Below are 230686 nucleotides of genomic sequence, written 5' to 3'. Positions count from 1 at the left end.
CCTTGCCGGTCTTTGTTTTTTAGAACTATTAAATCTGCAAATACAGCTCGCAGGGTCTGACCACCGTCATTTCGTGCGATGTTTGAAGTAAGCGGCGTTTGAATTGTTATATTTGCGTCCTGTTCTAAAAAGGCCATTTCAGGCTGTAAATCAAAGTGTATTCGAATATTGCATTCAATGAAGGTTCTTAAATTTGGCGGTACCTCTGTCGGTTCGGTTGACAGCATCAAGACAGTAATCAATATCCTGGAAGAAAACCTTGCAAAAGGCGAGCGGTTTGCCGTCGTGTTTTCTGCGATGGGCGGGGTAACCAATCGTTTAATCGAAATCGGTAAAATGGCCTCTTCCGGCAATCCGGATTATGTCGAATTTCTGAAAGGTGTGGAGGAAAGGCACTTTGCTGTGGTTAGAGGCCTGATCCCGGTCAAGAGTCAGAGCAGTACTTTTGCTGCGGTAAGGGGACTTTTTAATGAACTGGAAGATATATTAAGGGGCGTTTCCTGGATTAAAGAGCTGTCGGAAAGGACTTTGGACCTTATTATGAGTTTCGGGGAGAGGTTGTCTACCATGGTGATCACCGAAATCCTTAAAAGTAAAGGAATAGCAGCCGAATTCTGCGACGCCCGCCAGATCATCCACACCAACGCGACTTATGGAATGGGTGATGTGAATTTCGAAATAACCAATAAGCAGATCCTAGAATATTTTGCCAAAACCGCTGCACTACAATGTGTTACCGGCTTTATTGCATCTACTGCAGAGGGGGTTACCACCACGCTGGGCCGCGGCGGCTCTGATTATACAGCGTCCATTCTGGGCGCGGCGCTCGATGCCGAATCGATTGAGATCTGGACGGATGTGGATGGTATGATGACTGCCGATCCGCGAAAAGTGACCAATGCATTTACGATACCTTCCATTTCCTACGCGGAAGCAATGGAGCTTTCCCATTTCGGTGCGAAGGTGATTTATCCGCCGAGTTTGCAGCCTGCATTCGCTAAAAATATCACATTGAAAGTGCTTAATACCTTCAATACCGCATTTGAAGGTACTTATGTCCAGAAGGCGGCTAATGGAAAAGAATATGCGATCACCGGGATTTCTTCGATTGATGAAATTGCATTGGTGAATATCCAGGGCAGCGGGATGATCGGTGTGGCGGGGATTTCGGGGCGTTTATTTACTGCGCTTTCCAACAATGCGATCAGTGTGATTTTGATCTCACAGGCTTCTTCGGAACATTCTATCTGCTTTTCTATCGATCCAAAAAATGCGCAGAAGGCCACTGAGGTGCTGGAAAAAGAGTTTGCGATTGAAATCAGCCTGGGGCATATCGACGGCATTTCCATTGAGAAAAACCTGTCAATTATCGCTATTGTGGGCGAGGGGATGAAAAAGAGCACCGGAGTTTCGGGCAAGCTGTTCTCTGTTTTGGGTAAAAACGGTATTAATGTAGTAGCTACTGCCCAGGGTTCGTCGGAGCTGAATATTTCAGTGGTTATTGCTAAAAGTGATTTATCAAAAGCATTGAATGCGATCCACGGCGTATTCTTCCAGTCGGAAACGCGCTCGCTGAATCTGTTCATAGTGGGGGTAGGGTTGATCGGGAGTACGCTGATCGAACAGATCCGGAACCAGACCGGATATTTAAGAGAAGAAAAACTGCTGAACCTGAATATAGCCGGTTTATCCAATACCAAAAAAATGTTGCTTGATCCGGAGGGCATCGGGCCCGAAAACTGGCGCGACCGGGTACTGGATGAAGGTGTAAAAACGAGCTTGCCTGCATTTGTCCAGCGAATGATCGAGCTCAACCTGCCGAACAGCGTTTTTGTGGATTGTACCTCCGATAAAGATATTGTCCAATATTACCAGATCCTGCTGGACGCCAGCATTTCGGTAGTTACTCCCAATAAAGTCGCGAATTCCGGTTCTTATTCCGAGTATGTTTCCCTGCAGAGAACTGCGCTGCAACGTGGCGTGAAATTCTTGTATGAGACCAATGTGGGCGCGGGTTTGCCTATTATCAATACCATTCAGGGCTTGATGGCCAGTGGTGACAAGTTCCTGAAAATCGAGGCGATCCTTTCTGGAACATTATCCTATATATTCAACAATTTTAATTCTGAAAACCGCTTCGTGGACGTGGTGAAAGAGGCGAAAGCAAAAGGGTTCACAGAACCCGACCCGCGCGATGACCTGAGCGGGGCCGACGTCGGAAGGAAAATCCTGATACTTGCACGGGAAGTAGGCGTGCCGCTTGAACCGGAAGAAATCAAGATCTCGCAGATATTACCGGGAAACTGCCTGAATGCGCCCACTGTGGATGCGTTTTTCAGCGAGCTGGAAATTTCAAATAATTACTTTGCTGAAAATCAGGCCAGTGCGGAAGCAAATGGAGAAAAGCTGCGCTATATCGCAACGCTTGAAAACGGAAAAGCCAGCATCGAACTGAAAACGGTCGATTCGTCGCATCCATTTTACAACTTATCCGGCAGCGACAACATTGTGTCATTCACCACAGAACGCTACAAAGACCGCCCGCTGGTGATCAAAGGTCCCGGCGCCGGCGCAGAAGTAACCGCTTCCGGCGTTTTTGCCGACATCATGAGTATCAGTAGCTATTTGGGGTAATGTGTTAAATTGCATTGTATTTCAAACGGTTTGGTTATGAGCAACAGAAAGGTTCCGGAGGCGATATCAGCATTGACAGAAGAATTTGTTAATGGAGTAAGCCAGCTATATGGTAACCGGCTTGAGAAAGTGATATTGTTCGGTTCATATGCCCGTGGCGAACAGCATGAAGAGTCGGATGTGGATTATCTGGTTGTTTTAAACGATGAAGAGATCAAATCGTATTCAGAGATTAGCAATCTGTCACCTCTAATGAGCGACCTGGGCTTGAAATATGGCTTCTGGGTATCTGCAATCCCCTATACGAACAAAAAATTATATACCGGGAATACGCCTCTGGGTTTCAATGTCATTCAAGAAGGAATCGAGTTATGACCGGCGCAACCTTGCCCAAAATCCTGATAAAGGTGCAAGAATGCGTCAAATCCAGCAAGGATTCATTTGATGAAGGACATTTTGAAGCTTGTATTAACCGAGCTTATTATGCGATTTTCCATTCGGTGCAAATGTTATTGTTCATTCAACATGTTCACGCAAAGACACACGTTGGCGCTCACAACAAGTTTCGCGAGTTATATATAAAGTCGGGACTGCTTGACAGTTTATTGAGTGACAGATTACAGCGGTCATTTGTCAAAAGACAGTTTGGTGATTATGACTATGAAGAAGTTACAGAAGAGCAGGCACTCGAATCTCTTGATGATGCTGCTCAATTTGTGAAGTCTACTCTCCAATTTTTAAAAGAAAACAATCATTTATAGTGAATTTTGTAAAAGCTTTTGCCCCGGCTACGGTTGCTAATGTGGCTTGCGGGTTTGATATTTTTGGGTTTGCAATCAAAGAGCCGGGCGATACCGTAGAACTGCGCCGCCGTGACGAGCCGGGTATCGTAATCACCGACATTACCGGCGATGAAGGCAGGCTGCCAAGAAATGCAGAGAAAAATTCGGTTACCGGCGTCATGCTGCATTTGCTCAAACATTTAGGAATATCCGATTTTGGCTGCGAGGTCGTGTTGCACAAAAATATGCCCCTGGGCAGCGGAATGGGTTCCAGCGCCGCGAGCGCGGTTGCCGGCGTGGTGGCGATCAACGAAATGCTGGGCAAGCCGCTGAGCAGACAGGAACTGCTTCCATTTGCCATGGAAGGCGAAAGAATTGCGTCCGGCTCGGCGCATGCGGACAACGTGGGACCATCGCTTTTGGGTGGTTTTGTGGTGATAAGAAGCTACAACCCGCTGGATATTTTCACCATCCCGGTACCCGACGATTTGTACTGTACGCTCGTTCATCCGGATATTGAAATCAATACAAAAGATGCACGTTTTATATTGCGCAACGAGGTTTCCCTTAAAAATACGATCTCCCAAATGGGTAATGTGGCTGGCCTGGTGGCTGGATTAATGCAGGCCGATTATGGACTGATCAGCCGCTCGATGGTGGATGTGATCATTGAGCCGGTGCGCTCGATTTTGATCCCGCAATTCAAGGAAGTAAAGCAGGCTGCAATTGACAACGGCGCATTAGGTTGCAGTATTTCGGGCTCAGGCCCGTCGATATTCGCGTTGAGCAGAGGAGTGGAGAATGCTCAGAAAGCCGGGGAAGCGATGAAAAACAGGTTTGCAGAAGCTGGAATAGCAGCTGCCCTGCACGTTTCGCAGATCAATACGGGCGGCGCAATGATTGTGACAGAATAGCTGTTTCTTTTGATTTAGGTGAACTTTCTGAGCGTCGCGGATTGTTAAACAGGGTAGTTACAAAATTTAAAAATCATGGTTACTGTAAGCGATACCGCCAAAAACAAAATTGTGGAACTCCGTAAAGCGGATGGATTTGCCGATGATTACCAGATCAGGGTAGGCGTTTTGGGAGGTGGCTGTTCCGGTTTAACTTATAATCTAGAATTCAATTCAGATTCCAAGCCGACTGATATGGTTTTTGAGGATAAAGGCGTCAAAATCATCGTCGATAAGAAAAGCCTTCTTTACCTGGCAGGTACCACGCTCGATTTTTCTGACGGGCTGAATGGCAAAGGTTTTCAGTTTATAAACCCCAACGCAACCCGTACCTGCGGCTGCGGAGAAAGCTTTGCGGTATAAATTTTAAAATATTTTATTCTTCAAACGCGCACCCAAATCGGGAGCGCGTTTTTTTTATCGTGTTGAATGGGCTTATTTTGCCGACAACTTTTATACACCACAGTATAGTCTTAACCAATTTTAATGAAACCAACTCTTTTAATTCTTGCAGCCGGAATAGGCAGCCGATACGGAGGCATCAAGCAGCTGGACCAGTTTGGGCCTAATGGCGAAACGATCATCGATTATTCATTGTATGATGCGATCAGAAGCGGCTTTGGAAAGGTAGTTTTTATCGTCCGCCAGGAAATAAAAGACAGTGCAGAAGCCATTTTTGCCCCGAAACTGAAAGGTAAGATCGATTTTGACTTCGCAATCCAGGGGATACAATCCTATGTTCCGGAAGACCTGGGAACTGTGGAAAGAACAAAACCCTGGGGTACCGGCCACGCTACCTTGTGTGCCTGGGAGCAGACGGATACACCTTTTGCAGTGATCAATGCAGATGATTTTTATGGTCGCGACGCATTTGAAACGATGGCAAAATTCCTGCAAAGTGACACCGATGACAGCCAGCACGCGATGATCGGTTACGAGCTGAAAAGGACTTTGTCTGAAAACGGAACAGTATCCCGCGGCATTTGCATTGAAAGGGCCGACCATAACCTCGAATCGGTAGTGGAGCGTACCAAGATTTTCGAGGAAGATGGAAAGATCTATTTTGAAGAAGACGGCGTAAAAACCGAGTTGGAGCCAGAGACTCCGGTTTCTATGAATTTCTGGGGCTTCAAGCCGACGATGTTCCCGCTTACAAAAGAATTTTTCGAAACCTACGCAAGAGAGAATATCAATACTCCAAAAGCGGAATTCTACATCCCTACCGTCATGACCAGACTTATTGAAAAAGGTCTGGGTAACTGTCGCGTATTCCGCAGCTCATCCGACTGGTTTGGAGTGACTTACCCGGATGACAAACCGAATGTACAGGCTTCTCTGGCAGCATTGCACGAGTCAGGAGAATATCCTGATAAATTGTGGTAGTCCCCAAAAACCGATTTCCGTCGACTGAAGTCGGCGGAAATTGATATTTTTTAGGTCTATTGATTGGCGGGTCTGCACTGGAAATTTTCTGAGGGTTCATTCACCTTGGTACAAGAGACAATTTGTCACCTGACAAAAGAAATCAATTTCCGTTGACTTCAGTCAACGGAAAAAGCTCATTATTTCTGCACTAACGCTTCCAGCATTTTCTCCGCCAGAAATTTGTTCCCGGCGTCAGTTAAATGCACGCGGTCGGAAGTCAGGATTCCTTTTTCTTTGTTTTCAGGATTGTTTTGCGTGAGGTAATCCGCAAAATGTTTACGCAGGTCGCAGAGTTGCAAACTGTTTCTTGAAGCAATCTCGCGGATCAATTTGGAGTATTGGTTTAAATCTCCGTCCTGCTGGTTCGAATTGTCGTTTCTTTCGCCAATCACCGTCGGCGTGCAGACGATCACACGGATATTCTGTGCCTTCATTTTCCTGATCAGGGCCTCATAGAACTTCACGTATTTATCAGGATCAGTACCAGTTCCCGAAGAAGCTTTATGCCACACATCGTTGATCCCCACATAAATAAAAACGACATCAGGTTTTTTTGACAATACATCATCTTCCAGCCGGAGGTAAAGATCATATACCTTGTTTCCCCCGATTCCGGCTCCGATCAGTTCATATTGGTTGTTTTGGTTTTTGGCTTTCAGCATTTCGCCCATTTGCGTAATGTAACCCGTGGGACTTACGCCAGCCTGCGTAATCGAATCGCCGAAGAAAATGACTTTCAGGGGTTTGTCCTGCCGCATCGCGATCATGGGCAAAACGAAAATGGCAATTTGTAATAATTTGAAAAGTAGCTTCATAGGAATTGTAAAAAGGATTTTAGGGATAAAGACGGTTTAAACGCAAAGTTACTTTCGATCAATATCTGGTTCTGAGATCAATCGAGCCACAAAATCTCAGGGAATTGGAGCGGATAGCTTAGTACGAATTTTTTACCAGGAATAACTTGCTGCTCCATTTCCGCGGATAGTTTAATCTGTCGGATCCTGTTGTCAATCAATAAATTGACCAGTAAGTAGTCCGCTTCCCGCACACAGCTGATTACTTCTCCATATATGAAAAAAGAGTCTTCATGTTGATCAGCATTCAGATAAATGCTGCCTGGCGTGGCGAACTTAGTGACTTTCCCATTTTCCAATACACACACCTGATCCGCGAGGCGGAAAATTTCGCCAGTTTCGTGCGTGACGATTATGGCGGTAAATTGGTATAGATTGTGAAATTTCAGGATCAATTCCTGCAACTGGGAACGCATATCGGGATCTACGGCAGAGAACGGCTCGTCGAGCAGCAATAAATCAGGCTTCCTGACCAGCGCCCGAGCCAGTGCGACGCGCTGCTGCTGTCCGCCCGAAAGCTGATTGGGCTTTCTGTGCGTCAAATTGTTCAGCCCGGTGGCTTCCAGTAACTCATTCACGATTTTCTTATCTCCTTTTTTGGATAGCGCGAAAGTCAGGTTTTCGGCTACGGTCATATTGGGGAACAAAGCGTAATCCTGAAAAACAAAACCGATGTTCCGGTGCTGCGGAGGCAGTTTAATCTGATTTTGAGTGTCGAGCCAGACAGTACTATTGATAGAGATTGCGCCTTCCTCTGGTATGAGTAATCCTGCAATTTGCTTTAACAACGTCGTTTTTCCCGCTCCCGAAGGCCCAGTCAAAGCCATTATAGCGCCCTTTTCCAGTGAAATTGATACTTCCATGGGCAATGTGCCCTGGGCGGTGTGGAGCGTATGCCTGATCGCAATGTTAAGCTGACTGTCGGACACGAAGCAGACGGTTGTTGATTGAATAGACCAGCAATAAAATCACAAAAGTGATCGCAAACAAAACCATCGCATATTGATTTGCCACGCCATAATTCAGCGCCTCCACTTCGTTATAGATCGCGACGGACGCCACTTTGGTCACACCCGGAATATTTCCCCCGATCATTAAAACCACCCCAAACTCGCCTACGGTATGCGCGAATGTGAGTACAAAAGCTGTGAGAATAGCAGGCTTACAATTGGGTAGCAATACCCTGAAAAACGTCTGCATTTCGGTTTTACCCAAAGTATAGGAGGCTTCCCGCAACGAAGGCGGCAGAGATTGCAGTCCGGCGCGGATCGGGTAAACCATAAATGGCAGGCTATATAAAATGGAAGCGATCACCAGTCCCGGAAACGAAAAAACGAGTCGAAGCCCCAGCACTTTCTCGATCCACGCGCCAAACCAATAGGAGGGGCTGAAAGCGAGCAAAAGATAAAATCCGATCACAGATGGAGGTAAAACCAGCGGTAAACCGATCACAGCTTCCACCACGCCGCGTCCTTTAAACTTCCCGAATGCAAGCCAGTAAGCCACCGGCAATGCTAGCACAAGCAAAATTGCCGATGTAATGATCGCGAGCCGGAAAGTAAGCCAGATGGGCTGGTAGTCCATTTTTAATTAGTGAATTTTGAATGACTGAATGACCGAATGAGCCGCCTCGGAATGAGAATGAGCTGCTTTGTGTCACTATTTGTAGCCGTATTTTTTTAAAATGGCTTTGCCCTTTTCGGAAAACAGGAAATCGTAGAATTTTTGGCTGGCCTCTTTTTTGGGTGAATTGTTGCTGTGTTTTAGTAGGATTGCAGCTTGTTGTATTGGTTGGTATGATGTTGAATCTAACAATATATAGTGTCCTTTATTTTTCATTTCCGGTGATAATACGATTGATAGGGCATTGAAACCGATTTCTGCTGACCCGGACATGATATATTGTGCGGTTTGCGCAATGCTTTCGCCGAATACGAGTTTCGGCTCAATTTGATCAAAGAGCCTTTGTGATTTCATTACTTCAATTGCTGCAACTCCGTAAGGTGCCGTTTTCGGATTGGGAATTGCGATTTTCCTGATTTTTTCTGTTGTCAGCAAAGCTGTATTGAGTTCTGCCTGCGGGGTGTTTTTTGACCATAACACCAGCGATCCCAGTGCATATACTTTCGGTTTTTCGTCAGAACCACCATTTTTGAAGATCTCGTCAGGATATTTGGTGTCCGCAGAAACGAATACGTCGAAAGGTGCTCCTTCCCGGATCTGGGTGGTAAGACTACCGGAAGAGCCCACGACGATTTCAATCTGCTTTCCGGATTCTTTCTCGAATTCAATTTTCAACTCCTTCATCACATACTGCACGTTGGCGGCGGTAGCCACGATTATTTTTTCCGAAGGCTTGGAGCAGCCAGCCAGAATCAGTCCGATAAAAAGGATTAAATGCTGAAACTTCATCTTGCAATTTAAAGGATTTTTGTTTGGCATACATGTCTTCAAAATCCGCCTGATCGGGAAAATATCGTAAATTGCGCGCCATTTCGACCATTCTGGACGAGATCTTAACCGCTGGCGGCCAGGTGCCCAGGCGAAATTCAGTATTAAAATGATCATAGAAACCGCCCGGCGTACAAAGCAGACTTCTGAATACTACTTTTCAGTAAAGCTTGCCGAAGTGCGTAAACTCATTGCCGAAGGGCATGATGTTATCAATCTGGGAATTGGTAACCCCGACATGATGCCGTCGGAAGCGACGCTTGAAGCGTTGTCGTCAGCCATATTGAAACCGAATGCGCATGGTTATCAGTCTTATACAGGTACCCCCGCCTTTCGCAATGCGATTGCTGATTTTTATGATCATAATTACCGTGTAAAACTCGACCCCAATTCAGAAATCCTGCCGTTAATAGGCTCAAAAGAAGGTATTACACACGTAAGCCTCACTTTCCTCGATCCGGGCGACGAAGTTTTGGTACCCGAACTTGGATATCCTGCCTATCGGGCAGTAAGTCAGATGGTGGGTGCAGTGGTGAAAGAATATCCCTTGCAGGAAGAAAATGGCTGGCAGCCCGACTGGAATGCATTGGAGAGCCTGGTGACCGGCAAGACGAAGATCATGTGGCTTAATTATCCCCACATGCCAACCGGCGCACCTGCGACTCTGGAACTTTTCGAGAATGCCGTTGCTTTTGCCAAAAAACACCGGGTATTGCTTTGCCACGACAATCCTTACAGCTTGATCCTGAACAAAAAACAGCCGATCAGCCTGTTGTCTGTCGAAGGCGCGAAGGAAGTGGCTATCGAGCTGAATTCCATGAGCAAATCGCACAATATGGCGGGCTGGCGAATGGGTTGGCTGGCGGCAGCGAAGCCTTATATTAATGCCGTGCTGACGATTAAGAGCAATGTGGATTCGGGTATGTTCTGGGCGATGCAGGAAGCAGCAGTGGCTGCTCTGTATAACTCCGACGAATGGCACGCAGAAAGAAATGCAGTATACCAAGGGCGACTAGAAGCTGCCGAGGCACTTTTAAGTACATTAGGATGTAACTGGGACCCGAAACAGGAAGGGATGTTTCTCTGGGGCAAATTGCCGGATTCGGTGGAATCTGCTGAAAAGCTGGTGAATCAGACGCTTGTTGAGAAGCACGTTTTTATAGCTCCCGGTTTCATATTCGGACCCCAAGGCCAGCGTTATATCAGGCTGTCACTTTGTTTGCCGAAAGAGCGGATCTGGGAGGCAGTTGAAAGAATTAAAGGCTAAGTCAATATAATAATATGGTAGTTAGTATTATAGGAATAGGCCTTTTAGGCGGATCTTTTGCACTGGCATTGCGGGAAAAATATCCCAATGTCAGGTTTGTGGGAGTTGATAATTCTGGTGTAAATCAGAAGATTGCATTGGCAAAAGGTATTGTCGACGAAATTGTCAGTTTGGAAGAAGCATTGGAAATGGCGGAACTGAATGTGCTTGCTACGCCCGTAGATGCCATTTCGAAACTGCTCCCCTACATGCTTGACCTTTTGCCGGAAGGCCGCACGATCATGGATCTGGGGTCAACGAAAGAATTGATTTGCCAAATGGCCGATACGCATCCCAAGAGAAACCAGTTTGTAGCCGTGCACCCGATGGCGGGAACCGAAAATTCAGGTCCCGGCGCTGCATTTAAGGAGCTGCTGCCGCACAAAAATGTGATCATCTGCGATAAAGAGAAAAGTAATCCCGAATCGCTCGGACTGGTGGAAACGTTTTTACGTGATGCCGGCATGAAGATCCATTATATGACGCCGGTGGAGCATGATCTGCACCTGGCTTATGTTTCGCATTTGAGCCACATTAGTTCGTTTGCACTTGGATTAACGGTTTTGGATAAGGAAGCGGATGAAAAAGCGATCTTCGATATGGCGAGTACCGGTTTTTCTTCGACGGTCAGACTGGCAAAAAGCTCGCCGCAAATGTGGGCCCCGATTTTCGATCAAAACAAAACGAATGTCTCCAAAGCTCTGGGAGACTATATTGAGCTGCTGAAAAAATTCAAGGAGGCGATCGATCGCGAGGACCTGGCAACCAGTCTTAATTTCATGAGCCGCGCCAATGACATTGGCAGGATACTGGCAGGTATTGAGAAGAAATAGTGGCTATTTGTGATTTTGTAAACGCCAGTAAGTCAATGATTTACTGGCGTTTTTTATATTTTTAGGAACCATTAAGGTAAGCCTGCCTGTTAACTTCTTACCTATTTATTGATCAGTTGCAATCCTATTTTTCAACAAAACAATAAGAAATGACGAAGGCTCATGCGGTTTTTGTGGCGGTGATTATTGCGCTTAGTGTTTCCTTAGGTATTCAGCAAATCAATCCGTTTACAGAAGTATCATCTACCCGAAAAGTTAGTGTAGTTAAATCAGATTCAATTTCCCGGCCAGAGTGGGTTTCTTTATATGACTCCCTGGATCTGAAAAAACAGGGATTATCAGAAGCAGCATTTTATTGCGCATGGTTTGGTTTTCAAAAAATGAAGCTGGAAAATCAGGTGCTCGCGATTGCCGACTTTACCCAATCTTCCCGAAACAAAAGGCTATACATTATCGATCTTCTCAAAAAGAAGGTGCTATACAATACATATGTGGCGCACGGCCGTAATTCGGGTGAGGAGTTTGCTGAGAAATTTTCAAATGATAACTCTTCCTACCAATCCAGTCTCGGTTTTTATAAAACACTAGGTACCTATCAGGGGAAGCACGGCTTGTCTTTAAAGCTGGAAGGAGTGGAAAAAGGGATTAACGACCGCGCATTGGAAAGGGCGATCGTTATGCATGGCGCTGATTATGTAAGCGAATCATTTATCAAAAATACAGGCAGGCTGGGCCGTAGTCTGGGCTGCCCGGCTGTTTCCGTGGAAGATTCTAAAAAGATCATCAACCTGCTGTATGGTGGCGCCGGGTTATTTATCTATTCGGCTAATCAAAAATACCTTCAGGCATCCCCTTTGCTGGCGGGCTTGTCTTTGGATAACGTCAGGCGTGCCTTGGGAGATCCTCTTTTATATATATCGGGGAAGTAAAGCAAATCCCCTTTTTCATTACAATCAGCACCCAGGTAAAGCAGGAATACAGGTATCCTGACTTTCAGCTTATGCCATTTCGGAGGAGTTGAAATAGTATCCGGCTCGGTCATGAAATCACTAGATAATAGTTCGGTACCTGCCATGTAATTGGCCAGATCAGTCGGCCGTTGCACCCGCACACAGCCGTGACTTCTCCACCTCTGCTCGCTCTTGAACAGATATCTCGCGTTGGTATCGTGCAGGTAAATAGCCAGCGGGTTTTTGATTTCAACTTTCAATAATCCGAGTGAATTATCCTCACCCGTTTCCTGCCTGAACCGGTAAGGGAATTTCTTTTCTTTGATTTCTTCCCAATCAATTTCCTCCGGATTCACTGCCTGGCCGTTTTTATCAATAATCTGAATCCGGTTTCTTGACAAATACTCAGGATCGCTCATTGCTTTTGGAAGAATTTCGTTCATCGCAATGCTTTTGGGCACATTCCAGTAGGGATGCGTTACAATGCTGGTAGCGTAGGTGTCGATAGTGGGAGTAGGCGTGTCGGCTTTGCCAACGACTGTGCGCATGGTAAGAACATTTTTGCCAGCCGAATCCATCGCGGTCAGGTAAGCTCCCCGGATATTGACCATGACAAAACGAGGTGCGTTTTTCGTCTGACGGTGAATCCACCGGTATGCATTCATAGCTTCGGCCACATAAGCCGCGCTATCGTATTTATTCTCTTTGAGTAAGCGGGTGTAATTGACTTTCAGGTTGTTATATACAGGAAAAACGGGTTCGAGCTTTTCCATTACCTTTTCAATGTTCTTACCTTCAACCAGCTCCTCGGCTGCTTTGCGAAGTACAGTTGTATCAGCTTCTATTTTTTTCTGAGTAAACCGGATTGCAGGCTTATGTCCGAATCCTATTTCTTCGAGCAGGGCGTAAACCGGAGCTATTCCACCTTTCGCCGAAAACTTTTCAGGATCAACTCCGACGGTTTTAGAGAATTCGAGCAGCTTATCATAGTTTTTTTTGGTGATTTCTTCTGCCAGTTCCGCGCTGGTCATCTCCTTGGGGTTTTTCCGGCAGGATTGGAGAATAGCGAGGGCGAAAAGAATGAGGAGCGGAATATACCTGGAACGGCCGAGGCCTGAAAACATTTGCATTGTCTTGGGTTTTGATATTTGACAAGGACAATACAATTGTTATGCTAACCCAACCGATGCAGGGGGATTATTGTAATTTCTTTATTATCAATGCTGTATAGTTTTTTTAATTTGATATCAGCTAAGGAAATGGGGAAATTTAGAGTCAGTGAAATGCTTCAAAACTCCCCTTTTTTAATCCCTATTCATTGCGAAGGCTTTTGACAGGATTGGTCAGAGCGGCTTTCACTGCCTGAAAGCTGACTGTTACCAGCGTGATTATGATCGCCCCTGCGCCTGTTAATGCAAATATCCACCAGCTGACTTCTGTCCGGTACGGATAGTTGTCGAGCCACTTATTTAATGCAAACCAGCCAACCGGCGAAGCCAGCAAAACGGAGATCATTACCAGCTTTAAAAAGTCTTTCGAAAGTAAAGCAACTATTCCAGTTACCGAAGCACCAAGTACCTTCCGGATACCTACTTCTTTAGAACGGTGCTCGGCTGCTTGTACTACGAGACCGAAAATTCCCAGGGCTGACAGAAACATGCTCAGTCCACTGAAAAACATGAAGAGCTGTTGCAAATGCATTTCCGATTCATACTGTTTTGAAAGTTGATCCTCAACGCTATCCAGTGCCAGCAGCTTGGCAGGATAAAATTGTTTCCAGAGTTTGTGAATGGAAGCGGACACCTGCTTTTCAGTACCCGGCTGCACGCGTATCAGCATCCCGCCATATTGAGGCGATCTGTTGGCCAGGATCAGGGTAGGCTTGATCGGTTCGTAAAGTGACTCGTTGTTGAAATCTCCGATAATGCCTACCGGAACTGTTTTAGTACTTCCAATCTGCCTGTCGAGCTGGCTCACCCCAAGTAATTTAGCGGCCGACTCAGTTATTAACGAGATTTGCGTTGTTATTGCCTCTTCATATTTCCTGAAATCGGCATTCTGCAGCGAATCTGCATTGAGCACATCGGCGGAGTGGGGGCCACGAAACATCCTTCCTTTTACAAGCTTCCAACCGATTGTTTCGGCAAGGTCGACATCGCCGGCTATGAACCAGACTTTCAGATGTTTTTCGGCATTTGAGGGGTCGGGCACTTCGCGGGTCATGTAGCCGCCGCCTTGTGTCGGCATCCATTGGGAAATGCTGGCTTTGGTTACACCGGGAATACGCAGGACTTCATTTTTGAAAGCATCTGCCTTCCCGTCCCACGAAACGCTTCCTATGCTGAGCAGGTTTTTCTTATCATAGCCCAGGTCTTTGTTTTCCATTAAACTTAATTGTTTCCAAACGACCATCGTAGCGATCAGTACAAAAACCGATATCGAGAACTGAGCTACGACCAAACCCTTTCTGACGGTATTTTGTCCAAAAGAATTACTGATCATTCCCCTGATCGTGTTTGCCGGCTTGAACCCGGAAATCAGCCAGGCCGGATAAAAGCCGGTGATCATGCCCGTTGCAAAAATGGCCAGCCCGGCTGCGACCGCCATTTGCATATTGGTTGTAAAAGTCTCGATCAATTTGTGGCCGAGAAAATTTTCGATAGAAGGCAGCGAATAATAGTAGAGCAGTGCAGCTATTCCCATTGAAAAACCAAACAGGATCATCGTTTCAGTCAGAAATTGCCAGATCAGCTGCACGCGCGACCCGCTTAGTATCCTGCGCACGCCGGCTTCCTTCAATCTTGCGAACGCCCGGGCGGTACTCAGGTTCACGAAGTTGACACATGCAATAAAAAGCAACAGCGCCGCAATCCCTGAAAAAATATAGATGGCCTGCGCATCGCCCTTAACGGCTTGCCAATCTGAGAAATCGGAATGCAGATAAATATCCCTGAGCGGCTGTAAATTGATTCTTTTGGCCCCTTTATCATTATTGACCTCCTGATACCAGTTATTGGCTTTCGCGGTAAACGCCTGCACGTTCGCGTTCGGCTTAAGTCGTATATAGTTTTGGTTAAATGAAAAAAATCCGTTCGCTGCATAAGGCTGTACCTTCTTTTGCTGGACCCAGATCGCATCGGCTCGCAGGTGGCTGTTGTAAGGCAAATCCTCTATCACACCCGTGATCAGATAAGGCGACGCTTCTGCCTGAAAGCTGGGTATATCATAAATGATCTTTCCAACAATGTCCTGCCCGGGATAAAAGCTTTCGGCGAAAGTTCTGGAAACGATTAAATTATTGGTACCTGCAGTAAAGTGACGCGGATTTCCGGAAATGATGCGAATATCAAGCATATCCCATCCAGTCGTATCCATGCGCAATACCTGGGTTTTCATGCCTTCCCCTGCATGCTTGGCAGTTTTAAAGTGACGCTCGACCGTACTGAATGCTGACCAGGTCTCTACCTCGGGAAACTGCTTCTGAAGTTCAGCAGCCAGTCCTTCGTGAGAGGAAGCGGAGCGTTCATTCAGGCCGGAGGCCTTCCGATCCACCGAGATAATGCGGTAAATATCATTTCCTTTGCTCCATTGCCTGTCGTAGGAAAACGAGTCGATGACAACTGTTGCCACAGCGAGGCAGGCCCAGAGCCCCACACTGAGACCTGCCAAATGGATAAAAGAATATCCCCTGTTCTTATGAAGAACCCTGAAACCGATTTTGAAGTAGTTTTTCAGCATATAAACAATAGCTCAAATACTTTGCCATTTTGAAAACAGCTCAATTAACGTTCAGATGCGCTGTTTTTACCGTCGCAATGTTCGAAAGCGGACAGCTCATGTTCAGCGACGGGCACTATCCGGTACGCTGACCGGGCGGGGTTGGCTGAACGCAAATTCAAGGACAGCATCCCGCCCGGCCAGTAAATCGGCAGCCGAAGGTTTGACCGGAAAGTCCGGAATGATGCCGCGCGCGGGTTGTTTCGGCGGTTGAACTGCGGAATAATAGGTGGCAACAGGAAGACCTATATCAAACCGGGATGCAGGCAGTTTGAAGATTAGGAAGGCACCACTATTGTTACCCGAATAAGCCCCGCCACTTTCAGAGCCAACAAAAACACCCCTTGACTGGCTTTTTGCAACAGCTAAAAATTCAGAGGTAACCGAATAACTCAGGCCGTCGCTAAGAAAATATACTTCTCCCTGGTACGCCTTTCGCGCTGGCTGGTGCGTACCCAGATTCTGATGTTTATTCCAGACTAGTTTACCGTCTTTCTTTTTTATAAATAGTCCCGCTAAGCCTGAAAATTTCGGAAAATAGGCGAGATCGCGATAGGTTACGTCCTTCTTGCTCCGGATTTTTACCTCGATATGATCGTAGTACTGGAATTCGCCTTTCGCAATGTAAGTGTACAATTCTTTACCCAGCATGTCGGTACCGCCTTCATTCCCACGCAAATCGATGATCAGCCGGCTCGTTTTTCGTTGATTAATTTCTGAAAATGATTTTTTCAAAAACGCATCGAAAGCTTTTGAGGAACTGGCATAAAAGTGTGCAATGCGCAAGATTGCAATGGAATCCTTTTCAAAACGCAGCTCGTTTTGAGGGGCAGTTTTCGTAAAGCTTTTGTCAAGCGCGATCCATTCTTTTGAAGAAATTCCATTCACACGGATTGCTTCGCTATGATTGGAAGCGTTGGTAAGGGTAAGCAGAAAATCAGATTTGTCCTGTATAAAGTCAGCATACCAGGCACTGAAATATTGCTGGATCTGCGCGTCGGCCGAAGCCGTAATATCTCCGTCGACAAACATGTTACGTCGCAAAGTCTGAAGTATCTCAGGAATGCCGGTGCCATTGATGTGCGTAATGAATTTGCCGGTAAGCTCCCTGCGATCGGAAGCTACGATCAGTAACCGGTCACTGTCGTCGAAGCGAACGACAATGGGAAGTACCTGTTCCGTATGATAATAAAACGGAAAATCCTGCATGGGCGGGAGAAACTTTACATGGCCGCACTTTATTTTTGTGAAAAGAGGATTGATAACCCGGAAGAATTGAATGGGAGAAAGTGAGTCATAGGTTTCTATCACGCTTTTGACTGAATCATAAGTGGCCGTAAATGTATTCTGCTGATTGAAACGATTCAGGCCGGCGTGTACTTCTTCGGTCGATTTGCGGATGATATGCAAATCTTTAAGAGCAGCGTCCCGGGTGATATATGCCGAATTTTTTTGTGCAACCGCTTCTGACAAAAGCATTGCGGAGAGGAAGTAGATAATCAATTTGAAATACATGGCTATGTTTTAAAGTTTTTGCAAAAATGTGGCCGGGAATGCATTACGGCGTCTTTCCCGATAAGTAAAGACCTATTTATTTCGCTCCAAGACTCAACCGACATTGATTTCCGCCTTACTCACCGCCGGCATTTTGCAGGGACTTTTCCTGATGCTGCTACTTTATCGAAAGAAAGAAAATCTGTTTCCTAACCGGATCCTGGTTTGTCTTATTTCCGTTGTGGTCATGCACCTTGGGCTGGTTACCCTGGATGTGAACGGACTCTTTCCCGTTTATCCGCATCTGAGCAGGCTGTCATGGCTTTTGCCGCTGCTATATGGCCCGCTAATATTCATTCTGACCGAAAGTATTATTTCACCATCCTTCTCGTTTCGTCCTTGCCTCGGACTCCTGCTCCTTCCGTTCATTATTTATCTGATCCTGCTTTGGCCCTATTTTTTCAGTGATGCGGCCTTTAAAACTGACTATTTAACCAATGAAAGTCTTGTGCACGAGGCGGACTTTGGCTGGATGAACCACCTTACCAATTATCTGCATATCAGCTTTGTATTAGCTGCGATATCACGCTATCGCAACCGGGAAAAGGTGGTTGGTGAAACTCATGAAAGTCGTCAGGTAGTATGGCTTGGGCAGTTTTTGTGGGTTTTTATGTTAATCCTGATTTTTGCCCTCGTTACTTTTTACTCCAAAAAATACGATTGGAAATATTTGTCGGGTATTTATCCGAAACACTTTCTTCTTGCTGTTTTGTTTATCTATTGGCTCGCCTATAAGCTTTTGCAGGAAAATCATAAAAGCAATATTGCTGTTCCTGCCACAATTGCGGAGCCGGTCAAAGAAATTCAGAATAAATATGCGAAGACTGGTCTTGATACCGATACATCCAAAACCATCGCCGCCAGTGTCACAAATCTGATGCTGTCTCAAAAGCCCTATCTAAACTCCGATTTATCGCTGACAGATTTAGGCGAAATGCTGTCATTGTCAAAACATCAGCTATCCCAGGTGATCAACTCTGAATTTCAGGTGAATTTCTACGAATTTGTGAACGGGTACCGGCTTGAAAGATTCAAGGAAGTAGTCCTCAACCCGGAAAACCGCCACCTGTCGCTACTAGGAATCGCCTTCGAATGCGGCTTTAATTCCAAAGCAGCATTTAATCAGTTCTTCAAGAAAAAAGAAGGAATGACGCCTACGGAATATTTGAAGGCGTTGGAAAAACAAAAAAGCCAGGCGTAAACCTGGTTTTCGTGACCGCGACGGGAATCGAACGGCACCGGCCGCCCGGCCATATCCAGAGTTTAGGAAATTCGTATTCTATCCGTTGAACTACGCAGTCAAGAATCTAGGAAACGAACTTGGAATGTGTGAAAAACAAAAAAGCCAGGCTTAAAACCTGGCTTTCGTGACCGCGACGGGAATCGGTCGATCGCGACCCCGGCCGGCACCGGCCGCCCGGCCATATCTAGAGTTTAGGAAACTCCTATTCTATCCGTTGAACTACGCAGTCAAGAATCTAGGAAACGAACTTGGAATGTGTGAAAACAAAAAAGCCAGGCTTAAAACCTGGCTTTCGTGACCGCGACGGGAATCGGTCGATCGCGACCCCGGCCGGCACCGGCCGCCCGGCCATATCTAGAGTTTAGGAAACTCCTATTCTATCCGTTGAACTACGCAGTCAAGAATCTAGGAAACGAACTTGGAATGTGTGAAAACAAAAAAGCCAGGCTTAAAACCTGGCTTTCGTGACCGCGACGGGAATCGGTCGATCGCGACCCCGGCCGGCACCGGCCGCCCGGCCATATCTAGAGTTTAGGAAACTCGTATTCTAGGCTCAAGACCAAAACTTGTGGAGCAACTTGGATTAAGCATATAATTGAGTAAGGCGATACAGGAAGAACTCAACGTTTCTTACCCCTCTGAACTGTGCTCTGAACGCTTTGATTTTCGCGTTGAAGGATTCGGCAGATGCGTTAGTGCTGCGGTTATCAAAGTAATTAACGATTGTCTTATAGTGGTTTTCAATCGAGCGGGCTACGGTATTGAATGACTTGAAGCCAGATTGCCGGACCTTTTCATGCCATTTGGCTAATCTGGTCAACCCATATATTTTTTCCGTTGTAGTCGTGAAGATGTTACTGAGCCCTATCGTTAGCTCGTACGCTTTTTTCAAATCGGGGAAGCGTTCAAAAAGAAGCAGGGCGCGTTCTTTTTGGCTGTCTGTCCAGGTATTGGGCTTTTTGTATAGCGCGTACCTGCTTCGAGCCAGTAGCTGTTTAATGGTGTCGCCATTAGATAATATCTCTGGATGATATTCATTCTGAGACATTTTAGCCTGCTCAATAGCATCGCTTTCCTGATCCAGGACTTCCCAGCGATGTTTGATCCGGATATCTTGGAGGGCATCAACTGCGAGTCTTTGAACATGGAAACGGTCAGTCACTCGCACCGCCCGTGGAAAGCATCGCTTGGCAATCAAGGACATACTGCCCGCCATGTCCAGGGTGATTTCTGACACTTTCTTCCGCAGTGGTTCCGGGATTTTGCGAAGTACTTCAATCACTGCTTCTGCCTTAGTTCCAGCCACTATTGCTACAATGCTGCCACGGCCACCTTTGGCAGATTTATTGGTAAGGATTGTATACAATTCGCCGTGCGAAAGACTGGTTTCGTCGATCGATAGATGAGATCCTAGGTTTTCGGGATACAAGAGCCATTTTTTTGCATGACCTCTTTGCTTCCAATCTTTAAATCCACTCTGAAAATCACGATACTGCCGTAGCAAAGCCCTACCATCAACGCCATAGAAACGACCAATGCTCCAAATATCATTAGCCCTCGTATCCACCAATTTCTTTTAAAAAATCCGCGAATTCAATAGTCATTCGCGTGCCTTCTGCTACTTCTGTCCAGTCTCTATGGACAACTTTGCCAGTCTTGGTATTGAGCCACCTACGACGTTTAATATGAAGGAATACCTTGTGGCCCCGAATTGGGAAATCCTGCAGGGTAATGGTGGGGAAATAACCTTTGGAGAGCAAGTCTGCCTTTATTGGATCAGCTTCTGGATAATTTTTCTCTTCCAAATAGACGTGATAACGTTCCTCTGACTTCTCTACATGGGTCAGTAAGTAATTCTCAATTATAAAATCCGGTAAGATTAACTCGATAAGCGGCAGGAAACTCTCCAAAACAAACTGGTTTGATTAAAAACACAAACCTAGATAAATCCTATCCGCTCCACAAGTTTTTGATTTGATCCGTATTCTATCCGTTGAACTACGCAGTCAAGAATCTAGGAAATGAACTTTGAATGTGTGAAAACAAAAAAGCCAGGCTTAAAACCTGGCTTTCGTGACCGCGACGGGAATCGAACCCATATCTAGAGTTTAGGAAACTCCTATTCTATCCGTTGAACTACGCAGTCAATTTGGGCTGCAAAACTCGGAAAAAATCGTTTGAATTACAAAAGATTATTCCTCCGTTTGGATTGCAGTGTAACCCAGATCCAGCCAGTTCGGATAAATAGAAAAGTGCTTTTCCTTTACCAGAGAAAATAATGTATTTCTCAATTCATCAATATTCTCCTTCTTTTCGGCAGAAATAAATACAACATGTTCGGCCTTGTCGGCGATGTAACTTTTCCTAAGTTGTTCCAATACAGTTTCCTGCAGCATCACGCCTTCCTCTTCTTCCTCCTCATCGTTGAAAGCCGGGTTGTAGAGGTCTATCTTGTTGAATACCAATATTGAAGGCTTGTTTGCGGCGCCAATTTCTTCCAGTGTTTTGTTAACAACATCGAGATGTTCTTCAAAAGACGGATGCGAAATATCAACCACGTGCATTAGAATATCGGCCTCGCGAACCTCATCGAGCGTCGATTTAAACGATTCGATCAATGTAGTTGGAAGTTTCCGGATAAACCCGACGGTGTCAGTCAGCAGGAAGGGAATATTTTCCATATTTACCTTCCGCACGGTGGAATCCACGGTTGCAAAAAGTTTGTTTTCAGCAAAAACATCTGCTTTCGACAGGCCGCGCATGAGCGTTGATTTGCCCACGTTGGTATAACCCACGATCGCCACACGGACCAGCCGGTCGCGCTCTTTCCGGCGGGTAACGCTTTGCCGGTCTACTTTTTCCAGTTTTTCCTTCAAAAATGCGATCCGGTCCTTTACGATCCTCCTATCCGTTTCCAGTTCAGTTTCACCCGGTCCGCGCATCCCTACACCAGCACCCGACTGGCGGCTTAAGTGTGTCCACAACCGGGTCAGACGAGGATACATGTATTGGTACTGAGCCAGCTCGACCTGCAATTTCGCCTGTGCCGTCTGTGCGCGCATTGCAAAAATCGCCAGGATCAATAAACTTCTGTCAATTACCTTGATGTCAGTAAATTCGGCTTCGAGATTTCGTACCTGGGAAGGGGTAAGGTCGTCGTCATAAATGACCATATCCACCGGGGTGGCTTTGATGAAAGTGTGTATCTCTTCCAGTTTTCCTTTCCCCGTATAAGTCCGGATATCAGGGCGTTCCAGGTTCTGCGTAAATTTTGCAACCGTTTCCACGCCGAGCGTGGTAGCCAGGAAGGCGAGTTCATCCAGGTATTCCTTTGTTTTATCTGCCGATTGTTTTTGAGTACTAACCGCCACCAGCACAGCAGTTTCGGGCTGGACAGCAGTGGAATATAATTTCTTCTTATCGATCATGAATTGGTTTTTTGATTCTTAATAAATTCTACCCGCAATGTAGCGACTTGCAAGGGGTATTTGTGGAGAAGGTAGATTTGGAACGGTAACCCTGCTTCAAAAGTTCATAAAACTTTATGCCTTAATAACATTTTTAAACTTTAAGCCCCGATTTTGTTTGATTATACGAAAAACACTTTTGTATATTTGCGCAAATCTTCAAAGCCGATGCTGCTCTTTCACCTCGGACTACAAGCTTAGTCCGCCGACCTTCCGGTCTCTTTAATGGTCTCTTTTTCGTGATCCACACGGGTCGCAATTCTTCATTATTATTTTTATTTCAACTCTTTATCCATGAAAAAGTGGTTTCAACTACTTCGTCAGGCTATTCGTGGCTCCGAAGAAAGTTTTACCGAAGGAAGCATTAACCGTGCAATTTTTCTACTGTCTGTACCTATGATCCTGGAAATGGTCATGGAGTCACTTTTTGCCGTCGTTGATATTTTTTTCGTTTCAAAAGTTAGTACCGAGGCCGTAGCGACTGTCGGCCTCACGGAATCAGTGATCACACTGGTTTATTCGGTCGCAATTGGTCTGAGTACTGCCGCTACGGCCACGATCGCCCGCCGTATTGGTGAAGGGAACCATGCGCAGGCAAGGCATGCAATTGGCCAGGTAATCCTTATTTCGCTTTCCATTTCATTAGTAATTGCAGTGATAGGCACATGGTTCGCGGGCGATATTCTGCGCGCGATGGGAGCGGATGCAAAAGTGATCGAAACAGGTACCAACTTCGCGAGGATACAGTTTCTGAGCAGCCCTGTGGTGGTATTGCTTTATTCTTTAAGTGGTGCATTGAGGGGCGCAGGTTCTGCCGCAACCGCCATGCGGTCGCTGATCGTGGCGAATGTTTTTAATATGATCCTGGGGCCGCTATTGATCTTCGGAGTCGGGCCGTTTCCTGAACTGGGCGTGACCGGCGCGGCAATTGCTACCGCCACAGGTCGCTCTATCGGTGTCGCTTACCAGCTTTTTTCTTTAACGAAAGTGAACAAAATGCTTTCACTGACGTGGGCGGATCTAAGTCCAAACAAAGAAATGATCGCGACGATCGTAAAAGTGGCTACCGGCGGCACGGTACAGTTTCTGATAGGCTCGGCCAGCTGGATTTTCCTGACGCGTATTTTGTCCGAATTTGGAAGCGACGTGGTGGCAGGATATACCATTTCAATTCGCGTGATCATGTTTACATTGCTGCCTGCGTGGGGATTAGCGAATGCGGCTGCCACATTGGTAGGGCAAAACCTGGGCGCAGGAAAGCCCGAAAGAGCGGAGACTTCGGTCTGGAAATGTGCATCTTATAACCTGATCTTCTTACTCGGACTTTCCGTATTGATGTTCGCAGGCGCGGAAACGATCGTCAGCTTATTCAGTACCAATGCAAAGGTGGTGGAAACAGGAAAAATGGCGCTGCGCGTGCTTTGTCTGGGATACGGATTTTACGCCTACGGAATGGTAGTGATCCAGTCACTGAACGGGGCAGGGGACACTAAAACTCCGACCGTGCTTAATCTGATCTGTTTCTGGGCCATTGAAATTCCTGTCGCGTATGTGCTGGCCGTTATCCTCGGTTTAGGACCAGTTGGCGTTTTTGCATCAGTCCCTATTGCGGAGTCCGTTCTTGCGCTGCTTGGGATCTGGCGATTCAGATTGGGCGGATGGAAGGTGGTGAAGGTATGATTGCAGAAACAAATTGAGGCTGGTCTTGGTTTAACCTTTTAGATACATTGACAATCTCCGCATGAAAATAGAACAGATATATACCGGATGTCTTGCCCAGGGCGCTTATTTTATTGTTTCCAATGGCGAGGCTGCGGTCATCGACCCGCTCCGCGAAGTGGAACCTTACATCCGCAAAGCCGGGCAAACCGGCGCTACGATCAAATATGTATTTGAGACGCATTTTCATGCGGATTTTGTCTCCGGCCATTTGGATTTGTCAGAAAAAACAGGCGCGCCCATTATTTACGGGCCCGGCGCAAATACAGGTTTCAAAGCACATATTGCCAAAGACGGCGAGGAGTTTCAGTTAGGCGAAATATTTATGAAAGTCCTGCACACCCCCGGGCACACACTCGAATCCACTTGCTACCTGCTCCTGGATAAAGACCGTAAACCGGTTGCGTTGTTTAGTGGGGATACGCTTTTTATAGGTGACGTAGGCCGGCCTGATTTGGCTCAAAAAGGCGATCTGACCATGGACGATCTGGCGGGAATGCTTTTCGATAGTTTGCGGAATAAGGTGATGCCATTGCCGGATGATGTGATTGTATACCCTGCACATGGTGCAGGATCGGCTTGCGGCAAGCATATGAGTAAGGAAACTTCCGATACACTGGGCAATCAAAAGCGCTTTAACTACGCTTTGCGTGCGGATATGACCAAAGAGGAATTTGTTAGGGAGGTAACTGCCGGCCTGGCCGAGCCGCCGCAGTATTTCCCCAAAAACGTAAAAATGAACCGCGATGGCTACGAAAGTATAGACGATGTGCTCGAACGTGGCGATCAGGCCTTGTCTGCGGAAGCGTTTGAAGCAAAAGCCAACAATACGGGAGCGTTGATCCTGGATACCAGAAAAGCGGCAGATTTTGCGAAAGGTTTTATCCCGAATTCTATCAATATCGGGATCGATGGAAGCTTTGCACCGTGGGTAGGAGCGTTGGTGCCCGATTTAAAACAGAACCTCTTGATAGTCACCGAGCCGGGCAGGGAGGAAGAAGTGATTACCAGACTTGCGAGAGTGGGTTATGACCATACCATCGGCTATTTGAACGGCGGTTTCAAAACCTGGGCAGAATCCGGGAAGGAAATTGATTCGGTTGCTTCAATTTCGGCAGATGAATTTGAAGAAGATTTCAAAAAAGGCGAAATCGACGTAATAGACGTAAGAAAACCCGACGAGTTTGCTTCGGGACATATTGAAGGCGCCAAAAACCTGCCGCTTGATTATATCAACGACCTGATGGAAGAGTTCCCAAAAGACAAAAACCTGTACATTCACTGTGCAGGCGGCTACCGTTCCATGGTCGCCGCTTCGATCCTGAAATCAAGGGGAATACAAGGGGTTATCAACATAGAAGGCGGTTTTGGAGCAGTTTCCAAAACCGAAGTGCCTGTTCTGCAAGGGGTTTAGAAAATCATAAGTTATGAACGAGCTACTTAATACATTGCGACAGCCCTGGCCGTGGTATGTCGCAGGGCCGCTGATCGGCCTTACTGTGCCGGTTTTATTGCTTTTGGGAAACAAGTCATTTGGTATATCCTCCTCGCTCCGGCATATGTGTGCGGCTATTATCCCGGCCAATATTTCTTTTTTTAAATACAATTGGCGCAAAGAAGCATGGAACCTGTTTTTCGTGGCAGGAATCGCATTGGGCGGATTTCTGGCGACCTTCCTGCTGGCAAACCCTGATCGGGTGATCGTTTCAGAACAAACGCAGGCTGCGTTAATCCCGCTCGGAATTTCGGATTTTTCAGGATTAATGCCTGCGGAAATTTTTTCGACAGACTATATGATGTCGCTTAAAGGATTGATATTTCTCGTTCTGGGAGGATTTCTGGTGGGTTTTGGGACAAGGTATGCGGGCGGCTGTACTTCCGGCCACGCCATTATGGGGCTTTCCAATTTGCAGTGGCCTTCGCTCGTAGCGACGGTCAGTTTTATGGCAGGAGGCTTTTTATGTACACATTTGCTATTGCCTTTACTCCTGCAAATCGTGAAGTAATCTTAAACGGAGCTTAACAATGGACAAACAGAACAGCCCATTTGCAACAGACCAGTCGGGGCCGGATATTTCGCTGGCAGAAGGCGGCGATGGCGCCAATATGCAGCGAGCTGACGAATCGTTTACCGGAAAGGTCAAATATTTGGTCGTTGGGCTACTCTTCGGGGTCGTATTTGTAAAGGCTGAGATCATCTCCTGGTTTCGCATTCAGGAAATGTTCCGCCTTGATTCGTTCCACATGTACGGCGTGATCGGCTCTGCTGTGATAGTCGGGTTGGTGTCTGTTTTTTTAATTAAAAAACTGAATATCAAAACCTTGTCAGGGGAAATTGTGCATATTCAGGACAAGGTTTTTCAAAAAGGGCAGATATATGGTGGACTGATGTTCGGCATTGGCTGGGCGATTACCGGCGCCTGCCCCGGGCCACTCTTCGCGCAGATCGGCAGCGGATACCTGGCTGTGATCGTCACATTGCTCAGCGCGATCGCGGGTACGTGGACTTACGGTTTGCTACGCCCTAAATTGCCACATTAAATTATTTTTTCACTGCAATCAGATAGAGCTGCTCGTCGCCCAATCCAAACGGATCGGCTTCGAGATTTCCAAAAGTACCGACTACCTTTAAATCAACCGATTCGAGCATTGCGGAGATTTCGGCCAGCGTATAAATGTACTGGTACACAGTATGGGTCACTTTTTGGGAGTCCGAAATAAATGTCTGCTGCGCCTCAATGCATCCTTCTTCTGGGCGATATTCATTTTCTGCTAGGTAATAAATATCATCTCCGACGGGCATCCAGTTGCGGACCTGAAAGTTTGGCAGGATACTTTCCGCCAGGTTTTCGGTATGCAATGCGACGTGACCGCCTCGTTTCACAGCCGCAGCTATTTTGCCGAAAAACCCGAGCATATCCTGCCTTGGGAAGAAGCTAAGGCTGTTGCCCAGACAATAAGCCGTATCAAATTTCCCCTGGCCGAAATCAGTTTCCAGGACATCGCCGCAAACTACATGAACCGGCAGCTTTCGCTTTGTTTTTACTTTCGTAAGCTCATCGCAATACTCCACGGAAATATCAATGCAGGTCATTTCACAGCCCGCTTCCGCCAGCGGAAGCGCGTGGCGACCGTAGCCTGACAGGATATCCAGCACCTGGCTACCTTCTTTCAGTTCCAGTACATCCCGCAGGAAATCAACTTCAAAATCGGTATATTCTTCGTCCTGGTGAAGTTTCCAGGCAACTTGGGGCAAACCTTTAAAATAACTGTGATACCAGGCCACTGTGATGTTTTTGAATTTTGGCAAAACTAATAAAATGCAGCCCGTAAATGCAGAGAAGCGCAATAATCTACATTTTCATCAAACCGGGAGTAAGCCGCAGATATACCTGGCCTGACATCGGATTTTTGCCATAAGCATTCCTGAAATAGGAATTGCTTTCTTTAACATGGTGATAGCTGACCTGCCCGCCAGCCTGGACCAGCGTATTTGCAAAAGAGAAAAGCTGCCTGTTAATGCCCAGGGTAAATGCGGAGATCGACTCTTTGGTTGAATACTCCGGAATATCACTTCCTGCCTCTAATAAATCATTAAAACTTTTCTGAACGTTTTCAAACCGGCCATAAACCGCCCATTTATTAAGTTGCAGATTCGACTCTGCGAGATAGGAATTCCCTTTGTGGCTACCGGAGTTCTGGCCCCAAAGCACCGTCGACGAAATCCATTTGTTCTCGCCACCCAGCTGCGCGCTGTGCTGCACGGAGGCGGTAGTGCGGGTCACATCGTCGTGTGCATGCAGCCGCTCGGGACTTTTGATAAATGCCCGGCTGGCCTGAAAAGCAAAGTTTGCAGAAGGATTAAACAGCAGGCGGTAACTGTAAGAATCGAAACGCGGTTTGTCGAAATCGAACCGGTTTTCATCAGGCTCGCGCCCGGTAAAGGAAGATCCTTCCAGCTTGAACATCCCGTAACGCACTCCCGCAGTTACCACGCCAAATGTAATGTGTGTGGCATCTTGCCAATGGTGGCCCAAAACCGCGTCAGGGTTGTTGAATGCAGACATCCGGTGCATAAATGCGGTCGGGCCGAGTGCGGGCTCGCCCGGGTATCCCGCGTAAATTGTCAGGTCCAGTTTTTCATTGATCCGCTGCGTATAAGCCACAGAAAGTTCGGAAATGAGGTCGTGAGGATGCTGGCGATCGACTAGTGGGACATTGTTCCAGCTCTCGCCAGATTGAAAAAGCAGCGGGTATCCTGCGCCTCCGTCGACAAGCTTGTCTACCGAAACCATCGCCCGCAGGTTCAGCAGCCCGTTTTTACCTACCTGGCGCTGGGCCATACCCATTACCCAGTTTGGCGCGCTGAATTTTGCGTCGGCCCCTTTCTTATTTTTATTGTTAAAATTTTGGGAAGTATAGCGCAGGAAAATGCTCCCGTGCAGCATGTAGTTCCATTTGTCACTATGCTTCATGTAAGCGTACATCGGCGTGGCGTCGGGCTGCCAGCCGGTACCCGATCCGTTGCGCGTCATCGGCAGAGTGAGCGAAAAGCTATGCGTCATTAGGTGCGCGGGCTGCATTTCACCGTGCTGCATTTTGCTATGGTCCATCCCGCCATGATCTGCCTTTTTTTCGTGCATTTCATGGTTTGTGGTATCCTTTGCGGGCTGCTGATGGTGCTCGTGCTGTCCTAGTACAGGAAAAGCGGCCATTCCCAGACCGAGAATGGCCAGGTTTCTTAGTTTGTTATATTCCATGACGAAGTGATTGTAGTAATTAATGCGGTGCGGCGGTTTTGCGGCAGCAGCTTGGAAGTTTATCGTGCGCTTTCTGGTTTGCGAGCTGGTTATCAGCGTCGTAACCAGTATTTATGATCGTCGCTTTGATTGCCTCAGGCGTGGTTTTGTTCGGGTTGTATTTAACTGTAATTACCTTATCGTCAAGGTTTAAATTGGATCCTTTCACGCCTTTTGAAAGTCCGAGATTGCGCTCAATGCGCGCTTTGCACATTTCGCACACAGCCGAAGTCTTTATTTTTACCTCCCTGTCCTCCCCCGAGGCAAATACTGTATTGATCCCTAAGAACAGGATCGTAATCAGTGAAAGAATGGTTGTTTTCATAATTTCTGTTGTTTAATTTTTGATTATTAATGCTGGTGTTTTACGGAGTCTGCGCCCTGGAACGCCACTTCCTGTAACTCCATTTTGCAAACCGGACATTTGCCGCTGTCAGAATAGGTTTTGTCACCTTCACATTGCATTGGACAGCTATATGCAGCAACTTGGGTTGACTTAACTTCCGTCGTTTGCTCCTTCGTTTGTTCAGAATTTCCGGAGCAGCCGAATATCAGAAAAAGGGTTACGGCTAAAAGTGCTTTTGTTATCATATTGAAGGTTTGATCTATTAATACTTGCACCATAATTCAGGTAAATATCAGTTTCCAATCGCGTCTAGCGTCTTTCTGGTCATCGCACTTTTCTTAAATTCCCCCGGCGTCATGCCGGTTACTTTTTTAAACTGATTACTTAAATGCGCGGTGCTGCTATAAGAAAGTCGCCAGGCCATTTCGCTCAAAGTGAGTTCATTATATGAAAGCCATTCTTTCAGCTTTTCCACTTTTTGGGCGATAATGTATTGCTCAATGGTCTGCCCGGTTTCGGAAGAGAACAGGGTGCTGAGGTAGGAATATTCGTAGCCCATTTTCTCGGATAAAAAATCTGAAAAATTCATTTGTGAAGGTTTCTGACCTTTCAGGTTTTGGATTTCCTCAATGATCAATGTTTTCATATGCTCTACCAGTGCAAGTCTGCGATCGTCGAGCAGTTCAAAACCATTGCTTTCCAGCACAGCCCTGACTTCCGTCAGTTTTTGCGCCTCTATTTCCCCGACGGTCTCCACCTCACCCAGTCCGACTGACAAAAGTTCAAGCCCCAGCCCAGTCAATTCTTCCCGAACGACCCGCTTACAGCGGTCGCAAACCATATTTTTAATATATAACTTCATAAAAAAGTGTATTTAAAATCTCCCTTCCCTCCCTGTTACCGGATAATCTTATAACGCAACCCGGCGTAAATCATTCGCCCTACTACCGGACCCCAGGCCATTCCCGCGTCAAAATGCTCGCCAAAGGGTTGGTCTGCGCCTATGATTGGGTTTTTTTGACGGAAATTCGCCAGATTTTCGCCGCCCAGGTATACATCCCATTTAGGAAAAGTCCGGGTGATCTGTGCATTCAGATTGTAGAATGAAGGAGCAATAGTCGAATTCAGGTTATCTGGCACATGATGGTCGGGAACGCTGCCCATGTAAGGAATGCGCTTTTTACCATTCCATTGAACCGTAAAATCAAACTTCCATTTATCGTACGGCAATGCATAACCGGCGTTGAACAAAACCCGGTCGCGGCTGACCATCATCCTTGGAAGCAGCACATTCTGGTCGTACAGATTCCGGATCGATTGCTTCACGTCAAACAAACGATACGCAAGTTTCAGCTCGAAGCGCTTAATCGGCGTCAGATTCACTTCCGACTGAAAACTATTGGCAAATGCTTTTCCTTCGAGGTTGTAGAAGCGAATGAATCGCGGGTCTTCAAGGTCGGCTACCAGCTGATTTTCAAAATTGGTCCGATAGTAATCCACGATCAGATTTCCCTTCATATCGCCTATTGTGAAATCCTGCGTTAAACTTGCACCGTAATTCCAGCTTTTTTCCGGCCTGATTGGTTCTCTGAAAAACACTTCCCGCGAGCTGACCAGATTGCCGTAATATTCAGCCAGCGGATTGGAAACCCGGAAACCTGTGCCGACCGACGCGCGCAGGGTAGTCTGATCGGTCAGACTATATTTCAAATGCAGGCGCGGCGTCCATTGCGTTCCGTAAAGATTATGGAAGTCAACCCGGCCGCCAGCGACAAGCACAAACTTGTCAAGATTATTGTAAGTGTATTCGAAAAACGCACCCGGCACCGACTCGTTCCTTACCAGGGAAAGATTGCGATAACGTTCATCATAATTGTCAAGCAAATAGCTCAATCCTGTTTTGTAAGCGTGATTGGTATTGCCGATAATGGATTGATAGATCAGGTTTGCGTAAATCGTTTTTTGCTTTCCATCATAATTATTTACTCCAAAATAGGACTTTGAATCGTGAACGGAAGCATTTACGATCAGGCCCAGCCCTTTGTAAGGCTGCTCGGGAAATAGTCGTGCAATCTTTGAGAAAAACTCATAACGGTTGATTTTTGCACCGAAACCATAAACATCTGTACTTCCCCGCATTTCGCGTTTGAAATCCTGCTGGCCACCCATTCTATCTTCTGCCAGCGCTTTCACGCCAAACTGCGCCATCCATTTTTCGTCCTGATATTTCCAGCGGTTGATCGCATTGATCTGGCTGTAAAGCGGCAGGTCCAGAAAATTGTCGCCGTTCTTGTCGATCCTGTTTTTCAGCGTACTGCCATGGGTCAGGAGGCTGGTACTCCATTTTTTGTTGATCTGGTGCGCGAGGTTCAGGTTTAGCTCTGCCCGGCCAAAATTATTGACGTAGGTATTCAGGTAGAGCTTTTCCTCGGTATCGGGTTTTTGCAGCTCCACATTGATCTGCCCCGTCATCGACTCATATCCGTTTACCACAGAACCTGCGCCTTTACCGATATCAATGGACTGAACCCACGTTCCGGGAATGAAATTGAGCCCGAAAGTAGAGGCGAGCCCCCGCAGCGAAGGAATGTTTTCTACACTGGTTTGAATATAGGTACCACTCAATCCAAGCATTTGAATTTGCTTAGAGCCTGTCACTGCATCGCTGTAAGAAACGGAAATGGATGCATTGGTTTCAAAACTTTCGGAAAGGTTACAACACGCCGCTTTCGCAAGTGCACGGGTAGTAATGATTTCGGTTTGATGCGGGGAAAGTCTGTCGATGCTGCCCGCGCCGCTACGTACTGTAACTTCGTCTAGCGTCTGGTCATTTTGTAAAACAACCTGCAATTCGCTTTCTCCGGTTACTTTAATCGTATCATTTTTGAAGCCCACAAAAGTGACTACTAAAAGATTGGACTGTGCGGATCTCGGAATAATGAAGCGTCCCGATGTGTCCGTTGAGGCGGCCTGAGTAGTGCCGGCCCAATATACGTTTGCGCCGGAAATCGGGCTCAGCCGGGTGGAATTGGGTACCTGCTCGTTCACGGAGCCGGTAATACGCTGGGCCGAGGCGGAAATAGTGAGCAGACAGAGTAATGCTGCCAAATAGGTTTTCATTTCAAATTGATTCAATTGACAAATAAATTAAGCAGCAAATCATTAAAGGGATTTGCGTTAACTAATTCACTATCAATGGTATCAAATTAGAAATGACTGAATAAATAACCGCATACCTGTCCCGTACAACCGGGAAGAAAAGGATATGTCAGTAAGATAGGGGAGCTCTGGAAGGGTCCATTCTGCCCGGATAAATGAATAGGAAGTAGTAAACCAAACAATATCTGCCGGCCACGCTTTGATGATCTTGCCCGAAGACTGGGGACTGCCAGTTGCTACATTTAGCTTTTCAAAAGTATGGTTCTCTTTGCAGCAGGCTGTCTTTTTGAAATAAGTGCCTTTGCTTTCCTTAACCTCTTTTTTCTTCGAACAGCACGAACCGGAGTTCTTGTCAGCATCAGTTTTCTTGGCGGCCAGTAACTGCACCGATTTCCCCCGCATCATACATTGATGCTCCACCAATGCAAATCCGGTACTGCTAAACAGTATCAGAAATGCCATTAAGGCGGTGATCGATCGGTGCAATTTGTTTTTCATGCTTGCTTTCAGCGGAGTCCGCTGAATTTTTTTGGCTCTGAATTTTCAGAAAGGGATGTTCAAAGATATAAGAATCAGGCTAGTTCTTCGGCAGAGTACCCGGCCTTTTTGATGAGTTGTTCTATTTCGCTGGCTGAATGAGTGGTTTTTACATTCAATATCCTGTCGGCACTTTCAAGGTCTACCTTCCAGTCCGATACATTTTCATCGCCATTGAGAAAAGGAGTGACGGTTGCCACGCAGCCCCCACATTTAATATTTGTTTTGAATTTGAGCGTTTCCATTTTTTGATAGTGGCTTTTTGCCTGTGTACTTTTTAATTTTCTTTTACAAATATCGGCAACACAGTTCTCCGGTTATTACAGAATTATGGGAGGGCGTTACAGAGTTTTGGGAACGAAGCTTACAACCCGGCACTTTTCAGCCGCAGGCTATTCATCACCACCGATACCGAGCTCAGCGCCATTGCGCCACCTGCGATCATTGGGTCGAGCAGAAAACCGTTGAATGGATATAGAACCCCTGCTGCGACGGGAATGCCGATGATATTGTAGATAAATGCCCAAAACAGGTTTTGTCGGATTGTAGCCACTGTTTTTCGGGATAATTTCAAAGCTTTCGGCAATACAAGCAGATCGGAAGTAATGAGCGTCATTTTCGCCACGTCCATTGCTATGTCCGATCCTTTTCCCATCGCAATGCTCACGTCGGCCTGGGCCAATGCCTGCGAATCGTTAATGCCGTCGCCGACCATCGCCACAACTTTTCCCTTTGATTGTAATTCACTGATAAACTGCATCTTGTCGCCCGGTTTTACTTCCGCCCGGTACGAATCAATGCCCGTTTGTTTCGCGACCGCAGCAGCAGTCTGCAGGTTGTCGCCGGTGAGCATATACACCTCGATGCCCTGCCTTTTAAGTTGCGCTACTGCTTCCGAAGATGTTGGTTTGAGGGCGTCCGCAATGGAAACCAGCGCGATAACCTGGCGATCAGCCGCGACTGCGATTACGGTTTTCGCTTGCTCCGATAATATCCTTACTTCCCGAGCCAGCTCGTCACTGATCTGCACTTCTTCCGCTTTAAGAAAAGTGAGCGTGCCGATCAGGTACTCGATTTCGCTTACCTCGCCGCGTATCCCGCTGCCGGTAACTGACGCGAATTTTGTTACAGATGCTTCTGGAGAAGTACTGATGAAATTTACAATAGCCTTTGCCAGGGGATGTTCGGAACGCGATTCCAATGCTTTTATAGCCGATAAGTGCTTTTCCTGATCTATACTCTGCGTTTTCCAGATCCATTCTGTCACAGCCGGCTGGCCGAGGGTAAGGGTACCTGTTTTGTCCAGAACAACCGCATTTACCCGGTATGCTTTTTCGAGACTTTCTGCATCGCGGATCAAAATGTTATTTTCTGCACCTTTCCCGACTCCAACCATCATCGCAGTAGGCGTTGCCAGGCCAAGCGCACAGGGACAGGCGATCACAAGCACCGAAACGGCGGCCATCAAACCGTGCGTCAATGCATTTTCTCCGCCAGCAAAAATCCAGACAACCAATGTCAGAAATGCTATCCCTATTACCACAGGCACAAAAATACCTGCGATTTTATCTACCAGCCTTTGGACAGGCGCCTTGCTTCCCTGCGCTTCCTGCACGGTTTTAATGATTTGAGCCAGTACAGTTTGCTTGCCGACTTTCTCTGCTTTAAAAGTAAAGCTGCCATTTTGATTGATGGTACCCGCAAAAACGTTGCTGCCCATTATTTTTTCCGTCGGAATCGGCTCGCCCGTCATCAGGCTTTCATCAACGAAAGAATTGCCTGACAGTACTTTTCCGTCAACCGGGATTTTTTCGCCGGCGCGAATAATGATTTCGTCTCCGGCCAGCACATCTCTTACGTTAGTTTCTATCTCAGAGCCGTTGCGGATAACGTGAACGGTTTTGGGTTGCAGGCCGATCAATTTTTTCAATGCGCCGGAAGTCTTCGTCTTGGCGCGTTCTTCCAGCAATTTGCCCAAAAGGATAAAAAAGACGATTACCGCAGCAGCTTCAAAATAAACGTGTGGATGTAACCCTCTTTCGTGCCAGAATTGCGGATAAAATGTATTGAAAGTGCTGAAAAGGAATGCGACACCCGTACTAAGTGCCACCAGCGTGTCCATATTTGCTTTCCGGTGCTTTGCCTGTTTCCAGGCATTCACATAAAAATCCCGGCCGAAAATGAACAATACGGGAATGGTAAGCGTGAGCATGATGTAGTTCGCATAAGCCATATCCATGAAAAACATGCCCAGTATGACTACCGGAATAGTCAGGGCTCCTGCACGAATGGTTTTGTTTTTCAATGCGGCGTAATGCTCATTTTGAAGCTTCTCCTGCTCCGCAAGCGCGTCATCTTCATCATTTTCAATAATCAGCCCGTAGCCGATGCCTTGCAATACCTCGTCAAGCTGCTGCAGGCTGACTGTCCCGGGGTCAAAGCCGATCGAGACAGATTGGTTGGCGTAGTTTACCCCGGCGTCTTCAACTCCGGCTGTGCTTTTAAGCATACTTTCTACGCTCACGGCACAAGCTGCGCACGACATGCCCGTCACTGGAAGTGTTATTTTATGTATTTCTGTTGCTGTGTCCATAGTCTTATTCTTGCTTTTACAAAGATAAACCCAGCCGGTTCGGGGCGGATTACACAATTATGGCTGCACATTGCATCATTATCAGGCCAGCCGTGTTCCGTTGGGCACTTCGAAATCAGGACTTGCAAGTATTACTTCTCCGTCGGGCAGGACGAAACCGGTTGTAAGTACCTCTGATCTGAAATCAGCAATTTGTTTCGGCGGGAAATTGGTGACGCATAGAACCTGTTTGCCGAGCAGTTCTTCCTGTGAGTAAAGTTTGGTGATCTGTGCCGAGCTGGCTTTAATACCAATTTCAGGACCGAGGTCAATTTTTAATTTAAATGCGGGTTTTCTGGCTTTGGGGAAGTCGGCGACCTCGATGATCGTTCCGGCAACCAGGTTTACTTTCTCGAAATCCGGCCAGGTGATAGTTTCCATTTTGCTGGGTTAAGTGCAGTTGTACAATGATTATCTGTTCAAAAAAGCATTAAAAAAGCATTTAGGTTCGCTTTTGCCTGCGTTGACGATTCATTCAAACCAATTCACAATGAAAAAAATGATTTTCCCTCTTCTTTTGTCAGGGGCCGCGCTACTGGTTTCATTTCAGGATAAAACGGTGCCATTTTACATTGGCACGCAGGATAAGGGCGCTAATTCGTCAATCACACTTTGTGAACTCAATTTATCGACCGGGCAGATTACCGTCGTCGATACCTTCAATAATTCCGTCGGGCCGGGTTATGTGGCCGTTTCACCCGATAAAAAATTCCTCTACGCTGCGGGAGGGAATAACAAGATCGATGCATATACGATTGGCCGGGATAAAAAACTGACTTATCTGAACAGTCAATCCTCGGAAGGAGCCAATCCCTGCCACGTGGCGGTACATCCTTCGGGCAAAATGGTTTTGGCCGCGAATTATACCGGCGGCAGTTTCACCGCTTATCCTGCAGCAGCCGACGGTAAGCTGGGTGCGCCGATTTATAAAGAGCAATATTCAGGTTCCGGGCCCAATGAAAAGCGGCAGGAGAAGGCGCACGCCCATTTTGCCACAGCAAGTCCCGATGGAAAGTTTGTATACGTCACCGACCTGGGAAGTGATAAAGTGATGAACTACGTGGTGGATGCGAAAAACAGCAAGCTGGTACCTAATCCGGCGCAGCCGTTTTTTACAGGAAAGCCGGGTGCAGGGCCGAGGCATTTGATTATCCATTCGTCGGGAAAATCCCTTTTCCTCCTGAATGAACTGGAAGCCACAGTTACTTCCTGTTCAATTGATAAAAAGGGGATAATTACGGAAATTAAAACCTATCCGACCGTTCCTGCCGAATTCACGGGGACCAACACCAGCGCCGCCATTCACCTGCATCCGAACGGAAAATTCGTATACGTTTCCAACCGGGGACATAATTCCATCAGTGCGTTTGCAATCAAATCAAACGGAGAGTTGGAAATGGTCGATCAGCAAACGAAATCAATCGCTACGCCACGGGATTTTAATATTGATCCTTCGGGTAAACTAATGATTGTCGCGAATCAATCGGCTGATAATCTGGTCGTTTACCATGTCGATCCGGCAACCGGTAAGTTTACTTTCAAACATGAAAGCATCGCAGTAAAGCTGCCGATCTGTGTGGCTTTTCTGTAATACCTACAATTTCCTGGCCATTTTATTCTGGTAGTAATTTAAAAAGTCTTCCAGCTGCTCAACCGGCATTTTGCGGGCAATGATCTTTTTGTTTTTGTCCAGAATGTAAATCATAGGCGTAGTCACCACATCGAACTTACGGTTGAAATCGATCTGCTGCAATGGGTCCATGCCATTGGTCAGCTCTTCGAGGTGATAGGTCTTGATAAATGATTTCCACTCCTCCAAATTATGTTCGGTAGAGATCGCCATGACTTTGATTCCGTTTGCCTTATTCTTATCATAAAACTCTCTCAGCTTCGGTGAGGCTTCCTTGCAATGGCCACAGGAAGGAGCATAAAAGAACAGAACAGTATAATTTCCCTGGATTGCTTGTACGCTTACCTTCTTACCGGCTGGGTCTGTCAGGCTTAATGCGGGAAATGGTTTATTGACCAGCAGCGTTTTCAGCGTATTTACCTTTTCGGCTATACGTTTTTTAGAATCCTCAGAAACGCCCATGTCGCCGGACAAATAGTATTTCTCGGCTATATGCACCCAAACTGCCTCCGTTCCGACTGTTTTCGGGTTTTCATATTGGTTGGCGATGTAAAAGACCACCCATGACTTTGCGTCTTTATTAGCTGAGGCTTTTTTGATCATCCGGTCCGAATCCCGGATCAGCGAATCAGGCGTTTGTACGACCAGGTTTTTGAAATAGCGGTCAAGCCTTGGCTCCAAAAACGGGGTGTTGATGATTCGGGGATCCGAAAAATCGAATGCATCCCAATAGTGCGCCTTGTAATAATTGAAGACCCAGACCGAATCAGGCTTACCGTTCGCTAATTTTGGTACCGCTGGCACATCGGGATCCACTGACATTTTTAGCAGTTGCGACGTAAAAGCCCCGGCATTTTCGTCCAGCATTTGCTTGCGGTAGGCAGTAAAATTCTCCTGTATTTCCCTGATTTTCGCCTTGGCTTCGGGCGTTCCCGTTTTGCCGAGCTGTTCGATCTGTCTGGCGTTGTTTTTCAGTTCCTTCTGGTAATTGTAGAAAAGCTCATTCTCTTTCGACCCGGTTATTTTCATATTGCCGATCATGTCGAGCGTATCCGTTTCCATCGAAAAATTGGTCTCCTTGCCCGAATAGATGAATTCTATCAGGCGTTTGTTGCCAGGAAACAGGATCACATACAATCCGCCGGGCAGGTTCTGAGTACCTTGAAAAACGATTTTCCCATTGGCATCCGCTTTGGCGGTGTCTTTCGGTACAAACTGGTTGTGCGTCCGGTTATAGTGCCCGATTACAAATGATGAATCCCTTACTCCTTGTATCGTCGCTTCAAGCCGGTAACCCTGGGCGAGTAATTCCAGCGATAGCATGGAAGTCAAAAACAGAAGCAGAAAGGAAGTTCGGAAAGACGCTCTCATCGGATGGAAGTTTGCTTATCAAGGTTTATTTTAATTATTTCAAATCACGGCTGCTGCAAAATTAGTTTCAAAACGATAACATCTACCAGCTTCTTATTCAAATGTTTTTTTTTCTGTCAAAAGCAATAGACTTCATGGCAATGCCTCTGAGTATCATACTTGTACTCATGGCTTATGGGTTTTTCACCAAAAATAACAGCAGAAAAAGGCTGGCGGTCGGGTTGGCTTTCGTAGCACTTTACCTTTCGTCCAATACCTGTCTCGTCATCAAGGCACTCAACTGGTGGGAGCCGAAAGTTACACTTATGCAGCAAATGACGGGCACTTATGATGTGGGTGTGCTACTTTCAGGCGGGCTGATAGCCGGCAGTAAGCCCTATTCTGATCTGGTTTCTCTCGGGAACAACGGCGATCGGGTTTTGCAAACGTTCAGACTTTACAAGGCCGGGAAAATCAAAAAGATATTAATTACCGGCATGAGCCTGCCTTATCAGATGAGGCTGCGAAAAGGGGAGACGCGTGAGGCAGCGGGGCTGTTGGTGCAGTGGGGAGTACCTGCGTCGGATATTATGTTTGAGGAGAAAGCAAGGAATACACGCGAAAACGCGAAGTATTCTGCTGCTATCCTCAAACAAAAATTTCCATCCGGAAAGTATATCCTTATTACTTCAGCATTCCACATGCGCAGGGCGAAGGGGTGTTTTCAAAAGGCAGGGATCAGAGCCGATATCTTCCCCGCCGATTACCACGGAGGTTATAATAATATCAATTTCAACAACCTCGTAATTCCCGACGCGAATGCTTTTGCCGATTTCAGCGTGTTATGGCATGAACTGATCGGGTATGTCGTCTATAAATTTGCCGGTTACATTTAAAAAAGCCGGGCGGACTATACGCTCAATATTTTCACCATTCTGAGCAGATCCTCATTGATTGGCTTGGGAAGGCGGATGGTATCCTCAAAAGGCGTATAAACAAGGTCATTGTTAACAATACCCGCCATCACATTTTTCTGTCCCGCGATCAACCCTTCCACCGCGCCAAGGCCCAAACGGCTGGCCAGGATACGGTCATAAGCAGAAGGTTGCCCTCCCCGTTGCGTGTGGCCCAGCGTGGTTACTCGGATATCCGCATTTTCATCTACCTGAGCTTTGATTTTTTCTGCCACTTCCTGCGCACTTCCTTCCTCGTCACCTTCGGCAACTACAATAATGGAAGAAGATTTGGAGCGGCTCCATCCTTGTTTTAATGTTTCAACGACTTCTGAAATGGGCGTTAGTACTTCCGGTACCATCACCAGTTCAGCACCTCCGGCAATGCCCGACTGTACGGCGATATAGCCGGAGTCGCGTCCCATTACTTCGATGAAAAATATACGGTCGTGCGAGCTTGCGGTATCACGGATACGGTCAATCGCGTCGAGGGCTGTATTTACGGCAGTGTCAAATCCGATCGTGTAATCTGTTCCGTAGAGGTCATTATCAATAGTTCCCGGTGCGCCTACGGTCGGGATACCATATTCATTTCCAAAAATCATGGCACCGGTGAAGGTACCGTTCCCGCCAATTGCCACCAGGCCTTCAATACCATGTGCCTGTAAATTTTCGTACGCTTTCTTGCGTCCTTCGGGGGTCATAAATTCCTTGCTTCTTGCCGATTTGAGGATCGTGCCTCCCCGCTGAACTATATTGCTTACCGAGTGAGAGTCCATTTTATAAACATCACCGGCAATCATTCCGTTATATCCTTTTCTGATTCCAAAAACTTCAATCCCATGGTAGACAGCGCCGCGGACAACTGCCCTGATACAGGCGTTCATACCGGGTGCATCTCCTCCTGAGGTAAATACTCCAATTCTTTTCATTTAATTTCGGGTTACTTCTATCTTTTGAATGTGTCGCGTCTTTTAGACCATAAAAGGCACAATTTCCGCAAATTTATCCGGTATTTCCTTAAAATATATATCTGATTTCTTAATTCTGTCAAAATTTTGCTGGAACAAGAATCTGATTTTGCACCCTAAACATATATCAATACTTATATATTTGCGCCGGTTAATAAAAATTTAATATTCATTTTCAGGTTGTCATCTGAAACGTCACTGTTTGAAAAGTGATATTTTTGACGGCGCAGTGAAAAGCGCTTCACAATTCCAAAACCAAGCCCTGGCTTACTTACTATCGAAATGAAAAATCTGATTTCCTGGCAAAATAGCTGGCCGCATCTGGTAGCTGTAATTGGCTTCATCATTTTGTCGCTCATGTACGTTTCCCCGGTTTTGCAGGGAAAGAAAATGGTAGCCGGCGATGATATTCAGGCCAAGGCAGCTGCAAGAGAAGTACTCGATTATCACAAGCAAACGAAGGAATGGTCGTCCTGGACCAACGGAATGTTTGCAGGAATGCCCGCTTATCTGGTCGCTACCGACTATCCTACCAGCATTTCCACGAAGATCGGCCAGGGGATTAATAAAATTTTACCTGCTCCTGCCAATTATCTGCTGATCGGAATGGTGAGTGCATATGTGCTCTTTCTGGTGCTTGGGGCCGGCGGCTGGCTGGCAGCATTGGGGGGAGTTGCGTTCGCATTTTCAACATTCAATGTAATTAACCTGGAAGCCGGGCACATTTCGCAGGTGATTGCCATCATGTATGCCCCGGGGGTGATTGCAGGCGTAATAGTCGCTTTCAGAAAGCACTGGCTGGCCGGCGCCGCGCTTACGGCGCTGTTCCTTTCGCTTGAACTATATGCCAATCACGTGCAGATTACCTATTATCTGGGTATCGGGATTGTCATTTTAGTAATTATCGAGAGTGTTTCTTTGATTAAACAGGGCGCGGTTAAACAGCTCGTCCCTATTCTGGGCGGACTTGGTCTGGCGGCTGTTCTGGCTGTCGGGACGCATACTACCAGACTCTGGAATGCGTATGATTATACCAAAGAAACCATCCGCGGGAAGTCGGAACTGACCAGCAAGGATCCGGCAAAAGGTGCTGAAAAAGGGAATGGTCTTGACAAAACCTACGCATTTGCGTACAGCTACGGCTTCGGCGAGCTGCTTACATTGATCATTCCGAATGCCTATGGCGGGGCAGGGTACGGTCCGCTTTCCTCAAATTCTGAAACTTACAAAACACTCACAGGGAGAGGGGTTGACGCGGCGAATGCCCAAAGTATTATCCAGCAAATGCCGCTGTATTGGGGAGACCAGCCTATTATGGGCGGCCCGAACTATGTCGGAGCGATCGTCTTCTTTCTTTTCGTACTCGGTATTTTTATTGTTAAAAGCCCCCTCAAATCCTGGGTAGTCGGTGTGGTGCTGCTTTACATTGTCTGGGCTTTGGGGAAAAGCTTTGCAGCGGTCAATTATCTGTTTTTCGATTATTTTCCGATGTTCAACAAGTTCCGGGCGATGACGATGGCGGTGTCGCTTGCGCAGCTTCTAATGGTAATGCTGGGGATTCTCGCGCTGATCATTGTCGTTCAGAGAAAAATCAGCTGGAAGGAATTTCAAAAGCCATTCCTGATCTCTCTCGGAATCACCGGCGGCCTGATGCTGATCATGGCCGTGATGCCGACATTATTTTTCAGTTTTCAGGCAGCCGGCGACGCGATGACCGTAGAACAGTTTGCGCAAAACACACAGGATAAAGCATTTGCGCAGCAGATTGTCAATTCAATCGTGCAAGACAGGATCGGCCTGATGAAGAGCGATGCATTCAGAAGTTTGATATTTGTGCTGCTCACCGCCGGACTGATCTGGTTGTGGATGATTGAAAAGGTTAAACCGGTGATACTTTACAGTGTCCTTTTCTTATTGCTGATATTTGACCTTTTTGGTGTCGATAAAAGGTATCTCAATAGTGAAGATTTTGTTTCAAATTACGTGGCTCAGGGTAATACGGCACCTTCACCAGCTGATGAGCAGATATTGCGCGATCCCGATCCGAACTACAAAGTTTACGATCTTACAGCCCGGCAGGGTGCATTCAATAGTGCGGAAGCTTCGAATTTTCACAAATCACTTGGCGGCTATCACGGGGCCAAGCTGCGCCGGTACCAGGAACTTTTCGAACGGCAAATTGCTACAGAAAGGCCGAATATTAATATACTGAATATGCTGAATACCAAGTATTTTATCTCTGGTGACCAGCAAGGCAACAAAGTTGCGCAGACCAATCCCGAAGCGTTCGGGCATGCCTGGTTTGTGAACAGTTACAAGATCGTTCCCAACGCGGATGCCGAAATGGCTGCGCTTGACTCGCTGAAGCCGCGTACAGAGGCAGTACTTGATCAGAAATTTGCTGCAAAGCTGCAAGGTCTGAGCATTCAGCCGGATTCAGCCGCGAAGATTACTCTGATCAGTTACAAGCCCAATGAACTGATTTACGAAAGCAATTCAAAAGGTGAAGGGCTGGCCGTTTTTTCCGAAATATATTATAATGTACGGGACGAATGGAAAGTAACGATTGACGATAAACCTGCTGATCTGCTCAGGGCCAATTATGTGCTGCGAGCAGTAAGGGTACCAGCCGGAAAGCATACGATCAAATTCAGGTTTGAGCCGGTTTCGGTAGATGTCGGCCACAAAATAGATCTTGTGAGCTCTCTGTTGCTGATTGGGCTGGTTGTCGGCGCCGTGTTTGTGGCTGCAAAAGCCAGGAAAGCATGAGAAAGCTACTAGTATTATTTTCTCTATTGATCTTATTGGCAGGCTGCGACAAGCCGCAGGTAGAAACGGATCTTTTGCTGGTCGCTTACCCCAATCCGGCTACCAGTCAGATTGCTGTTTATATAAAAAACGATCAGCGCCAGGCTTGCACGATCCGCATATTCGACCCCAATGCAAAGCAGATCAGCGAGCTGAAAGTAGAAGCTGGTATTCCAACCGACGGCATTAGGTTCGATCTGGAAGGTCAGGACAGAGGTATTTATCAGGTTGTCGTGGAAATAGGAGGTACTACGCTGGTCGAAAAATTTTATAAGGTATGAATCGGGTCCCGGCAATTTTTTGTGTGCTTTTCCTTTTAATGAGCCGTGCGTCTTTCTCTCAGAAAAAGCCCGCGGAATGGTATGTGACTGCAAATGGTAATCTCTACATGCCGGTTGGTACCAGGTCAAAAGCTGTGTATCCGATATTGGGTTACGATAAAACGACTTCTCCCAAAATACTGCTCGGAGGAATTGGAATTGGTGCTGCTATGTTGAAACCATTGAGCAACGATCTCAGCTTCAAGGGGCAAACCAATTTTTCAAAACATACGTATTGGGACGAGCCGGTCATGATGAAAGATTATGTAGGCGCATCCCTCGGACAATTCCAGTCGGGTTCTTCAGATTATGGGCTTGGAATTGCCGGAATGATCCACTATTATCCGGTGGAAGCCTTTTCGATAGGAGCTGGAATAAGTGCGCAGATCAATGTTATTTCGTTTTCCAGAACACCCGGCATGTATATTGGCGCAGAAATTGATCCCGGTTTTGTAGTCAATCGCTATTATAAAACCGTATTGCCTATGGTTCCGGTCGAACTTTCTTATAAGCTTAAAAAGTTGCTGTTCAATGTGCGGTACGAAGCCGCATTGATGAACCGTATCAAAGGTGACCTGGCTGATTTCAGGTCAGATAAGTTCAGTCTTTTAACTTTTGAATTGGGATTTCAGATACACTAGCATTATCCTTAACTAGCATCTAACAATGACCGATAGAAAATATCCGATAGGACAGTTTACTTGGCAAGAGCGTTACACAGACGAAGAACTGGCCAATTTGATCAGCGTTATTGAATCCGCTCCTGCCGATTACCGCGAGCTCGTGGCAGACCTTGCAGAAAGCGACCTTGACAAAACATACCGGGAAGGAAGCTGGACGGTGCGGCAACTGGTCCACCACGTGGCGGATATTCATTTGCTCCACTTCTTTCGAATGAAAAAAGCACTCACCGAGCCCGATTATAAAGAGGTAACACTTATTAATATGGACGGTTGGGCAGAAACGGTGGAAGCCAAAGACATGCCGATCGATACTTCACTGGCCATTTTCGAGAAGATTGGCGAGAGGTACCTGTATCTTGCAAAGTCGCTTACGGCCGACCAGCTGGATATCGCTTATTTTCATCCCCTCAGAAAAATCTGGCTGAGTCAGCGCCATGCATTGGCTATGTCGGCCTGGCATGTAACCCACCATTTCGCACATATTGAGCTGGCTCTTGGTAAAATCGAATAGACAGAGTGTCACAGGCTACCGGCAAATACATCATATTAATCGGCATCGCAGTGGTGGCAGTCGGTATCATCGTCTATTTTCTGAGTGACAAACTGCATTGGCTGGGCCGGCTTCCGGGGGATATTCGGGTGGAAAGAGAAAACTTCAAGTTTTACTTTCCAATAACTACGATGCTGCTCCTGAGCGGCCTGCTGAACCTGATTATCTGGATCGTAAGGCGGTTTCTGGGGTAGAAATTCGTGTTTGAGTTCTTGTATGCTTCACATTACCTTTCAGAATATGCAATGAGATCAAAGTTTTTGATACTATTCCTGCTTTTAGCCCAGCTGACTTTCGGGCAAAACAAGCTTTCCATCGTATTTATTGGAAACAGTATTACCCAGGGGAAAGGAGGCGCTAACGGTTTTCCGCCACCAACGCACGCGGTTAATTATCTCAAAGAGCAAAAGGGAGTTGATGATGTAGCATTTGTCAATGTCGGAAAAAGCGGCTCTACGACGGTGGACTGGCTTCCAGGAAGCGGGAAATACTTCATACTTGCTACAAAGGCTGCCGACAGCCTGTTTGCAAAAAAAGACCATCAGCTTATCTTTTCAATGAAGCTCGGCACGAATGATAGTGCGATCGAAGGTCCAAACGGCGCGCCCGTTGCGAAGGAGGATTACAGGAAAAATATGCAAACTATCATCTCGGAATTGCTGGGGAAATACCCCGGATGCAAAGTAGTAGTGCAGCATCCGATTTGGTACAGTACCAATACCTACAACCGTTCAAAATATCTCGAAGAGGGGCTGGAAAGACTAAAAACCTACATCCCCGAGCTTGATGCGATGGTGAAAGATTACGACAATACAAATCCGGGCCTTGTCTTTAAAGGTGATACCAAAGCATTTAAATACTTTAAAAAAAATCATTTAAAGCTATTTAAGCCGGAAAATGGACAGCAAGGCGTCTTCTATCTGCATCCCAACGAGGAAGGAGTCGCAGTTTTAGGGCGATATTGGGGAAAGGCGATTGCGAAAGCCGTATTGTAACGTGATGCTATTTGCGAACCGGCTTTAATCCAAGCATTGGCCGGGTTCCTATGGAAGCGGTTGATTTCGGAAGTGTTAAAAGGCTTTTAACAGGGTCGAGATCAATATATGGTTGGAACCCAGTTATATATCGCTCTATAATGAATGTTTCTTCCCGCTCGAAATTCACAGCTGAGGCGCCGATAAAGGCAGACATGTCGTACAACTTTTTATGCCAGATCGCCGCGTCGATGTTACCGTCGAACTGATAATGATTCTCAAAGCCGTGGTCAAATTTGAAGTGAATGGGCTTCCCGGCATTTGCGATCAGGCTTTCCGGGTTACCCGTTAATGTGATTGGGATGTAAGTTTTCTTGTCGTGTATAAATCCGCCGTAATGATTCTTGATATGTTCCCTCATGCTGCGGGGGGCGTCGCCCACCAGCAATGCGTCGACCAGCAAAATGAGTTTCGCTGCATAAAATTGTTCGAGGTTTTCGATCAGAGGAAGCGTTGAAATGCGTATCATCGGGAAATAGTTGCTAAACCGCAAAGTTAACCAAACAAAAGCGCCAGGTTTGCGGCATGATAATTTTCCTCACTGTCAAATCAATCTTTTTATAAATAAATGACCGTAAAAACTTACAGATTCATCGGCCTCCTGGGCGACGGACGAGAAAATTTCAGCGATAAAGAGTTAGATAAGGAACAACCAACCGAGCCGGTCGTGATCGATGCATTCGGTTTTTCCGACGTGTACAGGTATTCGGGATATGTGTTCCTGAATGAAGAATGGTATAAGAAATACGATAAAAATGCGCATGCTAGCACCAGTATAATCGACGGCCTGCTGGTTAATCTGGTAAAATACGCAGTGAAGGAATCGAATTCCGAAAACCTCGGGAAAGTAAAAGCATATCTGCAATCACCCCCGGAAACAGTGGAAGAAGCCATTGAAACCTGGAAGAGCTTTTATGATCCCGGATTAAAAAGATATTGATTTTTGTTCTCCCCGGACTGAAGTCCGGGGCAATTGATTTTGGCCTTCCGGCCCTTGTTGGTGTTTCCGCCATTGTTGGTGTTGTCACCAACAAGGGCCAGCATCGGTTAGTGTTTCCACCCTTGTTGGTGTTGTCACCAACAACATTTGCGCAATTGCCATTGCCTTCCAGCCGCAGTTGGTGTTGTCACCAACAACGCTTGCGTATCTGCTCTTCGTGGGTATTCTCTATTATGAATCCCGACGGTGCCCCCTAAATCAGTCATTTCCCCTTCCGCGATTGGGAAACAGGTATTTGGTAACTGCCAGAAAAAAAGCGGCCACGTTGATGGTTGTTGTTGTGATCAGGGCTATCGTCACCTCGTTGGAAAGCGTAAATTCCAGATTAAATTCAGATCGAGTGACCTGAAAAGGAGGCATCAGGGAAGTGGTGTGAATATTGATCGTCCTGAATCCTACCATTAATATAATCAGGAATATTCCGCCCAGCCACAGCGCGACCATCCAGAAAATTAGTTCGGCATATTTTTTCCGTTCCTTGGTATCCTGCCGGTAGCTTTCCAGCTCAGCCCGGTTTTTTTCCTCCGCATAGCCCGCTGTATTTTTTGGATCGCGGGATACGAAAGCCTGCGTGTCAGCAGTAATCTGGTCCGGGATGTCAGACTGGCTGTTAATGACGTCGGCTACATGCTGGACAATATTTGTAGATGGCATCGTGGTGCGGGCTTTCTTTACTGGCGACAACTCTGATTTTCCGGCGCCGGATTAAGCTTCCTGAGTTGAGATATTAAAAGATTCTTTGAAATATTGTTTTGTCAGGTCCGGGCTGATCGTTGTGTTCAGTGCACGTTTTACCGCTTCGTCCCATGGAGAACCCGGCAAATGTGTCCAGTTGGCGAGCTTAATGCCGTCTACACTTTTCGTGATGTTCCACACGTCGAGCAGGATTGATTGCGTATTGGCGTCCAGGTTCAGGTCGCCTGACGGTTGGGGGGCGGTGATCGGCTTGTCGGCCCAGCCTTTAAATGTATTGTAAACAGACGGTATAACAGGTCCGTATCGCCACGCCTGAATGTCGTCAGACAGCAATGGCTTTTCAGTAAGTGCCAGATGCATTCCGTTGGCGAGGTAAAGCACCTTTTGCAGTTTCATATTGGTAAGCGGCACGTCGTCGACAATGCCCAGATTCACGAAATAACAAGCTACTTTAATTGCGTCGTGCATGTCCGGAATTCTTAGTTTGTGAGAAGGAAATGAAAATAAAAGGCTTCAAAATGTCCTAAATATAACGAAATATTCCCAAAAAATAGTTTCGTTATCGGTTGATAGCTAGTCGACTCCTGATTTTAAACCAGGATACCAGGCTTCCGGAATTTGTTTCAAAAAATAAAAATGGCGCGATTAAATAATAAGGTCTGGACTACCTGAAACATTGAGAAATGGATCGCTTTATCTATTGAGTTTGAAATTAATTTTGATTTTGTTTCAATAGTCTGAAAGTGTGATGAAAACCAGAAATCCAACCAATAAAATCGATCCTGCCACCCATGCCACCGTGCGCCATCTTGAAAACTTTATGGCCGAAAGCATGTTGGACAAAATGCATTATAAGCTTATCAAAATACGCGCGTCGCAAATAAATGGCTGCGCTTATTGTATTCATATGCACGCCAAAGCAGCGCGAAAAATGGGGATGAGTGAAGAGAAAATATATCTTTTGAGTGTGTGGAGAGAAACTCAGCTTTACACAGCAGAAGAAATGGCAATACTCGAGTTGACCGAAGAAGTAACACAAATAGCCGAGCACGGCGTAAGTGACAGGGTTTATGATCATGCAATGAGTTTGCTCGGTGAGCCTTATACCCGTTTGGTGATACTGGCCATTGTGACGATCAACGCCTGGAACCGTATCGTGATCACGGACCGGTTACTGCCTGAATAGCCTCAATGATTTCCCGGGGCAAAGCGCCGGGAGACATCTTTTTTATGGTAAGTAAAATTTAGGTCGTATCATTATGTGGAGATTAAGTCAGTTTCATTTCACTATAAAGCCGCATGCAGGAAGACATTCTTTTGCAGATCAGCAACAAATTAAAGGAGGCAAGAAAGAACAAAGGAGTCACCCTTCAGGAAATCGCCGACGAGGCGGGCGTTACCAAAAGCCTGGTTTCCCAAATCGAAAATAGCCGCACCATTCCTTCGCTGCCAGTAATGCTTGGGCTGATCAAAGCTTTGGACATCGATCTGAATGTTTTTTTTAATGATATTATTTCAAAAACACCCGGCGAGAATGTGCTGATACGCAGGAAGGAAGATTACCAGCCCTTCACGAAGGAAAATGCAAAAGGATATTACTACCACCGGATTTTCAGCAAGCAATTCAAAGATAATCACATCGATGTGGTGCTCCTCAGGCTCGAAAAAGATGCGAAGAGGCCAATGGTAAAGACCAATGCATTCGAATTCAAATATGTCCTGCAGGGTTCAGTGGAATATACAGTCGGGAAAAACAAATATGTACTCCGACAGGGCGATTCCATGTTTTTCGATGCCAACGAGTTGCATAACCCCAAATGCATCGATGGCGACGAAGTGCTGCTGCTGGTTATCTACTTCTTTCACGAATCAGTGTAGCCAGACTTGACACAAGCAAAATTTTAGTCCTTAAAGTTAAATATAAATTAACATTTTCTTAATTTGTATTTAAACGGATTTTCTTAGTTTTGTAAGGACAGTCAGTTGTAAATGTTTAATGCTCACGAATAAACGATTATTGATCAGACTAATCTCTGTGGGCTAGTTTGGATCTATGTATTGGATTTTACCTTCCCGATTGTCCGGATAGTTAAGTAATACTTTACTATTTGATTGTTCGAATCAGTTTTTTCACCAATTATTCCAGAAGTGACGATGATAGAGCTAGTTGTTTTCGATATGGCCGGTACGACGGTCAGGGACAGAAATTATGTCGGTATTGCTTTTCAAACTGCGATGCAATCGCGGGGTTACGACGTGGCCATTGAAAAGATCAATCCTTTAATGGGTTATGAAAAGCCGCTGGCAATCAAAATGATGCTGGAAGCGCATGAGCCGGTTCAATCGAAGATCACACCTGAGCTGATAAGCGGTATTCATAAAAGGTTTGTGGATGAAATGATCGGTTTTTACAGTACCACCAGTGAAATCGCTCCGCTTCCAAATGTGGAAGATGCTTTTGCGGCGCTGCGTGCAGCGGGGATAAAAATTGCATTAAACACCGGTTTTTCAAGAGATATAGCCAATGTGATCGTCGGCAGACTGGGCTGGGAAGATAAGATCGATACCCTGGTAGCCAGTGATGAAGTACCCCACGGGCGGCCTTATCCGGACATGATCAATAAAATAATCGCAGAATTGCAAATCAGTTCGCCGGATTGCGTTGCAAAAGTAGGTGATACAGAAGTGGATATTAATGAAGGCATCAATGCCGGTTGTAAATACGTGATCGGCGTCACTACCGGTGCATTCACGCGGGAAGCATTACTTCCTTATAAGGCAACCCATATTATCGACGATATTGCCGATGTTGTCAAAATCGTTTCTCCAAGTCACAGTTTAGTGTAGCCAGTTGTAAATCAGTTAGTTTATTCAAATGAGCAAATCTGCAATTGTAATCGGGGCTGGCATTGTTGGGCTTGCTACCGCGCGTGCACTGGCTGTCAGAGGTTATCGGGTAACTATAATTGAGAGATCTTCGAAAGCTGTCGGCGCTTCCATCCGAAACTTTGGAATGGTATGGCCGATAGGTCAGCCCGAGGGAGAGCTTTACGAAAGAGCGCTGCATGCCAAAAGCATTTGGAAAGAGGTCCTTGCTGGCGCAAAATGCTGGTCGCAGGAGGCGGGAAGCCTGCATATGGCTTATTCCAACGACGAAAAAGAAGTGATTCAGCAATTTGTTGAAGTGAGTTCGTACAGGCCGGTAAGCTTTCTGAACGCAGCGGACACGCTGGAAAAATCGCCTGCTGTCAATGGGACCGGCTTGCTGGGTTCTCTTTATTCAGAAGACGAAATGATCGTCGACCCACGGGAAGCGATCGCAGCGATACCTGGTTATCTGGAAGAAACGCTCGGTGTTACCTTTATCTGGAATACGGCTATTTCGGAAATCAATTTTCCAAATGCTGTCTCGGGAGCAAAAAGCTGGTCGGCCGATGAGATTTTTGTTTGCAGCGGACAGGATTTTGAAACGCTTTATCCCGAGCATTTCAGCGCTGCCCCGCTCACCAAATGCAAGCTGCAAATGCTGCGACTGGAAGCCCAGCCAGAGAACTGGCGGATCGGGCCGGCATTGTGCGGCGGTTTGTCGCTCATACATTACCACGGTTTCAAAGCAGCTGCGTCGCTGCCGGGATTGAAAGCCCGGTACGAAAGCGAATATGCCGAGCAATTGAAATGGGGAATCCATGTCATGGCCTCACAAAATGGGTTAGGGGAGATCACGGTTGGCGATTCCCACGAGTACGCACTTACTTTTGATCCTTTTGACCGGGAATTTATCAATACCATGATCCTGGATTACCTGGCTACTTTTGCCAGGTTCAAATCGCCGAAAATTTTTCAGACCTGGCACGGGATATATCCCAAGCTGACGAACGGAAAAACCGAAATCGTGATCAAGCCTGAAAATGGTGTTACTATCATCAACGGCCTCGGCGGCAACGGAATGACACTTTCTTTCGGTCTTTGCGACGAAGTGATTGGAGGGACTTATTCGCCTCTTGATTAATATATCCGCTTACTACTATTCCTAAACCCTTTTGATATGAAAAATCCGTTCCGGGTTTTGCTCCCTGTTTTTGCCTGTTCTCTCGCATTGGTTTCTTTTGAAAGTGCCAGCGAATTACCAGCAGGCATCGAGCACGTAATTGTGATCGGCGTCGATGGGTTAAGTCCCGATGGTATTAAAAAAGCGGAAACGCCCTTCATCGATAAAATGATCGCCGGGGGAAGTGTGAAATGGAATGTGCGTACTGTTCTGACCACCGCGAGCAGCCAGAACTGGGCGTCGATGATCATGGGTGCCGGGCCCGAGCAGCACGGAATTATCGATAATGATTGGGAAATGGACGATCACACACTGCCTCCGATCGTCAATGAGGCCGACGGTCGTTTTCCGACGATTTTCAGTGTGTTGCATAAAGCCCGCCCCGAAGCCGAAATTGGTACCGTTTATCACTGGGGCGGATTTGGAAGACTATTTCAAAAGAATGCGGTCAGCTACGACAAACATTTCTCTACCGAAGATTCTACCACCGCGGACTTTATCAAATATATTAAAACAAAAAAGCCAACACTGGGTTTCGTTCACCTCGACCACGTAGACCATGCGGGCCACCACGGCGGGCACGGTTCAGCGGAATATTATCAGTCCGTTGTCAAAGCGGATTCGCTGGTGGGGAAAATTCTTGCGAGTATTGAAGAAGCTGGGATCATGGACAAAACGCTCGTGATTCTCTGGGCCGATCACGGCGGAATGGGATACGGGCATGGGGGTGCTACGCCACAGGAAGCCGAGATAACCGGTGTTTTTTATGGCAAAGGTGTAAAAAAGGGTTACGAGGTTGCGCAGCAGGTCTACACTTATGACCTGGCTTCTACAATCGCTTTCGCCCTGGGTGTCGGGCAGCCTTATGCCTGGATCGGCAGGCCGGTGAAACCCGCTTTTGAAGGTTTGAAAGAACCAGAAAATCTGTGGCTGGGTGAAAAAGCGGTTCAAATGCCGGTTATTTATCCCGACAGAAATCTGTACGCGCAGGCAGGTGGGCTCTATATTGACAAAAAACCTTTGGTAAAAATTGAGACAAAGGCTAAAAATGGTGTGACGCGCTACACCACAGATGGCAGCGAGCCGAACCAGTCTTCGCCGGTTTTCGAAAAAGAATTTGTATTGGACAGGACCACGGTTGTCAAGGCGAGGAGCTTTGATGAGAAAGGTAACCCCAGTCAGCGTACAACTGCTTATTTCAGGGTTGTTGATTCAAAAACCGGGAATGGATTGACCGCTACTTTTTATCCCGGAAAAGATTTGAAAAAGCTGCCCGATTTTACCAAATTACAAAAGGGCAGGAGCTGGGTTACCGTCGAATTCAATATGGACAAAGGGCAGGTAAGTAAGCTGTTTACAGCAGGTAACGAAAGCTTTGCAATGCGGTTTGAAGGTTTTATCCAGATTGATAAGCCAGGAAAATACACTTTCTCAACACAGTCCGACGACGGCAGCAAGCTTTTTATCGACAATAAAGAAGTAGTTGACAACGACGGAAATCATGCCGTTCAGGAGAAGTCTGGCTCTGTGGAATTGAAAGCCGGCAAACATCCTATTCGCATCGATTACTATAATAATGGCGGTGGTTTCTGGCTGGACGCGTTTTATAAAGGCCCCGGGCTGACAAAGCAGCTGATACCCGCTGACAAGCTTTTTATTAAATAAGCGAATCAAAATTACATCCGGACAGCTAGCAATATGGCAGACGCGCACAACCGAACAGAGGGAGACATTAACCTATCGTCCGCGCGACGAGATTGGTATGCTTTGATCAGCGATCCGGAAACGATCTCCTATCTCCGCGAGGACGAGGCGCACTTTCTGCACCAATCCTTATCTACTCCCTGTTTGGACGTTCTTGCGTCCTGTGAGGGTATTTACCTGACTGATATTCAGGGCAAAACCTACATGGATTTCCATGGGAATAATGTGCATCAGCTGGGTTACCGCAATCCATATATTGTTGAGAAGCTCAAAGAGCAGCTGGATATTCTGCCTTTTTCTCCAAGAAGATATACCAATATCCCCGCCATTGAGCTGGCTAAAAAGTTAGGTGATTTAATGCCCTCAGACCTTAACCGCGTACTTTTTGCTCCCGGTGGTACTTCCGCGATCAGTATGGCGCTGAAACTGGCGCGGGTTGTAACCGGAAAACACAAGGTCGTGTCACTCTGGGATTCTTTTCACGGCGCTTCGCTGGATGCTATTTCGGCAGGAGGTGAGCTCGATTTCAGGAAAGATATGGGGCCGATGATGCCGGGAGTTGAACGCATCCCGCCGCCGATGACCTACCGCGGGCCTTTTGCGGCAGCGGGCACCGGCGACTTGGCATATGCGGACTATCTTGAATATGTAATTGAAAAAGAAGGGGATATAGGCGCATTCCTGATCGAAACAATACGGAATACCGATGTGCAGATTCCGTCTCAGGCCTACTGGCAGAAAGTGCGGGAAATTTGTACAAAACACAATGTTTTACTGATCCTCGACGAAATCCCGATCGCATTCGGACGTACCGGAAAAATGTTCGCATTTGAGCACTACGGTATCGAGCCGGACATCATCTGCCTTGGAAAGGGGCTGGGAGGCGGGATAATGCCTATGGCTGCAATTGTTGCGAGAGATTCCTATAATGTGGCGCAACATGTCTCACTAGGTCATTTTACCCACGAGAAAAGCCCGCTCGGCTCCGTGTTGGCGCTTGCCATGTTTGAATATATCGGGCAAAATAATATACTCGAAAAGGTAGGAGAGGACGAGCAATTTATGCGTGAAGAACTGGCGAGGCTGCAAAGGGAATTCACGCTTATCGGTGATGTGCGTGGGATCGGCTTGTTATGGGGAATTGAACTGGTAACGAGCCGGGAAACCAGGGAGAAGGCAGTGAAACAGGCAGAGACAGTGATGTACGAGTGCCTGAAAAACGGGCTGAGTTTTAAAGTTTCGCAAGGGAATGTGATCCAGCTGTCGCCCCCGCTTATTATCACCCGCCCCCAATTGACGGAAGCGCTGAAAATACTCCGAAATGCATTGAAAACCGCGTCGGGCTCAGTCTGACAAAAACTACGGAATATGCGACTGAAAGAGACGCTTGCTCGCTCAAATGCCTTATTCATTTTGTGGGCCATTATTGCTTCGTTCGGTGCTTATTTCTGCATGTATGCATTCAGAAAGCCATTCAGTGCCGGACTCTACGAGGGGCTGGCTATGGGGGATGTGAGCTACAAGGCGGTTCTGATTATCGCGCAGGTTGCCGGTTATACACTCTCCAAATTCATGGGTATCAGGATCATTTCGGAACTGAAACCCGGCACCCGGATCGCTTTTGTGATCAGCCTGATAGTAGTGGCCGAAGTTGCATTGCTTGGGTTCGGACTGGTGCCACATCCTTACAATTTCATTTTCCTGTTTTTAAATGGTTTGCCCCTCGGAATGGTGTGGGGAGTGATTTTTAGTTTTATGGAGGGGCGCAGGTTTACAGAGATGCTCTCAATCGGTCTGAACATCAGCGTGATTGTTGCCTCTGGCATTCTTAAAACTACTTATATTGAAATCCATACTTCGTTTTCCGGCGTTTCGGAATTCTGGATGCCGGCATTGATGGGTGCGCTGTTTTTGCCATTGTTCCTGCTGTTTGTCTGGATGCTGACTTTTATCCCGGCCCCTAATGCCGAAGATATCCGGTTAAGGGCGGAACGCCCGCCGATGACCCGGGACGATAAGCGGGAGGTAATGAAGCAATTCGGTTTTCCTGTGTTTTGTCTGGTAATATTTTACGGCTCTACGGTCGTTATGCGCGATTTTCGCGACAATTTTATGATCGAAATCTGGAATGAGATCGACACCAACTGGGTAAGCAGCGTATTAACACAAACCGAAATGATCACCGGTTTCATCGTACTGGTAATCATCGCTTCGCTTGCATTTGTGAGAGATAACAGGCTGGGTTTTCGGATCACTAACCTGATCCTGCTGTCGGGGCTATTACTGATTGGTGGTACTACACTTCTCTTCACACGGGAATTGATCAGCGGATTTTACTGGATGCTTTTCTTAGGAATGGGTTTGTTGTTAAACTACACTTTGCTGCAAACCGTGCTTTTCGACAGAATGATCGCACTTTACAGGATCCGTGCCAATGCAGGATATTTCGTATATATCTGTGAAAGTATCGGGTATCTGGGCAGCGTGGTGCTGCTGCTTTATAAGGAGTTTTTTCTGAAAGACCTGAGCTGGTCCAATGTTCTGATCCAGTTTTCGTACCTGCAATTCGGGGCTGGTGTGCTTTTGCTTATACTTAGTAATGTATATTTTTCCCGCCAAAGGAGCCAATCGCCTGAAAACCGTTCGCCGCTGGCAGTGGTTTAAAAGTGCATAAAAAATATGAGGCACCGAAAAAAATCGGCGCCTCTTCTCTTATTTCCATGACCACAGATAATGTTATGCGGCAACCCAGTTTAACTTTTTGTAAACTTCCCGCTCACTTTCACTTACCGCGTACGGAACCTTGTTTTTCAAATAAATGACGCATCCATGTCCCTTTTTTATAGGAGCTATTTTAACTACGTCGTCTCTGTGGATAATAATGTTAATGAGCTTTTGCCCAAGCAATTGGAATGTACCTGACTGTACCATATTTCTTTGTAACGAAAAATTAAAACTTACGCAATACCACTCAGAGTACCCCCGGACTTCGTATACAGCAAAAAGTAATCTTTCGAGATAAGGAAATATCCAAGATCTGTCCTGTTACTTGACTGCAGAAAATCTGCAACCTCTTTTTGAGCGTCCGTTTCAGTTCTGGCGCCTGTAACTGTCAGCACTGCGCCTGGTTTTAGGGTATTGATTGCGTTGTTACCTAATGTAGCTACCATATTGATTTAAGATTGGAGTATCTGAATGATGAAATGTTTTGATTCGGTTTATTAAAAAGATGTGCCAGATTCCCCGGCATTGAAACGTATAGAATTCGAGAGTTAAGCCTGATTCCTTCGGGACAAGCAAAACTTTATTAGTAAAACATTGAATTTGAAAAGGTTACAAAACGAAAATATTTTTTATACTTTTCTCTGAAAAAGTGAGATAATGCTGGCTTGTTGTGTAAAAATGTGGTCGCCGGAAGAAGCGTTTGTTCCGTCCCCGGAGTGAAATCCGGGGAATTGATTTTGACGCCTTTGTTGGTGTTGGCGCCTTTGTTGGTGTTGTCACCAACAACCGTGCGGTAACACCTCCCCCCATTGTTGGTGTTGTCACCAACAACCATGCAACAATACCCTTTCGCCCCAAGGCACGGATTTTGAATGGGTTGTCTCTTATAATCAGCCGAGCGATAATTATGAGAGCTATTTGGTCCGGAGCCATTGGATTTGGCCTTGTTAACATTCCCGTCAAACTTTTCAGCGCCACACAGGGCAGCGAGCTCGACCTGGACATGCTGGATAAAAAAGACCACGCCAATATCAAATTTCACCGCGTAAATGCCAATACAGGTAAGGAAGTGCAGTGGGAGAATATTGTCAAAGGTTACAAAGTAGAAGACGATTATGTGATTTTGGATGAGAAGGATTTTGAAAAGGCAAGCCCCGAGAAAAGCAAGATCATCGAGATTGCCGAGTTTGTCAACGAAAAGGATATCGACAGCATTTACTATGAAACCCCCTACTACCTGCAACCAGAGAAATCCGGTGCAAAACCATACGCCCTGCTTCGGGATGCATTGAAAAAAACCGGAAAAGCCGGACTGGGCACTTATGTGCTCCGCAACCGGGAAAGTCTGGTGCTGATTAAACCCGCCGGCGATCTGCTGATTTTAAACAAAATTCGGTTTGCCGAGGAAATCCGCGACGCCGAAGACCTGAACATTCCGGACATCAAGGTCAAGCCGGCGGAAATGAATATGGCGGTGCAGCTCATCGAGCAGCTGACCACAGATTTTGACATTTCGAGATATAAGGATACTTACAATGAAAATCTGCTGAAACTGATCATGGCGAAGGCGAAAGGCAAAAAACCAGCCTCGCCGAAAATGAAGATCGTGCATTCGAAAAGCAAGGATTTGATGGCGCAGCTGAAAGAAAGTCTGAGCGCGCCGAAACGAAAAGCATCGTGATATGAAGAAGAAAGCGGAACTCACCAACCTCGATAAAATATACTGGCCCGACGAGCAGATCACCAAGGGCGACCTGCTGGAATATTACAGCAATATCGCGCCTTATATTTTGCCCTATCTCAAAAACCGCCCGCTCTCGCTGCGGCGACAGCCAAACGGGATCAAGGAGCCTGGATTTTTCCAGAAAGACATAGGCGATTCTGCTCCGGACTGGGTAAAAACCGTGGAGATACATGCGGAATCCACAGACAAAATGGTCAATTATCTGTTGTGTAATGATCTCCAAAGTCTGTTGTATGTAGCCAACCTTGGTTGCATCGAAATGAACCCCTGGAATTCGACAGTCAATAAGCTGGAATATCCCGATTATATCGTGATGGATATTGACCCTTCTCCTAAAAACACTTTTGAGGACGTCATCGAAGTAGCGCTGGCGATCAGGGAAATACTGGATCAGATCGGCTGTGAGGGCTTTTGCAAAACCAGCGGCTCGCGGGGATTACATGTTTACATTCCCTTTAACAAAAAATACAATTACGACGAAGCCCGCGATTTTGCAGAGATTATGGCCAGTATGGTCACCGAAATACTGCCCGGCCTAACTACGCTGGAAAGGTCCTTATCCAAAAGAAAGAAGAACCACATTTACGTCGATTACCTGCAAAACCGGATCGCACAAACGCTTGCCAGCGCATACAGCGTAAGGCCCAAACCCGGCGCGACGGTTTCCACGCCGCTGGAATGGAAGGAAGTGAAGAGCGGACTTCGCCCGGGAGATTTTACAATCAGGAATATTTTGAAGCGGGTCGAGGAGAAGGGTGATTTGTTCAAAGGTGTATTAGGCAAAGGCATTGATATCCGTAAAGCCCTTCAAAAGCTGGAATCTATGCACGAAACGCATTAATCACCTGCACAATGCCAGGTTTTATTAGGAGTTGAGTTGAAGTAATATTTATTTTAATGCTTCATCTTAACCTCAATTCCATGCTCACGCTCCAATCTGTCAGGCAGTTTTCCGGCGCACTCCTGCTATTATCCGGTTCACTGTTTTTTACTTCCTGCAAATCAGAACAAAAAGAAGAAACGCAGGCTGAATCCAAAACCCGTCCTGTGGTTATCGGGTATGTAGGCGGATTTCATGGTTTGCTCGACACTGAAAATATCCAGGCCAATAAGCTGACCCATATCAATTATGCGTTCGTCGATGTTCAAAAAGGAAAAGCGTTTCTGACGAATGAAAAAACGGATTCTACCAACTTCCGCAAACTAAATCTGCTCAAAGAAAAAAATCCGGACCTGAAAATCCTGATCTCGATCGGCGGCTGGGCGTGGAGTGAAAACTTTTCAGATGCCGTACTGACGGATGCCGCACGCAAAACATTCGCTGCAAGCTCGGTGGATATTATCCGCAAATACAAGCTCGACGGCGTGGATATCGACTGGGAATATCCTGCAATTCCGGGAGAAGAAGGCAACGTTTACCGCCCGGAGGATAAGCAGAATTATACTTTGATGTTTGAAGCGATTCGCAAGGAACTGGACATTCTCGAAAAAGAATCCGGCGAAGAAAAATTGCTCACCACTGCGACCGCAGGCTTTGTTTCATTTTTGAACACCACCGAAATGGGCAAGGCAGCCGAATATCTGGACTTTGTAAATTTAATGACCTACGACCTGTTCCAGGGCGACACGGTTGTGCACCATGCAAGCTTATACCAGAGCGACAAGTATAACGCGGCCCACTCGGTGGATAAAGCTGTGAAAGCCTTTCATGCAGCCGGCGTCCCGATGAATAAGTTAGTGGTTGGGTTACCGTTTTACAGCCGGATGTTCACCGTTGCGAAACTGGAAAATGGTTTTGGGCAAAAACAGACTAATCAGGAATATTACAAGGGTTATACCTATTTGAAAGATAGTCTGGTGAATCAGAAAGGATTCAAGGCAATGCGCGACGATGTGGCAAAGGTACCTTATCTCGTCAATGAGAAGACCGGCCAGATACTGAGCTATGAAGATGAACAATCGATCCGGGACAAATGTCAATATGTGCTTGACAACAAGCTAGGCGGCGTGATGTTCTGGGAATACGATTCCGATCCGAAAAACTATCTGCTGAATGAGATTGATAAAGTGTTGAAATAACCCTTCGGCTTCGCTGGAAAGACAATCAAAATAGCCGCAATTCTTTGATTTCGTGGTACCCCCCGGTTAATTCACCAGTCCTGAATAGGTTCACATATTCGTGAGCCTTTCGGGTTGGTTCGGGCAGGCGGTGCTTTCTCAGACACTTCAAGGTGATATTCATACTATCCTCAAAGCTCATATTGTGGCCCGGCGATATGAATACCGGCTTCACCTTATCTTTACTCCTGAGGGCAAAGCCGATTTTCTCACCCCTGTATATTACCGGCGTATTAGCTCCCCGGTTTTCATCCGGATCCTGGTACATGCCTGCCAGCTTCTTTTTGGCGCAGCCGAGCGTAATGCTACCGGTCAAAACCCCAAAGTGAGATGCGATGCCCATCTTTCTTGAGTGCAGAATACCGTTCCCATCGAACATAATCACATCCGGTTTTTGCGGGATTTGTTCATAAGCCTGCAAGAGTGCCGGAATCTCACGGAACGCCAGGTAACCCGGCACATACGGAAAGCTTGTAGCACTTTTGACGAGCGAAAATGCGATCGGCTGCAAATCGGGATAACTCAGTACGACCATTCCCGCGTAGACGGTTTCACTGTAAAGCGATAAAGAAATATCCGCGCCCGCAATCGTTCTGATCTGCTTTTCCATCGGGTTGAGATTCAGAAACCCCCGCAGTTCTTTCTGGATCGCGGTAGCGTCAGCAATGGTGAGCTGGTCATAATTAGACTCCGGCGTCTGAACGACTCGATTTAAAGAACCTGGCATGATATTCATTGTTTACCCGATAAATATCTTTTCATTAAAAAATCAGACCATCCTCATGGAACAAAGTACGGTTAAGCGCAAGTGGGCAAATTGGAAATTCATCGTCTTTATCATCATTCTGATCGCAGTCTTTGTTAAATTCTTTGTACTGGATGAGCACGATGAAAATGCGCCGGTCACCGTAGCGCTGGATCTGGGCGAAGTAGCATTCAGAAATGAGCAGGAAGTGGAAGCAATACTTGGCCCTGGTAAGCTTGACAGTTATTTCAGTGATGCAAAAGCTGGCTGTGAAAAGTGCCCTAAGAAAATTTACAGGGAAGGCAAGATCGAGATCATTTTCATCAATGAAATCGCCGACCGGATTGTGTTGAGAGGTCTGTCAGACTATGATTTCGAAAACCGCGTGATCCTGGGGCTCCTGAATCTGAAAGAAAATATTGAACCGAAGCTGGATGAAGATGAGATCAAGCGATGGGATAACTACGAAAAATATACGCAGATAGCTGCTTTTTCCGCGAAGGGAAATCTGGACTACATCCTGATCAAATGCAAAAGAGAATAATTGCATTATTTTTATTTACAGTTACAATATTTAAACAGCCGATAAATTCGAATATTACAACTATCAGAAGCCCGTACTTTACAACAATGACTTCATCATCAGTTTAGACCATTTAAAACACCGTTAGCTCATTCATCGAATATATATATAATTATATTCTTCAACTGTCTTATGTTTGCATTATCAAATAAGACAAACACAAGAATTGAAAATAACTGAGCTATGAAAAATTTAATCGCAACTTTCGCACTGGCATTAACACTTGGCAGTGCCGCGGCATTCGCCGGTATGAATGAAGATGTAAAGGCAGACGCTAAAAATACTTTACCCGCATCTACTGCTGCACTTGAAACGCCGGCTCCGCAAAGCGGAAAGACAACCAACGAATACAATAAATACAGCCCTGAGCAGAAAGCTGCGATCGTGGAGCTTAAACTGGCGAAATAGGTTGAAATAAGTTTAAGGTGAAATTGAGACTTAAAAAGGAGAGACACTGGTTTCTCCTTTTTTTATGCAAAATATGCGCATACCGCCGAACCTGTGCGGTTGTAAGCATGTTACAGTTTGGCTACACCACAAAGTTCAAATGCCTAAAAAGACTTATTTCTTCCTGATTTTAATCCTGGGAAGTCTCACTGCACTCGGTCCGTTTTCGATCGATATGTACCTGCCGGGCTTTCCCGCAATTGCCAAAGACCTTGATACCACTGCCGCAAAAGTATCGCTTTCGCTGTCAGGCTATTTTGTAGGGATATCGCTGGGCCAGCTGCTTTACGGACCTTTGCTTGATCGTTTTGGTCGTAAAGAGCCGCTTTTTATCGGATTGACCGTGTATGTGCTGGCGTCGCTCGGTTGCGCAATTACTACCAGTATCGATGGGCTGATTATGTTCCGGATCGTGCAGGCAATAGGTAGCTGCGCGGCTTCGGTTGCGTCGGTTGCTATGGTGCGCGATTTGTTTCCGGTGAGCGAAAATGCGAAGGTGTTTTCCCTGCTGTTGCTGGTCGTGGGTGTTTCGCCGATGATTGCGCCTACATTGGGCGGTTATGTTACTGCCGAGTTCGGCTGGCACGCCGTGTTTCTGATATTGACCGGAATGGGCGTTGCGATACTACTGGCGACTGCATTGTGGCTGCCGGATAGTTATAAGCCGGATAAATCCATGTCGCTGAAACCCAGGCCAATATTAAAAAATTTCATCGCTGTGCTCCGTGAGCCGCAGTTCTATACCTATTCGATTACAGGGGCGGTCGCATTCTCGGGGCTATTTGCCTACGTTTCGGGCTCACCTATCGTCTTTATGGAGGTTTTTCACACGGACGGAAAAGTGTATGGCTGGATATTTGCATTTCTTTCGGTAGGATTTATCGGTTCCAGTCAGCTCAATACCTTTTTTCTGCGCCGGTTCAGCAGCGAGCAAGTTGTAAATGCCGCTCTGATCTCTCAGGTAATTATTGGCGTCTCATTCTTGGTGGCTGCATTGAGCGGAATACTTACACTGACATCCACCCTTGTTTTCCTGTTCTTGTTCCTGTGCTGCGTTGGATACACTTTCCCCAATGCGGCTGCGCTTTCACTCGCTCCGTTTAGCAAGAATGCAGGAAGCGCCTCGGCGTTAATGGGCGCATTTCAAATGGGAATGGGCACATTGATCTCCATCGCGATCAGTATGTTTGAAGTACCTTCGCTGATTCCGATGGTGACTGCGATGGCTTGCTCAGCTTCGGCTGCCTTGCTTATTCTGATTATTGGCAGGCGATTTATCACCACCAAAGTAGAAGTAAGTGAAAGTGCGGATGCGGGAGTAATGCATTGACGATTTGGGGAGAAAGGAGGAAGGGAGGAAGGTTAGCTGGATTACCGAAAATTTATGAGCCCATATTTTAAAACACTTCTTGAATTACTGAAAATTGAGCGGGAAGAGGACAAACAATCCTACATCCGGCTCACTGAAATGGCTTCAGTATCTGAACGCCGCGCGAATGGACTGGCGTGGTACCCGATCGCGATCCGCGGGAACGAAATGAGCCGGGGCGATTACCTGACTGTGGAAGTGGAGCGTACAACCCACCAGGATCTTCCACACCAGCTGCGGTTTGGAATGCCAGCCGTATTATTCAGTAACCACGAGCCGAAAAAGGATAGAGCAGAAGGTGTTATTTCGCACCAAAGTGGTAACAGACTTAAAATTACTTTAAAAACCGACGAGCTGCCCGACTGGTCGCGTGATGGAAAGCTGGGGATCGATCTGTTGTTTGACGACAATAGTTACGACGAAATGCAGAATGCAATAAAAACCGCGTCGGCGCGCGCAGAGAACGAAAAGGATTCACATTTGATCCGCGTTTTGACGGGAGAAAAATCACCTGCCTTTGACGATACGCTTAAAAAAATTGAGATACCTAAACTCAATACTTCGCAAAACGAGGCGGTAAACAAAATCTTGTCGGCGAATGAACTGGCAATTGTCCACGGCCCGCCGGGAACAGGCAAAACGACCACTTTGGTACAGGCTATTAAAGCAATGCTGCTGAAAGATCGTAAACAGATCCTGGTAGTCGCGCCGAGCAATACAGCTGTGGACCTGCTGAGTGAAAAGTTGAGTGAGGAAGGACTTGAAGTGCTGCGGGTCGGAAATCCGGTGCGTGTTTCGGAGCGGCTGCTATCGCTAACATTAGACAGCAAAATGGCGGCGCATAGCCGGATTAAGGACATTAAGGCGCTGAAAAAGCAGGCTGGCGAATACAAAAACATGGCGCATAAATACAAGCGGCAGTTTGGGAAAGCGGAGCGCGACCAGCGCAAGGCGCTTTTTGACGAGGCTCACAAGATCATGAAGGAAGTCGCGAGCATTGAGCAATATGTTACCGACGACCTGCTTGCCAAAACGCAGGTGGTGACGGCGACCTTGGTGGGAGCGAACCATTATACGGTCAGAAGTCTGAACTACCACACTGTTGTGATCGATGAAGCCGGTCAGGCGCTGGAACCCGCCTGCTGGATACCGATTTTAAAAGCGGAAAAACTGGTGCTGGCGGGAGATCATCTGCAATTATCGCCCACGATCAAGTCGGCCGAGGCTGCGCGGAATGGGTTGAGTACTACTTTACTTGAAAAGTCAGTGACCATTCACCCGGAAGCAGTGGTACTACTGGAAGAACAATACCGTATGAATGAGGAGATCATGGGTTTTTCTTCCAAAATATTTTACCAAAATAAACTAAGAGCTCATCCCTCAGTAGCGACACGTACACTATTTCCCGGCGATTCTCCGCTGGCATTTATTGATACAGCCGGCTGTGGTTTTGAAGAAAAACTGCAAGGTACCAGCTCGACCAATCCCGAGGAGGCTGCCTTTTTGTTCAAGCATTTATCACAGCTCGTAAATGAATTGGCAGAAGCAAACAAAAAGCCGCTTGATATTGCGCAGTTTCCTTCCATTGCCATTATTTCTCCCTACAAAGAGCAGATCAACATTCTGAAAGAACAGATGCAGCACGTGCCTTTGCTCAAAGATTATCTGGCCAAAATAGCGGTAAATACAATTGACAGTTTCCAGGGCCAGGAGCGGGATGTGGTATATATTTCGATGACGCGGAGCAATGCCGAAGGTGAGATCGGGTTTTTGTCGGATATACGGAGAATGAATGTCGCGATGACACGGGCCAGAAAAAAGCTGGTCGTGATCGGTGATAGTGCGACGCTTTCTGCATTGCCTTTTTATACAGATTTTATTGCTTATTCTGAGGGATTGAGTGCTTACCAGAGCGCCTGGGAATTCGCAGATATTTAACAGAAATCCGAATTCTGTTTTCTTTTCAATGCAACCGGATTAGATTTGAGCGCATCTGCCTTTTACAAGCGTTCACGACTATCGGTTGGATTTTTATGCTCAAAAATTACTGCGCTACCTTATTACTGATATTTTTTGCGGCCAATCCGGCTTTTTCTCAAACTGCCCAGCCAGCGACTGGCATTAAAGGTATTATCAAGAACAAAAACGGCGATCCGCTTCCATTTGCCGGAATTTTGGTAAAGGGAACCAATATCAGTACCATTTCAAACGAAGAAGGCCGGTACCAGCTTGATTTGAAACCGGGGTATTATGAAGTGATCTTCCAATATCTCGGATTTAAAACGGGTATGAAACCTTTCACAGTGGAAAGTGGAATGCAGACTTTTGACCTGACCATGGAAGAGCAGGCGCTGAACCTGGGCGAAGTGCGGATTGGCAGCAAAGGCGAGGATCCAGCCTACACGATTATGCGCCGCGCTATCGCGAAAAGCCGCTACCATTTGTTGCAGGTGGACAGTTACACTGCGAAAGCCTATTCCAAATCTTCCATCGTAATCACAGACCTGCCGATGGAATTTCTATATAAAAAGGAATTAAAGGAAATTGAAAAAGAAACCAACTTCAAGAAGGGAGTGCCAATTTTGAATGAGAGTGTTTCGATCGTTACTTTCCGGCAGCCCAATTCTTATAAACAGAAAGTAATTGCTTCCAGAAACAGCCAGGGTAAGGATTTTGCAAATCCAAATGCATACCTGCTCGCCAGCTTTTATCAACCCGAAGTAGTAAAAGCTGTTTCCCCACTATCACCGCGCGCATTCGCGTATTATAAGTTTGAATATCAGGGTTCTTTCCGCGAAAATGGTATTGAAGTCAACAAAATCAAGGTGACGCCGCGCTCCTGGGGAGAAGGAGTTTACCGGGGTACGATTCACATTATCGAGAACGAGTGGAGCATTTACAGCCTCGATCTGCAAACTGTAAATACCGGTTTTACCATTGATATCAAGCAGGTTTACAGTCCGGTGCAGGATGTCTGGATGCCGGTCAACCAGCAATTTCATATTCGGGGAGGTATTTATGGTTTGAAGGGAAAAGGAGACTTTGTGATTTCACAATCTTTCAGCAATGTGAAAATTAACCCTACTTTCCGCCCGGATATCGTGGTCGTCGATAGTAAAAAAGAGAAAGATGAGGCCAAAAAAGTAAAGCTGAGCAACCGGGAGATCAAAACACAAAAACTGGAAGAAGTAGTAAGCAAGCAGAAGGAATTTTCTGCCAAAAATCTCCGGAAATTGATGAAGGAATACGAAAAGCAGGACCTGAAAGAGAAAGAGGAAAAAGGGGAAGATATCGACCTGAATTTTACAAGAAAAGATTCTACAGAGATCGATACGATGGCCAGCAGCCGTACAATGGCGTTTTGGGACTCGATACGCACTGTACCCCTTACCAATGCCGAAGTGAAAAGTTATACCCGGCTTGATAGTATTATCGTAATGAAGTCGGGGACTGAGGAGCAGAAAGACAGTCTGAAAACGGCCAAGTCGGATACGACAAAAAGTAATAAAAAAGGCGGCGGCGGCGGATCGGGATTCATCGGGGATATTTTCACAGGTACCAGTTTCGGCCTGGGAAAAAAGAGTCCGTGGCGTCTGGATTATGTGAGTCCTATTCTGGGCGCGCAGATCAATACGGTGGAAGGATTGGCTTTGCATGGAGGCGGATTTAAGTTGCGCTACAAGGTCGGGAACCTGAAGAAAAATATGGAGGGTGTCGAGATTAAAGAAAATGGCTCTGTAAAGCGTATTTCTTCGCGCGCAGGGCAGCAACTGTCTTTGAATGCACTGACGCGGTATTCATTTGCGAGGCAGAAACTAATGGTATTCGGAGGCGTTGATTACGGCTGGAAACGAATGAGTATTAATCTCTCGGGCGGGCAGACCGTTTCGCAATTTAACGGCGAACACCCCATGCACCCGCTGCTGAATACTTTCACGACGCTTTTTCTGGAAAGGAATTTTATCAAGATATACGAAAAGGATTTTGTCAGGCTCGACTTCAAGACCAACCGTGAAAACGAGCATTTTGAACTGAAAGCCAATATTGAATTCGCTGACCGTAGGCCGCTGCAAAATGTGCGGGATATGAACCCTTACAGCTGGATCGACTGGAACCGGCACGCATTTACCTCGAACATTCCTTTTAATGCGGAAAATGCAGATGAAAGCGGCACTACATCCTTTGAAATGAATCCTCACCAAGCGTTTACAATTGGTATTTCGGCGGCTTATAAACCCTGGCAGAAATACAGGATCAAGGGCGGAAAAACTACCTTTTACGATGACGATTCGCCGATTCTATCCATTAATTACCGAAAAGGGATCAGTACTATTTTTGGCAGCGATGTCGATTACGATTTTGTTCAGATCGGGATTCAGCATGGTTTTAAAACAGGCGTAAGAAGTAAACTAAGTTACAAGCTGGCCGCAGGTAAGTTTCTGAATGATAACGCGGTGCGTTTTCCGGACTATCAGCATTTTGCCGGTAATCGTTTTTTCTTCCAGTTCGGCGATCCGGTGAGCACGTTCAGGATGCTCGACTATTACAGATATTCCACTGCTACGCAGTTTGCGGAGGCACATGTTTTGAGTGAATTTCGCAAATTCCTTTTGACGCAGATTTCCTGGTTCCGGATTATGGGGATTAAGGAGAATTTCTTTCTGCATTATCTTGCTACGCCTTCCTCCAATAATTATACCGAGTTAGGTTATGGGCTTGATGTTGGTATCCGCTTTCCTTTCCGCATCGAGGTAGCCAACAGTTTTGAAGGTTTTAAGTACAAAAACACCGTTTTTCGCATCGGGACTACGATGAATATTAATCTGGGGCGGAATTGAGAAATTGTTAAAATAAGCTTCTGAGTTTTCTGGCTATCTCGTCTTCGGTTGGCAGCAATTCCTGATATTTTTCCGGTAAGAATTTCGAGGTATGATAAGTTGCAACACCAATGGGTAGGCCGCTATTTTTAAGCGAATATTCTACAATAGTCCTGTCTTTGCTTTTACAAATGATAATTCCAATAGCCTCATTTTCATGCGGCAGTTTAACCTTTTCATTTAGTACCGCCAGATAGAATTCCATTTTGCCTTTGTGCTCAGGTTCAAAATCTCCGATTTTCAGGTCGATAGCGATCAGGGATTGGAGCTTGCGATGATAAAGGAGTAAATCAACCCAATAATCACGGTCGCTGACTTGAATCCGATATTGACTACCCATAAAGGTATAGTTGTGTCCCATTTCCAATAGAAACTCTTGACGTTCTTAATCAATCCTTGTTCGAGCTCATTTTCAGAATGCTTGTCGGCAAGATTGAGAAAATCAAATGTATAGCTGTCTTTGATAACACTTTGTGCCAGCTCATCGATATTTGTCGTAATAGGCTGCTGGAAAGTCGTTTGATTCAGCAGAAACCGCTCGTAGGTTTTGTTCTCTATCTGGTTGATGAGAACATTTTTCGTCCAGCCAAATTTTTTGGTGGAGAGGATATAAAATTGTCTTTCCAGGCTGTTCTTAGACTTGGAAAGAATGACAACATGCTTGCTCCAGCTAATTTCTCCAACCAGTGGTTGGAGATTTATATCTTTTTGGTAATCAGTATATAGCTGTACCATATACCAGATATTTGTAGTCGAAAAGCCGCCGGTTTTTGGAAACTCTTTTTGCAATTCCCGAGACAATGCCGGTACTATGGCTTTGCCCCAGCTTTCACTTTGCTTTTCGGCCACGGACTTCCCAATTTCCCAGTAAAGCGTGATCAGTTTAAGATTTACACTTTTCAGCGCCTCATATTGCGCTGCTCTGACCTTTTCTTTGATATCAGCTATAAATTCCCGCTGAAAGCTGTCAATGCCCATATCCGTTTTTCTCGATTGTTTCACTTGAGACGTGGACCAAGCGTTTTGGTAACAAACCAATGGGATATTTTTAGGGAGCAATTTCCAGCGCCTCAAACAAAATCTCCGCCGGGTGCATTGCTTTTCTGCCTGTTCCGTCGTGGATCTGGTGGCGGCAGCTCGTACCCGGCGCCGCAATGATCACTTCTGCTGGTTGCTGGCGTACGGCCGGAAAAAGCACCAGCTCGCCGATTTGCATAGAAATGTCATAATGCTCTTTTTCGTACCCAAACGACCCCGCCATTCCGCAGCACCCCGAAGGAATGAGCTGCACGGTGTAGTTTTCAGGAAGTGAAAGCATTTTTTTTGTCGGTATCATGCTCGAAATCGCTTTCTGCTGACAGTGCCCGTGTAATTTGATGAGTCTTTTTTCCTTTGTGAACTGATCTTTTGAAATATTTTTCAGCTCGATTTCGCGCGAGACAAATTCGTCAAATTGTAATGCATTCTGGGCTAGTTTTTTAGCATCTTCCAGCAGCTCGGCGCTGACCAGATCAGGATATTCATCGCGGAAAGTTAATATCGCCGAAGGTTCAATGCCGACAAGCGGCGTGTCGTAGGATATGATGTCCTTTAGCAAACGAATATTTTCCTCAGCGATCTTTTTTGCATCCTTCAAAAGCCCTTTTGATAACTGTGGTCTTCCGGAAGGTCCATGATTTGGAATAATAACCTCATAACCAAGCTTTTCCAGGGTTAAAATAGTTTTCTTCCCTATCTCGACGTCATTATAATTGGTGAACTCATCGCAGAAGAGATATACCTTTTTAGAGTGGGCAGCAGCATTTTTCCTTCGCTTATCATACCATTTTTTAAGCGTAGTATCATGCAAAAGCGGCATCGTGCGGTCGGGGTGAAAGCCGACGACCTGATTGGCTATTCTCCGCAGCGGCTTATTTTTAAATATCAGGTTATAAGCCCAGGGAACATAGCTGGCCAGGCCGGTCATTTTTGAAAAATTACCGACCAGCCACGACCGTAACGGCACCCCGTGTACGTCGTGATACTGTTGCAAAAACTCCATTTTCAACTTTGCAACATCGACGTTAGAAGGACATTCGCCTTTGCAGCCTTTACAAGCCAGACAAAGATCGTAAACCTCTTTAATCTCCTGATTGTCAAAGCGGTTTTCTTTCGGCGATCTTGTCAGCATTTCGCGCAGGATATTGGCGCGTGCACGCGTAGTATCTTTTTCGTTCCGGGTCGCCATGAAGCTGGGGCACATGGTACCTCCGCTCAGCTGGGTTTTACGGCAGTCGCCCGAACCGTTGCATTGCTCGGCGTGTTGTAAAATGTCCTGGTCGTGGAAGCGGAAGTAGGTCTTGAACTCCGGGGTTTTCTGATCCGCCTCATACCGCAGAAAAGTGTCCATCGGCGCTGTATCGACGATTTTTCCGGGATTGAATATATTGTTCGGGTCCCAGGTTTTCTTGATATCCTTGAAAAGCTGATAATTGTGTTTGCCCACCATTTTAGGGATAAATTCCCCTCTCAGTCTTCCGTCTCCATGCTCTCCGGAAAGCGAGCCGTCATATCTTTTTACCAGATCCGCAATTTCCTCAGCGATCATCCTGAATTGCCGGTGTCCCTCACTGGTTTTAAGGTTGATGATCGGACGCAAATGCAGCTCTCCCGAGCCTGCGTGTGCATAATGCACAGCGGACATCCCGTGTTTTTTCAAAATGGCATTGAAATCGCGGATATACTCCGGCTGGTCGTACACGTCGATTGCGGTGTCTTCAATCACAGCCACTGCTTTTTCATCACCCGGAATGTTTGCCAGCAAACCGAGGCCGGCCTTGCGAAGCGTCCATATCTTTTTAGTATCATCACCAAAAAGCAAAGGGTAATGAAAACCGATACCCGCTTCCCGCAATTCCTGCTCCATGGTTGCAGCAAGTTGCTCGACTTCTTCTTTCGTCTCCCTGGAAAGGTCGACCACGAGGATCGCCGGAAACTTTCCGTCGGGTTTATTTTTTACAAAAAATGCATTTTTCTTCTGCTCCGCATTGGTGGCGGCGCATTCCAGCACATAATCGTCGATTAATTCCACGGCGTGCGGCTGGTATTTCAGCGTCAGAATAGTAGCTCTCAGCGCCTCGTCAATTGTAAAACAATGCACGCAAACCAGCCCCTGTGTTTTGGGTGGAAGCGGTACGAGGTTAAGCTTGATCTCTGTCAGAAAACACAAAGTCCCCTCTGACCCGGCAATCAGGCTGCACATATTAAACTCCTTAGCCGGCTCATTTTCGGCCAGCCCTGCCTGGTAAGGCTCCATGTTCAGGAGCATATCCAGCGCGTAGCCTGTATTTCGTCGTTCTACCGATGGTTTGGGGAAATTTTTTCTGATTTCAGCCTGGTTTTCAGGAGAGACCAGTATTTCATTGGTTTTAAGATAAATTTTATCAAAAAGCGAAGCGCTGCCATTCTTCTGAGAGGCGCTTTGCAGCATTGTTTGAAAATCTTTTGTTTTGATATTCGTGAAAACGGCATCAGAACCGTCAGCGAGAATTGCTTTGACTTCCAGTGTATGCTCCCTTGTACTTCCATAAACGATTGAATTGGAGCCGCAGGAATTATTTCCCACCATCCCGCCGATCATTGCCCGGTTGGCAGTCGATGTTTCGGGGCCGAAGTAAAGTCCGTAAGGTTTCAGCGCCATGTTCAGCTCATCGCGCACAACTCCCGGCTCGACCCGCACCCATTTTTCTTCTGCATTGATTTCAATGATTTTACTAAAATTCCGCGAAACGTCCACTACGATTCCGTTGCCGACAACCTGCCCGGCGAGCGAGGTCCCGGCTGTTCTCGGGATCAGCGAAATCCTGTTTGCCGTCGCGAACGAAATCAAGGCTTTTATATCTCCCAACGACCTGGGAATAGCAACCGCGAGAGGCATTTCACGATAAGCCGAGGCGTCGGTCGCGTAGAGCGTACGCATGGTATTATCGTAATGCAATTCGCCTTCAAGCTGTTTTGAAAAGGAACTTAACTGATCAGTGGAAACGGGAGAAGACGGTGTCATAAATGCATAGAAACTAAACAAAGGGATGCAAAGTTACGCACAAGCCACTAGGATTTCCAGCAAATCTTTGAATGAATCCGAGGCATTTCGTTCAGCAATAAAATCCTTTGGTTTAACCACACCGGCCTTTCGTGAATTAATCAGATTTTAATTGTCAATATCTTACAATGCACATTGTATTATCCGAATGATTTTTATTATTTTGTGTGAGTTGTGCCGGTAAATTCCAAAATTTTATACGATTATTCAGAAAAACAGGCAGTTGAATTTTAAGTTACAGCCTGGTTACATAATGCGAATAAGGTTTTTGAATGCACCGGTAAGCCAATTGACCTAATTAATTATCTAACCTATGATGAATTTATCCAGTCGTTTACTTCTTCAACACGATCCTGCTGATCCTGACAAAGGGTTCAGAGGAAAAAAATTAGCGACAAATAGGTCACATATGCTGACTATGTTGTTTGCGCTTCTGAGCATAACCTGTTTACAGGCACAGGATGTCAATGTAACTGGTAAAGTGACGGACCCTAAAACAGGAGGTCTTCCAGGCGTCACAATCACTGTCAAAGGAACAACAAAAGGTACCAATTCGGATGCCGAAGGAAACTACCAAATCACTGTTTCAGGCAACTCTACCCTGACGTTCAGTGCAATTGGTTACGAAACGAAAGATGTTCCGGTTGGGAATAAGTCGGTTGTCGATGTTGTGCTTACCGAGGATATAAAAGCCCTCGAAGAGGTAGTTGTAGTCGGCTATGGAACCGTAAGAAAGAAAGATGCGACAGGTGCGGTAGCTGCGCTTGGGTCAAAGGATTTCCAGAAAGGTATTGTGACTTCTCCTGAACAACTCATGCAGGGCCGTGTAGCGGGCGTGCAGATTTCGCAGTCAAGCGGCGAACCTGGTGGAGGGATTAACGTGCGGATCAGAGGTACAACTTCGGTGCGAGGCGGCAATAACCCGCTTTTTGTAATTGACGGCGTTCCTTTGAGCGGAGACGATGTTTCAGGTGGTGGCGACGCGGCCGGGGTCGGCAGACAGCCTGCAAAAAACCCGTTGAACTTTTTAAATCCCGACGATATCGCTAGCATGGATATCTTGAAAGATGCCTCTGCTACGGCCATCTACGGTTCCCGTGGTGCCAACGGGGTCGTATTGATCACAACAAAAAAAGGAAAAGGAAAGGGAACCCTGGATTATGGATATTCATTGGGGGTCAGCAATATTACAAAAAGGTATGATTTGCTGTCGGCAGACGAATATCGGGCCGCTGGCGGACAAGATCAGGGTGGTTCGACTGACTGGCAGGATGAGTTATTTAGAACTGCTTATACTAACCAGCATAACCTGGCCTATGGTGGTGGCGACGCTTCCGGAAACTATCGGTTTTCTTTGGGGTATCTGAATCAGCAGGGAATTGTCCAAAAATCGGGTATCAAACGATATAGTGTAGGCTTCAGCGGAGCGAAGAAATTTATACAGGACAGGTTGAATATTGGCAGTAACCTGAATTTTGCCAATACCCTCGACAGCGGCGTTCCTATTTCAGAAAACTCCGGATTTTCAGGCGACTTGTTAGGTGGTATTCTTAAAACGAACCCTACTTTACCAATTTACAGGACAGTCGATGGAAAGCAACTTTATAATCAACCGGGCTTAACCGAACCAAACCCACTGGCGTTTGTCAATCTGTCGAGAGATAACACCAATACGTTACGCGCAATCGGTAATGTGAATGCTGAGCTTGAGATTGTAAAAGGTTTGAAATTCAAGACTATTCTGGGTTTTGACAAATCGATGTCCAGCCGCAAATCGGTTTATTCAGGAGATCTGCTGATCGCCGGTGTTGCACAGCAAACCACTGATCTTGTAACATATCCGTCTGGAATCCTGCCACAGGGACGCGTTTATATACGTGACATAGAAACCAACAACCAGTTGATGGAAAACTATTTTACGTACGATAAAGAGTTCGGAAAAACATCCCTAAATGCTTTGCTTGGGTATTCTTACCAGAGTTTTGAAACATCTTCGAAAAATCTGGCTGCTCATAATTTTAACACAACGGATATGGATTTGATGGTAAATAACCTCGCATCCGTTAAGAATCCTGGTCCGGGTGTAATCGCTCAGAACTCAACTGCGATTAAAGATGAGCTGCAATCGTTTTTTGGTCGGGTAAACCTGGGATTTGCTGACAAATATTTGATTACAGGAACCTTGCGTGTCGACGGCTCATCCAAGTTTGGGGGTAATAATAAATATGGATATTTTCCTTCTGCGGCGTTCAAATGGAAGCTGATCGAGGAAGATTTTGCTCCTAAAGACGCATTTGATGATCTGGCCATTCGTCTGGGTTACGGTATTACAGGTAACCAGTCAATTCCTCATAATCTGTATGATCAGAGAAAAAGGTACAACGATTGGAATTATGACGATAACGGGAACATTAATGGCGGGGCGTACGCGGATGTTGCATACAGAAACTTTGACCTGAAATGGGAAACAACCAAAGCATTCAATGCTGGTATTGATTTCGCAATTTTGAAAAACAGGCTGTCCGGTAGCATCGATTTTTACGAAAAGCATACAAGCGACTTGCTGTTTAACATTGTCGCAGCGCAGCCTGCATCCAATACTTTCCAGTGGGACAACCTGGATACAGATATCCTAAACAGAGGTGTTGAATTGAGTTTGAACGGAATTATTGTAGATGAGAAAGATTTTGGTTGGGATGTTGCATTCAATATGGCTTACAATAAAAATCTCGTCAAAGACCTGAAAGGGGTTTATGATACAGGTGAAATCAATGGACAGGGTTTATCGGGAGCTTTCGCACAACGTATTTCGGCAGGGCAACCTTTGTTTGCATTTTTCCTGAGAGATTTCGTTGGTTTTGATGAAGCTGGAAATAATGTTATTCCTGAAACGGGTGATGTGCAAAGATTCCAGGACGGAAAGAGTCCACTTCCAACAGTAACCGGAGGTTTGACGAACACATTCCGTTACAAGAATTTTGACATGAACCTTTTCTTCAACGGGGTTTTTGGAAGCTATATCTATTCAAATACAGCCAACGCATTTTTCACAGCAGGTTCATTCGCCAATGGGCGCAACGTTACGAAAGACGTTATTACAAATGGAGAGGGACCAGTTAACAATCCTGATGTGTCAACAAGATTTTTAGAAAAGGGGAATTTTGTACGGCTTCAGAACTTTACATTGGGATATCGACTGCCAACCGGCAATAATAAAATATTCTCCGCGCTGAGAATTTATGTTACGGGACAGAATTTGCTGACTTTTACCAAGTATAGTGGCCAGGATCCGGAAGTAAGTACCAACAAGTCTCTCAACGGGATTCCTTCATTTGGAATTGACTATACGGCTTATCCAAGAGCGAGAACATGGACATTTGGAGCGAATATCTCTTTTTAATTCCCAAACGGTAAAAAAATGAAAAAGTACATATTTTATATATTCACGGGTCTCGGACTTTCCACGATAGGATGTACAGACCTGGTTGTTGATGAAAAGGATTCTGTTGTTCAGTCAACCGGCTCTGGTTTTACTCCGGGTGATCCGGCCGCCTTGCTGGCATCGGCCTATAAAGATTTGGGCGCTTACACTGACCAGAACAATATTTACGCCCTCGGCGAGCATACGGCGGCTGAAATGTTTCCTCCCACACGCGGAGTTGACTGGGGTGATAATGGAGTTTGGCGGACGCTGGACGCTCATACATGGGATGCCACCCACTCTGCTGTTCGCGACACTTGGAATCAATTGAATCAGCGCGTTTACAAGGCAACCGAAATAATTGCTTCCAATCCATCTGCTGCTCAGGCCGCCGAAGCGAAGTTCTTACGTGCATTCAATATGTTTCACGTGATGGACTTTTGGGGACAGGTTCCTTTCCGGGAGGTGACTGAGTCGGATGAGATTAGCCCAAGAGTAATGACGCGGTCCGAGGCATTTGATTATATCGTGAAGGATCTGGAAGAAGCACTTCCTAATTTGAGAAAAATCGGTCCTGCGCCTACGAATGGTGCCGCATCGAAGGCAGCGGCTAATGCGCTTCTGGCAAGACTATATCTCAACAAGGCGGTGTACAAAGCTACCGAGCCACAAGGGCCATACACTTTCGATAAAGCTGATATGACCAAAGCAGCTCAGTATGCAGATGCGGTTACGCAAGACGGTTATTCACTTGAGAAGAACTATTTTGATAACTTCTCTGAAAAGGCCACATCCGAAATTATTTTCGTAAGTCTTGAAGGAACGCCACAAAACCGCTGGTTCATGACGCTTCACTATAATCAGAACCCTTCGGGCTGGAATGGGTTTACCACCCTTGCAGACTTTTACGATACTTTCGACAAAGAAGATTCCCGTATCGGGAGGCCAGCTGCGGGAAATGGAAAGCAGTATTCAGGCATTGGCTATGGGTTTTTGATCGGACAACAGGTTGACGATTCAGGTAAAGACATTGTAGATACAAGATCTAAAAAGCCATTGGTTTTCAGCCGCGATGTACCATTAGCCGGCGCAGCTACTGAAAAGGGTATCCGGGTCATTAAGTACCACCCTTCGAGCACCGGGAAATATATTTTGCTTCGTTATGCGGAGGTTTATCTTATTAAGGCTGAGGCAATGTTGAGAGGCGGAGATACAGCAGGGGCTTTGAAACTGATCAACGATTTAAGAGTGTTGCGCGGGGCAAAAGCGTTGGCGACACTCACACCGGATGCATTGTTTGATGAAATCGGCCGTGAAATGTATTGGGAGGGAGGAAAGAGAACTGTCGAAGTGAGATTTGGTAAATATACCGAAGGCTCAGGCGTGGCTGTGAAGGAACCTCATACGGTTTTATTCCCGATACCTTCAACAGCCATTGTTTCTAACCCTAACCTGACGCAAAATAACGGCTATAACTAGATATCAAATATTGTTCTTGAAACAAAGATGTCCGGAGTTTTCGGGCATCTTTGTTTTTTATTGAAAATGAAATGAGGTTTTCAGGAATTGTATATTTTACGATTGTATCGCTGAGTGTTAGTATTGAAAGCTGCCGGCAGGAGAACGATTTGCAGCTGAAAACAGAGCAAGTTTTGCGTGTCCTAAATGATAATCAGGCGAAGGTTGTCGTTCATATTGATGGGAAAGAATTTTATCCCGATTCCAGCCTTTTTACCGGTCAAGTGATGCTTACTGACCACATGCTGAGCCTGTCACTAGTGGATCAGTCAGAAGGAAGGACCATGTTGAATTTTGGTGGAGGGAAATGGTATGCTGAAAGACCGCTCATTAAAGAGATTGTCTTGAGGGATGCTTTCAATGCCGGTCTGAAATTGGGTAAGCTTGTGGATAAAGAAAGAGGCATTGGGGAAGGCTACATGATGACGGAGGGCAGGATTGAAGCCGTTCTTTTCGAGCCGGATAAAATGGTCTTTAGAATCACAGGAAAAGTTGGTAAGTACAGCGATTTTGAAAAACCCGAAAGTTATTTGCCGCTGGAAGGGTATATTGTTTACAAAAAGCCCGCTATCAGTTGGTCGAATATAACTGGTGATGAGGTTTTCAAATCAGTTAAGCCAGGCAGATGAAAAGAATCTTACGTATTTCTTGGGGCATTGTAGTATCAGTAACTCTTTTATTGGCTTCTTTCTCTTGTGAGACGACTGAGAAACCAGAAGGGTTATTCAAAGAATTGGACGCGTCTGAAACGGGAATAGACTTTGTGAATAAAGTCGAGGATTCGGAAGATGTGAATATTTTCAATTACCGCAATTTCTACAATGGCGGGGGGGTAGCGATCGGGGATATTAATAACGACGGCCTGGCAGATATCTACTTCACTGCTAACATGGGCGAAAATAAGCTCTATATCAACAAAGGGAATTGGAAATTCGAGGATGTGACCGAGAAAGCCGGCGTTGGCGAGCCTTCCAAATGGAGTACCGGGGTGGTAATGGTAGATATCAATGGCGACAACCTGCTTGACCTGTACGTTTGCAATGCAGGTTACCAGAAATTTGTAAACAAGCAAGGAAATTCTCTCTATATCAATAACGGGGATTTAACTTTTACCGAATCCGCAGCGGCATACGGACTTGCGGAAACGGGTTATACAACGCACGCTACCTTTCTGGATTATGACCTCGATGGCGACCTCGATGCGTACATTCTCAATAACAGCTTTATACCCGTAAATACACTCAATTACGCTAACGACCGGAATTTACGGGCAAAAGACTGGCCTGTGAAGGATTTTTTAAAAGGGGGCGGCGCAAAACTGCTTAGAAACGATGATGGAAAGTTCGTAGACGTGAGCGAGGAAGCTGGCATCTACGGAAGCCTGATCGGATTTGGGCTTGGGATCACAGTTGGCGATATCAATGGGGATGAATACCCGGACATCTACATCTGCAATGATTTTTACGAAAAGGATTACCTGTATATCAACCAACGGGACGGCACGTTTTCTGAACAGCTTGAAAAAAGGATGAAGCATACCAGCCTGTCTTCCATGGGGGCGGATATGGCTGATATGAACAATGATGGTTTTCCGGAACTGTTCGTGACCGATATGCTTCCAAGGGACGAGTACCGGTACAAAACGACCACCTCTTTTGAAAATCACTATTTATTTAATCTTAAAAGAGAAAAAGGGTTCTATAATCAATACATGCAGAACAGTCTGCAAATGAATAACCAGGACGGCACATTCAGTGAAATTGCCAATTATTCGGGTGTTGCTGCAAGTGACTGGAGCTGGGGAGCCTTATTATTCGATGCAGATAATGATTCGAAAACGGATATCTATGTTTCCAACGGTATTTTTCACGATATCCTGGATCAGGACTTTATCGATTTTTTTGCTAATGAAGTGACGCTCAAAATAGTGATGTCCGGGGAGAAGGAGAGTATGCAGAATGTCATCGACAAGATGCCTTCCACCCCAATTGCCAACAATTTTTTCCACAATGAAGGCAACCTGAAGTTTAATGAAAGGGCGGAGGAGTTCGGCCTGGGAACTAAATCTTTTTCTAACGGCGCAGCTTATGCCGATCTCGATAACGATGGTGACCTGGACCTGGTTGTAAACAATGTGAACCAGCCCTGCTTTATTTACAAAAACAGATCGGAGACGGTAATTCAAAAAAATCACTATTTGAAATTAAAATTGCTGGGAGAAGGTAAAAACACTTATGCCATTGGTGCCAAGGTAGAGGTATATGCCGGGAAAGAGATTTTTAGCAAACAGCTTCATCCCGCGCGCGGCTTTCAATCCAGCACTGAATACCCTATTACAATGGGATTGGGTAAGCTGACCCAGGTGGATTCTGTGAGGGTGATTTGGCCTAATCGTAAAATGACTGTGAAAACCGGGATTGGTACGGACCAGGTTTTAGCGCTTTCGATCAAGGATGCTGATCGGGAAGTGGGTGAGGCCCGGCCCAATTTCCGTACATTAATGGATGCTGTTGAAAAGAATCCATTTGAGGCGCACCGGGAAAATAAGTACGAAGATTTTTACAACGAGAGAAATATCCCTGTAATGCTCTCGCGGGAAGGCCCTAAGGCGGCGATCGGAGATGTAAATGGCGATGGGAAAGACGATATTTTCATTGGCGGCGCAAAAGGGCAGGGGGGGCAGCTATACCTGCAGAAAGGCAACGGTTTTGTGAAAAGCCCCCAGAAAATTTTCAGCGATCTGGCTGATTTCGAAGATACAGCTGCTACATTTTTTGATACTGATGGTGACGGCGACCAGGATTTGGTCGTGGGCAGCGGAGGGAATGAGACATTGAAAAATAGTGCAGAGTTGCCCACCAGGTTATATATTAATGACGGAAATGGCAATTTTGCGATTAACACGCGTGCATTGCCGCCCAATGCAATGAACACCGCAGTGATAGCCGCACACGACTACGACCAGGACGGAGATATTGACCTGTTTGTTGGTAGCCGGAACGTGCCGAAAGAATACGGATCAACACCCAAAAGTTATCTGTACGAAAATGACGGGAAAGGTTTTTTCAAGGAGATAGGCAAAACTATTGCACCGCAATTTGCCAGACTGGGGATGATACGGGACGCACATTGGGCGGATATCGACGGAGACAAGTCGAAAGAGTTGATCGTGGCAGGCGATTGGATGGCGCCTGAAATCTTTAAATATGCTAATGGCAGATTCGAAAAAGTCAAGTCAGGGCTGGACGGATATGCTGGTTTCTGGGGTTGTATAGAAGTGGAAGATATGGATGGTGACGGCGACCTGGATCTCGTATTGGGTAACCTTGGAGAAAACTTTTCTTTGAAAGCTGGCCCGGAATCTCCATTGAAAATTTGGATCAACGATTTTAACAAAAATGGGACGATTGAAACCGTTATGTCCAAGACGGCGGACTCGAAGGATCTGCCTATTTTGCTTAAACGGGAATTAACGACACAGTATCCTTTTCTTAAAAAGAAAGCCGTAAAACATTCCGAATTTGCGGTTAAGACGGTCCAGGACCTTTTTTCGGCAGATTTGCTGAATGCATCCGTTTCAAAGTCCATAACTTATCTCAAATCTGTCATCGCCGTAAATGATGGAAAAGGGAATTTCAAATTTACTCCCCTCCCGCAGATGGTGCAGCTCTCCTGCCTGAATGCTATCCAGACACAGGACGTCAATAATGATGGCAAGCCAGACCTGATCGTAGGCGGAAATTTTACGCATTTCATTCCGCAGCTGGGCGCGCTCGATGCTTGTCGGGGTAACGTGTTAATTAACAAAGGCAATATGCAGTTCGACGTTTTGCAAAGTAACCAAAGCGGTTTTGCGATCGAAGGAGAAGTGAAGCAGATCAGCCCGATCGACATTCAAGGAGCGCCGCATCTGATCGGTTTAGTTAATAATGCTGCCCCGGTCCTCTTCAAAATAAACAAAATGTAAATTCCATTATTTTGTCCCATTTCATTCATATCCATTTGTTGAAGTTCTTCCGGCCGATTTTAACAATAGTTTTTGCCTGGATTATTTTTTCGTGTTCCAGAGAAAAAAAATTGGAGGAGTATGATTTTGATCTGCTGACGTCGGAAAAGACCGGTATTGACTTTTCAAATACGCTTAAACCTACCAAGGATTTCAACATATTTTACTATATGTATTTCTACAATGGCGGGGGAGTAGGAGCGGGAGATTTGAATAACGATGGCCTAATAGATCTGTGTTTCACGGCTAACCAGGGTGCCAATAAGATCTACCTCAACAAGTCGGAGTTGCAATTTGAAGACGTGACTGACAAAGCCAATTTCACCGGTGGAAAGGGTTGGTCAAACGGGGTGTCTATCGTAGATATTAACCAGGATGGAATGCTGGATATTTATATCAGTCAGGTCGGAGAATTTGAGTCGATGAAGGGACATAACTTACTGTTCGTTTGTCAGGAAATCACCAAGGAGGGAATTCCGGTCTATGCTGAAAAATCGAAAGAGTATGGTCTGGATCTCGTAGTTTTTGGAACGCAGGCGCTGTTTTTCGATTACGATCTCGACGGCGACCTCGACATGTTCCAACTTAACCATTCGGTGCACCAAAATGGGACTTTCGGGCGCAGGGCACTTTTTGAAAACACTTCGCACCCACTTGCCGGCGACAAACTGTTCAGAAATGATAACGGGAAGTTTTTTGAAGTTACCAAAGAAGCTGGGATCCACAACTCGGCGCTGGGTTACGGCCTGGGACTGGGCGTAGGGGATATCAATTTTGATGGTTACCCCGACATGTACATTGGTAATGACTTCCACGAAAACGATTACCTGTATATCAATCAGAAAAACGGGGCATTCAGTGATGACACAGAGTCTGCGCTGATGCACACCAGTCAGTTTTCTATGGGTGTCGACATTGCCGACCTGAACAATGACGTTTTCCCGGAAATCGTATCACTCGATATGCTTCCTTCGGATTATGAAATTCTCAAAAAATCTGAGGGTGAAGATGTGTACAGCATTTTCAGATATAAAATCAGGCAAGGCTACAATTACCAGTTTGCCCGCAATAACCTTCAATACAACAATGGAAACGGTACATTCAGCGAGATAGGAATGTATTCCGGCGTGCATGCAACCGATTGGTCATGGGCGGCGCTTTTCACTGATTTCAATAATGACGGACTAAAAGACCTTTTTATTTCCAGTGGAATCCCGAAGCGTATGAATGATACGGACTACATCAAGTTTGTGTCCAGCGATGTGGTTCAGGAGCGGATCAGAAACAAGAATTTCGACGAAAATGACCCGGGTCTGGCTGATATGTTACCCGAGATCAAGCTTCCCAATCAATTTTTTTCCAACCAGGGGGAACTGGCATTCAGGGATTTAACCGGTATGGTTCGAAATGATCAGGAATCGTACTCGAATGGTGCGGTTTACGCGGATCTCGATAATGACGGGGATCTTGATATTGTGACAAATAATATCAATGAGAAGGCTTTCGTTTATGAAAATCTTAACGACAGGAAGGCGGGAAAAAACGAACATCTGAGATTATACCTGAAAGGGAACAAGGGCAATTTGAACGCAATCGGAGCAAAATGCCTGGTATTCGATAACGGCAAAGTGCAAAATTATGAGAAGTTTCCTGTGCGGGGTTTCCAGTCGAGCATGGAAATACCTTTCAATATAGGTTTGGGCAAAAAGGGAAATGTGGATTCCGTATTACTGATCTGGCCGGACAACCGCTTTCAAAGATTGAAACCTGCTGATCTGCGGGACTCGTTGTTTTTGGCTTATCAGGAAAATATGCCTGTTTTCGATTACGAAAAATTCAAATCGGCCCGACACAGTCGGTCTTATTCATACGAGGATATCGCCGCCGAACTGGGCGTTGCGGTAAATCATGAGGAAAATAATTTTGTGGAATTTGACCGGAATTCGCTGATTCCCTTTGAAGTAACTGCCGACGGACCTGCCCTCGCAGTTGCTGATATTAACCACGACGGACTTGAAGATATATTCGTTGGGTCAGCTAAAAGGCAGAGGAACCATCTTTTCCTGCAAACGAACACGGGTAAATTCAGGGAGTCATTTCAGCCGGCATTGGCGGCTGATAGTGTCTATGAAGAAATCGATGCCCAGTGGGTTGACGTCAACCAGGATGCACATTTGGATCTGGTGGTTGCAACTGGCGGAAATGAATATAGTAACAAATCGCCTTATCAAATGCCCCGCATTTATCTGAACGACGGGAAGGGCAATCTCACGGTCAAAGCAGATGCATTTACAGATATTTATGTGACGGCATCCTGTGTGGTTCCGTTCGATTTCACAGGTGACGGCATTGTCGATTTGTTTATCGGCGGACGGGCAGTGCCGATTAATTATGGCGAGGTACCAAAGTCCTGCTTATTGAAAAATGACGGGTCTGGGAAATTTACCGATGTGACCGGTCAATATGGGGAAGAGGTAGCTTCGGCAGGCTATGTCAAGAGCGCAAAACTGGCGGATATGGATCGTGATGGAGATCAGGACTTGCTGCTGGCATTAGAATGGGATGGTATTTGCATGTTCCGGAATGATGGTAAACGGTTTACAAAAACAATGTTGACAGATCGCAAAGGCTGGTGGAATTTTGCTATGCCTTATGACTTTGACGGAGACGGCGACCTTGATATTCTGGCAGGGAACCTGGGATCAAACAGTCGGCTGAAAGCGACGAGGGAGCAGCCGGTTAATATGTATATCAATGATTATGATGGAAATGGGCGAAAAGAACCTATCCTGACTTATTACCTGAATGGTAAAGAAGTGCTTTTCCCAACTAAACTTGAACTGGAGAAGCAGATTCCGATGATCCGGAAGAAATATATTTACGCAACTCAATTTGCGAAAGCAAGTATAACGGAGCTGCTCGGCGAAGACAAAATTTCCAATGCTCAGTTGCTCTCTGCCGATTATTTTCAAAATGCAGTATTGGTAAATGACGGGAAAGGTAAATTTGATATCAAACCATTGCCGTATATGGCGCAATGGTCACCTTTTTACGACGCGCAGGTGATCGACGCCAATGGCGACAAGCTTCCCGACGTGCTTGTGATGGGGAATTTTTATCACTGCAACATTCAGATGGGGCGTTATGACAGTGATTTTGGGACCATTCTGATTAACCAGGGTGTCTGTAATTTCCTGCCAGGTTCAATGAATGGTCTGCAGGTGAAAGGTCAGGTGAAAAAGCTGCGGAAAATCAAGATCAAATCGACCGAGGCAATTGTAGTTGCCCGAAATGACAAAGAGCTGATGGTGATTAAGAGCAACGAATAGCATCGAAACTATCTGTATGTGGCAACAACCGCTGATCCTGCTTGTCTTGTTATCTCCTCCTGCACTTTCACAGCCATTTTATACACCAATACGCGCAGCAATAGGCGCCGAGTTAGGTGGTGTGTCGCCCCAATTTTCGGTTACGGCAAGTGTTGCAACAGCTTACAAAAAGCGATCATTTGTAGCTATTCAAGCCGGCTTGGGTTGGCTTGACCGCGCGGGATTCAAAAGTCCATCTTTTTCTGCCGCGGGTACCTATTGCTTTTTATTAAATCCATACAACAAAAAAGCATGTACCCCGCAGCCTGGCTACAATTCTCTGGAAATCTACCTGGAAGGCGGTCTGGCCGCATTGCTTCTGGATCCTTATGATAATAACCGGTTTGTAAACGATGACCTGCAACATCAGTTTGCAACCCCCTTGGCATTAGGCGGGGTGCGTTTTCACCTGGTGAGCCGGAAATGGATTTATATATTGAAAATCCGCTTTACCCCTGCACTAGTCAAAAGTAAGTATACGTCCTCGGCAGGTTTAGGGGTTGGGATAGGCTGGCGATAAGATTTTACATACTCTCCGTCCTCCCGCCATCAACCGGCAAATTCACGCCGTTGATACTCGCTGCGGCCGGGCTGCAGAGAAATGCGACGGCGGCGCCGGTTTCTTCCGCTTTGGTAAATCGCCTGATCGGGATGCCAGCCTCCATCTCCCGGGCTACTTCCTCGGGCGACTTGTTCTGCGATTTGGCACGCATTCCCAGCACTGCATCCAGACGTGCAGTTTCGGTATATCCGGGCAGTACATTGTTCACTGTTATTCCATATTGCGCGATTTCGAGCGACAATGTCTTGCCCCAGCTTGCCACCGCTCCCCGGATCGTATGGGAAACCCCGAGCCCCACGATCGGCTGTTTTACGGAAGTACTGATGATATTCACAATCCGTCCGTACCCAGCGTTTTTCATCGAGGGCACCACCGACTGCACGAGGAATTGGTTGTTGATCACATGCATTTGAAAAGTTTTCAGGAATTGCTCCGTTTCGGCTTCGATAATCGGGCCGCCCGAAGGACCGCCTGTATTGTTCACCAGAATGTGGACATCCGGGCAAAGCCGCAGGTAGTTTTCAACCGCTTCTTTGACCTGTTCATGATCTGAAAAATCAGCAACAAAATACCGGTGCAGCTGGCCGGCCGAACTGTCCAGAGTTTCCAGGGCTTCTCTTAATTTTTCTTCATTCCGGGCAACCAGCGTCACATTTGCACTCAATAATGCAAGTTCAACTGCCGAAGCGAGGCCGATACCCTGCGTAGCTCCGCACACAATTGCGGTTTTTCCTTTTAAGTCCAGGTTCATATTATTTCAAATTTTGAGGTCATAATAGTTTAAATAACCGCCTCTATTTTAGCAGGCCGGTCTTCAAACTTCGCACATTTTTAGGCTATCTTTGCGGTTTATTTTCAGTCAGGAAAATTTTACAGTTATCATTTACAATGTCTAAAAAAATCCAATCCGCACTTATTTCTGTGTATTATAAGGACGGACTTGAACCTTTGGTTCGCCTTCTGCACACCAATGGTGTAAAATTATACTCAACCGGCGGCACGCAGACTTTCATTGAAAATCTGAATATCCCTGTTACCGCAGCGGAAGAATTGACAGGTTATCCTTCCATTTTCGGGGGCAGGGTAAAAACTTTGCACCCTGCTATCATGGGCGGCATTTTATATCGTCGCGATGACGAAGGCGACGTGGCCCAGGCTGCGCAATACAACATTCCGGCGATCGATATGGTGGTTGTGGATTTGTATCCGTTCGAAGAAACCGTAGCGTCCGGGGCAAGCGAAGAGGATATTATTGAAAAGATAGACATTGGCGGAATCTCTCTCATCCGCGCTACTGCTAAGAACTTCAAGGATACGCTGATCGTATCTTCCCGCGCGCAATATGCGGAAGTGGTCGAGCTGCTTACTGCCAAAGCAGGTACGACCGACCTGGAAGACCGCCGCTACTATGCGGGGCAGGCATTCGGGGTTTCGTCGCATTATGACGGGGCGATCAATCGCTTTTTTACTTCAGGCAAAGAGAAAACAGAGAAGGATTTATTCGATTTCACCAGCCTGGAATCACAGACTTTGCGTTACGGAGAAAACCCACACCAGAATGCGACTTACTATGGCGATCTGGAAGGTATATTTGAAAAGCTGCACGGAAAAGAGCTTTCCTATAACAACCTCGTGGACGTGGATGCATGCGTAAACCTGATCGACGAATTTCAGGACGCAGACCCGACATTTGCGATTATCAAACATACCAATGCATGCGGAATTGCCACTGCGGCCACAGCCAGGGAAGCTTATGACAATGCACTGGCCTGCGACCCGGTTTCTGCTTTTGGCGGTGTAGTGATTACCAATACAAAAGTTGACCTGGCCACTGCTGAAGAGCTGAACAAACTTTTCATGGAAATCCTGATCGCCCCGGAATACGAAGAGGAAGCCCTGCAACTTTTGAAATCTAAGAAAAACAGGATACTGCTGAAAAGAAATGCAGTCGACCTGCCGCAAATCATGTTCAAAACTATTCTGAACGGGGTTTTGGTACAGGATAAAGACCTTTCAACAGAAGTAGCTTCACAATATACAACTGTTACAGAAAAGGCACCGACGGATCAGGAGCTGACTGCGATGGAATTTGCATTGAAAGTTTGCAAGCATACCAAGTCTAACACCATCGTTTTAGCGAAGGAAAACCAACTGATCGCCAGCGGTACCGGGCAAACTTCCCGTGTGGACGCATTGCGCCAGGCGATTGAGAAAGCCAACGCTTTTGGGTTTGATCTAAATGGCGCTGTAATGGCGTCGGATGCGTTTTTCCCGTTTGCGGATTGCGTAGAAATCGCGCACAAGGCAGGTATTACAGCAGTGGTACAGCCGGGAGGTTCGATCCGGGATAAAGATTCGGTAGAATATTGCAACGCAAACAGTATCGCAATGGTTACCACCGGCGTTCGGCACTTCAAGCATTGATTTTAATGCCACGAATTCACCGCTGCTGTGGTGAATTCGTGGCATATCTGTTTAAAAGTATTCTCCTTTGAAAGACAATCAGGTACCGGCGCGCGCATTACGAATTGTGAAACTGACCCTGGCGCTGATCGTTGCATTACTTGCGAGTCTGTTCTTCTTATACCCCCAAATATTTTACTGCGAACTGATCGGCCTTTCCGGTTTTCACGGGAGTGGATCTGTCTATTTTAGTCCCGAAATCCAGCCGGCTTCCTATAAAAAGCTTCGGGCCGCCGTAAGCCAGGCAGAGGCACGTGTGGATTCATTTTACTCCGGCAAAAAGTCATCGCCCAAAATCATCATTTGCAGTAACGTCCTGCAATACCAGCGCTATTGCAGCAGCACGGAAGGCGCAGGCTGCAGTGTTGGTACGCCCTGGGGAAACAGCTATGTAGTATTAAATGTGCAGGGTGCGAACGCGGACGTGATAGCCCACGAAATGAGCCACCTTGAATTGTTGAAAAGAGTAGGCTGGTGGACTGTTACCACTGAAATCCCGCAATGGTTCAACGAAGGCCTGGCACTCATGCTTGACAGGCGTTTCGTAAATAATCCGGATCCTGCCCGCCGCTATCTCGATTATATGGATGAATGGCTGTATTACACGGGAGGAGGCCAACAGGTAATGGAACTTTCGCAAATCGCTACGATCAAGGATTTTTTCAATGGCGGACAGCGGCAGGTGATGCTTGCGTATATGTCGTCGGGAATGGAGGTCGCTTACTGGCATACGCTGGCAGGCCGGAATGGGGTGCAAAAGCTCATCGATAACATGAAAGACGGACGACCTTTTGAAGAAGCGTATCGAAATGCGGAGGACGAAAAGTTGATACGATATTATAGGAAGTTGCCATCGAATCCGCTCCGTTTGCAGATTTCTAAGAAAATATCAGAGTAAAGCTTCTTGTAAGTATCCTTGTAGCTATATTTATGAGCTGTATTTTTTGATGCGCACGAAAATACCTGCTGGTATTTGAATCTTGTACTATTTTCTGAAAATAATGTACCTTTCGATTTAAACTGACAAACCTCATTATCCATCTCTTTTATACTTTGCAATGCAAGAATTACAGGCCCTTGATTACGTCGTTTTTTTCTTCTACTTCATAGTTGTCTCCGGTTATGGTTATTGGATTTATCAACGAAAAAGGTCTAATGTAGAATCGACCAAAGATTTCTTTCTCGCCGAAGGTTCCCTGACTTGGTGGGCCATCGGAGCATCGCTTATCGCCTCCAATATCTCAGCAGAACAATTTATCGGAATGTCCGGGAACGGGTTTTCGATGGGGCTCGCGATTTCTACTTATGAATGGATGGCAGCAGCAACTTTAGTTATAGTCGCTGTTTTTTTTATGCCTATTTATTTAAAGAACAAGATCTACACCATGCCGCAGTTTCTGAGCACGCGTTATAACCCAACGGTGAGTCTGATTATGGCGGTTTTCTGGCTGGCGCTCTACATTCTGGTCAACCTGACCTCGATTCTGTACCTCGGGGCACTTGCGGTTTCGGGTATTTCGGGACTTGATTTTCAGTTTTGTATGATCGCACTCGCTGTTTTTGCGATCATTATTACAATCGGCGGAATGAAAGTGATTGGTTTTACCGATGTAATTCAGGTATTCTTTTTAGTAATCGGAGGTCTGGCCACGACTTACCTGGCTGTTAACCTGGTATCCGCCACAGACGGAATGGAAGGTATCACAGCGGGTTTCAAGCTGATGCGTGACAACCACGATGACCATTTTCATATGATATTCCCCAAAAGCAGCCCTTTTTACATGCAGCTACCGGGGTTGACCGTGCTTCTGGGCGGGATGTGGATTGTGAACCTCAACTACTGGGGCTGCAACCAGTACATCACCCAGCGTGCATTGGGTGCGGATTTGAAAACGGCCAGAAATGGTATTCTTTTCGCAGCTTTTTTAAAATTACTGATGCCTGTGATCGTGGTATTGCCAGGTATCGCAGCCTATGCATTATACAGTAAGGGAATGTTTCAAACCGAAATGCTGGGCGAAGATGGCGTAATCAATGCCGATAAAGCATATCCTGTACTACTTAACCTGTTGCCTGCCGGTTTGAAAGGCCTTTCATTCGCAGCATTGACAGCCGCGGTAGTAGCGTCTCTTGCCGGAAAAGCAAATAGTATCTCGACCATTTTTACATTGGATATCTTTAAAAACTACATCGGTAAAGATGCCAGCGAAAAAACGCTGGTAAGGATTGGTCGTATCGTAGTTGTAGTATCCATGATCCTCGCAATCGTCGTTTCTCCTTATATGGGAATCGATAAAAAGGGTGGTTTTCAGTTTATCCAGGAAATGACCGGACTGCTTTCTCCGGGTATTTTTGCTTCATTTATTATGGGTTTTTTCTGGAAAAGAACCAATTCTGCCGGTGCATTATTTGCGATAGTAGGCGGTTTTCTGATTGCACTGGCTATGCATAATAACTATTTCCCATTCGCAGACTGGACACAGGTTCCTTTCCTTGACCGCATGGGTCTCGTGTTCCTGATTTGTGTGGTGGTAATGGTGATCCTTGGATTAGTTATGCCGGATGAGAAAAAAGGCCTGGCGATCGACTCGTCGATGTTCGTACCGCACCGCGGCTTCATTATCGGCGCTGTAATCGTGATCGGAATGATCACGTACCTTTATGCGCACTTCTGGTAGAAATGCACAAGTTTGAAAAATGAGGAACTGCGCTATCGTGGTTCCTCTTTTTTTTGTTTTGTATGCGAGGTTTTTTCTGAACTGAGGGTGAATCGGTCAACCTTTGCGTTTATGGATTTGATTTCTTGCATTATCTTGATTTTGGCCGACTTATTGGTTGGGCTTTTGCTGAAAACAAGTAGTAGTTCGCCAAGCCTTTTCAGGCTGTCAGATGGATAATAGTCTAACGTAGGGCTCGAAGACCGGGAGAATAATACATCTTTGCGTTCCCATTCCTGCTGTATCTCAAGAAACGTATCTATCGCTTCCTCTACCTGTTCTAGGTTACATTGTCTTGAAAAGACAAAGAGAAGCTTATTGATATTTGCAAAATCCGATTGCTGGCGTGAAAACTTCTCCTGTAATATATATGCAAAACCGATCACTGTAATCGCCAGTATACCTATTGCGATATTGGACTTCTTAAGTAAACTCTTTTTCATGCCGGAGAATTGAAGTCCAGAGAATGTGAATCGAAATTTGGGCTAATAAATCGACACAGCACGAATCGAAAGGATGAATAGCAGATATGGTTTAGCCAAAGGCGTATGCATCGGAAATTAGACCTACACTCTTGAAACAGTAAGGCGCAGTATGTGCGCTTCGTAAAATTGTGTCATTTCCAACCTTCCTAAAAATCCAAAATGCTTGGCAATTTTTTCTGCCATTTCGCAGGTTATAGCGGTTTTGCCATTTTCAATTTTACTAAAAGATTGCTGCTTCATACCCAATAGCTCGGCCAGTTCGCTTTGCTTGATGCCTTTCATCATTCTTATTGCACGTATTTTCTCGTGTAGTTCCGGCATAACCTCGAAATAAAGGTGTGTGTATCAGACTTAATGCATTGCAAATTATAATAAAAACGGAAAGGGTGTCAAGTTGTAAAATACAACCAACCAAGCTGTTAAGTACAACCTCTAATTTTTGTGAAGGCCGACACAAAGTGATCTATTTGTCGCAATATTAATCGATGGTCGCCATGAAAAATATCCGTCAGTCATTCCCGCCCATTATCCTTTTATTTGGGATTTCCTTTTGCTGTGCCGCATGTCAGAGAGATGAAATCCTCCATGCTACCACAACAGATGAGGTTCAAAAGGTAGAAAATGCTTATGCGCTTACTAATTACAAATTAGAACTTGGTGGGCCAGCAGAAGCGGAAACTTTCGCTACTAACGAAATCCAGGAGCAAGTTAATGCAAATATTCTTGCGTACAGAAAGTTGTTTGAGACTAGGTATAAAGTGAACCGTAATATGTGGGAAGGTTTTCCGGTAGGTGTAATTCCTGCAAATGATGCCTGCCCCGCCGGGTCTGAAAAGATAAGATTCAAAATGGACAATCAGGACAGTGGGAACAGTTCAAAGTCCGGTTGGACCGGCTCTTGGTTTGTCGATGGAAATGGCAATAGCTGGCATACGCTATGTAGCGTAAATGGTGCTGCGTTTCAATTGATGACGATGAACACCCCTACACAATATCTAGTGGTTAGGCTGGGCAATAATAAGACAATATATATGGAGCCAAGAGTCTGGAACGTTTACATTGACAATGAAGATAAAAATAATCAAAATCAACTGACCGAAGGAGATTTGAGCCCAGGTTACATGAACAACAATGGAACACATCTTCAATTTTGGGCTATCGCCGGAAAAAATACGCCAGGAGTAAATCAAGCTGCCGAGTTCCCTAATTTTGGGTTCAGCTACGGAGTACTGGGTACATTTTCGTCGCCTGTCATCGGCGGGGCGGCAGGCATCGGAATGTTGCGTACGGATGATGAAAATAATAACAACGCAAATCAGCTTTATTCCGTTGACTTGGCAAGTAACATCACGACGCCTGCCAATGCTGTCGATGGGAAAGGAGTGGATAGAACCAACGACCCAGGTAATACTGTATTTAATATTCGAAGGGCAAGATAATGCACTTGCTATTTCTGATAGGGAGATGTAAAGTCAAACTTGCAGTACTGGCTTTCGCATTCGTGGTTTTGGCTTGCGTTAACAAACGGGAAAAAAAAGTAATTGCCGAGATAGAAGGTAAAAAGATTTACTTCGAGGATGTTGATAAGCTTGTCGAAAATTCGATATATGAATATCTCTTTGCAATTAACGAAGTAAGAGATATCACGTTGAATCAGCTCATTGATGACAAACTGTTAGACCTGGAAGCTAGTCATCGTCATGTTTCAGTCGATTCACTCATGTCATTTGAGCTTTCCGGTTTGGGAAAAATATTCCCAACAAAGCGCTATGTTCATGAGAATGCACTTGAATCGGGAGTTGTCGATCCGGAACATCCTTTCGAGCTGATTCCAATTGACAGTAAGCGGGGTGAGAACATATTACTTCAAAGCTATCGGCATTATTTGCGAAGAAAATATTTAAGTGCTCTCCGAATCAAGTATCATGTTAAAGTTTATTTGAGCCCTCCCGAATCTCCTGCATTTAATTTTGATGGTATAAGTAAGCAAACAAGAGGGAATTTGACTTCAAAGACTTCGCTGTCGATCGTATATAATTTCTCTTGCAATGTATGCCAGGAGAAGGATCACATTTTTAGAAGATTGTTTGAAAAATATAAAGATAAAGCCAGATTTAATTACTTTCTGTTGTCGCCTCAGGTGAATCAGTCAATCTTACTGGCGGATTGTGCCGGAAAACAAGGTAAGTTTTGGTCAGCTCACGAATTTATCTATTCGAATAAATTGAATGACTCCATACTCATTGAAGATTTCGCGGCAAAAGTCGGTCTGGATTATTTCAAATGTCTTGAATGCGTGACAGATCGAAAAACACATTATGACATTGCGACTAATATGAGCAAACTACGTGCATTAGAAATTGAAGTCACACCTACAATTCTTATCAACAATCGTATTTACTATGGAGAAATTTCCGAAATCGCTATTTCTTCCGAAATCGAAAAGAGCCTTTAAGCATGGCTAAGCCAGGCTATTGGGAAACTTCATGAGCGTTCTTCCAAATCAGATAAATCGAAGAATACTACTAAGTTGTTGCGAAAAGCTTGGCAGCCACATTAAAAGTAATGTTTTTTGGATAATATCAATCTGCATCCAGGGCATAATAATACGACGCAATCTGGGTGATTTTGAAGGTGCAGTTTATGGTTCTCTTCAGGGAGCTTTGGTCGGTGTATTAGCTGGAAACCCGTTAGCTGGCTGGGTAGTAGGAGCGGTAATCGGTGCCGGTATTGGGATAGTAAATGGTATTAATCGATCGATCTCCGGAGGTTATGTATGTCTTATTGGGCCTTGTAATTAGACAGTCGCAAATGTTCTTGCCTGGTTTTATTGTGAATCGTTATCACTAGGCAGTGTATTCTAAATATGAATGTAATCCTAAAATTTATCTGTATCCTGGTTTTAATTCTTTTCGCGCATAACTCGCGATCCCAGGAGTTGAAGTTGCGATTTGAAGAGAAAACAGAAATTATTAGGAAAGGTGATTTTATTCAATGTATCGCTATCAAGCCTGACGCTAGTCAAGTTTATAGTTTTGGAAAGGTAGCTAATGTTGGACTATTGGGCATGCAATTGAAAAAAAATCCGATTCTAAGCGGCAGTGGCGGGTTTGTTGAATATAAATGCATTCAAAAAATAGCAAAAATAAAAATCGTCAAGAAGTCTATCTTTCCAGCATTGGCGGGCGGATATATTATCGGGCAATTAATGTTTATCAATAGCATTCCCACTGCATTTGGCCATATCATTGGCGGTGGTGCAACGTATCTGCTCTTATTGCATGCTATTAAATATAATAGAAATGGGCTTCGTAAGAATCGTGTAAATGAAACTGTGTTTATAACTCCACCATCGCAGACACAATTCAATGGAGAACTATATTTTGAAAATAATTGATGGCACTCATGATCTGATTTATGGAAAGCAGTTACAAGCCCTATGTGCCGATAAAACCAAACCGTAATCCATAAATCAGGATCACCTCCTACTCCCAGCCACCTCCAAGCGATCTATACAATTCGATCAGACCCAAAAACTGCTCATTCCGGACATCTGTCAGATTAAGCTCGGCTTCTAGAACACTTCGCTGGGCAGTGATTACTTCCAGGTAAGAAGCGTAGCCGGTTAGAAAAAGATCTTTCGAAGTAGCGACTGCCTGTTGCAGTGCCTCTACTTCCTGCGTCTTTAAATCGCTGATCTTTTTTGTATTCTCTATCTTTTTTAAGCTGGTGCTGACTTCCTGGAATCCGTTAAGGACCGATTTATTATAGGCATACAATGCTTCCAGGCTCGCTGCTTCCGCTCTTTTCTGACCTGCTTTGAGCGCCTTGCGATTCACAAGCGGAGCTGCCAGGCTGCCCAATGCATTGTAGGCAATCGAACCGGGAGAAAACAGCAAATTGCTTTTAAAGGCATTGAAACCAAGAAACGCTGTGATATTTAGAGAAGGCAAAAACGCAAGTTGTGCAACCTGCTGCTCAGAATAATTGGCAAGTAGATCCAGCTGCGCTTGTTGAATATCCGGTCGCCGTTTCAGCATATTAGTCGGAATGCCTGTACTGATGGTTTGCGGGAAAGTTTGCTCCTGAACTGTTCCACGGACTATTGTCTGAGGGAAACGTCCCAGTAGCAGGTTCAGGCTATTTTCTGTTTCAATAATTTTTTGCTGAATTTCATATTCCAGGCTTTGTGTATTCAATAGCTGGGCTGTCATCTGGCGTACCCCCAATTCGTTTGCCCGTCCGCCTTCTTTCTGAATTTTCACAGTTTCGACTGCGGATTGTTGCAGCGCAATGTTTTTTCGGATAATACTCAGTTCCGCATCCAGGGCGATCAATCCGTAATATGACGACGCAATTTGGGCGATTAAACCGGTAACTATCGCCTGCCGTGCCTTTTCAGTTGCCAAAAACCGGTTATAAGCTGCTTTTTTCTGGGTTCTCAACTTGCCCCAGATATCAACTTCCCATGAACTCCGCAGGCCCACGAAATAATCGGGCAGTAAGGGTGCCGGGAGTCTTCTGTCTGCGTCGATATTATCGGAAAAGTTAGTGTCATAGTTACCTACACCATCCATGGTATAGTCGCCGAATTTCCTGCCGCCGCCGGATATTTCACCGGAAACTGTGGGCAGTAATGCGCCCCGCGCGATGAGGATGTTCGTTCTGGCCTGTTCAATGCGCTGCGCGGCCATTTTCAGGTCCAGGTTGCGCTGCAAGGCAGTGTCAATCAGCGCCAGCAAATGCGGATCCTGAAAGAATGATCTCCACTGAATGGAGCCAATGCCAATCGAATCAGTCTGGTTTTCAAATGCAGGGGGTGTTTTGATCCCGGCACTCTGCTCGACGGGGCGCATCAATTTACATCCCGATAAAAATAGCAGCGTACCGAATAGTAGCAGCGAATATCGCCTGTGATAGGTTTTCATTAAAGGTAGTTTTTAAAAAGAAGGCAGCCGGATAAATCCGGCCGCCCGAAAAGTCCAATAGTTAACTCAGGATAGGTTCTTCCTGTTCTGCGCTTATCTTTTTAGGGGCCTTGGGGCGGGCCATCCCGGCGAACAGAACATACAGCCCCGGAATGATAATAATCCCGAACACTGTACCGATCAGCATCCCCCCAGCCGCAGCTGTACCGATAGATCGGTTGCCTATTGCTCCCGCACCTGACGCCATTACGAGCGGAATCAAACCAGCCACAAATGCAAGCGAAGTCATCAGGATAGGGCGGAGCCTTTCGGTAGCGCCTTCCAGCACGGCATCAATGACGGATCGGCCTTCTTTTTGCCTGATAATCGCGTATTCGACAATCAGAATGGCATTTTTACCTAATAATCCAATCAGCATGACCAGAGACACCTGGGCGTAAATGTTGTTTTCAAGCCCCATTAGTTTCAGCGCAAGGAACGCTCCGAAAACTCCCGTTGGAAGGGAAAGAATTACCGGCAATGGCAGCAGAAAGCTCTCATACTGCGCAGCCAGAAGCAGATATACGAATATCAGACAGATACCGAAAATGTAAATCGCCTGGTTTCCCGATAAAATTTCTTCCCTCGTCATACCCGACCAGTCGTAGGTAAAACCCTTTGGAAGACTGGTTGCGGCTACACGTTCAACGGCTTTAATGGCGTCACCACTACTGAATCCGGGTGCCGCATCTCCGTTGATCATGGCAGAAGTGTACATATTGTACCGCGTCAGGAGCTCTGGTCCGTAAACCCTTTCCAATCTGATGAAAGTAGAGAATGGAACCATTTCGCCGCGGTTATTCTTGACGTACAGTTTCAATAAATCCTCAGGAGTCCGGCGGTAGCTCGGGTCGGCTTGTACCATCACCTTATACATCTGGCCAAAACGTATGAAATTGGATGCGTAATAGCTTCCGATCAATGTTTGCAGCGTGCTCATCGCCGCATCTACGGAAACCCCTTTTTTAGAAGCAATATCAGCATCCACATGGATCATATACTGCGGAAAACTTGCATCGAAACTGCTGAATGCACTGGCGATTTCCGGCGCAGCCATCAATTCTTTTACAAACTGGTTCGTTATCTCCGCTGTTTTTTGGAGGTCGTCGCTTCCTGTACGATCCTGTACCCTCAGCTCGAAACCGCTGGAGTTACCGAATCCGGGAACAGTTGGCGGGGGGAAAAACTGGATATCAGCATCCGTAATATGCTTGGTTTTACTTTCCAGCTCGGCAATAATGTCCTTTACAGATGCCGTGCGCTGGTCCCAGGGTTTCAGGTTGATCATCGCCATCCCATAGGAAGAACCCGCGGATTCGGTTATCAAACTGTATCCCGAAAGTGAAGAAACCGATTCAACAGGTTCGAGTGATTGCGCTACTTTCTGTATTTCGTCGAGCACAGCTTCGGTCCTTTCCACTGTTGCTGCTACCGGCGTGGTTACGTTTACGTTGATAACCCCCTGATCTTCTGTGGGTATAAACCCTGTAGGAAGCACTGTATTGATGCCATAAGTACCAATGCAAAATGCGGCCAGCAACCCAACCGTGATAACCCTTCTGCCAACGATAACCGAAAGCAACTTCCTGTATTTGTTGGAAATACCATCATAGCCGTTGTTGAAACCTCTGAAAAAACGGTCCAGCAGCGTATTTTTCGATGGTTGCCCATGCGTATTTTTCAGCATAAGTGCGCACAGTGCAGGCGTGAGCGTCAATGCATTGATACCCGAAATCACAATGGAAATCGCCAGGGTGATTGAAAACTGGCGGTAAAAAATACCAACCGGGCCCGACATAAATGCTACCGGAACGAATACCGCCGACATTACCAGGGTAATTGCAATGATGGCGCCGCTCATTTCTTTCATCGATTCAATCGTCGCTTCACGCGCGTCGAGGTGCTTTTCGGCCATTTTTGCATGGACGGCCTCGACGACGACAATGGCATTATCGACCACAATACCAATTGCCAAAACCAATGCAAACAATGTCAGCAGGTTGATAGAAAACCCAAAAAGCTGCATGAAAGCAAACGTTCCAACCAATGCAACCGGCACGGCAAGTGCAGGAATAACCGTGGACCGGAAATCTTGCAAGAAGAGATAAACGATGATAATTACAAGAATAAATGCCTCGATCAGCGTGCGTACCACCTCATGAATGGATGCATCCAGAAAGCGCGAAACGTCGTAGGAAACAAAGTAATCCATGCCGGGAGGAAAAGTAGTCGTTTTCAATTCGGCTACCTTTTCCTTGATATTCTGAATCACTTCCTGCGCGTTGGAGCCGGGACGTTGCTTGATCATGATCGACGCGGAAGGCTTCCCGTTTGACTTGGAGGCCATATCGTATTCCAGGGTGCCGAACTCAATATCTGCTACGTCCCTGAGTTTCAGCATAGATCCGTCGGGGTTCGATCTCAGGACAATATTTTCATATTGCTCCGGCTCGAACAGCTTTCCCGTATACTTCAATACATATTGCAAAACCTGTGTTTCACGGCCCGAGGCGACCCCTGTTTTTCCGGGAGCAGCCACTACGTTTTGGTCGCGGATCGCCTGGACAACTTCGTCAGCAGACACATTATAGCTATTCATCCGGTCGGGTTTCAGCCACACGCGCATGGAGTAATCTTTACTTCCCATGATTTGTGCGCGACCCACACCGTCGATCCTTTTCAGCTCTTTAAGGATGTTGATGTCAGCAAAGTTGTAAACGAAATCTTCCGCAACCGATGAGTCGGAGCTCATAATGTCGAGGTACATCAGCATACTGTTCACCTCTTTTTCAGTAGTAACACCAGCCTTGATCACCTCTTCCGGGAGTTCGTCAATAACCGTTTGGACACGGTTTTGTACGTTTACTGCTGCCAGATCGGGGTCTACACCGACGTTAAAGGAGATGGTAATGGTAGTTACACCATCATTACCGGAAACCGAGGTCATATAAGTCATTCCCGGTACCCCGTTGATCGCTTTTTCCAGGGGAACAGCCACCGCATCAACGCAGACTTCCGAGTTGGCACCGGTGTAGGTGGCCGTTACTACTACTGACGGAGGAACGATGTCAGGAAACTGGGATACCGGCAGACCGGTAAATGCTAAAATCCCGAGTAGGGTTATGAAGATTGAAATAACCAGCGATAAGACTGGCCTTTCTATGAATTTTTGAAACATGATTTACAGTTCAGTTGAAAAAATAGGTCCTATCGTGCGGTGAGCTCAATTTTGCTACCTGGTACGTTAAGGCTATCCTGCGAAATGGTTTTCGGGTTGATAACGGCACCGTCTCTCAGCCCCTGAAGTCCTTCGCAAACAATAGTTTCTCCTGATTCTAGTCCTGATTTAATCACATAATACCCTGACAATCTGGATCTTGGCACAAAGCTGCGCGTTTTGATCTTGTTGTCTTTACCTAAAACATATACAAAGTTTTTATCCTGAATTTCAAAGGCAGCCTTTTGAGGAATAAGGATCGCGTTCTCGACTGTGTTCGTCAATCTGATCGTGCCCGTCGAACCATGTTTCAACAGTTTTTCAGGGTTCGCGAAACGGGCGCGAAATGCGATAGAGCCGGTACCTTCATCAAATGCGCCTTCCATGGTTTCGATGATACCTTTATGCTTGAAAAATGAACCGTCGGCCAGTTCAAGCTCAACAATAGCTTCTTTATTCGCATCCTTGCCTCTCGCTCTGATATATTCCAGGTATTCGTTTTCCGAAACATTGAAATACGCAAACACTGACTTGGTATCTGAAAGCGTGGTCAGTAATGTACCCTCGTCGATCAGGCTACCCATTTTATGCGGAATACGGTCGATCACGCCATCAAAAGGCGCTTTGATTTCTGTCCTTGCCAGCTGAATGGCTGAATTGGATTTTTCAGAACGGGCCTCTTCGATTTTTGCATTGGCAGCCGCTAGTTTGGCATCGGCAACATCTACTTCGGTTTTGGAGATCACATTTTTTTCAACGAGCAATTTCACGCGTTTGAGTTCCAGTTCGGCGCCTTTTGCCTCGGCAATCGCACTTTGCAAATTGGCCTTCGCCTTGGCCAGCTGCGCTTCGTACTCTTCATTGTTGATCCTGAAGAGTGTTTGCCCTTTTTTTACAAATTTGCCCTCGTCTACATATACTTCTTCCAGGTATCCTTTTACCCGGGCATAAATTTCAACGTTCCTCACGGCATGTATATCTCCGACATATTCGCGGTGGAGTTTGGTATTCTGAGGTTTAAGCTCTGTTACTGGTATGGTAAGGACGCTGTCGGCGATCCCGGAAGTGGTTTCACTCCTGGTAGCACATCCGTAAGCAAAAACGCTTACCAGTAATAGGAGAGACCATTTTGAATTTTTCATGATACGTATTTAAATGGATGATAATAGCGTTTTGGGAAAAGGGGTACAACTGTGCCCGGGCCGGACACAGCATATTCAACTTTACAGGACAATGTGACTGAAACGTGCACACCAATCCTGGCCGATAATTAAATTAAAGGGGATAAAAGAATAACAGCAGCGCTGTTAGAAGGGGCAAAGACGGTGTAAAAAACCGTAGTAACCGGGAAGTACTAAGGTACTTCTGGTAATGATTGGCAGAATAACGGATTCCCGTACGATTTTCGGGAAAAGTGTAATGTTGTATTCAGGGGAGGCATGACTTACGATGGTAAGGAACCTGAAACTTGAGTGCCGGTGGCGTAGCAGGTCATTGAGGCTCTCCTGCCATTCAAATTCATCTGCCCGGACTATCGTATGGTTTCTGGGAATTGTGTCGTCTTCCAGCACGAAATCATTCTCCTTGGATGTGCTTTCGTCCTCATGTATTGAGAAGCTCCCCGCACCCATTTCCAGTTTGCATGAGGCTACCGGCCTTTCCGCAAAAACAGGGGAAAAGAGAACGTGCACAAGGCAGAAAAACAATACAAAAGTTCTTTTTATCATGATGCTGACTAAGATCAGTACATTAAAAAATTCATACTTTTATAATGAATTCAAGAATGATTGGAACAATTGCTGCGGAATGTTAATATCATTTCCCGGCAGTCCAAATATAACGTTTCAAATGTAGAAACCAAATTTAAAATACTGTTAACGAGTGTTAACGGATTTGTAAATGAAAGAAAATCAATGGTGAAACTGGTTTTTTCCAAAAAATTCATCAACTTTTCATGGTTTCACAGTACATTCCATTGCTGCGTAAAAACTGGTAGTTTTTCTATTTTCCCAACCTGGCAAACATTACAAGCATCGTGCCATGCAAATAAAGCCGATCATAATAGGGCGGTTTGTACTGACAAAGATGACCGCCTCGGATGGGGATAAGTACTATGAGCTAAGCAACAACAGCGAGGTAATGAAATTTGTTACTGGTTACGCGCTCACCAGAAAGGAGTCGGATAAGATGTTGAAAGTCATGCTGAGCGAATACGGCGCTGACACTTATCTGGGACGATATCTGATCGAAGTGGCCGGGACCGGCGAGCTGATCGGCGCTGCAAAGCTGGACCAGATTGGCGGGGACATCGAAATTGGTTACCGGATCAGGCAGGAGCAATGGCACAAGGGAATTGCAACGCAAATTGCCCTTGGATTGATCAGGTTCGCAAATGATGTTTTAAAAGCAAGAGCGGTTATTGCGTTTGTCAACACCGAAAACCTGGCGTCTGTTCGCGTGCTGGAAAAAGCGGGGATGAAGAATGTGCAGACCATTGAAGATATCGATGAGATCAAGTACAAATTCATTTATTCACCTAAACATAACTTCCCCATGAAAAAAGCGCTGTACATCATCCTGGGCTTAATTGCGATCATCCTTATTGCTGCGGTAATCATGCCGAAGGAATATGCGGTTGAGAAAGATGTTGTCATAAACAAGCCCAATGCCGAGGTCTTCACTTATTTGAAAAGTTTGAAAAATCAGAATGAATGGAGTGTCTGGGCACGTCGTGATCCTAACATCATTAATACGTTCGAAGGGACTGACGGAACGGTCGGGTTCGTTTCCAAATGGACCGGAAACGATGAGGTAGGTACCGGCGAGCAGGAAATAACCAAAATAGAGGAGGGAAGCAGGATCGACACGCAGCTGCGGTTTCTTGAACCAATGGAAAGCACAAGTGACGCCTACATGATCACGGAGCCAATCGACCCCACTTCAACCAAAGTCCGCTGGGGCTTTACCGGGAAGATGCCTATACCCATGAACGTGATGCTGCCTTTTATAGGAATGGAAAGCATGATCGGCAAGGATTTTGAGGATGGATTGGCAAATTTGAAACAGAACTTGGAAGAGTAAATGAATAATACTGATCCCCGCATTGACACCTATATCATAAAATCAGCACCATTTGCTATTCCTGTTCTTGACTATCTCCGGGCAATCGTTCACGCGGCTTGTCCGGAGGTAGAGGAAACGATGAAATGGAGCTTTCCGCATTTTCTGTATAAAGGAAGCATCCTTTGCAGTATGGCATCATTCAAGCAGCACTGCGCATTTGGGTTTTGGCTGGCATCACGCCTCACAGACCCGGATAAACTGCTGGCCGGGGAAGGAGAGCGAACTTCAATGGGACATTTGGGGCGCATTACCAGTATTGACACATTGCCTTCCGAAGAAAAACTGATCGGGTTCATCGCCGAAGCAATGTACCTGATTGATCAGGGAGTAAAAGTGAAAAATGCGGGTGGTAGCACCGGAGAGAAGCAGCCCCTCGTCGTACCAGACTATTTTATTCGCGCATTGGAACAAAGTCCTGAGGCAGTGCGAAATTTTGCAAAGTTCAGTAACTCCGGCAGGAAGGAATACGTAGAGTGGATAGAAGGGGCTAAAACAGAAACGACGCGCCAGAGGCGCATCGTTTCTGCCGTTGAGTGGATTGAAGAAGGGAAGACGAGAAACTGGAAATACTAATACTTTCCTTCCGCGTCTGCCAGGGTATATCTGAAAGTATAATAGCTGGATTCTTCCGTCGGAACATCTTCCGGCGCTCCTTTATAGTAGCTGATGATCTCGATTTTGGCGAATTTCCCTTCGGCTGTCTTTAAAAGGATTGTTCTTCCAACAATAGGCAGAATTGCGTGCACGCCCATATCGTACTTGTACCACGAATTTCCGCTTCCGCCGGGAATTGCAAACCCTGCATCACTGTCGAATTTGTAACCATCCTTTGGCGCCTCAATTACCGAAGCAAATGGCTTTTCTATTACGATCGCACCGCCCTGACCGGGGCCACTTGTGCCTCCATTTACAGCGATGGTAGTTTTGCTGAATGCAATATCCCAGTTTGTAGTTTTCGCATCGCCTGCCGACACTTCCTTTCCGGTTGTTACGCTGAAATAGATGTAGGGCTTGGTGTTGGCATTCAGGTCTTTAATTACCACTATTTCAGCTGCACTTTTAGAAGAAACTTCCGGTTGCGTTACTGGCAGGCAAAAAGCGGAAATCAATATTGAAATAGAAAATAGCAGGATTTTCATTTAAAAATGATTTAGAATTTGAGAAAAGAGGCACGCACCGTGCAGCGCCTCTCCTGAATGTATTATGCTCCTTTTTTTACCAGCTTGTATTCTAGTTTCGGTTTGCCGCGCTCGCCGCCGTCGCTTGGGTGGAAGCTTACGAAACGCAGCTTATAAATGTTCCCCGCAGGATCTTTGATGAGGTAAAAACGATCTGTTTTCACACCCACAGTACCGCCTGAAGTTACCCGCCATTTAGAGCCGATCGCGTCAGCATCTTTGGAGAAAGTAACACCTGCCAGATTAGCCTCAGCAAATGCATCGTAAGTGGCTGTCGTGGCTAACACTTCTGCGGCTTCTACGTTAGCTTGTCTGTTCGTAAAAACCAGGTCTGAGAAACCGTAAGGGATCATGCCAGTGCCGAAATTGGTGTAATACATGCTATAACCCCATTGCAGGTCCCAGCGATCTTTGGCAGGTTCTACGTCCACAGTTGCACCTTTTTCAAGAGATACATATTCAAAATTGGAAGATGCATCCTTGGTCACATCAAGTGTTTTGAAAGTAGTTTCATTCAGCTTCGCATATTGAATAGAGTACCCGGTTCCTTTACGTAAAATCCGGATCTTGTAAAGCTGATCAACGGGCAATACTGTCGCTGACCCGCCTTTTCGGTTTAGTATATATACCTTATTGTCTGCGTCGGTGGCTGAAATTTCTTTTATAACCGTTTTAGTGAGGTCGCCCTGCGCATTGTCTACCAATGCAAGTTTGCCCATTCCCTGACCAACTGCGAGTGAATCGGCAACCAGATCTTTATCAGTCACCGTATTAATATCCGATTTGTTGATCATCAATGCAGAAGCACCATTGGTACCGTTGATCGTCACGCGGAAATCAGCGCCGCTGTAAAAACCAAGATCCCAGCTATCGCGGAGAACAGCGGTTTGTACATTGGAGCTCAAATCAAGAAAAACCGAATTGGCCGCACTGCTGCCCGGCTCGCTGCCCGCAAGTCCATTGAGCTGAATACTGGTACCTTCCGAAATGATCGCCTTGAAACTCAGTTTGAGGTCAGTTCCCGTGCCAACCAAAGCCGGCGCGCCAACCGAGGTAATTTTAAATGCGATACTCTCATCTCCGTCAAGCAGGATACCTGCTTTTTTGGCCACTTTAAAAGAAACAGAAGCCTGGCCCGCAGGTACCGATAATGTGATGGCATTGTTAGCTAGGGCCGGAGTTGTGGTAAATTCAGTGTCATAAGCAAGCTGGGTAGGGGTAACTGAAACAGTTATAGGAGTGGCCACATCGACGGCCCGCGAAAGGATAATTTTTACTTCCGTCTCTTCGCCTTCAAAACCCTTTTCTGCACTTTCAAAACCGGCTACGTTATCCGGAAGTGGCGGCTCGTCGTCTTTACATGCATTGAAACTTCCCAGAAAGGCAATCAGCAACAGCGATTTGGCTATTTTCTTCATCTTGATTTGATTTATGTAAAAAGGGTAATAATTAATTTTTTGACCATTGGACGTTCAATCCGAGAAACCATGACCTGCCGTAAGACATCGGAACTGCGCCGCCTGCACTGTGCGCGCCGCCGGTATCCGTCGAAGTATTGGTGAGCGTGGTGACATTGAACAGGTTTTTGACCCCGCCAAGCAGGTTCACATATTTGCCTATCGTTTTGTTAATAGTTAGATCGGTCGTGTGAAAGCCTTCGGTTTCAGCCAGATTGATGTTTACCTGATCGGTGGATTCGTAAGTTGGCCGTTTGCCCGAGTATTTGTAGAAGAGATTAATCCCTGTGCGGATCTTGCTGAAAGTGTATAGCACATTCGCATTCACTTCGGTAGACCAGACAAATTGAGGAAGCTGGCCAAACTGTTCGGGATGATCGGAAAACTGGTTGTAGCGACCGATATAAGATCCGCCGAGACTGGCCTGTAAATGCTTGGAGAATAATTTGTTGTCGAGGGTTATACCCGTGGTTTTGAATAAATGGATATTCAGATAGGTGGTTTCCGTCGGGCTTTTCGGGTCAACTCCTGTATCTATCAGATTATTGAAAATGTTGTAAAAACCGCCTAATGTGGAGCTGATCCTCAAATGTGGCCTGCTGGCGGCTTGCCAGACCAGGAATGAATTAAAGCTATTGGAGTACTCGGCTTTGAGATTCAAATTGCCGCTGATCGAATGCGACGCGTCATGGAAATCGAAATATAACTCCCGCAAAGCAGGCGAACGGAAGCCGCGGGCGTAGCCAAAACGAAAATCAAGCGTTTTGGACAATGTCAGTTTTCCATTCAAGGAAGGAATGACCGGAGGCGCGTCGTACACCGAATTTTTCATGAAACGCAAACCCGGTGTAAGCCTGAAAATTTCCCCGATCTTAAACTCCGGCGCGAGAAATACCGCATATTCACTGATACGGGGCGTACCCTTGATTCGCGCACCCGAACTTCGATTATCGGTAAAATCAATCCCGGCCAAAACCGAAAAACCGCCCGTCACTTTGTAAAATGCAGTTCCGCGAAAGAACGTAGTTGTGAATACCGATTCGTCCTGCGAGCCCGGGTCAAGCGAAAGTGTTTCTCTGTCATTCGCATCTACATGGGTACTCAATGTCCTGCGGGAATAGTCGGTATAGGAGAGCACGCCGTTCAAACTGAGCCTTTCGCTCGCTTTGTATTCCGATTGTAGTTGATGAAACCAGCGTTTGGTAATGTAATCCTTGTCAGCTGCGATGAGCGTAATCGGGTTGCGGTTGCCCAGGTAGCTGATCGTCTCGTCAGTTCCGTTGAACCGGTACCAGATATTCCACTTGTTGGCTGTATACCTTGCACCTGCTGAATACAGGTTTTGGTTTTTGGGCATCCAGTCCAAAGCCCTGCCCGTCGAGCTGCCTTTCCAGCCGCCAAAATTATTTCTTGAAACATTGCCCGAAAATTGTAAATGCTGGTTCTGCCAGGTCAGCCCGAGGCTCTGATTATGCGTGCCTTTTTTGTTGAATGCATTATATTCTTTGCCGGCACTTTCCTCCTGCAACCGCGCACTTACGATCAGATTGGAGCCGGTGTGGCCTTTTTTGGTAATAATATTGATCACGCCCGCCAGCGCATCGGTTCCGTACATAACCGACATCGGGCCTTCGACGATCTCTATACGTTCAATACTGTTGATATCAATTTGTCCCAAACTCTCCCTCGTACTTCCACGGTCTACCATCGGCACTCCGTCCAGCAGGATCTTCACGTTCTGCCCCGACATTCCCATTAACTGAATATCGCTGGTACCCAATGTGAGGTCATTTGAAAAGCGGATGCCCAGTTCAGTGTTCAGGACAGTTTGCAGGTTAGTCGCTCCCCGCATGCGGATCCGCTCGCTGTCGATCGTGCGAACCTGGTAAACCGAGTTTCTAAGTGATTGCGGTTCAGATTGTCCGGTAACCACCATTTCCATCAGCGAAAGCGGGTTTTCGACTAATTGTATATCTGATATTGCTGTTGTTTCACCAGCTTTGACAACGATATCGATCTGTTTTTCATCGTTTCCCAGATTCTTTGCGATCAGTTTATAGCGACCGGCGGGGACTTTCAGTGAGAAGTTTCCATCCGTATTGGAAGCGGTTCCAAAGCTGGTTCCCTTTAAAAATACATTTGCCTGAGATAGCCCGACACCTTCTTTTGAGATCAGTTTACCCACAATAATACCTTCCTTCATTTGCGCGAAAACACCTACCGTGCTGAATACCAGGCATAGGAAAGTAGAGGCTGATCTCATTGAATGATTATTTAGACTAAATATGAATACAAGGTAAATGTATTATTTAGACTAAATACAATCAGTAGGTGGGAGAATTTTTGATTGATCTTTTCGTGCTCCTGCCGAAAAATTACGGGAAATGAGCAAGCAGAGCTATCTGGCGGTTGCCTGCAGGTCTACCGTCACGATATCTTTCAGTTTCCAGTCCTTTTCACCGATCTTATAGTCAAGCCGGTTTATCTCAAAAGTACTGGTAAGCATATAGCTTCCGTCGGAGTTCTTTTTTGCATCAAACGGGAGGGTAACGGTCTTCGACACGTCGCGCATAGTGAGTTTACCCGTGACCTGGTACCTGCCGTCTTTCTTTTCAACTTTGGCAGATTTGAAATGGATATCCGGATACTTTTCTACATAAAAATACTTCTCGCTTTTCATATCCTTATCCCGTGAATTATTGCCGGTTTTGAAGGTATTAGCTGCTATTTTAATGTCAAATGAAGCGTTCTCGGGACTTTTTTCATTGAAAACAGCACTGCCTGCAGGCGCCGCAAAGGTACCCTTACAGGTTCCCATAATAAACTTCACACTGAATTTGGTGGAGCCGGAAACGATCTGGGAAGTCTGTCCCATTACAAGGGAGGAAGCGAAAATAAGTGCAGGCAGTAAAAGCCAGTTTGTTAAATTGCGCATGGATGTATGTTGAAATGCAGCCGTTTATTTTTCTTCCAGCAAAGATTCACCTGAAGACAGATCCCCCGAAGTCCATTGCCATTTTTCATGCATACGTAATTTCCCGTTCGGAAGTTGCTCAGGCGTAGATTTACAGACTCCGGTTGTAATCTCGCCTTTGTCATTCACCTGGTGGTACCGCATATCCAGATTTCCCCGTTCATCGACCAAGGCGATTAAATGCCCGCTTTTGATCCGTCCGCCCGAATAGGTCGATGTGACAATGTTGCCCTTTTGTTTATAAACGAAATGCATCTCCATATCCACCTCCCCGTTTTCTGAATTTGACAAAGGGAAGAAAACTTTATTGTCGTAATTGATCATAGTAAAAATGGTCTTTATCAGCCCAATATAGCGATAAAGACCATTTCCGGATCAGATCACCTCAGTAATCCACCACACATTTTCACAGGGGTCGGAAACGCCGCAGCTTCTGCCGTAATCCTGGTCGGCCGGTTCCATGATGCTGATCCCGCCAGATTCGAGTGCTTTTTTGTAAGCATCGTCGGCATTTTCAACGTATACGAACATGCTGGCCGGCTTTGGCGGCCACTCTGCGCGGCCGTCGCAAAACATGATCGTGCTTTCGCCGATCTGTACCTCGGCGTGCTTGATCAGGCTCGGATCGTCTTCCTGGAAATGGATAGACGAAAATGTCGCATTGAAGACTGTTTCAGTGAAGTCTTTAAACCTAGATGCTTTTTCAAGCATTAAATAGGGCATTACGGTTTGGTGTCCGTTTGGGATTTTGATCGTGCTCATGCTATTTTCTGATTTTAGTTTAGGACAAAATTAAAGTGGCAACCAGCGCCGGAATTGGAAAAACGCGACATTATACATCGCGATACTCGGTAGCCTCAGAATTGCCCGAAAAATAGGTGCCCGGGTGTTCGCCCGAAAAAGTTTTGAAATCATGAATAAAGTGCGATTGATCGTAGTAACCAGCCTCATAAGCGATTTCGGTTAGTGATTTTTGCTGGTCTCCATACGAATTCATAGCGGCATGAAATCTTATAATGCGTGAAAAAAGCTTCGGACTGAATCCCGAGAAAGCTTTGAATTTTCTTTCAAACTGCCTGGTGGATAATGCATTGCGCTCTGCAAGTTCGGTAACGCTGGTAAGTCCGTTACTTTGAATAATCTGGCTGATCATCGAGAATGCAGCGGGCTCGGGCCGGGCGTTTCGTTGCAGGCAACCGCGCATAAACCGGCACATGATTGCTATTCTCGCCTGGTTATTCTCTGCCAGCGTCATTTTTTCTTCCAGGTCCGAGCCCATCTTTCCTAAAATACTGTACAGGTCGGGCATTTCATTAACAGTTTCAGTTGCCGGAATTGCAAACATGGCAGGCACAGCAAAAGGATAGAGGTAAACGCCAAAAATGCCGAAGTTCTCGCTGATCCTGAACCTTCTGTAAAGTGAAGTCGGCCCGGTGAGGCCGGCTGTGAAAGAAGGGGATGTTTTGCCAGATCTGTCTATTTCGTCGAAAGTACCTTTGTAGTGAAATACCAGTTCCGCGCACGCGTCTGCCAGCGTCTTATGGAAATAGGGTTTTTCGGAGGAAACTTCGTGTTCCAGCACCCAGAAACATCGCACAAAAGGCGCCAGATCCGGTGGTGGTAGAATGGTGTAATACTGCATATGAAACCAGGTAACAGGAAGTTAATCTACTATTTCTATATATTTAAAAGGATATCATTATTAAATGATTTGAAATTTATATTTTTGAATTCTCTTTAATACATTTGATCAGGTATTCGGTGCATTGGAATGTACCTGAGATACCGCTGAAAACGTTGAGTTTATCAGTATTATAGTCTAATTGATTACCTATATACTCAGTTTCTATATGAAATTAGTGCCAATAGAAAAGCGCAGCGGTCTTACCCGTGAGGAATTTATCGAGAATTACCTGAAACCGAGCCGGCCGGTCGTTTTCACCGATCTGGCAAAAGATTGGCCAGCGGTTCAGAAATGGACATTTGACTGGTTGAGGGAAAATCACGGCGATCTGGATGTACCGCTGGTTGACAAGCACCTGCACGATGCCGATAAATATTTTCAGATAGCGAAAACCATGAAGTTCGGCGAGTATCTGTCGCTGATCGAGAAGGGGCCGACCGACCTGCGTATCTTCCTTTTTGATATTTTCAAAAAGATCCCCGAGCTCGCAGATGACATCCGTTTTCCGACCATTATGGACGGATTTTTAAAATCATACAAGTTTGTATTCTTCGGAGGTCAGGATTCTATCACCAGCCTGCACTATGATATGGATTGCTCCAATGTGTTCCTGACCCAGTTTCAGACACGCAAGCAGGTCATTTTGTTTTCTCCTGAGGAAAGCCGCAGGCTATATCACCACCCATTCACAGTAATGAGCAAAGTGGATCCGCTCAATCCTGATTATGAGCGTTTTCCTGCATTAAAAGGAGCGGTAGGGCATGAAACGACGTTGCTTCACGGTGAAACGATCTTCATTCCGTCTCTGTGGTGGCACCATATCCGCTACGTTGACGGAGGTTTCAGCCTTGCTTTGAGAGCAAACAACTCAATCTTCACAGCGGTAAGAGGCGGTATGAACCTAGTTCGTCACACATTCGTCGACAAAAGTATGACCAAGCTACTCGGTCTTGGCTGGCAGCACTGGAAAGAGAAAAAAGCAGTAGAAAATGCCGAAAGTGTGCTGAGACAACAGGCATAAGGCAGTTCCGGACGCATTTCAAGGAAACTAATCTATCTTTGAAATGCGTTATTTCCGGTACGGCCTTATTTGTTGTTATGAACTTCGAACTCACTTCCGAATACCAACCTACGGGCGATCAGCCCGTTGCAATCGATCAACTTGTTCAGGGAATAGAGGCGGGAGAACCGGCACAGACACTCCTCGGTGTGACCGGCTCCGGTAAAACCTTTACGATAGCCAACGTAGTTTCCCGCGTTCATAAGCCTACCCTGGTATTAAGCCACAACAAAACCCTGGCGGCGCAGCTTTACGGTGAATTCAAGCAGTTTTTTCCTACCAATGCGGTAGAATATTTCATCAGCTACTACGACTACTACCAGCCGGAAGCATTCATTTCTACGACCAATACTTACATTGAAAAGGACCTGATGATTAATCAGGAGATAGAAAAGCTGCGTTTGCATACTGTTTCTTCTCTGATGAGCGGGCGGCGGGATGTGATCGTGGTGGCTTCCGTTTCGTGTATATACGGTGCAGGGAACCCCAATGAATATAAGAAGAGTATTGTCAGTGCAAAGCTGGGCGATGTTGTAAGTCGCAATCAATTTCTGTTCAGGTTGGTGGAAATACTTTACAGCCGCACGGAGCTTGAATTTACCCGAAGTACATTTCGCGTGAAAGGAGATACCGTGGACGTTTATCCGGGTTATGCGGATTTCGCGTACCGGTTCATATTTTTTGGCGATGAGATTGAGGAAATACAGCGAATTGAACCAGAGACAGGCAAAAAAATATCTTCGGAAAAGGCGGTTGCTATTTTTCCAGCTAACCTTTTCGTCACCGGGCGGGATGTGTTGACGCAATCTATCAAAGAAATTCAGGACGATCTGGCTATGCAGATCAAGTATTTTACCGCTGAGGGAAGGTTAGCTGAGGCGGAACGCGTGAAGGAGCGGACGGAGTTTGATATGGAAATGATGCGCGAGCTCGGTTACTGCTCGGGTATTGAAAACTACTCCCGCTACTTTGACCGCCGTTTGCCGGGGCAGCGTCCTTTTTGTCTGCTGGATTATTTCCCGGACGATTTTTTGATGGTTGTGGATGAAAGTCACGTCACGATGCCACAGATCCGCGCGATGTGGGGCGGCGACCGGTCGCGTAAAGAGGCGCTGGTGGAATACGGTTTCAGGCTGCCTTCTGCATTGGATAACCGGCCACTTACTTTCCAGGAATTCGAGGACATGACACCCCAAACGATTTTTGTGAGCGCTACACCCGCCGAATATGAGTTAAGAAAGTCGGAAGGAGTTGTAGTAGAGCAGATTATTCGTCCAACCGGCTTGCTGGATCCTGAAATAGAAGTCAGGCCAAGTCTGAACCAGATCGACGATCTTCTGGAAGAAACAACCAAAAGGATAAAAATGGGTGACCGGGTGCTGATCACCACTCTGACCAAAAGGATGGCCGAGGAACTGAGCAAGTACCTGGACCGCGTGGGAATTAAATGCCGCTACATTCACTCGGAAGTAAAAGCATTGGACCGGGTGGAGATATTGCGGGAGCTTCGCCTGGGTGTTTTTGATGTGCTGGTAGGAGTGAACCTGCTGCGGGAAGGGCTCGATTTGCCCGAAGTGTCGCTGGTAGCCATTATGGATGCTGATAAGGAAGGTTTTCTGAGAGATACCCGCTCGATGATCCAGACAATCGGCCGCGCTGCGCGGAATGACCGTGGGAAAGTGATTATGTACGCGGATGTAATGACAGGCTCCATGCAGCTGGCGATCGACGAAACCAATCGCCGCCGCAGCATTCAGATGGAATATAATATCGAAAACGGTATTGTTCCTAAAACAATCCTGAAATCCAGGGAAGCGATCATGGAACAGACTTCCGTTGCCGATTCCAAGGTGCGTAAAGTATATGTAGAACCAACCGAAATTCGAATTGCCGCCGATCCGGTTGTTCAGTATATGGGTAAAAGTGACCTGCAAAAACTAATCGCCGAGACGCAAAGAAAAATGGAGGCTGCCGCGAAGGATATGGACTTCCTCGAAGCCGCCAGACTACGTGACGAGCTGTTGCAATTGAAGGACCGGGCGAAGCAGGAGGCGTAATTTATAGTCTTAGATCTTCAAATTTCCTGGGATTTCTGCTTGTATGGAATATTGAAGCGACGTAAATCCTGTTATCTTCGATATCTATCCAATACGCAATCAGATAGGGGAAAACTTTAAGAGGGGTGAAACGAAACGGGTTATTGTATTTTAAGGCGTACTTGTAGGGGTTGTCAGCAATAGAGTCCAGATAATGAGAGAGCTCTTTGACAAATCTTTGTCCCAACCCGGCCTGCTGCGTGTTGTAATATTCGAATGTTTCTAAAAGTTCTATTTCGGCACTTTCGAGAAATTCGATGTTATAAACGCTCATACTTGCCTTTAATGTCCTTCCAAGAGCGGGAAGTCATTCTCCCTTCTTCAAAAGCTTTTTTACGACGAAGTAATTCTTCATTGGCATCTTCTGAAACTTCAACTTCGCTTTCCAGGGCACTCCGTACCTGTATCTTTTCAATTTCGTTGAGAGAATTGATCACTTCCAGTAGTTGGTTCAATGAGATATTAACCGAAGCCATTGTTATTTTTTTTTACAAAGCTGTTTTCTATACCACTAATATACAAAGATTAACATTTACAGGTTCCGATTTTGCCGATGTGCTCAGGACGCAGGTTTTGCCATTTCTGCATCAAACAATCTCAGTACCTCTTCCCAATTATTTACCCTGGGATATTTATCGATCCCTGCATTATGTCCTGCGGAGAAGAGAATTGGTGTCCCCTGGCAGTAATCGAGGTTTTTCAGGTGATCGTCGATCAGGTAGTCTGTGTTGATCACACGTTTATCTCCGCAGAAAACGATATTTTTCCAGTGGATTGATGGGAAGTGCTCGTTTAGCCAGTCATGTTTTTCCAGAAGCGAATTGGGAAATTCCATTGCGGCGGAGACGATGAAGATATCGAAATGCTCCTGCAACTTTAATATTGCTTCCTGCGAACCGCCAATCACCGGGGCGTATCGGAAAAAGCCAGGTTTATAAAGCAAACTTCTTGCAGCAATAGGATCTGGAAAAGCCTGATCCTCAGGGATTCCAATCATCGACTCCCGACTTACTCTCACGCCAAATGCTTTTTCATAAGCATTAATCCAATTCATCTCAATGTCGACAATGACATTGTCCATATCTACTGCTATTGATTTTCTCGTCATTTTGATTTGCGGTTTCGTGCAACAAAAGTAAAATTTATCTGCAATATTTTGCAATATTTATTTCAATTAAATATTAAGTTTGCAGAAATAAGGATGTCAATATGTTAAAGGAAGAGCGGTTTAAAGTAATTCTTGATCGTCTTGTCAATGATCAAAAGGTCTATTTGGCCGGGTTGAGTACAATTTTGAATGTGTCTGAGGATACAGTCCGGCGGGATATCAAGGAGTTGGCTGACCAGGGGCTACTGAAATCGGTGCGGGGAGGGGCGGTGCCGCATTCTCCCGGGCCGCATCATTTTCGGGACCGTATTTCTCATGATAAAGATCAAAAGCAGATTATCGCCAACAAGGCGCTATCCTTTTTAAAAGATGGACAAGTCGTCATTTTTGACGGAGGTACTTCTGCAATGCTGATCGCACAATCGCTGCCCAAAGATTTGAAGATCACGGTAGTTACGAACAGCTTTCCGATCGCTTCTTTGCTGGAAGAGCATGGATTTGTAGAGGTGCTTTTTGCCGGCGGCCGACTCTTGAAAGACTCATTTGTGACAATAGGAAATGATACCGTTCAATTCCTGCAAAAGTTCAGGGCCGATATTTGTCTGCTTGGAATTTGCAGCATTCATAAAGAGCTGGGTGTGACGGGGCCCGATTACGAGGAAAGTGAGGTGAAAAGAACGATGATCCAATCTTCACGCGAGGTAATAGCCCTCGCTACCGCGGAAAAACTTGAAACTGCGGAGGCATTTTATATTTGCCCGACTGAGCGGTTGTCTGTCATTATCACCGATCAGCCGGGCGGACAGGAAGCATTTAAAATGTATTCCGATCTTGGAATTAAAATGGTTTAAACCAGTCGGTCATTCTTCTTTATCCCGAAAAACCTGTTCCGTTTTAAAAAAGGTATCGTCTATCGTTTTGGTTTCCTGATAGATAACATTTGAAAAGCCCAGCATAAACGCGATAATAAACCGTCGCAGCCACTTGATTAGGCAGCGGAATATTTTTCCAATACTCATTTTCCAAAAATAATTAGAATGTATAATAGCCCTTCCCGGACTGGAAACGGCAATGAAGTCGTCGCTGAAAGCTGCACAGCTTACAGGATTTTAAAGCAGAACGAGCTGCTCAGGAATTGGAAAATGAAGAATCGGGTTCGTAGGAAGGACTGGTGCTGGATTTGGATAAGCTTACTCTGCGTATTTTAAAGGAGTAGGAGAGAAACCGATGTTTCAAAGTTGAGAAGCGGGTTGCAGTGATATTTGCAAAACTTAGCAGTTGGCAGAAATAACGCTTGAATAACTCTGTGCAGTCTGAAAACCCTTTAAAACTCGTTGAATTAACGGAGAAAACCGCCGTCGGCTTTCGGGAGCGACGTTTGGCGAGATTTGAAACGAATACCTGCTCCGTCTGATAACCCGAAACCCTCGCGGATTCATGGAAAAGGTTAGCCCCGGTTGATAAAATAACCAGGAATAGCCACCTTAAAATGGTCGTATGTACGGGCAATATGTTTGAATGTGAATGCATTATTTGGGTCCCATTCTGATTGCGCCGTCGAGCCGGATTACCTCGCCATTCAACATAGGGTTTTCTACGATTGATTTAGCCAGTAACGCATATTCGGAAGGTCGCCCGAGGCGGGAAGGAAACGGGATCTGCTGCCCTAGTGACAGGCGCGCTTCTTCCGGTAATCCGAGCATCAAAGGCGTCTCAAACAAGCCTGGCGCGATTGCCATTACCCGGATACCCGACTTTGCAAGGTCTCGGGCGACGGGCAAAGTCATACTCACGATCCCACCTTTACTCGCTGCATAAGCAACCTGCCCCATTTGTCCATCGTAGGCTGCAACGGAGGCAGTATTGATGATCACGCCCCGCTCGCCCTCTGCATTCGGTAAATTTTTTTCCATTGCGAATGCCGCTAAGCGCATGACGTTAAATGTGCCGATCAGGTTCGTGCGGATTGTTTTTTCAAATAATTCAAAAGAATGCGGGCCGTAAATACCTTCCGATTTGCCTACTATTTTTCTCGCAGGAGCGACGCCGGCGCAGTTAACGACAATATCAAGTTGGCCAAAACTTTCAATAGCCACCTGAATCGTTTTCAGAACTTCCGTTTCGCTTGAAACGTCGGTTTTTACAAACCTGATCCTTTCGGAAAAAGCGTGTTCCAACGCCAGTCCGGCAGTTTCATTCAAATCCAGAATTACCACATTTGCACCTGCTTCAACAAACAAACGGGCGGTGGCTTCCCCTAATCCGGAAGCCCCGCCCGTTATCAATGCAGTTGCGTCTTGTAGTTGCATTATGTTATCTTTTCAATATATGTTCCGGAGCAGGATGTTCTTCCAGGAATTTACGGGCGCGTTCGGTTTTATCAGCTACAATTTTGGGTATAGGCAGATTATCAAGGTTTCGATCATAAGTGATCTTCAAATCTGTGCCGATATTTTTTTTCGAAACTTTCATACCGTTAAGCCTTTATTAAAGTTATCGCTTTTTAATTAGAAAACTGTCGTAGTTCTTATTAGGTTCAAAATAATGCCAGGTACCGTTTTTATATCCTTCAACTACTAATTCCGAGCTCGACGGGTCATATATTTTAGAAATGATAATTTGATATAACCTTGTCCTGGATGCTGTGCTACCCTCGAAATATAAAGATTTGCCCGGATTTAAATTTAAAAACATACCTATCAGACCTATCACTGTTGCGATTACCTGATTCATGTCTCCATTATCAGTGATACTAATATCGCTATACTCATGTGTCGCATCCTCGTAGTCAACAAGAGACAGGTTGAATACATTTAGGTGAAGCGGTGTTATGAACACCACTTTTGTGAAAACACCTCTTTTTCCAATGCTTTGAAATTCAAACCGATTGTTTTCAGTGTTAGCTATTACCGGATATTTCTCGTAGTTCATTTACGGAACCACTTCAATCTTCACTTTCAACAAAAACTCATCCATTTCAATGTCAGTTGCCTCTCCATTTAAATCGGTTACCAGATTCAAATCCAGTGCCTGTACTTCCTGACAGATATAGTCTTTGTTGGCAGTGACTGCGCTGGCGAGCAGGTTGTCATTGTTTTGCAATGTGATCCTGATCTTGTCAGTTACTTCGAAACCGCTGTCTTTACGCAGGTTTTGAACCCTGTTTACAAAATCCCGCGCGATGCCTTCCAGGCGCAGCTCGTCGGTTACTGTGATATCCAGTGCGACGGTTAATCCACCCTCACTGGCTACCAGCCAACCCGGCACGTCTTCCGCAATGATTTCGACGTCCGTCAAAGCAATATCAATCGCACCGCTTGCAGCCTGCAGGGTAATGGTTGTGTTTTGCTCAATATTCTTGATCTGAGCCTCATCCATCGCAGAAATAGCAGCAGCCACTTCTTTCATCTTAGGCCCGAACTTCGGTCCAAGTGTTTTAAAGTTCGGCTTGATCTTCTTTTTCAAAATGCCGCTGTCGTCGTGCACGAACTCGACGGTTTTTACATTAACCTCTGTCAAAATAATACCCGTAACCTGCTCGATCTGACGTTTTGTTTTGTCACTCAAAACCGGGATCAGGATCTTGGACAGCGGCTGACGAACTTTCAATTTATGTCCTTTCCGGATCGAATGTACCAGGGAGCTGATCGATTGTGCCAGCTCCATCGACTGTTCCAGATCGGTATCAACATACTCCGTTTCGATCTTCGGCCAATAGGTCAGGTGCACTGATTCGTATTTGTAGTCGGTACCATGCTGAACAGCCAGCTCGCGATCTCCGTCAGTCAGATTTTTATATAACCATTCTCCGAAAAACGGCGCAATCGGTGACATTAGTTGCGATACTGTAACCAAACAATGCTGTAAAGTTTCGTAGGCAGCCCTTTTATCGTCCGTCAGGCCGGTACCCTGGTCCTGCGACGGGTTCCAGAACCGGCGGCGATTCAAACGGATATACCAGTTGGAAAGCTGATCCGTCACAAAATCCTGAACCAGACGGCCCGCTTTGGTAGGGTTATAATCGTCAAACTGCTCCCCAACTTCCTTGATCAGCGTATTCAATTTGGACAGGATCCATCTGTCAAGCTCTGTCCGTTTTTCGATCTGAACAGAATTTGCTTCATGGAACTCGTATCCGTCCAGGTTCGCGTAAAGTGCGAAGAAATTATAAGTATTGACGAGCGTACCAAAGAATTTACGCTGCACTTCACCAATACCATCGATATTGAACTTCAGATTATCCCACGGTTCCGCATTGGTGATCATGTACCAGCGCGTAGCGTCGGGGCCGTATTGAGCCAGGGTTGAGAACGGATCGACAGCATTACCCAATCGCTTGGACATTTTATTGCCGTTTTTATCCAAAACCAAACCTGTCGAAACTACATTTTTGAATGCAACCGAATCGAACAACATTCCGGCGATCGCGTGCAATGTGAAGAACCAGCCGCGCGTCTGGTCTACACCTTCGGAGATAAAATCGGCCGGGTAACTTTGGTTAAATATCTCCTGATTTTCAAACGGATAGTGCCACTGCGCATAAGGCATTGCGCCTGAATCGAACCAAACGTCGATCAGATCCGGCTCCCTGTGCATTACGTGGCCTTTTTTGGAAACCAATACAATATCGTCTACGTACGGTCTGTGCAGGTCGTAGTCTCCGTGTTCCAGTTTTTGCAGATATTCGGAATTATGCAGCGCCTGTTCGCGTGTCAAATGTCCGGAGATGATCGCCTCTTCGAGCAAATCTTTCAATTGATCGATCGAACCTACACACACTTCGTCGCCATAATCATTCCGCCAGATCGGCAGCGGGGTTCCCCAATACCGGGAGCGAGACAGGTTCCAGTCAACCAGATTTTCGAGCCAGTTTCCAAAACGACCTGTTCCGGTGCTTTCCGGTTTCCAGTTAATCGTCTTATTTAGTTCTACCAGTCTGTCTTTCAGAGCGGTAGTCTTGATAAACCAGCTGTCAAGCGGGTAGTAGAGTACCGGTTTGTCAGTCCGCCAGCAGTGCGGGTAGGGGTGTTCATATTTCTCAACCTTGAATGCTTTGCCTTCTTCTTTGAGCCTGATCGCTATCAAAACGTCAGTAGCGCGGAATTCCGGGTCATTTTGCTCTTCTTCCGGATAGTATTCAGGTTTCACAAAACGTCCGGCATAATCAGTGATTTCTTTTACAAAACGGCCACGACGATCTACAATCGGCACTTCTTTGCCATTCTCATCTTTAACCATGATTGCCGGGATACCATTTGCCTGCGCGACCCGGAAATCGTCTGCACCGAAAGTAGGGGAGGTATGCACCACGCCGGTACCATCTTCGGTCGTAACAAAATCGCCCAGTATAACCCGGAAAGCGGGTGCCTCTGGCTGCACGTAAGGCATTAACTGCTCATATTCTATTCCATCCAGCTCGCGGCCTTTGATTTCTTTCAGGATTCGCCACGGTAGCAGTTTTTTGTCGCTGGCTGCGTAACCTTCGAAGTCACCATTCTGACCTTTTTCACTAAAATATTTACCTAATAAATCCTTGGCCAATACCACCGCAACCGGCTCGTGGGTGTATGGGTTGAAGGTTTCAACCAATGCATAGGTGATATTCGCGCCAACTGTCAATGCCGAGTTGGCGGGTAAAGTCCAGGGGGTTGTAGTCCAGGCTAGTATGCGGATGTCCAGGTCTGGGAAGTCTGCTAAGGCTTCCGAGGTTTTAACCTTAAACATCGCTACAATCGTGGTATCCTTTACATCCTTGTAAGTCCCGGGCATATTCAGCTCGTGGGACGAGAGGCCGGTACCTGCTGCGGGGGAATAAGGTTGGATCGTATAGCCTTTGTAAAGTAAACCTTTGTCATACAGCTTTTTAAGCAGGTTCCAGAGGCTTTCTATGTATTCACTTTTATAAGTAATGTATGGATTTTCCAGATCCACCCAGTAGCCCATTTTCTCGGTCAGGTCATTCCATTGATCGGTAAATTTCATGACCGTCTGGCGGCACTTTTCGTTATATTCAGCAACAGAAATGGTCTTCCCGATATCTTCTTTGGTGATACCCAATTCTTTTTCAACCTGCAATTCAACAGGCAAACCGTGCGTATCCCAGCCGCCTTTGCGTTTTACCTGAAATCCCTGTAATGTTTTGTACCGGCAAAAAATATCTTTGATCGCCCGCGCCATAACGTGGTGAATTCCGGGCGTTCCGTTGGCAGAAGGCGGCCCCTCAAAAAAGGTGAAGGTTTGCGCGCCTTCGCGGGTTTCCACAGAAGCGTCGAATATTTTTTTGTCTTTCCAAAACTGCAGTACCTCGTCACCGATCTTTGGGTAGCTAAGGTTTTTATATTCGTTGTATTTCATAATGCAAATTGCTGTTAGCCTTTGGCTATTAGCCAGTCGTGTAATGCGCGGTTTACTTCCCGCTTTTGAAATTTTCGGAGTGCAAAATTACGGTTTTTTTTCCGCTAAATTGGTCGTAACCCTTGTAATGAATGTGCTGATGATTGTATTATTTTAGCGCCGGTCTCGATGCGGGAACACTGGTACGAAGATTTGAAATCTGTCGCCAGAAGCATTATAACCTTGATTAACCAACGCAAAAGCTAGATGGAACTGTACGAAAAACTATTGACCGCCAACAAATCCTGGGCAGCCGAGCAGCTCAATGTGGATGAAAATTACTTTATGAACCTTTCTCAGGATCAAAAACCCGACTTTCTATGGATCGGCTGTTCCGACAGCAGGGTCCCCGCCGAAAACCTGACAGGCTCGCATCCAGGCGAAATGTTCGTGCACAGAAACGTCGCTAATCTGGTAGTTCACACGGATATGAATATGCTGAGCGTACTGCAATATGCGGTTGAGGTGCTGAAAGTCAAGCATATACTCGTTGTTGGGCATTATCAGTGCGGCGGGGTGAAGGCTTCCATGACACATCAGGATCTGGGTTTGATCAATAGCTGGCTGAGAAATATCAAAGACGTTTATGAAAAACATTCCGCCCAGCTGGAAGTGATACCTGATGAAAAACTGCGTTTTGACCGCCTCGTGGAGCTAAATGTGCTCGAACAGGTGAAAAATCTCGCCGAGACTACTATTGTGCAAAAAGCGTGGCATATTGGTAGTGAGCTGCATTTACACGGCTGGGTATTCGGCCTGCACGACGGTCTTATCAAGACGATTATCCATATGCCGCCGGGAACCGAGGTACAGGGAATTAACAAATATGAATTTGACTGACCTGTTTCCTGGAAAAAAAGATAACATTAACTTCGTATCTTGATTCAGTCTAATTAAGCAAGCGAGGGTTAATGAAAAAACTGATAGGCAAACTGCACCTGTATCTGGGGCTTGTGTCAGGGGCGATTGTTTTTGTTATTTCGGTTACGGGTTGTATCCTCGCATTTGAGCAGGAAATCAAGGCGCTCACGCAGCCTTATATGTTTGTGGAAGGGCAGAAGGAAGGCAAATTGCTGCCGCCATCGGTTTTGGCAGCCGAGGCTGAAAAGGTACTTCCCGGCAAAAAGGCAAATGGCGTACTGTATGATGCGCCGGGTAGAAATGCGCAGGTCGGTTTCTATAACGTCGATCCTGAGTTCTATTATGTAGCCTATCTGAATCCATTTACCGGGAAGGTGGCCAAGGTTTGGGACGAGGATGAGGACTTTTTTCATTTCATCCTGCACGGTCATTACTACCTGTGGTTACCGGAAAAGATCGGTCAGCCGGTCGTCGCTTCCGCCACTTTGATTTTCTTCTTCATGATGATCAGCGGGATGATACTTTGGTGGCCTAAGAACAAAGCGGCTTCAAAGCAGCGTTTTTCGATCAAATGGAATGCCGCCTGGCGACGCAAAAACTACGATATCCATAATGTGCTGGGATTTTATATCATGTCCATAGGCGTAATTTTGTCACTCTCTGGCCTGGTTTGGGGGTTTGAATGGTTTTCTCAGGGCTTATATACAGCTACCGGCGGTGAAGGTTCCGATGTTTACTACAACCCAGCTTCCGATACTACGCTGGTCAATGCGGGCAGAGGTCCCAAGCAGGCGACTGATCGCGCCTGGTATGCTTTGCAAAAGGAATATCCTAACTATTCGTCGCTGAATATATCTTTCCCCAACTTACCTTCCGAGTCGATCTATTCGTATGTGAATTTTCGCGAAGGGACTTATTACAATGTGGATTATAATTATTTTGACCAATACACTCTGAAGAAAATCAAGGCTACCGGACCTTACAGCGGGAAATACAGCGAAGCCAATTTCGCACAGACGCTCAGGCGGATGAACTATGATATTCACGTCGGTGCTATTCTTGGCCTTCCCGGTAAAATATTGGTATTCCTTGCAAGTCTGGTCTGTGCTTCCCTGCCCGTCACAGGATTTTTGATCTGGTGGGGACGAAAGAAAAAAGCAAGGAAAACGGTGCGGAGAAATCTGCGTGGCGTCAAACCTGATCTGGTAACGCGCTAGCCTTCTTATTTTTTCTGATAAATCCGGACATAGTCTATTTCAAACCGCGAGGGGAAATCTGTTCCGGAAGGATCGCCGCCGTTATCGCCGCCAATTGCCAAATCCAGCAATATGTAATGGGGCTGGTTAAATGGTTTGATCGCCTTGTTTTTCGCATTCACAGCTTTGGTCAGGTCCTGGGAAACGAGTAGCAGATCATCCACGTAAATTTTGATGGATTGCTCGTCCCAATCCATGCGCCAAACGTGGAATTTCTCCGACCATTTAGGATCCTCAAAGGTATTTATCTGCTTTCTAACCGAATTCCAGACGGGTTTATATTGCTCATTTGAACCCCAGGCAAGATTGGCCAGCAGCATATTCCGGTAGTATTCCATGATATCAATCTCTCCGTTATCCGGCCACTCGCCTTTGACTCCCAGGGTCCAGAATGCAGGCCAGAGCCCGGCGCGGGTATCAATTTTCGCCCGTATTTCAAACCTTCCATATTGCCAGCTGTGGCTTTTTTTGGTTGTAAAACTGGCCGAAGTATATGCTGCATATTCCCGGTTTTCTTTCCAATTGTTGCTTCCGGGCTTGTAGTCAGGGTTTTTGACTTTCTCTTTTTTTGCCTCAATAATCAGGTAACCGCCTTTGCAATAAGCATTTTCAGGCTGGTACCATTGCAGTTCGTGGTTTCTGACAAAACCTTTTTCCGGTTGCCAGCTTTTCGGATCCGGGGCGCCTTCACTGTCAAATTCATCGGCCCAAACCAGTTTCCATTGTGCAAAAGCAGGTGTAGCGAAGATCCCGAAAAGGGCAGCCAGCAGAATATTTTTCATATTTCAAAAGATTATGGAACCGATAAGGCTGGTGGCCTCATTAAACTAATAAGGCGAAAGCGATTTTTATTTAACCAACTTTCCCTTCTTTTGTTAGCAAGGCAAAAGTTGTCAGTACCGGAAACTGCCAGCTTAAAGTACAATTCAATGAGTAAAATACTAGATACCGCCCGGAAAGCCGGATTAGATGGTTTCATGCTCGCATTGCTCTGCATGATTTTGCTTGCGTGGCTCTGGCCGTACCCGGGAATGAAAGAAAGTCCCGTCCCGCTTTCTGAAATATCCACATATGCAGTTTCCGTCATTTTCTTTTTTTACGGACTGCGGCTGAGTCCCGACAAGCTACGGGAAGGACTCACCAACTGGCGGCTTCACCTGATGGTACATCTGTCCACATTTGTCCTTTTTCCAATCGTTGCGCTGGCTTTTAAACCATTGTTTCAAAGTGATGAAAGCAAGACATTATGGTTGGGGATCTTTTTTTTAACGGCACTGCCGTCTACGGTTTCGTCATCGGTAGTGATGGTTTCCATTGCGAGAGGCAATATTCCGGCGGCGATATTCAATGCGAGCATTTCCAGTTTGATAGGCGTGGTGATTACCCCATTCTGGATGGGGCTGGTACTGGATACCGGGCCGGGGCATTTTGACTTACTGTCAGTAGTAGGAAAGCTGGCTTTGCAAGTATTACTTCCGGTATTTGCCGGGATTCTATTGAACAAGCGCTGGGGTTATTTTGCGGAAAAGAATAAAAAGTATATCCGCTATTTCGATCAATCGTCTATTTTGCTGATCGTATATACTTCATTCTGTGAATCTTTTGGCGAGGACCTTTTTAGTTCGCTTGGATTGAAAGAAATCGTATTTTTGGGAATAGGAATGCTGGCACTGTTTTTCGCAATCTATTTCCTGTTGACGTTTATCAGTAATCTGTTAAAGTTTAATCGCGAAGACCGCATCACGGCTGTCTTTTGCGGTTCCAAAAAATCGCTGGTACAGGGGGCGGTCATGTCAAAAGTGCTTTTTGCAGGTCCGCAGGCGGGTATAATGCTGCTTCCTATTATGATTTATCATGCACTGCAACTTATAGCAGCGAGTATCATTGCCCAGCGGCTGGCAAAAGAGCCTGTCGGAGAAAATAAGTTTTAACATAATTTCCAACTTGATGCGATTGATTTCCTGGTTTGTGCGCGTGCTTGTGTTGGTTCTGTTAATAGCAGGGTTAAATTCAATATGGTCTAATTTCAGAACCGGAAACTGGGTGCCCGACTGGTTTGGAATGGAAGATAAAACGCAGACTACGCACACGATCGTTTTGCAGGAGATCAGCGCAATGGGTAAGCTGGAACTGGTGAAGTACAACTTTAAGGATGTAGTGGAGCGTGAAAAAGTGAAGATGTTCCTGCCCAACGCAAAAGCGATCCTGATCGTGCAGGGAGAAGCAATCGGCTGCATCGACCTCACGCTGGTGGAGATCGCCGATATTTCTTCGGAAGACGAATACCTGGTTGTGAATATGCCCGAGCCGGAGCTTTGTGTTTTTAAAATAGATCACAGTAAATCAAAGATTTACAATACCGAATACGCATTCAACGAAGAAGGAAAGCTGGTGGAAGAAGCTTACAGGCAGGCCGAAAAGCAAATCATGAAATCTGCCCGGGACATGGGGATTTTGGAACAAACCAAGGAGAATGCACGGAAAATACTGACGCCTGTTTTAGAAAAAGCATCAGGGAAAAAAGTAATACTTAAATTTCCAATGAGCGTCGAGATCGAAAAATTGCGCTAACCATTTTGCCACAAACCCTTAACGATGGACAAAAAAGGATTTCTCACGGTAGAAGAACTAAGAAGTAAAACGGTTGAAGGGTTGATTGATACGATCGTGGTCGGTTTTACGGATCACTACGGCCGGTTAATGGGAAAGCGCGTCGACGCGGAGTATTTTCTCGATTCAGTCCTGGAAGACGGGACTCACGGTTGCAATTATCTGCTCACGACGGATATGGCGATGGACCCTGTACCGGGTTACAAATATGCCAACTGGGAGTTGGGTTACGGCGATTTTCATCTGGTACCTGACCTGAAAACGTTGCGTGCGGCGGATTGGCTCGACAAAACGGCACTGGTAATTTGCGACGTTCACAATGATAAAACACACCAACCCGAATCCATAGCGCCCCGTTCCGTTCTTAAAAAGCAGCTGGACAGGCTGAAAGCAGATGAAATGGGCTGTTTTGCCGCCTCTGAGCTGGAATATTACCTGCTCGAAAACAGTTACAAGCAAGCATTTCAGCAAGGTTACCAAAACCTCTCGCCGGCCGGTTATTATCTGGAAGATTATCACATTATGCAGGGAACGCGGAATGAAAAATTTACTTCCGTGGTAAGAAGGCATTTGAAAAAATCAGGCATTCCAATCGAAACTTCAAAAGGCGAGTGGGGGCTCGGCCAGCACGAGCTGAATGTGAAATATGCAGACGTACTTTCGATGGCCGACAACCATGTCGTTTACAAGCAATGCATGAAGGAAGTGGCTGATGCGATGGGGCTTTCCGTCACTTTTATGGCCAAATTCGCGACGGATCAGGCAGGTTCCAGCAGTCATATTCACATGAGTTTGTGGAAAGATGGCGAGAATGCATTTGCAGGCGACCAGGAGTTTGGCCCGGTCAAAGGGTCTGATCTTTTTCGCTGGTTTCTGGGCGGGTGGATCAAACACGTACCGGATGTAATGCCTTTTTATGCGCCTACGGTCAACTCGTACAAGCGATTTGTCGACGGCTCCTGGGCGCCCACGAGGCTGGCGTGGAGTTACGATAACCGGACTGCGGGTTTCAGGGTAGTCGGAAGCGGAAAAAGTTTGCGGATCGAATGTCGGATCCCTGGTGCCGATTGTAATCCTTACCTGGCCTTTGCAGCTTCCCTGGCATCAGGACTCGATGGTATCAAAAATAAAATAGAGCCACCCGAGTGCTTTGAAGGAGATATCTACGCTGCTGCCCATTTGCCCCGCGTGCCTTATACCCTATCGGAGGCGGTCGCTATATTTGAGCAAAGTGAGTTTGCCAAAAACACCTTTGGAAAAGAAGTAGTCGAGCATTACACCCACTTTTTCCGAAACGAACAAAGAGCCTACGACACATCAGTCACAGATTGGGAGCGGAAGCGCTATTTTGAGCAAATTTAGAACTTAGGTTTTTTTGTAAAACACACACTTAATTTCATGGCAGATACCTTTCACAGATTTATCTTCAATTTGTTTTTAGTATCAAAAACAGGCAAAACCTGATGCCTAAGGAACACAAAGAGGAACTACACAAATACCTGACGGGCTTGGTCCAAAATCGTAACTCTGAAATGCTGGCGGTACCTTGTATGCCTGACCACGTGCCTCGGCGAAAAATGTAAAAACATTTGATTATTAATAACATCACATAACCGTAAAAAACATAAACCAATGCGTTTAGAAGGTAAAGTTGCCCTTATCACAGGCGGAAGCGGCGGGATTGGCCGTGAAACTGCTCTTTTATTTGCAAAAGAAGGAGCCAAAATTGTCGTTACCGATGTAAATGACGCTGCTGGTCAGGAAACCGCTGATGAAATTGTTAATGCAGGCGGGGAAGCTTTCTTCCTGCATTCAGACGTTTCCAAAGCGGCTGACTGTGAGGCTGCCGTCGCTTTTGCGGAAGAGAAATTCGGCAAGCTGAATATCATTTTCAATAATGCAGGAATCATGCACAGTGACGATGATAATGCGATGACCACCGAAGAGTCAGTTTGGGACTTGACCATGAATATCAACGCAAAAGGTGTGTTTCTCGGTTGCAAATACGGTATCCCGGCGCTGCAAAGAGCAGGAGGCGGTTCGATCATCAATACTGCTTCTTTTGTAGCCATTTTGGGCGCGGCCACTCCGCAGGTCGCTTACACAGCGAGCAAAGGTGCTGTTCTGGCTTTGACAAGAGAGCTTGCGATCATTCACGCCAGGGAAAATATCCGTGTGAATGCGTTGTGTCCGGGACCTTTGCGGACGGAGCTTTTGATGAAGTTCTTAAATACAGAAGAAAAAAAACAAAGGCGGCTGGTACACATTCCGATGGGTCGTTTCGGAGAAGCCAAAGAAATGGCATACGCCGCATTATTTCTCGCTTCCGATGAAGCTTCGTTTGTGACAGGTACTGATTTTCTGGTCGACGGAGGAATCACGTCCGCCTACGTTACTCCCGTTTAAGAAGAGTTAATGGAGGAAAGGGATGAAGGGAGGAAGGAGGAAGGAGGGTAGGGAAATAATAGTTCATCCTCTTTTTTGTTCTCCTTATCTTTCCTTTCTTGGCCCCCGTCCCTCCTTCGTCCCTTTCCTCCTTCCTCCCTTTATTCCCCTTTAAAAACAATGTCAATTCAGAAAACAATAAGTCCGATTGATGGGTCAGTTTATGTGGAACGCACATTGGCTGATGCCGCGGCCGTAGAAAATGCTTTAAATGAAGCAGTTGCTGCGCAAAAGGAGTGGCGCAAAACGACCGTGGCTGAACGCGCTGCAATATGTCATAAAGCAGTCGAGTACTTCCTTGATCATGCCGACGAGATCGGCTTGGAGTTGACCTGGCAAATGGGCCGGCCGATCCGGTATACTGCGAATGAGATCCGGAAAGGTTTTCAGGAACGCGCTAAATATATGATCTCTGTTGCCGAAAAGGCGCTTTCGGATGTGGAAGTGGAGGAAATTCCGGGGTTCAAACGATTCATCCGCCGCGATCCGCTCGGGGTTGTATTTGTGGTCGCTCCCTGGAATTATCCGTACCTGACCTCCGTCAATTCTGTTATACCAGCTATTATGTCTGGAAATGCGGTGATTTTGAAGCACGCGCAGCAGACTCCGCTTTGTGCCGAGCGTTATGCCGCCGCTTTTGAATATGCAGGTTTGCCTAAGGGGGTATTCCAGTTTCTGCATTTAAGTCATGGGCAGGTGGCGCATGTGATCGGCGATAAGCGTGTTGATTACGTGGCATTTACCGGTTCGGTAGAAGGTGGGCATGCGGTGCAAACGGCCATTAATGATAGGTTTATAGTCGGTGGACTGGAGCTTGGCGGGAAAGATCCTGCTTATGTGAGGGCCGATGCGAATCTTGCAGATGCAGTCGAGAATCTGGTCGACGGTTCTTTCTTTAACTCCGGACAATCGTGCTGCGGTATTGAGCGCATTTATGTGCATAAGGACGTTTATGAGCAGTTTGTTGATGAATTTGTCAAGCTGACAAAAACCTACAAACTGGGCGATCCGCTGGACCCGGACACTACACTGGGACCTATGGTGCGGACTTCTGCTGCTGATTTCGCTCAAAAGCAAATTGATGAGGCAATCGCCCAGGGCGCTGCTGCATTGATTGACCCGGGTCTGTTTCCCTCACATCAGTCAGGCACCCCTTACTTTGCGCCGCAGGTATTGGTTAATGTAAGTCATTCGATGGACATTATGACAGAGGAGACCTTTGCGCCGGTAGTGGGTATCATGCCTGTTGAAGACGATAATGAGGCAATTAAATTAATGAATGACAGTCAATATGGGTTAACAGCATCAATCTGGACTTCGGATCTGGATGCCGCACTGGCGATCGGTGAGCAGGTCGAAACCGGTACCTGGTTTATGAACCGCTGCGACTATCTCGACCCCGCATTAGCGTGGACAGGTGTGAAAAATTCAGGGCGCGGCTGCACGCTTTCGACGATAGGGTACGAGGCATTAACACGTCCGAAATCATTCCATTTAAAGGTTAACAGCTGATTTTCGATGAAGGTAGGACTGCTGGAATGTGACCACGTGCGCGAAGAGCTGCTGCATATTGCCGGGGATTACAGACAAATGTTTCCGGCATTGTTCAAGCAGGTTGCGGCGGATTGGGAATTCACATTTTATGATGTTTGCAATGGGCATTTCCCGGAATCCGCTCGTGCGTGTGACCTATATATTTGTACGGGTTCAAAATTTTCAGTTTATGACGAGGAAGAATGGATTTTCAGGTTGAAAGAATTTGTGAGGGAGATTTATGAATCCGGTCAAAAGTACGCCGGGATCTGTTTCGGGCACCAGATGCTTGCAGAAGCTCTGGGCGGTAAAGTTGAAAAAGGCAGTTTAGGCTGGTGCGTGGGCGTACATGAATTTTCGCTTTTGAAACCTGCAAACTGGATTAGTCCTTCAAAAGAAAAATTTAATCTGCTGATGATGTGCCAGGACCAGGTTGTGAAAATGCCGGAACACAGTGTATTGCTGGCGCAAACTAGCGACTGCAATGTCGGCATGTTTCAGGTTGGGACGAATATGATTGGTATCCAGGCACATCCGGAGTTTCCCAAGAGCTATAATAAGGCTTTAATGGAGTTGCGGATTGAAAGAATAGGCGAGACCAAGGTCAATTCAGGTATTGTCAGTCTTTCAATTCCTACCGATGAACTGCTGATTGCAGGCTGGATAAAGAATTTTGCATCATTATGAAGTAGTCGGATGTATGCTTATTTTTAGCCTACAATTTGTTACGAATCACTTTTTTCAATGACTGAAAGCACTATTTCTCCACGGCAAATACTCAGCTCGTATCAAACGAACCAGAAAATCAGAAGGATTGCTTTTGAGATTTATGAGAATAATTTTAAAGAAACTGGCGTAATCATCGCAGGCATTTCGGGAGAAGGATATGCTTTCGCTGCAATGCTGGCGGCGGAATTGGGTGCAATAGCTCCTTTTCAGGTGGATTTGATAGAGCTGCGTTTTGATAAACAGCTGCATTATCAAAGTCCTATTGTTTTTGATAAAGAAATAGAAATTGAAAACCGGGTGATTATCCTGGCTGACGATGTTCTGAATACCGGCCGTACCCTTGCTTTCGCGCTTGAACCTTTTCTGAAAGTACCGATGAAAAAAGTGCAGGTCGCCGTAGTCGTGGACCGCAGCCACCACTTATTTCCCGTGCATGCCGATTACGTAGGCTATTCCCTGAGTACAACATTAACTGAGCACGTGAAAGTAGTGCTCAGCAAAAAAGGCGAGGAAGGGGTATACCTGAAATAGAAAAAAGATCAGTTATACACCCTTCTCAACTTGACATTTTCTACCGGGCGGATGATCAGAGGCACTTTTTCTATCTTCACCGAACTGCTGTCCAACCCGAACCATTTGTCTTCCGGAGTAGTGAAATCTTTCACGAAAAAGTAGGTTTTCATCACCAACTGCTCGAATAGCGGCAGGTCATTTTCGAAAGAAAGAAACCTTTCCAATACTACAAAGCGGAAATCTCCCGTAATATTCTGCTTGCTCAGCGACTCGTAGCGGCTCGTAATATCCACCTCCTTATTCATCACCATATCTTCCACAACTTTGCGGAAAAACATATTGATCCGTTGATCCACCCGGAAACCAAGCCTGAAATTGATCTTGATCACATTGTCGTTATTGTCGTCGTCCGACAATACCTTGTACTCCATTGTGTACGGATCGTCAGTAATGTCCACGTGTATAAACCAATATACGTCAGCACGTTTGGGCCTTTTTTGAAAAATGGAGTAGATGACTTTTGTTTCAATTTCTGTTGCTCTCGAAGCATTTGTCATGAAGACAAGGTGCGTCGTGTATTTTGGAATACTGATATCCCGGCTAAGCTCATGCAAGGCTGGCAGATACTTTTCCAGTTTGGTGTATTCGGTCAATCTCAGTTTGATGTAAAAAGCTCTAAGCCAAACGGTCATCAAACCTGCTACCAGCGTTCCCGCCATGATCGTAAACCAGCCGCCGTGCATGAATTTAGACAAGTTCGCACCCAGGAACATGCCTTCTATAAATAGGTAAAGCAGCATGAATGCAATGACGATCCAGAGGTTTACCCGCTTGATATAGAGATAGTAAGAGAATAAAATGGTAGTCATGATCATGGTCAGCGTAATCGCCAGACCATATGCCGCTTCCATATTGGACGATTGGCGGAAATACAAAACGACCCCGCTGCAACCGAGCCACAACAGCCAGTTGATACTTGGCACATAAAGCTGTCCTTTCTGATCGCTTGGATAAATGAGCCTTACTTTCGGCCAAAAATTCAGACGGATAGCTTCTGAAATGAGCGTAAATGAGCCGGTTATAACCGCCTGACTAGCGATGATCGCGGCCAGTGTAGCAATCACAACGCCCGGCAGCAGCCACCATTCCGGCATGATTTCGTAAAAGGGTTTTCTTGCATTAAGCAGGTTGCCCATTTCAGTGATCAGCCAGGCGCCCTGGCCGAAATAGTTGAGCAGCAGGCATATCTTGACGAAAATCCAGCTGATACGAATATTTTCGCGGCCGCAATGTCCAAGATCGGAGTACAAAGCCTCAGCACCTGTTGTACAAAGAAATACTGCACCCAGTATCCAGAATCCTTCGGGATGATCGGCAATCAAATGATAGCCATAAACCGGATTGAGTGCTTTTAATATCTCCGGGTGAACCAAAATCTGGTTTAAACCCAGCACGCCCAGCATGACAAACCAGGTAACCATCAGCGGCCCGAACGCCCGGCCAACTACTTTGGTACCAAAAGCCTGGATAACGAAAATCAACGTCAGAATGCTGATTACGATGGGTATGGTCTGGATATTCGGATATATGAGTTGTAAACCTTCTACCGCAGAGGAAACGGAAATGGGCGGGGTGATGATACCGTCGGCGAGTAGGGTACTACCGCCGATAATAGCCGGGACTGTGAGCCACTTGGCGTGTTTTCGGACCAATGCATATAACGCAAAAATCCCGCCTTCACCTCTGTTATCGGCGCGCAGGATCAGAATTACATATTTGATGGTGGTCTGGAGTGTCAGCGTCCAGAAGATACAGGATATAGCTCCGTAAATAATTTCCTCAGTAATGCGCTCGTTCATGATGATCGCCTGCATTACGTACAGCGGAGAAGTGCCAATATCCCCGTAGATGATGCCGAATGCGACCAGTACACCGGCTGCGGTTACCTTATCAACTTTGTGCTTAGATTCCATTCACTTTTTTTGAAAAAACAGCGAAAGTTAGGAAACGGCATGCAAAGAAGATATTCTGTCCGATAAATTTAATTTGGGGTTAAAAGAAAGTTAGCTGGTGAAGGTGTTTAAAAGCAGGTAACCGTTCAGTGCGATGATTATCAAAGTGATGATCCAGCTTACTGCCGTCAGCCCGCGGGAATTTGCAAAACGCCCCATAATGCTGGATTTTGAGGTGAAAAACACGAGTGGGACTACTGCAAAGCTCAATTGCAAGGACAAAATAACCTGACTGAAAACGAGCAGTTCGGCAGTTCCCTTTTCTCCGTACAGGATCGAAACAACCAGTGCCGGAATGATCGCAATACCACGTGTAATTAGTCTGCGCAGCCAGGGTTTCAATCTGATATTCAGGAAGCCTTCCATGACGATTTGACCTGCAAGTGTTCCGGTCAATGTGGAACTCTGTCCCGATGCGAGCAGCGCGAGTGCAAAAAAGATACTGGCCAGGCCAACTCCGAGTACGGGGTCAAGTAAGTGGTATGCATCGGTAATGTCGGCAATTTCAAAGTGTCCATTGGCGTGGAATGCAGTCGCTGCCAGGATCAGAATGGAAGCATTGATAAAAAAGGCCAGACCAAGCGATAGCGTGGAGTCGATCGTTGCGAATTTGATGGCCGAACGTTTTCCCTCGTCGTCGCGGCGGAAGGCGCGGGTTTGTACGATACTGGAATGCAGGTACAAGTTATGCGGCATGACGGTCGCCCCCAGGATTCCAATCGCAATATAGAGCATGCCGGGGTTGGTAATGATCTCGGTTTTTGGTAATAATCCATTTGCTATGCCCGCCATTGAAGGCTGGGAAACGATCATTTCATACAAAAAACTAAGCAGGATAATACCCATTAATCCGGCCACGATACTCTCGATAATCCGAAACCCTTTTTGTTGGAAATACAGCACCAGCAGTACGTCAAAAGCGGTGAAAACCACACCGACAGGCAGTGGCAAGCCGAAAAGCAGGTTGAGCGCGATTGCCGAACCGATCACTTCGGCAAGGTCCGTGGCTGCGATGGCGATTTCAGACAACACCCAAAGTACAAATGAAACCGGGCGGGAATAGTAGTCGCGGCATGCTTGTGCGAGGTCTCTGCCGGAAGCGATGCCGAGTTTAAGTGAAAGATGCTGCAGTAGCATCGCAAAAAGGTTGGAAATCAGAATCACCGAAAGCAGTGCATATCCGAACCTCGATCCTCCTTCAATATCGGTAGCCCAGTTTCCCGGATCAATATAACCTACTGCGACCATCAGGCCCGGGCCGGTGAATGCCATCAGTTTTTTCCAAAAACCAGCTCCCTCGGGAACCGCTATACTGGAATGTACCTCCGACAGAGAGGCGAGCTGCCCTTTATTATCTAACGATTCTTTGTGTAAAAACTCTTTCACTTTTAAGCCGTCAATCATTTTGGGTGAACCTACGGAATTAATAATTAAATGCCGAAAACAAATATAAGAAAAATCTCAAAAAAAATTTAGCCTAGTCTAAATTTTTTTACTCCGCTTGCAGGATTGTACTTTTGCTTATATTCAGATCAAAATCCGGGTTTTCTCGAAATGCAGAATTCGTTCACAGAAGAAAATTATTTAAAGATCATTCATGCCCTTTCTGGAAGGGACGGCGGGGAGGTGAGCACGAATGCGCTCGCTGAAAGTACCGCGACCCGCGCCGCTTCTGTGACAGATATGCTGCGAAAGCTCGCAGACAAAGGGTTAATTAATTACAAAAAATACCAGGGCGTCACGCTGACCGAACTAGGCGAGAAAGTTGCGATCAAAGTAATCCGAAAACACAGGCTCTGGGAGGTTTTTTTGGTTGAAAAGTTGGGTTTTGGCTGGGATGAGGTGCATGATATCGCAGAAGAGCTGGAACATATTCCCTCTGAAATTCTAGTGGAAAAACTGGATACTTATCTCGGACATCCGAAATTCGATCCACACGGAGATCCGATCCCCGACGCAAAAGGAAATTTAACAGAACCCGATTACAAAGTGCTGACCGACGTGCAGGTAGGAGAGAAAGTGAGAATGATGGGTGTGCTGGACCATGCGCCATCGTTTTTGCAGCATTTGGACAGGTCGGGTATTAAACTGGGATCTGTTATTCAAGTGAAAGAAATTAATGAATATGATAAATCTGCTTCTGTACAAATAGACGGGGGCGAGTCGTTGTTTATCAGTCTCGAGGTTTCCAAAAATTTATTGGTTCAGCGCCGATGAGACATAACCAGCCATGAGATTGAAAATCCTGGATCGCTACCTGATCAAAAACTTTCTGATTACCTACGTTTTCGTAGCATTCGTGATCGTGCTGATCATTTGCATGATCGACTACACCGAGAAGGTAGACGACTTCCTTGAAAAAAAGGCCCCGCTGCGGGAGATCCTGATTGATTACTACCTCAACCTGATACCTTACTGGATCAATTACATCAGTCCCCTGATGGTGTTTATCGCGACGGTGTTTTTTACGTCCCGCATTGCCGCGCGAACCGAAATTATTGCTATTCTGAGCAGTGGGATCAGTTTCGGGCGGTTGCTGCTGCCTTATATGATCGGCGCGACCATCCTAGGGATTATGACATTTGTGCAGGTAGGGTGGATATTGCCCATAGCGAATAAGATCAGGAACAATTTTGAAAAGACCTACGTCAAGGACCAGTTCTATTTCAGCGGGCATAACGTCCATATTACCATTTCAGACGACGTTTACGCCTATCTTGAAAGCTACAATAGCTCCACGAACACTGGTAACAAGTTTACGATGGAAACGATCAGAGGCAACGAACTCATCCAGAAATTTTATGCTGATAAAATCGTGTGGCAGGAAAAGAAGCAGAAATGGACGCTGCAAAACTACCAGGTCAGAACACTGGACAGCCTCGGAGAAAAACTGAGCAGCGGGATGGAGATCGATACGACGATCAATCTTTCACCGAAGGATTTCCAGAGTGACTATAACCTCTTCGAAACCTTCACATTGCCGGAATTGAACGCCCATATCCGGCTGTTGAAAAGCCGCGGCTCGGATGGTTTGGAGGTTTACCTGATCGAAAAGTACATTCGTTTCACGCAACCATTTGCCATTCTGATACTTACCGCTATCGGAGTGATTGTTTCGGCCCGAAAAAGCAGGCGCGGGGTGGGCTGGCAGATTGCGCTGGGTTTTATGCTGGCGTTTATTTATATCCTCTTCTTTCTTTTGTCAAAAGGCGTGGCCGAGGCTGGTACGATCAACACACTTTTTGCCGTTTGGCTTCCCAATATCGTTTTTTCATTCATAGGAGTGGTTTTATATAAAACATTGCCACGTTAGCCATGTTATCGTCCACTACATTACGATCGTACCTGCACCTGCATTTTTTGGTATTGATCTGGGGATTTACCGCGATCGTCGGTTTGCTGGTTACCATATCGCCTGTTTCATTAGTCTTATACAGAACGCTTTTTGCAGCAATCGGTCTGGGTGCTGTAATTTTTCTTAAACGGAAAACCTTTAAAACGCACGCAACGGATTTGCTCCGGATGCTGGCCATAGGTTGTGTATTGTCTGCACACTGGATGCTATTCTTTGCCTCGGCGCGGGTATCTACTGCATCGGTTTGTCTGGCCGGCATGGCGACTACCTCGCTTTGGACAAGCATTATTGAGCCTTTGGTCAATAAAAAAAGCATCCGGCCGCTGGAAGTAGGGTTGGGCATTCTGGCGTTTGCAGGGTTGTATGTAGTATTTCGTTTCGAATTTGACCACGCCCTCGGATTGCTGCTTGCATTGGCGTCCGCATTGCTGGCTGCCATGTTTACGGTGGCTAACAGCAGGCTCGTACAGCGGATTGATGCCTATATCATTACATTTTACGAAATGATAGGAGCCACAGTTTTTTCGCTTATTGCATTAGTTGTTGCCGAAACTTTCGGCTGGACAGGCAACGCGCCTTACCTGCCGGGAACGGGTGATTGGGTCTGGATTCTCTTCCTCGCATGGATCTGCACGGTGTACGCAAGCACGATGGCGACACAGTTGATGAAACAATTTTCAGCCTACCTTATTAACCTGACTATCAACCTGGAACCGGTTTACGGCATCGCACTGGCCTTTATATTTTTTGGTGAGAAAGAGCGGATGACAACCGCATTTTATTGGGGTACCACATTGATCCTTCTCGCAGTACTGCTTTATCCGCTGCTATCAGGAAGTGTTTTTGATGGAGGCAACCGGAAGGTCAGTAAGGCGGGCAAATAGAACGCACGCAAGGGTCAAAAGAAGCATATTAACTTATTACTGCTATTTTTGTCGATTCAATCCACACAGCATTATATGAATCCAGCACGACTACTCCTGGTAATACCATGTTACAACGAGGAAGCTATTCTGAACCTGACCTATTCCAAGCTGAACATATATTACAACGATATCAAAAGGCAGGGGTTGATTGCTGAAAATAGCCGGATCTGCTTTGTAAACGACGGGAGCAGGGACAGGACCTGGAATATCATCGAAGACCTTTGCCGCACCGACTCGAATGTAATCGGCGTAGGCCTATCCCGGAATTTCGGACACCAGAGCGCGATCATGGCTGGTTTGGAAAAGCATGTGGACGATTTTGATTGCTTTATAACCATAGATGCCGATTTGCAGGACGATATTAACGCCATTACCGGAATGATCGAAAAGCACCGGGAAGGGGCAATGGTTGTATACGGAGTACGAAGCGACAGGAGTTCCGACAGTTGGTTCAAACGCGTTACTGCCGAAAAGTTTTATGTTTTAATGCAAAAAATGGGCGTACCTGTGGTATTCAACCACGCCGACTTCCGTTTAATGGACCGCCGGGTATTGCAGGAGCTGGGCAATTTCAGAGAGATCAATCTCTTTCTGCGCGGTATTGTGCCTTTGGTTGGTTTCAAAAATGAAAAGGTTTTTTACAGCAGGCTCGAACGTCAGGCAGGCGAAACGAAATACCCTTTGAGTAAAATGCTGCTCTTTGCCTGGAACGGGATCACCTCATTTTCCACTTTTCCAATGCGGCTGGTGCTCTACTTCGGCTTGTTCAACTTTATAGTGGCGATGCTGATCGTAGTTTACATTCTTTTTTCCTTTCTGATCGGGCGTACCGTGCCGGGTTGGACTTCCACCATGCTGCCACTTACTTTTTTCAGTGGGTTCAACATGATGGCGCTGGGATTGATAGGAGAGTATATAGGAAAGATTTACGAAGAAGTGAAAGCCCGTCCTCGATACATTATTGAAAAAATTGTCAATGAATAAATTTTATAGAAAGTACAGGACTGTTGGTAACTGGATCAACATCTGTTTAATGATAGCTGTGCTGGTTCCCTTGCTCGCGCTCTCTTACTACAACCATCCCTCCGCAGCAGATGATTATTGCTACATCGATACCGTCTTCAAAATAGGCTGGTTCGAGGCAATGAAATTGTATTACACAACCTGGACGGGCAGGTACTCCGGGGTTTTTATGAACCATACCAATCCGCTGCTATTTCATTCTATTACGGGCTTCAAGGTATTACCCGTTTTGCTTTTAGCAGGAACGATCTTTGCCCTTTACAGTCTCTTTAGGCATCTTACGCCTACCTTGTCCCGCATCGCACATCTGGGTTTTGCAGGAGTCGTTTTTTTTCTTTTTGTATTAAAAATGGCAAGTCTGGCGGAGGCATTTTACTGGATGGCGGCATTTGTGACGTACTCGGTACCTAATATGCTGACACTTTTCTGGCTCGTGATGGTATTGCGGTGGTACCGCCAGGATACGCAGTCGGCGAAGCTTTTGGTCGGTTTTCTCGCCGGTTTTCTGGTGTTTGCGGTGATCGGGGCGAGTGAGCAGAATATGCTTACGATGGTGTTATTGGTGGGAGCCTGGTGGTTATACCGGCTCATTTTTTATCGTAAGGTCGACGCTTTCATGATTTCAATGCTCGTGATAGCAGCTATTTCAAGCTATCTTCTTCTGGGTTCTCCGGGAAACCAGGCACGAATGGGCGGGAATCCGCTGGGCGGCAACATTCCTTTTTCCGCTATTTCAACGATTAAAAAACTGGCAGTACTGGGTTTTGACTGGGTTTTCAGAACGCCGCTGGTGTTTTTCACGGCAATCTGGCTGGTAGTGATGTCCCGGTTATCGGAAGGTGCGCGGAATTACTTTTCAATCCCCGTGTGGTATGCGGTATTGGTGTTTATCGGCGTACTTTCGGCGCAGCTCTTTCCCTCCTATTACGGCGTAGGGATCGAACCCACGCATCGTGTGGTAAATAGCGCTTATTTCTTTTTTCTGATAGGCTGGTTTTATATCTGGGGCGTTGTTTTTCATTATTTCAAACAAAAACGCCTTGTTTTCTTTCAGTTTACAGTCGTGCGGTTTGTCGGTTTATATGTGATCCTGCTGGCCTCTGTCGCGCTTTCCTTCTACCGGAGTCCGAATGTCAGATTGATCTACACCGACTGGATAAAAGGCAAAGCAGCAGCCTACGACAAGGAAATGTACGAGCGGTATGCACTTCTAAAAAGCGGTACAGACGAAACGGTCTATCTGCCTCCGATCCGTTCCAAAGCATTTTCCATTTATGTGGAAGATGACATTACTACTAATCCTGATCACTGGTGGAACAAATGCATGGCGGGGTATTATGGCAGGATTGCGATTATAATGTCGGAAAAGAATGAATAGTTTGAATAAAAAGCAGGAGACGCTTTCTCAATATGTAACAGGTATCCTGACGCTCAGCGTGATTGGTGGATTCTATTATATTATCGTCAAAAACAGTATCAATATTCCCTGGTTCGATGATGTTGAGAATATACCCTACTTTTTAGTAAACTGGCTGAAATCAAGCACTTTATACGGGAAATGGGAGGCATTTATCCGCCCTAATAATGAGCATCGTGTTTTCACAGCCCGGCTGATAGTCCTGGCGCAGTATTACCTTACCGGCAAGCTTAATTTCAAGGATTTGCTTTTCGCAGGCAACCTGAGCGTGCTGATCATATTTCTGTTTATCGTCCGCGGTTACCTGCGGCAGGGAGGTAAATGGTACTTTATTCTGCCCATCGCATTTTTGATCTTTAACTTTCAGGCATACGCCGGTACTTTCATGACGATCATGTCCATGCAGTATCAAATGGTGATTATGCTTTCTGTTGCCAGCTTTTATTTGTTGGTCAAGCGAAATGTACCTGCTTTTGCATTGGCTGTGGCAGTTGCCTGTCTGGACACTTTCAGTATGGGAAATGGAATGGTAGTATGGCCGTCGGGACTGGTACTATTGCTTTTGCAGCAACGCTGGAAATCGTCTTTCATCTGGCTCGGTGCGGGCGCTATTTCTATTTACCTGTATTTTCAGGGGCCCGACTTCGTGCAGGGTAATGACAAAGCATTCAGCTACGTGCTCGAAAATCCGCTGCGCACATTCATCGCATTTTTTACAATGCTGGGTGGCGATTTCGATATTTTCGCGAATGTTGGATTCGCCAGAAGAATGATCATCCCTACGATTACGGGGTTTGTATTATTCTCGGTCTTCGCTACCTGGACCATCGCAGTTCTGTCCGTTTCTGCATTCTGGGGCCGGTGGATTCCTGATAAAGCCGGCAGGTACCTCGCGCATATTTACAACATCCGGAATACAGATCTTCGCTGGAACGCATTCTGGCTTGCTATATTGATTTATGTGCTGATCAGTATGGGAATGGTGGTGTTTTTCAGGACCCGCTTTGATCCGCATATCATTTTGTGGAGTACCTATAAAATGTATCCGGCCGTCATGACTTCGGTTGTGTTTATTATTGTTTTACAGGCGCTTAGTGTGAAGATCCGCTACTGGTTTTTTGGTATAATGTGCCTGATATCGGCGGGGCTCTGGTGGTCAACGATCGTTAACTATCTGCCTATTATCAAGAACACAAGCAATGCCCGGACTGCATTTGCATTTAATCAAAAACACAATGGAGTGGGACTTGGAGCCACAAAAAACAGTGCTTTTGAAACGATGCTGGCAACGACGCTCAGACAGGTGGATAGCCTGGGGATTTATTCTCTTCCCGCTCCGCTCATTCACCCAGAAGAAGATCAGGTACGTTTGGCTGGTGCGCCGGCTACCGCGAATGCAAAAGCGAAGGCAAGCCTGGAAGCCGATGTTTTAAGAATTAACCTGCTTGCCGGCCCGGCTGCAAACCATCGCAGATATGCTTTTCTGGAATCTGGTTCAAACAGGTATCTGTTCGTTTTTCCACTTGGCGGCAACGAAGCATTATGCCCGGTTGGAACGATCAGGGCTGGGACGTATAATCTTGCGATTTGGGAGATTTCATCCGGCGGTTTGTCCGTTTGGAATACGGGCGAACAGGTTACGATTCAATAAAAACGCTTACTAATTGAGCTTTCTATGTTGGTCTGAAAGGTGTATTTTTGCGACTAACAGCCAAAATTGAAATCGATAGAAGAATTGAAAATCCCTCAGATATCTATTGTTGCGCCGCTTTACAACGAATCAGAAACGTTTCCTTTGCTTATACAGCGTGTCAATGCGTTAATGGATTCTAGTTCACTCGCCATTGAAGTGGTGCTGATCGACGATGGCAGCAGGGATGATACGGCTTCCAAAATCAGGCAGCTGGCACTAACAGACGAGCGTTATCACGGTATATTTCTTTCGCGAAACCACGGTCACCAGCTGGCGTTGACCGCGGGTATTTCAAGTGCTAAGGGTACCGAGGCGATTTTCGTGATCGACGGCGATTTGCAGGATCCTCCCGAACTTCTTCCTGAATTTTATAAGCTTTTGAAAGAAGGCAATGATGTAGTTTACGCAGTTCGTAAAAAGCGGAAGGAAAATTTGATGAAAAAGACAGGTTATCATCTGTTTTACAGGTTGTTAAGGTCTATTTCATATGTCGATATTCCGCTCGATAGCGGGGATTTTGCGCTGGTAAGCCGAAGGGTAGTGGATGTAATGAACAAAATGCCGGAAGAAAGCCGCTACCTGAGAGGGATGCGGTCATGGATCGGATTCAGGCAGATCGGGTATGAATATGAACGTGACGCACGTATTGCCGGTGAGTCGAAATATTCTTTCAGGCAGCTATTTCGCCTGGCTTATAATGGCATATTTAATTTCAGTGAGTTTCCTGTCAAGTTTATGAGCCGGGTCGGCGTTTTGGCGATCCTGATCTCATTGGTTTACTTTATAATAGTTGTGGTCAAAAAGATGTTTTTTGCCCAGGTCATAGAAGGTTTTACCTCCCTGCTTTTTGTGATCATTCTGTTCAGCGGTGTACAGCTGCTTGCGCTCGGAATCATAGGGGAGTATGTGCTGCGCATTTTTTTTCAATCTAAAAACCGCCCCTTATTTATTATTAAGGAGGAAATAGTCAACCGAGAGTACACTTCGCCCGATGCTGTTTAACACGATCCAGTTCATTATATTTTTTATTGTAGTTACGCTGGCCTATTTCAGCCTGTCGTGGCGTGGACGCTGGATCCTGCTGCTCGCAACGAGCTGTTACTTTTACATGGTTTTCAAGCCGATATTTATTCTTATCCTGTTTGGAACCATTGTAATCGACTATTATGCAGGTATCTGGATAGAAAAGTCACGGGACCAGAAACAAAAGAAGCTGCTGCTGATCATCAGTCTGATCTCCAACATTGGTATCCTCGCCTTTTTTAAGTATTACGATTTTTTACAGGATTCGGTCAATGGTTTGCTGGCAAGTCTGGAAGTACGCCCGCTTTTCCCACCGCTGACCCGATTAATGCCAACCCAGGTGGTGGAGTGGATTACAACTGGTTCGGGTAAAATTTTGCTTCCGATCGGTTTGTCATTCCATACGTTTCAGGCGATGAGCTATACGATTGAGGTGTATCGCGGGAATCAAAAGGCAGAGCGGCATTTCGGGATATATGCACTGTATGTAATGTTTTATCCCCAGCTGGTAGCCGGTCCGATTGAGCGGCCGCAGAACATGCTTTTTCAGTTCCATTCGTATTTCAAATACGATTTTGAACAGGTAAAGTCCGGTTTAATGCAAATGGCTTTTGGATTATTTAAGAAAATCGTGATCGCCGACAGGCTTTCTCTTTTTGTCGACCACGCATACAACCCCGCTTCGGACCATAACGGGCTTACCTTGCTTTTAGCAACAGTATTTTACTCATTTCAGATCTATTGCGACTTTTCGGGATATTCAGATATGGCGATCGGCGCTGCCAGGGTAATGGGTTTTACTTTAATGGACAATTTCCGCTCACCCTACGAAGCCAGATCCATTCCTGAATTCTGGGGAAGGTGGCATATATCGTTATCTACATGGTTTAGAGACTATTTGTATATTCCATTAGGAGGAAACAGAAAGGGAGAATTTTATAAATATCGCAACCAGCTGATCGTATTTCTGGTGAGTGGTTTATGGCACGGTACAAGCTGGAGTTTTGTAGTGTGGGGCGGATTACACGGATTTTACCAGATCTCTGCCTCGTTGCGTGACAAGTGGATGAAAAAAGCAAATATCAGCATTCCTGATAATCTTTTTACCCGCATTATTAACGTCCTGACCACATTTGCTTTGGTCACGCTTACCTGGGTTTTTTTCCGGAACTCGATCAGCCGCTCACTTGAAATTTTAAAAGAGATCGGAAACCTCTCGCTCTCAGATCGCATTTCGTCACCGTTAAACCCGACTGAAATGTGGTTTTGTGTTTTTCTGATCATATTGCTGCTCGTGAAGGAGCATTACTACGAGAAAATACCTACCAGGAATACTTTGGTGTTTTTCATTCTATTTCCAATGCTGGCGTGTGTAACCTACCTGCTCAGTGTGATCACAGAGAAGCAGTTTATCTATTTTCAATTTTAAAGAAGAAGGGTTTTACGGCAAACAAATGCAGTTGAATATTTGTTAGCCAATTTGCAAGGACAAAAGTGGTCCGGATAGATTTAATTTATTAAAATGTACGAAGTAACATCTGATAACCGGTTGAAAAGTTTAATAGTTGTAGGTGACCGGGTTTTGATCCGCCCGAAAAGTCCCAGTGACCGCACAAATAGCGGCTTGTATCTGCCTCCTACTATCACAGAAAAAGAGCAGGTCCAGTCAGGTTATGTGATCAAAGTAGGCCCCGGATATCCGATCCCGGCAGCAGCCGAGGACGAGCCCTGGAAAGAGACTGAAGAAAAAGTTAAATATATGCCGCTGCAATCGAAGGAAGGCGATTTGGCGATCTACCTGCAGCGTAATGCGATCGACCTCGAATACGACGGACAAAAATACGTAATCGTCCCCCAGTCGTCCATTCTGATGCTGGAACGGTCGGAGGATTTGTTTGAATAGGGTTATGGAGTTTATGAGTTTAAAGTCGATGAGTTTATGAGTGAATTTCTGACTTATAATTTTAAAACTCATGAACTTTGAACTCATACTATAAACTCATAAACTAGAAAACATGAAGTATAAATTTCTAGGCAATACTGGCGTACTGGTTTCTGAGCTTTGTTTCGGGACGATGACTTTTGGAGGAGAAGGATATTGGGAGGCGATCGGGCGACTGCAACAGGAAGAGGGAAGTGCATTGGTGAAAACAGCGCTCGATAGCGGAATTAATTTCTTTGATACCGCCAATGTTTACTCCTACGGCAAATCGGAAACGATATTAGGACAGGCGCTTAAAGACCTGGGTTTAAAACATAGCGAAGTGGTGATTGCTACCAAAGCCAGGGGCAGAATGGCGCCGGGCGCAAATCAGATTGGTTTATCGAGGTTGCATATCATGGATTCCGTCAATGAAAGCCTCGAAAGACTGGGAACTGATCACATTGACCTGTTTTACATTCACGGCGTAGATGTGGAAACTTCGCTGGAAGAAACCATGCGCGGGCTGGAAGATATTGTGCGGTCGGGAAAGGTGCGTTACCTCGGTGTGAGCAACCACGCAGCCTGGCAGATTATGAAGGCGAATGGTATTGCTGAGAAAAATGGCTGGACGAAGTTTGTTGCTTGTCAGCATTACTACACTATCGCCGGCAGGGACCTGGAACGTGAACTAATTCCGATGATGAAAGACCAGAACCTGGCATTAATGCCGTGGAGCCCGCTGGCGGGTGGATTTTTGTCGGGCAAATATTCCCGTGGAAAAGAAGCATCCGGAGAAAATCGTCGCGACAATTTCGATTTCCCGCCGATTGACAAAGAAAAAGCGTACGATATTATTGATGTGATCGAGCCGATCGCAAAAGCACATTCGGTATCGGTGGCGCAGATTGCTTTGTCATGGCTTTTGCACCAGCAGAGCGTTACCAGTGTAATTATCGGAGCCAAAAAACCGGAGCAGTTAAAAGAAAATATCGCAGCCACTTCCATTTTGTTAACACCGGAAGATCTCGAAAAGCTCAATGCGATCAGCGCTTTAAAAACCGAATATCCGCAATGGATGTTCGAGCGCCAGGGCAGGGACAGAATTCCGGGCTGATATGCATAAAAAACTGATTGCTCTCTTCGCATTCGTTCTCATTACCTTCGCTGCCAAGTCGCAGAAAAGTGTATCGATCACGATCGACGATGTTCCGAATGTGCATATTGTCGAAAAAGACGGAAGTTCCCGTCTACTGAAAAGGCTGGATTCCCTGCACATTCCGGTTGCGATTTTTATCAATGAGGCCAATTTAATGCAGACTGCCAGTTCGAAGGAAAATGAGCTGCTACTCAAAACCTGGCTGCTTAAAGATTTTATCACACCGGGTAACCACAGCTACTCACATCCGAATTACGGTGACGTCGGTTTTGCAGTTTTTAGTGAAGAAGTAATAAAAGGTGAAAAGCTGACGCTGGAAATACTTAAAAGCACCGGAAAAAAACTTGAATACTTCCGGTTTCCATTCAATGCTATGGGGAAGGATAGTCTTGCGCACGTTCAAATGCAGGAGTTTTTGGGTAAGAAAGCTTACCAGTCAACGCCTTTTACGGTGGAAAGTGAAGATTGGATGTATAATCAGCTTTATGAGAAAGCGCTGGAAAAAGGAAACAAGTTGCTTGCTGATTCGATAGGAGATCAATATGTTGCAGCGAGCATGAAGCTTTTCGCCTACATGGATACTATTTCTGCTGCTATGTTTGGAAGGGAATTGAAGCACATTTACCTGTGTCACGACAACCGCCTCAACACTGATTACCTTCCTGAGCTGGTTCAGGCTTTGAAAGAGCAGAATTACAAAATGATAAGTCTGAAAGAGGCAATAGCGGATCCTGCTTATCAGTCGGTCAATTACTATTATGGGAATGCGGGTTTTTCGTGGCTTTATCGCTGGATGAAGGACCCGGTCAAAAGGAGAGCGGCAATGCGTGCGGAACCTACTAATCCGGGTATCCAGCGGGCTTACGAAGAAATGACGAAAGTCAAATAGGGCAGAAAGCAAAAAAAGCATGCAGTGATGCATGCTTTCGAAATGTCTTATTATGACTAAACTTAGATAACGCGAACGTTAACTGCGTTTAGACCTTTTCTTCCATTTTCCACGTCGTAAGACACTTTGTCGTTTTCACGGATATCGTCTTGAAGACCTGAAACGTGAACGAAAATGTCTTTTTCACCTGATGCTGGTTGGATGAATCCAAATCCTTTGGAATCATTGAAAAACTTAACTGTACCTTCTGCCATTAGAATTGATCTTATATTTTTAAAAATCAAATGTATGTAGAAAAAATATATAAACAAGATTAAAAAAATATTTTGCTTAGAATTGTTCTTAATAAATTACCCCAAAACGCATGCCCCTAATACACGCTGACAGCCTCATTTCCCCGTATTGGTTGCCGAACGGGCACTTTCAAAGCATTTATCCTGCCCTTTTCAGGAAAGTCAATGAGGTGAAATATTTCCGGGAAAAAATTGTAACTCCCGATGAAGATTTTCTTAATCTCGACTGGTCTCACGCAAAAAATACACCTTCAAAGCACCTTGCGATCCTCACACACGGGCTGGAAGGAGACAGTACGCGGCAGTACATGCTGGGAATGGTGAAGCTTTTGAACAAGATCGGATATGATTGTCTTGCCTGGAATTTCAGAAGCTGCGGAGGGGAAATGAATAATGCCGCCCGGTTCTATCACAGCGGCGCAACCGAAGATCTTGATCTTGTCATCCAGTATGCAAATGGCAGGGGATATAAGACAATAAGTCTGATCGGATTTAGTCTGGGAGGTAATCTGACGCTTAAATACCTGGGCGAAAGCAGGCATGAACTTACTAAACAAATCAAACAGGCACTCGTATTCAGTGTTCCGATGGATCTGAAAGCGTGCAGTCTGGCGATCATTAAACGAGAGAATAGGGTATACATGCAGCGATTTTTAAATACGTTGAATCCCAAAGTCGCAGCTAAAGCCGTCTTGTACCCTGACAGAATATCACTCTCGGACAGAAAGCACGTTAAAACGCTTTACGATTTTGATCATATCTATACTGCCCCGCTTCACGGCTTCAGCGGCGCCGATGATTACTATGAAAAGTGCAGTTCGATGCATTTCGTCAAAAATATAGAAGTGCCTACGCTGATCATCAATGCTAAAAACGATCCTATTGTCCCGTATTCAAGTCTGCCACTCGATCTGCTTCAAAATCACGAATCAGTAACATTACTAGCGTCAGGCCAGGGCGGCCACTGCGGATTCCGCCCTTCAAAGCTGACGGACGAATTTTACTGGTCGGAAAAAACGGCTGAGCAGTTTTTTCGGTGGTAGGAAATGCTTTTTTTGTTTTAAACTCTTACGAACAACATTTTGTTGAGGTCTTATCTAAACAGATTCGTAATTTTGCGGCAGAAACCCAAAAGCCTGACCCTGCCAGACGTTAATTCATTTGACCCGATTATTATTCAGTTATTTCCTGCTTCATGTCCACATTAACACTCAATCCGTTACCGTACATTATCATTGATTTTGACAGCACTTTTACCAAAGTAGAAGGACTGGACGAACTTGCAGCGATCGCATTGAAAGGGCACCCTGAACAAGATCAGGTTGTTCAAAAAATTGCTGATCTGACCAATAAGGGAATGAATGGCGAAATGTCATTTGCCGAGGGATTGCGTCAGCGGATCTCGCTTTTGAAAGCAAACCGCTCCCACATAGGCGAACTGGTGAATTTGCTGAAAACGAAGGTTTCTGATTCGTTTAAAAGGAATACGCAGTTTCTGACTGAAAATACAGATCAGATTTATATCGTTTCCAGCGGTTTTAAAGAGTTTATCGTGCCGGTAGCAACTGAGTTTGGCATTCGTGCGGATCACGTTTATGCCAACGAGTTTGTATTCGACGAGGAGGGTAATATCATCGGTATTGATGAGGAAAACGAGCTTTCAATGGACGGTGGCAAGATTAAGATACTTGCTTCCCTGAACCTCGCAGGAGAAATTTTTGCAATTGGAGACGGTTATACCGATTATGAATTGAAAGCATCAGGCCTTGCAAGCCGATTTTATGCATTTACTGAAAACGTGGACAGGCCGCGGGTAACTGCGGTTGCAGACCATATCGCCAGTTCTTTTGACGATTTTTTATACGATAATAAATTAAGCAGGAGCCAGTCTTATCCGAAAAGCCGCATTAAAGTGCTGCTTCTGGAAAACGTGCATCCGGCCGCATTAAGAGCCTTTGAATCAGAAGGTTTTAATGTGGAATTTGTGAAAGGCGCATTGGACGAAGACGAGCTTTGCGAACGGATAAAGGATGTGTCGATCATAGGTATACGTTCAAAAACCAATATCACCAAGCGGGTTCTTGAAAATGCAAACCGGCTTATGGCGATTGGCGCATTTTGCATTGGTACCAATCAGATAGACCTGGACGAAGCTGCGAAAAAGGGGATCGCGGTATTTAATGCGCCTTACAGTAACACACGTTCGGTTGTCGAGCTGGCGGTAGGTGAAATGATCCTGCTGATCCGGAATATCGTGGGCAAAAGCAACCAGCTGCACCAGGGAATCTGGGATAAATCAGCGAGCGGAAGCTTTGAAATCCGTGGGAAAAAACTTGGAATGGTGGGCTACGGCAGCATCGGAACGCAGCTTTCGGTTGTGGCTGAGGCATTGGGTATGGAGGTTTATTTTTATGACGAAATTGAAAAGCTCTCTATCGGTAATGCCAAGAAACTGAATACGCTCGAAGAACTGCTTTCGATCGCTGATGTGATCAGTATGCACGTCGACGGTAGAAAGGAAAATACAAATCTGATCGGCAAGCGCGAATTTGACCTGATGAAAAAGGGAGTGATATTCCTGAATTTGTCGCGCGGCCACGTGGTAGATATCAAGGCTTTGGCGGATGCTTTGAAAAGCGGAAAAGTAGCAGGAGCGGGCGTGGACGTTTTTCCAAAAGAACCGAAAACGAACGACGAACCATTCGAAAGTGAGCTACTGGGCCTGCCGAACGTGATACTAACCCCGCATATTGGGGGAAGCACCGAAGAAGCGCAGGAGAATATCGGACATTTTGTGCCTTCGAAGTTACTCGAATTTATGAATAATGGCAGCTCTTACGGAAGTGTGAACTTCCCGGAAGTGCAGTTGCCGAAATTGAAAGATTCGCACCGTTTGCTTCATATTCACGCCAATGTACCAGGCGTTTTGGCCAAGCTGAACCATATTTTTGGCAAAAACAATATCAATATCACCGGGCAGTACCTCAAAACCAACGAACATATCGGTTATGTGATCGTAGATATTGAAAAAGGGTACACCGAAGAATTTATTCAGGAAGTGAAAGAGCTGGAAGGTACGATCCGTTTCAGGATGCTTTATTGAGTTTAACGCCAGTTCATTTATCAGCGAATATGCCACTTACATTTTTCACGCCGGGCCCGGCCCAGCTATATCCTTCATTCGAGAAGCATTTACAAACTTTTGTGGCTGATCAGCTCGGAGCGATCAGTCACAGGAGCCAGCAGTACCGGAACCTGCACAAGTTCACTGTTGATCAGCTGCGCACGCTTCTGAAAGTGCCGGAGACACATGCAATCCTTTTTCTCGGATCGGCCTCGGAAGCCTGGGAACGTATCCTTTTCAGTTGTGTGGAACTGGAAAGCTTCCATTTGGTAAATGGATCCTTCTCGAAAAAGTTTTACGACTATTCCAATGCGCTGAACAAGTACGCTCACAAGTTTGAAAAGCCGATGGGCGAAGGGTTTTCAGCCTCAGAAATCGAAGTTCCTGAATATGCGGAACTGATTTGCGTGACGCACAATGAAACCAGTTCCGGCGTTCAAATGCCTGTTAATGAGATTCACAAACTGAAACATAAGAATCCGGACAAGTTTATTGCCGTGGATATGGTTTCATCAGCGCCATATCCGGAACTGGATTATAGTCTGATCGATACTGCATTCTTTTCTGTGCAAAAAGCTTTTGGTCTTCCCGCTGGCCTGGGCGTTTGGATCGTCAGCGAAAAGTGTCTGGAAAAAGCGCAGAGCATTAAAAAGCAGTATTCGATCGGCGCACACAATGATTTGCCAACGCTTTGGAAGAATGCGCAAAATAATGAAACGCCTGCTACACCTAATGTAATGGGTATTTATTTGCTGGGTAAAATTGCGGAGGATTTTAATCAGATCGGCGTGCAGACTATCCGAAAGCAAACTGAGCAAAAGGCGGCGGCGATCTATAAATTCATTGATAAAACGACAGGTTTTACTCCTTTTGTGAAAGAAAAAACATTCCGCTCGCAAACCGTAATAGTAACCAATACGGAGCAGCCTTCGGCAGATATCATAAAAACGATGAAAGACAAGGGAATGGTGGTTGGCAGCGGTTATGGAGATTTTAAATCGTCTCAGTTAAGGATCGCCAACTTCCCTGCTACTTCTCCGGAGGAAGTTGAAAAGCTGCTTTTTGAGCTCGGAAAACTTTAAGCCGGAAATACTTTATGACCAGGAGGTTGTTTGAACGTCTCAGTTCAAACAACCTCTTTTTTGTGTATACCCACGATATACTCTGGAAATCGAAATTTTGCGGATCGCATGTTTACCTGCTATTACAGGATCTGGGACAACTACCGCCCGCGCACTACCGCATTCGCTATACTGACCGATGAGAATGTAACTTTCTTGCCAACAAAGTTTGAGCAGAATTTTTTGGGAACAAAGCTGAGTATGCAACCAAATTGAAGCTTATTCGGAACTTGATCCGGGAAACTGAATATGATAACATTACAATTGCCAGACTTGTAGATGTAACGGTTGAGTTGGTGGAGCAAGTGAGATCAGTGAATTAATTTTAGTCCTTATATCAGAATATCAAGCGTAGAATCATCGATTCTGCGCTTTTTGTTTTTTAGAGTTTTAAAAAAACATATTCCCCAAATGCCGCTTTTACCAAAATTATTGGTAGCCAGCTTGATTTTTCTGACACTGCCTGATGCATTCTCGCAAGACAAATCAGCAAAAAAGGTTACTTATACCAATCCTGTTTTCGAACCTATTCTCGCTGATCCTACCGTTGTAAGAGCGGATGACGGCATGTTCTATGCATACGGGACGATGGACAATTGGGGCGATGGAAAAGGTGCTCATCTCATCCCTATTGTCAGTTCAAAAGACCTGGTCAACTGGACATACGTAAAGGACGCTTTTCAGACTAAACCCTCCTGGAAAGAAAAGGGCGGGATCTGGGCGCCGGAAGTGGTCCGGGTAGGCGGGAAATATCATATGTACTACGCATTCTCCACGTGGGGTGATCCCGATCCGGGTATCGGGCTGGCTGTTGCCGACGCTCCGGAAGGTCCATTTACAGATATCGGGAAATTATTCCTGAGCTCAGAAGTAGGCGTGCCTAATTCCATCGATCCATTTTTTATGGAGATAGATGATAAAAAATATGTTTTTTGGGGAAGTTTCAGTGACGCTGCTGCGCAGGGGACTTATGGCGTAGAGCTCAGTGCGGATGGTAAATCTGTTCCGGATCTTTCAAAGAAATTCAAAGTAGCGGCCGGCGATTTTGAGGCGGTTATCATTCAGAAAAAGGGGGACTATTATTATTTCTTCGGCTCGAAGGAAAGTTGCTGCGAGGGCGCGAAAAGTAAGTACCAGGTTCGGGTGGGCAGATCGAAAAGTGCCAAAGGCCCCTTTCTGGATAAAGATGGTAAAGACCTGAAAGAGCGGGGAACCGGTACCATGCTGTTACATATGAATGACAAGTATGCCGGCCCGGGACATAATTCCAGATTTATAACCGACGACAATGGAGACGACTGGCTGCTATACCACGCAATCGACAAGACCAAACCCTATGTCTCCACCGGCGCAAACAGGCGGGTTTTAATGCTGGATAAGCTTAGCTGGTCAAATGGCTGGCCTGAAATTGTCAATGCCGAACCTAGCACAACTTCCGTTCAAGCACCTATTTTTAAATAAACCTTAAGTCAAATGAAACTATTGAAATCAACCGTACTGACGGTACTGGCCACATTGCTGTTTTTTAGTTGTTCTTCCAAGAAAGAAGATAGTCAGGACTCAGGCGATTCCACAGCCACTTCGCAGACCAGGGAAATCTGGACCAAAGAGCAGGCAAAAGACTGGTATGCGAACCAAGGCTGGCTTGTTGGTGCCGATTTTCTGCCCAGCACGGCCATTAATCAGCTTGAAATGTTCCAGGAAGCGTCTTTCGATACCGCGACCATTGATCGCGAGCTTGGCTGGGCCGAACAGATCGGAATGAATACCATGCGTGTATATCTGCACGATCTGCTGTATCAGCAAGATTCAGCAGGTTTCGTGAAGCGGGTGGGTATCTTTCTGGATATTGCCAAAAAGCATAATATCAAACCAATGCTGGTCTTATTTGATTCTTGCTGGGATCCGTTTCCAAAATTAGGCACGCAGCGTGCGCCCAAGCCGGGTGTTCACAATTCGGGCTGGGTGCAAAGTCCGGGGCTGAATGCATTGAAAGACAGCACGCAATATGCAAGGCTTGAAAGATATGTAAAAGGTACGGTTGCGGCGTTTGCAGATGACGATCGCGTGCTGGCCTGGGACATCTGGAATGAGCCGGATAACCCGAACACAAGCTCATACGGTAAGGTTGAGATACCTAATAAAGTGGATTATGTGCTGCCTTTGCTGGAAAAATCATTTGCGTGGGCGCGTTCCGCAAATCCTTCGCAACCACTTACAGCTGGTGTCTGGAACGGGGACTGGACTTCTCACGAAACTTTGAAACCCATTGAAAAACTGATGATTGAGCAGTCTGATATTGTTACTTTCCACAATTATGAAGATGCTGCGGATTTTGAAAAGCGCATTAAACAATTGCAACGTTATGACCGTCCGATGATTTGCACGGAGTATATGTCGCGCGGGAACGGAAGCTTTTTCAAAGGCTCTTTGCCGATCGCTAAAAAATATAACGTAGGTGCGATCAATTGGGGACTGGTAAGTGGCAAGTCTCAGACGATTTACCCGTGGGACAGCTGGAAGAAAACTTACACGAAGGAGCCTGAGCTTTGGTTTCATGATATTTTCAGGAAGGATGGAACGCCTTACAAAAAAGAGGAAACAGATTTAATAAAAGAGCTGACAGCATCAAGATAGTTTCGACCACTTATCCCGAAAAGATGTTTCAAAAAAAACAATGGTTTTTGAATGCTGTACTGGCAATTGCATTGCTGGTACCGGCGTTCACATCAGCTCAGAAAAAGCAAAAACCGAACGTCATTTTCATTTACGCCGACGATGTGGGGTATGGAGATCTCAGCGCTTATGGTGCTGCTAAAATCAGTACTCCGAACATCGACCGGATCGGGAAAGAGGGTATTCGCTTTACAAATGCCCACACTTCCTCGGCAACTTGCACGCCTTCGAGGTTTGCATTGATGACAGGTAAATATCCTTGGAGACAAAAAGGAACGGGGGTATTGCCGGGTGATGCATCACTGATCATTCCGACCGACCACATTACGCTGCCTGCGTTATTCCAAAAGGCCGGTTATAAAACGGCCTCAGTAGGCAAGTGGCATTTGGGGCTGGGAGAAAGCAGTAAGCATATCAACTGGAATAAGCCGATCACGAAAGGACCTAATGAAGTTGGTTTTGATTATGCCTATTTTTTTCCTGCCACTTCTGATCGTGTGCCTACTGTATTTGTAGAAAATCACGAAGTTCAGGGGCTGGATCAAAATGATCCGATTGAAGTCGATTACTCGAAAAAAATCGGGGATGAACCGACCGGGAAAGAGAATCCGGAGCTACTCAAGTTGCCCGCCTCCCCCAATCACGGCCATAATAATACCATTGTGAACGGAATCGGACGGATTGGCTGGATGACCGGAGGAAAGCAAACGCGGTGGACTGACGAGGAAATCGCCCATGTTTTTCTGAGCAAGGCGCAGCAGTTTATGGAGGATAACAGCAAAGCCCCGTTCTTTCTGTATTTCTCATTGAATGATATCCACGTTCCCCGAATGCCGAGTTCGCAGTTTAAGGGCAAAAGCGAAATGGGGCTGCGGGGCGACGTAATCCTGCAAATGGACTGGACAGTTGGTGAAATATTAAAAAAGCTGGACGAACTCAAGATCGCAGACAATACGCTCATTATTTTTTCAAGTGACAACGGGCCGGTTTTAGACGATGGTTATGCGGATAGGGCAGTGGAACTAGCAAAAGGGCACAGCCCGGCCGGGCCACTCCGCGGAGGCAAATACAGCGCTTTCGAAGGTGGCAGCCGGGTTCCATGGCTGGCACGCTGGCCCCAGACGATAAAACCTGCAACGGTTTCTGACGCGCTGATTTGCCAGATCGACCTGCTCGCGTCGTTCGCAAACTTTTTTCAGCAAAAACTGGATGGAGACGATGCGGTCGACAGCTTTAATGTAATGGACGCAATGATCGGCAAAAGCAAAGTGGGGCGTGGCTTTTTAATAAAGCAGGGCGGAGCTTTGTCCATTACACAAGGCACCTGGAAATACATTGAGCCCCGTGACGGCAAAGCCATTGCGGAGCTTACAAATACAGAAACCGGCAATAATGCCAAACCGCAGCTTTATGATCTGAGCAAGGACATCGGTGAAAAAATAAATTTGGCTGATAAATACCCGGCAAAGGTCAAAACAATGGCAGCAGAACTGGAAAAGATCAGAAGTGAAGGCCGCAGCAGATAGTATTTCAAAAAAAGAGACTAACTACTAAGTTACTATTACAATAAAGTGACGTCTAAATGCATAAACGCTAACAGTTTATGCAAAACAGCTATTCACTAATTTCCAGCATGCAAAAAGCACTCATTGCAGTGCTTTTTGCATTTTCGGCCAGTAACGCGCAAACCGTGTATTTTCATCAGGATTTTGAGAAAACAACTGCGCTGGTGAACCCGCAGCCGGATACGGGCCAGTTCAGTCACATGATTCTCACGGCGCCTGAGCTTTCGTACCATAAATTTCATAAAGGGTATTTGAAGCTGGTGCGGTCGCAGCAGGATTCGGCAACGGGCGGAATTATCAGGGCAATGCGGGCCACCCCGTTTCAGCCGGCACCTAAGACGTTATTTGTACAAATCACAATGAGCGCAGAGTCGGTCCAGGCCAATGCTGTGAATGCAATCTATTTGTATTTAGGAGAAAATTTCGACCCGGTCAACAATTCTTTTCCGGGAAATGATCTGATGTTTTCCAAGTGCACAGTGAATTTCTTGAAGGATTCAATCTATATAAAAGACCCTGAAACGCAGCGGACAAGCCAATCTATTCCGGTAAAAAAACGGATCACGCTCACCTGGGTGTTAAATAATTCTAATAGTATGCTGAATTATCAAATGCCTGGTGAGTTAGAGGAAAGGGTAGTTTCTTCCGGTACTTATGATTTGTGGGTCGATAATGAGCCGGTCGCTTTGGGTAGTACTGCTTATCCGGGAAATTCTGAATTTTCTCCTGGCAAGCTTTCCAATTTTGAGCTGAGATTTCGTAATGGGCTTGGAGAAATACGAATTTACGATATCCTGATCAGGGAAGGCGAACAGCGCAGCTTGCCTGCCGGGGCAGTTGCGATGCCAAATCCGGTGACAGGAAATACTTTTGCTGTTTCGACAGACTTTGTTGACTTGAATACTTTGCAACTTGTTTCCAGTAGCGGCACCAAAGTTCCGTTCAAGACCCGTCCTTTACAAAAAGGCTTATCCGAGATTTTTACGTCAGGTTATCTGGCACCCGGAGTATATATTCTCAACTACCAGGATCTGCAAAGCCGAAGGAGAAATTTTAAAATACTGGTACAGTAATTTCCGCTTGTGTCGCTATGAAATATATTGTGGTTTTTCTGATATGCATTTCACCTTTTTTCGTCGCAGCGCAAAAGGACGTTTTACGTAAAGAACATTTCGAGCATTATGTCAATGAATTCAACAGAAATGATCGTGAACTCTATCAGCAAAAATACCCTAACTCCGAGGCCTGGGCATTCATGGAAGCAAACATCCCCTTTTTTGAATGTCCTGACAAACAACTGGAAAAGACTTATTATTTCCGGTGGTGGACATACCGGAAGCATATCAGGGAAACGCCCGAAGGATATGTTATAACCGAATTTCTGCCGAATGTACCCTGGGCAGGGAAGCATAACACGATCAGCTGTCCGGCTGGTCACCACTTTTATGAAGGCCGCTGGCTGCATAACCCGGTCTATCTTGCCGACTATGCCAGGTTCTGGTTTAAAAAAGGTGGAAATCCAAGGTCGTACAGCTTCTGGGCAGCCGATGCGATTACCGGATTTTGTGAAGTCCAGGGCGATTATGCAGTCGGGCTGGAGTTGCTGCCCGATTTGATTCAAAACTATACTGCCTGGGAAAAAGAGCATCTGGACTCGACAGGGCTCTATTGGCAGAAGGACGACAGGGACGGAATGGAAGTTTCAGTTTCAGGCGCGATGAGCAAGGACGGTCTCGGCTATCGCGCAACCATTAATAGTTACCAGTATGGCGACGCAAAGGCAATTTCTTATCTGGCCAAGCTTAACGGCGACAAAGAAGTTAAGGAGGTGTTTGCCCGAAAGGCAGCTGATATCAAGGCAAATGTGTTCGCACAATTGTGGGACGAAGAAGCCGCCTTTTTTAAGGTAATTCCCTGCGGACACGCACATCTTACAAAATCCGATGCACGCGAACTGCACGGATTTACACCCTGGTACTTCAATATGCCCGGTGAGAAACATGCGGTAGCGTGGCAGCAGATACGGGATACCAGCGGATTTGCTGCGCCTTTTGGTTTGACGAGCGTAGAGCGGCGTCATCCCGGTTTTCGGATCAGTTATGAAGGGCACGAATGCCAGTGGAACGGGCCGAGCTGGCCTTTTGCAACTTCTGTAACGCTTACTGCAATGGCGAATTTGCTCAATAATTACCAGCAGAAATATGTGACTCAGGAAGATTACCTGGAAGCATTACGTACTTACAGCCGGGCACAGCAGTCTAAATCCGCAGACAGCACCATGGTTCCCTGGATAGATGAAAATTTGAATCCCTTTACCGGAGACTGGATTTCAAGAACACGCCTGAAAAGCTGGGACAGCGGGAGTTGGTCTGCGGGTAAAGGAGGTGAGGAGCGGGGCAAAGATTACAATCATTCCACCTTCTGTGACCTGGTGATTTCCGGGCTGATCGGCATCAGGCCGCAGCCCGGAAATATACTGATTGTTAACCCGCTGGTTCCTGAAAATGAGTGGGATTACTTTTGCCTGGATCGTGTGAAATACCACGGAAAGATGATTACGGTCATCTACGATAAATCCGGAAACCGATACCGGAGAGGAAAAGGTTTCAGGGTTTTGGTAAACGGCGTCGAGAAGTTTGCAGCGGACAACATTCAAAAGGCTGAAATACCCTTGTAAACTTCATCACGGCAACAAATAGGAATCTCATTTCTACCGCTTACTCAAATTCAATACCGCTTACTCGAAACCATTTTCACACACAAGGGTGCTAGCCTATTTTCGTGATTATTTACATAAAACAACTTAGTCATGAAAATGTTACCCTTGAAAAAATTGACCAGTCTTTTTCTCTCTGTCATGTTGCTGGCGGCAGCTGTATCCTGTAAAAAAGACAAAGACGACCCTACTCCCGGCGGCAACGGAAATGGTGTGGAAGGATCCTGGAAAATATCCGCGATCACTGTAGATCCTGCACAGAATGGAATTACTGATTATCTGGCTTTTTTAGAAGCAATGGCAGAAAACAATTGTATTTCACAAACTACTTTCAACTTTAAAGGCAACGGTACTCTTTCAGGAACTGTTCCGGCTGGCTGTACGATGGAAGATTCTCCTATTGAGGAGGATGCAGGCTGGAAAGTAGTTGGGAACAAGATCCAACTGATCGACGGAAGCGACATTGAGGACTATGACCTGGAACTGAAAGGCAACGAAATGAGATGGTCCTATACAGAAACGGAGGATGGCGAACCTTATAAGATAACACTGGTATTTAAGAAAGCATAAGCTCTCCGGGTTACCGGGTGAAAGTTCGCTGAAACACAACTTTCTCTTTAAAATTTAGAAATTATCGAACAAATAGCCGGTCTTATGTCCGGCTATTTGCATAATATTGCAGATATTCCTAAGAAACCCATATTATTTAGATGAATTCTGTTACCCAGGCACCTCGTTCAGATGCTTCCCACCTTTTTAGTGCACCCGTTATTGTTGCAGCGCTCGGTTACTTTGTCGATATCTACGATTTGCTTCTTTTCGGGATTGTACGCATTCCCAGTCTGGTTGCGCTCGGGCTTACCGAGGCCGAAATTTCAATCACCGGTGCCAGTATTTTGAACTGGCAAATGACGGGATTGCTCTTAGGAGGAATTTTGTGGGGTGTTTTGGGAGATAAAAAAGGCAGGCTTTCCGTTCTCTTCGGCTCCATTATTACTTATTCGCTTGCCAATATTGCCTGTGGCTTTGTGCAGGATGCAGATGTATACAAAGTTTTGCGTTTTATAGCCGGTGTGGGTCTGGCAGGAGAGTTGGGGGCTGGTATTACGCTGGTTTCTGAGATCCTGCCCAAGCATTTGCGTGCGATCGGTACGTCACTGGTAGCCGGTATCGGTCTTCTCGGCGCGGTAGTAGCCTACTTTACGGTCGAGTTTTTCGATTGGCGATATGCTTACTTCATAGGTGGCGGTTTGGGGATTTCGCTGCTTTTACTTCGGATCGGTGTTTTCGAATCAGGGATTTTCAAAGATATCAAAGATCAGAAACAGGTTGAAAAAGGCAATTTCTTTGCCCTGTTTACAAATCGCGACCGCCTTTTCAGGTACCTCAGATGCATAGGGATTGGCTTGCCAACCTGGTTTGTGATCGGCATCCTGGCGACTTTCAGTAATGAGTTCGGGCGGGCACTGGGCATTCAGGAGGGAATCAAGCCGGGATTGTCTATTATGTGGTGCTATGTTGGACTTTCTATTGGTGATCTGGCGAGTGGTTTTATCAGTCACTGGCTCGAATCGCGTAAGAAAGCTGTATTGTACCTGATGATTTTTACGTTAGTAGGAAGCCTCGTCTATCTGTACGCAGGAATCAAATCGCCTGCTTATTTTTATGCGGCAGCTGGTTTTCTTGGTTTTGGTATTGGCTACTGGGCGATGTTTGTAACCATCGGGGCAGAGCAGTTCGGTACCAACCTGAGAGCAACGGCGGCCACGACCGTACCCAATATGGTTCGTGGAACTGTGGTGTTAATGACGACTTTATTTGCTAGTTTTAAAGAGTCTTTTTCAGTGATCAATTCAGGCGCGCTCGTAGGGGTAATCTGTTTTGCAATAGGTATTTACTGCATTTTAACAGTGCCTGAAACACACGGCAGGGATTTAGACTTTTTAGAAGAATAGGAGGGAGACTCATTGCGGGTTTGAATATTCACAATCAAAATATATAAGGAATGGAAAGGCGCATAGCTTTAAAAAGCATGGCGTTGGCTGTGGGTGCTCTGGCAAATTTGCCGGCATGGGCCTCGGGCTGGACGAAGGAATCGGTAGTCCAGACGGGCTTCCTGTCCGCAGATCAGGCGAAAAACCTGACTGCTATCGTGGAAACGATGATACCTAAAACCGATACACCCGGCGCGGGAGAATTGGGTGTTTCCGATTTTGTGCAAAAGATGGTGAAGGATTGCTACGATTCTAAAACGCAGACCGGCTTTGCCAGCGGCATTTCGAACCTTGACGAGCAAAGTGTGCAAAAGTTTGGCAAATCTTTCGCCGATAGCAGCAAAGACCAGCGTTTGCAATTACTGAAAGAGTTCGAAGCAAGCAGTGACCCGACCCAAAAAGGGTTTTTCAGTTTGACCAAAAACCTGACGATTCAGGGATATATGACCTCCGAATACGTGATGACAAATATTACCCACTACGAAATGGTACCCGCTCGTTATCACGGCTGTGTCCCGGTAAAAAAATAAGGAGGAAGGGGAGAAAGGGAGGATGGAGGAGCGGAATTAAAAAATTTAATCCTTCCTCCTTCCTCCCTTCCCCCCTTCCCCCCTTTCTCCCTCTAATAAACCTACTATGGCAAATTTTAATATAGATAGCAAAAAAGACCGGACTTATGATGCGATTGTGATCGGGTCGGGTATTAGTGGCGGCTGGTCGGCCAAAGAATTAACCGAAAAGGGATTGAAAACGCTCGTTCTGGAACGGGGCCGGGATGTGCAGCATATCAAGGATTATCCAACCACGAATATGATGCCCTGGGAATTTCCGCACCGCGAAAAGCTTCCGAAAGAAATTACGGACGCCAATCCGATTGCGAGCAGGTGTTATAATTTCAAGGAATCGTCTGCACATTTTTTTGTAAAAGATAATGAGCATCCCTATGTGCAGGAAAAGCCTTTTGACTGGTTGCGCGGCTACCAGGTTGGGGGCAAATCTCTGTTGTGGGCCAGACAAACGCAGCGTTGGAGCAAATATGATTTTGAAGGTCCTGCACGTGACAAATTTGCAGTTGAATGGCCAATCAGTTACGATGACATTGCTCCCTGGTATAGCCACGTTGAAAAGTTTGCCGGTATTACCGGTAACAAAGACGGACTCGACTCGCTGCCGGATGGTGAGTTTCTCAAGCCGCATGAGCTTAACTGTGTCGAAAAGTACTTTAAAGAGCAGGTTTCCAAACAATACAAAGACCGCCACATTATCATTGGCCGGGCAGCGCATATTACCGACCCGCAGCAAATTCACCTTGATCAGGGGCGGGCCAAATGCCAGCACAGGACTATCTGTGAACGCGGCTGTCCTTTTGGCGGATATTTCAGCAGTAATTCGTCCACAATTCCCTGGGCAATGAAAACCGGAAATCTGACGCTGAGACCGCATTCTGTGGTGCATTCAATTATCTACGACGACAAAAAACAAAAAGCTTCCGGGGTAAGAGTGATCGATGCGACCACGAACCAGATGATGGAGTTTTATGCTGATATCATTTTTGTGAATGCAGCTGCATTGAATACCAATCTCGTGCTAATGAACTCCACATCCAGCCGTTTTCCGAATGGCCTGGGAAATGACAGTGGAGTTTTGGGCAAATATGTAGCTTTCCACAACTACCGCGCGAGTGTCTCAGGCGAATATGAGGGATTCCTTGATTCAACGACGGACGGGCGCAGGCCGAACGGAGGGTACATTCCGCGTTTTCGAAATGTTTATAAACAGGAGACTGACTTTTTAAGAGGATATGCAGCAGGTTTCTCTGCATACCGCCAGACTTCCAATGACAGGAGCGGGCTTGGCGAGTCTTTGAAAGAGGGGCTGCAAAGCACCAGATATGGTAACTGGGGTGTAGGTTCTCACATGATGGGCGAAACGATTCCGAAGGAAAGTAATTACGTCGCACTTGACAAAACACAAAAAGATGCCTGGGGTATTCCTCTGCTGAATATTTCTGTGGATTACGACGATAATGACGAAAAAATGATCAAGGATTATGTGGAGCAGGTAAGTGAAATGTTTACTAACGCAGGTTTCAAGAATGTGAAAGCACATGATGGCAAGCGGAACCCCGGTAATGATATTCATGAAATGGGCGGTGTACGCATGGGTAAAGACCCTAAAACATCGTTACTGAACAAATGGAATCAATTACATACCTGTAAAAACGTATTCGTGACGGATGGTGCATGCATGACTTCCACTTCTACACAAAACCCTTCGCTTACTTATATGGCACTGTCCGCAAGGGCGGTAGACTATGCTGTAAAGCAAATGAAAGCGAAGAATTTGTAATGAAAAGTAGCAGATTTTGATTCTTTTAGAATTCGGCGGATAGGCATTATGATATCCTGTTTGCACGCAATTTGATAACCCAAAACTTATTACTAGATAAAAGCTCCTGGAAACTTTCCAGGAGCTTTGCTTTTTTTTGCCCCTTCTGGCATTGATTTTTCAATAGGTGGTTTTTAAACAAAAATTCATCAACCAGGTATGAAAAAGACAATGAACGTTTGGGTTGCGGGTGCTGCAATTTTAATTGGCTCGATGGTATCGAGCTGTAACTCGCAGGCCGACAAAGACAGAAAAGAGCTCGCAAATGCAGAGGAAGAGGCACTTGAAACTGCCAAGAAAACTACCGAGGAGGTTTCCGGTGATAGCAGTAAGGAGGAAATGTCAGAAGCAAAAGAAGACTTGCTTGATGCAAATGCCAAATTGAGTGAAAAACAGCAGGAATATCTGACTTCACTTAAAGAGCGCGAAACTAAGATTCAGGAGCGCATAACCAAGCTGGATGAGAAAATCAGCTCTGCAAATGATAATTCCAAAAAGCGCCTGACAGAAAAAAAGGATAAGTTCACAAAAGAGCGTGACCTTTTGCAGGCGAACATTCTGGAAATGCAGAAGCCTATGGAGGATAAACGGCTTGAAACAGTGCAAAAAGAAATTCAGCAGCGCGTCGTTGCGATTGACAAAGAGTTAAGCCAGCAGGATTAATTTGATAGCGCAAAAAAATAATGGCCGGTTTATCACCGGCCATTATGCTATGAATACCTTTATATTACTTAAATAAAGCGATTGATCAGATTTTCCAGATATTCCTGTCTGCCCGAAGTGATTGCAGGCTCACCGCCGGCTGCGGCGATGTTGAAGAGGTCTTCCAGTTTCAATGCGCCCTTCTCGAAATCAGCGCCTTTTCCGCCGTCAAAGCTCGCATATCTGTCTGTCCGGATTTTGTCATACTCTCCGTTTTGGATGATTTTGTCGGCTATAACAAGCGCTCTTGCAACCGTGTCGACGCCACCGATGTGCGCGTGGAATACATCTTCCATGTCAGTTGAGTTGCGGCGACGTTTTGCATCGAAATTGATCCCTCCGCCTTGCAAGCCACCTGCTTTCAGGATGACAAGCAATGCTTTTGTCCATTCTGCCAGATCGTTCGGGAACTGGTCGGTATCCCAGCCATTCTGGTAATCTCCGCGATTCGCGTCGATTGACCCCAGGATGCCGGCGTCTGCTGCCACCTGTAACTCGTGTTCAAATGTATGTCCCGCCAGCGTTGCGTGGTTTACTTCCAGGTTTAACGCGAAATCATTCAACAGATCATGCTGGCGAAGGAAACCGATCACAGTTGCCGCATCGTAGTCATATTGATGCTTGGTAGGTTCGCAAGGTTTTGGTTCGATAAAGAATTTGCCTTTGAAACCATTCGCACGCGCATAAGCAACAGAGATTTTAAGCATTTGCGCAAAGTGCTCCTGCTCTCTTTTCATGTCAGTATTCAGGAGTGTCATATATCCCTCGCGGCCTCCCCAGAACACGTAATTTTCACCACCCAGAGCAATTGTAGCATCCAATGCCATTTTCACCTGGGCTCCTGCATGCGCCACTACTGCAAAGTCCGGATTGGTTGACGCGCCGTTCATATAACGGTGGTGGCCAAACAGGTTAGCGGTTCCCCAAAGCAATTTTACGCCTGATTCCTTTTGTTTCTGGCCAAGGTATGCGGTCAGTGTTTGCAGGCGTTTTTCATTTGTCTTAACGTCATCTTCATAATCGACCACGTCCAGATCGTGGAAACAATAGTATGGCAAGCCTAATTTGGTGATCAGTTCAAATGCTGCGTCAGCTTTGTCCTTTGCGCGATCAACTGCATCCGCTTTTTTATCCCAGGGATAGAAAAGAGTTGGTCCGCCGAAAGGATCCAGACCTGATCCGCAGAAGGTATGCCAGTAAGCAACAGCGAACCGCAAATGGTCTTTCATGCTTTTTCCAGCGATGATGCGGTTTTCATCATACCAGCGATATGCCAACGGGTTATCTGTTTCGGGTCCTTCAAAAGCGATTTTCCCGACTCCTTTAAAGTACTCCTGTTCTCCGAGTAAGATGCTCATTGTGATTATAAGTGTAAGATTGACAATTGATACTGCAATACTATTACTTTTTTCTGAATTTTTTGCAGTACTGAAGCAAAAAGAGGAGCAGAAATGAATTCTGCTCCTCCGCAACTAATTATTTTTTATATGTCTCAGAAAAATTTGGCTCTGTTATCTTCGATTTTTGCGTTATCACGAATGGCCTCGTTCACCAGGTAAGACATTCTGCCTTCCAGTGATTGGGTCAATTGCGTTTTATATTGTGTAAAATCTGCGATTTTCGGAGCATCCGTTTTATTCAGAAGTTCTACGATGAATACACCGTTCTCACCCGTGAATACATCAGATTTCTGACCGGCTTTCAAGCCAAAAGCTTTTCCCAGTGCAATTGGATCAAAACCAGCACTGGTAAGGAAACCGGTTGCCAGTGAAATATCATTTGCGGACTCAACCAATGCACCTGCGCCATATTTCTTAGCAATCGCGTCGAGGTCACCGGTAGCACCTTTCAGCTTAGCAGTGATTTGTTCAGCCTTGATCTGGTTGCGCACTTTTGTAGTAAGCTCATCCCGGAAATCATCGACTTTAACATCTTTCGCATCGGACTTTCCAGTAAGAACTGCCACGATATATTGTTCTTCTGTTTCAAATACCGGAGATACCGAGTTGATTTTTGAATCATCCTTAAAAGCCCATCTTACAATTTCACGACCGTTTTTGATCGCATTGATATTGGTTGAGGATTCGGGAATACGGTTTGCTGTCGCTACAACCAGGTTTTTATTTTTCTTAACCGCCTCTTCAAACTGTTCTTTTGTTTTGACAGAGTTAACAAATTCATCCGCTTTTCTGTAAGCTTCATCACGTGTCGCCTGACTTGGAGCGATTGTTTTTCCGATTGCAGCAATGCGGTACAGGGTATTTGATTTCGGGTCGGTTACCTTAATAATGTGGAAACCGAACTGGCTTTCGACAAGTCTTGGAATCAACCCAGGAGCAGTAGCCGAGAAAACGGCATCTTCAAATGGCTTTACCATCGCACCGTTGTTCTGGAAATAATCCAGGTCCCCACCACGCTGAGCGGATCCGGGATCGGCGCTGGAAGTAGCAGCCAATGCTTCAAAATTAGCACCTGCCTTGATCTGCGCCAGGATACCCTCCGCTTTTACACGGGCAGCAGCCTTTGCTGAGTCTGACTGGTTTTCCGCACGGATCAGAATATGACTTGCTCTTGCAGACGAAACCGTATCCGAGCGGGTACCGCCGTACTTGTAAATGTAGTAAGTGTTTCCTTCGCGGTACGGACCGTAAACGCCGCCCGGAACGAAAGTTTTCACCGCTTCTTTGAGTTGATCGGACATATTCGCCAGCGACATATTGATCGGAAGCGGAATATCGGAGTTCATACTTGCAAAAGCCGAATCGTTTGGTGCAGATGCAAGGCCTCTCGCCAATTCTTTAATCTCTGCATAAAGAGCTGCACTGTCGTCCTTTGCAGGTTGCACAGGGAAAGTAACGTATTCGATGGAACGCGTATCAGTTCCTTTATATTCTTTGCGGTGTGCGCTGAGGTAATCTTCCAGCTGCGCGTCGGTAACTTTAATTGTAGTATCTACAACCGAGAAATAAGGTACATACAGGTAACGCAAATTGGCTTTAGTGTTTTGCGCTACATATTCTTTTTCAGCCTGGGCCTTTGGAGTATAGGTTGACAGGCGGAGCATGTTTTCATATTTACTGCGCGTACGTTCCTCGCGAAGGCTTTTCTCAAAGTTCTCCCACGATTTTTGTTGCTCGATAGGAAGTGTTTTGAGGTTTTTCAGATAGTTGATAACCGCGTTCTTGTCAAATTTTCCGGTTGTCGGGTCCGAAAACGCCTGTAATATGGATGGACTGATGTGATTTCCCTGAACCATGTCATATAGTTCATCATCAGTAACAGTCAGGCCTAGCTGGTCGAACTGTTTTTTGTAGGCGATATCAACAACAAACTGATTCCAGGCCTGATCTCTCAGGGAAGCAAGCTCACCCTCATTGAGGCTGCGGCCCGACTGTGCTTCGTAGTTCTGGCGGAATCCGTCAACCCGGCCTTGAAAATCTTTGATATTAATTTCTTTGCCGGCTATCTCACCTACTACCTGGTTATTATTTCCTCCCAGCATCGAATTGGGGCCTAGAAGGTCGCCGCCAATCATAAAAAGAATTAAACTGACAGCGATTACCGTCACGGCAACCCCGGATTTCTCTCTGATCTTGTTAATTAAAGCCATTTTCTCGATTCAAAATTAGTGCGCAAAATAAAATCTTTTCTTCGTGGAAAGCAAGACCTTACATTTCAATTTCACGAATTGGATATATCGTGAGTTGCTGCGCGTTAGGGTTAAGATAGGATTGGATAATACACTGATATTTAAGACATGTGTTTCAGGTTGAAGGCGTATAGGACAGCCATAAAAACGCTTAGGATTATACCTGCCATCGCGTTAATCACACCCAGCCAGCCGCCTATGAGGAAAAGAGGGGCTAGGAAAGCGACGGCGATGCCGGCCAGGTAAAGGTAAAAGCCCTTTTTTTGAAGGTTCCACATGAGGTATGCGGCATAAAGTGCAAGTGATTCAAAAATCAGCATAATGATTGCCCCGGTCCTGATCGAGTCGGCGGTAGTTTGTTCAATCACAGCCTCGAACATTTTATCCATGGTCTGGGTATCGGCTGTACTGTTCTGATTGTCCAGGCTTTCACGGACACTTTCAAATGTCTCCCGCGTTTTGTCAGCGGTAATGCCGGGACTCCAGAGTCTTTCGGATTGCGTCCAAAGGCCGGAAACTGAACTCATGAAGGTTAGGAAGCACAAAATAGTGAGGAAAGTTGGACGTATTACAGGAGCACTCATTGAGTCGGATAATCAGCAGATCTTTTTGGCCTGCCATGTAAAATTTGCGGATTTAGATGAAAACACCAAAGCCGATTTGAATATTCTTAACGTCCAACATACATTTGTCGTTCACGTTTGACTTTATTAACAACAACAGAAAAGCCAACAATATGAGCCTTCAAACACTTACCGAACGAATTGAAAAGATGCTGGGAACCGACAGTGGTCTCGGCGCAACCGCCAAATTTGTAACCGACGAGGGTACGGTTTTCGTCGACGGTAAGTCGGTGCCGAATAGTGTTTCAAATGAAGACAAGGAAGCAGATTGCATTTTCGAGGTTTCAACCAAAAATGCCCTCAAACTGATTGATGGTGACTTAAATGCGATGATGGCTTTGATGACCGGTAAGCTGAAAATTGACGGTGATATGGGTGTCGCCATGAAAATCGCTGAAACTTTCGGGGGGAGATAGTAGGGCAGTAAATGGGTTGACTTTTCTGTCTGTCAGGCTAGATTTTTTAAAACGTCTGATACCGAATATGGAAAATCAGCAACCCATTTCCGAGCAGGAAATCAATCGCAGAAAATTCGTTAAAGCCGGCGCATTGGCAGCCGCGGGTTTTATGATCGTTCCCCGCCACGTGCTGGGAAGAGGCTTTGTCCCGCCCAGCGATAAACTAAATATTGCCGCTGTGGGCTGTGGTGGCAAAGCCGATGTGAATATCCGCCTGGCTTATAACAACGGAGCTGAAAATATGGTGGCGCTTTGCGACGTCGACGACCGCCAATCTGAAAAATACAGGAAGCAGTTTCCGAAAGCACCTTATTACAGGGACTACCGGAAAATGCTGGAAAAAGAAGCCAAAAATATTGACGCCGTTCTGGTCACCACACCAGACCACATGCATTTCCCGATCGCGATGTCGTGCATTGAACTGGGAAAACATGTTTACGTTGAAAAACCCTTAACTAAGGATATCTGGGAAGCCAGAAATTTGACGCAGGCTGCGACGAAATATAAGGTAGTAACCCAAATGGGCAACCAGGGCAGCAGCAGCGATGGTACCCGGCAAACGGAAGCCATCGTTCAGTCGGGTGCAATCGGAGATGTTTACAAAATTGAAGTCTGGACAGACCGCCCGGTATGGCCGCAGGGTGTTAAATCTCCAAAGGATAAAAATGAATCCCAGCCGATACCGAAAGAAGTAGATTGGGATCTCTGGCTTGGCACTGCTCCAAAACGTCCATATCACGAAGCTTATATGCCTTTCAGGTGGCGCGGATATTGGGATTTCGGTACAGGCGCGCTGGGAGATATGGGTTGCCATTTCATAGATGTACCTTTCCGCGCAATGAAATTGGGTTACCCGACGTCGGTCGAATGCAGTGTCGGCTCGGTATATTCTGATTTTTTCAGTCAGGCGTTTTTTGATGACGTTTGTCCGCCTTCTTCTTCCATTCATTTAAAATTCGATTCAAAAACACCCGGAAAGGAGATCAGCTTTTCGTGGTACGACGGCGGTATCAGGCCGCAGTTACCAGAGGGGTGTGACTACAAAACGGTTTTTGGAAGTGTCGATGGCGGGATGCTTTTTATTGGTACAAAAGGGATTTTGAGTGCGGAGATGTTTGGTGAGAATCCAAGACTCTGGCCGGAGAAACAATTTGAGAATGTAAAGTTAAATACCAAGCCGCGCGAGTTAGTCCCGGGAGGTTCTGAAGGTCACCAGCAGCAGTTTGTACAAGCTTGTAAAAAAGGCTTTGGCGCTTATACCAGCTCTTCGTTCGATCAGTCCGGCCCGCTGACTGAGATCGTTTTAATGGGGAACCTGGCGGTAAGAAGCTACCTGCACCGCGAAGCCAAGGCCGATGGCAAAGGATTTAATTTTCCCGGCAGACAAAAGTTGATCTGGGACGGAGATAATATGAAGATCACCAACTTCGATATCGCTAATCAGTTTGTGAAGAGGGAATATAGAAAAGGTTGGTAGGCTGGTTTTAGGCCTGGGGAGTTTTGAAAACTTACCAGGCCTAAACAACCAATTCTCTTCGGTACATCTGTATCGTATTTTCCAAACCCAGGTACAATGCATCGGCGATCAATGCGTGGCCGATGGAGACTTCATCCATCCAGGGAATACTTTGTTTTAAAAAACGGAGGTTGTCGAGGCTTAGATCGTGGCCTGCATTGAGTCCTAGACCAACTTCGCGTGCCTTTTCTGCGGCTGCTATAAAGGGTAGGACGGCTTTTTGCCTGTTTTCAAAATAGCCTGCGGCGTAAGGTTCTGTGTAAAGTTCCACGCGATCGGCGCCACACATTTTGGCTCCTTCTACCATTTTTTCATCCGCATCCACAAAAACGGAAACACGAATGCCTGCAGATTTGAAGATCTGGACAAGATCGGTAAGTTCACTCTTGTTATTAATGGTATCCCAGCCTGCATTGGAAGTAATTGCGTGCAGTGCGTCGGGCACTAGTGTTACCTGGTCGGGTTTGTTGGCCAGTACCAGCTCGACGAATTTTTTTTCAGAAGGATTACCCTCAATATTGAATTCGGTAGTGACCACTTCTTTCAGATCATAAACATCCTGGTACCGGATATGCCGCTCATCGGGACGCGGGTGAACGGTAATACCTTGTGCACCAAACCGCTCACAATCCAGCGCCACTTTCAATACATTAGGATTATCACCGCCACGGGAATTTCGCAGGGTAGCAATTTTGTTGATGTTAACGCTTAGGCGAGTCATGACTAGTTTTGAATGAGTGAATGAGTGAATGAGTGAATGTGTGAGGGTGTGGATGCTTTAATGGGTTAATTAAGACGATTCTGTTAAATTCGCCGATTGCAAATTTAAGATTACCCGGTTCAAAATGCATTTTATCAGCAACTAATTCACTAATTCATCCCACCGGCGACCCAATCATTCACTAATTCAGTCATTCACTCACTCAATCATTCACTCAATCATTCACTCATTCAATCATTCTGTCATTCAACATTAAAAAACATGTCTCTAAAATCACAAGTCGAGTCAGGAATAAAAGATGCTATGCGGGCTAAGGACCAGGATACTTTGCGTGCGTTGCGGGCTATTAAGTCTCTGATATTATTGGAAGAAACAAAAGGCGGCGCGAGCGGCGAGCTTACTGCTGACGATGAACTGAAATTGCTGACCAAAGCAGCCAAGCAACGTCGCGAATCAGCGGATATTTACAAAACGCAGAACCGCGAGGATCTTCTGCAAAAAGAAGAGGCGGAATTGGCAGTAATTGAACAATTCCTGCCTAAGCAGCTTACCGAGGACGAAGTGAAGGCTAAATTGCAGGAAATCATCACCCGCGTGGGAGCCTCTGCACCTTCGGATATGGGTAAGGTAATGGGCGTGGCGACCAAAGAATTGGCTGGACAGGCGGACGGGAAAGTTGTATCTGCATTGGTGAAGGGATTGCTGGCATGAAGCTATTGGATGTAATCATCCTCATCCCGCTGTTGTGGGGTGCATTGCATGGTTATCGCAAAGGTCTGCTGATCGAGATCATCGGAATAGCAGGTTTTGCGGTGGCTATGGTTTTGGGATTCAAATTTTTAGGGCTGGGAATGGAGGTATTAACACCTTATTTCAGCGACAGTATGGCAAAGCGGATCCTGCCCTATATCGGGTTTTCAGTGATTTTCTTTCCCACTATATTTTTATTAAATCAATTCGGCTACATGATCCGCCGGTCGCTCAGGTATTCCATTTTGGGTACCTTCGATAGCTTCGCCGGCGCGATGGTGGGGATATTTACCTGGGTTTTCGGGATCAGCGTTTTCTTCTGGCTGGTGGATATGATCGGAGTGAAAATTCCGGCGCACCGGACTGATGATACCGTCCTTTATCCGCTCGTCGTACCTATTGCGCCCAATTTGATTACCAAAGCATTGTCGATTATGCCAGCAGGCACCGATCTGATCAGGGAGTGGAAAAGCGAGTATTTATCCGATTGAACTTTCAAAACCTGCTCTGGGTTAAGCTTTCGTTGCTGACTTTCAGTAGCTTTGCAGTAAAATAGTAAACAGGCCGGATGTGCGATGCATTTGACCAAAAGATAAAAAATGACCGGAATACAAGACAAGCAGGATATCCGCAAAATGAGCGTCGACCAGTTGAAAGGCTGGATGGCCGAGCATGGAGAAAAAGCTTTCAGGGCGAAGCAGATCTATGAATGGATCTGGAAAAAATCCTCCCATTCATTCGCCGAAATGACCAATTTATCCCTTCCGACCCGCCAGTTAATGGATGAACATTTTGTCATTCATAATATGGAAGTTGCCAAGCAGCAGCAGAGCAACGACGGTACGATCAAATCTGCATTTAAACTTTTCGACGGTAACCTGGTTGAGGGAGTTTTAATACCTGCCGCCGACAGAATGACCGCCTGCGTGAGTAGCCAGGTTGGATGTTCGCTTACCTGCAAATTCTGCGCGACAGGTTATATGGACAGGAAACGCAACCTCGAAGCGGGTGAGATTTACGATCAGGTTGTTGCGATCGCGCGCCAGGCAGAGGGAAGTTTCAAAGCGCCGCTTACGAATATTGTTTACATGGGAATGGGCGAGCCGCTTTTGAATTATACCAATGTTTTAAAATCCATTGAACATATTACCTCGCCTGAGGGATTGAATATGTCGCCCAAACGCATTACCGTTTCTACTGCGGGCATTGCGAAAATGATTAAAAAGCTGGGCGATGACGAAGTACGTTTCCGGCTTGCATTGTCGCTCCACGCGGCAAATGATGCCAAGAGAAACCAGATTATGCCTATCAATGAATCCAACTCACTGGATAACCTGGCGGAGGCGTTGAATTATTTTTACAAAAAAACAGGTAACCGGATCACCTTCGAATATATCGTTTTCAACAATTTCAACGATACTTTGCAAGACGCCAAAGAGCTTTGGGAATTCACCAAACGCGTTCCTGCGCGGGTAAATATCATTGAATACAATCCGATTGCAGAAGCCGATTTCCAGAATACAGAGGGAGATAAGCTGGATAAGTTCGCGGGGTTTCTGGAAGACCGGGGCGTGTCTGTTCATGTGCGCAGAAGTCGGGGGAAAGATATCGACGCGGCGTGTGGCCAGCTGGCAAATAAGGAGACAGCATAAAACTTTGGCTTAACAATTTGTTAATATTGCATCGCTCAAGAATAAGTAGCTTTGTGCTGTTTATAAATAAACTTATATACTTCTTCTATGTTTGGTCTTGAAACCGACATTTTTATTCTCCTCGCTTTTAGCATTTTAGCCGCCTGCGCATTCGAATTTGTCAATGGTTTTCACGATACCGCCAATGCGGTCGCTACTGTGATTTATACAAATTCACTGAAACCTAATGTGGCCGTAATCTGGTCCGGTTTTATGAATTTTTGCGGTGTTTTCTTCGGCGGAATTGCAGTAGCTATGGGTATTGTCAACTTATTGCCGGTTGAGCTGCTCATTGATCAGAATGTCTACCACAGTGCCGCGATGGTCTTCGCGTTACTTTTCAGCGCAATTATCTGGAACCTCGGAACCTGGTATTTCGGGTTACCCAGTTCCAGCTCACATACCTTGATCGGCTCGATCCTCGGGGTAGGTTTGGCTTTTACATTTATGCCTGAAAATTCCAATGCGGCCGGCGTGAACTGGTCGAAGGCAAAGGAACTGTTCATGTCGCTGCTGACTTCGCCGATCTTCGGTTTTGCATTGGCTATCATTATTATGTTCATATTAAGGCGCTCACTTTCAAAGCCTTTGCGTGAAATCGTTTTCAGTGAACCCAAGAAAAACCAGCCGCCGCCAATCTGGATCCGTGCTATATTAATCACGACCTGTACGCTTGTCAGCTTTTTCCACGGTTCCAATGACGGGCAAAAAGGTGTGGGGCTGGTGATGTTAATATTAATTGGAATTGTGCCTGCACACTTTGCATTGGACAACAGCCAGGACCCTCTCCAAATGAAGGCGGATCTGATTGGGATCGAACAGGCCGTTTCTAAAATTGATTCTTCGAGGCTTTCGGTGACTGACAGACATAATCTGGCTACGATTAAACAGGAGATCACGAATCTGAGTGCCCAAGTGAGTGATTCGCTGCCGGAGCACAAATTACCGCTGGAAAAGAGAATGGACGCGCGTCGCTCGTTGCTTTTGATCAGCCGGAACACCAAAACAATTCTTGACAACGGACACGCGAATTTGGGATCAGCCGACGCGGCTTACCTGAAAATGCAGTCAGGCAGTGAGAAAGGGATCAGACGTTACACGGATTATGCGCCCGACTGGGTTATTTTAATGATCTCACTCTCGCTCGGTTTGGGAACAATGGTGGGCTGGAAGCGAATTGTGGTTACGATTGGTGAAAAAATCGGAAAGCAGCATTTGACGTATGCGCAGGGAGCTTCCGCCGAGCTGGTTGCCGCCAGTACAATCGGCGTTTCTTCTTACCTGGGTTTACCAGTTAGTACAACGCACGTACTTTCTTCCGGTATCGCTGGTTCGATGGTCGCCAGTAAAGGTGTGAAAAATTTGCAGGGCGGAACGGTCAGAAATATCGTAATTGCCTGGATATTAACATTGCCCGTAACAATGCTACTGTCTGGAACGCTCTATGCATTTTTCCGCTGGATATTGTAGATAAGAAAATTTTCAGTTTGAAAGCCGGTGAGGAAACTCTCCGGCTTTTGCATTTAAGAGCCCGGTTGCACTTTCTTTGCTTTGGATTGGTTTTAATATCGTACTTTCGAAATGGAGTTTTAATATCAATTAGAGCTAATTATTCACCATAATGACAACTATTGAAGAGCAGGTAAACCGTTACGGTTATGTTACCGAAGCTGTTGCGGAAGATATCGATCTGATCGCCGAGATTACCAGGTTGAAGAAAGAAAAGAATGCTGTAATCCTCGCGCACTATTATGTAGATGCTGAAATTCAGGATCTTGCGGATTATATCGGCGATAGTCTCGGTCTTTCCCAGCAGGCTGCCGCAACCGAAGCAGATATGATTGTTTTCTGCGGCGTGCATTTCATGGGCGAAACTGCTAAAATCCTGAGTCCAAATAAAAAGGTAGTTATTCCCGATTTAAATGCAGGATGTTCGCTCGCGGATTCGGCCCCTGCTGATAAATTTGCCGCATTCAAAGCGCAATATCCAGATCATATCGTGATCAGCTATATCAACTGTTCTGCGGAAATCAAGGCATTGACTGATATTGTTTGTACTTCGTCAAATGCATTGCAGATCGTCGAAAGTTTACCAAAAGACCAAAAGATCATCTTTGCGCCTGATGCGAATTTAGGAAGGTACGTAGCGCATAAAACCGGCCGGGAAATGGTTCTGTGGGACGGTGCCTGCATTGTTCATATCGATATTTCGAGGGAAAAATTGAAGCAGTTGCAGGAGGAAAATCCGGACGCATTGCTGATCGCACACCCGGAGTGTAAGGAAGATATATTGAAGCAGGCAGATTTCGTGAGTTCGACTACCGGACTATTAAAATTTGTAAAGGAATCCGAGCATACTAAGTTTATCGTCGCTACCGAAGCTGGCATTTTACATAAAATGAAACAATCGGTTCCGGATAAAAAGCTGATCCCGGCGCCGGGTTCAGATAACAACACCTGCGCCTGCTCGGAATGCCCGTACATGAAGATGAATACGTTAGAAAAGGTTTATAACGCGCTTTATTACGAACAACCAGAGATTTTTGTGCCGGAAGATATCAGGCTTAAAGCCTACGAATCAGTGGCCCGGATGCTGGAACTGAGCAAAGGTATCTGATCGTATAGTTTGTAATTTTCTTCTGAATTTATGCCCCAGTTTGATTTTCTGATTATCGGTTCGGGTATCGCCGGACTTAGCTACGCGGCCAAGCTTGCCAGACATTTTGATTCCCTGAAACAGGAGAAATCTATTGCCGTGATCACAAAAGTTCAGGCCGACGAAACGAATACAAAATATGCGCAGGGAGGAATTGCGGTAGTCTGGGCAGAATCTGATTCTTTTGAAAAGCATATTCAGGATACGATGGACGCGGGCGACGAGGTCAACAAGCGTAACATTGTTGAAATCGTAGTGCGGGAAGCGCCCGAGCGGATCCAGGAGCTGATCGATTATGGTACCCGTTTTGATAAGGAAAGCGGGGGAGAATATGATCTGGCAAAGGAAGGCGGGCATTCGGATCATCGGATTTTACATTTCAAAGATATTACGGGAGCTGAGATCGAGCGCGCATTGCTGGAAGAAGTGAACCGTCATAAAAGCATTCAGATATTTACCCATTATTACGCAGTCGAACTGATTACACAGCACCATTTGGGGGAAACTGTTTACCGGTACCAGGAAGATATCAAATGTTTTGGAGCCTATGTCTTGAATCGCCGAACAGGTGAAGTGGAAAAGTTCCTGGCTAAAACAACAATGCTGGCAACCGGCGGTATCGGGAATATTTACCAAAGTACAACCAATCCGACAATCGCTACCGGTGACGGAATTGCAATGGCTTACCGCGCTAAGGGCATTTGCGACAATATGGAGTTTATCCAGTTTCACCCGACCAGTTTCTATAAACCAGGTCAAAAACCTTCATTCCTGATCTCGGAAGCGGTACGCGGTTTTGGAGGGATATTGAAAAGAGCCGATGGAAGTACTTTCATGGAACATTATGATTCCAGGCTCTCACTTGCCCCCAGGGATATCGTAGCCCGTGCTATTGACTCTGAAATGAAGAAGAATGGGGTTGATCATGTGTACCTCGACGTCCGGCATTGTGACTATGAAAAATTTGTCGAGCATTTTCCTAATATCACAGAATATTGTCTTAGCGAAGGAATTGATGTCAGGAAAGATATGATTCCTGTAGTTCCTGCACAGCACTATATGTGCGGCGGCATTCGGGTAAATGAATGGGGAAAAACGAATATAGACTTTTTATACGCAGTGGGCGAATGCGCCTGCACGGGTTTGCACGGCTCTAACCGATTGGCTTCCAATTCGTTATTGGAGGCTGTAGTTTTCGGTCACAGAGCTTACGAGAGTACGATATCGAGTTTTGAGAATGCATTTACCCCCGAAAATATTCCCGAATGGGACGATTCCGGCACTACGCACCCAGAGGAGCAGGTACTGGTCACCGAAATGACACGCGAGCTGAATAGTATTATGTCTAATTATGTAGGCATTGTCCGCACCGATCGCCGGATGAAACGCGCTTACGACAGGCTCGAATTATTGCATCAGGAACACGAGGACCTGTACCGTGAATCGAAAGTCTCAGTCGCAATATGTGAGCTGCGGAATATGATTTCCGTTTCCTATCTGATCATTAAAATGGCGATGGCGCGGAGGGAGAATATAGGTCTGCATTATAATGCAGACCACGTTTAGCCGTCCGCAACTGGCCGTCCGCAACTGGCCGTCCGCAACTGGCCGTCCGCAACTAGCCGTCCGCAACTAATTGCTGGCGATTGCATGCCGGTCCTTTTTTGTGACGGCACGTTTCCACACATTCGCGCCAATTTTTTCGCCCAGATAAGTACCTTCTTCAACACCGTCGCGGAAATGAATGCCACCGTAAACCCGGCTCATGGAAGCGTCCCAATATGCTTCTTTAAACGAACTGAAAGATTTTACACCATGTCCGTATTTATGTTCCGTGGAGTCTGTAAAAGCTACGTTATCGCCTACCAGATTTGTCAGAACAACACCGCAGGCAGCCGAAATGGTGCTGTGGCCGCTGACATATTCCGGAAAAGCGGGGGTTTCCAGAAATGGTCGCCAGTTTGGGTCCCAGTTGTTATTGATCACGGTTTCCGGCCTGATCCTGACAGTTCGGTATTTTTCATCCCAGCATGCCGAAAACGCGTCAAACAGTGACAATGCACTCAATGTGTAAGCCTCGGTAGAACGCATTAAATCCAGTTTCTTATCCGTTGCAACTGTTCTGACGATCGCAAGCCAGTGGCCTGCCGGCGTCATCTTTTTGTTGGCAAACATAGCATGGCCGACAACATTTGTTACAAACGCATTATCGTCCCAAAAGTACGCAGACGCCTTTTGATCTTCCGTCAAGGTTTTACCTGTGTTGTAGACTTCCATCGCAAGCTTCATAAACTTGCTGTTTTTATCCAGATCATATTTAGCCGGCGGCGGGCAACGGAATTGTGTGATAGAATCGAGGGTAAAGGTCCGCACGGTATTCCACATGGGTTCGCACGCATCAGCGTACGCGGGCGGCGTGGGTACCCAGGTACCGGGTGCGTGGGTAACTGTATATCTGTAACCCCGGATCTCCTTGTAGTTGTCCTTCCCGGAATAAGCCAGAACATGCTTTGCAACCGAATCTCCGTATGTTAGTGACCGTTCGTATACTTCCTGAGGAATCCCCATGTTCTGGTATTTTTCAAAAAGTCCTTTTTCGTATTTATCCCACATGTCACCGGAGAACGTCAGTGTGCGGGCAACAGTGGTGAATGCCTTGATACTGGCAAGCGGAAAACAATATTGGAGGGAAGAATCGGGTTGGGGGGGAGCTGTAAATTTCACCAGCTGGGCACCAAGCGACTGGTATTCCGGGTGCTGAGGCACAAGTGCCTCATACGCAGCGAGAAAAGAATAGCTGTAAATGCGACTAGCTACCGGCGGCTTGAAAATATCATGAATAATTACGTCGGTAAGGTACGTAGCAGTTTCGTGAAAAAGTTCAGGGTCTGCGGCTTTGGCATTGTATTCAGCGGGCGAAAGCTCCTTTTTGCAACCGTAACAAAAGGTGATGATGACCAGGGAGAGTAAGCGAAATCTCATTATACAAAATGGGTGAGGAAAGACATTCAACAATATAACTACGAATATAAACAATCCAGATATGGTTCGCAATTCTGGACAATAGAGAGAATAATTGTAACTTATATATTACAAAATGCCTATTTTCGAGCGATATAATGATTTTGTTGTTATTATTTCAATAAATTATATTCTGATATCAAGAATGCTTTTTTTTGTTAAATATTTAATATCTTTTTGTACAATCAGACGGGTAAAACATTTCGATTTGTACTTATCCTAGCGTTTCTAGAGATGCGGATTGAATTGTGTTAGAATTACACCCTCCGATATCCAGTCAACGTTCCAATCACCCTAACAAAAGCTTATGTAAAAACTTTCCGAACAAATCTTTCCTGTTTGTAGACTGACTTCCCACAGATGGAAGTACAAGCTTGCTCTACGTTCCGTGCTTATACGGTTAAGCAATTTCTAATACCACTTTTTAACTCTAAATTTTAATCTATGAGATTATCTACTGAATGGATACCTCGTGTCATTTCGCGCGGTATTTTTTCACTTAGCCTTATGCTTGCCTTTGTGATCGTTGCCCAGGCACAGAACACAATCAAGGGAAAGATCAAGGATGAGCAGGGGCAGGCACTACCGGGGGTGAGCGTTGTGGTGAAAGGCACTACCGCGGGAACTGTGACCGATAATGAAGGGCTTTATTCTGTGAATGCAGAAAGAAATGCTACACTCGTGTTTTCCTTTATCGGTTACCTGACCCAGGAAGTCGCGATTGGAAACAAAAATTCTGTTGATATTACTTTAGCGACCGACACAAAGGCACTTGAAGAGGTAGTAGTTGTAGGTTACGGTACTGCGAAAAAAGCGACTTTGACCGGCTCTGTGACTGCGGTAAAAGGAGCAGAACTGCAAAAGGCACCTGCTGCCAACTTGTCGAATACACTAGGCGGCCGACTTCCTGGGGTTTCTGCTGTACAAGCAAGTGGCGAGCCAGGATACGATGGTTCTGCTATCCGTATCCGTGGTACCAACTCTCTGGGTAACAGCAACGCCCTAATCGTTGTGGACGGTGTTCCTAACCGTTCTGGCGGTCTCGACCGTATTAATCCTGCCGATATTGAAAGTATTTCGGTACTGAAAGATGCTGCAGCTGCGATCTATGGTTCACGTGCGGGTAACGGGGTTATCCTCATTACTACCAAGCGTGGAAAAACGGGTAAACCTATGATCTCTTACGATATGAACCTGGGAGTGTCGCAGCCTACGCGGACACCGGAAATGTCGAATGCAGCTGAGTATGCTACGATCCGTAACGAATTGCAGATATACGACAACCTACCCGTTGGACAGTGGGCAGGTGCGTTACAAGGATTTAACACAACCGGTTCTTATACCCGTACTGACAATGGAACGCCGATAAATGCGGTTTTCAAGCCAGAGGATATGCAAAAATTCCGGGACGGTTCTTCTCCGTTCCTTCATCCGGATACAGATTGGTACGGCTCGGTGATCCGGAAATGGGCGCCACAGCAACGCCATAACCTGCAATTGACCGGTGGTAGCGAGAACATCAAGTATCTTGCTTCTATCGGCCACATCAGCCAGGATGGTTACTATGTGAACTCTGCAACAGGTTACAAGCAATACGATATGCGTATAAACCTGGATACGAAGATCAACAAGTATATCACTGCAAACCTGGGTGTTACGCTCCGTGAAGAATTCCGTCACTTCCCAAGCGGAGGAAACGGTGCCGGAGCGATCTTCCGTATGCTTATGCGCGGTAAACCTACTGATATAGCGATCTGGCCTGATGGCCGTCCCGGTCCTGATATCGAGAACGGGCAAAACCCTGCCGTAATCACTACGAATACCACAGGTTACAATAATGACAAAAGGGATTACATTCAGACCAACGGTGGTCTGGAAATCCAGGTTCCAGGTGTGCCAGGTTTGAAAATCAATACAATGGCGGCTCTTGATAAGCAGCTGCGCCGTGTTAAAAACTTCGAAACACCATGGACATTATATTTCTGGGATAAGAAAACTTATGAGGCGGATGGCGTAACACCACTCCTCACGGGAACTGTACGGTCGACTTTCAAAGATCCGCGTTTGACCGAGACTTCCGCTCAGGAATTGTCGATTCAGCTGACAGGACAGGTTTCTTATGAAAAATCCGTTGGTGGTCACAACTTCAATGTAATGGCAGGTGCTCAACGTGAAACAGTGGATGCCGATGGTTTCTTCGCATTCCGCCGCTACTTTATTTCACCGATTGTAGACCAACTATTTGCTGGCGGTACACCGGAGCAGAATATCGGAAACTCCGGTTCGATCACATTGAACGGGCAGACAATCAACAACACCGACTTGTATAAAAGAGCCCGTTTGAGCTATTATGGTCGTGCAGGGTATAACTTTAAAGAAAAATACCTGGCCGAATTCCTGTGGCGCGTGGATGGTTCCTACGTATTTCCGAAAGACGGTCGCTTCGGTTTCTTCCCAGGCGTATCGGCGGGATGGCGTATTTCAGAAGAAGGCTTCTGGAAAAACAGCATTTCACGTTATGTGAACAATGTAAAGCTACGTGGTTCATGGGGGCAAATGGGTGCTGAGCCTTATTTCCTTGGAACAGAAACACTTGCAGAATATCAGTACCTGTCTACTATGGGCTTTGGCAACTACATTATGAACGATCAGGTGGCAAAAACCCTGCTCGAATCGCGCGTAGCTAACCCGAACTTTACCTGGGAGGTTGCAAACAACACCAACTTCGGTATCGAAGGAACGTTGTTGAACGACAAACTGGCCTTCGAATTTGACTACTTTGTAAACAACCGTTCGAAGATCCTGATCCCGAAAGCAGGTTCAACGCCTTCGTCTGCTGGTATCGATGGCAAACTTCCTCCCCAAAACCTTGGTAAGCTACAAAACAAAGGTTGGGAATTTAAAGTAAGCTATGACGGCAATGCCGGAGACTTTTCTTACTCCGTGAGTTTAAATGGTGGTTATGCCAAAAACAAAATTACTTACTGGGACGAAACGCCTGGTGCACCTTCTTATCAGAGAACTACCGGAATGCCGTATCAGTCATTCCTCGTGTATCAGTTTGACGGAGCATTCAAAAGCGAGCAGGAAATCAATGATAGCGACATCGATTACAGCCCGATCACAGGTAACCTGCGTCCAGGTGACATGAAATTCAAAGACATCAACGGTGACAAGAAGATCAATGGCGATGACCGTATCCGTTCCGAAAAGGTACAGCGTCCCTGGTTCACAGGTGGTGCTTCGGTTAACCTCGGTTATAAGCAATTCGATGTTTCGATGTTGTTCCAGGGAACGCTAGGAGGCCTTCAAATCATAGGTTTGACAGAATCCGGCGACATTGGTAACTATCTGAAATATGACTTCGATCACCGCTGGACGATTGACAATCCAACCGACAAATACCCACGTCTGACCAACCGGAATAACCGTTATTACACCAACACAGGTCAGGCAGGTATCAATAACTACTTCCTGAAGAGCAACAACTACCTGCGTTTGAAAAACGTCGAAGTAGGGTATAACCTGCCATCAGAAATCGGTTCGAAAATCGGTTTGAGCAATCTGAGAATCTATGTGAATGGATTAAACCTCCTCACTTTTGATAAGATCAAGGTATGGGATCCCGAAGCAACTACGAACAGCGGACAATACTATCCGCAAGCAAGAGTTGTCAGCGCAGGTATACGTCTAGCATTTTAACGAATAAGAATATGAAATTGAGATATAAAAGTCTATTGCTTATCACCCTGCTGGGTGGAGGACTTTCGTCCTGCGATACGGATTTTCTGGATGTGACGCCGCCTACGGAAATCCCGACTGAAGAAGTTTGGAAGGAAGGTGCGCTCGCGGAAGGTTTTGTAACAGGCGGCTACCAGGGACTTCAGCAAGGCGGTTTCAGCGAGCAAATGCTTGCTTCGCTGACTGACGAAGCTGTTTTCACCCACACGGGCCGTAACATCAATACAATCACGGAAGGTAGTTTGAGTCCTTCTAACCTGGGCTGGGTTGACGCAACGTATGGATGGGGCCAGATGTACACGCAGATCCGGAATGCGAATATCGCCCTGAACAACCTGCCAATTGCCACTTTCACCGACGAAGTGCTGAAAGCGAGATTGATGGGAGAGGCATACTTCCTGAGAGCTTACTATTACCAGCAGCTGGTGCGTTACTATGGTTCAGTACCTATCATCAGCAAAGTATACAAGCTGAATGAAGATTATTCAGTCGAGCGCGCTACGTTCGATGAATGTATCAAGCAGATCGTGAATGACTGTGATAGTGCCGCATTGCTTCTTGACGGAAAAGCGATGGCAAAAGGCCGCGCAACCAAAGCTGCCGCGCTTTCGCTGAAAGCCCGCGTGCTTCTTTACGCTGCAAGCGACCTGCACGATATCCCAACTGCCAAAGCGAAGTCGAGTGTGATTGCAGACTTTGCCAAACCCGAGTTTCTGGGCTATACTTCCGGCGACCGCAAGGCGCGCTGGCAGGCTGCTCAGACGGCAGCGAAAGCAGCGCTCGACGCGACTGTCGGCGCCGGTTTCAAGCTGAACCTGACAGCCCCGGCAACTCCGGAACAAGGTAAGCTGAACTACATCTCTATGGCAATGGCGGGTGCGAGTGCAGACAAGTCACTCGACGGAAGCGCTGCCAGTGAAATCGTTTTCGGGCGCTACTTTTCGGCAAGTATGAACGAGGGTGCGCGTCAGACGGGTCTTAACAACGGTCCGAACGGATACCATAACTGGGCGGGTAATACACCGATCGGCCTTTTGGTGGATGACTATCAAATGATGGACGGAACCCCGTTTGCGTGGACAAACCCAGTTCACAAAGCAAATCCTTATGCCAACCGTGATCCTCGTCTGTATGCAACCATTATGTACGATGGTGCACCCTGGAAACCTCGTCCTTCCGATGCGAAAGATCCTGCTAACCAAATTCAAACCGGTGCTTATGACCTGCTTGATGACAAAGGTGCATTGATCAACCGCAAAGGATTGGATACCAGAAGCAGCTCAATCGAAGACTGGAACGGTAGCCGCACCGGATATTACATGCGTAAGTTCATCGATCCGAATCCAGGTCTTTACGACAATACCGACCGTCAGAACATTCCCTGGCCATTTATTCGGGTGACTGAAAACGTGTTCAATTACATAGAAGCAAGTATCGAACTGGGCCAGGATGCGGTTGCGCTGGAATGGCTGAACAAGATCCGCTTCCGCGCCGGTATGCCTGCGTTGAAAGTAACGGGAGCCGCTTTGAAAGATGCTTACCGTCATGAAAAACGAATTGAAATGGCTTACGAGGAGCATCGCTACCATGACGCACGTCGCTGGATGATCGCAGAGTCAACATTGGGAAGACCACTTCAGTACATCAATGTAATCGGCAAATTCAAGCCAGGTAAGTCGATGAAAGAGCCATATCGCTATGATCCAACAGTTTATGACTATACCTACACCCCGGTAGAGGAAAAGTCACATGAAAACCGCAAGTGGGTGGACAAAATGTATTTCCGTCCGTTCAGCCGCGATGAGATCAACCGTAATGCCTCGCTGTTACAAAACCCGGGCTACGACAAATAGTTAGCGTTTTATGATTATTTTTACAGAAACTATGTCTTCGAGAAGGAGACATAGTTTCTTTTTTCTATCCCTACTTAAATCCTCGTTCGCTGTTATGAAGAGCGCCAAATCCTGGAAATCGGGAATTTTGACATTATTATTCGGATTGACGCTTGCTTCCTGCGGCAAAGACGCGGAGACGGAAAAGCCGAAGGGTAATGCTGGCCCACCCCTATTCACGCTGCTGGCCCCTGAAAAGACCAAGATCGACTTTGCGAATACACTTACGGAGGGTTTGAATACCAACGTATTGATGTACGAGTACTTTTATAACGGAGGCGGGGTTGCAGCGGGCGATGTGAATGGCGACGGACTTGATGATATTTATTTCACAGGCAATATGGTTTCTAATAAGCTGTATATCAATAAAGGGAATATGGTCTTTGAAGATGTTACGGCACAATCGGCAGTGGGAGGAAGAGAAAAACCGTGGAAAACGGGTGTCACGATGGCGGATGTAAATGGTGATGGGAAACTGGATATTTATGTTTGCTACTCCGGGAATGTATCCCCGGAAAGTTTGCGCAACCAGCTTTTTATCAATAAGGGAAACAATGCCAACGGAATACCTCAGTTTGAAGAAAAGGCGGTTGAATATGGTCTGGGCGATCCGAGCAACAGTACCCAGGCCGCTTTTTTTGATTTTGACAAAGATGGTGATCTGGATATGTTCCTGCTGAACCACAACCCCAAGTCGCTGCCAATCCTCGACGAAGCCAGTACTGCCGACATTTTGCGCAAGGACGACCCGGTTACGGGAGTAAGGCTATTTCGGAACGATCAGAAAGGGAGTGAGCCTGTCTTTAATGATGTTACCAAACAAGCCGGCATTCATAGTTCGCCGCTGACTTATGGGTTGGGGATTGGAATTGCAGATATAAATCAGGATGGCTGGCAGGATATGTATATTTCCAACGATTACTCAGTCCCTGATTTTCTATATATCAATAACCGAAACGGCACTTTTACGGATGTGATCGGCGAAGGTATCGGCCACACTTCACATTCTTCAATGGGGAACGATATTGCCGATTTTAACAACGACGGGCTGCCGGATATTTTCACGCTCGATATGCTGCCGGAGGATAACAGAAGGCAAAAGCTCCTCGCTGGTCTTGACAATTATGAGCTGTTTGATTTTAATGTAAAAGTTGGTTTTCACCACCAGTATATGCGCAATATGCTGCAACTCAATGAGGGGGCAGCAAGAGGTTCGAAGGTTCCGGTGTTTTCGGAAATAGGCCAGCTGGCAGGGGTTTCCAATACCGATTGGAGCTGGGCGTCGCTTTTTGCAGACTATGATAATGACGGGTGGAAGGACCTTTTTATCACCAATGGCAACCTCCGCGACTTCACCAATATGGATTTTGTCAAATTCATGGGCGACCATTTAAAGCGGATCGAGGGGCAGGTAAAAAGGGAAGATGTGCTTCAAATGGTTTACCAGATGCCTTCTTCCAATATGAAAAATTACCTGTTTAATAACAGGAAGAATCTGACATTTACAAATGTCGCTGACAGCTGGGGGCTAGGTGAAGTTTCCAATAGCGGCGGGGCGGCTTATGCAGACCTGGACAACGACGGAGATTTGGACCTGATCGTTAACAATATCAACAAGCCGGCTTTTATTTATCAAAATGATGGTGATAAGCTGCTGAAAAACAATTTCTTAAAAATTAAACTCGAAGGCGAAGGAAAGAATACTTTCGGCGCTGGTGCCAAGGTTACTATTTACCAGAAAGGCCAGAAACAGTACCTGGAACAAATGCCGACCCGGGGCTACCAATCGAGCGTTTCGCCGATCCTGCATTTTGGTTTGGGGAAAGAAACAAGCATTGATTCGCTCACCGTTACCTGGCTAAGCGGGAAGCAGCAAAAACTCCCGGCGCCAAAAATTAACCAGCAGCTGGTATTGCACGAGACCAATGCTAAACCGGCGAAACAGGCACCAATCAATATTACTCCAATTTATATTCCGGCCACTTCTCCGATTGCATTCAAAAGCGCAGCCAGCCAGACCAACGATTTCAAAAGGCAGCCGCTGCTGATCAATCCGATTTCGTTCTCGGGACCATGCTTGGTAAAAGGCGATATCAATGGTGATGGGTTAGAAGATGTTTTTGCAGGTGGAGGAGCTGGGGAGTCGGCGAGATTATATATCCAGCAAAAGGGCGGCGCATTTGTCGATAAGCCGGTACCCGCTTTTGAAATTGATAAGCAGTCGGAAGATACGGACGCAGTGTTTTTTGATGCAAATGGTGATGGTTTTCAGGACCTGTTTGTATGCAGCGGCGGTTATGCCAGTTTTGTGCCCGAAGATCCTTTGTTACAGAGCCGGTTATATTTAAATGACGGAAAAGGGAATTTGACCAAAAACACAACTGCACTCCCCAAAATGCTGACCAGCACAAGCTGCGTGCGGGTTACAGATCTAAACGGAGATGCAAAGCCCGACCTTTTCGTAGGCGGCCGCGTGATTCCAGGAAGATATCCCGAGGCTCCGCGGAGCTACATCCTGCTCAATGATGGAAAAGGTAATTTTTCGGATCAAACTAAAAACTGGAATGCAGATCTGGAAAGGATTGGCCTGGTCACCGATGCGGCCTGGGCAGATCTGAACAATGACAAAAAGCCAGATCTGATCGTAGTAGGCGAGTGGATGCCAATCACGGTTTTGATCAATGTGAACGGAAAACTGGAAAATAAAACGGCTGACTATTTCGACGAATCCTACAAAGGCTGGTGGAATAAAATCCTGGTGGATGATTTCAATGGCGACGGAAAGCAGGACATGGTGATCGGAAATATGGGCCTGAATACACAATGTAAAGCCAGCGACCAAGAGCCGGTACAAATGCTGTACAAGGATTTCGATGACAATGGATCAGTAGACCCGATCATGAGTTTTTACATTCAGGGAAAAAGCTATCCCTATGTCACGCGCGACGAAATGCTGGATCAAATGAGCATTATGCGTACCCGTTTTCAGGATTACAAAAGTTATGCGGAGGTTTCTGTCAAAGAAATATTTACACCGGAAGAATTGGAGGGTGCCAAAGAGCTGGAATCGAATTATCTGAAAACGGCTTATTTTGAGCGCAATGCAGCGGGTAAGTTTGTCGAAAAATCGCTGCCGCTTGAAGTGCAAAGCTCGCCCGTGTACACAATCACAAGTCTGGATTACGATGGTGACGGGAAAAAGGACCTGCTGCTATGCGGAAATGTGAGCAAGGCGCGTCTGCGTTTCGGAAAATATGACGCTAATTATGGTGTGTTGCTGAAAAACGATGGAAATGGACAGTTTAGGTACATCCGCCAAAGCCAGTCGGGTTTCGCTTTGAAAGGCGATGTGCGGAGCGTGTTGCCACTGGGCAGCAAATTATTGTTTGGTATAAATCAAAAGGAAATTAAAGCATATCAGGTTGGCAAAGCTCAGTAAAATCCTCTTAATACTATTCTCCGTTTGTCTGTGGTTTGGTTGCAGTAAAGAGCAAAAGGAGCATCATCTGAATCCGGACGTACTAGGGCAGGTAACCCTTCAGATGACCGACGTAATGGTGCATGATGTGACCAATCCACCGCTCAGTGCCCGTTTTTTTTCCTATGCTTGTCTGGCAGGATATGAAGTGGTCGCACAAAACGATACTGCTTTTAAAAGCATGCATGGTGTTTTAAATGATTTTCCCGTGATTGCTAAACCTGCTGTTGAAAGCTATTCCTATCAGCTGGCAGCAGTAATGGCGATACTGGAAACTGCAAAAAAAATGCAGCCTTCGGGCGCTCTTTTGCAGAAATACCAGGACCGGCTACTCGATTCGTGCAGGACGCTGGGCTGGGACGAAGAAATTCTGGCCGGCTCGAAGGCTTATGGATTGGAAGTAAGCAAGCAGATCCTGAAATATGCCAAAGCAGACAAGTACAACCTGATCAGTAACTTTCCCAGGTATGAGCCCAGGAAAACACCAGGTACCTGGTATCCCACTCCGCCGGGGTACTTTCCGCCTGTGGAACCCTATTTCACTACGGTAAGGCCGTTTACGCTCGATTCGGCTGCGCAGTTTATGCCGCCACCCCCTGTCGCATTCTCGGAGGACAAGAATTCGGCGTTTTTTAAACTAATGAAGCAGAATTACGACGATAAGAAAGAACAGGAACACCGTGTCACTGCTGCTTTCTGGGATTGTAATCCATTTGCCCTTGAAAATAAAGGGCATCTACTGGTAGGCATGAAAAAGATCTCTCCGGGCGCACATTGGATGGGGATCACAGATATTGCTTGCCGGCAGGCGAAAACTGGTTTTGGAAAAACAATGCTGATCAATACTGCCGTGGCAATCGGGCTGATGGACAGCTTCATGACCTGCTGGGACGAAAAATTCAGAAGCAACCGCATTCGTCCCGAGACTGCGATCCGCAAATATATCGATCCTACCTGGACACCATTCCTGCAAACTCCGCCATTTCCTGAATATCTCAGCGGACACTCGGTGATTTCGACTTGCTCAGCGGTAATCCTGACGCATTATTTTGGAAAGGATTTCGCCTATACTGATTCGGTAGAAGAGCGGTTTAATCTCAAAGCCCGCAAATTCCCGTCATTCATGGCGGCCGCTCTGGAATCCGGAATGTCGAGATTCTATGGAGGCATACATTTCATGGACGCCATTACGAACGGCCAGAAGCAGGGTGAGCAGGTTGGGGATTGGGTGGTTAGGGTTTTGGCTTCCCAGTCCAAATGACGTTTTCTGCATTTAATAGTTCGCGAGTATAGCTATACCCAACATCATAAAGCGCCTTCGCTTTTCTGAAATCAAATATTCCGAACTTATTCAATGCCGGCGGTTCGATGAGCAGGGTACATTTTTTCAAACGTTCGCGATTTTTGGCGTGCATGGCCAGGATCAGGCTGCGGTAAACGATTTCGGTAGTTGTTCTTAAAGGTTTGTCGAGGCTGAACGGGTTGCAGTGACTTCCGATAATGACATCGGCTTCCTGCTCAATATACTCGACGGGAAGGTTGTTTAATACGCCTCCATCGACCAGATCGTGGCCATTAACCTTAATTGGACTGAAAAGCCCCGGAATGCAGCACGAAGCAAGCAGCGGTAACGCCAGCTCTCCTTCGCGAAAGAGCACGGTTTCTCCCGAAATGATATCGGTAGCATTGAGTACCAGCGGGATTTGTAGCGATTCGAATGAATTTTCAGGAATGTACTGGCGGATAACTGTTTCTATCCGCTTCATTTGCAATAGACCGTTTGCTCCAAAACCGGGCCTTAAATAGGGATAAAAACTGGTTTGAATAATTTTCTCAAGAATATCCTGCGGTTGGTAACCGTAAGCCACCATCGCCCCGACGAATGCGCCGGAACTCGTAGCACTGATGAGATCCGGCTTGATGCCTTTCTCAAACAATGCCTGTATCACTCCCAAATGCGCAATTCCGCGCGCACCGCCGCCTGACAATACCAGAGCCGTTTTCATATTCAGTTCGCGAGGAAGTCGGTTAATGGGCCGCGAGCCCGAATCTTGATCCCTTTGTCAGTCTGTTCCACAATGCCGGCTTCGTACAATGGATCGTGCTCGAAGAGCAGGATGTGGTTTTCGTGAACCGCATGATGGAGCACTGTCTGTTTTTCATCCATGGTTTGCAGTGGCCGCATATCGTAGCTCATAATCCAGGGAATCGGGATATGAAATGACGAAGGCAGCAAATCGGCCACGTAGATGATTTTTTGATCCTTGTAACTGATCACAGGCAGCATCATTTGCTCCGTGTGGCCGTCAACAAACAGAAAATCGATGGATTCAAAGGGGGAAGTTCCGTTTTTAATAAATTGTAACTGCGCCGATTCGTGCAGTGGAAGTATGTTTTCTTTCAAAAAAGATGCTTTTTCCCGCGGATTTGGATTGATCGCCCAGTTCCAGTGCGCTTCATTTGACCAGTACGTGGCATTAGGGAAAGTAGGCTGTAAGCTGGACTGATCCCTGAACCTGACTGCGCCGCCGACATGATCAAAGTGAAGGTGGGTCAATATCACGTCGGTAACATCTTCCAGCGCAAATCCTTTGCTTTGAATAGAAGAGATGAGCGTGGCGTCGCCGTGCAGATCGTAATGTCCGAAAAACTTTGCATCCTGTTTGTCTCCCATGCCGGTATCTATGAGGATCAGTTTTTTCCCGTCTTCAATAAGCAGGCAACGCATTGCCCAGGAGCAAAGGTTTTTTTCGTCTGCCGGATTTTGTTTATTCCAGAGCGATTTAGGAACAACGCCAAACATCGCGCCTCCGTCCAGCTTAAAGAACCCGGTATCAATAATATGGATATTCATGCACTGTTTTTTATGCTTTATTCTGAAATATATTGAACTAACATACCAAAAATTTCGCGAACTGCATTTGGCACAATAGGAAGGTGTTGTTGGATATATTTTAATTTTTTAAAATAATGTTCTGAATCAAGCGGTAATAGCAATAGGAAGTTTGTAAAAGATGGTCGCCTTGTTTATTTTTCGATTGTTGTGTGTTAATTATCCAACCTCCATGAACCGTAGAAATTTCTTTGAAAAAGCAGTACCTGCCAGTTTTGCCTTGGGCGCTATTGCCTCTGGCTGCGTGCCTAAAACGCAGGTCCAATATCCTGACAAGCATTTCCATATCAGCCGCGGCTATCATCAGATTCCGAAGCTGAGGCTTTCCATGGACCGGATCGTGAAGGAAACGGTAGGCCTGAGGCCATTTCGTGCATCCGGCCCAAGGCTGGATGTGGAGCAGCTTGGAAGCAAAACGCTGGTGCACAATTATGGTCACGGAGGAAGTGGCTGGTCGCTTTCATGGGGCACGGGCAATATCGCACGGAATAATGTTCTTAAAACCGGCGAAAAGAAAGTGGCCGTAATTGGTTGCGGAACAGTTGGTATTGCTACCGCCAGGCTACTGCAGGAAAGTGGCTGCGAGGTAACCATTTACACGAAGGACGTACCTCCTAACATCACCAGTAATCTGGCAACCGGCACCTGGTCGCCGGCATCGAGGGTTTGTGATAAAAAAGTGGCGAAACCGGAATTTGAAGCGATTTGGGAAGAGGCCACACGCTTCTCGCACCGCCGCTTTCAGTTCTTGCTCGGCATGAACGATATTGCCTGCTGGGCTGAAGAATACGGCGTTTTTAATCAGGTGCCCGTGTATACGCCGGGCGCTGGCGGCGAGGACTTTGAAATAGAAGGACTGCTCCCGGAGCGGGTACGGCTGGAAAAAAAAGAACATCCTTTCAAGGCGGATTATGTTACCCGCAGGTCCAATATTATGTTCAATATCCCCACTTACCTGCGTCACCAGTTGCAGGATTTCACGATGTTTGGCGGAAAAGTGAAGATCCAGGAAATTAAGAAGCTGGAAGATATCGACGCATTGCCCGAAAAGGTAATCGTGATTTGTATGGGATTGGGTGCAAAGCCGGTTTTTAATGATGAGGAGCTTACACCCGTTTCCGGTCAGCTTTCGTGTCTGATCCCGCAGAGCGATATTAATTACAAACTTTACACCCAGGGCGCTAACTTCATCTCCCGGAAAGATGGTATCTACATCGGCAGCAATGGAGTTGTGGGCAACTGGGACACCACGCCCAGTAAAGAGCAAACCGAGAAGACAGTAGGGATATTAATGAAGGTAATGGAAGAGATGAAAGGATGAGTTTTATTCACCTTTAAGGTGATATCTCCTCCTGATCTCATTAACAAGGAATTTTTTGTGCGCGGTAAAACTTTCTGGATGCATGGTTTGAAACAAGTTGCTCCACTCTTCAAAACGCGCCGCATCGGCTTTCCGGAAAGCATTTACATCAATCTTTTTGGTGATCAGGTATTCTTCAAATTCCATAGTTCAGATTTTGGATGCAATATATCTGTTTAAAAGTATTTGGTACTTATTGACAACACTTGCGTAATTAGCTTTTCAAATAACTTCATGCATGATGTGTCCGGCATTAATGCGCTTTTTAGTAATTATAACAAATGAAAATTGATCTACGCAGTGACACGGTTACAAAACCAACGCCGGAAATGCAGCAGGCCATGTGGGAAGCCGTTGTAGGCGACGATGTAATGGGCGACGATCCAACGGTCAATGCATTGCAGGAAAAGGCTGCAAGGCTTTTTGGAATGGAAGATGCGTTGTTTTGCGCCTCGGGAACAATGACCAACCAGCTCGCGATCCGCGTACACACGCAGCCGGGCAGCGACGTGATTTGTGACAAAAACTCGCATATTTATCTGTACGAAGGCGGCGGTATCATGCTGAATTCACTTTCATCGGTAAAACTGCTCGACGGCGACAGAGGCCGACTTACTGCAAGCCAGGTGGCGGAGGCAATAAGTCCCGAAAATGATATCCATTCGACTTTGACACGCCTGGTTTCACTTGAAAATACAATGAATAAAGGCGGGGGGAGTTACTACAACTTTAATGAAATAAAGGCGATCAGGCAGGTTTGCACTGAAAAAGGGATTCCGCTGCACCTGGATGGCGCACGGTTATTCAATGCATTGGTAGAAACAGGGGAGGCACCCAGGGAGTACGGAGAGGTTTTTGACAGCATCAGTATCTGTTTGTCAAAGGGATTGGGGTGTCCGATCGGCTCCTTGTTACTGGGAACTAAGGAAATGATCGGCAAAGCGAAGCGGTTCAGGAAAGTCATGGGCGGCGGCTGGCGGCAAGCCGGTTTTCTGGCGGCTGCCGGTATTTATGCCCTCGACCATCACGTCGACAGGTTAAAGGAAGATCATGCACGCGCCAGGGAAATCGGGAAAATCTTCGAAGCCAAACCCGAAGTTGAAGCTGTATTTCCGGTCGACACCAATATTGTGATCATCAAAATCGCCGAAGGAATATCAGAAACCCAATATGTTCATAAATTGGCAGCGCTGGGAATACTTGCAGTAACCTTCGGGAAAGGCCTTGTTCGTTTTGTAACCCATCTGGATTTCAGCGACTCACAGCTGGAAGAGCTTCGGAAAAGAATAGCCTGAGGGATAACGCCCCAGGCTATACTTCCGGAATAATCTCCTCGTATTCATATTCCGAGTTCGGACCCTGATAAATAATCGTCATACCGGCAAGATCGGCCACATACGTGTGAATGCCCGCCGCGCCTATTTCTCTCAGGAAAGTCTGGTAATCTATTTCTCCGTCCTGACTTCGTTTGATTGCTTTTTTCACATCTTCCAGTTCAAAGGCTTCCGCACATTCAAACTCGGGGTATTCGCCCGGAATTTGCAGCTTATCACCATTTGCCGCAGTATAAGTACGTCGGTGATCTCTCACGCGTACCTCATAATTATCAACACCGATCGCTTTCAGGTTTTTGACAAAATGCGGGTATGACTGCCCCATCGACCGCTCTTCAGCCGATCGGATCAATTCTTCGGTTAATTCTATCATTTCCATAGCCGTGTCCTTTTAGAAGCAAAAGCCTTAAAATAGCTGTGCCAAGTGTTTTTTCAATGTTTTTTGACCAAAATTTTATCCAATTCGGCAGGAATTGATGGAGCTCACCCACTCGTCCTTGTGACAAACCGGACAGATGTGTGGACCTGGCTGCAAAATTTCCGTGTTGCCGCAAAATGAGCAAGAATGATAACCTTCACTCAGTACTGTCTTGCTCTTTTTGTAATAAAGCTCCGGCAACAACGGCAAGCCATACTTCACTTCATCGTCCTTATAAAAGAAAATACTTACTTCGCCCGAAGGTTCCAGATAAGCCTTGCGAACCTGGCCGAGGTGCTCGGTACTCCTTGACCGCAATTCTGAGAAAAATTCGTCCTGTGCCAGCGTTTCTTTTGAAAATTCAGAGGTTGAAAACCGGCCCTCGTGAATTAGGCAGACTGTTTTACCTTCGACCATTTTCTCGAAAAATTGGCTTTTACCAGTGAGCCAGGTTACTGCCCTGTACAACATAATGATAGTTGCAAAAACTACCAGTGCAGGTAAAATGCCCACGTCTTCATAAAACATCGGGTCGCCGGCTGCCGAACCAAGCGCAATAATGATCACCGTTTCGAATATCGAAAGCTGCCTGACGCCACGTTTTCCGGTTATGCGGAGTGCAGCCAGCAGGAAAACGAACATGATAACTGAACGTACCAATACCTCGACAAGAAAAATGGGAGGCAGTTCATTAAGCAATACTCTTTCCCATTCCAGAATGTCTTTCATTACAATAAGAAGATTTAGCTGACAGGTCTGATACATGAAAAGATGCTACATTACACCAAATGGCCAACGTAACATCTTTTCTCTCTATTAAAGTCAATTATAGTGTGAATAAAGCGCAGGTCAATGCGCAATATCTTCATCGTCGTGGTGAACGATCAGTGAGCTTCTGGTGTCCAGTTTTTTGATCATCTCATTGGTCATCGCATCGGCATATACGCCGTAGCTGCTGACCAGCGTTCCCTTCAATCCATCCTTCGATTCGATCGCATACAGGATTGACATATCGGAAGGATCAGTCATACCTTCAAACCGGTAGACCTGTACAATATCAAAATCCTCAGGTGACAGGTTAAGGCATATTCCGTCTTCCTTGTGAACCTCAAGCGCGTGGGCGGTGAGGTTAAAATCGTAAGTGAAACCGTCTTCCTTCAGGTCTTCGAGTGTTTCGAGAAGCGTATCGGGTTCACCTGTATCTTTATTTGAAGGATGTATTTTCTTTGTTTTATCCTTATCAGTTCCTTGCAAGTCCATAACTAATTTTGTTTAAGGTTGTTAATAGGATATCATATCAAACTGATACATATATATTTTAAACCTCTTTGTTTTAGAGGTGGTTAACAGAATTTATCGCTTCGAGAAGCCTTATAGTGAGTGTAGCCAGAATTTAGAAAAAATTATGCCTTAAAGTGACACTTACGCCCTGTTCGGTTTTGAGCTGGATGGAAAGGGAGTGAATTTCTCAAAATAGCTTCCAATGGGTGACTATTCTGGTGATTTAATTGGGCAAATGATGTATTTTCTTGTAAAATTAGAAGAAACAGAAAGCGCATTTTGAGGTGGTTTGACCTCAGTTTGTCTTAAAATGTAGAACGCGCGGGGTATAGACAAAGTACACTGATTTTACTTTGGCCGGTAGATCAGCTGGCCAATGTGATACGCTGCAAAACAGCCCAGGCCGCCGTTTATATTTGTAAAAACAAGGGAAGGTTCTACAAAAGGATTATCCGAATTCCGCGCGTTGTCGAGGGATTTATGGTATTTGTAATAGGTTTCGTCTGTGTTGAAAACTTCCATCGTCACCAAAATGATTTTTGCTTTTGGATAAACGGTGAATACATTTCCGTTTCCGAAATCATAGCCGGTTACACCAGGCAGCCTCAGTTTACCCAATGGAGACGTAAATGTAGTCCCGTCGAGGCTGGCATCACTCTGGAAGTTGTCCCGCCCGATCGTTTCTTCCCAATTGACACTGAAACGGTTACGTATGCGCCGCTCCTTGAAATCTTCAACGGTGGTACCATCGGGAACGCTGTATTCCAGGTCGACAAAGGCTCTTACCCGGTAAAAATTGGTTTCTCCCGCAATGTCGTCCCACTGCATTTTCAAGGTCAGCATCGTATCCGTGTCAAAACCACTGGAATAGGAAGTATCTATTTCATAGCTTTTGGGAACCGCCAGCTTAACCGGCACTGTACAGGAGGAGTTGACAGTCCGTTTCCCGTCCGAAACGGTAATGCTGTATTTTTTGCCAGCCTCGATCGGAAACCTTCCTTTATCAATTGAATAAAGCATATTTACGGAATCATAGGGAACGATGGCCTCCCGGCTTCCATCCGAGATCCTGACCAATGCACCGGCAATGAGTGTGGCTACCGGACTGTTTTGCCCGAACAATGGCGCCGACTGACTTACCACCACGTATGTTTTCGGATTTTCGGGAGCAATAAAAGATTGGACTACGAGCCTGGATTCTGTTTTGGGCAGATCCGCTTCGGGGATATCCGTCACAAGCGATTCGCAGGCAGTGAGACCGATACACCCTATACAAATCAGGAAAATGCTGATTTTCGTTTTCATTGCATCAAAACTTGAAATTGTAGCTGAAATAAGGAAGGATCGGAAAAAGCGAATATCGTTTCAAAGTCTTCTTGCTTCTCGTTACGGATCCTTCCGTAATACTCTCATTGTCAATATTATAAAAGAACGGATTGCGCCTATTATAGATATTATAGAAACCAAATTCCCAGGTTCTTTCGTGCCGTTTTTTCTTTTTGTGAAATTGAATCGCTACATCTGCTCTGTGGAAAGGCTCGGCGCGAAAACTGTTTTTTTCTCCGTATTCATTCACTTCCCGGCCGCCCCAGTCGATGATCGTCTGTCCGCTCGGCATCACGCGCGGGATAAAATTGTCGCGCAGCCCGGTATAAGTCGCGATTGGTAAGGTGAGTGCGTTTCCGGTGCCATAAACCCACGTCGCACTGAGGGTAATGCGTTTGCCCAGCTCATAAATTCCTACAACCGAAAGGTCGTGGCGGCGGTCGTAGCGAGGGAAAAACGTTTTGCCGAAATTCAGCTCGGGGAATTTCCAGTAGGTCCAGGATAATGTGTAACCAATCCAGCCTGAGAAGCGGCCTGTTTTCTTTTGAACTAAAAATTCAGCGCCGTAAGACCAGCCTTTTCCCGAAGTAACATTGTTTTCCCAGCTCAGTTCATTTGCATTTTCACCATTGAAACTCAGGAAGGAAGATCCCTCTTTGTAATTCAGAATGTTGTTCATGATCTTATAATAGCCTTCCAGCGTAAATGTGAGTGCCGGGCGGTCCAGATCTTTTGCAAATCCGATCGCTACTTGCCGGGACTGCTGTGGAGCCACGCGGTCCGTGGTGGGTACCCAAAGGTCGGTCGGTAATCCGAGGCCGGTGTTGGAAAGCAAATGAACATATTGGTTCATTTGTGCGTAGGAAGCTTTAAAGGACAGGTCCTTGGCCAGTCTTAAAGCTGCTGAAAACCTTGGTTCGGGACGAACATAATTTTTCGTTTTTGTCTGAAACAAACTCACCCTTAACCCTGCGTTGATCTTTAAAGCATCAAGTGCCTGCCAGGTATCTTCGATATAGACCCCGGCTTCAAGTGATTTAACCGGTCGGACTGAGCGTTCAATCGGATTGTCGAGGAAAGAGCCTGCGATAGCGAGTGCAGAAGGCACAAATTTGTGAAAGGTCGCCTGCCCGCCAAATTTAATGGCATGTTTGGTGGAAGGATAAAAATCAAAATCCGTTTTAATGCCGAGATCGCGGATTTTAGAATTGTATTCAAGGCTGAACTCGTCGCCGGTACTCCCATTAAAACCAGCTTCATTGGAATAGCTGGAAACTCCGAAGTCGAAGTTGCTGTAAATGAGGGAGGTATTGACAAAGAGCTTTTGGTTAATGAGGTGGTTCCAGCGCATCGTAGCGGTTGCGTTGCCCCATGCAAGGCCCGCCCTGGTCTCCGAATCGGAGCTTTTTTCGTTTGCGTGAAACTTGTCCCTTCCAAAATAGCCGCTCAGGTAAAGCTTGTCTTTTTTACCCAGGTCGTAATTCATTTTTGCATTGAGGTCATAAAAAAAATAGCCTGGCTTGACCTGACTATCCGACCCTTTCTGGGATTGCGCGATAAATGGCGCCGCCAGTACATCAATGTAGGTCCTGCGGCCCGAGATCAGAAATGATGATTTCCCTTTTGAGATCGGCCCTTCCAGTGTAAGTCTTGAAGATATCAGCCCGATTCCGCCTTCTCCGTGCAGCTTTTCCTTGCTGCCTTCTTTCATATTCATTTCCAGAACAGAAGAAAGCCTGCCGCCATACCGAGCCGGAAACCCGCCTTTGGTCAGCTCTACGCTTCTCAATGCGTCGCTATTGAAGATCGAGAAAAAGCCGAAAAGGTGATTGGCGTTGTAAACGACCGCATCGTCAAGAATGATAAGATTTTGATCAGGACCGCCGCCGCGCACATACAGTCCTGTTTGACCCTCCGTACCTTTCTGAACCCCGGGCATAAGCTGCAATACCCGTAATACGTCTTTTTCACCGAAAAAGGCCGGGATCTTTTTGAGCTGTTGAATAGGGATTTCCACTTTGCTCATTTGCACGCTCCGGCTCACATAATCCTCCTGTTTGCGAGCCGAAACCAGCACTTCTTCCAGCTGGTTTACGGTAAAAAGAAATATGCTCAGTTGGATGTTTTTGACCGGAACAATGGGCCGGCTGACTTTTTCGTAGCCTACAAATGAAAACGAAAGTATGGCAGTGTCCGCCGCAGGTACCGTGAGCGAGTAAAAACCGTAAGTGTTGGTAACCGTTCCGTAAGGCGAATTTTCGATATACACATTTACGCCCGGTAATTGCTCCTGACTTCCGTTTTCTTTTACAAAGCCACTAATCGTGATGCGTTCCTGACAAAAAGCGACAGCCGAAAGAGTAAGAAATAGACTGGTAAAATAAGCACGCATAGGCATAGACGAGGTTCGTCTTGTGTAACGACCTGACCAAATATATAGTATAGCCTTAGAATGCAATAAACCGGAAGTCTACCCACGGAGGTTCAACATAACCTCCTTTACCTCAATGAAAGCCGTGAGCCGAATGCTATTTCACGCCCTTTACCTTCATCTTCAATCCATAAACCGCTGTTTCCGCGGTTATAAACAGCATGTCATTGTTTTTTCCTCCAAAACATACATTCGCGGTCCATCCCTTATGCACCGGAAAATGGGCGATTTTCTCACCCGTCTTGTCAAATACGGTAACCCCATCACCGGTAACGTAAAGGTTTCCCTCTGAGTCGAGGATCATGCCGTCGGAGCCTTTGGAGACAAAAAGTGTTCTGTTGGCCAAAGTTCCGTCTTTTTGAATATCATACACATAGGTTTTATTGTCGCCAATGTCTGCTACATATAGTTTTTTTCCGTCTTTGGTGCCGATAATGCCATTGGGCTTTTTGATATGATCGTCAACGCGGATCAGCGTTTTGGCCTTTGGCGCGAGATAATAAACGTGCTCTCCATCCTGCTGCATCTTCGGGTCGCGTTTCCAATAATCGCGTTTGTAAAGCGGATCTGTGAGATAAATTCCACCTTTTGCATCAATCCAAAGGTCGTTGGGGCCATTTAGTAACTTACCCTCAAAGTCTTTTACCAATACCGTAGGCTTTCCATTTTTATCAAAAGACCAGACCTGGTTGTCTTCGTCGGAACAAGCAACGAGGTTGCCTTTTTTGTCAAAATACATTCCATTTGCCCGGCCGGCATGATCTGAGAATACAGAAAATTTGTTCGTTTCTGCGTCCCAACGAATGATTTTGTTGTTAGGTTGATCCGTAAAAAAAACATTGCCGTTATTGTCTGCAACCGGGCCTTCGGTAAATTTGTAACCATCGCCGAGCTTTTCAACCTTCGCGCCGTCTGCCACTATCGATTTTGAATCCATTATCTGTGCTGAAAGTAAGGCCGGGAAGAGCAAAGTCGCTAACCCGGATAAAATTGAACAAATACTTGCTGTCTTTTTCATATCAAAACAATGCCGGATGGAGTAGGTCCCGGTTGTTTTAAAAGCAGTCAGCTTCTGGTTCCTTACTTATCCGATTCTTGACGGAGCTACTCCAAATGCCTTTTTAAACACAAAGGAGAAATGGGAAAGGTCTTCAAACCCGGTTTCAAGATATACCTCAGAAGGGGTTTTACCTTTTTCCTTGATCAGATAATGCGCCGCTTCCAACCGTTTTTGTAACAGCCAGCGACTGGGTGAAGTGTGGAATATTTTGTCAAAATCCCGCTTGAACGTCGCCAGGCTTCTGCCTGTGAGATAAGCAAATCGTTTCAGCTGCACATTGAAATGGAAGTTTTGGTTCATAAAACCTTCGAGATCAATCTTGCCTGGTTCACTGAAATCGAATAGCAAATTTTTGAGTTCCGGGTTGGTTTGAAGCAATATCAAAATCGCTTCTTTCAATTTTAGAGACATTAAATGTGGACTGGTAGGCGGTTGAAATTCCTGGTAGGGCATCAGAGAGTCCATATAACTCGTCAGCAGTTTGTTTGATGTTAACTCCAAAACAGCTTTTCCATTCTGGTGCTGCACAGCGTCATATCCAAATTCCCGGTTGACCACCCGTAGCGTTTGCTGATCCAGATAAATCGATATCGACCTGAATTCCCCGTTTTCGGGTGGCCGTTTACTGAATTTGACCAGTTTGTTCCGCCTGATCAACCTGAAATCTCCTTCCCTGCTTGTAAAATCCTGAATGCCATCGTTAAGAATCAGCGTGCCTGCAATCTGAAAACTCAGTACATGTTCCGGTACAAACTGTTCACCTTCCCTGTTTCTCGCATAGTAACAGGAATACGCAATTTGTGACAATTTCGGTTCTTCGACTGGCTGTTTCATTGGGTTATGAACTTATAAAAAATAAAACAGCATTGCAGCCCGGATTTGTTCTGCAATGCTATTGATTTAAACGCCTTTCATGCTCTGAAAAACTTTCCCTGCTTCTGACTCAAAGAATTCTTCGGCGTTATCATGGTCGGTAGACATACTGACCGACAGCCACTTGGTCATCTCAGCCTGTCTGGCTGCATCCGCCCGCTGTAATATGCCAATCGCCTCACTTCCAAGTACTAAATGTAAAGGTGGCTCAGAATGATCTGTTAATTCCACCATTACTTTGGCCGCTTTCTCAGGATCACCCACGGGAACGAAAGAACCGCTCGTCAGGAACTGTTTAATTCCGCCGACAGTAGCCTCATACCCTTCAATTTCTGGCGCAAAAGTCATAGAAGAACCTGCCCAATCGGTACGGAATCCGCCTGGTTCAATGCATGTAACCTTGATTCCTAATGGCCCAATTTCTTTGGCAAGTGCTTCACTGAAACCACTGAGGCCGAATTTCGCTGCCTGGTACATAGTCAGTCCGGCACCGCCCACACGTCCACCGATCGAGCTGATTTGCAGAATATAACCCGAGCGTTGCTTTCGCATATGCGGCAATACGGCACGCGTAACTTCGATAGGCGCGAGCAGATTCGTATTGAGTTGACTCTGAACCTGTTCGTCTGTAAACGCCTCGGCTGCGCCGGTAATGCCAAATCCGGCATTGTTTACCAGAACATCGATTTTTCCAAAATGCTGAATTGCATCTGCAACCGCAGCGTAAATTTGCGCTTTGTCAGTAACATCCAGCTGGATCGGGTAGATCTGACCGGGAAATTGCTGGACTAATGCTTCTAAGTGTTGCGTATCGCGTGCAGTCGCAGCCACTTTGTCGCCGCTTTTCAATACTGCTGCTGTGAGGCTTTTTCCCAATCCACGGGAGCTGCCTGTAATAAACCAAACCTTTGTCATCGTTTTCTTTTTTTGAATTAACGATAACAAAGGTCGGTTGCAAAGGAGACAGCCACTTTGCTGAAAAGCTCAAAGTTGGTTTGTTAAAAAGCTCACTAAACGGAATCGAATTCTTTCGGATAAATTACTGTCCCGTCACATTCCTAACAGCTCCGCCCCATTCTTAACTGGCATCTTTTGCCAACAATTCATCCAGTTTCTCGTATGAATCCACCACGCCGCGCTCCATGCCCGAAGCTACCATTCCGTCGCGGTCTGCAACCGACTGGAATACGGATTGGACTGTAAACTTTGTCCGGCCTCCGGGAAGTTCTTCAAAACGGGAGGTTTCCAGAATTACGTGCCCTTTTTCTGGCATACCTTCAAATTCGAAAGTCTGTATAATCCGCTCAGGTCTCGTGAATTCGTGGCAAACTCCGCGAAAAGAAAATTCAGTTCCATCTGGAAGTGTATTGATGAAGCGGTAAGAGCCACCTTCTTTTGGCTCAAATTTTTCGTAGCGCATACCCATTTCTTTTGGCCCAACCCATTGCACCAGAATGTCTTTGTCGCTGAATGCCTTGAATACAATATCGCGGGGCGCATCGAACTCGCGGATTACGAATAGCTCCTGTTTGCCAGGCTCTACGATGATCTGTGTTTTGTTGTTACTAGCCATTTTTTTTGTCTTTTTTTAGATTATCAATAATGTCGTCCAGTCTTTCAAACCGGTCTTCCCACATGTTGCGGAACGGTTCGATCCAGTCGGCTATTTCCGCCAGTTTTTTAGGCTGCACGGAGCAATAGCGTTCTCTTCCGTAAGGCCTGATCGCCAGAATGCCGCATTCGGTCAGAATTTTGATATGCTTTGAAATAGCCTGGCGGCTCACATCAAATGATTCCGCGACAGCATTCGGCGTCATCGGTTTTTTAGCAATCAGGCCAATAATTTCCCGCCTCGTCGGGTCGGCAATTGCCTGAAAAACATCTCGTCTCATTTCATTTCAATTTTGTTGCGCAACTGATTGATTGTAAATATATATGCAATCGATCGGTTGCGCAAAATTCCTTTAAACTTTTTTGTTTTTCGCCGTGGAAATAAAAAAGGTGTCATTTTGTGACACCTTGTAATCAATGGGTTAGGCTTTGATGACTTTCTCTGAGTTCTTTAAGAAATTTCCTGGCTCTGGCAGTTTTTTCAGGAAACAAATCTCTGTCACCGATTCGCTCTGATAGTCGTTTCAAATACTTTGCGGTCGACTCCTCCGTAGGGTTAGCAATGTCGTTTTTTTTCGGTTTCATATAATAAAGTTATAACTATTTCTTAAAAAGTAAGATCGTATCGTATTTATGTCCAGGGATATAGCGCTCAATTTTCGTATGTATTTCCGTTGAGAGAAATCCTCCAAGAAACCAATAGTCGATACTTAATTCAAGGAAGTTTTTTTCTACAAAATTGCGATACACGGTAATGCGCTGATTTGATTTTTTGCAAGACCCGACACAGCGTTTCGTGCAGCTTTTACGACAATTTTCTATAAGGTAAGCACCGCCATCGCTTCCTTGAACCATTAAGATTGCATGTTGCTGCCTTTCAAAAAATATCGGCACTGTCGACAGAACTGTCCGGAAAACTTTGTAGGAATCGCCGTTGTTTGATTTTACCTGGTCTCGTACTTCCTTTAATTCAGGGCAGTAATCTCCAAAACCGAGATTATAGACTTCGCGGTCTTCAAACAGTTGTATGTAGGAATACTCAACTACTTTTGGAACATCTTTAAGTCCTTCATGAAAAAAAATCTGTAACCAGCTGATAGCTGGGTTTCCTGAATTTCATAAGAGTTGGAAACATTTGCCATTCCCGATCGTTTTAGTCGTCATAGCAAAATGAAGGAAAGAACGAAATTTTTCTATTAGAATTACTAAAAGGCAACCGATTAGTGATTTGGCGGAGTATGCAGTTGAACGTGATGCGCAAGAGTCAGCTGATATGCCACAAAAAAAGGCGATCACATTTGCAATCACCTCTTTTTTAAGTGTCACGAAAACCGCCAGACCTACACGTCCATCGCGTCGTACACAATCACTTTATCCCATAACGCACTGCAATCTTTGATAAACTGCTGATGAATAGGGTGATCCTGATATATTTTCTGGGCCGCTTCGTTTTCAAAAAACATCAGTTCCGATACAGCCCACGAGTTGTCGACTACGTCACGCTTTTCAGTGCTGGCAACCACGCCGATGCGCAATTCTTTAATCGCCTCTATTTTTCTTAATGTTTTCAAACCTTCAATAATCCTGTCGCGATCCTTCACAGAACCAGGATTTTTAAGCCAGAAAAATACGTGGTGTACCAGCGGATATTTGCTTTTCTGGGGCTCATTTGAAGAAGCTATTGCGGTAGCGGTTCCTGCTGCCAGTGCCACCGAGCTGGCAATAAATTTACGACGGGAGTTGTTCATGCTTTGAGTTTGAATATCGTTTTTCCAAAAATAGCAGTTGTTGCCAAGCTTTGCAGAATGATACTTAAAAAGGTTAAAAGTTTGTGTATAACCTGCTGACTTATGCTGCGATCCGATTTTAACAGCTACATTGCCCCGATCTCTTTCAACACCGCCTTGGTGATCATCTTCCGGCAATTCCCGAAATCAGCATTTAAAGTACTCCGTTTCTTCGTCACCCGCGTAGCGAAAAAGTAGACGTTATCCTCCCGCTCCACATAGCCAACCCACCAGCCGATGTCATTGCCATCCACACGCGTCCAGCCTGTTTTGGCGCGGAGTGTATAGTCATCAGTTTGCTCGTTGACCATTACCTTTTTAAGAATATCGAGGTTGCGTTTTGAGAAAGGCGTTTTACCGTCATAAACCGCCGTCAGAAATGTAATCTGATTTCGCGGAGAAACGCCAAATGCACCGAAATTCCAGAAGTCGTCGCCTTTTTCAGACAGGTTGTTATTTCCATACCTTGCAGCTTTGAGGTAGTGCAAGTACTGCTTGCGCCCAACCTTCTTTGCCAGCTCAATAAACGCCCAGCCAGCCGAAACTTCAAATGCTTCTTTGACAGAAATGTCTTTGTAAATCTCCGGCCGGTAACCGTAAAGCGTGGTATCCGTAGAGCCAGGCCATTTCACGATTTCATTTTCATCTTTGATTACCCCGGTTTGAAGGGCAATGAGCAGGTTAATGATTTTAAATGTAGAAGCCGGCTGTGTTTGCCGACGGGAATCCCCTTCATCATTAGTAAGCCATTTTCCTTTTTTGTAATCGTAAATGGTGATGCTGCCGGTGAGGTTGCAATTTTTGAATGGGGTAGTGAGGTTCTGAGCGAGGGCAGAGAGGGAGAGGAGGCTTATGGAAATCGATAATAAGTAAATTCGTTTCGACATTGTCTATTGTCACTTATCAAGAATGTAAATGCGATGCTTTTCGAAATGTATTATTTGAGATTTGAAGTTTGGTAAAAAGGTTAGAAGCTCTTCGATCTTACTGCTCGCAGCATTCAAGACAGCAATAGTGACGGCATATTTGTCCATATTTTGCTGATAAACCATATTCTTGTCAATGGTCAGTAACATGTCAAAATGATTGTCGACACAAAACTGCATCAACCTACCATTTTTAGTCCCGCCAAGACCAAGCTCGCGGACCGTAAGAGTTTCAAATTCTGAAAGGTGCTTTTTCAGTCGCTTGGTAACACATTCGTCAAGCAAAATTTTCATTCAAAATGTGCGTAGATGTTTCTATGAGTTTTTGCGACATTTCTAGAACCTTGACAACCTGGCCTCTTGAAACTCCATCGAAATCTTCGAGAAATGTCTCAATCGAATCTCCTGATTCGAGGTAATCAAACAAGTTTTTAATAGGAACCCGCGTACCAAAAAACACGGGTGTACCGCCCATAATCTCGGGATCTATGTTGATTACATTACCTTCCATAATCTTAAAGTCGCTAGTAGTTTAACCAAATTTAATGTTTTTCACCAGATTTCAAGCTGCGGATTCTTCCTCAACTCACCGACTGGCTCAATAATCAGTCTCTCACCTTCCAACCGAAGGGTGACGTGCTCTCCGTAATCAAAGCCCATATCTTCCAGCCACTTTCCACAAAGCCGGATTTCGGGGACTAACTTCGATTTCCATTGTGAAGGTTGTTGATACTTGGAATAAATTTTTAGTTGGCGGGCTTTGGGTGATAGGATGCGCATCGCGTGGATTTAAATGATTTTATCAAAATTGGTAATAAGTGTCATTATATGCAATTATAGTGTTTTGTAAAGATATTTAAGTGATTAAATATACTATTTATTTTCGAAATTTAAGTTTTTTGTTGTGGCTATCTTACCACTAAAATGGTACTTGATATCACTTCAATGGCGGAAAACAAGACTTATAATAGAATAAAAGCAGTTCTTGCGGAGAAGGGGAAAACTAATATTTGGCTGGCAGAGGAATTGGATAGGAATAAAACCACAGTTTCGAAGTGGTGTACAAATGATGTACAACCACCTATTGAGACACTCTTTAAGATTGCAGATGTGCTTGAAGTCGACGTTCGCGAGCTTCTGGTTTCAAGTAAGAAATGATGTCTAAACGAAAGTATAATCGGATTAAGATTGTTCTCGCGGAAAAGGAAAAGTCGGCCAAATGGTTAGCAGCGGTAACTGGCAAAGATAAATCAACAGTATCTCGCTGGTGCACAAATGATATGCAACCTACGATCGAGACTTTTTATGAGATTGCGAAGTTGCTGGATGTGGATGTTAGAGAGCTTTTCATATCCTCTAAGTGAAAGCAATTTTCTATCTGGTAAGTAAAATCTATGACAGAATTGGGCCTATATCTCGGAAGAAAGTCAATTAATAAAGCGGAGATTTCGCGCAAGACTGGTATCAGTGCTTCAAGAATTAGCGAACTGACTCTAAAAGAAGGCTCGCATTTAAGAGCAAAAGAACTCTACCTGATTGCGCTTGCAATGGATGTTGATCCATGTGATCTGCTAAAAGCAGTTTTCAAAGACTTGGAACTGCCTTCCTAGTGGAAAAAATTGAACTGCAAAAACTAGTAGGAAAAAGGATTGTTCAACTCCGAACAGAAAAAGGTTGGAGTCAGTCAGATCTGGCCCGGGCTTGTGAAAAAGACAGGCAATCAATTGAAAGGATAGAGAATGGAAAGGTATCGCCTTCGCTTTATTCTTTGTATGAGATTGCTTTGGCGCTGGGAGTCCGATTGGAAGAGCTGGTCTATTTATAGCTCGTAATTCAAAGCTAATAAAGCATTCATTTTGACTTTCAAAGTGTCAACAAGCTCTTCATCCATAAATTCATAATCATCCGCGATTTCGAGCACTTCAATCGCAGGTAGCTCCAAATGCTGATACACTTTCCGGATCTTGGTTTTCTGATCGGTTTCCATCACCAGTACCAAATCAGCCCAGTTCAAGTCGTTTTCAGAAATTTTTCTATTGCTTTGAGGACTTAGACCAGCGGATCGGATATTGAAGCGAAAGTCATTCTTGAAGATATGCTCAGCCGTGCGGCTTCGCCTTTTATTTCTTCCGCAAATGACCAGGATATTGGGTCGGCTCACTTTTCAGCAGGCACTTTGGGGCGCATGATTTCAGGAATAAAGGAATTTTTAAGCGACTCTTTCGCCTTCGCAACTTTTTCCGGGAAAAGGCTAGTATTTCGATATTTAGCTAATGATGGGTCAATTTCCACCTTCGGAACAACTTCTGACCACTTTTTTTCTGCCTTTTTCATAATGCAATTTAACTATTTTCTTTTCACGAGGAAAGCGCTATATCTTTCATTGGGAACAAAAGGAACGAACCTCCCATCCAATTTTCCAAAAAGATAAAGTTGGGATCTAGCCTCTTCGTAAAACCTTGTGATACCCATTTGATAAAGTCTTGTTCGTGTATCGGTACTGCCTTCTGCATAAACGACTGCGTCTGGATATTGATCAAGAAATCGGAAAAGAGCTGCGGCAACGGTAGCCAAGACTTTATCTGTATCCCGGTTGTTGGAAACACTCAAGTCATTGACACCGCCGGTTAGCGGATCGAAATCGCCAAGAGCCAGGTTATAATACCCGTTTTCCTCAATGAGTTCGAATTGAACAATCTTTGATATCGTTCCCTTCGGACCAATACTCTCAAACCAAAAAACTGTCGATTCTTCCTCTGCTTTTAGTGTGTATTTGTCAAGATTCATTAATAGAAAACAGTGTGTAAGAATACTGCGAATATCGCAAGAAATCATTTCCCCCTCACCACCCCATCAATCTCCCCCAACAACGACTTCACCCCGGTACTATCCTGCAACAACTGCCAGATCATCACCCCACTCACCTTCTGCTTCGCCAGTTCCGTTTTCTTTCGAATCGTAGGCAGACCATTATAATAAACCACCCCGCCATTCAAATGCATCTGATCCTGGTTAATGGAGTCGGGATATTGCCGGAGAATGTTTTTATAAGACATACTTTCCGGGGCGGTGCCGCCGAAGCCGTAGCCGTAGAATGGGACGCCGAGTGTAAGTTTTTCTCTGGGGATTTTGCGGGTTTCGAGCCAGTATTGGAGGTCTTCTTCGGCCATGGAGTAGGGGGCGTGCGGGCCGGGTTTGTCTGGGCGCCACGGGCCGGTGCGGTCGTAAGACATGATGTTGACGAAATCGAATTGTGCCAATGCTTTGTCGGTAAACTGAGTTTTGTAAACTGTGGCGATGGCGGCTGTAATGAGTTTGTTTTTCTGTCTCAATGCAGCTGCCAAATCGATCACAAAACTTTCGTAATTAGCATCGATCAATGCGCCTTCCAGGTCTACGTCAATACCGTCGAGGTTGTTGTCAACTGCCAGATTTACAAGGTCTTTGATTAGTTTTTCTTTCTTTTCTCCAATTAAAAAAGAAGGATAATATTTCGGCGCGCCGCCGCCGCCGATCGAAGCCATGATCTTTACGTTTTTCGAATGCGCGAGTGTGGCAACTTCTTTAAGATATTCAGTTCTTGTGAGGTTCCCGAGCGAATCTGGATTGATAAAAGCAATGTACAAATGTGTGATTTTGGTAAAATCAACCTGATTGGCACCAGCTTGCAGATTGTTGCCATTGGGTAAATAGCCGATCACTTTAAATGTAGCATAGGAATTTTCGCCTTTAGAAACGCTGACGCTTTTCTTACTGCAACTAGTATTAAATGCAAGAATCACCATGAAGGCGGAGATGCATTGAATGAACAACTTCGGGAATTTCATGGTGATTCTTTGGAGTGAGAAAAGCTATTTGCCTGCTAACATAATTTTCGCCCCGCCTTTGCGGATGGATTCGTAGACCGCGTCGACCACGATCATATCCTTCAATCCCTCGGCGCCACTTACATTCGGGTCGGGCTTGTTGTTGAGAATAATGTCGGCGATTCCGTCCATTTGCAGGGTTTGGTGGGTGATCACGGGCTGGTTCATCGGACCATTGTGCGTCCGGCCTTTGATTGGACCGTAGCTGAATGCGGGACTGAGTTCCACAAACCCTTTTTCGCCGATCACATACAGTCTTTCATAATTATTAAAATTGTAAGTCGTGCCGCAGCTCGCTACTACGCCGCTCGGGAAGCCGAGCTGAAACATAATCGTTTCATCCACTTCTTTGAATTTCACCGGGTCGGTTTTGGTTTCCTGGGCCGTCACCCAAATAGGCTCTTCGCCTGTCGCATACCGTGCGCCATTCAAAGCGTAAATCCCCACATCCATCATCGCGCCGCCGCCAGCCAAAGCCTTTTTCAGCCTCCATTGATTCGGATCGCCGGATTTGAAACCCATATAATTGTTCACGTGCATGATTTTACCCAGCTCGCCCGACTCGCGCATGCGGATCAGCTCGCGGGTGTGCGGCTCAAAATGCATGCGGTAACCAATGTAAAATCTTACTCCGGCCTTCTCGCAAGCCGCGATCATTTCCCGGGTTTGCTTGGCATTGTCAGCTACCGGTTTTTCACAAAGTACGTGTTTCCCAGCCGCTGCAATTTGAAGTACGTGTTTGTGATGCAGTGAGTTAGGTGTGGTAATGTACACCAGGTCGATTTCCGGATTATCCTTGATCTTGCTGACGGTTTCGTAGTTATAAGTGTTCTTTTCGGGAATATTGTATTTCTTTTTCCAGTCTTCCAGCTTGGCAGGTGTACCCGAAACGGCACCGACCAGCGTGGCCATTTTGCAATCTTTCATTGCCTCGGCCACGCGCGTTCCGTAGCTGCCCAGACCCATAATTGCGACCCGCAATTGCTTGTCGGCTTTTGGGCCGGAGTAAAGTTCGCTCGCAGCTGCCGGCAAATCGGAGAGGGCGGTAGCGCCGATTCCTAATGTTAGTTTTTGAAGAAAATCCCGACGAGAATCCATAGTAATGCGTAATTATTTTTTGATAAAGACCTTCGCCCCATTCTTGCGCAGCGATTCGTAAACAGCGTCGATCACCAGCATATCCTTTAATCCTTCTTCGCCGGTTACATTCGGGTCTGGTTTTCCATTTAAAATCGCGTCTGCGATGCCGTCCATTTGGTAAGCCTGATGATTTACGTCGGGCTGGTCGATGGCACCTTTGTGTGTGGTACCGCGGATCGGGCCATAACCAAAGGCAGGGTTCATTTCCGCCCAGCCTTTCTCGCCCATCAGGCGCAGCATTTCTACGTGATTGAAATTATAAGTGCAGCCGCAGTTGGCAATGATTCCACTTGGAAAACCGAGTTGAAAAGTAACCGTTTCGTCCACATCTTTAAATTTCACAGGATCCGTTTTAGATTCCTGCGCCGTAACCCAGATCGGCTCCTCGCCGGTACAATACCTCGCTCCATTAGTGGAATAAACCCCCACGTCCATCATCGCGCCGCCTCCTGCCAATGCTTTTTTTAGTCTCCACTGCGTGGGATCGCCGATTTTGAAACCTGCATAATTGTTGACGTGCATAATTTTACCAAATTCCCCGGCCTCACGCATTCTGATCAGTTCTTTGGTATGCGGTTCAAAATGCAACCGATAACCAATGTAAAATTTCACCCCGGCCTTTTCACAAGCCGCGATCATTTCCCTGGCTTGTTTCGCATTGTCGGCCACCGGTTTTTCACAAACTACATGTTTTCCGGCAGCTGCAACTTGCAATACATGTTTGTGATGCAGCGAGTTGGGGGTGATCACATATACCAGATCAATATCCGGGTTGTTTTTGATCTCGTGCAGATTTTCGTAGTTGTATACATTCTTATCCTCAATCCCATATTTCTGTTTCCATTCCGGAATTTTAGACGGCGTACCGGTTACAATTCCCACCAATTTCGCGGTTTTACATTCTTTCATGCCGCGCGCCACAATATTTGCATAACCGCCAAGGCCCATTAATGCGACGCGGAGTTGCTTGTCGGCGGGTTGATTGGAAGTGACATTAGCAGCTGTGCCGGGAGTCAGATCAGTAAGCGTGGCAGCTCCGATGCCTAGTGAAAGCTTTTGTAGAAAATCGCGACGGGAGTTCATTATCAGTTGTTAGAGTGTTGAAAACAACTGGAAAAGGTTTTTGAAAGGTTTATCTCCTTATTTTAAGTCCTAACCCACGCTACGAATACTTTTCTATATATGTTTTCTGTATGCTTTACTGTCACTATATGGCTTGCCTGGTTTTGCAGCGTCAGTCTGCAACTCGGCGGCGGGGATTGTTTGAGAAGAATCTCTTTCCCTTTTAGCTGCCTTTTGAATCACATCTTTAAACCTGATCTCAACTTCCGCCGGTATTTCTATGTTGATAAGCTCGTCTAGTTTAATGTCGAACAATTTGTGAATGATAATTAAGTCGTTCATCGCAAATGACCGTGTGCCGCTAAGCAGCTCAGAAATATACGACTTACTGTGAGCGAGGAGTACGGCGAGATCATTTTGATTAAGACCATAATTTTTCAGTTTTGCGATGATCAATTCCTTTCTTCGTTTGAAAAAGACAAATTCTTTTTTGACTTGCCTCTCTGCTTTGTCGCTCTCCTTAAACTGGCTCTTTGGAATTGAGTCAAAATCAGACCAATGAAGTGATTCATAACTGATTATAAGATCTCTAACTTGTTTTCTCAAAGGTTCCAGATCGGGTTGTTCCTTACTAAGCAGCCTTAAAGATCTTTCCGCCCACACAGCTCGCTGCATATCCAGTTCTGATGTCAGTTCGCCTCGTCTCACTATCTCCCTGGCGTCAAAGGCCGACGTTACAGCAGACTGTTGTTTTTTAGCCATTTTTCAATGCTTTTTTTGTTGTTCCTAAATGTTCGTTCGTAATCCTGATGGTGCCCAGCCCAAACGATTGTCGCTTCCTGATCCTCAATAACTACTAGTATCAGGGTCCTGTGATTATGAATATCTACAAAGTAATACCCTGCATTGTGCACTTTCTCGGCGTCACTACGAACCAGTTTGATCTCGCTAAGTGAGTTAATTTTGGCATTCTCGAGATCTTGAATTAGCTGATCAATAGCTTTTGACAATTTAACATTTCCACGATTTTTATCCCTTAGCCTGAATAGAATACCCTTCCCTTGAAGTCGCATCACCTGGTTAAATTTAAGTCAAAAGTTCTATAAAAAGTAGAACTTTAAAGTTTATCCTTAATCTTAGACGTAACATTGCTCCGGAGGTAACACACTCTGCGAAAATTTAAAAACAAAAAAAGCCCCCAGGGCGAACCCGGGAGCTTGATCTGAACCTTAAAAAGTGAATTACTTGACGGTCACCACACGCTCTACTTTTTCTTCCGACAACTGGAAAGTTTTGGATTGAATATCCTTTCCGCTGATAATGTCCAGCTTGTACTGACCAGCTTCCATGCTGTCGAGATTCAAAACGCGACCGAATTTTTGTTGTTTTTTATCAACTGTTTCACGGTACACAACCTCTCCGTGCTGATTTTTAAGTAACAAAACTGTGTTGGACTCAGTGTTGCTCTTGTCTACTAAAACATTGATCTTACCCGCTTTGGTTGGATAAACGCCTGTTCCCAGGGCTGCTTTTTTTGCTTCTTTGTCTTCTGCGTTGGCAGTGAAAGCAGCGGCTACGAATGCGAAAGCTAATGCGAAAGTTTTAACTGAAGTTTTCATGGCTATTTTATTTTTATGGCTGTTGTTTTGATTTGATTTTCTTTTTGTCCCTGAGGACATAACAAAGGTGCGACTAAACCCAGTACTATGTATAACAAAGTACAGGAGTGGGGATTTTAGGTAAATGAATGGTTGATATCTGTCATGAGCAATTGAGCGGTTGAATGGTGTAGACTTATTTTTGGTCTAATGAGCGCGTTTCGATGCATGATGTTGCACTCCAATATGTTAATAACTGTTAAAAAAAATGGCCGCCTGCAATGCAGACAGCCATTTTCTAAGCAGACAAAAATATCTGGAACTATTCCTTCTCGACAAAATCCATGTCTTTTGTAAAAGTTTCTTCGAGGAAATACAATGCAAGCAACGCGACCGCGGAAGTGGCGACCCCGATTACGAGACCACTTTGTATTACGCCCAGATCAGGTTTGAAGCCGACAAATAAAGCCGCAAGGGGAATCGTAGCGCCCCGCACGAAGTTAGGAACCGTCGTAGCTACAGTTGCCCGAAGGTTGGTTCCGAATAGTTCTGCGGCGATGGTAATGAATAAAGTCCAGTAGCCATTGCAAAAACCGAGCAGGGTACAGAGCAGATAAAATGAGAAGAGATCAGTCATCGGGATCATGAGGTAGCCAACCACCATCGCTAGCGAAAGCAGGATAAACAGTCTGATCACCTTTTTTCTGCTTTTTAAATACTGACTTAATAAGCCACTCACAATATCGCCGGCCACTTGTCCCGAGAATGCAAGCATGACCGCCTTTCCCGCATTAATACCTTCAATTCCTTTTGCAGCCCCGAATTCGGGAGAAAAGGTGATCAGGATACCAACTACGAACCAGATCGGCAGCCCGACCAAAATCGCCATCATATACTTCCCAAAGCGTTTTCCATTGGTCAAAATCATCATAATATTACCCCGGTCGACCGCCTTTTCCTTTACATGCTTGAACATGCCGGATTCGAAGACGTTGAACCGCAGTACCAGCAGCAGCAAGCCCATGCCGCCGCCTACGAAATAAGATATCCGCCAGGCAAACAGATCAGCCACAAAATAAGCCAGAATAGCGCCCAGCACACCCAAAGTTGCCACCAGCGTTGTGCCATAACCCCGTATTTCTTTCGGTAAAACCTCAGTTACCAGTGTAATACCGGCTCCCAGTTCTCCGGCGAGACCGACACCAGCGATAAAGCGCAATACTGCATATTGGTCGAGGGAGGTAACAAAACCATTGCCAATATTAGCCAGAGAATACATAATGATAGAGCCGAACAATACCGAAAGGCGGCCCTTTTTATCAGCAATCACTCCCCACAAAACACCGCCAATCAGCATACCCGCCATTTGGTAATTCAACAAACTGATACCTTCTGTCAATAATTGGTCTTCGGGCACATTGAGCGCCTTCAAACTCGGGACGCGCACCACGCTGAACAAAAAAAGGTCGTACATATCGACCAGATAACCCAGCGCCGCCACAATAACCGGCACCTGCATTAATTGCGAGAAAAGAGAAGGACGGGAAGTAGGAAGTTCGGACATTTCAGGAGCTTTTAGCCATTAGCTGTTAGCCTTTAGCTTTTTGTGAAATAGTTATCAAAGACAATACTTAAAACTAACAGCTAAAAGCCAACGGCCAATAGCTAAAAGCTGGTCACAATCTATCAATCAACATCCCCCCATCCACACCAATTACCTGACCGGTGGAGTAGGGGAAATCGCCTCGCGTCAAAGAGGCTACTGCTTTTCCCACATCCTCGGGCGTGCCCCAGCGTGGTTGTAGTGCAATGCCGCTTTGGAACAGGTTATCGTATTTTTCCTGGACTTTGGATGTCATATCTGTCGATATAATGCCGGGCCTGATCTCGAAAACAGGGATATTGAATTCGGCCATTCTTACTGCAAAAAGCAGGTTTGTCATCGCCAGTCCCGCTTTTGAAACACAATATTCGCCGCGATTTACGGAGGCGACCGTAGCCGAAATGGACGTTACGAAAATGATCGTCGCTTCAAAAGCATGGTTGTTTTGTTTCGTATGCGCCATTCTTTTCGCGATGGCCTGAGTGAAGAAAAACGGCCCCTGCAAATTGGTGGTCATTACTTCTTCGTAATTCTCAATGGTCGTTTCAAGAATGTCGAGCCGCACGCGGGGAGCGATTCCTGCATTATTGACCAGTATATTGATCTCGCCCAAAGCAGAATATGCTTTCTCAATGATCCCCTCCCGATCTGCTGCTGAGGCAATGCTTCCCTGACAATACACGACTTCCGCGCCGAGGCTTCTCAGTTCGGCCAATGCTTCCGTAACACTTTCTTCGCCGCGTACTCCATTGATCGCCAGGTTGTAACCTTCGTTGGCCAATGCTTTTGCAATGCCAAAACCGATCCCGCGACTTCCTCCTGTAATCAGAGCGGTCTTTTTCATAGTTCTTCAATATCAACCCAGGCGCGTTTTGCCCAGCTTTCCAAACCTTTTTCCGCCAATTGCACGCCGCGCGCACCCGCTTTCAGATCCCAGGGGAATGGCGTGTCTTTTACAATATGTTTCAAAAACAGCTCCCATTGCGCCTTGAATGCATTATCAAACAACTCCTGCTCAGGTACTTTAGACCAACCCTCAAAGAATGGGATCGGTTGTGCGATATCCGGGTTCCAGACCGGCTTAGGCGTATTTCCGTAATGCTGAATGTAGCAATCGCGCAGGCCAGCTACGGCTGATCCGTGTGTTCCGTCCACCTGTAATGTCAAAAGGTCATCACGACGCACACGTACTGTCCACGAAGAGTTGAAATGTGCGATTACATCGTCTTCCAGCTCAAACGTCGCGTAGCAGGAATCGTCGGCGGTACATTTATAGGGATTGCCATTTTCGTCGATACGTTCTGGGATATGTGTAGCGCCGAGGCAGGATACTGCTTTTACTTTTCCGAAAAGGTTATCCAGCACATAGCGCCAGTGGCAGAGCATATCTACAATAATACCGCCGTCATCTTCTTTACGATAATTCCACGAAGGCCGCTGGGCAGGAATACTATGCCCTTCGAAAACCCAATAACCGAATTCGCCGCGCACAGAAAGGATCTTTCCGAAAAATCCATTTTCCATTAAACGCTTTAATTTCAGCATGCCGGGCAGCCATAGCTTATCCTGCACTACGCCGTTTTTCAGCCCTGCTTTTGTAGCCAGATCATATAGCTCCAATGCTTCTTCGGTAGTAGTGCCCGTCGGTTTTTCGCAGTAAATATGTTTGCCGGCCAGAATAGCTTTCTTCACCGCAGCAGCGCGACGACCCGTTACCTGTGCATCAAAATAGATCTGGTAATTGGGATCGGACATGACCGAATCCAGGTCGGTCGTATATTTTTGTACGCCGGATTGTTTGCAAAGTGCCTGTAATTTGGATTCGTTTCTACCTACCAGAATAGGATCCGGCATGATCACTTCATCCGCAGAAATCTTTACACCACCCTGTTCCCTGATTGCTTTGATCGATCGCAGCAAATGCTGGTTGGTACCCATGCGGCCGGTTACGCCGTTCATGATGATGCCGATGTTATGTGTAGTCATTGTATTGGCTGTTAGCTATTAGTGGTTAGCAGTTAGTTTTTTATACTGTTTTTAAAAAAGCGTCGGTGATTTCTTTGAGGAATATATTCTGGTCTTTGGCCCAATGGATATTTGAAAAAATCTCTACTTCGCAAAATCCATTAAAACCTGCCGCCTCGACCCAGCCCCTGATCTTTTTCAGGTCAATGCAGCCTTCGCCCATTAAGCCGCGGTCGTTAAGTAAATCGATGGTATTAACCTTCCAGTCGCAGACATGATATGCCAGCAGGTTTCCCTTTGCGCCGCACCTTGCGATTTCATTTTCAAGATCCCCGTCCCACCATAAGTGATATACATCCACTGCCACGCCTACAAATGGCGAGTTGAAATGCTCGGCCATATCGTTAGCCTGCGCCAACGTATTAATCGCCGACCGATCAGCAGCATACATCGGGTGCAACGGCTCGATGGCCAGTTTTACATTCAGTTTTTCGGCAAGTGGTAAGATGGCCTGAATGCCTTCTTTGATCTGCTCCCTCGATTTTTCGAGCGATTGATCAGGTGATGCGCCGCAAACGAGCACGATCATCGGCGCTCCCAAAGCTGCGGCTTCTTCGAGCAATTTTTTGTTGTGATCGATCGCCTGCGCGCGGCCTGCGCTGCTTGTATGCGGGAAAAAACCGCCGCGCACGTAGGAAACAATTTCAAGTCCGGCAGCCCGGATCAGCTCTCCGGCATGTCGAGGACCGATCCGTTCTACGGCATTCTGCCAGACGCTTATTCCTTTAATACCTGCCGCCGCATATTTCTCCACCGCCTCGGAAAGTTCCCAGGGCTTGGTCGTTATGGTATGGATGCAGCAACGGTTCAGTGTTATGTTTTCCAAGGTCAATTCGATTTATAGAATGGTCATTTTGTGGTGAGGGGTGGTCATTGATGGTCACTTATTGTCATTTGTGGTCATTTAATAGTCACTTATTGTCATTAGGTCATTTGTAGTGCGCAATCCTAAACTACGAGACTAGATTCATCTATAAACAACTAATGACCCAATGACTAATAATACCTATCAATGACAAAAACCTCATTCCCTCACCGCACCCAGATAGCTGTAGTAAGGCAGTCCCTTATTAATCCGGTGCAGGTAGAGTGCCACTTCGCGTGCGTGATAATCCCCCCACATGCTCGACTCGCCGCAAGGTATTTTCTGACCCGCCGGAATGTTATCCCAGCCATTTGGACGGTGGTAAATGGAATGCAGGATCAATCCCTGATGTGTAGGGTCTGTTGACAGATAAGGTTCAGCGAAAAGCGAATCCACTGCGGTCAGACCTGCCTGCCAGTATTTCTGGCTTTCTTCCTGCTGGCCTTTTGCTTCGAGGTATTTGCCCAATCTCAACAAGCCTTGCGCGCCAATTGCGGCCGCAGAGCTATCAATAGGTTCAAATTCGTTATATGGATCAGACTTGCGGCTTGTGTAATCGCCCAGCCTGTGAATCTGAGGAGCGCCGGTGTCCCAGTAGGGAATGCCGTCTGCGGCTGTATTTTCGATATAAAAATCACAGGTTGCCCTGGCTGCTTTCAGATAAATCCTCTCAATTTCTGCTCTCCCTCCCAGTTGCGACAGTTCTTCGTCTGAAAAACTTGCCAGCGATTCCAGTTGTTCGGCAAAACCAACCATTGCCCAGGCAAGTCCGCGCGTCCAGGTCGTAAATCCTGAAAATCCTTGCTGTGAATTAGGACACCGATAATTTCCATCGTTGGTATTGAAAACGCTTTCATGCGCCGTGCGGCCCCACAGATCATAACTGTCGCGGCCTTCGCCGTAATAAACCGAATAGTTGGCGGTAGCAATGGAATGCAGCGTTCCGCGTTCGAGCAGGCTGGTTTTTACGTCGTTTTCACCCATCAAACTATGTCCCATTAAATGCGAGACCATCAATGCGCGAACTGAGCGGATCGTATCTACAAAAAGGGAATGCGGACCATTAAAAGAGTGAATGTAGCCCTGGCCATTTTTAGTATTAGTCCAGCGTTTGGCCTGTACCGCGCCTGATATTTTTAAAGCAATTTCATAAAAGTTACGCTCCCACTCGTTTTCTTCAATGCGACCTTCATTCATCAATCGCAAAAGATTTCCGTAGGTACTTACATTGTTGAAACCGTGATCGTGAACCCCGAAATGGCCCACGTGCGACGCCATATAGTTGACAGTATTCTTTCTGGCTGAATCCAAAAATTTAGTGTCGCCGGTTGCATCAAACTGCAAAACCTCCGCGCCATATTGAAATCCCTGCGTCCATTCCGTCCAGCCTCTCAGCGTGTATTTTCCATTGACAGTAAATACCGGGGTGCCTTTCGAGTTGTCGTATTCTTTGTTGATCAGGTCAATTTTCTCGGCGGAAAGCTGCCAGAGTTTGTCAAGCTTGGGTTGCAGCGCTGCTGCGGTAAGGTCGTTCCTAATCTGCATAATATCCGGATAGTATTATTTAGTATTTTAAATATAGGATAATACAAAGATATAATGGCTAAAAAACCGGATCAAGGTACAAATCGGCTAATGGATGGTACTTTTCCGTACTTGGTCACGGTATTCGTTTGGCGTCAGTCCGGTTTTCTTTTTAAAGATGCGGCTGAAATAGGAGGGGTCGTCAAGGTGAATGTGATAGGCTATCTCTTTGCTGCTCAGACCAGTGAAGACGAGGAGACGTTTTGCTTCGAGCAGAAGCTTGTCAAGGATATATTCCTGGGAGGGTGTACCGAGGTATTTTTTGGTGAGTTTACTTAAATAATCGGGAGACACAGAAAGAGCATTTGCATATTGTTTCACTTCATGCATCTGGCGAAAGTTTTTTTCAACCATTTCCTGAAATCTGCCGATCAGCTCCGGGATACTTTGCGCCCCTGATTCTTCAGGTTGTACATGATGCTGACTCAATAGTGCACATTTTTGCAAAAACACGCCCAGATACCGGCCAATAAGTGCCTGATCCGCTTCTCCATTCAAATGGTCAGAGACCATGTTTTCCAGGATGTTATGGAAATACCTTTTTTCTGTTTCTGATAGCGTAATAATCGGCTGCCGGCGTGTAGGCTGAAAGAACGGCAGCTGCGAAAGCGGCTGGTTTACAGGGTTGTAAAAAGTATAGAAATCTTCGGAGAAGGCGACTATAAACCCCTGGAAAGAGCTGGAAAAAGTCAACAGGTGGACCTGGCCGGGTGTCAGGAAATGCAAGCCGGCACCTTGTACCGTGTAAGAATGAAAATCGATTTCATGGAAACCCTGACCTTCCTCCACAAAAAGAATCTCATAATAAGTGTGTCGGTGCGGGGTATCGGTTGGCAGGGGAGTAATGGGCAACGGAATCGCCAGTTCCCTGTCGATCTCAACGCTGTTTTTAAAACGGAATATCTTTAATGCGGGTACCTGACTGGGTGTTTTCGGCAGTGAATGGATAGGTATTGCGTCTGACACTGGGATCATGGGCTGCGTTTTTTCATATTCGAAAGTTTTTTAAAAAGCCATAAAAACAGCAAAACTACCAACGCGATTGCGATAATAGGGAGGAAAATAGCCAGTCCCGAAATCGTAAAAGACGCAACATTCTCTGCGGTCGAGACGACTGGGTTTCCTAGCCCGGCAGTCGTTTTGGAAGATAATAACCGCAAAGCGCCGGTCCCGAGCTGGACAATGCCGGCAGTGCCGCCGCCAATGATCAGCCCGAGGCCCCAGTGGATTACCGGGCTGTCGATTTCGATGACGGACGTAGTGAGGAGAGTGCCCGCAATCACCGCCGCCGGGGTTGCGATTGTATCCAGCAGGTTGTCGACGAAAGGAATGTAATAGCCTCCTATTTCGAGGATCGTAGCGCTCAGAAGCGCAAAAAATGCCGGCCAGGTTGCAAGCCAGGCGAACTGTTCTCCTGGCGTAATCCAACCGTTCATGGCGGCAATATTAGCAAGGAGCATGGGCATAAAAACCCGGAACCCGCAACTGGCACTGAGGCCAATCCCTAGGCAGATACTGAGAAATAGCTCCATTCAGTTCGTGATCATTGTGATACAGGTTTGTAGAAAGATACACGTTCGAAGGGAGTTTTTTCAAATCGTTGGTGACATTTTTTTAATTTACTTTGTTGACCATGAACCCCAGTCAAAACCAATTCAAATCAATACCAGGTGAATCAGGAAACCAAAAGCGGCCAGATATTCGATCTACCTACATTAAGACGTTTATATGCATTCGTTCGACCTTATGAGAAGCAGTTTTATCTGCTGATCGGGATCATTTTGCTGAACGCACTTCTTGCGCCGCTCACCCCGCTGCTGATCAAGTACACTATCGATACGCCGATCGCAAATGGTGATTACAAACAGCTGACAATCATGCTGATTGTGATGGTTGTGGTGACGATTTTTCAGGGGCTTGCACAGTTCTGGAACACTTATATGTCCGGCTGGCTGGGGCAGTATATCATCCGGGATATCCGCGTGCAGCTTTATCAGAAGATTATCAGTCTGCGGTTGAAGTTTTTCGATAATACGCCGATCGGAAGGCTCGTGACCCGCACGATTTCCGATGTAGAAACCCTCTCAAATGTGTTCAGTGACGGCATGGCGGCGATTGCAGGGGATATTCTGCAATTAGTATTGATCATCGCGGTGATGTTTTATACGGACTGGAAATTGTCGCTCATCAGTTTGTCGATGATACCTTTGATGCTGTTCTGTACTTATATTTTTAAAGAAAAAATCAAAGACTCGTTTAATGAAGTCCGGGCAGCCGTCTCTAATCTGAACTCTTTTGTTCAGGAGCATCTGACGGGAATGGGCATTGTGCAGATTTTCAGCAGTGAAGACATTGAATATAAAAAATTCAGAGAAATCAATAAGGTACACCGCAATGCGAATATCCGATCGATACTGTATTATTCGATCTACTACCCGGTGGCTGATGTAATTGCGGCCGCGGGGACGGGATTGGTGGTCTGGTACGGATCAAAGCAGATATTGGAGAGTGAAGTCACATTTGGTACAGTCACGGCATTTGTGATGTTTATAAACTTATTCTTTCGCCCGATCCGCCAGCTGGCCGATCGGTTCAATACTTTACAAATGGGTATTGTCAGTACGGACAGGATTTTGAAAGTGCTTGATAGTGACGAGTATACTTCGAACGAAGGCACATTTGACCCGCCTTTGATCAAGGGAAATGTGGAGTTCCGGAATGTGTGGTTTGCTTATAACGAAGAGGAATATGTATTAAGGGATATCAATTTTAAAGTGAATGAAGGCGAAACAATTGCGTTTGTCGGTGCAACAGGGGCAGGCAAGTCGTCCATTATCAATCTATTGACCCGGTTTTACGATATTAATAAAGGCAGCATTTACGTCGACGGTGTAGAAGTGCACGAATATGAACTGAATGCACTCCGGAAACATATCGGCGTTGTTTTGCAGGATGTATTCCTTTTTTCAGATACCATCGAAAACAACATCCGCCTGGGTGATTCGACAATCACGCACGAGAAGATCGTGGAAGCTGCAAAATTGGTGGGAGTACACGATTTTATTGAAAGATTACCGGGAGGTTATACTTACAATGTTATGGAACGCGGCGCGACGCTTTCGGTTGGACAGCGACAGTTAATTTCATTTGTGAGGGCAATGGTTCATGAACCGAAAATCATTGTGTTAGACGAAGCAACCAGCTCGGTGGATAGCGAAACAGAAGAGCTGATCCAACACGCGATCGAAACGCTGATGAAAGGAAGAACTGCCATCGTTATCGCGCACAGGTTATCGACAATCCAGGAAGCCGACAAAATTATCGTTGTCGACAAGGGGCAGATCGTGGAAGAAGGGAACCATGATCAGCTGCTGGAAAAGGAAGGATTTTATGCGAATCTGTACCGGATGCAATATAAGGAAGTACACAAGATCGGTACTGTTTAGTAGTGGCTTTGTTGGTGTTAGTGCTTTCGTTGGTGACAACACCAACGATGGCTAAGTGCCCAAGTTGGCGTTACTGCTTTCGTCGGTGACAACACCGACGACGGCTAGATGCCTAAGTTGGTGTTGTCACCGACTTCATGCTTAACGAAAAGTCAAACGTTCAATTCCTCCTCCCGGTATCCAGCGGGATTGGCGGGGGGCCTATCAGGAATTCGTCTTCGTCACTTCTTCCGGCCGGCGTACTGTCACCTTCAATCCCCAGTGAATCACTCATGCTCGGCAGGTACAACGTCGGACAATTATAGTTTTTCTCGATTTTAAAGCTCGGCTTCGGAAAAGGACCGGTTTCATATGCCAGGGACTTATCCCTGTAAATTTTTTCCAGGAAGCTACCTACAATAGGCAATGCAGTTTTCGCACCTTCTCCCAGATTGGTTGTCCGGAAGTGAATGCTTCTGTCGTCGCCACCAACCCAGGCGCCCACTACCAGGTCGCGCGTGATGCACATAAACCAGCCGTCAGAATTATTGGAGGTAGTACCTGTTTTGCCGCCCAGTTCATTTCTGTTTTTAGTAACATCAAATTTCCAACGGATACTTCCCGAAGTTCCCCCCGGCTCTTCCACACCTGCTTTCAGCATTTGTGTCATCAGAAATGCGGTTTCAGGACGTATTGCCTGGCGGTGTTCTGCCTGGAATTCTTCTATTACTTTACCGTTACTGTCTTCAATTTTTGTCACCAGGATCGGCTTCGTGTAGGTACCATTGTTGACAAAAACACTGTATGCTGCTACCATATCGTAAAGCGATACATCAAATGGCCCCAGGCCGATAGAGGGAAGTCCTTTCAATGGTGTTGTGATACCCATTTTTTTGGCATAGCGCGCTACGTTATCTGCGCCAATCTGATCCGTCAGTTCAGCCGTGACGGAGTTGATCGACTGTGCGAGCGCCCTGCGCAGTGTCATGCTGGCGTAAGTATAAGTGCCTGTCGCGTTGCGTGGCCGCCATTCTTTTTGCTCGCCGTCTTCCATATATACTTTTTCAAATGGCTTGTCGACAATCTCGTCACAAGGCGTCATGTTGAATGTAGAATCGTCGATCGCGGCCGTATATACGAAGGATTTGAATGTGGAACCAGGTTGTCTTTTACCCTGCTTCACTGCGTCGTATTTGAAATAATTATAGTCCAAGCCACCCACCCAGGCCTTGATCTGGCCACTTTGCGGGTTCATTGCCATCATACCTGCCCGCAAAATCCGCTTATAGTAATCCAGCGAATCCATTGAGCTCCAGTATTTTTTCATCTCACCGCTATTCTTCCAGTCATAGACCGTCATCGTATCCTTTTTATTCAGATAATACGTGACGCTATCGGGATTGTTCGGGAATTTCGCAGCCAGCGATCTGTATTTGCTGGTGCGCCTTACTACGGTTGGCAGGAAGTCGGTAATTTCTTTTCCCTGCTCGTCCACCCAGGGATTTTGGTTGCGCCAATGGTCTTCAAAAATGCGTTGCAACTGTTTCATTTTCTGCGTCATTGCTTCTTCCGCTGCCTCCTGCATTCTTGAATCGATGGTCGTATATATTTTCAGACCGTCGGTATAAAGGTCATATCCATTTTCATCACCCCATTTTTTTACAAAATCAACAACCGCATTTTTGAAATAATTGGCGTTGCCATCGTAAGGAGTTTCAAATTTGGTTTTCAGCTCGATAGGTAATGCACTGAGTGAATCGGCCTCTTTCGCTGAGAGGTAACCGTATTTCTGCATTTGCCCGATCACCACATTCCGGCGTTCCAGCGAGCGCTTCATATTCCGGATCGGATTGTAGGTGGTTGTGGCTTTCTGCAAACCAACCAGAACCGCCGATTCCTGCACATTCAGGCTGTCAGGTGATTTGCTGAAATAGGACTGCGCCGCCGTATTGATCCCGTAAGTATTATTCCCGTAATCAACCGTATTGAAGTACATCGTCAGGATCTCTTCTTTCGTGAAGTTCCTTTCCAGTTTAATTGCGGTCAGCCATTCTTTTGTTTTGTAAATCAAAATACTGAAACCAGGAATGTAGCTAAGCAAGCCGCGGGCTCCGGATCTTCTGGTTTTGAAAAGCTTTTTTGCAAGCTGCTGCGTAATCGTGCTGCCGCCTCCCCGGTCGGTTGCGCCGGTTGCAATGCCTATCGCTACACTGGCCATCGCTTTGTAATCGATACCTGAATGCTTGTAAAAGCGCACATCTTCCGTCGCAATCAACGCTTTTACTAGGTTGGGCGAAATCATTTTGGAAGTTACAGGTGTGCGGTTTTCAGTATAAAATTTCCCGATCATCACACCATCAGAAGTATAGATCTCTGAAGACTGGGCCACTTTCGGATTTTGCAGATCTTCTACGCTGGGCATACTGCCCATGAGGTAAAGAAAATTTGTTTCAACACAAAAGATATAAAGTGCAAGTGTTACAAATCCATAAACGAACGTTTTCCAGACGAACATAACCGGGCGGTAAAAACGGGAGTTTGTATCCACATTTCTTTCCCACCAGTCGTTTAGTGATCTTTTTTTGTCACGGTAGGATTGGAATAATCCGTCAGCGCGTTTTTTGCCTGTAACCAGAGCGGTAAGCTTGTATGCAATACGGTTGATGAGGGTGGCAATGTATCTGAATATTGCCCTGATTTTATTAAAAAACGATCGGATAACTTCCATCAAACGTTATGGTTCGTAAGAATTCAAAGATAAGAAAAGCCGGACATTTCTGATTGAGTCCGGCTTTTGTGTAATTAATGCTAGTCAGCTTTGTCGAATTTCAGCGCAGCGCCGTTCATGCAATAGCGAAGGCCGGTAGGTTTGGGGCCGTCGTTGAAAACATGGCCTAAATGTCCTCCACATGTTCTGCAAACTACTTCAGTCCGGATCATTCCATGACCTTTATCTATAATCTCTTCCACATTTTCTTTTGCAATAGGCTGGAAGAAACTAGGCCAGCCGGAGCCCGATTCATACTTGGTTTCGGAGCTGAACAGTGGTGTGCCGCAAGCTGCGCAAACATAAATCCCTTCTTCTTTATTGTCGTTATAAGGATGTGAGAAGGGTCTTTCTGTCCCTTTTTCGAAAAGGACGAAACATTGCTGGCCTGTCAGTTCCTGCTGCCACTCTTCTTTTGTTTTTTGTACCTCTCTCATTTTATTTTTTGTTTTGAAGATATGTTTTGTACCAGAAAAATTGTACCATATCTGATTAATAACGCAGCAGAAATATTTATCGTTTAGTAAAAATGCGCCGCAGCCAGGAATCTTCCCGCGGCCAGCATTGATTAGGCGATTCGGGAGGTCTTCTGAACAAACCGGCTGATAAGCCAAAGTACAGGTTAAATGCTTTTGGATTACCAATGTTTAATAGGCCCGTCAGATGATCGGTACCAATCCACAGCGGCCCGGCCCGGCCTACAATTCCGATTGCAGGTGACCTGTACCTGTTCATCAGCGATACCGGCACGGATATTTCATACCATTTGTGCTCAATGCGTGGCGTTACGGCTATAAACGATTCCGCTTTCATTCCAAATGCGCCTTGTCCGATCAGGTTCTGGACCCAGAGACCGCTTACATAGATTTTTTCCTTCAAATGATAATCGACACTCGCCTGGAATGCCATCGGTAAAACTGAACGGAAGTTGGGTGCAATTGGAGGGCCTCCATCGAGCGACGAATTAATTGCATTAAAAATGCCCTCAGAGCCTTCCATTTTCTGGAATGAATCGTGACGGAATTCCTTGTCGGTCGTGTGGGTTTCCTGTTGCAGGAGATAAGAGGGATTTTTGAAATGCACGCGGCCGATATCAGTCAGTGAAACTGCAACGCGGTAGAGGTACTTATTTTTGGAAGCGTCCCTTTTTCGTTCGCCTTTTTCAGTATAGGTAAATTTGTTGATATCAGGCCTGTATTCGTAAACCGCACCTATATCGAATCCCCAGCCGCTTCCCGGAGGCGCGCCGCCTAAAAGCCAGGCAGGTGACGGCTTGATATTCTGAAAACCTTCGTCCCGGGTAATCGCATATTTGACATTGGCTTCCTGTATATTGATGTACTGACGCCGGTTTTCGTAGGTTTCATCTGGTTGTAAATCGTATGTCGAATTTTCTACGATCGCGTGCGCATTGTACAATCCAATGAGCCTCTTTACGGTCAATCCAACTTTGATAAACTCGGTTTCATTGTCTAGGACTATCCCCCCGAATGTCAGCGCTAACTCTCCCAGGGCATTAAAGTGCAGTTTCCCGGATTGATTTTCGAAAACAGGGCCTTGCAATTCTTCCAGCTGCGCAGTTTTACTGATCAGCCTTGCCATCGGTTCTGTCATCTGGGATGCATTAAGAACATAGCGTGCCCTCGCAGAAATTCCTACTCCTACTTTCCCTTTCAGCATATTGAACATAATCGACGGGAGCCGGGTATCGCCGCCTGCATTCAGATACTTGGGGTTACCGTTCAGTCTTTCTGTCAAATAGGAGCGGGGGAAGCGCAATATGCCTCTTTCGGTCCTGTATTGATCTGATACTGTGTTGGTGATCAGGCTGAGGAATGAAAAGGGGGCGTTGTATTTGACGTGGTTATTGGCAGTATAGAATTGAGTGCCGACTACATTCACATAAACAGAATACCTGCTGTCGGCCACGAACGCCGGATTATGATATAGTGCATGAGTACCCGCAAAGTTCCCCATAGCAACGCCCGGCATGTGCTGGGCTATACCCTCGAAGGTAAACACCAGTACGATGATGAACGTGAGTAACAGACTTTTGGGCATAGTCACTAAAAAACGTTGAATAAAGGAATTTTATATCAGTGTGCAAAGAAAAGGGGAAGTGCACGTACTTGCAACGAATGTGTGTGTATTGAGAAATTAATTGTCTTTCGCTGGCGGCACGATTTTAATAATTCTAGAAAAATGGGGTTGGGGGACTGTATGAGATAATACTAAGAATAAATAGGTGGTGTCTAATATTCTGGTACGGCATATGTGCTTAACGTCATATTTCTTTAGTAAATAGTTGGGTATAGTGTGTTTGTTGATGCCTAATCGTTTTGTTAATTAAAACATTGACCATATATTGTTTTGGTTAATAGGAGTATAGGCTTATTCAAATTTTGTATTGTATGAATTTTTCATTTTCAAATTATCAAAGCGAAAATTTCTTTGACGAAATGTTTTCACCACAGGGAGAAATACGTCCCGGCTATGAACATTTGAAAAGTAAATTCGAAAACCTGACGCATGAGGACCTCACCAACCGGCAACTCGCAACCGAGCGGGCGCTGTTATCGATGGGGATCACTTTCAATGTATATTCCGAAGGTGAAGGAACGGAAAGGATCATGCCGATAGATATTATTCCGCGTGTATTATCCAATGCGGAATGGGAATGGCTGGAAAAAGGGCTTAAACAGCGCATCAAAGCATTAAATATGTTTATTGATGATGTTTACAATGAACAGAATATCCTCAACGACGGCGTAGTGCCGCGTGACCTGATAGAGTCGAGTAAATGCTTTTTAAAACCTTGTCTCGGCCTGAAACCGCCAAAGGGAATCTGGTGCCACATCACAGGCACTGACCTGATCAAAGGTGATGACGGTACATTTATGGTTTTGGAAGATAACCTGCGCTGTCCTTCCGGTGTATCTTATATGTTGGAAAACAGAGAGTTATCTAAGCAGATTTTTCCCGACGTTCTGGCGAGAACAGGTGTGCGGCCTGTTTCGGATTATCCTACCAGACTCCTGCAAATGTTGCAGCACCTGGCCGACAGGCCCAACCCGACCGTCGCCGTTCTGACACCCGGAATTTATAACTCAGCTTATTTTGAGCACTCCTATCTTGCCCAGCAAATGGGTGTGGAGCTTGTTGATACGCGTGATCTGGTGGTTTCGGATGGTTATGTGAAGATGAGGACTACGAATGGGTTGCAGATTGTGGACGTAATTTACCGCCGGATCGACGATACATTCATGGATCCGGAAGCATTTAATCCTGATTCCCTGATCGGAATCCCCGGGATATTTGAGGTGTACAAAAAAGGCAGGGTAGCGTTGGCCAATGCCCCCGGCACCGGCGTGGCAGATGATAAGGTCGTGTATGCCTACGTGCCACGGATCATCAAATACTACCTGAATGAGGAGGCAATTATTCCAAATGTGCAGACATATATCTGTGGCGAGGAAGAAGATTTCAATTATGTGATCGAAAATATCGCACAGTTGGTTGTTAAAGAAGCAAACGAAGCCGGCGGCTACGGAATGCTGATTGGTCCAAAGGCAACAGAAGAAGAGCATGAGCTCTTCAGGCAGAAAATAAGGGATAATCCGCGCAACTATATCGCGCAGCCGACGATTTCGCTTTCGCGCGTGCCATGTATGATCGATGGCCACGCAGAGGGAAGACACGTTGATTTGAGGCCGTATATCCTCTACGGAGATGATATCAGTGTTATTCCGGGCGGGTTGACAAGGGTGGCATTGCGTAAAGGTTCTCTGGTTGTCAACTCGTCGCAAGGTGGCGGGGGAAAGGACACCTGGGTTTTGTATTAATTTATCATGAACAGTTGCTGGCAGGCTGTTTGTGATGAAGGTTTATAGATCGTTTTAATAAACCACCATTTTATGAACATGCCTGGATTTTTTTAGTCAGTAACTTAAATGTTAAAAACAATGCAACGCGAGGTAACCGGTTGGTTTAGTCCGGCGCTTAATGAGCATATGAATATCGCGGTTTATGGACATTACGGATTTGCACTTCTGCTGATTCCCACTGCCGCCTCGGATTATCTTGAATACGAACAAAATGGATTGATTGAAAGTATTAAGCCATTTATCGATGCAGGAAAAGTAAAAGTATACTGTATCAACAGCATTAATTCGGAAAGCTGGATGAATCCATATATGCATGGATATGACAAAGCGGTCAGGCACCAGTTGTTCAACGATTATGTGATCAAGGAAGTAATACCGTTTATCCGGGAAAATTCAAGTCCGGGTAATGAAATAATAGCCGGAGGTGCTTCTTTCGGAGCAATGCACGCCGCTAATTTGTTTTTCAAACATCCGGATTACATTCACGGCATTATTGCTATGAGTGGCTGCTACGATCTGAGTGTTTATACAGATGGTTACTACGATGATAATGTGTATTTCAATTCACCGGTGCATTATTTGCCTCAGCTGAAAGCCGAGTGGCATTTGTCGATGTACCGCGACAGCCGGCATATTCATTTTATAACAGGTTCAGGCGCATACGAAGTACCCGATTATTCCAGACATATTTCAGCGATTCTTGCTTCCAAAAATGTTCCGCACGAGCTGGATATCTGGGGCGGCGATATGCCGCATGAATGGTGGGTCTGGAAACTAATGCTTCCTTACTATCTGGAGACAAGATTTTAGGCAGAGAAAAAGGGGCAAATTCAACATTGCCCCTTTTCCTTATGCTCCTTCAAACTGCCGGAGAAAGCGAACATCATTCTCGGTAAATAATCGAAGGTCGTTGATTCCGTACCGCAGCATCGTAATTCGCTCGATCCCCATTCCAAATGCGAACCCGGTGTATTCTTCACTATCGATCCCGCAATTCTCGAGTACATTCGGATCAACCATCCCTGAACCCGCTATTTCCACCCAGCCGCTGTATTTGCACACATTGCAGCCTTTACCTTTACAGATAAAGCAGGTAACATCGATTTCTGCACTGGGTTCGGTGAAAGGAAAGTAGGATGGACGCAGCCTGATCTTCGAGTCCTTTCCGAACATCTCTTTTGCAAAGTGGTACAAAGTATCTTTCAGGTCCTTGAAACTCACATTTTTATCGACATACAGACCTTCAACCTGATGAAAAACGCAATGCGCGCGTGCTGATATTGCTTCGTTCCGGAATACCCTTCCCGGCATAATCGAGCGGATTGGCGGTTTCTGCCTTTCCATCAGGCGCACCTGCACGTTGGAGGTGTGCGTACGCAGCAAAACATCATCCTTTACTTCCCCTTCACTTTTGGAAATAAAAAAAGTGTCCTGCATTTCACGGGCAGGGTGATTGTCGGCAAAGTTCAATGCGCTGAAATTGTACCAATCTTTTTCGATCTCGGGGCCGTAGGATACATTAAATCCCATGCGCTCAAAAATCTCAATTATCCTTCGCCTCACAATTGTCAGCGGATGTAAGCTGCCTTGCAAATTAGGCGCAACCGGCAAAGTCAGGTCAATAAGCATTTCCGGATGTGAGTCCGCAACGTTCTCGAGAGCTGTCGAGAATTCCTGAAAACGGTTTTGCGCCAGGTTTTTCAGGGTATTCAATTCCTGGCCCACTGCGCGGCGGTCTTCTTGCGGGATATTCTTAAGACTGTCAAAAAGCTCTGTTACCGCCCCTTTTTTACTTATATATTTCAGTCTGAATGCTTCCAGCTGTTCCTTGCTGGTAACCGAGGCTGATTCAATTTCTGATACTAGTTGCTTTACCTTTTCGGTAATCATAACGCATTGATTATTGGTGGTACTAACATTCCAATCGTGTCCCTCTGAGCTCAATAGGCCGAAGAAATACGCTCAAAGATAATCAAAGTTAAGCCGCGCAATAAGCGATCGCCGAATCAACATATCTCTTTTAGTCTATTTTCTCTTCAAAGCAGCACTTTTGGCACTACGTAAATTTACGCATTTTGCTAAGTTCTGTTACGCCTTTTCTGATTTGCCTAAAACATAAATGATTGTTAATCAGATATTTGTAATTTGATACGTACTTTTACGTATTTTATTTGAGATGCACTATTGACTAAATTTGAATCAACCAATCAATCATATTAGTCATACGTTCCATGAAAAATTTCACAGCCTTTACCCGCCCCAATCTGGCAGAAAGAACTTACAGTGACAGCCGTTCTTCTATCTCAGTCCAATCGATGGGCCGCACGATTTTTTTGACTCCCGATGTCATCACCTTTTTGGAGGGTGAAGGAAACTATACTTTTATATATACGAACACCGGGAAAAAATACCTGGTATCAAAAACATTAAAATCGTTGGCTGAGCAGCTTAATCCTAATTTTATGCGCGTTCACAAATCATACCTGGTGAATGCGGATTATATAGTTGAAAGATTAGAAGACGACAGGATGCTGAAACTATCCTGCGGAAAGGAAGTAGCTGTGTCACGCAGGAAGATCAAGGAAGTCTCAGGATTTCTGGATCACACCACACTTCGCATCAGCGCATGATTTTTGGTAAAATAAATTAGTGGGTTATTCATAAAAACAGCAGCCATCGCTTGATCGAAGGCTGCTCGTTTTGTTTTTAAGCGCACTGTACAACGTCGTAAATTCAGAAATGACCTAAGGTGCAAATATTTTGAACCGACTAGGAACCTTCAAGCTAGTTCAACACTTTCCATTCGGTCATTCGGTCATTCGGTCATTCGGTCATTCGGTCATTCGGTCATTCGGTCATTCGGTCATTCGGTCATTCGGTCATTCGGTCATTCGGTCATTCATCGCACCGGCGATCCGGCGACCCGGTTTAAATTAGAACAACTTCAACCCCAGCGTCACCTGCCAGGAACTGATCTTTTGCTTCACATCACCACCGTCATTCGAGCCGTTGGTTTGAAAAGAAGCTACATTGGTAAACGAACCTTCTTTTCTTACATCCAGACTAAAACTGCCGAGATCGAGCCCTGCCCCTAACTGGTAGCCGAATGTTGCCTGAGATAAAGAATTATTCAGATCAGATGTGTAATATTTAAAAGCATCCCTCAATTTCTGATTGTCCCCGATCCGGAAGGAAGTCACCGGTCCGGCCAAAATCCTGAACGGACCGCCCTTTAAGCCGATCAGCAAAGGCACATCGATATTGCTGTACTTAACGTTGACAGTTTTGCTGATCGGTGTCTCCTGATGCATTTCTACAATTTCAAATGAGCCTCCTTTAGTGGAGACCAATACCTCTGGCTGTATAAAAAGGGTGCGTCCAAACCTTGCGTAAATTCCTCCTACGGCTCCTGTCTTGGTATTAAAGCTTTGCTTAAGATTGTCTTTCACTTCCTGCCCATTATAACCCAGATATGGATTACCGGCGTCATCATAACGTGTAGTGAAAACATTGCCCATGGTAAGACGCGACAGGTTTACCCCTCCTTTGATACCAAACGCAAAACCTTTCTTCTGTGCCTGAGCCGACCCGATCGCAACGATGCATAACAAACAAATACAAGCTACTTTTGTCAGGATGTTCATGGATAATATCATTATTTTAGTAAAACCGGATAATAACGTCAAAAAGCAAAAAACTATACCTTGCCTATATTTTTTTTGATTTTGTGGTCGGAACATCCAAATTTTCATGTTAAGGTCTGCATTTTACCGT

The 230686-nt window shown here is 45.9% G+C and carries 212 protein-coding genes and 3 tRNA genes; 111 read left to right on the top strand and 104 right to left on the bottom strand.

Annotated features, from left to right (window positions below):
* Positions 1–177 precede the first annotated feature (177 nt).
* The 6 genes from thrA to FXO21_RS06670 all read left to right on the top strand — a co-directional run bounded on the left by thrA (position 178) and on the right by FXO21_RS06670 (position 5752).
* Positions 178–2634, top strand: a complete 2457-nt coding sequence (gene thrA / locus FXO21_RS06695) for a bifunctional aspartate kinase/homoserine dehydrogenase I (RefSeq protein ID WP_149639369.1) — start codon at positions 178–180, stop codon at positions 2632–2634.
* 36 nt (positions 2635–2670) lie between these two features.
* Positions 2671–3009, top strand: a complete 339-nt coding sequence (locus FXO21_RS06690) for a nucleotidyltransferase domain-containing protein (RefSeq protein ID WP_149639368.1) — start codon at positions 2671–2673, stop codon at positions 3007–3009.
* Positions 3006–3395 (top strand): HEPN domain-containing protein, encoded by a 390-nt coding sequence (locus FXO21_RS06685; RefSeq protein ID WP_149639367.1) that lies wholly within the window; start codon positions 3006–3008, stop codon positions 3393–3395. Before FXO21_RS06690 ends, FXO21_RS06685 begins: the two co-directional genes overlap by 4 nt.
* Positions 3395–4330, top strand: a complete 936-nt coding sequence (locus FXO21_RS06680; protein ID WP_149639366.1) for a homoserine kinase — start codon at positions 3395–3397, stop codon at positions 4328–4330. The genes FXO21_RS06685 and FXO21_RS06680 overlap by 1 nt, the downstream gene beginning before the upstream one ends.
* 75 nt (positions 4331–4405) lie before the next feature.
* Complete coding sequence (locus FXO21_RS06675) at positions 4406–4732, top strand: HesB/IscA family protein (protein ID WP_149639365.1); 327 nt, start codon at positions 4406–4408, stop codon at positions 4730–4732.
* 123 nt (positions 4733–4855) lie between these two features.
* On the top strand, positions 4856–5752 hold the full coding sequence (locus tag FXO21_RS06670; RefSeq protein WP_149639364.1) for a nucleotidyltransferase family protein: 897 nt from the start codon (positions 4856–4858) through the stop codon (positions 5750–5752).
* 179 nt (positions 5753–5931) lie between these two features.
* Here FXO21_RS06670 and FXO21_RS06665 read toward each other — a convergent pair whose 3' ends face one another.
* From FXO21_RS06665 to modA, 4 genes are all read right to left on the bottom strand, one after another.
* Positions 5932–6609: an SGNH/GDSL hydrolase family protein gene (locus FXO21_RS06665; RefSeq protein WP_149639363.1), complete on the bottom strand. Its 678-nt coding sequence runs from the start codon at positions 6607–6609 to the stop codon at positions 5932–5934.
* Positions 6610–6686: 77 nt separating this feature from the next.
* Positions 6687–7577 (bottom strand): sulfate/molybdate ABC transporter ATP-binding protein, encoded by an 891-nt coding sequence (locus FXO21_RS06660; protein ID WP_149639362.1) that lies wholly within the window; start codon positions 7575–7577, stop codon positions 6687–6689.
* The gene (gene modB, locus FXO21_RS06655; protein WP_149639361.1) at positions 7558–8232 is read right to left on the bottom strand and encodes a molybdate ABC transporter permease subunit; all 675 of its coding nucleotides are present in this window, start codon (positions 8230–8232) and stop codon (positions 7558–7560) included. Before modB ends, FXO21_RS06660 begins: the two co-directional genes overlap by 20 nt.
* Positions 8233–8307: 75 nt before the next feature.
* Complete coding sequence (gene modA, locus FXO21_RS06650) at positions 8308–9060, bottom strand: molybdate ABC transporter substrate-binding protein (protein WP_149639360.1); 753 nt, start codon at positions 9058–9060, stop codon at positions 8308–8310.
* A 148-nt stretch (positions 9061–9208) separates the two neighbouring features.
* On the opposite strand from modA, the gene FXO21_RS06645 reads away from it, so the two are divergent.
* The 3 genes from FXO21_RS06645 (at position 9209) to FXO21_RS06635 (ending at position 12167) form a co-directional block, all read left to right on the top strand.
* Positions 9209–10366, top strand: a complete 1158-nt coding sequence (locus tag FXO21_RS06645; RefSeq protein ID WP_149639359.1) for a pyridoxal phosphate-dependent aminotransferase — start codon at positions 9209–9211, stop codon at positions 10364–10366.
* A 14-nt stretch (positions 10367–10380) separates the two neighbouring features.
* On the top strand, positions 10381–11238 hold the full coding sequence (locus tag FXO21_RS06640) for a prephenate dehydrogenase (protein ID WP_149639358.1): 858 nt from the start codon (positions 10381–10383) through the stop codon (positions 11236–11238).
* Positions 11239–11387: 149 nt separating this feature from the next.
* Positions 11388–12167 (top strand): murein L,D-transpeptidase catalytic domain family protein, encoded by a 780-nt coding sequence (locus FXO21_RS06635; protein WP_149639357.1) that lies wholly within the window; start codon positions 11388–11390, stop codon positions 12165–12167.
* Here the strand turns inward: FXO21_RS06635 and FXO21_RS06630 are convergent.
* From FXO21_RS06630 to FXO21_RS06620, 3 genes are all read right to left on the bottom strand, one after another.
* Entirely contained in the window at positions 12080–13318 is a 1239-nt protein-coding gene (locus FXO21_RS06630) for a L,D-transpeptidase family protein (RefSeq protein WP_149639356.1), read from the bottom strand. The two genes, FXO21_RS06635 and FXO21_RS06630, sit on opposite strands and share 88 nt — an antisense overlap.
* A gap of 181 nt (positions 13319–13499) precedes the next feature.
* Entirely contained in the window at positions 13500–15926 is a 2427-nt protein-coding gene (locus tag FXO21_RS06625) for an ABC transporter permease (protein WP_149639355.1), read from the bottom strand.
* A 102-nt stretch (positions 15927–16028) separates the two neighbouring features.
* Entirely contained in the window at positions 16029–17480 is a 1452-nt protein-coding gene (locus FXO21_RS06620; protein ID WP_149639354.1) for a S41 family peptidase, read from the bottom strand.
* A gap of 103 nt (positions 17481–17583) precedes the next feature.
* On the opposite strand from FXO21_RS06620, the gene FXO21_RS06615 reads away from it, so the two are divergent.
* A complete protein-coding gene (locus tag FXO21_RS06615; RefSeq protein ID WP_149639353.1) occupies positions 17584–18720 on the top strand; it encodes a helix-turn-helix domain-containing protein in 1137 nt (378 codons plus the stop codon).
* A gap of 167 nt (positions 18721–18887) precedes the next feature.
* Here FXO21_RS06615 and FXO21_RS06610 read toward each other — a convergent pair.
* The 6 genes from FXO21_RS06610 to hflX form a co-directional block, all read right to left on the bottom strand.
* Positions 18888–18991, bottom strand: a tRNA-Arg gene (locus tag FXO21_RS06610).
* A 66-nt stretch (positions 18992–19057) separates the two neighbouring features.
* Positions 19058–19161, bottom strand: a tRNA-Arg gene (locus FXO21_RS06605).
* A 184-nt stretch (positions 19162–19345) separates the two neighbouring features.
* A complete protein-coding gene (locus FXO21_RS06600; protein WP_225865555.1) occupies positions 19346–20329 on the bottom strand; it encodes an ISAon1 family transposase in 984 nt (327 codons plus the stop codon).
* Entirely contained in the window at positions 20313–20672 is a 360-nt protein-coding gene (locus FXO21_RS06595) for an ISAon1 family transposase N-terminal region protein (protein WP_149638820.1), read from the bottom strand. The genes FXO21_RS06600 and FXO21_RS06595 overlap by 17 nt, the downstream gene beginning before the upstream one ends.
* Before the next feature lie 164 nt (positions 20673–20836).
* Positions 20837–20908, bottom strand: a tRNA-Arg gene (locus FXO21_RS06590).
* Between the two features lie 46 nt (positions 20909–20954).
* Positions 20955–22190 (bottom strand): GTPase HflX, encoded by a 1236-nt coding sequence (gene hflX / locus FXO21_RS06585; RefSeq protein ID WP_149639352.1) that lies wholly within the window; start codon positions 22188–22190, stop codon positions 20955–20957.
* 333 nt (positions 22191–22523) lie between these two features.
* Between hflX and FXO21_RS06580 the strand changes: the two genes are divergently transcribed.
* The 4 genes from FXO21_RS06580 to FXO21_RS06565 all read left to right on the top strand — a co-directional run bounded on the left by FXO21_RS06580 (position 22524) and on the right by FXO21_RS06565 (position 26489).
* Positions 22524–23909 (top strand): MATE family efflux transporter, encoded by a 1386-nt coding sequence (locus FXO21_RS06580; protein ID WP_149639351.1) that lies wholly within the window; start codon positions 22524–22526, stop codon positions 23907–23909.
* A 61-nt stretch (positions 23910–23970) separates the two neighbouring features.
* Positions 23971–25362 (top strand): MBL fold metallo-hydrolase, encoded by a 1392-nt coding sequence (locus FXO21_RS06575; RefSeq protein WP_149639350.1) that lies wholly within the window; start codon positions 23971–23973, stop codon positions 25360–25362.
* 13 nt (positions 25363–25375) lie between these two features.
* Positions 25376–25954, top strand: coding sequence for a YeeE/YedE family protein (locus FXO21_RS06570; protein WP_149639349.1), 579 nt, complete (start codon positions 25376–25378; stop codon positions 25952–25954).
* Positions 25955–26054: 100 nt separating this feature from the next.
* A complete protein-coding gene (locus tag FXO21_RS06565) occupies positions 26055–26489 on the top strand; it encodes a DUF6691 family protein (RefSeq protein ID WP_149643394.1) in 435 nt (144 codons plus the stop codon).
* A 1-nt stretch (position 26490) separates the two neighbouring features.
* Here FXO21_RS06565 and FXO21_RS06560 read toward each other — a convergent pair whose 3' ends face one another.
* The 10 genes from FXO21_RS06560 to FXO21_RS06515 all read right to left on the bottom strand — a co-directional run bounded on the left by FXO21_RS06560 (position 26491) and on the right by FXO21_RS06515 (position 35802).
* Entirely contained in the window at positions 26491–27258 is a 768-nt protein-coding gene (locus tag FXO21_RS06560) for a class I SAM-dependent methyltransferase (RefSeq protein WP_225865597.1), read from the bottom strand.
* A 43-nt stretch (positions 27259–27301) separates the two neighbouring features.
* Positions 27302–28708, bottom strand: coding sequence for a hypothetical protein (locus FXO21_RS06555; protein WP_225865596.1), 1407 nt, complete (start codon positions 28706–28708; stop codon positions 27302–27304).
* A 19-nt stretch (positions 28709–28727) separates the two neighbouring features.
* Positions 28728–29072, bottom strand: a complete 345-nt coding sequence (locus tag FXO21_RS06550; protein ID WP_149639348.1) for a heavy-metal-associated domain-containing protein — start codon at positions 29070–29072, stop codon at positions 28728–28730.
* A 26-nt stretch (positions 29073–29098) separates the two neighbouring features.
* Positions 29099–29338 (bottom strand): heavy metal-binding domain-containing protein, encoded by a 240-nt coding sequence (locus tag FXO21_RS06545; RefSeq protein ID WP_149639347.1) that lies wholly within the window; start codon positions 29336–29338, stop codon positions 29099–29101.
* Between the two features lie 47 nt (positions 29339–29385).
* Entirely contained in the window at positions 29386–29955 is a 570-nt protein-coding gene (locus tag FXO21_RS06540) for a helix-turn-helix domain-containing protein (RefSeq protein ID WP_149639346.1), read from the bottom strand.
* A gap of 35 nt (positions 29956–29990) precedes the next feature.
* Positions 29991–32213 carry a TonB-dependent receptor gene (locus FXO21_RS06535; RefSeq protein WP_149639345.1) on the bottom strand — a complete coding sequence of 741 codons (2223 nt, stop codon included), beginning with the start codon at positions 32211–32213 and terminating at the stop codon, positions 29991–29993.
* 81 nt (positions 32214–32294) lie between these two features.
* A complete protein-coding gene (locus FXO21_RS06530; RefSeq protein WP_149639344.1) occupies positions 32295–32750 on the bottom strand; it encodes a hypothetical protein in 456 nt (151 codons plus the stop codon).
* Between the two features lie 74 nt (positions 32751–32824).
* Complete coding sequence (locus FXO21_RS06525; protein ID WP_149639343.1) at positions 32825–33034, bottom strand: heavy-metal-associated domain-containing protein; 210 nt, start codon at positions 33032–33034, stop codon at positions 32825–32827.
* 119 nt (positions 33035–33153) lie between these two features.
* The gene (locus FXO21_RS06520; RefSeq protein WP_149639342.1) at positions 33154–35382 is read right to left on the bottom strand and encodes a heavy metal translocating P-type ATPase; all 2229 of its coding nucleotides are present in this window, start codon (positions 35380–35382) and stop codon (positions 33154–33156) included.
* A gap of 81 nt (positions 35383–35463) precedes the next feature.
* A complete protein-coding gene (locus FXO21_RS06515) occupies positions 35464–35802 on the bottom strand; it encodes a tRNA-binding protein (RefSeq protein WP_149639341.1) in 339 nt (112 codons plus the stop codon).
* A gap of 109 nt (positions 35803–35911) precedes the next feature.
* On the opposite strand from FXO21_RS06515, the gene FXO21_RS06510 reads away from it, so the two are divergent.
* Positions 35912–37012, top strand: a complete 1101-nt coding sequence (locus FXO21_RS06510; RefSeq protein WP_149639340.1) for a lactonase family protein — start codon at positions 35912–35914, stop codon at positions 37010–37012.
* A gap of 3 nt (positions 37013–37015) precedes the next feature.
* Here FXO21_RS06510 and FXO21_RS06505 read toward each other — a convergent pair whose 3' ends face one another.
* Positions 37016–38422 carry a TlpA family protein disulfide reductase gene (locus FXO21_RS06505; protein ID WP_149639339.1) on the bottom strand — a complete coding sequence of 469 codons (1407 nt, stop codon included), beginning with the start codon at positions 38420–38422 and terminating at the stop codon, positions 37016–37018.
* A 134-nt stretch (positions 38423–38556) separates the two neighbouring features.
* Between FXO21_RS06505 and FXO21_RS06500 the strand changes: the two genes are divergently transcribed.
* Positions 38557–39297, top strand: coding sequence for a YdcF family protein (locus FXO21_RS06500; protein WP_225865595.1), 741 nt, complete (start codon positions 38557–38559; stop codon positions 39295–39297).
* A 14-nt stretch (positions 39298–39311) separates the two neighbouring features.
* Here FXO21_RS06500 and pfkA read toward each other — a convergent pair whose 3' ends face one another.
* Entirely contained in the window at positions 39312–40286 is a 975-nt protein-coding gene (pfkA, locus tag FXO21_RS06495) for a 6-phosphofructokinase (RefSeq protein ID WP_149639337.1), read from the bottom strand.
* A 321-nt stretch (positions 40287–40607) separates the two neighbouring features.
* Here pfkA and FXO21_RS06490 point away from each other — a divergent pair, with 321 nt between their 5' ends.
* Genes FXO21_RS06490 through FXO21_RS06465 form a run of 6 tightly spaced genes read left to right on the top strand, consistent with a single transcriptional unit; the run spans position 40608 to position 45681 of the window.
* Positions 40608–43094 carry a hypothetical protein gene (locus tag FXO21_RS06490; protein WP_149639336.1) on the top strand — a complete coding sequence of 829 codons (2487 nt, stop codon included), beginning with the start codon at positions 40608–40610 and terminating at the stop codon, positions 43092–43094.
* Positions 43091–43414 carry a T9SS type A sorting domain-containing protein gene (locus FXO21_RS06485; RefSeq protein WP_149639335.1) on the top strand — a complete coding sequence of 108 codons (324 nt, stop codon included), beginning with the start codon at positions 43091–43093 and terminating at the stop codon, positions 43412–43414. The genes FXO21_RS06490 and FXO21_RS06485 overlap by 4 nt, the downstream gene beginning before the upstream one ends.
* Positions 43411–44094 carry a hypothetical protein gene (locus FXO21_RS06480; RefSeq protein ID WP_149639334.1) on the top strand — a complete coding sequence of 228 codons (684 nt, stop codon included), beginning with the start codon at positions 43411–43413 and terminating at the stop codon, positions 44092–44094. Before FXO21_RS06485 ends, FXO21_RS06480 begins: the two co-directional genes overlap by 4 nt.
* A gap of 25 nt (positions 44095–44119) precedes the next feature.
* The gene (locus FXO21_RS06475; protein WP_149639333.1) at positions 44120–44647 is read left to right on the top strand and encodes a YfiT family bacillithiol transferase; all 528 of its coding nucleotides are present in this window, start codon (positions 44120–44122) and stop codon (positions 44645–44647) included.
* Positions 44648–44652: 5 nt separating this feature from the next.
* The gene (locus FXO21_RS06470) at positions 44653–44880 is read left to right on the top strand and encodes a DUF2905 domain-containing protein (RefSeq protein ID WP_149639332.1); all 228 of its coding nucleotides are present in this window, start codon (positions 44653–44655) and stop codon (positions 44878–44880) included.
* A gap of 51 nt (positions 44881–44931) precedes the next feature.
* Entirely contained in the window at positions 44932–45681 is a 750-nt protein-coding gene (locus FXO21_RS06465) for a GDSL-type esterase/lipase family protein (RefSeq protein ID WP_149639331.1), read from the top strand.
* A 7-nt stretch (positions 45682–45688) separates the two neighbouring features.
* On the opposite strand, the gene FXO21_RS06460 is transcribed toward FXO21_RS06465, so the two are convergent.
* A complete protein-coding gene (locus FXO21_RS06460; protein WP_149639330.1) occupies positions 45689–46189 on the bottom strand; it encodes a hypothetical protein in 501 nt (166 codons plus the stop codon).
* Positions 46190–46288: 99 nt separating this feature from the next.
* On the opposite strand from FXO21_RS06460, the gene FXO21_RS06455 reads away from it, so the two are divergent.
* On the top strand, positions 46289–46660 hold the full coding sequence (locus FXO21_RS06455) for a hypothetical protein (RefSeq protein WP_149639329.1): 372 nt from the start codon (positions 46289–46291) through the stop codon (positions 46658–46660).
* A 258-nt stretch (positions 46661–46918) separates the two neighbouring features.
* On the opposite strand, the gene FXO21_RS06450 is transcribed toward FXO21_RS06455, so the two are convergent.
* Positions 46919–47374 carry a hypothetical protein gene (locus tag FXO21_RS06450; RefSeq protein WP_149639328.1) on the bottom strand — a complete coding sequence of 152 codons (456 nt, stop codon included), beginning with the start codon at positions 47372–47374 and terminating at the stop codon, positions 46919–46921.
* Positions 47375–47425: 51 nt separating this feature from the next.
* Positions 47426–47884 (bottom strand): Panacea domain-containing protein, encoded by a 459-nt coding sequence (locus FXO21_RS06445; protein ID WP_149639327.1) that lies wholly within the window; start codon positions 47882–47884, stop codon positions 47426–47428.
* 280 nt (positions 47885–48164) lie between these two features.
* Here FXO21_RS06445 and FXO21_RS06440 point away from each other — a divergent pair, with 280 nt between their 5' ends.
* The 7 genes from FXO21_RS06440 to FXO21_RS06410 all read left to right on the top strand — a co-directional run bounded on the left by FXO21_RS06440 (position 48165) and on the right by FXO21_RS06410 (position 55832).
* Positions 48165–48602 (top strand): carboxymuconolactone decarboxylase family protein, encoded by a 438-nt coding sequence (locus FXO21_RS06440; RefSeq protein ID WP_149639326.1) that lies wholly within the window; start codon positions 48165–48167, stop codon positions 48600–48602.
* Positions 48603–48715: 113 nt separating this feature from the next.
* The gene (locus tag FXO21_RS06435; RefSeq protein WP_149639325.1) at positions 48716–49294 is read left to right on the top strand and encodes a helix-turn-helix domain-containing protein; all 579 of its coding nucleotides are present in this window, start codon (positions 48716–48718) and stop codon (positions 49292–49294) included.
* A 276-nt stretch (positions 49295–49570) separates the two neighbouring features.
* Positions 49571–50263 (top strand): HAD-IA family hydrolase, encoded by a 693-nt coding sequence (locus tag FXO21_RS06430; RefSeq protein ID WP_149639324.1) that lies wholly within the window; start codon positions 49571–49573, stop codon positions 50261–50263.
* A 28-nt stretch (positions 50264–50291) separates the two neighbouring features.
* On the top strand, positions 50292–51425 hold the full coding sequence (locus tag FXO21_RS06425; RefSeq protein ID WP_149639323.1) for a TIGR03364 family FAD-dependent oxidoreductase: 1134 nt from the start codon (positions 50292–50294) through the stop codon (positions 51423–51425).
* Positions 51426–51461: 36 nt separating this feature from the next.
* Positions 51462–53129 carry an alkaline phosphatase family protein gene (locus tag FXO21_RS06420; protein WP_149639322.1) on the top strand — a complete coding sequence of 556 codons (1668 nt, stop codon included), beginning with the start codon at positions 51462–51464 and terminating at the stop codon, positions 53127–53129.
* Between the two features lie 33 nt (positions 53130–53162).
* Positions 53163–54521 (top strand): aspartate aminotransferase family protein, encoded by a 1359-nt coding sequence (locus FXO21_RS06415; protein ID WP_149639321.1) that lies wholly within the window; start codon positions 53163–53165, stop codon positions 54519–54521.
* 15 nt (positions 54522–54536) lie between these two features.
* Entirely contained in the window at positions 54537–55832 is a 1296-nt protein-coding gene (locus FXO21_RS06410; RefSeq protein ID WP_149639320.1) for a DUF5690 family protein, read from the top strand.
* A 293-nt stretch (positions 55833–56125) separates the two neighbouring features.
* Here FXO21_RS06410 and FXO21_RS06400 read toward each other — a convergent pair whose 3' ends face one another.
* A complete protein-coding gene (locus tag FXO21_RS06400; RefSeq protein ID WP_149639318.1) occupies positions 56126–56338 on the bottom strand; it encodes a hypothetical protein in 213 nt (70 codons plus the stop codon).
* A 461-nt stretch (positions 56339–56799) separates the two neighbouring features.
* On the opposite strand from FXO21_RS06400, the gene ku reads away from it, so the two are divergent.
* From ku to FXO21_RS06385, 3 genes are read left to right on the top strand one after another with little or no spacing between them, the layout of a single operon-like run.
* Positions 56800–57573, top strand: coding sequence for a non-homologous end joining protein Ku (ku, locus tag FXO21_RS06395; RefSeq protein ID WP_149639317.1), 774 nt, complete (start codon positions 56800–56802; stop codon positions 57571–57573).
* A gap of 1 nt (position 57574) precedes the next feature.
* Complete coding sequence (gene ligD, locus FXO21_RS06390) at positions 57575–58477, top strand: non-homologous end-joining DNA ligase (protein WP_149639316.1); 903 nt, start codon at positions 57575–57577, stop codon at positions 58475–58477.
* A gap of 56 nt (positions 58478–58533) precedes the next feature.
* Positions 58534–59715 (top strand): glycoside hydrolase family 18 protein, encoded by a 1182-nt coding sequence (locus FXO21_RS06385; protein WP_225865594.1) that lies wholly within the window; start codon positions 58534–58536, stop codon positions 59713–59715.
* A 25-nt stretch (positions 59716–59740) separates the two neighbouring features.
* Here the strand turns inward: FXO21_RS06385 and nfi are convergent, their stop codons facing one another.
* Positions 59741–60481 (bottom strand): deoxyribonuclease V, encoded by a 741-nt coding sequence (gene nfi / locus FXO21_RS06380; protein WP_149639315.1) that lies wholly within the window; start codon positions 60479–60481, stop codon positions 59741–59743.
* Between the two features lie 55 nt (positions 60482–60536).
* Here nfi and FXO21_RS06375 point away from each other — a divergent pair, with 55 nt between their 5' ends.
* The 5 genes from FXO21_RS06375 to FXO21_RS06355 all read left to right on the top strand — a co-directional run bounded on the left by FXO21_RS06375 (position 60537) and on the right by FXO21_RS06355 (position 67736).
* The gene (locus FXO21_RS06375) at positions 60537–61043 is read left to right on the top strand and encodes a hypothetical protein (protein WP_225865593.1); all 507 of its coding nucleotides are present in this window, start codon (positions 60537–60539) and stop codon (positions 61041–61043) included.
* 222 nt (positions 61044–61265) lie between these two features.
* Positions 61266–61490, top strand: coding sequence for a hypothetical protein (locus FXO21_RS06370; protein ID WP_149639313.1), 225 nt, complete (start codon positions 61266–61268; stop codon positions 61488–61490).
* 139 nt (positions 61491–61629) lie between these two features.
* Positions 61630–62859 carry a multidrug effflux MFS transporter gene (locus FXO21_RS06365; protein ID WP_149639312.1) on the top strand — a complete coding sequence of 410 codons (1230 nt, stop codon included), beginning with the start codon at positions 61630–61632 and terminating at the stop codon, positions 62857–62859.
* A gap of 54 nt (positions 62860–62913) precedes the next feature.
* The gene (locus FXO21_RS06360) at positions 62914–64836 is read left to right on the top strand and encodes an AAA domain-containing protein (protein WP_149639311.1); all 1923 of its coding nucleotides are present in this window, start codon (positions 62914–62916) and stop codon (positions 64834–64836) included.
* A 95-nt stretch (positions 64837–64931) separates the two neighbouring features.
* Positions 64932–67736, top strand: coding sequence for a DUF5686 and carboxypeptidase regulatory-like domain-containing protein (locus FXO21_RS06355; RefSeq protein ID WP_149639310.1), 2805 nt, complete (start codon positions 64932–64934; stop codon positions 67734–67736).
* Positions 67737–67743: 7 nt separating this feature from the next.
* On the opposite strand, the gene FXO21_RS28930 is transcribed toward FXO21_RS06355, so the two are convergent.
* The 3 genes from FXO21_RS28930 to FXO21_RS06345 are packed head-to-tail and all read right to left on the bottom strand — an operon-like array spanning position 67744 to position 71817.
* Positions 67744–68115 (bottom strand): PDDEXK nuclease domain-containing protein, encoded by a 372-nt coding sequence (locus FXO21_RS28930; RefSeq protein WP_229245216.1) that lies wholly within the window; start codon positions 68113–68115, stop codon positions 67744–67746.
* Positions 68031–68777, bottom strand: a complete 747-nt coding sequence (locus FXO21_RS06350) for a DUF1016 N-terminal domain-containing protein (protein WP_225865591.1) — start codon at positions 68775–68777, stop codon at positions 68031–68033. The genes FXO21_RS28930 and FXO21_RS06350 overlap by 85 nt, the downstream gene beginning before the upstream one ends.
* Positions 68778–68823: 46 nt before the next feature.
* Entirely contained in the window at positions 68824–71817 is a 2994-nt protein-coding gene (locus FXO21_RS06345) for an FAD-binding and (Fe-S)-binding domain-containing protein (RefSeq protein ID WP_149639309.1), read from the bottom strand.
* A 352-nt stretch (positions 71818–72169) separates the two neighbouring features.
* Between FXO21_RS06345 and FXO21_RS06340 the strand changes: the two genes are divergently transcribed.
* The 6 genes from FXO21_RS06340 to FXO21_RS06315 all read left to right on the top strand — a co-directional run bounded on the left by FXO21_RS06340 (position 72170) and on the right by FXO21_RS06315 (position 84689).
* A complete protein-coding gene (locus FXO21_RS06340) occupies positions 72170–75256 on the top strand; it encodes a SusC/RagA family TonB-linked outer membrane protein (protein WP_225865590.1) in 3087 nt (1028 codons plus the stop codon).
* 18 nt (positions 75257–75274) lie between these two features.
* On the top strand, positions 75275–76756 hold the full coding sequence (locus FXO21_RS06335) for a RagB/SusD family nutrient uptake outer membrane protein (protein ID WP_149639308.1): 1482 nt from the start codon (positions 75275–75277) through the stop codon (positions 76754–76756).
* A gap of 50 nt (positions 76757–76806) precedes the next feature.
* The gene (locus FXO21_RS06330; RefSeq protein ID WP_149639307.1) at positions 76807–77424 is read left to right on the top strand and encodes a hypothetical protein; all 618 of its coding nucleotides are present in this window, start codon (positions 76807–76809) and stop codon (positions 77422–77424) included.
* Positions 77421–80762, top strand: coding sequence for a VCBS repeat-containing protein (locus tag FXO21_RS06325; RefSeq protein WP_149639306.1), 3342 nt, complete (start codon positions 77421–77423; stop codon positions 80760–80762). Before FXO21_RS06330 ends, FXO21_RS06325 begins: the two co-directional genes overlap by 4 nt.
* A 110-nt stretch (positions 80763–80872) precedes the next feature.
* The gene (locus tag FXO21_RS06320) at positions 80873–84130 is read left to right on the top strand and encodes a VCBS repeat-containing protein (protein WP_225865589.1); all 3258 of its coding nucleotides are present in this window, start codon (positions 80873–80875) and stop codon (positions 84128–84130) included.
* 16 nt (positions 84131–84146) lie between these two features.
* A complete protein-coding gene (locus FXO21_RS06315) occupies positions 84147–84689 on the top strand; it encodes a hypothetical protein (RefSeq protein WP_149639305.1) in 543 nt (180 codons plus the stop codon).
* Positions 84690–84693: 4 nt separating this feature from the next.
* On the opposite strand, the gene FXO21_RS06310 is transcribed toward FXO21_RS06315, so the two are convergent.
* On the bottom strand, positions 84694–85482 hold the full coding sequence (locus tag FXO21_RS06310; RefSeq protein ID WP_149639304.1) for an SDR family oxidoreductase: 789 nt from the start codon (positions 85480–85482) through the stop codon (positions 84694–84696).
* Positions 85483–85619: 137 nt separating this feature from the next.
* Between FXO21_RS06310 and purH the strand changes: the two genes are divergently transcribed.
* The 3 genes from purH (at position 85620) to FXO21_RS06295 (ending at position 89872) form a co-directional block, all read left to right on the top strand.
* Positions 85620–87155: a bifunctional phosphoribosylaminoimidazolecarboxamide formyltransferase/IMP cyclohydrolase gene (gene purH / locus FXO21_RS06305; protein WP_149639303.1), complete on the top strand. Its 1536-nt coding sequence runs from the start codon at positions 85620–85622 to the stop codon at positions 87153–87155.
* A gap of 67 nt (positions 87156–87222) precedes the next feature.
* The gene (locus FXO21_RS06300; RefSeq protein WP_225865588.1) at positions 87223–88092 is read left to right on the top strand and encodes a hypothetical protein; all 870 of its coding nucleotides are present in this window, start codon (positions 87223–87225) and stop codon (positions 88090–88092) included.
* 160 nt (positions 88093–88252) lie between these two features.
* Positions 88253–89872: a sodium:solute symporter family transporter gene (locus FXO21_RS06295; protein WP_149639302.1), complete on the top strand. Its 1620-nt coding sequence runs from the start codon at positions 88253–88255 to the stop codon at positions 89870–89872.
* Between the two features lie 32 nt (positions 89873–89904).
* On the opposite strand, the gene FXO21_RS06290 is transcribed toward FXO21_RS06295, so the two are convergent.
* Together FXO21_RS06290 and FXO21_RS06285 are read right to left on the bottom strand one after the other, a co-directional pair.
* A complete protein-coding gene (locus FXO21_RS06290) occupies positions 89905–90354 on the bottom strand; it encodes a hypothetical protein (protein ID WP_149639301.1) in 450 nt (149 codons plus the stop codon).
* Positions 90355–90477: 123 nt separating this feature from the next.
* A complete protein-coding gene (locus FXO21_RS06285) occupies positions 90478–90717 on the bottom strand; it encodes a helix-turn-helix domain-containing protein (RefSeq protein WP_149639300.1) in 240 nt (79 codons plus the stop codon).
* Between the two features lie 173 nt (positions 90718–90890).
* Here FXO21_RS06285 and FXO21_RS06280 point away from each other — a divergent pair, with 173 nt between their 5' ends.
* The 3 genes from FXO21_RS06280 to FXO21_RS06270 all read left to right on the top strand — a co-directional run bounded on the left by FXO21_RS06280 (position 90891) and on the right by FXO21_RS06270 (position 93793).
* The gene (locus FXO21_RS06280; protein ID WP_149639299.1) at positions 90891–91835 is read left to right on the top strand and encodes a hypothetical protein; all 945 of its coding nucleotides are present in this window, start codon (positions 90891–90893) and stop codon (positions 91833–91835) included.
* Entirely contained in the window at positions 91835–92851 is a 1017-nt protein-coding gene (locus tag FXO21_RS06275) for a thioredoxin domain-containing protein (RefSeq protein ID WP_149639298.1), read from the top strand. The genes FXO21_RS06280 and FXO21_RS06275 overlap by 1 nt, the downstream gene beginning before the upstream one ends.
* 411 nt (positions 92852–93262) lie before the next feature.
* Positions 93263–93793, top strand: coding sequence for a hypothetical protein (locus FXO21_RS06270; protein ID WP_149639297.1), 531 nt, complete (start codon positions 93263–93265; stop codon positions 93791–93793).
* A gap of 88 nt (positions 93794–93881) precedes the next feature.
* On the opposite strand, the gene FXO21_RS06265 is transcribed toward FXO21_RS06270, so the two are convergent.
* The 4 genes from FXO21_RS06265 to FXO21_RS06250 all read right to left on the bottom strand — a co-directional run bounded on the left by FXO21_RS06265 (position 93882) and on the right by FXO21_RS06250 (position 100307).
* The gene (locus FXO21_RS06265; protein ID WP_149639296.1) at positions 93882–95324 is read right to left on the bottom strand and encodes an efflux transporter outer membrane subunit; all 1443 of its coding nucleotides are present in this window, start codon (positions 95322–95324) and stop codon (positions 93882–93884) included.
* A gap of 61 nt (positions 95325–95385) precedes the next feature.
* Positions 95386–98541: an efflux RND transporter permease subunit gene (locus FXO21_RS06260; protein WP_149639295.1), complete on the bottom strand. Its 3156-nt coding sequence runs from the start codon at positions 98539–98541 to the stop codon at positions 95386–95388.
* 29 nt (positions 98542–98570) lie between these two features.
* Positions 98571–99722, bottom strand: coding sequence for an efflux RND transporter periplasmic adaptor subunit (locus FXO21_RS06255; RefSeq protein ID WP_149639294.1), 1152 nt, complete (start codon positions 99720–99722; stop codon positions 98571–98573).
* Between the two features lie 165 nt (positions 99723–99887).
* Entirely contained in the window at positions 99888–100307 is a 420-nt protein-coding gene (locus FXO21_RS06250; protein ID WP_149639293.1) for a hypothetical protein, read from the bottom strand.
* 313 nt (positions 100308–100620) lie between these two features.
* On the opposite strand from FXO21_RS06250, the gene FXO21_RS06245 reads away from it, so the two are divergent.
* On the top strand, positions 100621–101661 hold the full coding sequence (locus tag FXO21_RS06245) for a GNAT family N-acetyltransferase (RefSeq protein ID WP_149639292.1): 1041 nt from the start codon (positions 100621–100623) through the stop codon (positions 101659–101661).
* Positions 101662–102276 (top strand): YdeI/OmpD-associated family protein, encoded by a 615-nt coding sequence (locus tag FXO21_RS06240; RefSeq protein ID WP_149639291.1) that lies wholly within the window; start codon positions 101662–101664, stop codon positions 102274–102276. It abuts the gene before it with no gap.
* Here the strand turns inward: FXO21_RS06240 and FXO21_RS06235 are convergent.
* The 7 genes from FXO21_RS06235 to FXO21_RS06205 all read right to left on the bottom strand — a co-directional run bounded on the left by FXO21_RS06235 (position 102273) and on the right by FXO21_RS06205 (position 108954).
* Positions 102273–102842 (bottom strand): HmuY family protein, encoded by a 570-nt coding sequence (locus tag FXO21_RS06235; RefSeq protein WP_149639290.1) that lies wholly within the window; start codon positions 102840–102842, stop codon positions 102273–102275. The genes FXO21_RS06240 and FXO21_RS06235 overlap by 4 nt on opposite strands.
* Positions 102843–102904: 62 nt before the next feature.
* Entirely contained in the window at positions 102905–104299 is a 1395-nt protein-coding gene (locus tag FXO21_RS06230; protein WP_149639289.1) for an HmuY family protein, read from the bottom strand.
* Between the two features lie 31 nt (positions 104300–104330).
* Entirely contained in the window at positions 104331–106601 is a 2271-nt protein-coding gene (locus FXO21_RS06225) for a TonB-dependent receptor (RefSeq protein ID WP_149639288.1), read from the bottom strand.
* A 135-nt stretch (positions 106602–106736) separates the two neighbouring features.
* A complete protein-coding gene (locus tag FXO21_RS06220; protein ID WP_149639287.1) occupies positions 106737–107273 on the bottom strand; it encodes a YceI family protein in 537 nt (178 codons plus the stop codon).
* Between the two features lie 24 nt (positions 107274–107297).
* Positions 107298–107636, bottom strand: coding sequence for a n-acetylglutamate synthase (locus FXO21_RS06215; RefSeq protein ID WP_149639286.1), 339 nt, complete (start codon positions 107634–107636; stop codon positions 107298–107300).
* A 51-nt stretch (positions 107637–107687) separates the two neighbouring features.
* Positions 107688–108074 carry a VOC family protein gene (locus tag FXO21_RS06210; protein WP_149639285.1) on the bottom strand — a complete coding sequence of 129 codons (387 nt, stop codon included), beginning with the start codon at positions 108072–108074 and terminating at the stop codon, positions 107688–107690.
* A gap of 70 nt (positions 108075–108144) precedes the next feature.
* Positions 108145–108954 (bottom strand): helix-turn-helix domain-containing protein, encoded by an 810-nt coding sequence (locus FXO21_RS06205; RefSeq protein ID WP_149639284.1) that lies wholly within the window; start codon positions 108952–108954, stop codon positions 108145–108147.
* Positions 108955–109162: 208 nt separating this feature from the next.
* Here FXO21_RS06205 and FXO21_RS06200 point away from each other — a divergent pair, with 208 nt between their 5' ends.
* Together FXO21_RS06200 and uvrB are read left to right on the top strand one after the other, a co-directional pair.
* Positions 109163–110017, top strand: a complete 855-nt coding sequence (locus FXO21_RS06200; RefSeq protein ID WP_149639283.1) for a cupin-like domain-containing protein — start codon at positions 109163–109165, stop codon at positions 110015–110017.
* A gap of 77 nt (positions 110018–110094) precedes the next feature.
* Positions 110095–112113 carry an excinuclease ABC subunit UvrB gene (uvrB, locus tag FXO21_RS06195; RefSeq protein ID WP_149639282.1) on the top strand — a complete coding sequence of 673 codons (2019 nt, stop codon included), beginning with the start codon at positions 110095–110097 and terminating at the stop codon, positions 112111–112113.
* A gap of 1 nt (position 112114) precedes the next feature.
* Here uvrB and FXO21_RS06190 read toward each other — a convergent pair whose 3' ends face one another.
* From FXO21_RS06190 to FXO21_RS06180, 3 genes are all read right to left on the bottom strand, one after another.
* Positions 112115–112426, bottom strand: a complete 312-nt coding sequence (locus FXO21_RS06190) for a type II toxin-antitoxin system RelE/ParE family toxin (RefSeq protein WP_149639281.1) — start codon at positions 112424–112426, stop codon at positions 112115–112117.
* On the bottom strand, positions 112413–112628 hold the full coding sequence (locus tag FXO21_RS06185; RefSeq protein ID WP_149639280.1) for a hypothetical protein: 216 nt from the start codon (positions 112626–112628) through the stop codon (positions 112413–112415). The genes FXO21_RS06190 and FXO21_RS06185 overlap by 14 nt, the downstream gene beginning before the upstream one ends.
* An 83-nt stretch (positions 112629–112711) precedes the next feature.
* On the bottom strand, positions 112712–113260 hold the full coding sequence (locus FXO21_RS06180; protein ID WP_149639279.1) for a 5' nucleotidase, NT5C type: 549 nt from the start codon (positions 113258–113260) through the stop codon (positions 112712–112714).
* A 101-nt stretch (positions 113261–113361) separates the two neighbouring features.
* On the opposite strand from FXO21_RS06180, the gene FXO21_RS06175 reads away from it, so the two are divergent.
* Positions 113362–114111, top strand: a complete 750-nt coding sequence (locus tag FXO21_RS06175) for a DeoR/GlpR family DNA-binding transcription regulator (RefSeq protein WP_149639278.1) — start codon at positions 113362–113364, stop codon at positions 114109–114111.
* 277 nt (positions 114112–114388) lie between these two features.
* On the opposite strand, the gene FXO21_RS28925 is transcribed toward FXO21_RS06175, so the two are convergent.
* From FXO21_RS28925 to ileS, 5 genes are read right to left on the bottom strand one after another with little or no spacing between them, the layout of a single operon-like run.
* A complete protein-coding gene (locus FXO21_RS28925; RefSeq protein ID WP_149639277.1) occupies positions 114389–114790 on the bottom strand; it encodes a hypothetical protein in 402 nt (133 codons plus the stop codon).
* The gene (locus FXO21_RS06165; RefSeq protein ID WP_149639276.1) at positions 114790–115569 is read right to left on the bottom strand and encodes a 3-hydroxyacyl-CoA dehydrogenase; all 780 of its coding nucleotides are present in this window, start codon (positions 115567–115569) and stop codon (positions 114790–114792) included. The genes FXO21_RS28925 and FXO21_RS06165 overlap by 1 nt, the downstream gene beginning before the upstream one ends.
* A gap of 4 nt (positions 115570–115573) precedes the next feature.
* The gene (locus tag FXO21_RS28705) at positions 115574–115732 is read right to left on the bottom strand and encodes a hypothetical protein (protein WP_192579172.1); all 159 of its coding nucleotides are present in this window, start codon (positions 115730–115732) and stop codon (positions 115574–115576) included.
* A 21-nt stretch (positions 115733–115753) separates the two neighbouring features.
* Entirely contained in the window at positions 115754–116191 is a 438-nt protein-coding gene (locus FXO21_RS06160; protein ID WP_149639275.1) for a DUF6934 family protein, read from the bottom strand.
* Entirely contained in the window at positions 116192–119614 is a 3423-nt protein-coding gene (ileS, locus tag FXO21_RS06155) for an isoleucine--tRNA ligase (RefSeq protein WP_149639274.1), read from the bottom strand. It abuts the gene before it with no gap.
* A gap of 246 nt (positions 119615–119860) precedes the next feature.
* On the opposite strand from ileS, the gene can reads away from it, so the two are divergent.
* Positions 119861–120493, top strand: coding sequence for a carbonate dehydratase (gene can, locus FXO21_RS06150; RefSeq protein ID WP_149639273.1), 633 nt, complete (start codon positions 119861–119863; stop codon positions 120491–120493).
* Positions 120494–120564: 71 nt separating this feature from the next.
* Positions 120565–121731: a PepSY-associated TM helix domain-containing protein gene (locus FXO21_RS06145; protein WP_149639272.1), complete on the top strand. Its 1167-nt coding sequence runs from the start codon at positions 120565–120567 to the stop codon at positions 121729–121731.
* 5 nt (positions 121732–121736) lie between these two features.
* Here the strand turns inward: FXO21_RS06145 and FXO21_RS06140 are convergent, their stop codons facing one another.
* Positions 121737–122552 (bottom strand): glycoside hydrolase family 16 protein, encoded by an 816-nt coding sequence (locus FXO21_RS06140; RefSeq protein WP_149639271.1) that lies wholly within the window; start codon positions 122550–122552, stop codon positions 121737–121739.
* 147 nt (positions 122553–122699) lie between these two features.
* Here FXO21_RS06140 and FXO21_RS06135 point away from each other — a divergent pair, with 147 nt between their 5' ends.
* The 8 genes from FXO21_RS06135 to FXO21_RS06100 all read left to right on the top strand — a co-directional run bounded on the left by FXO21_RS06135 (position 122700) and on the right by FXO21_RS06100 (position 129618).
* Positions 122700–123701, top strand: coding sequence for a bile acid:sodium symporter family protein (locus tag FXO21_RS06135; protein ID WP_149639270.1), 1002 nt, complete (start codon positions 122700–122702; stop codon positions 123699–123701).
* Between the two features lie 16 nt (positions 123702–123717).
* A complete protein-coding gene (locus tag FXO21_RS06130; RefSeq protein WP_149639269.1) occupies positions 123718–124341 on the top strand; it encodes a DUF4230 domain-containing protein in 624 nt (207 codons plus the stop codon).
* A 24-nt stretch (positions 124342–124365) separates the two neighbouring features.
* Positions 124366–125742 carry a glutamine synthetase family protein gene (locus tag FXO21_RS06125; RefSeq protein ID WP_149639268.1) on the top strand — a complete coding sequence of 459 codons (1377 nt, stop codon included), beginning with the start codon at positions 124366–124368 and terminating at the stop codon, positions 125740–125742.
* Positions 125743–125798: 56 nt separating this feature from the next.
* Complete coding sequence (locus FXO21_RS06120) at positions 125799–125963, top strand: transposase (RefSeq protein ID WP_225865904.1); 165 nt, start codon at positions 125799–125801, stop codon at positions 125961–125963.
* A 49-nt stretch (positions 125964–126012) separates the two neighbouring features.
* Positions 126013–126786 carry a glucose 1-dehydrogenase gene (locus FXO21_RS06115; protein WP_149639267.1) on the top strand — a complete coding sequence of 258 codons (774 nt, stop codon included), beginning with the start codon at positions 126013–126015 and terminating at the stop codon, positions 126784–126786.
* 159 nt (positions 126787–126945) lie between these two features.
* Positions 126946–128337, top strand: a complete 1392-nt coding sequence (locus FXO21_RS06110) for an aldehyde dehydrogenase family protein (protein ID WP_149639266.1) — start codon at positions 126946–126948, stop codon at positions 128335–128337.
* A gap of 6 nt (positions 128338–128343) precedes the next feature.
* A complete protein-coding gene (locus tag FXO21_RS06105; RefSeq protein ID WP_149639265.1) occupies positions 128344–129045 on the top strand; it encodes a glutamine amidotransferase-related protein in 702 nt (233 codons plus the stop codon).
* Positions 129046–129102: 57 nt separating this feature from the next.
* On the top strand, positions 129103–129618 hold the full coding sequence (locus FXO21_RS06100; RefSeq protein WP_149639264.1) for a phosphoribosyltransferase family protein: 516 nt from the start codon (positions 129103–129105) through the stop codon (positions 129616–129618).
* An 8-nt stretch (positions 129619–129626) separates the two neighbouring features.
* On the opposite strand, the gene FXO21_RS06095 is transcribed toward FXO21_RS06100, so the two are convergent.
* Together FXO21_RS06095 and FXO21_RS06090 are read right to left on the bottom strand one after the other, a co-directional pair.
* Positions 129627–131573 (bottom strand): KUP/HAK/KT family potassium transporter, encoded by a 1947-nt coding sequence (locus FXO21_RS06095; RefSeq protein WP_149639263.1) that lies wholly within the window; start codon positions 131571–131573, stop codon positions 129627–129629.
* 90 nt (positions 131574–131663) lie between these two features.
* Entirely contained in the window at positions 131664–132998 is a 1335-nt protein-coding gene (locus FXO21_RS06090; protein ID WP_409014744.1) for an Nramp family divalent metal transporter, read from the bottom strand.
* Between the two features lie 168 nt (positions 132999–133166).
* Between FXO21_RS06090 and FXO21_RS06085 the strand changes: the two genes are divergently transcribed.
* The 11 genes from FXO21_RS06085 to FXO21_RS06035 all read left to right on the top strand — a co-directional run bounded on the left by FXO21_RS06085 (position 133167) and on the right by FXO21_RS06035 (position 145018).
* Complete coding sequence (locus FXO21_RS06085; RefSeq protein WP_149639261.1) at positions 133167–133829, top strand: metal-dependent transcriptional regulator; 663 nt, start codon at positions 133167–133169, stop codon at positions 133827–133829.
* A 19-nt stretch (positions 133830–133848) separates the two neighbouring features.
* Complete coding sequence (locus tag FXO21_RS06080) at positions 133849–134925, top strand: LptF/LptG family permease (RefSeq protein ID WP_149643388.1); 1077 nt, start codon at positions 133849–133851, stop codon at positions 134923–134925.
* A 2-nt stretch (positions 134926–134927) separates the two neighbouring features.
* The gene (locus FXO21_RS06075; RefSeq protein ID WP_149639260.1) at positions 134928–135851 is read left to right on the top strand and encodes a DMT family transporter; all 924 of its coding nucleotides are present in this window, start codon (positions 134928–134930) and stop codon (positions 135849–135851) included.
* Positions 135852–135926: 75 nt separating this feature from the next.
* Positions 135927–136877, top strand: a complete 951-nt coding sequence (locus tag FXO21_RS06070; protein WP_149639259.1) for a glycosyltransferase family 2 protein — start codon at positions 135927–135929, stop codon at positions 136875–136877.
* Positions 136870–138294, top strand: a complete 1425-nt coding sequence (locus FXO21_RS06065; protein ID WP_149639258.1) for a DUF6056 family protein — start codon at positions 136870–136872, stop codon at positions 138292–138294. The genes FXO21_RS06070 and FXO21_RS06065 overlap by 8 nt, the downstream gene beginning before the upstream one ends.
* Complete coding sequence (locus FXO21_RS06060) at positions 138287–139984, top strand: hypothetical protein (RefSeq protein ID WP_149639257.1); 1698 nt, start codon at positions 138287–138289, stop codon at positions 139982–139984. The genes FXO21_RS06065 and FXO21_RS06060 overlap by 8 nt, the downstream gene beginning before the upstream one ends.
* A 66-nt stretch (positions 139985–140050) precedes the next feature.
* Positions 140051–141028: a glycosyltransferase family 2 protein gene (locus tag FXO21_RS06055; RefSeq protein ID WP_225865587.1), complete on the top strand. Its 978-nt coding sequence runs from the start codon at positions 140051–140053 to the stop codon at positions 141026–141028.
* A complete protein-coding gene (locus FXO21_RS06050; RefSeq protein ID WP_149639256.1) occupies positions 141018–142478 on the top strand; it encodes an MBOAT family O-acyltransferase in 1461 nt (486 codons plus the stop codon). The genes FXO21_RS06055 and FXO21_RS06050 overlap by 11 nt, the downstream gene beginning before the upstream one ends.
* A gap of 93 nt (positions 142479–142571) precedes the next feature.
* Positions 142572–142952, top strand: coding sequence for a co-chaperone GroES (locus FXO21_RS06045; protein WP_149639255.1), 381 nt, complete (start codon positions 142572–142574; stop codon positions 142950–142952).
* 112 nt (positions 142953–143064) lie between these two features.
* The gene (locus FXO21_RS06040; RefSeq protein WP_149639254.1) at positions 143065–144087 is read left to right on the top strand and encodes an aldo/keto reductase; all 1023 of its coding nucleotides are present in this window, start codon (positions 143065–143067) and stop codon (positions 144085–144087) included.
* Position 144088: 1 nt separating this feature from the next.
* Positions 144089–145018 carry a polysaccharide deacetylase family protein gene (locus tag FXO21_RS06035; RefSeq protein WP_149639253.1) on the top strand — a complete coding sequence of 310 codons (930 nt, stop codon included), beginning with the start codon at positions 144089–144091 and terminating at the stop codon, positions 145016–145018.
* A gap of 62 nt (positions 145019–145080) precedes the next feature.
* On the opposite strand, the gene FXO21_RS06030 is transcribed toward FXO21_RS06035, so the two are convergent.
* The gene (locus tag FXO21_RS06030) at positions 145081–145272 is read right to left on the bottom strand and encodes a cold-shock protein (RefSeq protein ID WP_031526203.1); all 192 of its coding nucleotides are present in this window, start codon (positions 145270–145272) and stop codon (positions 145081–145083) included.
* Positions 145273–145382: 110 nt separating this feature from the next.
* On the opposite strand from FXO21_RS06030, the gene FXO21_RS06025 reads away from it, so the two are divergent.
* From FXO21_RS06025 to FXO21_RS05965, 13 genes are all read left to right on the top strand, one after another.
* Positions 145383–146354, top strand: a complete 972-nt coding sequence (locus FXO21_RS06025) for a YheT family hydrolase (RefSeq protein WP_149639252.1) — start codon at positions 145383–145385, stop codon at positions 146352–146354.
* 152 nt (positions 146355–146506) lie between these two features.
* The gene (gene serA / locus FXO21_RS06020; RefSeq protein ID WP_149639251.1) at positions 146507–148414 is read left to right on the top strand and encodes a phosphoglycerate dehydrogenase; all 1908 of its coding nucleotides are present in this window, start codon (positions 146507–146509) and stop codon (positions 148412–148414) included.
* Between the two features lie 29 nt (positions 148415–148443).
* Positions 148444–149517 carry an aminotransferase class V-fold PLP-dependent enzyme gene (locus FXO21_RS06015; protein ID WP_149639250.1) on the top strand — a complete coding sequence of 358 codons (1074 nt, stop codon included), beginning with the start codon at positions 148444–148446 and terminating at the stop codon, positions 149515–149517.
* A 450-nt stretch (positions 149518–149967) separates the two neighbouring features.
* Entirely contained in the window at positions 149968–151017 is a 1050-nt protein-coding gene (locus FXO21_RS06010) for a family 43 glycosylhydrolase (RefSeq protein WP_149639249.1), read from the top strand.
* 12 nt (positions 151018–151029) lie between these two features.
* Complete coding sequence (locus tag FXO21_RS06005; protein WP_149639248.1) at positions 151030–152193, top strand: cellulase family glycosylhydrolase; 1164 nt, start codon at positions 151030–151032, stop codon at positions 152191–152193.
* A gap of 23 nt (positions 152194–152216) precedes the next feature.
* Entirely contained in the window at positions 152217–153758 is a 1542-nt protein-coding gene (locus tag FXO21_RS06000; RefSeq protein ID WP_149639247.1) for a sulfatase family protein, read from the top strand.
* Between the two features lie 107 nt (positions 153759–153865).
* Positions 153866–154870 (top strand): T9SS type A sorting domain-containing protein, encoded by a 1005-nt coding sequence (locus FXO21_RS05995; RefSeq protein ID WP_149639246.1) that lies wholly within the window; start codon positions 153866–153868, stop codon positions 154868–154870.
* Positions 154871–154887: 17 nt separating this feature from the next.
* Positions 154888–156474, top strand: a complete 1587-nt coding sequence (locus FXO21_RS05990) for an MGH1-like glycoside hydrolase domain-containing protein (RefSeq protein WP_149639245.1) — start codon at positions 154888–154890, stop codon at positions 156472–156474.
* A 132-nt stretch (positions 156475–156606) separates the two neighbouring features.
* Entirely contained in the window at positions 156607–157083 is a 477-nt protein-coding gene (locus tag FXO21_RS05985) for a lipocalin-like domain-containing protein (protein WP_149639244.1), read from the top strand.
* Positions 157084–157223: 140 nt separating this feature from the next.
* The gene (locus tag FXO21_RS05980; protein ID WP_149639243.1) at positions 157224–158468 is read left to right on the top strand and encodes an MFS transporter; all 1245 of its coding nucleotides are present in this window, start codon (positions 157224–157226) and stop codon (positions 158466–158468) included.
* 50 nt (positions 158469–158518) lie between these two features.
* Complete coding sequence (locus tag FXO21_RS05975; protein WP_225865586.1) at positions 158519–159037, top strand: gluconate 2-dehydrogenase subunit 3 family protein; 519 nt, start codon at positions 158519–158521, stop codon at positions 159035–159037.
* A 106-nt stretch (positions 159038–159143) separates the two neighbouring features.
* Positions 159144–160856 (top strand): GMC oxidoreductase, encoded by a 1713-nt coding sequence (locus FXO21_RS05970; RefSeq protein WP_149639242.1) that lies wholly within the window; start codon positions 159144–159146, stop codon positions 160854–160856.
* A gap of 198 nt (positions 160857–161054) precedes the next feature.
* On the top strand, positions 161055–161558 hold the full coding sequence (locus tag FXO21_RS05965; RefSeq protein ID WP_149639241.1) for a hypothetical protein: 504 nt from the start codon (positions 161055–161057) through the stop codon (positions 161556–161558).
* Positions 161559–161626: 68 nt separating this feature from the next.
* On the opposite strand, the gene xylA is transcribed toward FXO21_RS05965, so the two are convergent.
* From xylA to FXO21_RS05950, 3 genes are all read right to left on the bottom strand, one after another.
* The gene (gene xylA / locus FXO21_RS05960) at positions 161627–162955 is read right to left on the bottom strand and encodes a xylose isomerase (RefSeq protein WP_149639240.1); all 1329 of its coding nucleotides are present in this window, start codon (positions 162953–162955) and stop codon (positions 161627–161629) included.
* A gap of 134 nt (positions 162956–163089) precedes the next feature.
* On the bottom strand, positions 163090–165207 hold the full coding sequence (locus FXO21_RS05955) for a peptidylprolyl isomerase (RefSeq protein WP_149639239.1): 2118 nt from the start codon (positions 165205–165207) through the stop codon (positions 163090–163092).
* Between the two features lie 140 nt (positions 165208–165347).
* Positions 165348–165773, bottom strand: a complete 426-nt coding sequence (locus tag FXO21_RS05950; protein ID WP_149639238.1) for a hypothetical protein — start codon at positions 165771–165773, stop codon at positions 165348–165350.
* A gap of 209 nt (positions 165774–165982) precedes the next feature.
* Here FXO21_RS05950 and FXO21_RS05945 point away from each other — a divergent pair, with 209 nt between their 5' ends.
* Complete coding sequence (locus tag FXO21_RS05945) at positions 165983–166285, top strand: SCP2 sterol-binding domain-containing protein (protein WP_149639237.1); 303 nt, start codon at positions 165983–165985, stop codon at positions 166283–166285.
* Positions 166286–166352: 67 nt separating this feature from the next.
* Positions 166353–167804: a Gfo/Idh/MocA family protein gene (locus FXO21_RS05940; protein WP_149639236.1), complete on the top strand. Its 1452-nt coding sequence runs from the start codon at positions 166353–166355 to the stop codon at positions 167802–167804.
* A 40-nt stretch (positions 167805–167844) separates the two neighbouring features.
* On the opposite strand, the gene FXO21_RS05935 is transcribed toward FXO21_RS05940, so the two are convergent.
* A complete protein-coding gene (locus FXO21_RS05935; protein WP_149639235.1) occupies positions 167845–168564 on the bottom strand; it encodes a pyridoxine 5'-phosphate synthase in 720 nt (239 codons plus the stop codon).
* Positions 168565–168825: 261 nt separating this feature from the next.
* Here FXO21_RS05935 and FXO21_RS05930 point away from each other — a divergent pair, with 261 nt between their 5' ends.
* The 6 genes from FXO21_RS05930 to nadB all read left to right on the top strand — a co-directional run bounded on the left by FXO21_RS05930 (position 168826) and on the right by nadB (position 175227).
* Positions 168826–169275 (top strand): GatB/YqeY domain-containing protein, encoded by a 450-nt coding sequence (locus FXO21_RS05930; RefSeq protein ID WP_149639234.1) that lies wholly within the window; start codon positions 168826–168828, stop codon positions 169273–169275.
* Positions 169272–169805, top strand: coding sequence for a CvpA family protein (locus FXO21_RS05925; protein WP_149639233.1), 534 nt, complete (start codon positions 169272–169274; stop codon positions 169803–169805). Before FXO21_RS05930 ends, FXO21_RS05925 begins: the two co-directional genes overlap by 4 nt.
* Positions 169806–169913: 108 nt before the next feature.
* Complete coding sequence (gene rlmN / locus FXO21_RS05920; RefSeq protein WP_149639232.1) at positions 169914–170966, top strand: 23S rRNA (adenine(2503)-C(2))-methyltransferase RlmN; 1053 nt, start codon at positions 169914–169916, stop codon at positions 170964–170966.
* An 87-nt stretch (positions 170967–171053) separates the two neighbouring features.
* On the top strand, positions 171054–172475 hold the full coding sequence (locus FXO21_RS05915; RefSeq protein WP_149639231.1) for an inorganic phosphate transporter: 1422 nt from the start codon (positions 171054–171056) through the stop codon (positions 172473–172475).
* Positions 172476–172626: 151 nt separating this feature from the next.
* The gene (gene nadA, locus FXO21_RS05910) at positions 172627–173622 is read left to right on the top strand and encodes a quinolinate synthase NadA (RefSeq protein WP_149639230.1); all 996 of its coding nucleotides are present in this window, start codon (positions 172627–172629) and stop codon (positions 173620–173622) included.
* Positions 173623–173652: 30 nt separating this feature from the next.
* Positions 173653–175227 (top strand): L-aspartate oxidase, encoded by a 1575-nt coding sequence (gene nadB / locus FXO21_RS05905; RefSeq protein ID WP_149639229.1) that lies wholly within the window; start codon positions 173653–173655, stop codon positions 175225–175227.
* 66 nt (positions 175228–175293) lie between these two features.
* Here the strand turns inward: nadB and FXO21_RS05900 are convergent, their stop codons facing one another.
* Complete coding sequence (locus FXO21_RS05900) at positions 175294–176643, bottom strand: vanadium-dependent haloperoxidase (RefSeq protein ID WP_149639228.1); 1350 nt, start codon at positions 176641–176643, stop codon at positions 175294–175296.
* Positions 176644–177189: 546 nt separating this feature from the next.
* Here FXO21_RS05900 and FXO21_RS05895 point away from each other — a divergent pair.
* From FXO21_RS05895 to FXO21_RS05880, 4 genes are all read left to right on the top strand, one after another.
* Positions 177190–180384, top strand: a complete 3195-nt coding sequence (locus FXO21_RS05895; protein WP_149643385.1) for a SusC/RagA family TonB-linked outer membrane protein — start codon at positions 177190–177192, stop codon at positions 180382–180384.
* A gap of 11 nt (positions 180385–180395) precedes the next feature.
* The gene (locus tag FXO21_RS05890; RefSeq protein ID WP_149639227.1) at positions 180396–182276 is read left to right on the top strand and encodes a RagB/SusD family nutrient uptake outer membrane protein; all 1881 of its coding nucleotides are present in this window, start codon (positions 180396–180398) and stop codon (positions 182274–182276) included.
* A 94-nt stretch (positions 182277–182370) separates the two neighbouring features.
* Complete coding sequence (locus FXO21_RS05885; protein WP_149639226.1) at positions 182371–185754, top strand: VCBS repeat-containing protein; 3384 nt, start codon at positions 182371–182373, stop codon at positions 185752–185754.
* A complete protein-coding gene (locus FXO21_RS05880; RefSeq protein ID WP_225865584.1) occupies positions 185738–187054 on the top strand; it encodes a vanadium-dependent haloperoxidase in 1317 nt (438 codons plus the stop codon). Before FXO21_RS05885 ends, FXO21_RS05880 begins: the two co-directional genes overlap by 17 nt.
* Here FXO21_RS05880 and FXO21_RS05875 read toward each other — a convergent pair.
* Both FXO21_RS05875 and FXO21_RS05870 read right to left on the bottom strand, forming a co-directional pair.
* Positions 187026–187799: a patatin-like phospholipase family protein gene (locus tag FXO21_RS05875; RefSeq protein ID WP_149639225.1), complete on the bottom strand. Its 774-nt coding sequence runs from the start codon at positions 187797–187799 to the stop codon at positions 187026–187028. The two genes, FXO21_RS05880 and FXO21_RS05875, sit on opposite strands and share 29 nt — an antisense overlap.
* Before the next feature lie 2 nt (positions 187800–187801).
* Positions 187802–188647 (bottom strand): MBL fold metallo-hydrolase, encoded by an 846-nt coding sequence (locus FXO21_RS05870; protein WP_149639224.1) that lies wholly within the window; start codon positions 188645–188647, stop codon positions 187802–187804.
* A gap of 211 nt (positions 188648–188858) precedes the next feature.
* Between FXO21_RS05870 and FXO21_RS05865 the strand changes: the two genes are divergently transcribed.
* Positions 188859–190007: an FAD-dependent oxidoreductase gene (locus FXO21_RS05865; protein ID WP_149639223.1), complete on the top strand. Its 1149-nt coding sequence runs from the start codon at positions 188859–188861 to the stop codon at positions 190005–190007.
* A gap of 3 nt (positions 190008–190010) precedes the next feature.
* Here the strand turns inward: FXO21_RS05865 and FXO21_RS05860 are convergent, their stop codons facing one another.
* Positions 190011–190193, bottom strand: a complete 183-nt coding sequence (locus tag FXO21_RS05860; protein ID WP_149639222.1) for a hypothetical protein — start codon at positions 190191–190193, stop codon at positions 190011–190013.
* Positions 190194–190327: 134 nt separating this feature from the next.
* On the opposite strand from FXO21_RS05860, the gene FXO21_RS05855 reads away from it, so the two are divergent.
* Positions 190328–191341, top strand: coding sequence for a threonine aldolase family protein (locus FXO21_RS05855; protein ID WP_149639221.1), 1014 nt, complete (start codon positions 190328–190330; stop codon positions 191339–191341).
* A gap of 16 nt (positions 191342–191357) precedes the next feature.
* Here the strand turns inward: FXO21_RS05855 and FXO21_RS05850 are convergent, their stop codons facing one another.
* From FXO21_RS05850 to FXO21_RS05780, 16 genes are all read right to left on the bottom strand, one after another.
* Positions 191358–191759, bottom strand: a complete 402-nt coding sequence (locus FXO21_RS05850) for a DUF1398 domain-containing protein (RefSeq protein WP_149639220.1) — start codon at positions 191757–191759, stop codon at positions 191358–191360.
* Between the two features lie 75 nt (positions 191760–191834).
* A complete protein-coding gene (locus FXO21_RS05845; protein ID WP_149639219.1) occupies positions 191835–192527 on the bottom strand; it encodes a DUF421 domain-containing protein in 693 nt (230 codons plus the stop codon).
* A gap of 120 nt (positions 192528–192647) precedes the next feature.
* Positions 192648–193058, bottom strand: coding sequence for a hypothetical protein (locus FXO21_RS05840; RefSeq protein WP_149639218.1), 411 nt, complete (start codon positions 193056–193058; stop codon positions 192648–192650).
* A gap of 369 nt (positions 193059–193427) precedes the next feature.
* On the bottom strand, positions 193428–194384 hold the full coding sequence (locus FXO21_RS05835; RefSeq protein ID WP_149639217.1) for a DUF4249 domain-containing protein: 957 nt from the start codon (positions 194382–194384) through the stop codon (positions 193428–193430).
* 4 nt (positions 194385–194388) lie between these two features.
* On the bottom strand, positions 194389–196797 hold the full coding sequence (locus tag FXO21_RS05830; RefSeq protein WP_149639216.1) for a TonB-dependent receptor: 2409 nt from the start codon (positions 196795–196797) through the stop codon (positions 194389–194391).
* Positions 196798–196933: 136 nt separating this feature from the next.
* Positions 196934–197773 (bottom strand): SMP-30/gluconolactonase/LRE family protein, encoded by an 840-nt coding sequence (locus FXO21_RS05825; RefSeq protein ID WP_225865583.1) that lies wholly within the window; start codon positions 197771–197773, stop codon positions 196934–196936.
* Between the two features lie 147 nt (positions 197774–197920).
* Positions 197921–198730 (bottom strand): helix-turn-helix domain-containing protein, encoded by an 810-nt coding sequence (locus tag FXO21_RS05820; RefSeq protein ID WP_149639214.1) that lies wholly within the window; start codon positions 198728–198730, stop codon positions 197921–197923.
* A gap of 66 nt (positions 198731–198796) precedes the next feature.
* The gene (locus tag FXO21_RS05815) at positions 198797–199684 is read right to left on the bottom strand and encodes an oxidoreductase (RefSeq protein WP_149639213.1); all 888 of its coding nucleotides are present in this window, start codon (positions 199682–199684) and stop codon (positions 198797–198799) included.
* A gap of 163 nt (positions 199685–199847) precedes the next feature.
* A complete protein-coding gene (locus FXO21_RS05810; protein WP_149639212.1) occupies positions 199848–200342 on the bottom strand; it encodes an SRPBCC family protein in 495 nt (164 codons plus the stop codon).
* Positions 200335–200661, bottom strand: a complete 327-nt coding sequence (locus tag FXO21_RS05805) for an ArsR/SmtB family transcription factor (protein WP_149639211.1) — start codon at positions 200659–200661, stop codon at positions 200335–200337. The genes FXO21_RS05810 and FXO21_RS05805 overlap by 8 nt, the downstream gene beginning before the upstream one ends.
* Before the next feature lie 319 nt (positions 200662–200980).
* Entirely contained in the window at positions 200981–201463 is a 483-nt protein-coding gene (locus FXO21_RS29165) for a DUF6934 family protein (RefSeq protein ID WP_409014831.1), read from the bottom strand.
* A gap of 257 nt (positions 201464–201720) precedes the next feature.
* On the bottom strand, positions 201721–202128 hold the full coding sequence (locus FXO21_RS05800; RefSeq protein WP_149639210.1) for a Dabb family protein: 408 nt from the start codon (positions 202126–202128) through the stop codon (positions 201721–201723).
* 125 nt (positions 202129–202253) lie between these two features.
* Entirely contained in the window at positions 202254–203054 is an 801-nt protein-coding gene (locus FXO21_RS05795; RefSeq protein WP_149639209.1) for a penicillin-binding transpeptidase domain-containing protein, read from the bottom strand.
* Positions 203055–203063: 9 nt separating this feature from the next.
* Positions 203064–203387 (bottom strand): DUF5615 family PIN-like protein, encoded by a 324-nt coding sequence (locus FXO21_RS05790; RefSeq protein WP_192579170.1) that lies wholly within the window; start codon positions 203385–203387, stop codon positions 203064–203066.
* Complete coding sequence (locus FXO21_RS05785) at positions 203371–203604, bottom strand: DUF433 domain-containing protein (protein ID WP_149639208.1); 234 nt, start codon at positions 203602–203604, stop codon at positions 203371–203373. Before FXO21_RS05785 ends, FXO21_RS05790 begins: the two co-directional genes overlap by 17 nt.
* A 41-nt stretch (positions 203605–203645) precedes the next feature.
* Positions 203646–203873 (bottom strand): SymE family type I addiction module toxin, encoded by a 228-nt coding sequence (locus FXO21_RS05780; protein WP_149639207.1) that lies wholly within the window; start codon positions 203871–203873, stop codon positions 203646–203648.
* 144 nt (positions 203874–204017) lie between these two features.
* Between FXO21_RS05780 and FXO21_RS05775 the strand changes: the two genes are divergently transcribed.
* Genes FXO21_RS05775 through FXO21_RS05760 form a run of 4 tightly spaced genes read left to right on the top strand, consistent with a single transcriptional unit; the run spans position 204018 to position 204918 of the window.
* The gene (locus FXO21_RS05775; protein WP_225865582.1) at positions 204018–204251 is read left to right on the top strand and encodes a helix-turn-helix transcriptional regulator; all 234 of its coding nucleotides are present in this window, start codon (positions 204018–204020) and stop codon (positions 204249–204251) included.
* Positions 204248–204457: a helix-turn-helix transcriptional regulator gene (locus tag FXO21_RS05770; RefSeq protein ID WP_192579169.1), complete on the top strand. Its 210-nt coding sequence runs from the start codon at positions 204248–204250 to the stop codon at positions 204455–204457. Before FXO21_RS05775 ends, FXO21_RS05770 begins: the two co-directional genes overlap by 4 nt.
* Positions 204458–204487: 30 nt before the next feature.
* A complete protein-coding gene (locus FXO21_RS05765) occupies positions 204488–204703 on the top strand; it encodes a helix-turn-helix domain-containing protein (protein WP_149639206.1) in 216 nt (71 codons plus the stop codon).
* The gene (locus FXO21_RS05760) at positions 204703–204918 is read left to right on the top strand and encodes a helix-turn-helix transcriptional regulator (protein WP_149639205.1); all 216 of its coding nucleotides are present in this window, start codon (positions 204703–204705) and stop codon (positions 204916–204918) included. Before FXO21_RS05765 ends, FXO21_RS05760 begins: the two co-directional genes overlap by 1 nt.
* Here FXO21_RS05760 and FXO21_RS05755 read toward each other — a convergent pair.
* The 16 genes from FXO21_RS05755 to FXO21_RS05685 form a co-directional block, all read right to left on the bottom strand.
* Entirely contained in the window at positions 204913–205254 is a 342-nt protein-coding gene (locus FXO21_RS05755) for a protein-tyrosine-phosphatase (RefSeq protein ID WP_149639204.1), read from the bottom strand. The genes FXO21_RS05760 and FXO21_RS05755 overlap by 6 nt on opposite strands.
* A complete protein-coding gene (locus FXO21_RS28700) occupies positions 205251–205427 on the bottom strand; it encodes a hypothetical protein (RefSeq protein ID WP_192579168.1) in 177 nt (58 codons plus the stop codon). Before FXO21_RS28700 ends, FXO21_RS05755 begins: the two co-directional genes overlap by 4 nt.
* 12 nt (positions 205428–205439) lie before the next feature.
* Positions 205440–205880: a DUF6934 family protein gene (locus FXO21_RS05750; RefSeq protein ID WP_149639203.1), complete on the bottom strand. Its 441-nt coding sequence runs from the start codon at positions 205878–205880 to the stop codon at positions 205440–205442.
* A 44-nt stretch (positions 205881–205924) separates the two neighbouring features.
* Positions 205925–206920: a glycosyl hydrolase family 18 protein gene (locus FXO21_RS05745; protein WP_149639202.1), complete on the bottom strand. Its 996-nt coding sequence runs from the start codon at positions 206918–206920 to the stop codon at positions 205925–205927.
* A gap of 24 nt (positions 206921–206944) precedes the next feature.
* Positions 206945–208057, bottom strand: coding sequence for a Gfo/Idh/MocA family protein (locus FXO21_RS05740; RefSeq protein WP_149639201.1), 1113 nt, complete (start codon positions 208055–208057; stop codon positions 206945–206947).
* Between the two features lie 12 nt (positions 208058–208069).
* Positions 208070–209182, bottom strand: coding sequence for a Gfo/Idh/MocA family protein (locus FXO21_RS05735; RefSeq protein ID WP_149639200.1), 1113 nt, complete (start codon positions 209180–209182; stop codon positions 208070–208072).
* Positions 209183–209275: 93 nt separating this feature from the next.
* A complete protein-coding gene (locus FXO21_RS05730; RefSeq protein WP_149639199.1) occupies positions 209276–209923 on the bottom strand; it encodes a helix-turn-helix domain-containing protein in 648 nt (215 codons plus the stop codon).
* Entirely contained in the window at positions 209896–210234 is a 339-nt protein-coding gene (locus FXO21_RS05725) for a type II toxin-antitoxin system HigB family toxin (protein WP_149639198.1), read from the bottom strand. Before FXO21_RS05725 ends, FXO21_RS05730 begins: the two co-directional genes overlap by 28 nt.
* A gap of 168 nt (positions 210235–210402) precedes the next feature.
* Positions 210403–210780 carry a hypothetical protein gene (locus FXO21_RS05720; protein ID WP_149639197.1) on the bottom strand — a complete coding sequence of 126 codons (378 nt, stop codon included), beginning with the start codon at positions 210778–210780 and terminating at the stop codon, positions 210403–210405.
* Positions 210781–211081: 301 nt separating this feature from the next.
* Positions 211082–212323, bottom strand: coding sequence for an MFS transporter (locus tag FXO21_RS05715; protein WP_149639196.1), 1242 nt, complete (start codon positions 212321–212323; stop codon positions 211082–211084).
* A 112-nt stretch (positions 212324–212435) separates the two neighbouring features.
* Positions 212436–213206, bottom strand: coding sequence for a 3-ketoacyl-ACP reductase (locus FXO21_RS05710; RefSeq protein WP_149639195.1), 771 nt, complete (start codon positions 213204–213206; stop codon positions 212436–212438).
* Positions 213203–214348 carry a Gfo/Idh/MocA family protein gene (locus FXO21_RS05705; RefSeq protein WP_149639194.1) on the bottom strand — a complete coding sequence of 382 codons (1146 nt, stop codon included), beginning with the start codon at positions 214346–214348 and terminating at the stop codon, positions 213203–213205. The genes FXO21_RS05710 and FXO21_RS05705 overlap by 4 nt, the downstream gene beginning before the upstream one ends.
* Positions 214349–214388: 40 nt before the next feature.
* On the bottom strand, positions 214389–215213 hold the full coding sequence (locus tag FXO21_RS05700; RefSeq protein WP_149639193.1) for a sugar phosphate isomerase/epimerase family protein: 825 nt from the start codon (positions 215211–215213) through the stop codon (positions 214389–214391).
* Positions 215214–215411: 198 nt separating this feature from the next.
* Entirely contained in the window at positions 215412–216797 is a 1386-nt protein-coding gene (locus FXO21_RS05695; RefSeq protein ID WP_149639192.1) for a glycoside hydrolase family 88 protein, read from the bottom strand.
* A gap of 87 nt (positions 216798–216884) precedes the next feature.
* The gene (locus FXO21_RS05690) at positions 216885–217811 is read right to left on the bottom strand and encodes a helix-turn-helix domain-containing protein (protein WP_149639191.1); all 927 of its coding nucleotides are present in this window, start codon (positions 217809–217811) and stop codon (positions 216885–216887) included.
* Positions 217808–218368 (bottom strand): DUF4126 domain-containing protein, encoded by a 561-nt coding sequence (locus FXO21_RS05685; RefSeq protein ID WP_149639190.1) that lies wholly within the window; start codon positions 218366–218368, stop codon positions 217808–217810. The genes FXO21_RS05690 and FXO21_RS05685 overlap by 4 nt, the downstream gene beginning before the upstream one ends.
* A gap of 138 nt (positions 218369–218506) precedes the next feature.
* Between FXO21_RS05685 and FXO21_RS05680 the strand changes: the two genes are divergently transcribed.
* Positions 218507–220282 carry an ABC transporter ATP-binding protein gene (locus tag FXO21_RS05680; RefSeq protein WP_149639189.1) on the top strand — a complete coding sequence of 592 codons (1776 nt, stop codon included), beginning with the start codon at positions 218507–218509 and terminating at the stop codon, positions 220280–220282.
* A 160-nt stretch (positions 220283–220442) separates the two neighbouring features.
* On the opposite strand, the gene FXO21_RS05675 is transcribed toward FXO21_RS05680, so the two are convergent.
* From FXO21_RS05675 to FXO21_RS05665, 3 genes are all read right to left on the bottom strand, one after another.
* Positions 220443–222989, bottom strand: coding sequence for a penicillin-binding protein 1A (locus FXO21_RS05675; RefSeq protein ID WP_149639188.1), 2547 nt, complete (start codon positions 222987–222989; stop codon positions 220443–220445).
* 80 nt (positions 222990–223069) lie between these two features.
* Positions 223070–223465: a peptide-methionine (R)-S-oxide reductase MsrB gene (gene msrB, locus FXO21_RS05670; protein ID WP_149639187.1), complete on the bottom strand. Its 396-nt coding sequence runs from the start codon at positions 223463–223465 to the stop codon at positions 223070–223072.
* A gap of 76 nt (positions 223466–223541) precedes the next feature.
* On the bottom strand, positions 223542–225089 hold the full coding sequence (locus FXO21_RS05665; RefSeq protein ID WP_149639186.1) for a DUF5723 family protein: 1548 nt from the start codon (positions 225087–225089) through the stop codon (positions 223542–223544).
* A 350-nt stretch (positions 225090–225439) separates the two neighbouring features.
* Between FXO21_RS05665 and FXO21_RS05660 the strand changes: the two genes are divergently transcribed.
* Complete coding sequence (locus FXO21_RS05660) at positions 225440–226870, top strand: circularly permuted type 2 ATP-grasp protein (RefSeq protein WP_149639185.1); 1431 nt, start codon at positions 225440–225442, stop codon at positions 226868–226870.
* Positions 226871–226990: 120 nt separating this feature from the next.
* Positions 226991–227722: an esterase family protein gene (locus tag FXO21_RS05655; protein WP_149639184.1), complete on the top strand. Its 732-nt coding sequence runs from the start codon at positions 226991–226993 to the stop codon at positions 227720–227722.
* 39 nt (positions 227723–227761) lie between these two features.
* Here the strand turns inward: FXO21_RS05655 and pheS are convergent, their stop codons facing one another.
* On the bottom strand, positions 227762–228802 hold the full coding sequence (gene pheS / locus FXO21_RS05650; RefSeq protein ID WP_149639183.1) for a phenylalanine--tRNA ligase subunit alpha: 1041 nt from the start codon (positions 228800–228802) through the stop codon (positions 227762–227764).
* Between the two features lie 341 nt (positions 228803–229143).
* Between pheS and FXO21_RS05645 the strand changes: the two genes are divergently transcribed.
* Positions 229144–229542, top strand: a complete 399-nt coding sequence (locus FXO21_RS05645; protein ID WP_225865581.1) for a LytR/AlgR family response regulator transcription factor — start codon at positions 229144–229146, stop codon at positions 229540–229542.
* A 303-nt stretch (positions 229543–229845) separates the two neighbouring features.
* On the opposite strand, the gene FXO21_RS05640 is transcribed toward FXO21_RS05645, so the two are convergent.
* Entirely contained in the window at positions 229846–230556 is a 711-nt protein-coding gene (locus FXO21_RS05640; protein ID WP_149639182.1) for a porin family protein, read from the bottom strand.
* Positions 230557–230686: the final 130 nt, after the last annotated feature.

Source organism: Dyadobacter sp. UC 10 (assembly GCF_008369915.1).
Classification (GTDB): domain Bacteria; phylum Bacteroidota; class Bacteroidia; order Cytophagales; family Spirosomataceae; genus Dyadobacter.
The sequence above is the reverse complement of the archived record's forward strand: the minus strand, read 5'-3'. Positions and strand labels throughout refer to the sequence as shown.

Bases quoted from the DNA above. Each gene is read 5' to 3' on its own strand.
- thrA (WP_149639369.1), top strand. From the start codon at position 178: ATGAAGGTTCTTAAATTTGGCGGTACCTCTGTCGGTTCGGTTGACAGC.
- FXO21_RS06690 (WP_149639368.1), top strand. From the start codon at position 2,671: ATGAGCAACAGAAAGGTTCCGGAGGCGATATCAGCATTGACAGAAGAA.
- FXO21_RS06685 (WP_149639367.1), top strand. From the start codon at position 3,006: ATGACCGGCGCAACCTTGCCCAAAATCCTGATAAAGGTGCAAGAATGC.
- FXO21_RS06675 (WP_149639365.1), top strand. From the start codon at position 4,406: ATGGTTACTGTAAGCGATACCGCCAAAAACAAAATTGTGGAACTCCGT.
- FXO21_RS06670 (WP_149639364.1), top strand. From the start codon at position 4,856: ATGAAACCAACTCTTTTAATTCTTGCAGCCGGAATAGGCAGCCGATAC.
- FXO21_RS06665 (WP_149639363.1), bottom strand. From the start codon at position 6,609: ATGAAGCTACTTTTCAAATTATTACAAATTGCCATTTTCGTTTTGCCC.
- modB (WP_149639361.1), bottom strand. From the start codon at position 8,232: ATGGACTACCAGCCCATCTGGCTTACTTTCCGGCTCGCGATCATTACA.
- modA (WP_149639360.1), bottom strand. From the start codon at position 9,060: ATGAAGTTTCAGCATTTAATCCTTTTTATCGGACTGATTCTGGCTGGC.
- FXO21_RS06645 (WP_149639359.1), top strand. From the start codon at position 9,209: ATGATCATAGAAACCGCCCGGCGTACAAAGCAGACTTCTGAATACTAC.
- FXO21_RS06640 (WP_149639358.1), top strand. From the start codon at position 10,381: ATGGTAGTTAGTATTATAGGAATAGGCCTTTTAGGCGGATCTTTTGCA.
- FXO21_RS06635 (WP_149639357.1), top strand. From the start codon at position 11,388: ATGACGAAGGCTCATGCGGTTTTTGTGGCGGTGATTATTGCGCTTAGT.
- FXO21_RS06630 (WP_149639356.1), bottom strand. From the start codon at position 13,318: ATGCAAATGTTTTCAGGCCTCGGCCGTTCCAGGTATATTCCGCTCCTC.
- FXO21_RS06625 (WP_149639355.1), bottom strand. From the start codon at position 15,926: ATGCTGAAAAACTACTTCAAAATCGGTTTCAGGGTTCTTCATAAGAAC.
- FXO21_RS06620 (WP_149639354.1), bottom strand. From the start codon at position 17,480: ATGTATTTCAAATTGATTATCTACTTCCTCTCCGCAATGCTTTTGTCA.
- hflX (WP_149639352.1), bottom strand. From the start codon at position 22,190: ATGATCGATAAGAAGAAATTATATTCCACTGCTGTCCAGCCCGAAACT.
- FXO21_RS06580 (WP_149639351.1), top strand. From the start codon at position 22,524: ATGAAAAAGTGGTTTCAACTACTTCGTCAGGCTATTCGTGGCTCCGAA.
- FXO21_RS06575 (WP_149639350.1), top strand. From the start codon at position 23,971: ATGAAAATAGAACAGATATATACCGGATGTCTTGCCCAGGGCGCTTAT.
- FXO21_RS06570 (WP_149639349.1), top strand. From the start codon at position 25,376: ATGAACGAGCTACTTAATACATTGCGACAGCCCTGGCCGTGGTATGTC.
- FXO21_RS06565 (WP_149643394.1), top strand. From the start codon at position 26,055: ATGCAGCGAGCTGACGAATCGTTTACCGGAAAGGTCAAATATTTGGTC.
- FXO21_RS06555 (WP_225865596.1), bottom strand. From the start codon at position 28,708: ATGGAATATAACAAACTAAGAAACCTGGCCATTCTCGGTCTGGGAATG.
- FXO21_RS06550 (WP_149639348.1), bottom strand. From the start codon at position 29,072: ATGAAAACAACCATTCTTTCACTGATTACGATCCTGTTCTTAGGGATC.
- FXO21_RS06545 (WP_149639347.1), bottom strand. From the start codon at position 29,338: ATGATAACAAAAGCACTTTTAGCCGTAACCCTTTTTCTGATATTCGGC.
- FXO21_RS06540 (WP_149639346.1), bottom strand. From the start codon at position 29,955: ATGAAGTTATATATTAAAAATATGGTTTGCGACCGCTGTAAGCGGGTC.
- FXO21_RS06535 (WP_149639345.1), bottom strand. From the start codon at position 32,213: ATGAAAACCTATTTGGCAGCATTACTCTGTCTGCTCACTATTTCCGCC.
- FXO21_RS06530 (WP_149639344.1), bottom strand. From the start codon at position 32,750: ATGAAAAACAAATTGCACCGATCGATCACCGCCTTAATGGCATTTCTG.
- FXO21_RS06525 (WP_149639343.1), bottom strand. From the start codon at position 33,034: ATGGAAACGCTCAAATTCAAAACAAATATTAAATGTGGGGGCTGCGTG.
- FXO21_RS06520 (WP_149639342.1), bottom strand. From the start codon at position 35,382: ATGGACACAGCAACAGAAATACATAAAATAACACTTCCAGTGACGGGC.
- FXO21_RS06515 (WP_149639341.1), bottom strand. From the start codon at position 35,802: ATGGAAACTATCACCTGGCCGGATTTCGAGAAAGTAAACCTGGTTGCC.
- FXO21_RS06510 (WP_149639340.1), top strand. From the start codon at position 35,912: ATGAAAAAAATGATTTTCCCTCTTCTTTTGTCAGGGGCCGCGCTACTG.
- FXO21_RS06505 (WP_149639339.1), bottom strand. From the start codon at position 38,422: ATGAGAGCGTCTTTCCGAACTTCCTTTCTGCTTCTGTTTTTGACTTCC.
- FXO21_RS06500 (WP_225865595.1), top strand. From the start codon at position 38,557: ATGGCAATGCCTCTGAGTATCATACTTGTACTCATGGCTTATGGGTTT.
- pfkA (WP_149639337.1), bottom strand. From the start codon at position 40,286: ATGAAAAGAATTGGAGTATTTACCTCAGGAGGAGATGCACCCGGTATG.
- FXO21_RS06490 (WP_149639336.1), top strand. From the start codon at position 40,608: ATGAAAAATCTGATTTCCTGGCAAAATAGCTGGCCGCATCTGGTAGCT.
- FXO21_RS06485 (WP_149639335.1), top strand. From the start codon at position 43,091: ATGAGAAAGCTACTAGTATTATTTTCTCTATTGATCTTATTGGCAGGC.
- FXO21_RS06480 (WP_149639334.1), top strand. From the start codon at position 43,411: ATGAATCGGGTCCCGGCAATTTTTTGTGTGCTTTTCCTTTTAATGAGC.
- FXO21_RS06475 (WP_149639333.1), top strand. From the start codon at position 44,120: ATGACCGATAGAAAATATCCGATAGGACAGTTTACTTGGCAAGAGCGT.
- FXO21_RS06465 (WP_149639331.1), top strand. From the start codon at position 44,932: ATGAGATCAAAGTTTTTGATACTATTCCTGCTTTTAGCCCAGCTGACT.
- FXO21_RS06460 (WP_149639330.1), bottom strand. From the start codon at position 46,189: ATGATACGCATTTCAACGCTTCCTCTGATCGAAAACCTCGAACAATTT.
- FXO21_RS06455 (WP_149639329.1), top strand. From the start codon at position 46,289: ATGACCGTAAAAACTTACAGATTCATCGGCCTCCTGGGCGACGGACGA.
- FXO21_RS06450 (WP_149639328.1), bottom strand. From the start codon at position 47,374: ATGCCATCTACAAATATTGTCCAGCATGTAGCCGACGTCATTAACAGC.
- FXO21_RS06445 (WP_149639327.1), bottom strand. From the start codon at position 47,884: ATGCACGACGCAATTAAAGTAGCTTGTTATTTCGTGAATCTGGGCATT.
- FXO21_RS06440 (WP_149639326.1), top strand. From the start codon at position 48,165: ATGAAAACCAGAAATCCAACCAATAAAATCGATCCTGCCACCCATGCC.
- FXO21_RS06435 (WP_149639325.1), top strand. From the start codon at position 48,716: ATGCAGGAAGACATTCTTTTGCAGATCAGCAACAAATTAAAGGAGGCA.
- FXO21_RS06430 (WP_149639324.1), top strand. From the start codon at position 49,571: ATGATAGAGCTAGTTGTTTTCGATATGGCCGGTACGACGGTCAGGGAC.
- FXO21_RS06425 (WP_149639323.1), top strand. From the start codon at position 50,292: ATGAGCAAATCTGCAATTGTAATCGGGGCTGGCATTGTTGGGCTTGCT.
- FXO21_RS06420 (WP_149639322.1), top strand. From the start codon at position 51,462: ATGAAAAATCCGTTCCGGGTTTTGCTCCCTGTTTTTGCCTGTTCTCTC.
- FXO21_RS06415 (WP_149639321.1), top strand. From the start codon at position 53,163: ATGGCAGACGCGCACAACCGAACAGAGGGAGACATTAACCTATCGTCC.
- FXO21_RS06410 (WP_149639320.1), top strand. From the start codon at position 54,537: ATGCGACTGAAAGAGACGCTTGCTCGCTCAAATGCCTTATTCATTTTG.
- FXO21_RS06400 (WP_149639318.1), bottom strand. From the start codon at position 56,338: ATGGTAGCTACATTAGGTAACAACGCAATCAATACCCTAAAACCAGGC.
- ku (WP_149639317.1), top strand. From the start codon at position 56,800: ATGAGAGCTATTTGGTCCGGAGCCATTGGATTTGGCCTTGTTAACATT.
- ligD (WP_149639316.1), top strand. From the start codon at position 57,575: ATGAAGAAGAAAGCGGAACTCACCAACCTCGATAAAATATACTGGCCC.
- FXO21_RS06385 (WP_225865594.1), top strand. From the start codon at position 58,534: ATGCTTCATCTTAACCTCAATTCCATGCTCACGCTCCAATCTGTCAGG.
- nfi (WP_149639315.1), bottom strand. From the start codon at position 60,481: ATGCCAGGTTCTTTAAATCGAGTCGTTCAGACGCCGGAGTCTAATTAT.
- FXO21_RS06375 (WP_225865593.1), top strand. From the start codon at position 60,537: ATGGAACAAAGTACGGTTAAGCGCAAGTGGGCAAATTGGAAATTCATC.
- FXO21_RS06370 (WP_149639313.1), top strand. From the start codon at position 61,266: ATGAAAAATTTAATCGCAACTTTCGCACTGGCATTAACACTTGGCAGT.
- FXO21_RS06365 (WP_149639312.1), top strand. From the start codon at position 61,630: ATGCCTAAAAAGACTTATTTCTTCCTGATTTTAATCCTGGGAAGTCTC.
- FXO21_RS06360 (WP_149639311.1), top strand. From the start codon at position 62,914: ATGAGCCCATATTTTAAAACACTTCTTGAATTACTGAAAATTGAGCGG.
- FXO21_RS06355 (WP_149639310.1), top strand. From the start codon at position 64,932: ATGCTCAAAAATTACTGCGCTACCTTATTACTGATATTTTTTGCGGCC.
- FXO21_RS28930 (WP_229245216.1), bottom strand. From the start codon at position 68,115: ATGGGTAGTCAATATCGGATTCAAGTCAGCGACCGTGATTATTGGGTT.
- FXO21_RS06345 (WP_149639309.1), bottom strand. From the start codon at position 71,817: ATGACACCGTCTTCTCCCGTTTCCACTGATCAGTTAAGTTCCTTTTCA.
- FXO21_RS06340 (WP_225865590.1), top strand. From the start codon at position 72,170: ATGATGAATTTATCCAGTCGTTTACTTCTTCAACACGATCCTGCTGAT.
- FXO21_RS06335 (WP_149639308.1), top strand. From the start codon at position 75,275: ATGAAAAAGTACATATTTTATATATTCACGGGTCTCGGACTTTCCACG.
- FXO21_RS06325 (WP_149639306.1), top strand. From the start codon at position 77,421: ATGAAAAGAATCTTACGTATTTCTTGGGGCATTGTAGTATCAGTAACT.
- FXO21_RS06315 (WP_149639305.1), top strand. From the start codon at position 84,147: ATGTGGCAACAACCGCTGATCCTGCTTGTCTTGTTATCTCCTCCTGCA.
- FXO21_RS06310 (WP_149639304.1), bottom strand. From the start codon at position 85,482: ATGAACCTGGACTTAAAAGGAAAAACCGCAATTGTGTGCGGAGCTACG.
- purH (WP_149639303.1), top strand. From the start codon at position 85,620: ATGTCTAAAAAAATCCAATCCGCACTTATTTCTGTGTATTATAAGGAC.
- FXO21_RS06295 (WP_149639302.1), top strand. From the start codon at position 88,253: ATGCAAGAATTACAGGCCCTTGATTACGTCGTTTTTTTCTTCTACTTC.
- FXO21_RS06290 (WP_149639301.1), bottom strand. From the start codon at position 90,354: ATGAAAAAGAGTTTACTTAAGAAGTCCAATATCGCAATAGGTATACTG.
- FXO21_RS06285 (WP_149639300.1), bottom strand. From the start codon at position 90,717: ATGCCGGAACTACACGAGAAAATACGTGCAATAAGAATGATGAAAGGC.
- FXO21_RS06280 (WP_149639299.1), top strand. From the start codon at position 90,891: ATGAAAAATATCCGTCAGTCATTCCCGCCCATTATCCTTTTATTTGGG.
- FXO21_RS06275 (WP_149639298.1), top strand. From the start codon at position 91,835: ATGCACTTGCTATTTCTGATAGGGAGATGTAAAGTCAAACTTGCAGTA.
- FXO21_RS06270 (WP_149639297.1), top strand. From the start codon at position 93,263: ATGAATGTAATCCTAAAATTTATCTGTATCCTGGTTTTAATTCTTTTC.
- FXO21_RS06265 (WP_149639296.1), bottom strand. From the start codon at position 95,324: ATGAAAACCTATCACAGGCGATATTCGCTGCTACTATTCGGTACGCTG.
- FXO21_RS06260 (WP_149639295.1), bottom strand. From the start codon at position 98,541: ATGTTTCAAAAATTCATAGAAAGGCCAGTCTTATCGCTGGTTATTTCA.
- FXO21_RS06255 (WP_149639294.1), bottom strand. From the start codon at position 99,722: ATGAAAAATTCAAAATGGTCTCTCCTATTACTGGTAAGCGTTTTTGCT.
- FXO21_RS06250 (WP_149639293.1), bottom strand. From the start codon at position 100,307: ATGATAAAAAGAACTTTTGTATTGTTTTTCTGCCTTGTGCACGTTCTC.
- FXO21_RS06245 (WP_149639292.1), top strand. From the start codon at position 100,621: ATGCAAATAAAGCCGATCATAATAGGGCGGTTTGTACTGACAAAGATG.
- FXO21_RS06240 (WP_149639291.1), top strand. From the start codon at position 101,662: ATGAATAATACTGATCCCCGCATTGACACCTATATCATAAAATCAGCA.
- FXO21_RS06235 (WP_149639290.1), bottom strand. From the start codon at position 102,842: ATGAAAATCCTGCTATTTTCTATTTCAATATTGATTTCCGCTTTTTGC.
- FXO21_RS06230 (WP_149639289.1), bottom strand. From the start codon at position 104,299: ATGAAGAAAATAGCCAAATCGCTGTTGCTGATTGCCTTTCTGGGAAGT.
- FXO21_RS06225 (WP_149639288.1), bottom strand. From the start codon at position 106,601: ATGAGATCAGCCTCTACTTTCCTATGCCTGGTATTCAGCACGGTAGGT.
- FXO21_RS06220 (WP_149639287.1), bottom strand. From the start codon at position 107,273: ATGCGCAATTTAACAAACTGGCTTTTACTGCCTGCACTTATTTTCGCT.
- FXO21_RS06215 (WP_149639286.1), bottom strand. From the start codon at position 107,636: ATGATCAATTACGACAATAAAGTTTTCTTCCCTTTGTCAAATTCAGAA.
- FXO21_RS06210 (WP_149639285.1), bottom strand. From the start codon at position 108,074: ATGAGCACGATCAAAATCCCAAACGGACACCAAACCGTAATGCCCTAT.
- FXO21_RS06205 (WP_149639284.1), bottom strand. From the start codon at position 108,954: ATGCAGTATTACACCATTCTACCACCACCGGATCTGGCGCCTTTTGTG.
- FXO21_RS06200 (WP_149639283.1), top strand. From the start codon at position 109,163: ATGAAATTAGTGCCAATAGAAAAGCGCAGCGGTCTTACCCGTGAGGAA.
- uvrB (WP_149639282.1), top strand. From the start codon at position 110,095: ATGAACTTCGAACTCACTTCCGAATACCAACCTACGGGCGATCAGCCC.
- FXO21_RS06190 (WP_149639281.1), bottom strand. From the start codon at position 112,426: ATGAGCGTTTATAACATCGAATTTCTCGAAAGTGCCGAAATAGAACTT.
- FXO21_RS06185 (WP_149639280.1), bottom strand. From the start codon at position 112,628: ATGGCTTCGGTTAATATCTCATTGAACCAACTACTGGAAGTGATCAAT.
- FXO21_RS06180 (WP_149639279.1), bottom strand. From the start codon at position 113,260: ATGACGAGAAAATCAATAGCAGTAGATATGGACAATGTCATTGTCGAC.
- FXO21_RS06175 (WP_149639278.1), top strand. From the start codon at position 113,362: ATGTTAAAGGAAGAGCGGTTTAAAGTAATTCTTGATCGTCTTGTCAAT.
- FXO21_RS28925 (WP_149639277.1), bottom strand. From the start codon at position 114,790: ATGCATTCACATTCAAACATATTGCCCGTACATACGACCATTTTAAGG.
- FXO21_RS06165 (WP_149639276.1), bottom strand. From the start codon at position 115,569: ATGCAACTACAAGACGCAACTGCATTGATAACGGGCGGGGCTTCCGGA.
- FXO21_RS28705 (WP_192579172.1), bottom strand. From the start codon at position 115,732: ATGAAAGTTTCGAAAAAAAATATCGGCACAGATTTGAAGATCACTTAT.
- FXO21_RS06160 (WP_149639275.1), bottom strand. From the start codon at position 116,191: ATGAACTACGAGAAATATCCGGTAATAGCTAACACTGAAAACAATCGG.
- ileS (WP_149639274.1), bottom strand. From the start codon at position 119,614: ATGAAATACAACGAATATAAAAACCTTAGCTACCCAAAGATCGGTGAC.
- can (WP_149639273.1), top strand. From the start codon at position 119,861: ATGGAACTGTACGAAAAACTATTGACCGCCAACAAATCCTGGGCAGCC.
- FXO21_RS06145 (WP_149639272.1), top strand. From the start codon at position 120,565: ATGAAAAAACTGATAGGCAAACTGCACCTGTATCTGGGGCTTGTGTCA.
- FXO21_RS06140 (WP_149639271.1), bottom strand. From the start codon at position 122,552: ATGAAAAATATTCTGCTGGCTGCCCTTTTCGGGATCTTCGCTACACCT.
- FXO21_RS06135 (WP_149639270.1), top strand. From the start codon at position 122,700: ATGAGTAAAATACTAGATACCGCCCGGAAAGCCGGATTAGATGGTTTC.
- FXO21_RS06130 (WP_149639269.1), top strand. From the start codon at position 123,718: ATGCGATTGATTTCCTGGTTTGTGCGCGTGCTTGTGTTGGTTCTGTTA.
- FXO21_RS06125 (WP_149639268.1), top strand. From the start codon at position 124,366: ATGGACAAAAAAGGATTTCTCACGGTAGAAGAACTAAGAAGTAAAACG.
- FXO21_RS06115 (WP_149639267.1), top strand. From the start codon at position 126,013: ATGCGTTTAGAAGGTAAAGTTGCCCTTATCACAGGCGGAAGCGGCGGG.
- FXO21_RS06110 (WP_149639266.1), top strand. From the start codon at position 126,946: ATGTCAATTCAGAAAACAATAAGTCCGATTGATGGGTCAGTTTATGTG.
- FXO21_RS06105 (WP_149639265.1), top strand. From the start codon at position 128,344: ATGAAGGTAGGACTGCTGGAATGTGACCACGTGCGCGAAGAGCTGCTG.
- FXO21_RS06100 (WP_149639264.1), top strand. From the start codon at position 129,103: ATGACTGAAAGCACTATTTCTCCACGGCAAATACTCAGCTCGTATCAA.
- FXO21_RS06095 (WP_149639263.1), bottom strand. From the start codon at position 131,573: ATGGAATCTAAGCACAAAGTTGATAAGGTAACCGCAGCCGGTGTACTG.
- FXO21_RS06085 (WP_149639261.1), top strand. From the start codon at position 133,167: ATGCAGAATTCGTTCACAGAAGAAAATTATTTAAAGATCATTCATGCC.
- FXO21_RS06075 (WP_149639260.1), top strand. From the start codon at position 134,928: ATGTTATCGTCCACTACATTACGATCGTACCTGCACCTGCATTTTTTG.
- FXO21_RS06070 (WP_149639259.1), top strand. From the start codon at position 135,927: ATGAATCCAGCACGACTACTCCTGGTAATACCATGTTACAACGAGGAA.
- FXO21_RS06065 (WP_149639258.1), top strand. From the start codon at position 136,870: ATGAATAAATTTTATAGAAAGTACAGGACTGTTGGTAACTGGATCAAC.
- FXO21_RS06060 (WP_149639257.1), top strand. From the start codon at position 138,287: ATGAATAGTTTGAATAAAAAGCAGGAGACGCTTTCTCAATATGTAACA.
- FXO21_RS06050 (WP_149639256.1), top strand. From the start codon at position 141,018: ATGCTGTTTAACACGATCCAGTTCATTATATTTTTTATTGTAGTTACG.
- FXO21_RS06045 (WP_149639255.1), top strand. From the start codon at position 142,572: ATGTACGAAGTAACATCTGATAACCGGTTGAAAAGTTTAATAGTTGTA.
- FXO21_RS06040 (WP_149639254.1), top strand. From the start codon at position 143,065: ATGAAGTATAAATTTCTAGGCAATACTGGCGTACTGGTTTCTGAGCTT.
- FXO21_RS06035 (WP_149639253.1), top strand. From the start codon at position 144,089: ATGCATAAAAAACTGATTGCTCTCTTCGCATTCGTTCTCATTACCTTC.
- FXO21_RS06030 (WP_031526203.1), bottom strand. From the start codon at position 145,272: ATGGCAGAAGGTACAGTTAAGTTTTTCAATGATTCCAAAGGATTTGGA.
- FXO21_RS06025 (WP_149639252.1), top strand. From the start codon at position 145,383: ATGCCCCTAATACACGCTGACAGCCTCATTTCCCCGTATTGGTTGCCG.
- serA (WP_149639251.1), top strand. From the start codon at position 146,507: ATGTCCACATTAACACTCAATCCGTTACCGTACATTATCATTGATTTT.
- FXO21_RS06015 (WP_149639250.1), top strand. From the start codon at position 148,444: ATGCCACTTACATTTTTCACGCCGGGCCCGGCCCAGCTATATCCTTCA.
- FXO21_RS06010 (WP_149639249.1), top strand. From the start codon at position 149,968: ATGCCGCTTTTACCAAAATTATTGGTAGCCAGCTTGATTTTTCTGACA.
- FXO21_RS06005 (WP_149639248.1), top strand. From the start codon at position 151,030: ATGAAACTATTGAAATCAACCGTACTGACGGTACTGGCCACATTGCTG.
- FXO21_RS06000 (WP_149639247.1), top strand. From the start codon at position 152,217: ATGTTTCAAAAAAAACAATGGTTTTTGAATGCTGTACTGGCAATTGCA.
- FXO21_RS05995 (WP_149639246.1), top strand. From the start codon at position 153,866: ATGCAAAAAGCACTCATTGCAGTGCTTTTTGCATTTTCGGCCAGTAAC.
- FXO21_RS05990 (WP_149639245.1), top strand. From the start codon at position 154,888: ATGAAATATATTGTGGTTTTTCTGATATGCATTTCACCTTTTTTCGTC.
- FXO21_RS05985 (WP_149639244.1), top strand. From the start codon at position 156,607: ATGAAAATGTTACCCTTGAAAAAATTGACCAGTCTTTTTCTCTCTGTC.
- FXO21_RS05980 (WP_149639243.1), top strand. From the start codon at position 157,224: ATGAATTCTGTTACCCAGGCACCTCGTTCAGATGCTTCCCACCTTTTT.
- FXO21_RS05975 (WP_225865586.1), top strand. From the start codon at position 158,519: ATGGAAAGGCGCATAGCTTTAAAAAGCATGGCGTTGGCTGTGGGTGCT.
- FXO21_RS05970 (WP_149639242.1), top strand. From the start codon at position 159,144: ATGGCAAATTTTAATATAGATAGCAAAAAAGACCGGACTTATGATGCG.
- FXO21_RS05965 (WP_149639241.1), top strand. From the start codon at position 161,055: ATGAAAAAGACAATGAACGTTTGGGTTGCGGGTGCTGCAATTTTAATT.
- xylA (WP_149639240.1), bottom strand. From the start codon at position 162,955: ATGAGCATCTTACTCGGAGAACAGGAGTACTTTAAAGGAGTCGGGAAA.
- FXO21_RS05955 (WP_149639239.1), bottom strand. From the start codon at position 165,207: ATGGCTTTAATTAACAAGATCAGAGAGAAATCCGGGGTTGCCGTGACG.
- FXO21_RS05950 (WP_149639238.1), bottom strand. From the start codon at position 165,773: ATGAGTTCAGTTTCCGGCCTTTGGACGCAATCCGAAAGACTCTGGAGT.
- FXO21_RS05945 (WP_149639237.1), top strand. From the start codon at position 165,983: ATGAGCCTTCAAACACTTACCGAACGAATTGAAAAGATGCTGGGAACC.
- FXO21_RS05940 (WP_149639236.1), top strand. From the start codon at position 166,353: ATGGAAAATCAGCAACCCATTTCCGAGCAGGAAATCAATCGCAGAAAA.
- FXO21_RS05935 (WP_149639235.1), bottom strand. From the start codon at position 168,564: ATGACTCGCCTAAGCGTTAACATCAACAAAATTGCTACCCTGCGAAAT.
- FXO21_RS05930 (WP_149639234.1), top strand. From the start codon at position 168,826: ATGTCTCTAAAATCACAAGTCGAGTCAGGAATAAAAGATGCTATGCGG.
- FXO21_RS05925 (WP_149639233.1), top strand. From the start codon at position 169,272: ATGAAGCTATTGGATGTAATCATCCTCATCCCGCTGTTGTGGGGTGCA.
- rlmN (WP_149639232.1), top strand. From the start codon at position 169,914: ATGACCGGAATACAAGACAAGCAGGATATCCGCAAAATGAGCGTCGAC.
- FXO21_RS05915 (WP_149639231.1), top strand. From the start codon at position 171,054: ATGTTTGGTCTTGAAACCGACATTTTTATTCTCCTCGCTTTTAGCATT.
- nadA (WP_149639230.1), top strand. From the start codon at position 172,627: ATGACAACTATTGAAGAGCAGGTAAACCGTTACGGTTATGTTACCGAA.
- nadB (WP_149639229.1), top strand. From the start codon at position 173,653: ATGCCCCAGTTTGATTTTCTGATTATCGGTTCGGGTATCGCCGGACTT.
- FXO21_RS05900 (WP_149639228.1), bottom strand. From the start codon at position 176,643: ATGAGATTTCGCTTACTCTCCCTGGTCATCATCACCTTTTGTTACGGT.
- FXO21_RS05895 (WP_149643385.1), top strand. From the start codon at position 177,190: ATGCTTGCCTTTGTGATCGTTGCCCAGGCACAGAACACAATCAAGGGA.
- FXO21_RS05890 (WP_149639227.1), top strand. From the start codon at position 180,396: ATGAAATTGAGATATAAAAGTCTATTGCTTATCACCCTGCTGGGTGGA.
- FXO21_RS05885 (WP_149639226.1), top strand. From the start codon at position 182,371: ATGAAGAGCGCCAAATCCTGGAAATCGGGAATTTTGACATTATTATTC.
- FXO21_RS05875 (WP_149639225.1), bottom strand. From the start codon at position 187,799: ATGAAAACGGCTCTGGTATTGTCAGGCGGCGGTGCGCGCGGAATTGCG.
- FXO21_RS05870 (WP_149639224.1), bottom strand. From the start codon at position 188,647: ATGAATATCCATATTATTGATACCGGGTTCTTTAAGCTGGACGGAGGC.
- FXO21_RS05865 (WP_149639223.1), top strand. From the start codon at position 188,859: ATGAACCGTAGAAATTTCTTTGAAAAAGCAGTACCTGCCAGTTTTGCC.
- FXO21_RS05860 (WP_149639222.1), bottom strand. From the start codon at position 190,193: ATGGAATTTGAAGAATACCTGATCACCAAAAAGATTGATGTAAATGCT.
- FXO21_RS05855 (WP_149639221.1), top strand. From the start codon at position 190,328: ATGAAAATTGATCTACGCAGTGACACGGTTACAAAACCAACGCCGGAA.
- FXO21_RS05850 (WP_149639220.1), bottom strand. From the start codon at position 191,759: ATGGAAATGATAGAATTAACCGAAGAATTGATCCGATCGGCTGAAGAG.
- FXO21_RS05845 (WP_149639219.1), bottom strand. From the start codon at position 192,527: ATGAAAGACATTCTGGAATGGGAAAGAGTATTGCTTAATGAACTGCCT.
- FXO21_RS05840 (WP_149639218.1), bottom strand. From the start codon at position 193,058: ATGGACTTGCAAGGAACTGATAAGGATAAAACAAAGAAAATACATCCT.
- FXO21_RS05835 (WP_149639217.1), bottom strand. From the start codon at position 194,384: ATGAAAACGAAAATCAGCATTTTCCTGATTTGTATAGGGTGTATCGGT.
- FXO21_RS05830 (WP_149639216.1), bottom strand. From the start codon at position 196,797: ATGCGTGCTTATTTTACCAGTCTATTTCTTACTCTTTCGGCTGTCGCT.
- FXO21_RS05825 (WP_225865583.1), bottom strand. From the start codon at position 197,773: ATGGATTCAAAATCGATAGTGGCAGACGGCGCGAAGGTTGAAAAGCTC.
- FXO21_RS05820 (WP_149639214.1), bottom strand. From the start codon at position 198,730: ATGAAACAGCCAGTCGAAGAACCGAAATTGTCACAAATTGCGTATTCC.
- FXO21_RS05815 (WP_149639213.1), bottom strand. From the start codon at position 199,684: ATGACAAAGGTTTGGTTTATTACAGGCAGCTCCCGTGGATTGGGAAAA.
- FXO21_RS05810 (WP_149639212.1), bottom strand. From the start codon at position 200,342: ATGGCTAGTAACAACAAAACACAGATCATCGTAGAGCCTGGCAAACAG.
- FXO21_RS05805 (WP_149639211.1), bottom strand. From the start codon at position 200,661: ATGAGACGAGATGTTTTTCAGGCAATTGCCGACCCGACGAGGCGGGAA.
- FXO21_RS05800 (WP_149639210.1), bottom strand. From the start codon at position 202,128: ATGAACAACTCCCGTCGTAAATTTATTGCCAGCTCGGTGGCACTGGCA.
- FXO21_RS05795 (WP_149639209.1), bottom strand. From the start codon at position 203,054: ATGTCGAAACGAATTTACTTATTATCGATTTCCATAAGCCTCCTCTCC.
- FXO21_RS05790 (WP_192579170.1), bottom strand. From the start codon at position 203,387: ATGAAAATTTTGCTTGACGAATGTGTTACCAAGCGACTGAAAAAGCAC.
- FXO21_RS05785 (WP_149639208.1), bottom strand. From the start codon at position 203,604: ATGGAAGGTAATGTAATCAACATAGATCCCGAGATTATGGGCGGTACA.
- FXO21_RS05780 (WP_149639207.1), bottom strand. From the start codon at position 203,873: ATGCGCATCCTATCACCCAAAGCCCGCCAACTAAAAATTTATTCCAAG.
- FXO21_RS05775 (WP_225865582.1), top strand. From the start codon at position 204,018: ATGGTACTTGATATCACTTCAATGGCGGAAAACAAGACTTATAATAGA.
- FXO21_RS05770 (WP_192579169.1), top strand. From the start codon at position 204,248: ATGATGTCTAAACGAAAGTATAATCGGATTAAGATTGTTCTCGCGGAA.
- FXO21_RS05765 (WP_149639206.1), top strand. From the start codon at position 204,488: ATGACAGAATTGGGCCTATATCTCGGAAGAAAGTCAATTAATAAAGCG.
- FXO21_RS28700 (WP_192579168.1), bottom strand. From the start codon at position 205,427: ATGAAAAAGGCAGAAAAAAAGTGGTCAGAAGTTGTTCCGAAGGTGGAA.
- FXO21_RS05750 (WP_149639203.1), bottom strand. From the start codon at position 205,880: ATGAATCTTGACAAATACACACTAAAAGCAGAGGAAGAATCGACAGTT.
- FXO21_RS05745 (WP_149639202.1), bottom strand. From the start codon at position 206,920: ATGAAATTCCCGAAGTTGTTCATTCAATGCATCTCCGCCTTCATGGTG.
- FXO21_RS05740 (WP_149639201.1), bottom strand. From the start codon at position 208,057: ATGGATTCTCGTCGGGATTTTCTTCAAAAACTAACATTAGGAATCGGC.
- FXO21_RS05735 (WP_149639200.1), bottom strand. From the start codon at position 209,182: ATGAACTCCCGTCGCGATTTTCTACAAAAGCTTTCACTAGGCATCGGA.
- FXO21_RS05730 (WP_149639199.1), bottom strand. From the start codon at position 209,923: ATGGCTAAAAAACAACAGTCTGCTGTAACGTCGGCCTTTGACGCCAGG.
- FXO21_RS05725 (WP_149639198.1), bottom strand. From the start codon at position 210,234: ATGCGACTTCAAGGGAAGGGTATTCTATTCAGGCTAAGGGATAAAAAT.
- FXO21_RS05720 (WP_149639197.1), bottom strand. From the start codon at position 210,780: ATGAAAACTTCAGTTAAAACTTTCGCATTAGCTTTCGCATTCGTAGCC.
- FXO21_RS05715 (WP_149639196.1), bottom strand. From the start codon at position 212,323: ATGTCCGAACTTCCTACTTCCCGTCCTTCTCTTTTCTCGCAATTAATG.
- FXO21_RS05710 (WP_149639195.1), bottom strand. From the start codon at position 213,206: ATGAAAAAGACCGCTCTGATTACAGGAGGAAGTCGCGGGATCGGTTTT.
- FXO21_RS05705 (WP_149639194.1), bottom strand. From the start codon at position 214,348: ATGACTACACATAACATCGGCATCATCATGAACGGCGTAACCGGCCGC.
- FXO21_RS05695 (WP_149639192.1), bottom strand. From the start codon at position 216,797: ATGCAGATTAGGAACGACCTTACCGCAGCAGCGCTGCAACCCAAGCTT.
- FXO21_RS05690 (WP_149639191.1), bottom strand. From the start codon at position 217,811: ATGATCCCAGTGTCAGACGCAATACCTATCCATTCACTGCCGAAAACA.
- FXO21_RS05685 (WP_149639190.1), bottom strand. From the start codon at position 218,368: ATGGAGCTATTTCTCAGTATCTGCCTAGGGATTGGCCTCAGTGCCAGT.
- FXO21_RS05675 (WP_149639188.1), bottom strand. From the start codon at position 222,989: ATGGAAGTTATCCGATCGTTTTTTAATAAAATCAGGGCAATATTCAGA.
- msrB (WP_149639187.1), bottom strand. From the start codon at position 223,465: ATGAGAGAGGTACAAAAAACAAAAGAAGAGTGGCAGCAGGAACTGACA.
- FXO21_RS05665 (WP_149639186.1), bottom strand. From the start codon at position 225,089: ATGCCCAAAAGTCTGTTACTCACGTTCATCATCGTACTGGTGTTTACC.
- FXO21_RS05660 (WP_149639185.1), top strand. From the start codon at position 225,440: ATGAATTTTTCATTTTCAAATTATCAAAGCGAAAATTTCTTTGACGAA.
- FXO21_RS05655 (WP_149639184.1), top strand. From the start codon at position 226,991: ATGCAACGCGAGGTAACCGGTTGGTTTAGTCCGGCGCTTAATGAGCAT.
- pheS (WP_149639183.1), bottom strand. From the start codon at position 228,802: ATGATTACCGAAAAGGTAAAGCAACTAGTATCAGAAATTGAATCAGCC.
- FXO21_RS05645 (WP_225865581.1), top strand. From the start codon at position 229,144: ATGAAAAATTTCACAGCCTTTACCCGCCCCAATCTGGCAGAAAGAACT.
- FXO21_RS05640 (WP_149639182.1), bottom strand. From the start codon at position 230,556: ATGAACATCCTGACAAAAGTAGCTTGTATTTGTTTGTTATGCATCGTT.